This is a genomic window from Corynebacterium sp. NML180780 (genome assembly GCF_007786415.1).
Lineage (GTDB): Bacteria > Actinomycetota > Actinomycetes > Mycobacteriales > Mycobacteriaceae > Corynebacterium > Corynebacterium gottingense.
In genome coordinates, this window is sequence record NZ_VNKN01000006.1 from 1 (window position 1) to 176,003 (window position 176,003).

Below are 176,003 nucleotides of genomic sequence, written 5' to 3' on the forward strand. Positions count from 1 at the left end.
AAGAAACAGAGAGAACAGGTGGGAGTAGTGAGGAGGAGAGAACGAGTGAGAGGCGGAGCGGGGATCGGAGAGGTGCAGAAGGTGTGGGCGGCATAGGACACGAGGGGAAGGGAAACAAGAAGACAATGTTGGGACTATAGACGGATGATAACGTCATCTTTTTTGAGGTTTCCGGCAACGGCACAAATCTACACTTTCCTCTTCGTCGGCAGCGTCGGGTGGGTATGAGCGACAGGTCCTTGATGGAGGCGACGACGGGGACGGTGCGGCGCAGCGCCTGCACGCGGCCCTCGGCGGAGTCGAGCGAGTAGTCGGCGAGCAGGGATTCGATGACGAACTCGAACATGGGCACGCGCTTGGCCACCAGGTCGCGCAGCGCCACGTCGCCGCGGGCCAGGCGCAGGTCGCACGGGTCCATCCCGTCCGGCGCGACGGAGACAAAGGACTGCCCCGTGAACTGCTGGTTGCCCTCGAAGGCGCGCATGGCCGCCTTCTGGCCGGCCTCGTCGCCGTCGAAGGTGTAGATGAGCTCGCCGCGGAAGTAGCTGTCATCCAGCATGTGGCGGCGGATCGCGGAGAGGTGGTCCGCGCCGAACGCCGTGCCGCACGCCGCCACGGCGGTGGTCACGCCCGCCGCGTGCATGGCCATGACGTCCGTGTAGCCCTCCACGATCACGGTCTGGTGCCGCTCCGAGATGTCGCGCTTGGCCAGGTCCAGGCCGAACAGCACCTTCGACTTGTGGTACAGGAGCGTGTCCTGCGTGTTCATGTACTTGCCCATCGGGTCGTCGTCGAACAGTTTGCGGGCGCCGAAGCCGATGGTGTTGCCGGCGGCGTCCTTGATCGGCCAGATGAGGCGGCGACGGAACTTGTCGATGGGTCCGCGGCGGCCCATGGAGGAAATGCCGGCGTCGATAAGCTCTTGCACCTCGAAGCCGCGGCGGAGCAGGTGCTTGGTCAGGGTGTCCCAGCCGTCGGGCGCGTAGCCGCACTCGAAGCGGTAGATGAGCTCCTTGTCAAAGCCGCGCTCGAGCAGGAATTTGCGGCCCGGCTCGGCCTCCGGGGTCTCGAGCTGCTCGCGGTAGAACTCGTGCGCCGCCTTGTTCGCGGCCAGGAGGCGCTGGCGGGTGCCGGGCTTGACGTCGCGCGCGCCCGTGGATCCGCCCTGGTAGTTGATGTGGTAGCCGATCGTGTCCGCGACCGCCTCGACCGCCTCCGGGAAAGTCAGCTGCTCCAACTCCATGAGGAAGTTGAAGACGTCGCCGCCCTTGCCGGTGGAAAAGCAGTGGTAGTAGCCGCGCGCGGGGCGGACGTGAAAGCTCGGCGTCTTCTCGTCCTTGAACGGGCTGAGTCCCTTCAGCGAGTCGTGGCCCGCCGGTTTGAGCTGGACGTACTCGCCGACGATGTCCTCGATCGCCGCGCGCTCGCGGATCGCCTCAATGTCGCTTTCCGGAATCCTGCCCCTTGCCATGCGCCCATACTATCCCGCGTCTTGTACGGAAAGGACGTGTGTGTCGGTACCGGGCTCGACGTGGCAGGTTACGACTCTGCAGGGATTCTTGTGCTGACGTTGTTTCGCCACCACGGCGACCGCACCGATAGCGCTCACAGCTCAATCAGATACAACAAACGGGAGAATAGTCGTGGAGTTGACGCTATTGCCGGTATACGTCATTCCGGATTAAGCATAAGTTTCCTAGGGCCGAACCACCCGAAGATGGCCGTGCAAACCTCTGCGATAAGAATGCCGATACCGGTCCTTAATTCCACGCACTGGAAGCCATCGTTGACCCCATACACGACTTCTGAGTGAAGCCTCAGGCTCTTCCCCCAGTTTGCCAAGGGACTACTGGCTCGGTTTGCACGCTCCGCATCACCGCCGACCAAGCTCGCATAGTTTGTTCATGGCTACATCGGTGGCATCACTCCACTGTGAATTATCAGCGGCGGCCGCGACGTCATTCTCCAGAAGTCAGGCCCGCGCGATGCGTCCACTCGCATTTTTCCACCACTGTCACTCACTTCAGCATTCGCTTTCCGCGTTACGAGCGATTCCTCTAAGCACGTTCACGGGCCAAAATCGACCGCCTGCCCATCACCGCGGAAGGCGCCTTCGCCGCCCGGAACAAAAAGCCTGTGACGTCCGTGAAAGCGCTTTCAAAAGTTTTCGGAGCATTTATTCATCCGTAACCGAGAGTTCACCAGTATCCACGAGTATTGCTCCATGAAAGCGCGTTCACACACGTCAAAGCGGTTCCTAAACCCAGTGAACCACTTTCTTGGTCCATTGTCTGTTCGCCTACGAAAGGCAAAATAGTGAAATTCCCGTCGATCTTTAAACCTGTGGCTGCATTGCTTACCGTCGCCGCAGTTGCACTTCCCCTCGCTGCCTGCAGCTCGTCTGATGGCGAATCGGGGGATGATCCGATCGTTATCTACTCAAACTCCACCTCCGACGGCCGAGGTGAGTGGCTCACCGATCAAGCTTCTGAGGCCGGATTCAACATCGAATTCGTCGACCTCGGCGGTGGCGATGTCCAGGACCGTCTCGTCGCGGAGAAAGCCAATCCGATTGCTGATGTAGTCTTCGGACTGAACAACGTCTACTTCGAAAACATCAAGGCCGAAGACGTGCTCGAGTCCTACACCCCGTCTTGGTCTGACAAGGTGGAAGCTGGCTTGGGAGACGATGACACATACTGGCCGATCGTCCGTGAGCCAATCATGCTGGTGTACAACGATGCGGCCTTCACCGAGGCGGATGCTCCGAAGGATTGGTCTGACCTTTGGGAGCAGGACCGCTTCCACGACCGCTACGAGGTAGCATCCGGCCTGGGCGGCGCTACGACTCAGATGGTCATCGCCGGCATCCTCTCCCGTTACCTGGATGAGAACGGCGATCTGGGGGTCTCCGACGAGGGCTGGAAGGCTATCGAGGCCTACTACAAGAATGGCCAGAAGTCCGTCAAGGGCACAGATCTCTACGCCCGCATGCAGAGCGGTGAAATTGATGCCGGCCAGATGTGGCTCGCGGGTAAGGCATCCCGTGAAAAGGAATACGGCATTAAGACCTCCGCGGTTCACCCTTCTACCGGTGTACCGATGGCAACACAGCACGTTGCGAAGGTCGCGGGAAGCGACAACCCGAAGGTGGAAGAATTCATCGACTGGTTTGGTTCCGCTGACGTTCAGGCCTCTTGGTCTCGAGAGTTCTTCACTGCGCCCGTCAATGAGGATGCACTGGCTGACGCTGATCAGACCGCGGTGGAAGAAACTGACTCATTCACAGCACAGGACATCGATTGGCAGATCGTCGCCGAAAACTTGTCGGCGTGGGTTGAAAAGATCGAGCTGCAGTATCTCTAGACCTCCGTCTTCTCTGTCCAAAGCCCCGTTTCCTAGCAGACGGGGTTCTTCCTTTTACAATTACGGAGACCTCCATGATCACTTTCGACCACGTAAAGGTCATTTACGACGACTTCGTCGCAATTCCTGATTTTGAATTGGATATTCGCGAAGGCGAGTTTTTTTCGTTGCTTGGTCCGTCCGGCTGTGGAAAGTCAACGGCGTTGCGTACCCTCGCAGGATTCATCTCTCCAAGCGCCGGAAAAATTCTTATCGACGGAAAGGACGTAACGTACGCCCATGCCTCCAAGCGCGGAATCGGCATGGTCTTCCAAAACTACGCGCTTTTCCCCTCAATGAATGTCCGCGAAAACATCGAGTTCGGGCTTAAGACGGCAAAGGTGCCTAAGGCAGAAATCGCTCAACGTGCCTCCGACGCAGCGAATCAAGTTTCGCTCACAAAAGATCAGTTAGGCAAGCAGGTGTCTGAGCTCTCCGGCGGACAGCAGCAGCGCGTCGCAATTGCTCGAGCTCTGGTGATGAAACCACGCATTTTACTTCTCGACGAGCCACTGTCGAATCTCGACGCTCGTCTGCGCAAACAGCTCAGGGTCCAGCTCAAGCAGATTCAGTCTGAGGTTGGTATTACGACGGTTTATGTCACGCACGACCAGGAAGAAGCGCTTTCGATGTCTGATCGGATTGCCGTGCTGAACGAAGGCCGAATCGAGCAGGTAGGTACGCCACACGAACTATACGAGCAATCCGAAACCGAATTCGTGTGCACATTTCTTGGTGAAGTCAACCGTCTTAGCGAACAGCAGATACGGGACTTGAATGACCAGGGTGCTGGTCTGTCACCAAAGCTCTCTCACTACGTTCGCCCCGAAAGTCTGCGAGTAGAACCGGCGGGATCGACCATGAACGGGAACCGACTTCTAGTTCCAGCGGTAATCACCCAAAAGCAATACTTCGGTGATCACTCAGTGATTGAGATAGATGCATTTGGCGCACCGCTACGAACCAGCGTCCGGGATGCCACGGTTGCAGGTATCAATGGAGAAAATCTCAATGTTTCCCTCGATCCAGCGGACATTCGAAGCTTCGACGCTGATAAACGACGAGTTGTCTCATAGTAGGAGCACACAATGAGCAAGAATTCTCTATCGATCCGCTCGATGTTCAAGTCACCACTCAATGTGGTGGTTATGGTCCTGATGGCCTACTTCGTCATCTCGTTCCTCATATGGCCGAACCTGTCTCTCTTGCTTACCGTATTCCGCCCAAACGGTGAGTGGAGTCTCGACGTTTTCCCAAAGCTTTTCGCTTCTGATCGTGCGATGAGGTCGCTCCTTAATTCAATTATCCTTGCATTCGCGCTTTCCTTGACAGTCAATATCGTTGGCATTTTCATCGTCTTGGTCACTCGATACTTCGACATAAGAGGGTCAAGAATCCTCTTCGCCGGATTTGCGACGCCCCTACTGTACGGCGGCGTAGTTCTCGTAGCCGCATACAAAATGATCTACGGACCCAACGGATTCATTACCAGCGGCGTAATGCAATTTTTCCCTGGAATGGACAGTCATTGGTTCCAAGGAGCGCTCGCGGTAATCCTCGTGATGACGTTTTCCGGCACTGGCAGTCACTTACTCTTTCTGACCGATTCGATTTCTAAGATCGACTACCAAACCATCGAAGCAGCAAAACAAATGGGTGCCTCGACCTTTCAGGTGTTCAGAGCTGTCGTTTTACCGGTCCTCCGTCCGATGGTGTTCGCCATCACGATTCTTACTTTCCTCGGCGGTTTGGGAGCGCTGACGGCCCCGTTGATCTTGGGGGGCGAGAACTTCCAAACTATTTCACCGATGATTCTGACCTTCTCCAGGTCCGTCGGCTCAAGAGACCTTGCCGCGACTCTCGCAATGTTCCTTGGGCTGATGACAATTGTGATGCTGGCAATCTTAAACCGCGTCGAAAAAGGCGGCACATATTTCTCCGTCTCCAAAGTGCCGGTAGCGCTTCAGAAGCAGAAGATCGATAACCCTGTCGTAAACGTTGTTGTCCACGTTCTGGCCTGGCTACTGTGGCTTATCTACGTCACTCCGCCTGTGCTGATCCTAATCTTCTCGTTTACCAATGCTTCTGCGATCAGCAATGGCCGTCTAACTCTGCAAGACTTCACACTCGATAACTACGCACGTATCTTTACTGATCCAAATGCGATCAAACCGTTTGTGGTCTCCATCGCGTACTCCGCTGTAGCATCCGTCGTAGTCGTGTTTGCGATGCTGTTTGTCGCACGAATCGTGCAAAGACATCGCAATACTTTCACAATTTGGTTGGAGTACTTGCTACACATCCCATGGCTTCTGCCAGGCACAATGATCGCTCTCGGATTACTTCTTACTTTCAGCAAGCCGCAACCGCTAGTTTTCGGAGCTGTGCTCTCTGGTACGCTTTCAATCCTTGCGATTGGTTACGTGATCGAAAAGATACCGTTCACTCTCCGCATGTTGAAGGCCTCATATACCGGTGTCCCGGACAATTTGGAGGAAGCTGCATCACTTCTTGGGGCGAGCGACTTCACTATTTTCCGAAAAATCCTGCTACCAATTGTGCTGCCTGTGGCTACTGCAATCACCGCTCGAAACTTCAACGCGCTTCTGGATAACTACGACACATCCATTTTTCTGGCGCACCCGTTCTATCAACCGTTAGGCATCTTCATCTATAACGCTACGGAATCAGACACACTCAATGACACCACAGCGCTGACTTTTGTCTACACAGTGCTGCTGATGATCATTTCTAGCCTCGTCCTCTACTTCGTTTACGGACGAAGCGACAAGTCGGCGCGCAAGTTCAAAGACCGACTTCGACGAGGAAATCTCCGACGGACCGCAACGACCAACGAAGTAAAGGAGTCTGCGACAGCATGACTTTCAACGCACTCGGAAAAAGCGATTACGCACACATCAACCAGCGGCTCTTGACGTCAGCAAACTCACGTTCACCTCTGGTTGCAGTCCACCGCGGACAGAATGCTGGCAGCATTGTTGAAAACACCGCACGCGCTGTTCGCGCTGCGGTAGTTTCCGGCGCAGACATCGTTGAAATTGATGTCATTCGGTCAACAGATGGCGAATTTTTCGTGTTCCATAATGGCTTCGAGCGCACATACTTCGGGTTGGACCGAGACATTCTTACTTTGTCCGCAGCAGAAATCGAAGCCCTCCAGTATGAGCAGTACGTAGCGGGCCGAGCAGAAAAATATGGCCTCGAGCAGCTCCAGACGATCCTTCGCTCCTTTCCAGACACGATTCTCAACCTCGACCGGTCCTGGAACTATTGGACGGACCTGTTGCCGTACATGGACCAGTTCGACTGCGCTGATCGGGTCTTTTTCAAATCTCCCGTTTCTATTAAGCACCTCGACGTGCTCGCAGACCATACGGTGAAGTACCCCTACATGCCGATTGTGAAGACTATGGATGAGCTGAAGGAAGTCCTTCGACTTCGCAACATCAATACGGTCGCTGTTGAGCTGGTTGCCGAGAATATGGATTGTGATCTGGCTTCACCTGAAGTAGTGGAGTTACTGCACAGCCACAACTTGCTTGTCTATCTCAATGCTCTGAATCTCCCTAACAGGGTTCCGCTCTTTGTCGGCTGGGATGATGAAGTTTCAGTGTTGGACGATCCGGAAAAGGGCTGGGGCCGGCTAATTGATCACGGAGCGGACATCGTGCAAACCGACTGGCCGATGCTGCTGAACCGTTTCATGTCGAACCGAACTGGAAGCATGTAGGTTATGGAAACAGGTGTCGCTATAATTAGCACTGATCAGAACTCGCAATAGCTCCCACAACGCAGATGAACTCCCCTCGTTACCGTACTGTCCGTGTCACAATGGATGATGTAGCTCGCGCAGCGGGAGTTTCTCGTGCGACCGTTTCCCGGGTAATGAAGGGAAACTCCTCTGTCAGCGAGGACACAATTGCTCGTGTAAACGAAGCAATCTCAACCCTCGGCTACGTCCCCAATGCTGCAGCACAATCACTTGCGGGAAGAAGATCCGAAGTGCCAGTGGTTGGTCTCTTGTTGCGCAACCCCGCGAGCACATATTACGGCTACTTTTATTCGCAAATGCAAAAGCAGTCGGAAGAAAACGGATTCCAACTCATCGCGGCAGCACCCACCGTCCGTGGAAATTTCGCGGACGAAATGTCTGCGCTTGACCGTCTTGTTCGCCTAGGCGTAAATGGCATCTTTCTCGCTACAGGATCCATCCGCCCGTCAGACGTCGAGTCGCTCCTTGATACAGTCCCGATGATTTCTGTCGGACGGCCTGAGCTGCACGACGAAATTACTGCCATCTCTTACGACGAAGAAGCACATGGTCGGATTATGGCCGATCATGTGCTCAATTACGGGCATCAGTCTGTTTGCGTCGTAGACGTTTCCCCCACTATTTCTCCGTCTGAGGCACACCGATCGCAATCCATGATCCGCACTCTTAAACGATCTGGCGCCGACGTCACCGTTGTTGAAGCGAGCGAGGACACCACGCGCATGATTACTGTCCAGCGTGTATTGGAGCTAGTGCAATGCAAACGAGTGACTTGCGTTATGTTCCCTGTTGATTACCGGGCTCTCCAGTTCATTGATTACTGCAGCTTGGCCGGTCTGAAGATCCCGGAAGCAGTGAGTGTAACTGGAACAGATGGTGTTTTCACTCAATGGCAACATTTCGGGTTAGCAACTCTGCGGTTGCCTGTGGAAGGAGTTGCTGCACGTGCCGCCCATATAATGGGGTCGCGATTAGAAAACCCAAGGCAAGCAGTTATCCACGAAACGCTTTTAGGATCCTTTGTTCCAGGGCGGACGCTAGCTACAGCACACCAGTTCCCGGAACAATCCCTATAATTCCGGTTCAATGTCAACGGCTACGTTCAACGTCGGGCACAGGGTCCCAGGTTAACGAGCAGAATGCCTACCCCTCCTATGCTGGAAAGCAAAGTCCCAAACGTTGTGGTAGAACCGACCGGCTGCCACCTCAAGTGGTTCCCATGCGATTTTCCCCCTCAGCGACAACTTGTTGAATCGAGGCAATGCGCAGGCTCAATCTTTTAGATTTCGAGCAGTTCTCGGGCCTGGTCGACAATGTTATTCAAAATTGCAGAAACCCCACCGATAATCGCGAGGACAATTGCGATTGCTCCGAAGACAGCGCCTCCAGCGAAGATACCTACGTTTTTGCTAGTATCCGCCGATCCCTTAGATTCGTGGCTCGTATTTGAGGCCGGCGTAGCAGTCACCGTGGTAGTTTTTGGCTCATTATCTCCGGTAGTGGCCGGAATACTGGTTGTGGCCTGCACGGAGGTAACTGCAGTTTCTGCACTTGGGGCGGATGCAGTAGCGATCGTCGTCAAGGTCTCCTGTGCTTGCGAACCCGCGGGGACCGGATCTGCCTGCACCCAATCCACAGACATGTAATCAGGATGGCTGAAGCTAAACGTGATGCGATTTGTTCCGCGCTGCAGCTGAAATTGCCCAAGGTTAATCACGCTAAAGTTCCGGTTGTGAGTGGTGTTCGGGGCCGGAACAGCGCCCTTCTGACCGTCTTCGGTCTCTACTGTTACGACGCCCCCTGGCTCGGTATCTGAAGATTGACGCATGGACAACTCATACACCCCATCGGTCGGAACATCGAAGTCTAACGCCCAGAACTCACCATCCCTGATGTATTGAATAATCTTTGCTCCGTCAAGGTTGCAGGCATCAACCGGGCTTTCTGGGTGTATAACTGGTGCCGAGCACTCATTCTTCGAGTCAGCATCCGAATACAAAGCGGGGTCATTCACATAGTCTTCGGCCTGAACCCTAATTGAATCGGGGCGGAGTCCGCTCTTAGTTACGTCCGCTCCGTTACGCCAAGCCGAAATCGCTTTCACGTTGTCAGTCTGAATCACGTCCGCTCCCCGCGACAGGTGGTACCCCCAGCCTGTTGAGGGATCTAGCAGTGAGGCTTCATCGGTATGTCCACCAGAGATCGAGTTCCACATTGAATCCGCAAACACCGCAGTCTTTGCATCTACTTTCTCCCAAAACTCATCGGTTCCCTGAAAGTCTTCCGGCGAACTCCACGGGATCTCAATCATGTCGGGTGTGTACTCGCCGAACTGCTCGAACTGGTCTTCCATGTCATCGCCGATGATGTGCATATAGAAGGCTTCGGGATGCTTTTTCATGAAGGCAACGGCGTCGGGCACGTTGGGAGAGCCTTGAAACAGCCCGTAGTCGAGCATGTCTCGCGCAGATAGTTCTTCGTACATCTGCTCACGGTAGTCCCAACCCTTGTCTAGGTCGATGAGCACATTTTCACCTTTAACCGCGTCGAGTAATTCATCAAGGGTCGGAACCTCGTACGAGGTGATCGCCGAGGGTCCGTTGCCAAGAGACTGTCGTAATCGTAGCTGTTTGATCTGCTCAAGAGTTAAGTCTGCTACTTCCCCCGTTCCATTTGTCGTTCTATCGACCGTCGGATCATGCATCAAAACGAGATGCCCGTCGGCAGTCCTCCGAATGTCGGTTTCAAGAATGTTTGCTCCGTCTCGAATCGCTGCTAAAAATCCGGGGATCGAGTTTTCCGGAAAATCCCTCCACTGGCCCCGGTGGGCCGCAATCCAGGGGGTTGGCGCATCACCCAAGGGAAGGCGCAATTCGGAAACCGATTCGATTGAGTGAGTAGGTGACGTCTCCACCGCATCTGCTGAAACCGTCATGGAGGCGAGCTGGGCAATTGCCGTAAAAATTGCCACTTGACGTGCAAAAATGCTGACTTTCTTCACATTAGAATAAGACCACCGGTTAGGAGTTTTCGCAATGGTTTCAGGCAGCCATTGATAAGTGCATATACTGGCGTTTTAACCGTCAGACAAGGCGTCGGTCATGAAAGATTCCAAATAAATTTACTCCAAATTATTCTGGTGCTAGACGCCGTTGCCAAAGTCACGGGTATCTGCCTCTCAGATGTCGCTTTCCGGAATCCTGCCCCTTGCCATGCGCCCAATCGTAGTGTGCGACAATGCGTGGCGTGAAAAAGCTTGTCGTCGCACTCGCGGGCGTGCTCAGCGCATGCTCGCTTATCGACGCCCCCGCGTCCCCCACCATCCCAACCTGCGAAAACCTCCCGCAAGAGGCCCGCGAGACGATCTCGCTCGTGCAGCGTGGTGGGCCGTTCCCCTACCCCGACAACGACAACGCCCGCTTTGGCAACTACGAGGGCGTACTCCCCGACGAGGACTTGAACTTCTACCGCGAGTTCACCGTGGACACGCCGGGCGTGTCGCACCGCGGCGCGCGGCGCATCATCACCGGAAGCCGCGACAACGACGGCGGCGCCGGCGACGAGACCCCCGAGGTGTGGTACTACACCGCCGACCACTACGAGAGCTTCTGCCAGGTGGAGGAGGTTCAAGATGTATAGGACAGGACACGGACGGAACCGGAACCCGGTGCTGCTCACCGCGCCGGTGCACACGGTCGCGGACGTCGCCGGGGCGATCTCCGTCGCGGTGTTCGGGCCCGAGCGCCCGGCGCCGCGCAATCTCGACGGCCTCGCCGACCTGCTGCGCGAGGCCCGCCCGGCGCGCGTGGTCGCCTGCGACTGGCACCTGCCGGCGGATGAGACGCGCAAGGTCGCCGCCGTCTTCCGCGACAACCGCGTCGAGCTGGTGCGCTAACTAGACCTGGATATTCGCGAGGTCCGAAAGGTCCGGGAACTCCGGCAGCGCGAGCCCGAACTGCGGGCCGACCGTAGCGAGCACCGCGAGCGACACACCGAGCGCCGCGAGCAGGGAGAACACCACCACGCCTGCGGTCGCGCCTGCCGACGACGCCTCGCCCCGGTGCGGCTGCGAGCTGCCCGGCGCGGGCGCGCTCTGCACGGGATCCGCAGTGGGCAGGTCGACGTTAGCCAGCTTCGCGCTACCGGCACGCAGGTCGTGGCAGCGCAGCTCCGCCTGCTCGAGCGCTTGGTGGTAGGCCAGACGGTCGTTGAAGTACTTGCCGGTGGCGTCGTTTTGCAGCACGTACGCCAGCGAATCCGCCTTTTCCTTGGCCAGCCCGGGGAACGCGGCCTGCAGCTGCTGCGTCAGCGAGCGCCCGTTTTCGCGGTCCCCCGCAGTGGTGGTGGCCGTGTTATCGGCGGCGTTGACGGCGCCCAGGCCCGCGACCGCCTCGGCGGTCGGGCCGAACGGGACGTCGGCGGCGGACTCGGACCCGCGCACCTCCAGGTAGTGCTCCGCCAGGCTGCGGGGCATGACCTTCTGCAGGAGGTCGAGGTCGTTGTAGGCGCTAGCCTCGGGGTAGACGTCCTCGATGGCGCGGACCCACGTGCCGGCGATCCGCTTGCCGCCCAGGTCCTTTTCCTCGCTCTTGAAGGAGTCGGCGTAGGCGCGCTCGGCGGCGGTCATCGTGAGCGTGCAGGACGCCTCGCCCTTGGGCGCGAGCTCCGCGGCCGTGGCGTGCGGGGCGACAAGGGCTGCGGCGGCGAGGGCCGCGGCGGAGAAGGCGGGGAGGTATGAAGTGCGCATGGTGCGTGTCCTTTCTGTGAGCCGTCTACTTGTTGTATCGGGAGTTGCGGTAGGAGCGTAACGGTGGCTGTGGCCAAGTTGCATGTTCCAGGGACGGTTTTAAGATGTGAGATATTACATTTGTATCTCTCAAAGGAGTCACGCATGCGTAGTCGTACCGTCATCGCGTTAGGGGTCTCAGCTTCGATCGCGCTCTCGCCAGTCACAGCCACTGCAGACCCGAGTGCTGCGGTTCCGGTCACGGTCGGCCAGAACGGCACTTCGCTTCACGTAGGCGAAGTAACGGTGCCGGTTACGGCGGCTGTCGCCGCCGTTGCCGGTATCGGCGTGCTCATAGGCGGCGCGCTCACTGTAGCCATTCAGGTGCTTCTGGCCGCAGGGGCAGAGAAGAACGAAGAGGGAGTGTCATCCAGCGATCTCCCAAGTGCAGAGTACGTCAGTCGTTTTGACTTCAGTGCGACTGAGCATGACCCCGCGATCGGCGGGCTCAGCGGCATGGATCAGCTCGAGGATGGGCGATACATCGCAATTTCCGATGACAAGCATGAACACGGCCCTATCCGCGCATACATCTTCACTACTCAGGATCATCGCAGGTTCGCGCATGAAGGTGAGGTGCGCCTCACGCTTCCTGACGGCTCCGACTACACCGAATTCATCGACGCGGAAGAGATTCGCCAGCTGCCCAATGGCAACTTGTTGTGGACCACCGAGGGAGACGCGCGCGAGGGACAGGTCGCTCCACCGCAACTGATTGAGTCGACCGCTGCTGGTCGCGAAGTCCGCCGAATCAATCCACCCGCATACCACTTCCCCGATGGACACGACACGAAGGGCATCCACCACAACAACGGACCGGAAGCAATGACATTGGCGGATGGTGGTACAACCGCGCTGACAATCAATGAGAATGCGCTCGCGCAAGACGGGACCAGCAACGATCCGAAGCACAGCTCAGTCAATCGCATCACCGAATATAACCTGGCCAACGGAAACGCCACTCACGAGTACGCGGTACGCGCGAACCCCGGTCGCGGAATCACATCCGTGCTCGAGGCAGAAGACGGGTCGCTCTATGTCCTTGAGCGCGGGTTCTACCCTGAGCTGGGAAAAAGCGGCGAAGTCCGCGGAGAGATTTACCGACTCACACTCAGCGGCGCGGACGATGTTCTCGGCAAGGACACGCTCGACGGGACTGAGCAGCTCGCAACTAAAGAATTGGTGTACGACTTCGCCGACAACCCACCGCAGCCCGACAACGTCGAGGCACTTTCATGGGGGCCAATGCTGGATGACGGCCGCCGTACCCTCCACATTGCTGTCGACGACAATTTCAACGACACACAGTCAACACTATTTCACACAGTTCTTGTGCCGTAAGGGGGCGGGGGAGCGTCGATAAGCAACGCCCCCCACTTTGCACCACGCCGTGTGATGTGTGGCATACTTCTCACAGTTGTGACACGAACCACGGAAAGAAAGTTGGCGTATGAACTCGCTACTCCTCGTCATCATCGGACTCGCCATGATGGTGGCCGGCTACCTGCTGTACTCCAGGTTCCTCGGCCGCAGCGTGTTCAAGCTATCGGACACGTTCCGCACGCCGGCGCACACCATGGAGGACGGCGTGGACTACGTGCCCACCAACAAGTACGTCCTGTGGGGCCACCACTTCACCTCCGTGGCGGGCGCGGCGCCGATCATCGGACCGGCCGTCGCCGTGATCTGGGGGTGGCTACCGGCGTTTCTGTGGGTCACACTCGGCACCGTGTTCTTTGCGGGGATGCACGACTTGGGGGCGCTGTGGGCGTCGCAAAGGCACAAGGGCCAGTCGATTGGCACGCTGTCCGGGCGCTACATCGGTGCGCGCGGGCGCAACCTCTTCCTCGTGGTCATTTTCCTGCTGCTGCTCATGGTGAACACCGCGTTCGCCGTGGTGATTTCGAACCTGCTCATCGCCACGCCGTCGGCGGTCATCCCCACGTGGGGCGCGATTATCGTCGCCGTCCTGATCGGCCAGGCAATTTACCGCCTCAAGTGGAACCTGCCGCTGGTCTCGCTGGTCGGCGTGGCCGCGCTCTACGCGCTCATCGTGCTCGGCGACCGCTTCCCCGTCGCCCTGCCGGAAACGGTCATGGGCATCCCGGACCGAGGCGTGTGGATCATCCTGCTCTTCGTCTACGCCTTCATCGCCTCGCTGCTGCCGGTGTGGGTGCTGCTGCAGCCGCGCGACTACATCAACGGCCTGCAGCTGTTCGTCGGCCTCTTCATCCTGTACGGCTCGTTCTTCATCGTCCGTCCGGAGATCGTCGCGCCGACGCTCAATGACGCCGTCCCCGCCGGCACCCCGAACATCTTCCCGCTCCTGTTCGTCACCATCGCGTGCGGCGCCGTCTCCGGCTTCCACGGCATCGTCGCCTCGGGCACGTCGGCCAAGCAGCTGGACAAGGAGACGGACGCGCGCTTCGTCGGCTACTTCGGCGCCGTCGGCGAGGGCCTGCTCTCCCTGGGCACCATCGTCGCCACCACCGCCGGCTACAAGACGCTCGCCGACTGGGAAAGCGTGTACAACGAGTGGAACGCGGGCGGCGTCAACGCGTTCGTCGAGGGCGGCGGCGCGCTCATGAACGAGGGCCTCGGCATCCCGACCTCCCTGTCCGCCACCATCCTGGCCACCATGGCCGTCCTGTTCGCCGCCACCACCATGGACTCCGGCGTGCGACTGCAGCGCATGGTCGTCGGCGAGATCGCCGAGATCATGGGCGTGAAGCTCTCCGGCCTGGTCGCCACCATCATCGCCGTCGGCGCCGCACTGGGCCTGACGTTCTCCACCGGCATGGACGGCTCCGGCGGCATGATCATCTGGCCGCTGTTCGGCACCACCAACCAGCTCATGGCCGGCCTCACCCTGTCCGTCCTGGTGGTCATCCTGACCAAGCTGCGCCGCCCCACCCTGCCGCTGCTCATCCCGCTGGTGTTTGTCACCCTCATGTCGCTCTGGGCCGCCGTGCTGCAGCTGCGCACGCTCTTCGAGGCCGGCAACTGGCTGCTGCTGGGCATCGACGTCATCATCATTGTTGCGGCCGTGTGGGTGGTGGTTGAGGCGGTGGCGTCGATTAGCAAGGCGCGCCGCGAGCCCGCGATGACCTGGGACGACGAGTATGCAACTGCTTAAGCGCCTCGGGGCGGGCCTCAGCGAGTTCTACCAGGCGCCGTACCGCCGCGAGTTCGCCCGCGCAGCCCGCGAGGAGGACGACCTGTTCACGCTGCTCGTGGCGTCGGAAACGCTCGGCATCCCCAACCCGGCCAGCTACTACACGCTCGAGTTGCTGCCGCTGCTGTACGATGACTTCCACGCCTGGCACACCCGCATGGGCATGGAACGCTCACCACTCGACGGGATCTCATGCTGCTAGACGCACCAGTCATGTTCTTCGGCGGCAAAGGCGGCGTGGGCAAAACCACCATCTCCGCCGCCACCGCCGTCCGCCTCGCCGCGCGCGGTCGCCGCGTCTTGCTCGTCTCCACCGACCCCGCCCACAACCTCGGCCACATCTGGGGCGAGGCGCTTCACGACGCCCCCGTCACCCTCGAGCCACGCCTCGACGCCATCGAGCTCGACCCGGCCGCCATCACGCAGCAGCACCTGCGCGCCGTCGGCGGCTCCATGCGCGCGATGATGCCGGAGCGCCTCCACCGCGAAGTGGACCGGCACCTGGAAATGTCGCGCCACTCCCCCGGCATGCACGAGGCGGCGCTGCTCGAGCGCATCGCCGACCTGGTTGCTGGGTCCGAATACGACAACCTCATCTTCGACACCGCCCCCTCCGGCCACACCTCCCGGCTCGTGGCGCTGCCGGAGCTCTTGGCCGCCTACACCGACGGGCTGCTCGAGCGGCGCGACAAGTCGGACAAGTTCAGCGACCTCGTCCGCGGCATGGGCGGCTCGAGCATCGGCGGCTCGCCCGTCGACCGCCGCAACCAGCAGATCCGCGCCACGCTGCTCGCCCGTCGCCGCAAGTTCGAGCGCCTGCGCGCCGTGCTCACCGATCCCGCCGAGTGCGTCTTCCACATCGTGCTCACCGCCGAGCGCCTGCCCGTGATGGAGTCGATGGAGTTCTACGAGGAGCTCACCGCGAACGGGGTGCACGTGGGAAGCGCGATTGTGAACCGGCGCACGCAGGATGAGGCGGGGGCGTTTCTGGAGGGGCGACGGGACGTGGAACAACAGGCGCTCGCGCTCTTGGACCTACCGGTGCCGGTGGTGGAGCTGCCGTGGCTCCCGGGCGAAATCGGCACGCGCGAGGCGCTCGGGCAGATCGCGGAGCGGCTCTAGGCGGAGCTACAGGAACCCGTCAAAGGCGGCCGCCTTGTCCGCCACGCGCTCCAGGCGCGACTCCGTCATGGACGCGATCTGGTCCACGATCACCCGCTCGCGCTCCAGGTCCGTGTCCGCGGCCTCGAACCAGGCGCGGAACACGGTGTCCAGCGTGCCGGGCGCGCCGGCACGCAGGTACTCGTGGACGCGGAAGATACGCTCGCGCTGCCGGTCCTGGCGCGCGATGTGGGCGGGCAGGTCCATCACGTAGAGGACGGCGACCGTCTTGAGCAGGCGGACCTCGGCCTCCGCGTCGGGCGGGACGACGAGGTCGCCGTGCGCCCGGCCGAGCCCCGTGGTGAGCTCCTGGTTCGCTGCACTCGCAAGCGTGGCCTCCGTGACCGCGCCGACGTAGCGCCCCACCAGCTGCGAGGTCAGGGACTTCAGCCCCGTCCAAGACCGCAGCGTGAAGTCGAAGTCCGCGGCCGCGGCGATGGCGGGCAGGGAGCGGAGGCGATCGGCGGCGTCGATGAGCTGGTCTGCCGTGCCGCCGAAGGCGTCCGCGCCCTTCTGCGCCAGCGCAGCAAGCTCCACGAAGTCCCACAGGACCTGCAGCGAGACGCGGCCGGAGACGATGCCGTCCTCCACGTCGTGGACGGAGTAGGCGATGTCGTCGGAGAAGTCCATGACCTGGGCTTCCATGGGCGGCCGGTCGTCGGTGTGGCCGGCGCGCGCCCACGCGAGCACGTCCGCGTCCTCGTCGTAGGCCGAGTACTTGCGGTTCACGGTTCCGTCCGCGTTGGTGCGGGTGCGCGGGTACTTCACGGCGGCGTCGAGGGAGGCCCGGGTGAGGTTGAGTCCGTATGAGGTGGCGTCGATAAGCACTTTGGGCTCGAGGCGCGCGAGGATGCGCAGGGTCTGCGCGTTGCCCTCGAAGCCGCAGGGTGCGACGGCGTTGAGCGCGTTTTCCCCGTTGTGGCCGTAGGGCGGGTGGCCGATGTCGTGGGTTAGGCCGGCCATCTCGCACAGGTCGGGGTGCAGGCCGAGGCGGCTGCCAATCCCGCGCGCGATCTGCGCGACCTCCAGCGAGTGCGTCAGGCGCGTGCGCGGGGTGTCGCCGTCGCGGGGGCCCACCACCTGCGTCTTATCCGCAAGCCGGCGCAGCGCGGCGGAGTGCAGCACGCGGGCCCGGTCGCGCGCGAAGGCGTCGCGCGTGTCCTGCTCGGGCGCGATCTGCGCCTGCTTCGGGGCCTCCGGCGCGCGGCGGGCGAAATCCTCAGTTGTATAGGTGTACACGCCCCAAGCGTAAAGGCTGCAGCGCGCGTTCCCCGGTTGCGACTACCCTAGTTGGCATGAATTCGCGCTATCTACGCATCGTGGCAACCGCGCCGCTCATCGCCGGGGCATTGCTTATCGACGCCCCCATGACCGCCGCCCACGCCACCCCGCCAACCCCCGACGCACCGGCCGTCCTCGCGCAGGCCGTGGACACCGCGACGGCGCCGGGCAAGCTCGCGCAGCCCGTCACGGACGACGCGGGTGTGCTCTCCGATGCAGAGCTGGCCAGCGTCAAGGACGCCGTGTCGAAGGTGAGCCAGGAGAAGCACCTCTCGCTGCGCGTGGTGTACACGAGCTCGCTGGGCACCCTGACCGGCCCGCAGTGGGCGGAGCAGGCCGTCGCCGCGAACGGCGCGAACACCGCCGTGCTGGTCGTCGCACCCGACGAGCGCGCCTACGGCGTCTTCGGCGGCAACGACTGGACGCAGAAGGACATCGACGCGATGGACGCTGCTGCCTATGAGAAGCTGTCGGCCAAGGACTGGGCGGGCGTCGGCACCGCTGCGGCTGAGGCCGCAATCAGCGGCAAGGGCGGTTCCGGGAGCGGCGGTTCCGATGGCGGCTCGGGCGCCGGCTGGGCCGCGGGCGGCGTCGGCGTGCTCGCGCTCGCCGGCGGCGGCGCCTACGTAGCGTCGCGCCGCAACACCAAGAAGCAAAACGCGAAGCAACTCGAGTCCGCCAAGGCGCTCACGCCCGGCGACACCGATTCGCTCGGACGCCTGCCCACGCCGACGCTCGAGCAGGTGGCGCGCGACGCCCTCGTCGCCGCCGACGAGTCGATCACACAGGGCAAGGAGGAGCTGCAGGTGGCGTCCGCGGAGTTCGGCGCCGAGCGCGTGCGCCCGTTCACCTCGGCGATGAACCAGGCGACCTCCACGCTGCAGCGCGCGTTCCACACCCACCAGAAGCTCTACGACGCCATCCCGGAGACCGAGCCGGAAAAGCGCGCCATGCTCATTGACATCATCTCCAGCTGCGGCAAGGCCGAGGAGGCGCTCAAGGCGAAGACGGATGAGTTCAACGCCATGCGCGGCACGCTCATGCGCGCCGACGAAGAGGTGAACAAGCTCCGCGCCCGCACCATCGACATTCGCGCGCGCATCGAGCCGGCGAAGGCGACGCTGGAGGAGCTGCGCAGCCGCCACGACGAGGGGATGCTGCAGTCGATCAATGAAAACGTCGACGTCGCCGAATCCTCGCTCGCGGAAGCCGAGAAACAGCTGAGCGAGGCCAGCGCGCTCGCCGCGAAGCCCGCGGGCCAGCAGGGCGCGCTCATCGACGTCCTCGCCACCGCCACCCAGGCCGTCAAGGTCGCCGACACCAACCTCGCCGCCATCGAGCACGCCGAGGACAACCTGGCCAAGGCGCAGCACAACCTGCCCGCGCTGATCAAGGAGATCGAGGGCGAGCTGCGCGAAATCGACCAGGTTAAGGACTCCACGCAGCAGGGCGCGCGTATCGACGTCGCATCCCTGGACGCCATCGCCGCGCAGGCCCGCGAGGCCCTGTCACAGATGGGCGACCGCGCTGAGACCGACCCGCTCGCCCTCTACACCGAGCTGACGGACCTGGATGGGCGCATCGACGCCGAGCTGGACCGCGCCAAGGGTGTTGCCAACGACCAGTCCCGCGCCCTCCAGCTGTTTACCCAGCAGATGCAGGTGGCCACGACCCAGATCCAGTCGGCCGAAGACCTCATCCGCTCCCGCGGCCGCATCATCGGCTCGCACCCACGCTCCCTGCTCGCCGAGTCCCAGCGCCAGTACGCCGAGGCACACCAGCGGCGGACCAGCGACACCCGCGGCGCGATCGACTTCGCCCGCGCCGCCACGGACACCGCGCGGCGCGCCTACCAGGCGGCCAAAGACGACGTGGACCACTACCGCTCCCAGCAGAACCGCCAGACCGCCGGCGACATCGCGCGCGCAGCCATGTGGGGCGCGATTCTCAGCGGCGGCTTTGGCGGCGGTGGCGGTGGAGGAGGCTTCTCCGGCGGTGGCGGAGGCGGCAACATTAGCCGCGGCGGCACGTTCTAGCAGCACAGACAGGTGTCCCGTTGCTAGAACGGCCGGGGTTCCGTAGTGTCTGAATCACAGCTGCGATACATTAGATCCACATAAGCTTTGGTTGGCAAACATCAGCCAGCCACCACGAGCAGAAGCGGGAGGTTTTCACGATGAGGGCGCTTATCACCACGCAACTCACCCCCGAAGACCTCAACGAGCTCGACGCGCTCCGCCGCTGCTCCAGCTCGGCTGCGGCGCGCGAAACACTGGCGCAGCTCGTGTCGGCGTTACGCCAGGGCGAGAGCATCTACGTCGGCTCGCCGGACGACGCCGAGTAGGGGTGGATTAGTAGCGGGTGCGGCGCACGGGGGCGTCGATAAGCGTCAGGCACCACGTCATGAACACGATGTCCAAGGTGATCTCCCGCGGGACGGTGACCGCGAGATCGCCGTTCGCGCGCGCGGCGGTCAGCGCGACGATGTTCCCCTGGGCGTCAACGATCTCGCGACGCGGGCGCAGCCCAGTCCGGTTGAGCTCGTATGCGGCGCCGTTGCAGTCCGCGGCGTAGCGCGCGACGGTGAGCGACGTTTTGCGGAACGCGAACTGCTCGCCGTGCGCGCCCTCAGCGCGCAGGTCAGCCGGGTTTTCGCTGGTGAAGCGGAGGGCCGTGGCGCCGAAGCGCAGCGTGCCGTCCTCCACCGCAGCGAGGCGCGCGCCGCCCCCGGCGGGTGGCTCATCGTCCTCGCGGATCAGCAGGTTGTCGCGCCAAATCACAGCACGAACACTAGCACGGCAACAAGCGAGAAGAGCAGGAGCGTTGCGATCAGCACGTTGGAGGAGACGATCTTGCGCGCCTCCAAGATTTCGCGGGATACCCAGGCGAGCGCGGCGACGTCGAGAAGCGAAAGCTCGGTCTCGCCCTCGAACTCCAGGATGGCCTTGCGCACGCCGTTGTGATCGGAGGTGAACTGGGCGACCTTCGTGCCGGAGGCATCGTCGACGATCCAGTTCTTCGAGGTCTCCGCGACCATCTGGTAGGTGCGGCCCTCCACGTCGACGCGGATCTGCTTCGCGCGCTTCAGCGAATCGTGCGCGCGCACGAACTCGCTGCCGCCTCGCGACGCCACCGCACCCGACTCCGGCGACGCGAGCAGTTCCCACTGCTGCCCCGCCACGACGGCGCGGTCGTGCGTGAACTCGCCGAGCACTTCGGGGCCTGCCTCGGCGAGCAGCTTCAGGTTGTCCCGATCCGAGCGGTCCCAGCTGACGTAGTGCATCGCGCTTATGCCCCGATCAGGCGGGCGGCGAGGTAGGCCTCGAGCTCGTCGATCTTCACGCGCTCCTGCTCCATCGTGTCGCGCTCGCGGACAGTGACCGCGTTGTCCTCGAGAGTGTCGAAGTCGTAGGTGACGCAGAACGGCGTACCGATCTCGTCCTGGCGGCGGTAGCGGCGGCCGATCGCGCCGGAGGTATCAAAGTCGACATTCCAGTGCTTGCGCAGCGTGTTCGACAGCTCGCGGGCGGGGACGGACAGCTCCTCCTTCTTGGACAGCGGCAGCACTGCCACCTTCACCGGAGCCAGGCGGCGGTCCAGGCGCAGGACGACGCGCTTGTCGGTACCGCCCTTAGCGTTGGGCGCTTCTTCCTCGTCGTACGCGTCCACCAGGAAGGCCATCATGGAACGGCCCAGGCCGGCGGCCGGCTCGATGACGTAGGGGATCCAGCGTTCCTCGTTGGCCTGGTCGTAGTAGGACAGGTCCTCGCCGGAGCCCTTCGCGTGCACCGAGAGGTCGTAGTCCGTGCGGTTGGCCACGCCCTCCAGCTCACCCCACTTGGAGCCCTTGAAGCCGAAGGCGTACTCCACGTCCACGGTGCGCTTGGAGTAGTGCGACAGCTTCTCCTTCGGGTGCTCGTACAGGCGGAGGTTCTCCTCCTTGATGCCCAGGTCGACGTACCAGTTGTAGCGGTCATCAATCCAGTACTGGTGCCACTCTTCATCCTCGCCCGGCTTGACAAAGAACTCCATCTCCATCTGCTCGAACTCGCGGGTGCGGAAGATGAAATTGCCCGGGGTGATCTCGTTGCGGAAGGACTTGCCAATGTTGGCGATGCCGAACGGCGGCTTCATGCGCGACGAGGTCATCACGTTCTTGAAGTTGACGAAGATGCCCTGGGCGGTCTCGGGGCGCAGGTAGTGCAGGCCCTGCTCATCATCCACCGGGCCCAGGAAGGTTTTGAGCAGACCCGAGAACGCCTTCGGCTCGGTCCAGTCGCCGGGCTGGCCGGTCTCCGGGTCGTTGATGTCTGCCAGGCCGTTCTCCGGCTCGTGGCCGTGCTTCTCCTCGTACGCCTCGATGAGGTGATCGGCGCGATAGCGCTTGCCGGTATGGCGGGACTCCACCAGCGGGTCCGTGAAGACCTCGACGTGGCCGGAAGACACCCACACCTGGCGCGGCTGGATCACGGACGTGTCCACGCCCACGACGTCGTCGCGGGACTGCACCATGTGGCGCCACCACTGGCGCTTAATGTTTTCTTTCAGCTCTACGCCCAGCGGGCCGTAGTCCCATGCCGAGCGCGTACCGCCGTAAATCTCGCCCGCGGGGAACACGAGTCCACGGCGTTTGCAGAGGTTGACAACGGTATCGATCTTGCTGGCGGGCACGGATAGCCTCCTGTAATCCGGTTTCGGGTAACGGTGCCAGTGTAGCCCAGCGCACGCCCGGCGTATGCGCATGGGGCGCGCACCGCGCGATTGCCCCACGCCCGCTCAAGCCCTTGGGCAAGAAACTGGCAAAAGCCTCGTAAATTTCCTAAACTGAGAATTCTGAGAACGCCCACAGCAATTAGAAAGGGGCGGCGCCTTGGCACGACGTAAACGAAGCGCCCCAGCAAACCTCGACGCAACCGCGGAGCTCATCAGCGCGCTGAACTCCGAGCTGCGGCTGCAGATTTTGCTTATGCTGTACAACGGCGATCACGTGGTCCACGAGCTGGTGGCCAACCTGAAAAAGTCGCAGCCGCTAATTTCGCAGCACCTCCGCGTGCTCAAGTCCGCCGGGCTGGTCACCTCCTCGCGCTCCGGCCGAGAGGTGGTCTACAGCCTTGTGGTCCCGGAGGCCGGAGAGGTCATCTTCGCGCTCTCCCGGGCCGCCACTCGGGTGACCAAGGAGGCAGAGGAAGCGAACGCCGAGCGCGACGATCTGGCCGAGAAGCGCAGCGCGCGCGAACACGGCGATGCGCCGACCTCCCCCGGCGCGGGCGCCGGCATGGGCGCGGCGATCGTGGCCCCACCAACGATGTCCCCCACCGTGGCTCCCACCGCGGACCCCGGGATCGTTCCGCAGACCCCGCGGCAGCCGGTGGAGTAGCCGCGCTACCGTAGATAGGTATGGCACAGCAGCACCAGAGGACGCCGAAGGAGCCCATCCCCAAACTCGGAGCGCGCATGACGCGCCAGCGCACGGCGGTGGTGGAGACGCTGCGCGACGTCGATAAGTTCGCCACCGCCAAAGAAATCCACGCCGAGCTGGATGCGCGTGGAGAGAAGGTCGGCCTGACCACCGTGTATCGCACGCTGCAGTCGCTCGCGGAGATCGACGCCGTCGACGTGCTCCAGAACGCCGACGGCGAGACGCTCTTCCGCCACTGCATCACCGAGCACCACCACCATCACCTCGTGTGCACGAAGTGCGGCCGCAGCGAGGAGATCGACGGCGGGCCCATCGAGGCCTGGGCGCGCGAAACCGCGAACTCGTTTGGCTACCAGCTCGTCGCCCACGACGCCGAGATCTACGGCATCTGCGCCGAGTGCAGGAGGCTTCTCGACGCCAACGCGTAACCTTACTTCTCCGCGAACTTATCCACCGCGCCGCCGAAGCGCCGGTCGCGCTTGGCGTACTCGTAGACCGCCTCGAACAGGTCGTCCTTGGTAAAGTCCGGGAACAGCTTGTCCTGGTAGACCATCTCCGCGTAGGCCGACTGCCAGAGCAGGAAGTTCGAGGTGCGCTGCTCGCCGCTGGGGCGCAGGAACAAGTCCACGTCCGGCATGTCGGGACGGTAGAGGTACTTGGAAAACGTCTGCTCGTTGATGTCCTGTGGGCGGATCTTGCCGTCGCGGGCGTCGGTGGCGAGCTGGCGTGCGCCGTCGATAATCTCTGCCCTGCCGCCGTAATTGATGCACATCGCGAGCGTCAGTCCGGTGTTGTCCTGGGTGAGCTCCTCGGCCGCTTCCAGCTCGCGCAGCACCGAGCGCCACAGGCGCGGGCGCCGGCCGGCCCAGACGATGCGGACGTTCTTCTCGTTCAGCTCGTCGCGCTGGCGGTGCAGCACGTCGCGGGAAAAACCGAGGATGAAGCGGACCTCGGACGCCGCGCGGCGCCAGTTTTCCGTAGAAAACGCGTAGGCCGACAGCCACTCGATCGTGCCCATCTCGATGCAGGCATCGACACAGTCCATGAGCACTGCCTCGCCGCGCTTGTGCCCCTCAGTGCGCTTCATGCCGCGCTGCTGCGCCCAACGGCCGTTGCCGTCCATCACGAGTGCGATGTGGCGGGGGATGAATTCCGGATCGATCTGGCGCAAAGTCATGCCCTTATTATGCCTGTTCCATCATTCGCAAACTCTTCAGCCCGGACTCCAGGTGGTACTGCAGGTGCGCGGTCGCCGCGCGGTGCACCTGCGCCTCCACTGTCGACTCCCCTGTCGCCGAGTCTGGCGTGTACTCATAGCCTCGCGCGAGCAGCCACATCGCGTGCAGGGTTTCCTCCGCCACAGTCATTGACCCCGGCGGGCGGCAGTTCGTGCACACCGCCCCGCCCACGGCGGCGTTGAACGCCCGGTGCGGGCCAGGCTTCTCGCAGTTCGCGCAGTTGTACAGCGACAGCCCCCAGCCGGCGTGGTCGGTGGCGCGCAGGATGAACGCGTCGAGGACCTGCGTCGGCGCCTCCGTCATCTGTAGCTGGCGGATGCCGTCCTTGACCAGGTCGAACAGCTCGGGGTCCGCCTCCTCGTACGCGAGTTTGTCCGCCGCCTCCAGGATCGCGCACGCCGCGGCGTAGCGCTCGAAGTCCTCGATGATGCGCGCGCCGTGGTAGGCCACGGTGTCAGCGGCGGTGATCGTGGACAGGCTCTTACCCGGGTAGATCTGCACGTCCAAGTCGACGAAGGGCTGCAGGCGGGAGCCGAACCGGGAGCGTGCCTTGCGCACGCCCTTGGCCACGCCGCGGACCAGGCCGTGGGAGCGCGTGAGCAGGACGACGACGCGGTCGGCCTCGCCGAAGTCGTAAGTGCGGACGACGAACGCGCGGTCGCGCCAGGACGGGCGGCCCGGGCGCGAAGGCCTCGAAGACCGAGTAGTCCGAATCGCCTTAGAAGCCAAGGCGGCCCAGCGCCTTCGGGTCCTGCTGCCAGTTCTTCAGCACCTTCAGGCGCAGGTCAAGGTACACGTTGTGGCCTACCAGGTCCATGATCTGCTGGCGCGAGCGGTGGGTGATCCCGGACAGGCGGCGGCCGTTTGGCCCCTCCAGGATCCGGCGCTGCCCGGGGCGCTCGAGGTAGATCACGGCGTAGATCATGGTGCGGTTCGGGTTCTCCGGGTCCGGCACCATCTCATCGATCTGGACGGCCACGGAGTGCGGCAGTTCGTCGCGAAGCCCCTGCAGCGCCTCCTCGCGGATCAGCTCGGCGATGCGCGCCTCGAGGTCCTCGTCGGTGACGTCGCCGACCGGGTAGAAGCGCGGCCCCTCCGGCAGCTGGCCCACCAGGATGTCCATGAGCACGTCCGTCTGCACGCCGTCCGTGGCGGAGACCGGCACCACCTCGCAGTCGCCGCCGAGCAGCTCGTGCAGCGCGAGCAGGCGCTCGCCGACCATATCGCGCGAAGCCTTGTCCAGCTTGGTCACGATGCCAACGATCGGCGTGTTCGGTTTGATGCGGCGGATCTGGTCCAGAATGAAGCGGTCGCCGGGGCCGATCTTCTCGTCCGCGGGCACCGTGAACCCGATGACGTCGACGTCTGCGAAGGTGTCCTTGACCACGTCGTTGAGCCGCTCGCCGAGCAGCGTCCGCGGGCGGTGCATGCCGGGCGTGTCCACGATGATGACCTGCGCGTCCTCCCGGTTCACGATGCCGCGGATCGGCCGGCGCGTCGTCTCTGGCTGGTCCGCCATGATGGCCACCTTCTCGCCCACGAGCGCGTTGGTCAGCGTGGACTTGCCGGTGTTGGGCCGGCCCACAAAGCTGACGAACCCGGAGCGGAAGCCCTCCGGCGTGTCGGTGAAGCCGGGCACGGTCGGGCGGGGCGCCGCGTCCGTGCCGCCGGTGGCATCGGCGCGCGCGTCGTCTGGCAGGTCGGCCTCGTCGGGGAAGAAAGTGCTCATGGCGCGTAATCCTACCCGGTGCGAAGCCCCCGGTACCTGTTCACCGCGGCCAGGATCTCAAACCGGCGCGGCGCCGTGAGGTGCCCCGGGTGCGCGCGCCCCGGCACGAGTGCCGCGAGCCCGTCGGCCTCGAGCTCGCCGAGCAGCTTCTCGACGCCCACCGCCACCGGTGCCCCGCCGCGGCCGCACCACTCGTCCAGCCGCTCCAGCGCGGCGGCGATCGCCGCCGTCTGCGGCGCCCCGGCCAGTTGCGGCAAAAAGGACATGTCGATGTCGCTTTTTCCCACGCTGATGGTGTCCTGTCCCCGCGCCTTCGGCCCGCGGCGCCGCCCGCCGCCTGAGCCGCCGGAGACAAAGGTCGGGCCCGACAGCGTGCGGGCATCCGGCGCGAACATCTCCGGTGTGACCGGCAGCTGCGCTGGCTCGTGCCCGCGCCCGACCGCGTGGGCCCGTTCTGTCACGTCGCTCGGCACGTAGGCGTCCAGGGCGATCACGGTGTCCGCGAGCCCCAGGTACGCGCCGGAGCCGCCGGCGACCAGCACCGTCGACACGCCGAGCTCCTCGTAGAGCCCGCGGACGCGTGCGCTGAACGGCGTGATCGGTTCGCGGTCGGCGGCGATGAGCTCCGCCATCACGGTGTCTCTGATCATGAAGTTGGTGGCGGAGGTGTCTTCGTCGATAAGCAACGTGCTCGCACTCGCCTGGAGAGCCTCGATGACGTTTGCGGCCTGGGACGTGGAACCGGAGGCGTTGGCGGTGGAGAAGTGCGCGGTGTCGGCGCCGTTGGGCAGGTTGGCAATGAACGCGGAGATGTCCTGCGACGTCACCGGGCGGCCGTCCTCCGCACGCACCGTCACGGCGTCGGCGCGGGTGATGGCGAACTCGCGGCCGTCGCCGAGCGTGTGCGGGTACACGCCGCGCTCAAGTGCGCGCAGCAGCGTGGACTTGCCGTGGTAGCCGCCGCCGACGATGACGGTGAGCCCCTCCGGGACGCCCATCCCGGTGACGGTGCGGCCGCTGGGCAGGTCGAACGTGACACGCAGCGGCTCGGGGCTGCGGAACGGGACGCCGCCGCTGAGCGGCAGATCGCTCGCGCCCGATGCGCGCGGGAGGTTCGCGCCGTCGGCGACGAACGCGACGAGCCCGCGGCCCGGCAGCTCGGCGCGGAGCGCCTCCTGGTCCCGGAGCAGCCACACTGCGTCTTCCAGGGCTTGGCGCGACACCGCCGCAGCCCGCTGCGCGAGCCGGGGGACGTCCTGCGTGAGCAGCTGCGCCGCCTGTTTGCCCAGCACCCGCCGGCCGCGCGCGGGCAGCCCGACGAGCAGGCGGAATTCTACGTCGCGCTCCCCCACCAGCACGTTGGTGCGCTCGAGGACCTCCTGGCCGAGCGCCCCGATGCTGATGGTGTTGGATTTGCCGCTGCCCCCTCCGCGGCCGGGCGCGCCGCCGGAACGCAGGAGTGCCGCAGCCTCGCGCGCCAGCACGTCGGCGACGGCGATGCGGTCGCCGCGCGTCGCGGTGAACTCGCCACCCACATCGAGCGCATCGCGCGGCACGATGACGCGGATTTTCGACGGCGACGCGAACGGGTCCGACTGCACCTTGTCCACCACCAGGCGGAACTCGCCGGCCTCGTACTCGCCCGCGAGCTTCTTGTACGCGCCGTAGTCGGCGCCGTCGATGTCGCGGCACATCCGATCCAGCTGGTCGATGGTGCCGCGCCGCTGTGCGGGGCGCGAGCTCCGCGCGTCGGTTCGGTGGTTCCGGTGTCTGCGTTGCTGTGCCATGCCCGCCACCGTAGTCGGGGGCGCGCCACCCCCCGATCGGCGGCCGGCATCCGCGTACCCCTACTCGGTATGCGTTACACTGGCCGTGCTTTTGTGATTGCACCCACTGCTGAAAAAGAAAGTGAAGCAGATGCCTTTCTATGAATTTCGTTGCCCAACCGGCCACACCACCGAGCGGCTTCTTCCCATGTCCTCCGAGTCGCGCACGACGGACTGCAAGGACTGCGGCGAGGAGGCGACGAGGGTGATTAGTGCACCGGCTGTGGGAAGCGTCGATAAGCGAAAGGCCCAGCTGGTGGAGGCAACGCAGAAGAGCGCATACGAACCCGCGGTCGTGAACTCGGTCCCGCGTGCCGGAAACCGGCGCGCCACCCAGGTCTCGCACAACCCGCAACACGCCAAACTTCCGAAGCCTTAGGAGGCAGCATGCCGAAGAATCTTTTCCCACTCGATTCCGCCAAGCCGTTCCCGGATCAGGAGACCGTCGGCCACAACCGCTGGCACCCCGACATCCCGGCGATCCAGACGGTGCAGCCCGGTGACACCTTCCGCGTTGACTGCCGCGAGTGGTTCGACGGCGACATCCACAACGACGACAGCGCAGACGACATCCGCGACGCGCCGCTGAACAAGGTCCACGCGCTCTCCGGCCCGTTCCGCATCGAAGGCGCGAAGCCGGGCGACCTGCTGGTTGTGGACATCCTGGACGTGGGGCCGATCCCGCAGGAGGAGGGCCCGCTCGCCGGCCAGGGCTGGGGCTACACCGGCATTTTTGCCAAGAAGAACGGCGGCAGCTTCCTCACCGACCAGTTCCCCGACGCGTACAAGGCCGTGTGGGACTTCACCGGCCAGACCGCGACCTCGCGCCACATCCCGGGCGTGAGCTTCACCGGCATCATCCACCCGGGCCTCATGGGCACCGCCCCGTCCCACGAGCTGCTGGGTAAGTGGAACCAGCGCGAGGCGTCGCTCATTGCCACCGACCCGGAGCGCGTCCCGCCGCTCGCGCTGCCGCCGGAGCCCGACCACGCCATCCTCGGCTCGCTCACCGGCGCTGACTTCGACCGCGTCGCCGGCGAGGGCGCCCGCACCGCCCCGCCGCGCGAAAACGGCGGCAACCAGGACATCAAGAACCTGTCCAAGGGCACGCGCGTGTTCTACCCCGTGTATGTCGACGGCGCGAACTTCTCCGTCGGCGACCTGCACTTCTCCCAGGGCGACGGCGAGATCACGTTCTGCGGCGGCATCGAGATGGGCGGCTTCATCGACTTCCACGTCGACGTGATCAAGGACGGCATGGCCAAGTACGGCGTGACCGAAAACGCCATCTTCATGCCGGGCAACGTCGAGCCGCAGTACAGCCAGTGGCTCGCGTTCTCCGGCACCTCCGTCACGCTCGAGGGCGAGCAGCGCTACCTGGATTCCCAGTTGGCGTACCAGCGCGCGTGCCTCCACGCCATCGATTACCTCACCACGTTCGGCTGGTCTCCGGAGCAGGCCTACCTGCTGCTGGGCGCGGCGCCGATCGAGGGCCGCTTCTCCGGCGTGGTGGACATTCCGAACGCGTGCGCCACGGTGTACCTGCCGACGGAAATCTTTGACATTGACATCCGCCCCGGCGCCGGCGAGCCGCCGCGCATCGACCCGGGCATCGGCGCACCGCGCTCGTCCTTCGCCTAGGCGGTACGTGCGGGGTCGACGATGCACTCCTGCAGCTCAACGAGCGGCAGCTCGTCGAGCCCGCGCTCGCGCACCGCGCGCACCATCGCGCCCATCGTCCCGGCGAGGTGGTCGAGGCGCTGCTGCGGCGCGACGTCGATGAGCGCGGCGTACAGCGCCGTCGCCAGGTCACCCGCACCAACAATGTTGCCGCCGAGCCGCGGGGCGTCCGTGCGCAGGACGCTTGTCGACGCCACGTCGACCATCCCAATCGTCTCCGGGTTGCCCGTCTCCACCGAGGTGATGAGCGCGTTGCTGCACAGCGACCGCGCGGCGTCTGCGAGCGCCTCGGTGTACTCCGCGTACTCCGCGTCCGCGGCGTACGCAGCCTCGGAGGTGCTGCCCGCCTGGTCGAGGCGCCGGCCGGTCAGTAGCGAGAGTTCCCACTGGTTGGGCGTGATGGCGTCGGCAAGCGGGATGAGCGTCTCCGTGTACACGTCGGGGATGTCCTCGTTGACAAACGAGCCGACCTCCGAGTTACCAATCACCGGGTCGCACACGTAGCGCGCCTGCGGGTTGGCTTCCTTGATGGCCACGACGGCGTCGCGCACCACCTCCGCCATCTCGGCGGTGCCGAGGTACCCGCTGACAAACAGGTCTACCTGCGGGAACGCGAACTCCATGCCGCGCAGGATCTCGCGCACGTTGTCAGCGCCGAGCACGGGCCCGCGCCAGGTCGGGTACTCCGTGTGATTGGAAAAGTTGACGGTGTGCACTGGCCACACCTCGTGGCCGAGCCGCTGCATAGGAAACACGGCGGCCGAGTTGCCCACGTGCCCGTACGCCACCGCCGACTGCAGCGAAACGATGTTCACTACAGCGCTTCCACGTTGAACTGCAGCTGCGGGTTGGCGTAGTAGTCCTGCGCCTCCACAAGCTTGAGCTCCTGCGAGTCCGCCTCGTGGGTGAGGCGCAGCATGTCGTAGACGGAGCTTGCGGTGCGAGCCAGCGCGTCCGCCGCGTCGCCGCCGCGCAGGTAGTGGCCGGTGAACAGGGCGGCGGTCACGTCGCCGGAGCCGTTGCGCTTAAACGGCAGGCGCGGGGTGCGCACGATCCACTTGCCCTTGTCATCCACGGCGATCGTCTCCATGACGTCCTCCGGCGCGTCGGGGCGCTCGACGGAGGTGACCAGCACGGTCGACGGGCCCATCTCGCGGGCGGCGTCCACGGCTGCCAGCGTCGAATCCAGATCGTTGACGTCGCGCTCGGTGAGGTAGCCCAGCTCGAACTGGTTCGGGGTGATCAGGTCGGCGGCTGGCACGACCTTGTCGCGCAGCAGCGGCGGGATGTTGTCGGAGACGTGGCAGCCCGACTTCGCGTTGCCCATCACCGGGTCGCACGCGTAGATGGCGTTCGGGTTCTTGGCCTTGACCTGAGCGACTGCGTCGACGATCACGTCGGCGATGTCGTCGCCGCCCTGGTAGCCGGAAAGCACCGCGTCGACACGCTCGAGGGCGCCGCGCTCATCCATGCCCTTGATGATGTCCGTGACATCCGAGGCCGGGATCATCGGGCCGGTCCAGTGACCGTAGCCGGTGTGGTTGGAAAAGTTGACGGTGTACACCGGCCACACCTCGTGGCCGATGCGCTGCAGGGGAAAGACGGCGGCCGAGTTGCCCACGTGCCCGTACGCAACTGCCGATTGGATGGAGAGAATGTTACTCATACCACCTATTGTGCCCCCGCCGCTTTGCGACGGGGGCGTCAGGGGCCACAAACGCAGCCCCGAGAATTTCCTAATTTTCTCTACAGCTCTGGGGAGACGAGGATCTTCACCGCGGTCTCGTTGCGGTTGATCAGGGTGTCAAAGCCCTCGTCGACCACGCCGTCGAAACCGATCTTGCCGGTGATGAACGGCTTGAGGTCGATCTTGCCGGACTCGACGAGCTTGATGGTCTGCTCGTGGTCGTGTGCGTAGCCGATGATGCCGCGCAGCGTCAGCTCCTTCATGACGACGCTGTGGATGTCCAGCGATGCCTTCTTGGACCAGATGGACTCCACGACCAGGGTGCCCTTGAGCTTCAGGCAGTCCACCAGCTGGTCCAGCACAACGTTCACGGAGGTGGCCTCGAAAGCGATGTCCGCGCCCTTGCCGTCTGTGATCTTCATGATCTCTTCCTTGAGGTCCTGGCTGCTCGGGTCGATGGCGTAGTCGACCACGCCGGCGTCGAGCGCCTTCTGGCGACGCAGCTCGGAGAGCTCGGAGATGACCACGGTGCAGCCGTATGCCTTCGCCACCGCGGCAGTGAGCACGCCGATCGGTCCGGCGCCGCCGATCAGCGCCACGTCGCCTTCCTTCGCGTCCGCGGCGGAGAAGCCGTGGTGGGCAACGGAAAGGGGCTCGATCAGGGCGGCCTCATCCAGCGGGATGTCGTTGGAGATCGTGTGGACCCAGCGGCGCTGGACCGCAATCTTCTCGGAGAGGCCGCCGCCACCGCCAGCCAGGCCAATGAAGTTGACGTCCGGGTGCAGGTTGTACGGGCCCGGCTTCTTCGGGTCGACGTCATCCGGCAGGACGTACGGCTCGACGACGACGTGCTGGCCGACCTCCAGGTCGTCCACGCCCTCGCCCAGCGCGGAGATCACGCCGGAGAACTCGTGGCCCAGGGTGACCGGCGGCTCTTCGCCCGTGATCGGGTGAGGGTGGCCCGGCTTCGGGCAGAAGATCGGCCCCTCCAGATACTCGTGCAGGTCTGTGCCGCAGATGCCGCACCAGGCGATGTCGATGAGCACCTCGCCCTTGCCCGCCTCCGGCGCGTCAATCTCTTCGACGCGGATGTCTTTCTGACCGTAGTAGCGCACTGCACGCATTGGAAAACCCCTTTCAAGAGGAAAAACTGACAGGTACTATTTTAGCGCGTTTCGTCAGTCGGCAGCGGCTCTTCGGGGGGTTCGGGGACGTCGATAAGCACTGTCCTCGTCTTAATGCGGCCGCGGCGGTCGAAGCCGCCCTCGGCGGTGTAGCGCACGCCGTCGATCACCGTCGACGACCCCGGGAGCGGGACGCGGCCAAGCTGGTAGGACAGTAGGCCGGCGAGGGTGTCCACGGAGTCGGTGAGCTCGTCGTCGAACTCGACTTCGTAATCGAAGTGGTCCTCGAGGTAGTCCACCAAGTCATCGAGCGGCAGGCGGGACTGGGCGCGGAACTGGTGCTCGCCGATCTGCTCGACCGGAGCGTCCTCGTCCTCGTCGAACTCGTCGGTGATCTCGCCGACAATCTCCTCCAGCAGGTCCTCCATGGTGAGGAGGCCGGCCACGTTGCCGAACTCGTCAATGACAATCGCAATGTGCGTGTTTTGCTGCTGCATCTGCTTGAGCAGCTCATCCAGCGGCTTCGACTCCGGCACGAACAGCGGATCGCGCATCAGCCCGGTCAGCTGCGTCGACGCGTCGACCGGGGCACCGTTGTCGCCGAACATGTCCTTGAGGTACGCCACGCCGACGATCTCGTCGACGCTCTCGCCGATGAGCGGAACGCGCGAGTGACCCGAGCGAACCATCAGGCTCGTGGCCTGGCGCGCCGTCTTTTCGCTCTCGATCCAGATCATCTCCGGGCGCGGCACCATCACCTGGCGGGCGTGAGTGGACGCGAGGTCGAAGATGTTCTGGATCATGCGGCCCTCGGTGGTCTCCACCACGCCCTTCTCCTGCGCAATGTCAACAGCCTCGCGCAGCTCCACTTCGGTGGCGTACGGGCCGTCGCGGAAGTCCGCGCCCGGGTGGAACAGGTTGCCCAGCTTGATCAGGAAGCGGGACACCGGGCCCAGCACCGTGTGGAACACCACGAGCCACTGGGCCGCCTTCAGCGAGATGGTGTACGGGTTGCGCTTGCCGGCCGTGCGGGCGAAGACGCCGATGATGCTGAACTGCAACAGCGCCACCGCTACGATCGCCGCGGTGATCGCCCAGCCTTCCGCGTCAATGAGGTCCATGGCTGTGATCGCCGCGAACACCGCCGCCGTGATGTCCAGCGTGGTAGACAGCAGCACGAGCATGTTGACGTGGTTCGCGCGTGCGTTGACCACGCGCAGCAGCGCCGGCGCGCCGGCGACCTCGTCCTTCACCATGTTTTCCACACGCGCCCGGGAGACCGGGGTCAGGGCGGATTCGACGGAGCCAAGGAGGCCGGACAACAGCATCGCCGCGAGCGCGATGATGCCGTAAAGAATGGTGTTGTGCATTGAGGCGTTAGTTCTCGTTCTGGGTCGGTGCGTTGGGGCCGCTGGGGCCGTGGGTGCCGTGGGGGTCTGCGTGCTGCGCCTCGCGCTCACGCATCAGGCGGTCGAGCTCCTCGCGGTCAGCGGCGGAGGGGAACGCGTGCGCACCGGTCGGCTTCGGCTGGTACTCCACCCCGCGCGCGGTCATGGAGTCGTACCAGTCGGCGAGGATCTCGTTCTGCAGCGCGAACATCTCGCGCTCGTCGGCGGGCTGGATGTGGTCGTAGCCGAGCAGGTGCAGGACACCGTGGACAGTAAGCAGCGCGAGCTCGTGCGCCAAATCGTGGCCGGCCATCTCCGCCTGCCTGCGGTCAAACGCCGGGCACAGGATGATGTCGCCGAGCATCGCCGCGCCCATCGGGGTCGCGTCGGGGCGGCCGCCGCCCGGGGTCAGCTCGTCCATGGGGAAGCTCATCACGTCGGTCGGGCCCTCAAGGTCCATCCAGCGGACGTGGAGATCGGCCATCGTCGGCTCATCCACGAGCGTGATCGTGGCCTCGGTGTCCGGGTGGACGTCCATGGTTTGGAGGGCGAACGAGCAAACGTCGATAAGCATTTGCTCGTTTACGTCGGCCTCGCCGGACTCGTTGAGAACTTCAATGCTCACTGGCTGGCTTCCTCCTCGCGCTCGCGCTCAAGCTCCTGCTGGCGCTTCTCGTAGCGCATCGAATTCTGGGCATCGTGCCGGTCGTACGCGGCGACGATGCGGGAGATCAGGTGGTGGCGCACGACGTCCTCGCCGCGCATCTCCTGGAACGCGATGTCATCGATGTTGGACAGAATGCGCCGGGCAACGCGCAGGCCGGACACGGTGCCGCGCGGCAGGTCCACCTGCGAGATGTCGCCGGTGACCACCATCTTCGAGCGGAAGCCCAGGCGGGTGAGGAACATCTTCATCTGGGCACCGGTGGTGTTCTGCGCCTCGTCCAGGATCACGAACGCGTCCGACAGGGTGCGACCGCGCATGTAGGCAAGGGGGGCGACCTCGATGATGTTGGCGTCGACGAGCTTGGGGATCATCTCCGGGTCCAACATGTCCCGCAGCGCGTCGTAGAGCGGGCGCAGGTACGGGTCGATTTTGTCGTTCAGCGTGCCCGGGAGGAAGCCAAGCTTCTCGCCCGCTTCCACGGCGGGGCGGGTGAGGATAATGCGCTTGACCTCCTTGGCCTGCAACGCCTGCACCGCCTTCGCCACGGCCAGGTAGGTCTTGCCGGAGCCGGCGGGGCCAATTCCGAAGGTGATGGTGTGCTCATCAATCGCGTCGACGTACTGGCGCTGGCCCGCCGTCTTGGGGCGGATCACCTTGCCGCGGCGGGCGACGATCTCGGCGCCGAGGATCTCGGACGCGGATTCTGGCGTGTCCGTCTCCATAATGCGGGCGGCGTGGACGACGGAGTCCGGGTCAACGGGCACACCACGGCGCGCCATGGACTCAAGCTCATCGACGACGCGCGCCGCGTAGGCCACGTCCGCCTCGGCACCGCGCAGCGTCAGCGTCGTGCCTCGCGCGTGGATGTCAGCGGCGAGCTGCCGGTTGAGGACCCGCAGGTTGCCGTCGTTGACTCCGAGGACGGCCTGGGCGTAGGCGGAGTCCAATTCGAGTTTGCGGGTAACTGGATTTTGCATGCTGCTCCTCAACACTACCAGCGAGACGTCAACGCGCCGATGGCGCAAAGTGCCGCGAACCCGGCGCTCGCTGTGCGCAGGACTTGCGGCCCCATCCGCACGGGGTGGGCTCCGAGCAAATCTAACTCATCCTGGCCAATGCCGCCCTCCGGGCCGACGATGAGGAAGACCTCTTCGCCGAAATTAAGGTCCTTGATGGAGTCGGTCGCATCTTCGTGCAGCACGACCGCGGGCTTGCCGGCGATGAGGTCCTTGAGTTGGTTGGTCGTCACCGCGTCGTGGACCTTAGGCAGCCACGCCCGGCGCGACTGCTTCGCGGAGGCGGCTGCCTGGTTTTGCCACTTCTGCACCTGCTTCGCCTGCTTGTCGTTCCCCCACCGCGCGATGGTGCGGTGCGAGATCCAGGGAATGATGGCGTCCGCGCCGCCCTGCACGGCGAGGTCGACGGCCAGCTCGGCGCGCTCCGACTTCGGCACCGCTTGCACGAGCGTGACGCGCGGCGTGGGCGCGGCTTCGGTGTGTTCGGCCACCACGTCGCCGACGACACGGTCGCGCGAGCAGTCCCGGACGACGACTTCGGCGGCGTTGCCGTGGCCGTCGACAAGCATGATGTGCTCCCCCGGGCCGATGCGCTTGACGTGGGCGTGTTTCGCTTCGGCGCCGTCGAGCTCGCCGGAGCTTGGCTGCGCGGCGTAAAAGTACGGCAGGCTCATCAGCGGCGGAACTTACCACGCATGCGGGAGAAGAAGCTTTCCCCGCCGGACTCCTCGCTGGAGTGCACGCGCGCCTCGTCGTCGTGCGACTCGCGCAGCTGCTCCAGCGCGGCGCGCTCGTCCTTGTTCAGATCGGTCGGCACGACCACCTTCACGTGCGCAACCATGTCGCCCGCGCCCTCGGCGCGCAGGCGCGGCATGCCTTCGCCGTGCAGGACGATCTCCTCGTCCGGCTGCACGCCAGCCGGAACCTGGATGGTGGTCTGCTCGCCGGCCAAGTTCTCCACGGCCAGATCGGTGCCAAGCGCAGCGTCATACATTGGCACGCGCAGCTGCAGGTGCAGGTCGTTGCCCTCACGGGCGAAGACGGCGTGCGGGGCGGTGTGGACCTCCACGTAGAGGTCGCCCGCCGGGCCGCCGCCGTGGCCGACCTCGCCCTGGTTGGCCATGCGGATGCGCATGCCGGACGCGATGCCGGCCGGGACGTTTACGGTGAGGTCGCGGGTGGTGCGCACGCGGCCGTCGCCGGCGCACTGACGGCACGGGTCCTTAATAATCTCGCCGTAGCCGTGGCACTTCGGGCACTCGTGGGTGGTCATCACGTTGCCCAGGAAGGACTGCTGCATCTCCTGCACCGCGCCCTGACCCTGGCAGTAGTCGCAGGTTTCCGGCTTGGCGCCCGACTCTGAGCCGGAGCCCTGGCACTTGTTGCACAACACGGCGGTGTCCACGGTGACGTCCTTCTTCACGCCCGCAAACGCTTCTTCCAGCGTGATCTGGGTGCGCAGCAGGGCGTCGTTGCCCGGCTGCACGCGCGAACGCGGCTCGCGGCCCGCGCCGCCCCCGCCGAAGAACGCCTCGAAAATGTCGCCGACACCGCCGAATCCACCGAAGCCGCCGCCGGGCCCGGCCGCGCCGCCCTGCTCCATTGGGTCTCCGCCGCGGTCCACAATGCTGCGCTTCTTCGGGTCCAGCAGGACCTCCTGCGCCAGCGAGATGTCCGCGAACTTCTCCGCAGCCTCCTCGGACGGGTTCACGTCCGGGTGGTACTTGCGGGCGAGCTTGCGGTACGCCTTCTTAATCTCTTGCTCCGTGGCTTCCCGGTCGACGCCGAGAATGCCGTAGTAGTCTCGTGCCAAAGTATTTACCCTTTCAGATTTATAGAAGTGTGAGGAAGTGCTTCGCCCGCTGGTCGCGGCTGCTATTCGCCCCGCAGGATGCGGCTAATGTATTGGGCCACGGTGGCAACCTTTTGAATCGTACCGGGGTAGTCCATGTACGTCGGACCGACCACCCCGAGTCCGCCAAGCGCCTCGTCGCCCGCGCCATATGCAGTAGTAACAATCGCGGCCTGGGAAAATTCCTCGTTCTCGTTCTCCCGCCCGATCCGCACGGACACCCGCTCCAGATCCTGCGCGCTGGCCAGGAGCTTCAGCACGACGACCTGCTGCTCCAGGGCCTCGATCACGTTGTGCAGGTCCGCCAGCCGGTGCACGGTCAGGTTGCCCGCGCCGGCGATGAGCAGGCGGTCCGCGGTCGTGTCCACCAGCGTGTCCACGAGTACGGCAGCGCAGCGCCCGACGGCGTCGGCGAGTGCGCGCGGGGCGCGCGCGTGCAGGGTGGACAGCCCGGCGGCGGCCTCGCGCATCGTCCGGCCAACGAGGACGTCGTTGAGGAGGTCGCGGAGGACGGGCACGTGGGCGTCGACAAGCGGCCCCTTGAGCTCGACATTGCGCTGGTCGACGCGCCCGGTGTCGGTGATGACCACCAGCAGCAAGCGAGTCGGCGTGAGCGAGACGACCTCGCAGTGCTTCACGCGCGACAGGTCGAGGTTGGGCAGCTGCACCACCGCGGCCTGGTTGGTCAGCTGGGCGAGCAGCTGGACGCTGCGGCGCAGCACGTCCTCGAGGTCCACGCCGTGCTCGAGAAAGTCTAGGATGGCGTGGCGCTCGGCGACGGAGAGCGGCTTGACGTCATCGTGCAGCGCGTCCACGAACGCGCGGTACCCGGCCTGTGTGGGGATGCGGCCGGAGGAGGTGTGAGTTTGGCTGATGTAGCCCTGTTGTTCCAACACGCTCATATCGTTCCTGATGGTCGCCGAGCTCACGCCGAGCCCGTGGCGCTCCACCAGTGCCTTCGATCCGACTGGTTCTTGCTGCGCGATGTAGTCTGCAACGATTGCGCGCAGCACCGCCTTGCGGCGGTCATCAGCAGCACTCATTAGCACTCCCTCTCATCGACTGCCAGCTATCCTACTCGGCGGCCAGAATATCGGTCACGATGCCGTCTGCAAGCAATCGGCCCGCATCCGTCACCGCGATGCGCTCGCCCGCGGTGAGCAGGCCGCCGCGCACATGCTTGTCGACGACCTCGCGCGCCCCTGCCCCAACCGAGCCGGCAGGGACACCCTCCTTGAGCCGCAGGCCGAGCATCACCTGCTCGTCGTGGTGCTCCGCATCCGTCACCGTCTCCGTGAACCCGATCGGCAGCTCGCCGCCCCGCAGGATGTCGGCGTAGCGCTCTGGGCGCTTCACGTTTGCGAAGCGCTCGCGGCCGATATAAGAGTGCGCCCCCGGACCCGCGCCCCACCACTGGCCATCGCGCCAGTACAGCAGGTTGTGCCGGCACTCCCCGCCCGGCTTCGACCAGTTGGACACCTCGTACCAGCCGAACCCCGCGGCCTCGAGCGCCTCGGCGATCAACTCGTAGCGGCGCGCGTACACCTCCTCCTCGGGCGCCGGCAGCTCACCGCGGCGCACCTTGCGCGCCATCGCGGTGCCGTCCTCCACGATGAGCGAGTACGCGGACACGTGGTCCACTCCCGTGGAAAGGATCGCGTCGAGCGTGGCGCGCACGTCATCGTCCGTCTCCGTCGGGGTGCCGTAGATCATGTCCAGGTTGACGTGGTCAAACCCGGCGGCAAGCGCCTCGCGGGCAGCGGCGACAGCGCGCCCCGGCGTGTGCGCGCGGTCCAGCACCTTGAGTACGGGCGTGGAGGCGGACTGCATCCCGAGCGACACACGAGTAAAACCTGCCTCGCGCAGCCCCGCGAAGTAGCCGGGGCTGGTGGACTCCGGGTTCGACTCCGTGGTGACCTCGGCGTTCGGCGCGAGGCCGAAGGTGTTGCGGACGGCACCCAGCAGGCGCGACAGCCCGTCTGCGCCGAGCAGCGACGGGGTGCCCCCGCCCACGAACACAGTGTCCGCGCGCGGCGGGGTGCGCTCGCCCCGCGCGGCGGCGGTGCGCGCGGCGGCGAGTTCCAGCTCGCGCTCGATCGCGTCCAGGTACTCCGCGTGCGAGGACGCTACCTCGGTGGGCGTGTACGTATTGAAGTCGCAGTAGCCACAACGGGTCGCGCAGAACGGGACGTGAAGGTAGACGCCAAAAGAGTCGTGTTCAGCCATGCGGCCAGTTTAGGCACCGCGCCGGGAGCGCTTCGCCGCGACCTTCTCCACGATCCGGTTGATGCGGGCGCGCTCGTCCAAAAACTCCGGCGGGTTGGTCCCGCGCATGGTGCGCACGAACGCCGGGTGGTCGACGCACACGGTCTCCACCCACCCCTCGACGGCGGCCTCGACCAGCTCTGAGACGGTGGCGTAGAGGTGCGGCAGGCTCACCGCGCCGAGCTCGCGGGCGACCATGTCGGTCTGCTCGAGGGTGTAGGCGACAATCTCGGTAAGGTGCTGGACGGTGAGGTCGGTGCGGCCGGTGAGCGCGTCCTCCATCGTCTGCACGGAAAACGGCGCAGAAAGCGGGAAGAGCTCTTCCAGCCCGGTGGCGTCGAGAAGCTCCGGCTCGGGGACCTTCTCCTCGGGGCAGGCGGAGGCGGACAGGACGCCCGCGCGCATCCCCGAGGTCAGCGCCTGGCGCAAGCCGATGAGCTCGCCGACCACGCGGCGCGCGTCCACGCGGGCGTCGTCGGCGATCTCCACAAACTCAGCGAGGCAGTCGTCCGTGAGCTCGCCGTCGTAGTCCGCGACGGCCTCTGCAATGTGCTCGATGTACTCGGCGACCTCGTCGCCGATGTTGTAAATCTCCTGCGTGAGCTCGCGGTGCCGCAGCATTGCAGCCGTCTTGTGCACGGACAAGCCCCCTTTTGTATTGCTCAGGACGAGTTACGGATTTGCTGGGAGCAATGCTAAGGCACGGGCGCGCCCCGGCGCGGAAGGCGCGCCGAAGCTACGCCGCACCCACCCCACCCCCCGGCGGGTGCTAGCGCTCGTAGAGCTTGTCGATGTCCTCGCGGAAGCGCTGGAAGACCACGTTGCGCTTGACCTTCATCGTCGGCGTCATTTCGTCGTCGCGCTCGGAGAGGTCGCGGTCCAGGATGCGGAATTTCTTGATCGCCTCGGCATGCGAAACGGTCGCGTTGGCCATGTTGATCGCGTCCTGCACCTCCGCGCGCAGGCTGGCGTCCTGGGCGAGCTCCGAGAGCTTCTTCTGCTCCGGGATGTTGTGGGTGGCCTTCCAGCGGGCCAGCTCGTCCTCGTCCAGCGTGACCAGCACGCCGATAAATGGCTTGCCGTCGCCGACGATGAGCGCGTTGGAGATCAGCGGGTCCTGGCGGATGATCTCCTCCATCGGCCCGGGCGAAACGTTCTTGCCGCCCGCGGTGACAATGAGATCCTTCTTGCGGCCGGTGATGCGCACGAAGCCCTCGTCGTCCACCTCGCCCAGGTCGCCGGTGTTGAACCAGCCCTCGTCGAACGCCTCGGCCGTGGCGTCCGGGTTGTTCCAGTACTGCTTGAACACGCCGGGGCCGGAGAACTCGATCTCGCCGTCGTCGTTGATCCGCACCGAGTAGCCGTTGACCGGCGGGCCGACGGTACCGATCTTCTGCCCGACCTTGTTGTTCACACACGCCGCGGCGCAGGTCTCGGTCAGCCCGTAGCCCTCATAAATGGGCACGCCCATCCCGCGGAAGAAGTGCGACAGCTCGGCGCTCATCGCGGAACCGCCCGTGATTCCGTAGGTCACGGCGCCGCCCATGGCGTCCTTGAGCTTGGAGTAGACGAGCTTTTCAAACACCTTCCGCTTCGCCTTCTGCACGCGGTTCGGCCCCTCCGGCGTATCCAGCGCCTTGGAGTACTCGATGGCGGCGCGCTCGGCCTCGAGGAAGACGCGCTTGCCCACGGCGGAGCCGTCAGCGGCCTTGTTGTAGGCGGCGTTGCGCACCTTCTCAAACACGCGCGGCACGCCGAGCACCATGTTCGGCCGGGCACGCTGCAGCTCCACCGTGAGGGTGGAGGTGTCGGACCAGTGCGACTGGGTCGCGCCCGCCATCGCCAGCGCCAGCGACACCGCGCGCTGCAGCACGTGCGCGAGCGGCAGGAAGGTGACAACGCGCTTGCCGGGCACGGCGACCTCGCCGATCTCGTTCTTAATCAGCGCCCAGGTCTGGTAGGCCCAGTTGCCGTGCGTGAGCTCCACGCCCTTCGGCCGGCCGGTGGTGCCCGAGGTGTAGACGATCGAGCCGATGTCGTCGTGGGTGATGGCGGCCACGCGGGCGTCGATAAGCGACTGCTCCACCTCGCGCCCCTCAAACTTGAGCGTCTCCACGCCCGAGGCATTAAATTCATAGACCTTGCGCAGCTGGGACGTGGAGCCCGCCAGCCGCGGCGTGCCATCCTCCTGCAGCACGAACGAGCTGATCAGCTCCGTATGATCACGCGTCTCCGTCAGCGCCAGCTTCGCGCCGGAATCCTCCAGAATCCACTGGATCTGCGACATCGAGCTCGACGGGTAAATCGGCACCGACGCCGCCCCGGCTGCCCAGATGGCAAAGTCCATCAGCGACCACTCGTAGCGAGTCGCCGATAGGATAGCCACGCGATCGCCGGGCTCAATACCAGCCGCCACCAGGCCCTTCGCCGCCTCGTAGACTTCTTCGAGGAACTCGCCGGCAGTCACGTTCACCCAGTCGTAGTTACGCGGGCGGGAAAACAGCACCGTGTGCGGGTGCTCCGTGCACAGCGTGATCAGCTGGCTCAGGCAGTTTTCCGACGCGTCGAGCTCGAAACCGAGGTCCGTGGTGAAAGAATTCTGTGACATAAGCCCTCACCCTACCGCGTTAACAGCTGCTCGGCCCCGCTCCGGGCGAGCGCGCGGCGCGTTTGGCACAATATACCTTGTGTTCACTGTGATGAATGAAGAACTTTTGCTGTCACTCGCCCGGTCGTACGGCTTTGGCACGTCCTACCGATCCGACGTAGGGGAGCTGATCACGCCGCCGGCGCAGTCCTTCATGAAACTGCTGCGCGCAATCGGCGTGCCGCTGTCTGAATCCCCCTCAGACCAGGAGCTCCAAGAGCTTATCGACGCCCGCGCGACCGCCCTCGCGACCCGGCCGCTGCCCCTCACCGTGGTCGCCACCGCGGGCGAGGAACAGCACTTCAACGTCCACGTCAAGGACGGCCACTACGCGCACTGCTGGATCCGCCTGGAGGACGGGTCCTCGCGCGACGCCTACCAGGACGAGAACTGGGCGCCGCCGACCACCGCCGCAGACGGCACCGTCTGGGGCGAGGCGACCTTCCACGTCCCCGGCGACCTGCCCGAAGGTTGGCACGAGCTGCACCTGGAGTCCGACGACCTGGACGAGGTCTGCCCGCTCATTGTTGTGCCGGCCCGCCTGACCACCAACGAGGCGCTTGAGCGCCGGCCCGCGTACGGCGTGATGGCGCAGCTCTACTCCGTGCGCTCCACGCAGTCCTGGGGCATCGGCGACTTTGAAGACCTCGCGCGCATCGCCGAGGCTGTCGCCGCCGAGGGCGCGGACTACCTGTTGATCAACCCGGTGCACGCGGCGCAGCCCGTCCCGCCGGTGGAGGACTCCCCGTACCTCCCCGCCTCGCGCCGCTTTGTCAATCCCATCTACATTTCCGTCGAGGCAGTCCCCGAGTTCACCAAGCTCGGCGTGGAAACGCGCGCGGAGGTCAACCAGCTGGTCAGCCCGCTGAAAGCGATGAACCACACCGCCGACCCGCTGGACCGCAACGCCGTGTTTGAGGTGAAGCTCGCGGTCCTGCGCGAGCTGTTCTACCTGTCCCAGCAGGACCCGGGGCGCTCGCACGATTTCGAGCTGTACACCCTGGACGAGGGCGAGGGCCTGCGCGAGTTCGGCGAGTGGTGCGCCGTCCAGGCCGACGCGGCCGAGCACGGCCAGCACGCGGCGAAGGCCGCCGACGAGGAAACGATCCAGTTCTACATGTGGCTGCAGTTCATCGCGGACGAGCAGCGCCGCGTCGCCCAGGACCGCGCGCTGGCCGCCGGCATGCGCATCGGCATCATGACGGACCTCGCCGTGGGCATTCACCCGGACGGCGCGGACGCGCACACGCTGGCTGATGTGCTGGTCGCCGACGCCTCGGTTGGCGCGCCGCCGGACATGTACTCCCAGCAGGGGCAGGACTGGTCCCAGCCGCCGTGGAACCCGGAGGCACTCGCCCAGCAGGGATACGGCCCGTGGCGCGACTTGCTGCGCACGGTGCTGCGCCACTCCGGCGGCATCCGCGTCGACCACATCCTGGGCCTGTTCCGCCTGTTCTGGATGCCGCGCGAGGACAAGCCGGCTGACGGCCTGTACATGAACTACGACTACCGGGCGATGGTGGGCATCCTCCTGCTTGAGGCGCAGCGCGCAGGCGCCGTGGTGATCGGCGAGGACCTGGGCACCTTCGAGCCGTGGGTGCAGGACGTGCTGCGCGACACCGGTGTGTTCGGCACGACGGTCCTGTGGTTCGAGGCCACCGAGTCCGACGACCCACGCCCGGCCGACCAGTACCGGACGCTGGCGCTGTCCGCCGTTGGCACGCACGACCTGCCGCCGACCGCCGGATACATGGAGGGCGTGCACAACGAGCTGCGCTCCCGCCTGGGCCTGGTGGCGGAGTCGCTCGAAGAGCTCAACGCCGAGGACGGCGTGTGGATCGGCCGCGTGCTCAACCAGGTGCGCGCCGAGGGCGCGTTCGCGGGCACGCCGTTCGCGGACACCGACTTTACCCAGTACGACCTCGGCGAGTTCGACAGCGCGGGCTCGCTGGATGACCTGCTTGTCGGCCTCACCCGCTTCATCGCCTCGACCCCGTCCGCGATGACGTGCACGAACCTCGTGGACATGGTGGGCGACCGCCGCATCCAAAACCAGCCGGGCACCAACGCGCACCAGTACGCAAACTGGTGCATCCCCCTCACCGATGCCGCGGGGAAGCCGGTGCTTATCGACGCCCTGCCGTCCAACCCCCTCTTCCACCGGGTCGCAGAGGCGTCGCGGCGGCCGCAGCGCTAGCTTGGCCGCTGTGCGGCGCCGCCGGCGCAGGTCTCGCGCAGGAGCGGGCTCGACCGGCTCGGCCGGCTCGGCCTGCTACACCAGGCCGCCGACGATCGCCGCAATAACGACGAGCGCGAGCATCACGTACAGTGCCTGCGTCACCCGCGACTGCGGGTACTTGCGTTGCTGCCGTGGCAGGCGCTGATCCTGCTTGCGCAATTCTTCCGGGTTTGCCATGGCGCTAGTGTACTTCCCCGTCCGCCGCGGCCGAAACTTCGCCGTGTGCGCTTCCGGTCTGTTGGGCACTTTTGGTCCCGCGAGTTCTGTCGCGCAAGAACGCCAGCCAATCCGCCACGCGCAGCATCGCCCACGCGGCGAGCCCGGCCGCCGGCAGCGCGACGGCAAGCACGATCGGGAGCTGGAGCCAGGGGCTCAGTGCAAACATGAAGGTCCCTCCTCCGTGTACGCCTACGCGCGCCCAGTGTTGGACGCGATGTCGGTGCCCTCGAGCCCACGCCGCACCAGCAGCGGGCGCGTATCTTTCTCGCGGCCGCGGAACGCCGTGTACGCCTCGGTGTAGTCGCGCGCAGCGCCGCGCGACAGGATGGCGTCGCGGAACTTCGCGCCGGTCGCCCGGTTGATGCCTTCCTCCTGCACCAGGTCGTACCCGTCCGCGTCCAGCGCTTCGGCCCACAGATAGGAGTAGTACCCGGCGGAGTAGCCGCCGGCGAAGATGTGGTTGAACCACGTCGAGCGGTACCGGGGTGTCAGCCCGGGAACGTCCAGGTGGTAGCGCCGCAGGACGTCTTCTTCGAAGGCGTCGATGTCGGTCGGGGTGGCGTCGGTAAGCGAATGCCACTCGAGGTCGATGGCGCTGGCGGCGAGGTACTCGGCGGTGGCAAAGCCCTGGCCAAACTGGCGCGCGGCGCGGACGGACTCGAGCAACGCGGGCGGGATCGGCGCGCCGGTGTCCACGTGGCGGGCGTAGTTGCGCACGATTTCGGGCGCGAACGCGTAGTTCTCGTTGATCTGCGAGGGGAATTCCACCCAGTCCCGCGGGACGTTGGTGCCGGACAGCGACGGATAGCGCACGTTGGAGAGCAGACCGTGCAGCGCGTGGCCGAACTCGTGGAAGACGGTGGTGACCTCGTCGATGGTGAGCAGCTCGCTATTCACACTCATGACGTTGACCACCACCGGTGCCGTGCCGGCGAGCCGGGACTGGTCCATAAATGAGCTCATCCACGCCCCGCCGCGCTTCGTCTCGCGCGCCGAGTAGTCCGTGAGCAACAGGCCGAGACCGGTGCCATCTTCTTCCTTGACCTCCCACACCTGCACGTCGTCGCGGTAGCCGCGCAGATCCTCGCGACGCGTGACGGTGATGCCGTAGAGCAGGTTCGCCGCGTAAAACACGCCGTCCTCCAGCACCTGCCAGAGCGGGAAGTAGTTGCGCAGCTCGGCCTCGTCCAAGTTGAGTTCCTCGGCGCGGCGCTGCGCCGCCCAGTACGGCCAGTCCGCACCGTCAGGGCCATCGGGGCCCCCAAGCTCCGCGCCGCGCGACCGCGCGAGCTCGCCGGCCAGCTTGCGTTCCGCCTCCGCGTTCGCCGCGGCAGCGGGGGCCAGGTCCGCGATCAACGCGCGGGCCGCGTCGGCGGTGCCCGCGGTTTCCTCCGCAATCACGTAGTCCGCGTGCGTGTCGTACCCCAGGAGCTTGGCACGCTCCTGCCGCAGCGTGACCGTCTCCACCACAATGTCAACGTTTGACTGGGCACCGCGCTGCTGGGAGGCGTCGAAAAGCGCGCGCCGTGCCGCGGGGTTCTCCAGCTCGGCCTGCAGCGACTGGGTCGTGGGAAGTTCGAGGGGCACGATGTACTCGCCGCTCCCGTCGTCCGCCGCGAACGCGTCCAGCTGGTCCTCGCTCAGTCCCGCGAGCTCGTCGCGTGAGAACCGCACGGCGAGGCGCTTCGTGTCGGCGAGCAGGTTGCGGCCGAACTGCTCCGAGAGTTCGGACAGCCGCCCGTTGAGAGCGGCCAGGCGCGCCTTGCCGTCTGCGTCCAAATCCGCGCCGCGGCGCACGAAGCGGCGCACGAGCAGCTCGTGAAGGCGCCGCGATTCCTCGTCATCGGGCACCGCCACCGCGCGCAGCCGGGAATACAGCTCCGCGTTTTGGTAGATCGCGTCCGTGTGGGCGGACAGCTGCGGGACGATGCGGTCGGCTACGGCGTCAAACTCCGCGGTGGCGTCAGTCCCCTGCAGGTTGAAGAACCAGGCGAGCACGCGCGTGAGGTCCTGCCCCGCGAGCTCGAGCGCCTCGACGGTGTTTTCCCAGTTCGGCGACTCCTGCGCGCAGATTTCCGCGATCTCCGCGTCGTGGCGCGCGAGCGCTTCCTCAAACGCGGGCTCGACGTGCGCGAGCCTGATGTGGGCAAAGTCCGGCAGCTGGTACGGCAGCTCCGACGGGGCAAGCAGTGGGTTGGTCATGGCGGCCATCATAGGCGGTTACGATTGCGGCATGGCTACGCGCGAAACTCAGGTCACTTGCCCCGCCGGCGCAATCGTCGGCACCAGCGACGGAGCAGTCCGCGAGTTCCATTCGATCCCGTACGCGCGCTTCACCGCCGCGTTCGACCCGCCCGCCCCAGCGCCCACGGGCATGCTTATCGACGCCACTACTCCCCTCCCCCACGCCACCCGCCTGAGCATCACGGCCCCGGAGGGCGCTCGCAGAAACGACGACCTGCCGGTGCTGGTGTGGATCCACGGCGGCCGGTTCGAGGAGGGCACCCACGCCGATGACCGCGCCAACGGCCCCGCCTTCGCCCGCGACGGGATCATCCTGGTGCAGGTGGGGTACCGGCTGAAGTTTCCGGGGATGCTGCCGGTGGGCGGTGACGCCCCCGGCCAGTACCGGGCCGTGCAGGACTGCGCGGCGGCGCTGAGCTGGGTGCAGCGCAACATCGAGGCGTTCGGCGGGGACCCCACCAACGTCACCGTCGCGGGCCAAAGCGCCGGAGCGGACATCGCCGTCTGGCTGTGCCGGCGCGACCACTACAAGGGCGAGTTCCGTCGCGCGGTGGCGGCGTCGCCGGTGTTCCCGCGCCGCGGGATGGACTCGCGCCGGTGGGCGGCGCGCGGCGCGCTCGGGCGGGCGCTGCTGCGCGAGGAGCTCAACCCGCTCTACGACCGCTCGCCGCAGCGGCTCGACCGCGCCTACCGCCGCTTCCGCACGCAGTACTTCACCGACATCGCGCTCGGCCCGTTCCCACTGGAGCCCGCGAAGCTCGCTCGCGTCCCCCTGGTGGTCACCTCTACCCGCGACGAGTTCTTCCCCAACGGGGCGTTTGCGGACAGCACCGCCCTGGCCACCCCCGTGGCGCGGGCGTTGGGCCGGCACATGGGGTTGGCCAAGGGGCGCGTCGGCGAGTACCTCGGCGCGGCGTCGCGCATGGACCCGGACCACGTGGTGGGGCGCCTAATTTCCGACGCCATGTGCCGCCGCTGGGTCGACGACATTGCTGAGGGCGCGCCGGGAACGGTGTGGCAGGCGGAGCTCGTCGCCAGCGCCGACCTCCCGGCGCACCACGCCGCCGACCTCGCCCCCGCGTTCGGCGCCGATGGCGCCTACGGCACCGGGCTCAACCGGTGGCTCACCCAATTTGTGCGCGGCGGCGACGTCGGGTGGGAGCCCTACAGCGGCGGCACGCGCGCGGGGACGGGGCGGACCGCGCTGCGCGTGGCGCTGGACGGCTCGGGCGCGCAGGAGGTAACGGATCCGCTCGGCTACCTGCGGGGCGCGTTCAGCCCCGTGGCCCACGAGCTTTAGTTGGAGCCGGGCTCGGTGAGCGCGCGGCGCAGGCGCGGGTCCGCGAGCTCATCAACGAGCCACGGCGAGAACACGAACGGGGTGGCGTCGACGGCACGGATGAGCTCCTCCGGCGCGACCCAGTCCCAGGAGTCGACCTCGTCCGGGTTGGCGTTCAGCGCCGCGCCCGGCGCGAGACGGGCGACGTAGACCGGGCAGCACTCGTTTTCCACGATGCCGGAGGAATCAACGGCGCGGTAGCGGAAGTCCGGCAGGATCTCCGTCAGTCCGTTGATCGCAGCAATGCCCAGCTCCTCGGTGGCGCGGCGGCGCACCGCGTCGGCTACCGCTTCGCCCGGGCCCGGGTGGCCGCAAAAGGAGTTCGTCCATACCCCGGGCCACGCAATCTTGGAAAGCGCGCGGCGCGTGAGCAGCACCTCGCCGTCGGCGTTGCGCAGCCAGCAGGAGAACGCGAGGTGCAGCGGGGTGTCGGTGGTGTGCACGATGGCTTTGTCGGCGGTGCCGATTGGGGTCCGCGTGGCGTCGACAAGCACTACTTGCTCGCGCATTAGTTGTTCAGATTCCCCTTGAAGGTGACATTACCGATGGTGAACTCGGCGTCCCACAGATTGCCGGTGGACACGTTGAAGGCATACTTCGCGTTCGTGGTGGCGCCCGGGCCGAGCGGCAGGTCCACGCCGACGATCTCCACGCCGGCGTTCTCGCCGCTCATCGGGTCGGCGTTTTGCATGTTGTTGTTGCCGGAGTTGTAGCGCAGCTTCGGGGTGAGGGTGTCCGCGGGCATCGGGACCTCGCTCTCGTTGGTCACAGCCACGACGACCACGGTGCCGCCACCGGGCGCAGCGCTGGTGCCCTGCCACTTGTAGGAGAGGTCCATCGCCGGGTCCTCCACGCGCTCGCCCGTGATCTCGTCGCTGATTAGCGGGTCGGTCTCCTCGGCCTTGAACTCTGGCGCGGGGGCGCCAGTCGGCGTCGTGATCTCGATTTCAGATTCCTTCGCCTCCTCGCTCTCGTTGCCGCTCACGCACGCGGACAACGCAAAGACGGACGTGGCGGCAAGCAGCACGGCGGTGAGCTGCGAACGGTGTGACATAAACGCCTCTTTTACCTCGTTGTGGCACTGCACTGAAATGCGCCGATCAGGCGCCTTCCAATTCTTCCTCACTGTACAGCCCTAGTACCCTAACCAAATTATGCAGTCATTGTTGCGTGTCCTCCGCAGCGCCTCTGCGCTGTGGCCCTACTACCTCGCCGTCGTGATCATTTCCTCCGGTGTCGCAGCTCTGGGATTGGTCTCCCCCTTCATCATCCGGGAGGCCACCGACACCATCGTCGGATACGTCAGCGGTGGCAGCGAGGGGCCGTCGCCGGTGCGCGCTGTCGTGTGGCTGGCCATCGCGCTGTTTGCTGCCGAATCCGCTGCGGCGCTGCTGCGCAACGTCGCCGGCTACCTGGGCGACGTGATGGTGGCGCGCATCCGACAGATCATGTCCACGCGCTACTTTGCCAAGCTGCTCGCGCTGCCGCAGCGCTACTTTGACAACCAGGTCACGGGCACGATCATCGCCCGCCTGGACCGCTCGATTGCAAACGTCACCCAGTTCATCCAGTCCTTTGCCAACAGCTTCCTGCCGATGCTGTTGCAGGTCGTGGCGATCCTGGCGATCACGGCGTACTACTACTGGCCGCTCACCATCCTCCTGGCGCTGTTGTTCCCGCTCTACATGTGGCTCACGGCGCTCACGTCCACGCGGTGGCAGCGCTTCGAGCAGGAGAAAAACGCCAACATCGACGAGGGCAACGGCCGCTTCGCCGAGGTGGTCGGTCAGGTCAAGGTGACCAAGTCCTTCGTGGCGGAGGTTCGCGAGCTGGACAAGTTTGGCACCCACTACAACAACACCGTGGACATCACGCGCCCGCAGTCGCGCTGGTGGCACAGCATGGACACGGTGCGCGGCATCGCCATGACGGCGGTCTTTTTGGGCATCTACCTGATCCTGTTCGTGCGCACGCTCCACGGCGACTTCACCATCGGCGAGATGGTCATGCTCATCCAGATGGTCACCATGGCTCGCCAGCCTGCGCAGATGATGAGCTGGATCGTCGACGCCGCGCAGCGCGCCATCGCTGGTTCGCGCGATTACTTCAAGGTAATGGACGAGCCGAACGAGCCCACCGCCAACCGCGAGCTCGTCGCCGCGACCCAGTCCACCGGCGTGCCGGAGCTCACACAGGTCGCGCACGCACCGCTCGAGGTGCGCGAACCGGTCGTCGCCTTTGACGACGTCTCCTTCGCGTACAACCCGGGCGAGCCCGTCCTGGAGGGCCTGACCTTTTCCGCGCGCGAGGGCGAAAAGATCGCGCTGGTGGGCGAGTCTGGTGGCGGCAAGTCCACCATCGTCAACCTGTTGCTGGGGCTCTACCCGCTTCACGACGGCACGCTCACCATCTGCGGCCGCAACCTCGAGGACTTGAGCGTGGAGGAACTGCGCGCGTCTTCCGGCGTGGTCTTCCAGGAACCCGCGCTGTTTTCCGGCACCGTGGCGGAAAACACCGCCTACGGTAAGCCCGGCGCGACGCGCGAGGAGGTCATCGACGTGGCCAAGCGCGCGAACGCCCACGACTTCATCACCCGGTTCAAGGACGGCTACGACACCGTCATCGGCGAGCGCGGCCTGCGGCTGTCCGGCGGGCAGAAACAGCGCGTCGCCGTCGCGCGCGCCATGCTCAAGGACGCACCCATCCTGGTGCTCGACGAAGCCACCTCGGCTCTGGACACCAAGGCGGAGCGCGCCGTGCAGGCCGGCCTTGATGAGCTGATGAAGGACCGCACGACCATCATGATCGCGCACCGCCTCTCCACCATCGCCGACGTGGACACCATCATCACCCTGGACAACGGCCGGATTGATGAGATCGGCTCGCCGGGGGAGCTCGCCTCCTCCGGCGGTATTTATTCAGAGCTGCTCACGCTCACCGCGTCCTCGTCCGCCGCGGACCGGGCGCGCCTGAAGTCCTTCGGCTTCCAGCTAGACGGCGAATACGACGCCGAGGACGAGGACGCCGCGGACGTGGAGGGCGCCGCGCAGCCCCACAACGCCTGATCCCGCGGGGCGGCGTGGCGGAGGGGGCGGGTGGGCGTCGTTAAGCTTGGGCCATGGATTTCCCCGAGCTTGAGCAACTCCGCGCACGCGGAACCCGCAAATGGACCCAGTACGATGACGATGTACTGCCGCTGTTCATCGCCGAGAGCGACTTCACCACCGCCGAGCCCGTGCGCGCGGCGATCGCCGACGCCGTCGAGCGCGAGATGTTCGGCTACACCCCCGCTCCGAGCGCGCAGCAGCTGCCAGGGCTGGTGGCCGACTTCTACGACGCGCGCTACGGCTGGCGGCCGGACCCCGCGCGCATCTTCCCCATCCCCGACGTGGTGCGCGGCGTGTTGCTATCCATCCAGCACTTCACCGAGGGCCCGGTCATCGTGCCGGTGCCCGCCTACCACCCGTTCTTGGAGGTGGCGGGGACCGCCGGACGCGTGCGCATCAACGTGCGCGCCGTGCCAGGGTTGGACCTGGACGAACTGGACGCGGCGTTTGCCCGCGGCGCGGGCTCGCTCGTGCTCACCAACCCGTACAACCCCGGCGGGTGGACCTTTACGCCCGAGCGGCTCGATGAGATCTGTGCCCTTGCCCGCCGCCACGGCGCGCGTGTGATCGTCGATGAGATCCACGCGCCGCTGGTCTACGACGGCGTCCACACGTGCGCGGCCGCGAACAATGCGGACGTGTGCATCACTATTACGGCGGCGTCGAAGGCCTGGAACGTGGCGGGCCTGAAGTGCGCGCAGCTGATCTTCTCCAACGACGCCGATGTCAAGACCTGGCAGGGACTCAGCGGGGTGGCGAAAGACGGCACGGGCACCCTCGGCATCGTCGCCGCCGAGGCGTGCTACCGGGACGGGGGTGACTTCCTCGACGGTGAAATTGCGCAGCTGCGCGAGAACCGCGACTGGCTCGTGGAAACCCTTCCCCGCGAAATTCCCGGCATCGAGGTCGAGGTCCCGCAGGCCACCTACCTCATGCTCCTGGACTTCCGGAATACCAAGTTGACCACGGAAAAGCCGGCCACTTGGTTGCGCACGCACGCGAAGGTGGCCATGAACGAGGGCATGAGCTTCGGCCCCGGTGGCCGGCACAAGGCGCGCCTGAATTTTGCCACCAGCCCCGCGATCCTGCGGGAGGCAGTCGAGCGCATGGCGGGGGCAATTCGCCTACTGTAGATGGGCATGGAGCAGACCCCACAGGCCTCAGATTACCTACCCCCCGCACCCCCGGAGCAGCCCTGGGAGCGGCCCGACCCCGAATGGTATAAGGACGCCGTATTCTACGAAGTCCTCGTCCGCGCCTTCTACGACCCGGACGGCACGGGGTTGGGCACGCTCAAGGGGCTGGAGGAGAAGCTCGACTACCTGCAGTGGTTGGGGGTGGATTGCCTGTGGATCCCGCCGTTCTACGACTCCCCGCTGCGCGACGGCGGCTACGACATCCGCGACTTCCGCAAGGTGCTGCCCGAGTTCGGCACCGTCGAGGACTTCATTTCGCTTATCGACGCCGCGCATAAACGCGGCATCCGCATCATCACGGACTTTCCCATCAACCACACCTCCGACTCCCACGCCTGGTTCCAGGCGTCCCGGCAGGACCCGGATGGGCCGTACGGCGACTATTACGTGTGGACCGACGACAACACCCAGTACGACGGCACCCGCATCATCTTCATCGACACCGAGGAATCCAACTGGACCTGGGACCCGGTGCGCAAGCAGTACTTCTGGCACCGCTTCTTCTCCCACCAGCCGGACCTGAACTACGACAACCCGGCTGTGCAGGAGGAGATCCTGGGCATCATCCGATTCTGGCTCGACCTGGGCATGGACGGCATCCGCCTCGACGCCATCCCCTACCTCTTCGAGCGCGAGGGCACCTCGTCAGAAAACCTGCCGGAGACGCACGGCTTTATCAAGCGCGTGCGCGCACTCTTTGACGAGGAATACCCCGGCCGCTTCCTGCTCGCCGAGGCCAACCAGCTCCCCGACGAGGTGGTGGAGTACTTCGGCGACGGCGGCACCGACGAACACGGTAACCCCGACGGCTCCGGCGACGAGTGCCAGATGGCGTTCCACTTCCCCGTCATGCCGCGCATTTTCATGGGAATTCACCAGGAATCGGCGACGCCTATCATTGACATCTTGCGCGCAACCCCGGCGATCCCGGCGTCCGCCCAGTGGGGCATCTTCCTGCGCAACCACGACGAGCTCACCCTCGAGATGGTGTCGGAGGAAGAGCGCGACTACATGTACAAACACTACGCATCCGACCCGCGCATGCGTGCCAACGTGGGCATCCGCCGCCGCCTCGCCCCACTGCTCGGCGGGCACCGCGACCGCTTGGAGCTCGCGCACGCCCTGCTGCTCAGCCTGCCCGGCTCCCCGTTCCTGTACTACGGCGACGAGATCGGCATGGGCGACAACATTTGGCTGCCCGACCGCGACGGCGTGCGCACGCCCATGCAGTGGTCCAACGACCGCAACGGCGGGTTTTCCAAGGCCGAACCGGAGCGGCTCTACCTGCCCCCGGTGCGCAACGACCAGTACGGCTACCACATCGTGAACGTGGAATCCCAGATGGACCGCGAGAACTCGCTACTGCAGTGGGTGCGCACGCAGGTGCACATCCGCAAGCAGTACAAGGCGTTCGGGCGCGGCTCGTATATAGAGGTGGACCACGGCAACGAGCAGGTGCTGGCCTTCATCCGCGAGTACGACGCTTCCGCGGACGGGACCCCCGGCGGCGGGGTCGAGCGAATCCTGTGCGTACACAACATGAGCTCGCGCCCGCAGGCGGTGGAGATGCACCTTTCGCAGTACGCCGGCGTCGTTCCCCGCGAGCTGTCCGGCGGCCTGGAGTTCCCGGCGATCGGCGAGCTCCCCTGGCTGGTTACCCTCGCTCCGCACGGCTTCTTCTGGTTCGACATCTCCTAGGGAGGGCGGCATGTTCGATCTCGCCTCGCAACGATTCTACGGCGCAAAGTCAGACACCATCGACGCGATCACCGTCGCCACCGCGCGGCCGGTCGCCGTCCCTGGTTGCGGCACCACGGCGCAGTGGCAGCTTCTCGACGTCACACGCGGCGCCGACTCGGACACCTACCAGGTCCTCCTTGCGGAGTCGGCGAGCGGTGAGACGCAGGACATTCTGAGCACCGACTCCGGGGCCACGGCCTACGTGGCCGCGCTCCCCGAGCTCGGCGAGGTCCACGGCGACCTGATCACCGGCGCCGCTACCCCACTGGGCGCCGAGCAGTCCAACACCAACCTCGTCGTCGGCAACACGATTGTGAAGGTGTTCCGCCACCTCGAGGACGGCCTCAACCCGGACGTTGAACTGCTCACCCGCATCGGCGACTGCCCGCACGTCGCCGCCGTGAACGCCTACGTCACCCGCGGCGAGCAGACGCTAGCGATGCAGCAGGAATTCATCCGCGGCGGCATCGACGGGTTCGTGCTCACTACCGGGGGCTCCGGCGAGGGGACGCTGCCGGAGGCCGAGGTCGCCGCGCAGGCGGAGTCGCTCGGGCGCGCGATGCGGACCGTGCACGAGGCGCTTGCCCACGCATTCGGCGTCCAGGAACGGCCGACGCGCGCGATCGCCGACACGCTCACCGCAAACCTGGATGCATACGTGCGCCGCGCACCGTTGCTCGCCGATTTCGCCCCGCGGATCCGCGAGCTCTACGCGGAGCTCGGCCGCACTGAGTCAACCGTGCCGGTGCAGCGGATTCACGGCGACCTGCACCTGGGGCAGACGCTCAAGACCCCAAAGCGGTGGTACCTCATCGACTTCGAGGGCGAGCCGGCGCGGCCCCTCGCGCAGCGGCGCCGCCCGGACCATCGGCTGCGTGACGTGGCCGGGATGGTGCGCTCGTACGGGTACGCCCGCGCCGTCGGCGGGTTTGACGTGGAATGGGAGCGCGGCGGCGTCGAGAAGCTGCTCGCAGGGTACGGCGCCGAACGCGACGCGCTGCTCGCCGCCTACATCGTGGACAAGGCCGCCTACGAGGTGATTTACGAGGCGAACAACCGCCCGGACTGGGTGGACATCCCCCTCGACGCGATCCGCGACCTGGTGTAGGAGCGGATTAGGCCAGTAGGGCGCTGCCGAAGTAGTCGTCCTGGTCGGCGACGCCGGGCAGGGCGAAGAAGTAGCCGCCGCCGTAGGGGCGGATGTAGTCCGCGAGCGGCTCGCCCTCCAGGCGCTTCTGCACGGTGACGAACTGGCGCTCCAAGTCCTGCTGGAAGCAGACGAAGAGCAGGCCGACGTCGAGGGTGCCATTGTCGCGCACGCCGTTGTCGTAGTTGTAGGCGCGGCGCAGCATGAGCTGGTCCGCGGTCTCCGGGGTGCGCGGGTTGGCCAGGCGGATGTGTGCGTCGGTGGGGATCACGTCGCCGTTCGCGTCATCGAGGTAGTCCGGGGCGGCGTACTCGTCGCCGCCGGAGAGCGGCCCGCCGGTGGCGCGGTCGCGGCCGAAGATCTGCTCCTGCTCCGCGATGGAGATGCGGTCCCAAAACTCCGTATACATGGCGATCAGGCGCACGACCATGTAGCTGCCGCCCGCGGTCCAGTCGGGCTCGCCGTCGCCCACCCACACCAGGTCGTCGAACTGCTTCGGCGAGGGGTTGACGATGCCGTCTTTAAACCCGAGGTGGTTGCGCTGCGTGCCGGTCGGCCGGGGCTCGTTCATATAGCCGTTCTGGCGCCAGCGCACGGCAACGTCGCCGCGGGTGTGGCGCAAGATGTCGCGCAGCGCGTGGGTCACGGTGTCGTGCTGGTCGGCGCAGATCTGCAGCACCAGGTCGCCGTGGCAGAGATCGGGGTTGAGCGTGTCGTCCGCGAACGCCTCCATCGCGCGCAGGCGGGCGGGCTTGCGGTTTGCGAGCCCGAAGCGGGAGTCGAAGAGGGACTCGCCCACCGCGAGGGTGATGGACAGGTTGTCGGTGGGCAGGTCCGGGCCAAGCTCGCCCGAGTCGCTGGCGGGGAATGCGATGCCGTCGACGGCGGTCGCACCCCCGGCCGTGAGCGCGCGGGAGCGCTCGGTGATCGTGCGCAGGAGCTGCTCCAGGCGGGCGCGGTCCCCCTGCTGGATGTCCAGGGCGACGATTTCCGCGTACTTCTGCGGCTGGTTGATGATGCCCTGCTGGTGCTCGCCGTGGAATTCCAGGCGCGCCTCCGGGTTGTTCACGGTCGCGTTGTCGGAGCGCGGCGTGCCGTCGCCCCGGGGCGAGTCCGCCTGCTGCGCCTGCGTCGTCGCCTGGACCCCAAGCGCCGCCGTGGCCGTGGCGGCGCCGGCGAGGAACGTGCGTCGGTTGAAGTGGAACGGGCAAGTCACTAGTTCATCCTCCGGATCACAGTCATGGTGGCCACCGTGGCCAGCAGCTCATTCGCGCGGGCGACCTCGGCTTGTAGCCTCAGCCGGTCGTCTTGCTCCCAGTCGTCGTAGGCCGTCGGCGTGCCGCCGGCGCCGTACTTCGCGTCCATCTCGTTGGCGAGCTGCTCGAGCGCGTCCAGCTGGTCATAAATTGGGGTGGTGTCCAGGCCGCGCCCCTCCACGAGTTCGCGCACCGGGTCCATCGTCGCCCTGGTCGAGGTTACGTTTCCGCGCAGCGCCGTGGGCAGCGCGTGTGCGCCGAAGTCCCGCTCGCCGCGCATGTCAAAACGCTCGAACTCCTCCATCACCTCGTGCGTGCGCAGCCCATAATCGGGTGCCGGGATGGCAAAGTGCAAGGTCTGAAGCGCGTGCGCCGCCTTGTCGACGGCGTCGGCCAGCGCCTCCGCGGGCGCCACCGCGTCCTGCACCGGTGCCTCGGAGAAGAGCAGCTTTTCGACGTCCTCGTACCCGCCAAGTGCCGCGCCCGGCCACATCTCGGACGCGTCGTCGAAGGAGCGGTACGTCTCCAGGTATGCCAGGTAGGAGGCCTGCGCCTCGCTGCGGTTGCCGGAGCGGGTGGCGTCGACAAGCGCCTGCGCCTTGACCTGCAGCTCGGGGACGCGCTGTTTCTGCGCGGCGGCGTGGGCGGTGGAGACGGCGGCGACTTCTCGGTCTGTGATGGGCACCATCTTCGGGGCGTCCGTGATGGGGGATCCGGTGACCTGGAACGGTTCGGACTTCACCGCGGAATCACTGTGAAACACGCACGTCAGGTGGTACGTGCCGTTTTGAAGTTTGGGGGTCCAGGCGCGCTCGGCGGGGAAGCCGACGCGCTCGAGGACCTGGTAGGCGTAGCCGTCATCGTCCGATACGTAGACGGTGAGGGCCAGGCCAGAGGTGTTGTAGACATTCCAATTCGCCTGGTCCTGCACATCCCCGGGGGACGGGCAGTTGTACACGTCGCGCACGTGCAGCGTGAGCTGGTCGGGGTTGTCACTCGGTGCGGGCTGCGCGGAAGGCTGGCCCTGCGATTGCGACGAGGAGCCACTCGAGCCTTCCGTGCCACTCGAGCTTGAGATTCCTGGGATGTGCACGATGCCGACGATGACTGCGATGAGTGCAGCCAGCGCCGCCAGAGCGTATTGGATGTTTTCCTGCATTACTGAGCGCCTGCCTTAGAACGGGAGCTTGATGGAGTCCTTGATGTTCGCGGGCAGCCCCGGCATGCCGTTCATGACCCAAGCGCCGATGCCACCCAGGACAGCAAGGACGGCAACGACCGCGGCGATGATGCCGCCGGTGGAGGATCCGTCCTGCTCGCCGGCGGGATCATCCTTGCCCGGCTGCTGCGCACCCGGCTTCGCGTCGCGGTTGACCATCTTGGCCACCTCGGCGACACCGTTCTCGGTGACCAGCGGGTTGTTCATGCCTTCTGCGACCGGCTTGAGGTTAGAGATCTCGCGGGAGGTGTTGTCCACCTTCTCAATCGAGGCGTAATCCTTGGCCACGGTGCCGTCGGTCTCATTGAGGAACAGCTTCGGCGCCTTCTCACCGTCGAAGTCGAACATGTTGTTCAGCTCGCCGGCGCGCTCGTCGAAAGCGATGCCTCCCAGTCGGCCCAGCCCCCAGTTGTCCTGGATGAACTTAGTGATGGAGGTCTGCTCGGTGTAGGTGGAGTCGACAAAGTTGGTCTTTGCGTACGGGGAGACGATCAGCAGCGGCTGACGGGTACCCGGGCCGCACTGGCCGTGCTTGTCGCCCGCGACGCCGACCTTCTTGGCTGCAGCGGTGCAGATCTCCGCGTCCTGGTGCGGATCGTTGGAGCCGTTGAGGATCGTCGGTGCCTGGTGGTCGTACCAGCCGTCGGAGTCGTCGTAGGCGATGACGACCGCGGTGGAGTCCCACTCCGGCGAGTTCTGCAGCTCGTTGATGTAGTGGGTAATGAAGGCCTGCTCGTCGTACGGGTTGGAGTAACCGGCGTGGCCGTCCTGGTAGTTCGCGGCCTTGAGGAAGGAAACGGCCGGCAGGTTGCCCTGCTCGATGACCTTGTCAAAGTCGGTCAGGTCGTACTGATGGTTCGCGCGGTCGGTCTTACCAATCATCTCGTCGCTGGACGGCGCGAAGTGGTGCGGGTTCGCGGTGGATGCGTAGTACTGGAACGGCTGGTGGTGCGGGTTGTAGTCCGTCTTATCCTGGCCGGTCAGCGTCTTGTGCGCGGCGCCGCAGCGTGCACGGGAGGAATCGGTTGCCTCTTCGGTCGGGCGGAATCCGCCCTGGAACCAGCCCCAGGTGACGTCCTTCTCGTTGAGCTGGTCACCGATGTTCTTGGAGTGCATCGCGGTGACCTGGTTGGTACCCGCGGAGGAGGAGTTGGAGCAGTCGTCGAACAGCGGGTCCGGGTCGCCGACGACGGTCGCGGTCTTGCCGTCCTCGGAGACGCCGGCGAGGGCGTGGTTCTGGCCGTCGACGATCTTCTGCTGCTCGCCGGTCGCCGGGTCGTGCATGGTGGCGTCGGCCACGGTGCCGGAAATCAGGTTGAGCGCACCCGGGGTGGACGGGCCGAAGATGGTGGAGAACGAGTTGTCGTTCATGGCGAAGTTCTGCGCGTAGTTCCACAGGCCGGTGACGGTGTTGCCGTCGTAGTAGCCCATGGTCGTGCCGACAGTGGCGAAGGAGCCCTCGCCGTACTTGTCCACATCGGTGGACACGGTCTCTGCGAACTTGTCCATCTTGCCGCCGTTGTAGGCCTTCTGCTCGTCACCGTAGTGGTGGTTCTGGTCCGTAGTCACGGCCTGGCCCGGAGTGAGGCGGAACGGCTTCGTGGAGTTCGGGTTCTTCTCGCCGAGCAGGTCGTTGTTTTCCAGGTTGTTGACCTTCGGGGTGTCCTTCTTGGCGGTGAACTTCGGGGCGTCGTTGCCCGAGCCCTGCATTTTCTCGCCGTCGAGGTTTGCGGCGTTGGGGTAGGTGCCGAAGTAGTGATCGAAGGAGATGTTCTCCGAGTAAATGACCACGACGTGCTCGATCGGGGTCTTAGTGTCGGCCTGGGCCACACCCGGGACGATTGCAGTGGTCGCGGCGACTGCGGCGCACGCGGCGATAGCGCGGTGACGAAGCTTCATGGCGAAGTCCAATCTTGAAGTAAGCGGATACTGCGGTAACGACGAAAGCTGCGGCACCCCTGCGCGAGGACCGTATCCTTTCAGCGCCTATTTAAATTCCCGCCAGGTCACTTTGCAAAGCCTGTCAATCCATCCATTTCCCGCACGTTCAAGCCTGTGAGCTGGAACAACAGTGAAATTCTCGCCCGATCACACCTACTGTTGACGCAAAATTCACCAACAGTTTGCCTAACTTTCCACTTTCTCGCTCCGCTCGCACCGATCGCTTATCGACGCAAACCCGCTGGCAAATTAGTTACATTCCCCAAATTTTCCACTATTTGGGACAAAGTTTCCCAAAAATGGAATCTTCGATGTACGCTGAAAACCACCCAACACCTACAAGGAGGGTTTCAATGAGTTCCACAGCAACGTCCGCCGGCGCCTCGGGCAGCACCGGCGGCCAGACGAAAACGATCGTCATCACCGCGCTCGCACTGTTTTCCATGTTTTTCGGTGCTGGCAACCTAATTTTCCCGCCGATGCTGGCGGTCTCGGCCGGCGACAACTTCTGGCCCGCCATTCTCGGCTTCCTGGGCACCGGCGCACTCCTGCCAGTGCTGGCGGTGATCGCGATCGCCATGTCCGGCGCGAACGTCCGCGACCTTGCGCAGCGCGCCGGTTCCGTCTTCGGCGTCGTCTTTCCGGTGCTCGCTTACCTGTCTATCGGCGCCTTCTACGCGCTGCCCCGCACCGGCGCCGTGTCCATGGAAACGGCGATCACGCCACTGTTTGGGTGGGACGGTTTGTTCGCCTCCGCCGTCTTTAATGTGATCTTCTTCGGCGTCTCCCTGGCGCTGGCGTGGAACCCCACCCGCATTATGGAAACCCTGGGCAAATTCCTCGTGCCCGCCCTGGTGGTCCTGCTGATCATCATGATCTCCGTGTCCATTGTCAAGTGGGACGCGGAGCCTTCCGCCCCGAGTGAGACCTACGCAGACGGCCCGTTCACCTCCGGCCTGCTCGAGGGCTACCTCACCATGGACTCCATCGCCGCGTTGGCGTTCTCGATCGTGGTCATCTCCACGCTGCAGTTCAAAGGGTTCAAGGAGGGCAAGGAAATTGTTCGCGGCACGATCCTCGCCGGCGTTGGCGCGGGCATCATGCTGGGCGCCATCTACCTCGGCCTGGGCACCATCGGCCGCGTCATCCCCAACCCCACCCAGTACGACAACGGCGCGGGCCTGCTTGCAGACGCTTCCAACCTGACCATGGGCATGGCGGGCCAGATCATCTTCGCGCTGATCGTCCTGCTCGCATGCCTGACCACGTCGGTCGGTCTGATCACCGCGACCGCCGAGTACTTCTCCTCGCAGTTCCCGGGCTCCTACAAGATCTGGGCCGTCGTGTTCACCGTCACGTCGATGGTCATCGCAACGCAGGGCCTCGACTTCGTCATGACGATTGCGGCCCCGGTCATCGGCTTCCTGTACCCGCCCGCCATCTCCCTGATCTTGGTAACGCTGGTCGAGCCGGCGTTTGCCAAGCGCACCCGTTTTACCTGGGCGTTCTTCCTGCCCATCTGGGTCGCTGTGATCTACTCGGCGATCGAGACCTGCATTTCCCAGGGGTGGGGCGCGGACGCGCTCACGCCGCTGGTGTCCTGGCTGCCGCTGCACGCCGAGGGACTGGGGTGGATCGTCCCGGTTGTCATCGCCTTCCTCATCGGCCTGGCCATCGACTGGGCACACCCCAAGACACCGATGGCGGTGGGCACCAACGAGACCGTCGACGGTGACGTAGTCACCGCGTAGTGTGGGGGCATGAATACGCGTGCCCCACTGTCACTCATTGATTTTTGCACCCGCTACCCCGACGAATCCGTCGGCGAGGCCATGGAGCGCTCCGTAGCCTTCGCCCAGCACGCGGAGTCGTTGGGGTATTCGCGTATCTGGTACTCCGAGCACCACAACATGAGCTCGATTGTCTCCTCCACGCCCGCGGTGCTCATCGCCCACATCGGCGCCAAGACTGAGCGCATCCGCCTGGGCTCCGGCGGCGTGATGCTGCCCAACCACTCCCCCTACGTCATCGCCGAGCAGTTCGGCATGCTCGAGGAGCTCTACCCCGGCCGCATTGATCTGGGCTTGGGCCGCGCCCCCGGCACCGACCAGCAAACACTGGGCCGTGCGTTGCGACGCGACCCCCGCGCCGCCGAAAATTTCCCGCAGGATGTCCTCGAGCTCCAGGCATGGCTGTCCAACGAGTCGCCGCTCCCGGGCGTAACCGCCGTCCCCGGCTTCAACACCAACGTGCCGCTGATCATCCTCGGCTCGTCCATGTTCGGCGCGTCCCTGGCCGCCAAGCTGGGCCTGCCCTACGCGTTCGCGTCCCACTTCGCGCCGCAACACCTGGAGCAGGCCACCGCCTACTACCGCGAAAACTACGAACCCTCCGAGCGCTACCCCGAGCCGTACTGTGTGGCCGCTGTCAACGTCACCGCCGCGGAGACCGAGGAGGACGCGGAGCGGCAGACCGGGCTGGTACACCGCAACCGCGTGCGCGCGATGTTGGGCCGAAGGGGCCAGGTGCTTGACGACGCCCAACTGGACGCCGTCGTCGACTCCTACCAGGGCCGGCAGATCATTGACATGCTGCGGTACACCGCACAGGGCACCGGCGAGCAGGTCGTCGAGTACCTCGACTGGTTTGCACAGCACGCGGGCGCGGACGAGCTCATGATTTCGTTGCAGGCACCCAGCCACGAGGAAGTACTCGCCTCCATGGACATCCTCGCAAGCCACTGGAAACATTAATTCGCCGATGCGTGAACACTCAGGATCCTGGTATAGGGTCTAGCCGAGTTCATACTTTTAGGCGCGCTATAGCTGGGAGAGTGTCATGTCCGTTTCGCCGCTTCGGCCCCCGCAACAACACGAGGAAATCGCGGCGCACCTGCGCGATGAAATCTTCACGGGCCGGATCCCCGCGGGCGAACCACTCCCCTCTGAGGCGGACCTGTGCGAGCAGTTCAATTCGTCCCGCGGCCCCGTCCGCCAGGCGATGGCGACCCTGCGTGCCGAGGGACTCATCTCCTCTGGCCGCGGTCGGCGCTCGCTCGTGCTCTCCAACATTCGCACCGAGTCGTTCGAAGAGATCCTGTCCAACACGGCCTGGATTGTGAACCTGGGCAAGGCCCCCGGCCAGGTCCTGAAGCACTACGGCCTGGCCCCGCTGCCCCAGCACGCGGCGGACGTGCTGCGCGTCCCCGGCCGCGAGGAGGCGGTGACCGTGCAGCGCACCCGCACCGCCGACGGCGCCCCGCTGGTGATCGAGTCTCTCTACTTCCACCCCAGTGTGACCAACGCCCTTGACGGGGTTGATCCAGAGCACGATTCCATTCACCGCCGCCTCGTGAGTAGTGGGATCGACTTCAACAACCTGTCCCGCGCGCTGACGGTCCACGCCGCGACCGACAACGAGGCGGACGCGCTCGACATCGCCCCAGGTACACCGGTGATTCAGGTGGAGATGCGCGTCTTCGACCACTCGGGCAGGCCTGTCGAGCTCGCTGTGCAAACGTACCGCGCCGACATGATCACCATCGGGCTGAACAATGTGCGGGGGCACTCGTCCCCCCTGTGGTTTGAAATCGATTCGTAGTCGCCGCGTGGGCCCCGTTACACTCTGCCCATGGCTTCCACAGCTGGTTCCCACCCTCTCCGGCTCGCCGGGGTGCTTGCCGCGTCCTGCGCGCTGCTGACCACCGCTGCGTGCGGCAGCGGAGGAGACACGGACGCGGCCCCCGAGCATGCCCGCGAAGAAGTTGTCGTCGCCACGCAAGCGGCACCCGCCAGCCTGGATTTCACCACCACCGGCGGCGCGGCCGTCCCCCAGGCGATGATGGGCAACGTCTACGAAACCCTGGTCCGGATCGACGAATCGGGTAAACCGCAGCCGTTCCTCGCCACCAGCTGGGAGGAAAGCACCGACGGCACCGAATACACCTTCCACCTGCGCGACGACGTCGCATTTGCCGACGGCACCCCCTTCGACGCCGACACCGCCGCGTTTTCCATCAACTACGTCAAAGACCAGTGGACGAACGGCCTGAAGAGCCAGATGGCGCCGGTGCGGGAAGCGGTGAGCGTCGATAAGCACACGCTCCGCGTCACGCTCGACTCCCCGAGCCCGGACTGGTTATGGTCCATGGGCACGCTGACCGGCGCGATGATGGCGCCGGCGAGCGTGGACCGGCTCGCCACGGATCCGCTCGGGACCGGCCCATACGTAGTGGACAACTTCCGCGTCGGCGAAGCCATCGAATTCAGTGCGCGCGAGGACTACTGGGGCGAGCCCGCCGAGCACGACGCCAAAATCCGCTACTTCGACGATTCGATTGCCGCTGTCAACGCGCTGCGCACTGGCGACGCCGACGTGGTGTGGGCGATGCAGGCACCGCAGCTCATCGACGCGCTCCCCGACGACATCACGGTGGACATCGGCACCACCAACGGCGAGGTCCTATTTTCCATGAATAATAATCGCGCTCCGTTTGATGACCCCGACGTCCGCCGCGCTGCTGCCTTTGCCATCGACCGCGCGGCGGTGAATAGCGTCGTGTACAACGGACTCGCCACCGACACCGGCGGCGCACCCGTGCCGCCGACCGACCCCTGGTATACGGGCGAGAATTACTACCCCTACGATCCGGAACGCGCGCGAGAGCTTCTCGGCGGGCGCGCTCCGGAAATCACCATCACCGTGCCGAACCTGCCGTACGCGCAAACGGCCAGCGAACTTATCTACTCCCAGCTCACCGACGTCGGATTCCGCGTTCACCTTGAAACGGTCGAGTTCCCCGCGGTCTGGCTCGCAGACGTGCTCAAGGGGCACGACTACCAGGCGTCCTTGGTCGCGCACGTGGAACCGCGTGACCTGGGTGTGCTGTTTGGCGACCCCGACTATTACCTCGGCTACGACTCCGAAGCAGCACGCGCCGCGCTCGGCAGCGGCGACCGCGTGCACGCCGTGGACACGATCATGGCGGACGCCGGCGCGCTCACCCTGGTCAACGCCCCAAACGTCGTCCTCTACGCCCCGGGCGTGCACGGCCTGAACCCCAACGTCGTCACCGACTCGCTACCGTTAAAGGAGGTAGAACGGTGAGCAAGCTCCTTTCGCGCGAGCACCGTGCGGACAGCACCGTCAGAGCCAGGAGCGGCGCCTCCGCGCTCGCGGCGCGCCTCGGCCACGCGCTCCTGCGCTTTGTCCTATTACTCCTCGCCGCGAGCGTCATCATCTTCGTGCTGCTCCGCGCCGTCCCCGGCGACCCGGCGCGCGTCGCCCTCGGCGTGAGCGCAACCGACGAGGCGGTCGCGGAGCTCTCCCACCGGCTGGGCACCGACCGTCCGCTCGTGGACCAGTACCTGGACTGGGTAGGTGGAATGCTCACCGGAAACTTCGGCATCTCCATGGCCAGCGGCACTGAGCTCGCCCCCGTCGTGGCGGAGCGCGCAGGCGCGTCGCTCACGCTGACCGTCATCGCGATGGTGTGCTCGCTGGCCATCGCGGTGCCGGCGGGAACCTACCTGGCGCGCCGCCGCGGCCACGCCGACGCCGCGCTCATCAACGCGCTGACCCAGGTCGGCATCGTGGTCCCCTCATTCCTGGTGGGCATCCTCGCCGTCGCGTGCTTCTCCGTCCGACTGGGTTGGCTTCCCGCGAACGGGTGGGGCACGCCGTCGCACATCGTGCTGCCGGTGTTCGCGCTGACGTTGGTGCAGGCATCGATCCTCACCCGCTACGTGCGCGCCGCGATTTCGGAGGAGCTCACGAAAGACTATGTGCGCACGGCAAGGGCGAGCGGGGCGTCGGTAAGCACTGCCCTGGCTCGCCACGCGCTACGCAACGCCGCGCTGCCGGTACTGACGGTGACGGGCGTGCAACTGTCCACCCTCATCGTTGGCGCTGTGGTGATTGAGCGCGTGTTTGCGGTGCCTGGCCTCGGGAGCATGCTTATCGACGCCGTGTCGACCCGCGATCTCACCGCGGTCCAAACGGTGATGATGTGCATCGTCGCGTTTACGCTCGCGGTCAACCTCGCGGTGGACGTCAGCTACGCCGCGATCGATCCGCGAACGAGACAAGCTGGGCGGCCGGGGAGGTTCGCATAATGGTGACAACGCGTAAACGCTTCGGAGCGGGGCGCACCTTCGGGCTCGTGCTCGTCGCGGTGGCAGTGCTCGCCGCGCTGCTCTCCCTGGTATGGACTCCGTACGACCCGCTGCACGCCGACCCTGCCGCTCGCCTGGTCGGCTCCAGCTGGCAGCACTGGATGGGGACCGACGAGCTCGGCCGCGACATTCTGTCTCGCATCATGGACGGCGCACGCCTCACGCTTGCGGTCTCGCTTGCCGCCGTCGCCGGTTCCGCCCTGGTCGGTGTGCCACTGGGCGTCCTCGCCGGCATGCGGGGCGCGGCAGGTCGTGGCGGCGGCGTGGTCATGGCGGGCGCGGACCTGCTGCTGGCGTTCCCCGCGCTGCTGCTGGCCATCGTCTTTACCGCCGTGTTCGGTGCGTCGATGTGGGTGGTCATCCTCGCTGTCGGCATTGCCGGCGTGCCCGGATTCATCCGCGTCGCCAGGGTCGGCACTATGCAAGTCATGCACCAGGATTACGTGCTCGCCGCACGCATCTCTGGCGCCACTGGGTGGCGCATCGCGCTGCGGCACGTCCTCCCCAACATCGCACCCATTATTACGGTGCAGGTGTCAGTCGCGTTCGCGCTCGCAATCCTCGCGGAGGCAGGGCTTTCTTTCCTCGGCCTGGGTACCCCGGCGCCGTACGCGTCGTGGGGGCGCATGCTGCAGGCGTCGCAGCCGTTCTTGGCCACGTCCCCGCACCTAGCGCTGTGGCCCGGGTTGGCCATCGCGCTGACCGTGCTCGGGTTTAACCTGCTCGGCACCGGAACCGAACGGAGGGCACAGTGATTTTGGCGAATAGCACCGCAGACGGCTCGTCGGCACCGTTCATCACCGTCGACGGGCTGACCATCCCCGGCGTCCTCGACCACGTCAGCTTTACCCTCGAACGCGGCGAGCGGGTCGGCATCATTGGTGAATCCGGCTCGGGCAAGTCGCTCACCGCCTTGTCCATCATGGGACTCGCCGACCAGCCCGGGCTTCCGCCGGCCTCGGGCTCGGTCACCGTCGACGGCATCGAGATGGTGGGGACCCGCGACAGGACCCGCCGAAAGGTACGCGGGCAACGCGTCGCCATGGTGTTCCAAGAACCGATGACGGCGCTGGATCCCCTGACCAGGATTGGGCGGCTCGTCCCCCGCGACCTGTTGCGCCAGGTCGGCGTGGATCGTCCGGACGCGTACCCACACCAGTTGTCGGGCGGGCAGCGCCAGCGTGTCCTCATTGCGCTCGCCCTCTCGCAGGACCCCGACGTACTCATCTGCGACGAGCCGACCACCGCGCTCGATGCAACGACGCAAACGGAGGTCCTTGACCTCATCGACTCGCTCGTCACCGAGCGAGGCATGGGGCTGCTGTTCATCTCCCACGACCTCGCGGTCGTGCACCATATGACTGACCGCACCCTTGTCTTCCACCGCGGGCGCATCGAGGAATCCGACGGGGAGTACGCCCGGTCGCTCGCACGCGCCGCGCAGCCGGGCCCGCCCGCGGCAGATCCGCATACGCACGACCGTGAGCTGCGCCAACCCGTGGTCGAGCTTGCCGACGTCACACTGACCCGCGGGGCAACGCGGGCACTCGACCGTGTCAGCCTCACCGTGCGTGAGGGCGACCGCGTGGCCATCGTCGGCGGGTCCGGCTCCGGCAAGACCACGCTCCTGCACGTCATCGCGGGGCTTTTGGCCCCGGATTCCGGTGAGGTGAGTGTTTCCAAGCGATTGCACATGGTGTTCCAGGACCCGTACTCGTCGCTGGACCCCCGCATGCGCGTGCGCGATTCCATCCGCGAGGCCGGCGTCGACGCCGAGCGCGCCGACGCGATGCTTGAGGCCGTCGAGCTCGGTGGGACGGGATCGCGTCTGCCGAGCGAGTTTTCCGGCGGGCAGCGCCAGCGCATCTCGATCGCCCGCGCCGCAGCGCCGCGCCCCGGGCTCTTGCTTGCCGACGAGCCCGTCTCCGCCCTCGACGCATCCGTGCAGCACCAGGTGCTCGACCTGCTTCGCTCCACCGTCGGCGACGGCACGCTCATCTTTGTCACCCACGACTTACAGGTTGCCCGCGAGCTGTGCCCACGGCTGGCGGTCATGCACCGCGGGCGCATCGTCGAGCACGGAGCGACCGAAAAAATCTGGGCCGACCCGCAGCACGAGTACACCCACCAGCTCCTCGACGCAATCATCCCCTACGAGACCCCGACCGATCTTCCGTACGATGAGGACCTATGAGCCAACACAGCGCACCCCGTCCCGCCGCAACGAGCAACACAGCGAACACCACAGCCACAGCCGACATTGTTGTCGTCGGCTCCGTCAACGCTGACCTGACCGTGAACGTGCCGCGGCACCCCGAGCCCGGAGAGACGCTGCTGGGCAGTGGCGGTGGCATCACCGCCGGTGGCAAGGGCGCGAACCAGGCGTGCGCGGCAGCCAAGCTTGGCGGGCGCGTGGCGCTCGTCGGCGCCGTCGGACGCGACGCGAACGCCACGCCAGCGACCGCGCTCATGCGCGAAGCTGGAGTGAACCTCGACCACCTCGAGGACGTCGACGACGTCACCGGGCTCGCCGTGATTACCGTCGCCGCCGACGGCGAAAACACCGTCCTGGTCATCCCCGGCGCAAACGCTTTGGTCGACGCAACGTTCGTGCGCGCGCACCGTGCCCCCATCGAACAGGCGCCGCTGGTCTTGTTGCAGGGCGAAATTCCGGCGGACGGGTTCGCCGAGGCCGTCAAGCTGGCTCACGGGCAGGTGGTGATTAACCTTGCGCCCGTTGTCGACGTACCGCGCGACGCGCTGCTCACGGCCGATCCGCTGCTCGCCAACGAACATGAGGCCGGCCTGATCCTGGCGCAGCTTGGCCTCGACGGCTCGGGAACCCCGCCCGAACTGGCGCAGCGCTTGCTCGACGCGGGGGTTGCGTCGGTCGTCCTCACGCTTGGTGCGGCGGGCGCGCTCGTCGCCGATGCTGACGGCCTGCGCGACATCGCGAGCCCGCGCGTGACGGCGGTAGATACTGTCGGTGCCGGGGACTCGTTCGCTGGCGCCCTGTGCTTCCGGCTCGTCGCCGGCGACTCGCTGGATGACGCGGCCGCCTACGCGGCGCGCGTCGGCGCGTTTTCGGTCCAGCGCCCAGGCGCCCAGCCGTCGTACCCAAACTCCGGTGACGAGCTGCCGGGGGCTGCGCGCTAGTCGCGGATGCGGGGCACCAGAGACCAACTCAGCAGGTGCTCCTCAACTCGCTCAAACACGGCCGTGAGGTCCTCAAATTCGTGCGCCTCGGCGGGACTCAACTGCACTTGCTCGCGGGGAACCGGTCGTTGCATGCCCCGATCATAGCCCGCGCGCAACCGCGCGTGCACCCTACACGCACTACCGCTGCGCAGCCATCTCCAACAGCCGCCCAATGACCTCCGTCCCGTGTCGGCGAAGGCCGTCGTGCTGGTACGTTGCAGTCTCCCACACGCTCACTCCCAGCGCGTCCGCGGTGGCCAGCGACAGCTCGCGAGGTACGAAGATGTCGTCGGTGTAGACGGCTGCAACGCGTCTGCCGCCCGCAACCTCGTGCGCCGCCGCGCCGTCGATGACGCCCGCGTACTGGTTGCCCCAGTCGTCCTTGGCGGCGAGCGCGTTCGCCGCACCCTTGAACGGACGCAACGCGGGATCCTCGTCGAACTGGAAGGGGAAGATGTGTTCGCCGGTGAGGTAGAACTCGTCGTCGTCCGGCGAAGCGTCGGGACCGAACCCCGCGATGATGCGCGAGACCCGCTCGGCAGACCAGTTCGTCGTCCCCGGCACGGTGCCGCCGTAGATGGATTCGTGGATAGCGGCATAGAGCGGGTTGGCCGCGAAGCTGACTCGTTGGCCAACGTTGGCGAGGAAGTCGGTGCGCAGGCGTCCGTTGGGGTGGAAGGGTGATTCGAGGAGGCTCGCGAGCGTCGCAAAGCCGCCCTGGCGCCCAAGCTCAATGCCGACGGTGCGGAAGCGGCGCGGGGTGAGCCGCTCCCCTGTCGGCAGGCACTCCTCGGCAGCCTCAAGGTGGCGGCACACCTCGCGCATCGTGCGCTCCGCCTCCGGGTAGCTGCGGTTGAACGCGCGGTGGCGGGCGCGCAGCTTCGCAAACGTCGCCTCGTACACCGCGTCGGGGCCCTCGCTTATCGACGCCAACCCGCCCGTAAACATCGCCACCCCGATATGTTCCGGCGCGACCGACAGGTAGTGCAGCAAACAGAACCCGCCAAAGGACTGCCCCAGTACGTCCCAGCGCTCGATGCCGAGCTTTTCGCGGACCGCCTCCGCGTCCTTGATGATCTCCGGCGCGCGCAGCTCCGTAAGCGTATCGGCGTTGATGAGCTCGGGCGTGGCGGCGTCGACGCGCGTCGACCGGCCCGTGCCGCGTTGGTCCAGCAGCACGACTCGGTAACCGCGGCGCAGCGCCTCTTCAATCCACGCGAATCGCTCGCGCGGCGCGGGCGAGCCCGGCCCTCCCTGCAAAAACAGCAACGCGGGAGCGCCGGTGTCTCCCAACACGCGAGCGAAGACGGACCATTGGCCTCGGGTGACCTCTACAGTTGACTCCATGCCTGCGATCGTAGACACTCCCCGCATGATCCCCGCCTTCCACCGCCTAGCGCGCCGCGACCGCATCCGCCCGTACCGCTGGTGGCGCCCGCTTCTTGAGATCGCAGTCGCCGCTGCACTGTTCGTCGCACTCCAGGCAGTGTGGGTGGTCGCGTTCATTCTCATCAACGGCAAAGAGAGTATCGGTCGTATTGCGGACGGCACCCCCACATCGATGCTGGTTGGCTTCGGCGCACTCGCGATGACGGTCCCGGCCGCGTTCGTAGCGGCGTGGGCCTCCGGGCGCGACGTGCGCGCGCTGTGGTCGGTCGAGCGGCGGTTCCGGTGGCACTACTTCCTGCCCGGGCTCGCAGCGTTTGCCGCGCCCGGCCTGCTCACGCTCGCTGCAGACATCGTCATATACGGTGCGCCGCCCGCGCCGTTGGACGCGACATTTTTCTGGTGCGTGGGCATTGTGCTCGCCCTGGTCCCGCTGCAGTGTCTCGCTGAGGAGCTCCTTTTTCGTGGCGTGGTGGTGCAAAGCTTCGGTGCGTGGATGCGCTCGCCGTGGCTCACATACCTACTGGCCCTGCCAATCTTCGTCGTCGGGCACACCGCGGGCGGCGGCGGCATGGTCACCATCGCCGTGTTCGCCCTGGTTGCCTCGCTGCTGGTCCACCGCTCGGGCGGGATCGAGCTTTCGGTGGCGCTGCACATTGTCAATAACATCACTGTCTCGTACGCAAGGTTTTCCGGTCTTATTGATCTGGAATCGGTGCGCGTCCTGCTGCCCGTCGTCGGCCAACTTGGCGCTTTCGCCCTCGCACTGATCGCGCTGCCGATCATTGGCAGTAAGGTTGCCCCCATGCCAACCACCGATGCCCACCTGCGTACCCTCCCTCACCCCACCGGCGACCTCCTGTTCAACTCGTCCGCCGGGCCCGAGCACGGCGGCGTTCCCGTGGTTGCGCCGTGGTTCGCGCAAACGCTGGGCCCGCAGATGCACGGGTGGGCGCGCGCCCTGCCGTGGGTCATCACCGAGGAAACTGGCGAGGCCACCACTGCGGAACTCAGCAACGATCGCCTCCGCCTGATCTACACCGTTCGCCGCGGCCCCGAGCCCACGTTCACGCTGCGTGCGGTCAATGAGGACGAGGAGTCTCGCCGGATTCAGCTCGCGCTCCACCCTTACTGGGCCGTTGACACCGCGCGCGCACGCGTCACCGGTCTCGCCGACCAGCCCTACTTTGACAAGGTCGCGGGTGCAGAGCGCAGGATTGACGGCGATCTCGCGTTCGGCCGGGAGGTCGACAGCGTCGTTCGCACCACCAATGACTGTATGCTTATCGACGGCCACCGCGCCCTCGCCTTCCGCACCCAGGGCACCGACCACGTCGTGGTGTGGAACCCAGGCCCTGAGGAATGCGCCGCCGCCGACGGGCTGCGCGCGGACGACTGGACCCGCTTCGTCTGCGTCGAACCCGCGCTCCTGGGCGAAAACCGCGAAGGTGTTGAGCTCGCCCCGGGTGCGTCTGCAGAATTCTCGCTGACAGTCACTGCGACTGCTGGCGGGAGCGTGCGCGCATGACGGTACCGCTCCATCGCACCGCCGACGCGCGCCCCGGGCGCAGCACGTGGGTTCGCACAGCGGAGCTCGCGCTGCTCGCGGCGTTTGCCACCGCCTTCGGCGTCGTCGCCGCGCTCGCCATCCAGTTGTGCAGCTCGCGCGGGATCCTGCTCGACGACCCCGCGCAGCGAGCGCTCTTTGAGCCGCTGCTGGTTCTCGCAGCGACGCTGCCGGCGGCGCCCCTCGCCGCCGCGTGCACCGGACGCCACCCCGCGTCACTGGTGTCAACCACGCGGCGTATCAGGTGGCCCGTAGCGGGGCGCGCCCTCGCCCTCACGATTGGTTTCTACGCTGCCGCCACGGCAGGCGCCGCCTTATGGGCACGCGTTAGCGGTGAATCCGCCCCGCTGGACGAAACGCGCTCGGTTGCGTTGGTGTGTGCGCTGTGCGCCGTGATCACGCTGCAATCGGCAGCAGAAGAGCTCGTGTTCCGCGCCGCGCTCCCCCAGATCATTGGCTCGGGCGCGTTCGGGCGCTGGTGCACACACCCTGCTATCGCCTACGGCATGCCCGCGCTCGCGTTCGTTGCGCTGCACACGGGCGGGACCGGCACGATTGTCGACGTCGCCGTGTTTGCCGCCTGCGCGGCGTGGCTGACCTGGCGCACCGACGGAATCGAGGCCGCGTGGGCTTTGCACCTGGTAGGAAACGTGTGGGTGATGGGGGCGTCGATAAGCTCCGGTCCCCTGGGCACAGTCGCGACGGTGGTGTCCGCGGCGCTGATTGCCGCGTTTACCCCTCGTCGGTAGACAGGGCCGCGACGAACGCCTCCTGTGGCACCGTCACGGAACCGATCGCCTTCATGCGCTTCTTACCTGCCTTCTGCTTCTCCAGCAGCTTGCGCTTACGCGAGATGTCGCCGCCGTAGCACTTCGACAGGACGTCCTTGCGCATCGCGCGAATGTTTTCGCGGGCGATGATCTTCGAACCAATCGCCGCCTGCACCGGCACCTCAAACTGCTGGCGTGGGATGAGCTCCTTGAGCTTCTTCGTCATCTTGTTGCCATACCACTGCGCGGAATCGCGGTGCACGATCGCGGAAAACGCATCCACGGGATCGCCCTGTAGGAGGATGTCTACCTTCACCAGGTCCGACTCCTGCCAACCTGCCTCCTCGTAGTTGAGCGAGGCGTAGCCCTTCGTGCGTGACTTGAGCATGTCGAAGAAGTCAAAAATAATCTCGCCGAGCGGGATGATGTAGCGCAGCTCTACGCGGTCCTCGGACAGGTACTCCATGTTCTTCATCTGACCGCGTTTGGACTGGCACAGCTCCATCGTGGAGCCGACAAACTCCTGCGGCACGATGATCGTCATGTTGACAACCGGCTCGAAGACCTGCTGCAACTTGCCGCCCGGCCAATCCGACGGATTGTGCACGAGGTGCTCCGTGCCGTCCTCGGCGATCACGCGGTAGGTGACCGACGGAGCCGTGGAAATCAGGTCCAGGTCAAACTCGCGCTCGAGGCGGTCGCGGGTGATCTCCATGTGCAAGAGGCCGAGGAATCCGCAGCGGAAGCCGAAGCCCAGCGCCACCGACGTTTCGGGCTCCCAAGTCAAGGAGGCGTCGTTAAGCTGAAGCTTCTCCAGGCTCTCACGCAATGTCGGAAAATCCTCCTGGCTGACCGGGAACAGGCCCGAGTAGACCATCGGCTTGACGTCTTCGAAGCCTTCCAGCGCTTCGGTGGCGCCCTTCTGCGCCCAGGTCACCGTGTCACCCACGCGCGTCTCGCGCACGTCTTTCACACCGGTGATCAGGTAGCCGACCTCGCCCGGACCCAGCCCCTTCGTTTTCTTCATGGTTGGAGAGACAACGCCGATCTCGAGGATCTCCAGGGTGGTGCCGGTATTCATCATTTGCACCTTTTGGTTCGGCTCGAGCCTGCCGTCCATCATGCGCACGTACGTGACCACACCGCGGTAGGTGTCGTAGACCGAATCGAAAATTAAGGCGCGCGCAGGCGCATCCGGACCGTGTTCCGACGTCGGCGGCGGAACGAGCTCGACAACCTTGTCCAGCAGCTCCGCCACGCCCTCGCCGGTCTTCCCGGAGACGCGCAGCACGTCCTCCGGCTCGCAACCGATAATGTTGGCAATCTCCCCCGCGTACTTGTCCGGATCTGCGGCGGGCAGATCGATTTTATTCAGCACGGGGATGATTTCCAGGTCATTCTCCATGGCCATGTACAGATTGGCCAGGGTTTGGGCCTCGATCCCCTGCGCGGCGTCGACAAGCAAGATTGCTCCCTCGCACGCGTCGAGGGAACGCGAAACTTCATAGGAAAAGTCCACGTGGCCGGGGGTATCGATCATCTGCAGCACCGTGTCCTGGCCGGCGTACTCACCGGTCGTCGGCGTCCAGGGAAGACGCACATTCTGCGCCTTGATCGTGATGCCACGCTCGCGCTCAATATCCATGTTGTCTAGGTACTGATCGCGCATCTCGCGCGCAGCCACCACGTTTGACAACTGCAAAATCCGGTCAGCGAGCGTAGATTTGCCGTGGTCAATGTGGGCGATAATGCAGAAGTTTCGGATCCGCTCGGGCGAAGTAAACGTCTCTTCCGCAAAATTTTTCGTAGTGGCAGCCATAGTTTCACCATCCTACCGGGCACAACCCACGCGAAACCACTTGTCCCGCCCGCTGCGAACGCCTAGAGTGTCCAGCAACACGGACGGAAGGTTCAGCAGCGTGGAATCACACGGAGACCCCACCCCTCAGGGCGACAAGCCGCGCCTGGTCAAGAGGCCCAGAAGCTTTCAACCGCTGAACAAGATCAAGACGACAACGTCCAAGCTGATCAAGCGCAACCGCGGGAGCAACAACGAGCACCGCGTAGGTTCGCTGGACCAGGGGCTCGCGTTACTCAACGAGCGCCTGGGGACCCGCAACCCGGCGCACGAGCCCCGCACCGCCACCTACGTCACGGTGAGGCCGACGGCGCACCTGCCGCGCAACATTTACTACGCACCCGATATGGACGGCAACGCGGAACCCGGCGAGGTTGTCTGGGTCACCGTCCCCTCACACCCGCCACGGCAACGCTCGATGCTGGTCGTCGGCCGCGAACGCGGCGAAGTTCTCGGCTTGCTCATCTCCTCCGAAGCCGAGCACGCCAGCGACGAACGCTGGCTGGGCATCGGTGCCGGCGAATGGAACGCCTCTGGAAAGCCCTGTTGGGTGCGCCTGGACAAGACAATGATTGTGCCGGAAAGTGACCTGCACCGTTCCGGCACCATCATCCCGCAGCGCCGATTTGAGCGTGTGGCAAACCGCCTACGCGACAGGTTTGACTGGGAGTAGCGCACGTTTTGGGGTTTCTCCTGCTGAGCTGCTAGGTTTGAGTGGTTGTTTCAGCCCGGGGCATTTCGGGGCTTGCTTGACGACGCGGTCAGGACCTTGGGTCCGCGTAGACCAACGCACGGCGCACGCCGACGAGGGTCGCTACAGCCAGGCAGTTTCTTCCCCGCTTCCGGGAGATCGACACGAACCGATCCGTTTTGACGAAAGACCAAGAGGTACATCATGGCAAACATCAAGCAGCAGAAGAAGCGCGTTCTCACCAACGAGAAGCGTCGTCTGCGCAACAAGTCCATCCGTTCCGCCACTCGCACCGAGATCCGCAAGTTCCGCGAGGCTGTCGAGTCCGGCGACAAGGCTGCCGCCGAGGCTCAGCTCCGCGTGGCTTCCCGCAAGCTTGACAAGGCTGTGACCAAGGGCGTCTACCACCGCAACAGCGCGGCGAACAAGAAGTCCAACATGGCTACCGCCCTGAACAAGATGGCGTAACTGACGCTGAGCGTCGTCGCTCCCGCCCCGGCCGCGAGGTCGGCGTGGGAGCTTTTTCATATTCGCGCACGGGAGACGCAATACTTGCTCCCAGGTTGGATTACGATTGCCGGGTGATCATTTCCCAATCGTCCAATCCCCTCGCACCGCGCCTGCCACGATCGTGGCGACGAACAATGAGTGCGGCCGCACTGACCACTGCACTCGCCCTCAGCACCGCGGTTGCATTCAGCGAGGAGGACGGCTTCCCTGCCGTCGCCTCTGCGGATACCCCTGCGGAGAGCCGCCCGCAGGACGCCTCGGTCGGCGTCCTGCCTGCCACGAATGCGTCGCTCGCAGAAGAGCTTCTCAAGAGCCCGCCACGCGGCCTGAACGGAGCTTTCCCTCAGCTTCCCGGAGTAGATCCGGTGGTGGCGCAGCGCATTGGCGTCCTCATCGCACTCATCGCGGTACTGGGCGTTGCGATTCCGATTGTGGGCACCGAGGGGTCGTCGAAGAACACTGCTCCCGACGATGACTATGAAGGTGGAGGATCGCTCCAACGTCGCACCGTGCAGGCAGGCGGTAGAACCCGCGAGTTCAACGTCGTACTGCCCGCCCACTATCACCAAGGCGATGCCTACCCGGTCATCATCGCCTTTGGCGGTTGGCAGCATTCTGCTGAGCGCTCGCGTGAATACATGCGACTGGAATCGGTCGCTCGTGACGCAATCATTATCTATGCGCAAGGAATCAACAATGCTTGGGGCGGCGCACCATACGCTGACACGACTGTGGACAACGACATCGACTTCGTCCGTGCCGCGATCGACGATGTTGCGACCAACTTCGGTGGCGAGCGGGACCACGTTGCTGCGATCGGGCTATCCAACGGCGGTGGCATGGCTGCCGCGTTGGCGTGCCACGCACCAGAATTGGTCAAAGCAGTTGCTTCGGCTGCCGGTGCGTACTACGACCCGACCGTGAGCAACTGCACGTCCGGCGACGTGGCGACGCTCCTGCTGCACGGGACGAACGACGACGTCGTGGGGTATTTCGGCGGAACCCGACACGGCGCGCACTTTCAACCCGTCGACCGTGTGTTTGCTACGTTTGGCCGGAAGAACGGTTGCTCGACGCAGCTCATTGAAACCCCCGGAGCGTTTTCCACCAGTTTTGAGCCCACGAGTTGTCTCACGTCCACTCGACTTGAGCGCGTCGACGGTGGCGGCCACACGTGGTTTACCAGCCCTGACGCGACGACGGAGTCCGTAAATTTCGTCCTCAACGAGCTCTAACGCCGCGCCAAAGCGGTGCTGCGGGGACTATGCCGCAGCATTGCGCGTTACTGCCCCAATGCGAGTGCGCCGCGTAGAAAGAGCACAACACCGACGACGAAAAAGAAGCAGCCAGCGCCGATGTCAATGAAGGGGCCTGCCCCTAACATCCGGCGCCGGACGCGCTCTGTAGAAATGACCTGGGTATACGCCGCAAACAACGCGAAAGAGCTCAACCACAGCGCCAAAATAACGACAACCGCCGTCAGCGCCGAAGGGTGCGCCGGCAGTAGCGGGGCGATCATCGCTGAGAGGCCGAGAACAATTTTCGGGTTCGCCAGGTTCGTGGTCAGCCCTCGAATGTAGCTGGCCCGTGGCGTGCCGAGTCGGCGTGCAGCCTCAACCGTATTTGGTGGAGGCTTCCTCCTCTCAGCCCAACCGCTACGTACGTTGCCAATCCCCATCCATGCCAAGAAAGCGCCACCCAATACCTGCACGGCCTCGAGTGCCCACGGAAATGCATTGAGGAGCGCAGTCGCACCGATCACTGTCAACGTGCACCACAGCAGCACCCCAGTTTGCGTCCCCAGAGTCGTGGCCCACGCATGGGTGCGCGACCGAGTCCCTGTCCGCGTAATCAGAATGATGTCCGGCCCCGGTGATGCCGCACCCAGCAAGTTCAGGCCGACGATGACAGCCAGGTCCCCGAACCCGATCATGCGGTCGGTCCCAGCAGATCTTCGCGGCCAAACATACGCGCAGTTTCCCGCGCTGAAGGCTGCCCTGCCTCTGGGCTCGCGTCGGCGGCAAGCAGCACGCTCACCATGTCCTCGTCGCCTTTAAACACCGCACCGGCGAGAATGCTCTGGCCGCGGGAGTTGAGGAGTTCAACATCTGCTCCACGGCTGAGCAAACCACGGACCACATCCACATGCCCTGAATAGGCGGCGAGCATGAGCAAGCTATTGCCGTCCTGATTGGACAAATTCACATCCACTCCGGCGTCAACGTAGTCCAAGAGCGATACGTCGCCGGAACGTGCCAAGTTGAACATCTTGGTGGCAAATTCCCGCACTTCCTCGGGAATCTTCTCGTCTTGGTGGGCAGGATTGCTCGTGCGCTCAATGGTCATACCGAAAAACTATCACGCGAGCTGTGCGAGGCGGCGGACAGCGTTCTCCACCGCAAACTCGGGAATACCGCCATTGCCTTTCACCTCTGCGTCCAGGTCTGCCACGATGATCACGGCCTGCGACACTGCCTCAGAGGACCACCGTCGCGCGAGCTGCATGGTCTTCTTCACCCCATACGGTGGCATACCGACAACCCTGGCAAGCTGATTTGGGTCCCCACGCTCCCCTTGCAACTTTGCGAGGTCGCCGACCTTATACGCCAACGCCGCTGCAATAGCTACAGGATCCGTGCCCAGTTGCAACGCCCGGCGCGTTGACGCCAGTGCTTTGTCCGCACGGCCCTGCAGCGCGAGTTCCGCAATATCGAACCCGGCTACTTCTGCAACGCCCGTGTAATACTGACGGACTGCTTCGACCGTGACTTCGCCGTTTGTGTCCGCCACGAGCTGACTGACAGCGGACGCCAGCTCCCGCAAGTCAGATCCCACAGATTCAAGCAGCGCGGCGACGACGTCCTGATGCGGGCGAACGCCGTGACGACGAAACTCGGACGTAACCCATGCGGGTCGGTCCCGAGGGCCAACCGGATTTGCAGGATGTACTTCAGCGATTTTCTGAAATTTCTTCACCATCGCCTTTTGGCGCCCACCGCCGGTGTGCTCAATGATGAGCGTCATGCCCGGGGCAGGATCCATGCATGCGCTCAGGAGCACCTGGGTGGGCTCTTTTCCGGCTATTTCTGCCTTTTTCACCACCACGACACGTTCTTCGGCGAAGAGGGATGGGCTTGTTGCCATCGCGATTTCGCCTTCGGTGACGTCGCCTGCACGCAGCGTGGAGACCTCCGCAGCAGGGCCAATCTGGTCGATGATCTCGTTGGTGATGCGCTCCGCAAGAAACGCCTCTTCACCGAGTACGAGGTGCACGGGGTTGAGCATGTCCACCATCTTAGGGGCCGGAACCGCGAAGCTCCTGCGTGCCATCGGCGTAGAGTCGCACGGGACCATCGCGGTTGGGAAACAGCACCGGGATACCGGATGCCGTTTGCACGGGCCGCGAGTGTGGCCGCCCGGTTTCAAGCACCACTACAACCTGCGTTCCTGCTGGAATTGGTTCGACGTCTTCCTTGCTTTCTACGACGTGTGCAGTAAGCTGCCCCGGATCAAGCGTGCGACCATGCCCGGCAAAGGGGGCCTGCAACACGAGGATCAACGACACAATTGTGGCAAACGTCAGTCTCGGACGTCCCGCGACCAGGCCCGCGACGATCCATCCGTAGGCGACGAGTGCGGCCGCTGGCGTGGCGTCGATAAGCGCGAAAGGCATCTCCGATCCCCAAGTTGCGACCTTGTGGACCCACCACGCGAACGGTTCCATTGCGCGCAGGAGCACCACCTCGAGGCCTCCTGGCAGCAACGCGAGAACCACCGCGATCAAGCCGAGGACCGTGATGAGGGGAACCACTGGGGCGACGAGGACATTCGCAGCCACCGAGACAAGCGATACTTGCCCCGACATCAGCGCAATGATTGGTATCGTCGCAAGGTCAGCAGCAATTGCTACAGCCAGCGCTCGAACCACAATGTCCGGCCACCCGGTAACTGCAAGGGCGCGGTAAAGCAGTGGGTTGAGCGCGACAATCCCGGCAGTAGCCGCGACGGACAGCGCGAAACCGAAATGCACCGCCAGGTCTGGGTCGATAAAGATCAAGACGATCACGGACAAACACAACGCGTGAATGGGCTCGACTCTTGCCGACGCCACCACCGCCACGACACCGACCAGTCCGGTCACAGACGCACGCAGCACGCTCGGATCCGGACCAATCAGCGCGGCAAAGAGCGACAGTGCTATCGCCGCGGCAATGAGGCGCCCCCGCAATCCAAGGCCTACAAGCGATGCGACAACGATCGCAAACGTTGTCACAATCGCCACGTTCGCACCAGACACCGCGGACAGATGGCTCAGCCCCGTGTCAATGTATGCCTGTTGCTCCGCCTCGGTTTGATATTGCGTATCCCCAAGTACCATTCCCGGGATGAGGCCTCCCGCAGCATCCCCAACATTTGCCTGCACAGATTGTCCAAATGTCGCACGGACATGGTGCGCAAACGCGGCAAAACCGCGCGGCGCAGCAACAGTGTCCACTTCGCCGTTTACTGTCACCGTCCCGATCCCAGGGAACGTGGACTCCCGTACCTGGCCGGATACCACTACGCTTGCGCCTGCAACGACAGAGTCATCCAGCTCCGGTGCGAAGACTGGAATCTTCGCTGGGTAGCCATCAAGGCTCACGTTTGTCAGGAACCCGCCCGAGCTCAACGGCTTAGGCTGGCCAAGCACCGTCGCGGGGAATTCTGCACTGCGACCAACCTCGTGGCTCAGCGCAAAGGATGCTGCAGTACGGATACGCAGAGACGTACCAACAATGGATGCAGCGCCAAGTCCGGCGACCAGGATCGCCTGCCCCTTTTGCCGCGCACAGAAAAACACCAATGCTGTCGCCACTACAAAGAAGCCTGCGGGGAGCAGGCCGATGAGCAGGCAGCAGATGGTTGCTCCCCACACGACGAGGGCTGCCGGAGCGAGTCGGAGTTCCTGCATAGCTACAGCGTGATCTGGTCTTTGAGGGCGTCAAATTTGGCTGGGCCGATCCCCTTGACGTCCATGAGGTCCTCCAGCTTGGCAAACGGGCCGTTTGACTCCCGGTGGGCAACAATCGCCGCCGCTGTGGCGTCACCAACACCTGAAAGACTGGTCAGCTCTTCTGCTGTAGCGAAGTTGAGTGAAACGAGCCCACCTGCGCCACCCGCCGGAGGCGCACCGCCCGACTGGGCACCGCCAGCTCCGAGCTCGTGAGGAACCGGCGGCGCGCCTTTGCTTGGCACAAGGATCTGTTGGCCGTCGACGAGCAACTGCGCTTGGTTGAGCTGGTAGATGTCCGCGTCACCGGTTGGCCGTGCCACGTTAACGGCATCCGCGATTCGGGCTCCGTCTTGCAGCGTGACAAGCCCCTGGTTTTCCACTTGCCCAATCACGGAAACCACGATTTGGCCACTGGATTCTGCTTCAGTTGCAGTCGATTCCCACTGGGGAACAGACTCGCTGTGAGAGGGTGGGCGGGTGATGGCCCACCCACCGACCGCCAGAAATACGAGCACCACCGCGCTGATGGCATATTTTGGAGCCACCTGGATGCGGGGCGGCGGATATTTTACGTTGAGGAGATCCTCTTCCCCCGTCGGACGAGTGAGTTCTTTAATTCTTGCTAAAGATTCCATATCGCGATAATACGCAATATTCGAATCAATCGGAAGAGGAAACGCACTATTCGATCAACATCGCAAGTAAGTGAATCTGGCCCGTGGGGCACCGACGAAGATCACGCAGGCGAATTACGCCGCAGGCCGCCCCTGCGAAGAGAAGACGACCGAAAGTCCAATAGCCCCACTACCGGTGTGAACTGCGAGCACATCCACCAGAGGCGCGACAAGTACGCGTGACCCGTTTGGCAGCACCTCTCTGAGTGTTTCCGCCAACTGCTCAGCAGCGTCCTCGCATTCGGCGTGTTGGACCGCAGCAAACACAGGGAGGTCCTCAGCGCGCTCCATCACAAGTTCTGCCAGCTTGGCAAACGCCTTCGTCTGCGTCCTCGTCTTCCCCGCCAGCTCGAATTTTCCCTCGTGCAACCGAAGAATGGGCTTCGTTGCCAACAGTGCTGCAGACAGCACCGCCGTGCCAGTTGAAAGCCGCCCGCTCTTACGAAGGTCATCAAGCTGGCTCAAGTACAACCACGTTTCGGAGCGCTCGATCGTGGCCCGTGCCATCTCCTCGCATTCGTCCAAATCAGCTCCCTCACGTGCAATCGTTGCCGCCGCCATCGCTGCGGCTCCAACTGCCATACCGGCAGCGTTTGTGTCCACCACTCGCACGTTTCCAGGAAAGACTCCCGCCGCCTGGACAGCCGCGGACCACGTTGAAGAAAACGATTTCGACAGATGCAAGGCGACGACGCCGTCGTCGCCTCCACGCTCGAGTTGGCGGCCGTAGCACGCAGCAAGCTCGATAGCGGTGAGTCCGCTTGTCGACGCCCCCTCGTCCCCGTCCAGCACGTGGAGGTCAACCACGGCAATATCCAACTCTCGCAGGAGCTCCTCCGAGAGTCCCGCTGCAGAATCAACGACTACGCGCACCGTCATGGCACGACCAGCCCTTGGTTCCAGGCTTCGAGGTACCACTGCATTCCGGCATCGGGCTCACTGTAGGCAGGCATCGCGTACAGGCGCGCTGTATTTGTATTGCCTAGGCTCTTAAATAATGGGAATTGTGACACGTCAAGTCCCAGCAGGTTCGCTGTCAGCGCCGAGATCGTCCCTCCGTGCGCAACCAGGAGCACCGCGGAGTCATCCCACGCGTCGTATTCTGCAAGCAGCTCCTCAACAACCGGACGCGCGCGCTGCGCAACTTCGACGCGGCTTTCCCCTTCTGGTGGTGCCCACGCGGCATCGTTGCGCCAGCGAGCCCGCGCACCTGGGTGGGCCGCATCGACTTCTGCGTGCGACTTGCCCTGCCACTCGCCGAGGTGGGTCTCTCGGAGCCGAGCATCAGTCGACACGGGAAGCCCCAGCCGATCCGCGATGATCTGCGCAGTATTTGCCGCACGCTGGAGATCGGAAGCAACAATCTTTGACACTCCGAGCTTGGCCACCAATTCCGCAGCCGACCGCGCCTGCGCCAAACCGGTCTCCGAAAGCGGGGAGTCTAGGTGTCCCTGCATCCTGTTGGTCGCGTTATATGTAGTTTGCCCGTGCCGCAGCAGAATTAGCCGGCGCTGCATCGGCGCTCCTTTGCTCGTAATCAATGTGGCGCGTTGAAAAGGGGATCAACGACGTTGGTTGCTGACGGGGTGGGCGTCGTCAAGCGTTAGTCTTCGTCCTCCGCGACCTCACCGGCAAGCGGCAGGTCTTCCAAGGTTTCGACCTCGCGAACGTCTCCGAAGTCGCTCGGGCGCTCATACGGCGCGATGCCCTCAACCGAGATCGCCGGGCAATCGGCATACAACCGGTCCAAGCCGTAAAACTCGCGCTCCGCTTCGCGCTGCACGTGCACCACAAAGTTTCCGTAGTCAAGCAGCACCCACCTGAACTCACGGTTCCCTTCCCGACGCTTCGGCTCGAGTCCAGCCGCAGTGAGCTCAGACTCGACCTCATCGACAATGGAAGCGACCTGCCGCTCACTGCCTGCAGAGACGACTACAAAAATGTCCGTGATGCCCATGACCTGGGAGACATCAAGGACGGCAATGTTCGTGCCAAGCTTTTCGTCGGCCGCCTTTGCGGCAATCGTGGCTTGATCGATGGAGACCTGCGCTGCACTCAAGAAGCAATTCCTTTTCGCTGATAACAATAATGCGCCCCCATTCTCCCACGATGAGCGCGCAAAGTGCCACTTACTGGTAGAGCTGGTTCTTCCCGATGTATTGCACGACGCCGTCGGGAACCAGATACCAGACTGGCCTCCCCTGTCCTGACCGTTCCCGGCAGTCGGTCGATGAAATCGCCATTGCTGGAATCTCAATCAGATGCACGCGCCGCTGAATTTCCTCCGGAAACATGTCCTCGCTGAGCTCGTAACCGGGGCGCGTCACGCCGACAAATTCCGCGAGCTCAAACATGTGCTCCCAGTCGCGCCACGACATAATCGAGCTCAGCGCGTCCGCTCCCGTGATGAAGTACAGCTGCGCGTTGGGAAACTGCTCGCGGAGATCACGCAGCGTGTCCATCGTGTAGGTGGGCCCTCCCCGGTCAATGTCGACGCGAGAGACAGAGAACCGCGGATTTGACGCTGTGGCGATCACCGTCATCAAATACCTGTCTTCAGCGGCAGTAATTGTGCGTCCCGCCTTCTGCCACGGGTTACCTGTGGGCACAAACACCACCTCGTCGAGCTGGAAGCGGTCCGCGACCTCACTCGCGGCGACGAGGTGCCCATGGTGGATGGGGTCGAAGGTGCCGCCCATGATGCCAATGCGCGCGGCATCATCCAACGAGTCTGCAAAAGCGTCGTCCATGCTGCTTAGCGTACGCGGGACGTCGCTCGCATGATGCCACGACTCAGCTGTTCTGACCGGACCGTGGCAACCGGCCTAGTAGCGGACTTGGTCCACAAACCTGCCGAACGAGTCCGATACCTGGTTGTCCCACCGGGAGCCCCAGATGAAGTAGCGCCCGTGATTACCGCCGTTTCCCTGAGAAGCGCGCAGCGTCTGCACGGAAAGGTCGCAGACACCATCGAGGGGCAGGCAGTAGTTCACGCGGTTGCCAGTGCCAGCGGCCGTGCGGGAGTTAAACGGTAAGAATCCGAGAATGCCGCCCGCGCCGCCGCCCGGCACGCCAACGGTGGACGGGTCACCGGCAGCGGTATTCGGATTGCCAAAGTAGACCACACCGGCGAGCTGGCCGCGCCGCGCGAGCTCACGCTCGTGCTCGAGCATGATCATTGCGCCCTGGGAGTATCCCGACAGGATGTACTGCGGGTGGCAGCCCGTCGTAGCTTCGTACCCGTTGATCATGGCCATCACGCCAGTGCGACCAACTTGCACAGAGTCGAGGAACTCGTTCCCGGCGCGCATCGCCATGCGTAGCACGGGGACGGAGTATTGCATTGCGAGGCTAAACGCCTGCAGCGCTGTCGTCGGCGCAATGACGTTGGGGACCTCATACTCGGGGTACACAGCCGGGTAGAAACGAGGCTCAAGGCCGAGTACTTCGACGTCCTTCATCAGGGAATTGCCGCCGTGCGTGGCCGCGTAACGCCCTTCAGCGTGGCGGAGGAAGGCACGGATCGTCTGCCCTTCCCAGCCGTTCGACACCCACGGCGCCTGCGGGGAGTAGCTTGTGCGGAATATCTGGTCATTTTGTCCGGACCCGCGCGCGGCAACAAAGGCAACGGCTGGGCATCGGTGCTGCGCTTCGGCCTTTGGGGTCGGGCTCAGCGGACTCGCGACAACGGTAATTGCGGCAACCAGGGCGATGACGATCGCGCAGAGGCGAGCGCGGAGATTGGCATGGGAATTTAACACGCCAATGAGCATATAGCCAGTTGCCGTCAATGTCTCATTACGATCACGGGCGGGTCTGACCATCCCCCTCCAAGATCCACTTTGTGCTGGTCAGCTCGGGAAGCGCCATCGGTCCGCGCGCGTGCAACTTCTGGGTCGATATACCAATCTCTGCGCCCATTCCGTATTCAAAGCCATCAGTAAAGGCAGTCGAAGCGTTCAGCACGACTGCCGCAGCATCGACCGAATCGGCAAACTGCTGCAGCGTCGACGCGTTCAGCGACGCGATCGCCTCGGTGTGCCCGCTGCTGTACGCAGCGATGTGCTGAATCGCACCGTCGACGCTCTCAACCACGGCGCACGCAATGTCCATCGAAAGGTACTCCTCAGCCCAATCAGCCTCGGTAGCCTCAATAATTCCTTGCGCCTGAAACGCGCCAAGCTTTTCGACGTCGCCGTGCACCGTCACCCCCGCTTCCTGCAATGATTGGACGATTCGGAGTTTGTCTGCATCCGGGAGCGCGGCGTCGATAAGCACTGTCTCCGTCGCGTTACATACGGAGCACCGGCGGGTTTTGCCATTGAGGAGCATTGCGATGGCGTCGTCGAGTTGGGCGTCACGGTCAATGTAAATGTGACAATTGCCGGTACCGGTCTCAATAGTCGGAACAGTGGCGTTTTGAACGACTGCATCGATAAGCGCCGCGCTACCGCGCGGAATGACAACGTCCACCAGACCGCGCGCGGTGATGAGCTCCTGCACCGAATCGTGGCTTTCACACGGCAGGAGTTGCACCGTTTCGCGCGGAAGGTCGAACTGGTGGAGGGCGTCCTGGATAATGTTCACCAAGGCGGAGTTGGAATGAACCGCCGACTTCGAGCCCCGCAAAAGCGCAGCGTTGCCTGCCTTCAACGCCAACCCGAATGCGTCAACGGTGACGTTGGGCCGCGCTTCGTAAACCATGCCCATCACCCCGAGTGGAACGCGAACCTGTCGCATGCGGATGCCGTTAGGCATCGTATGCCCTCGGAGCACCTCGCCGATGGGATCGCTGAGGTTCGCCACCTGCTCTAGGCCGGCGGCCATCGCCTTGACACGCTGTTGGCCGAGTGCCAGGCGGTCCACCATCGCCTCTGACATACCGGTGGCGCGCGCCGCCTCGACGTCCTTCTCGTTGGCTGCCAGGATTTCGTCCGCTCGCTCCACTAGAGCACCCGCGGTAGCAATGAGAACGCGGTTCTTCACCGCGGTCGATATTTTCGCAAGCAGCGGCGCGACCCGCTTCGCTTCACGCGCAAGCTCCGCCACGGACACCGCTTCGTCACCGGATTGGGCAGTGCCATCCGCTGTTGTGTTTCCACTCATCCTAGTATCCCGCCTCGACGTCGACTTCGGTGCTCATCGATTCGCCCGCGGCAAATAACTCCCAGTTTCTGGCCGCAAGCGCGCCAACCCGGCGGGCCATAAAGCGCGGAATGTTCGCAGTGTGGGGCGTAATCACCACATTATCCATCTCCCAGAGCGGATGGTCTGCAGGCAGCGGTTCGGGGTCCGTTACATCCAATCCGGCACCCGCAATAGCGCCGTCTTGCAAGGCTGTTGTCAGCGCCTCCGTATCAATCAGCGCTCCCCTCCCTACGTTGACGATCACCGCGTTATTCCGCATCTTCGCCAGCACCGTGGCATCAACCAAGTGCCGAGTTTCCGGAGTCAGTGGCGCCAGGAGAACGACACAGTCGGATTCGGACCACACAACTTCCATCGCTTCGACATCCCCCATGGCAACGGTGCGATCAGCCCCACTGACGTCACGGCCTGACCGATTCACTGCGGTAATTTCGACGCCGAACGGCGCGGTAAATTCGATGAGCTTCTTCCCGATGCCGCCCGCGCCGATGATCGCGAGCTTCTTCGCGTCAAAAAGGTACTCAGTTTCGCCAAAGAGTTGCTCCTGGTTCCACTCGCGAGACACTGCCTTGTGGCGGTGGAGCACAGCGAGGAGCAGTGCCAGCGTCGCTTCTGCAACCGTGTCGTCGTAGATTCCAGCTGCGTTGGCGAAACGGACACCGCACCCAGCGTGGCGGGCAAGAATTCCAGCTTCAAGCAGCTGCTCAACACCCGCGTAACCAATCTGCACGACCTTGACGCTTTCCGGCAGTTCAGCGGGGAAATCCGACGCTCCGCCGCGGAAGATTAGCAAGTCAGGGTTCTCCGAAAGGTCGACCATTTCATGACCAGCTGCGCGCAGGTGGTCCGCGGACTCTTTCCACGGTGAGGGCAAAAATGCGTACTTCATGCCCCCACAGTAATCGCTACAGGCGGCTCGCGTACTGAGAAAGGTAGTCCGCATGCACTACCGGCCGACGCTTGGATTCTTCCAGCTCGGTAGTGTGCTTGCCCAACATCCCATGGAGCTCTTCGGCATCAAATGCAACTTCACCGCGCCCAACGACCTCGGAGTCAGGGCCGAGGATCTCTACAATGTCGCCTGCGTGAAAATCGCCCTCGACATCAGTAATACCCACCGCGAGCAAACTCGTCCCACCCCGAGTCACCGCGTCAACCGCGCCGGCGTCCAAGCGCAGCACGCCCTCTGCGTCTGCAGCATAGAGCGCCCAGAACTTCCACGCCCGTAACTGCGATTCCGGTCGTGTATGGAATACCGTCCCGCAATCGGCCGGACCGAGCGCCTGGTCAATATTGCTTGCCGACGTCAACAACACCGGTACTCCACCCCGCGCCGCGAGCCGTGCCGCCGACACTTTGGCCGCCATACCCCCGGTTCCGAACGCGCCTCCGTCGCCCGCAGCGACTCCCTCGAGGTCGCGGCCACTGCGAACCTCACTGATGAACGTTGCATTGGGGTCGGAGGGGTTTCGGTCATACAACCCGTCGACGTCGGACAAGAGCACGAGTGCGTCCGACGAAGTCAGCGTGGCTACGATGGCCGAGAGCCTGTCGTTATCACCAAATCGCATTTCTGTCGTGGCGACCGTATCGTTCTCGTTCACGATTGGCACGGTGCCAAGCTGCCGCAGCCGGTCAATGGTCCGCTGCGCGTTGCGCGCACGCTCGCGTGCCCCTGCGTCTGCTTGCGTCAGCAGCACCTGGCCGGTGGTTCGCCCGTAGCGTGCAAAGGACGACCCCCAAGCCTGGGCAAGATGGACTTGTCCCACTGCTGAGGCGGCCTGCTTGGTCGCTAGATCGCGCGGACGCTGGTGCAGTCCCAGCGGCTTGCACCCGGCCGCAACAGCACCAGACGAGACGACGATGATGTCAGTTCCCGTGCTCATACGTGCATGCAACGCATCCACGAGCGCGTCGATTTTCGCAGTGCTGACTGCCGAATCCTCATTGACTAAGGAACTCGAACCAATCTTCACCACGACCCGGCGCGCCGCAGCAATCTGTGCACGCAGCTCGGATTCAGAGGCCATGGGTTGCTAGCCCTCCCAGCGCTTCCGCTCGGCTTCTTCACCGTCGCCGTAATCAAACTCATCGATCAGGCCACGGCGAGCCTGCGAGGCACGCTTGCGTTCTGCCGCGGAGACGCGATTCGTGTCGTAGAGGCGAGCGTCGCCTCCGCGACCGGCAAGTGTCGGGTCGCCGCCACGCATTGGTTCCCAATCAAACGAGATTTCACCGATCGTGACCGTATCGCCCTCCTTGGCGCCGATCCGACGGAGCTCGTCCTCAACACCAGCCTTTTCCAGACGGTCGGAGAGATAGCCCACTGCCTCGTCGTTCTCAAAGTCGGTTTGCCGGATCCACCGCTCAGCTTTCTCGCCCGTAACAATCCAGCCCTCGGGGTAGAGCGGATCGCGCTCGACAGTGATGCCGGAACCGGACCGCCCATTTCTCCCCACTGCGCGTGGCCGGATGATCTGCGGCTCCGCGCCCAGTGCGTTGCCGCTCGCACCGGCGGCCTTTCGAGCTGCTTTACGCTGCCCGTCACGCGACTTCTTCACAACGTCCCACATCGCCCACTTCAGCTCTTCGAGCCCCGCGCGAGTCACTGTGGACACGAAGTACACCGGCCAATCAAACTTGTCCTTGATGTCACTGAGCAGGAACTCTGCAAGCTCCGCCGCGTCGGGAATATCCAACTTGTTCAGCACGATGACCCTTGGCCGTTGGCGAAGGTCCCCGAGCCCGGAATCATGGTCGAGCGCCTCGGCGTAGCTATCAAGCTCAGCCTCGAGTGCTTCAATATCCGAGATCGGATCGCGCCCAGGCTCAAGTGACGCAACATCGACCACGTGAACGAGCACGGCGGTTCGCTCGATGTGGCGAAGGAAATCAAGACCGAGCCCCTTCCCTTCGCTGGCACCCGGAATAAGTCCCGGCACGTCGGCGATGGTAAACGTGTCGTCGCCGACGTCGACCACGCCGAGATTGGGCGCAAGTGTGGTGAACGGGTAGTCCGCAATTTTCGGCTTCGCAGCGGACAGTACTGAAATGAGGGATGACTTACCGGCCGATGGGAAACCCACCAAGCCCGCATCTGCGACAGACTTCAGCTCAAGAATGAGATCATGCGCTTCACCAGGTTCCCCCTTCAGTGCGAACCCCGGGGCCTTCCTCTTCGCGGTGGCCAGTGCTGCATTACCCAGCCCGCCAAAACCGCCTTCTGCGGCAATAAACTTCGTCCCCGGGACGGTGAGGTCGGCGAGTATCTCGCCATCTTCACTGCGTACGACAGTGCCGACGGGCACGTGGAGGATAAGGTCTTCGCCCCGGGCGCCATTGCGGTGATCGCCCTCGCCGTTTGCACCACGTTCAGCCTTCACATGGGGCCGGTACTGAAAGTCGAGCAGCGTGTGCACCTGGGTCGACACCTCGAGGACAATGTCCCCACCGTGTCCACCGTTGCCGCCGTCCGGCCCACCGAGTGGCTTGAACTTTTCGCGGTGCACGGAGACACAACCGTGCCCACCGTCGCCCGCTTGCAGGTGCAGAACCGCACGATCAACAAACTGCGCCATGGTTACGCCCGCCTTTCCGTGATTTCGTGCTTCTCACTTGCAGGGTACCGGGTCGGGTATCGACTACTCGCCGATACCCGCCACCGCGCGAACGGTGTCGTCTGAAATTCGACGAAGCTCCTCACCGGACACATTGTTCTGACTGATCCACAGCTTGTGCTGGTGCTCCAGCTGGTCTGCAAAATTGCGGGCCCAGCGGCCGTTGCTTCGCTCCGCAGGCGGAAGTGCTTCGTAGGCTGCGACGACAGTATCGGTGAGCAAGTCAGCGTCGACAAGCCAGCCCCTGCCGGTGATGCTTGCTTCCACAATGCGCGCGACGTCGACGGGCGAGTAGTCGGGGAACTCAATGGAGTTCGGGATACGCGAACGCAAGCCTGGGTTTGCATTCATGAACTCGTCCATCTCCTTTGTATAACCGGCAAGAATGGCGATGAACTTACTCCGGTCATTCTCCAGGCGAGGAAGCAGTGTCTCCACTGCTTGCAGACCGAAATCGTTAGCGCCGCCTGCTGCGGTGAGCTGGTACGCCTCGTCGATGAACAGGACGCCGCCGAGCGCTTCATCCAGCGCACGGGTGGTCTGCTTTTCAGTCGCGCCAATCACCGATCCGACGAGGTCAGAGCGCGTGACTTCCTTGACAGTGGGGGATTCCAGAATGCCGAGTGCGTGGAAAATTTCCGCCACGATACGCGCAACGGTCGTCTTGCCAGTACCCGGGTTGCCAGAAAAGACCATGTGGTAGGTCGGCGACGACGTCTGCAGACCTTGCGCTTCGAGGCGCTGATTCGTTTCCGCAACGCGCACCAATTCGGCCGCCCACTGCTTGACCTCTTCGAGGCCAATCAGGCTCTCCAGCTGATCCAACAGCTCTTCGACACGCTGACCACTCGATTCTCCGCCCGAAACCGCGCGAATATCGGCGTCAGTCACGCTCGTAATTTCCTCATTCGTCACCTTCGACAGATCACCCGCGTATTCGCGTGCAAGTCGACTACTAATGGAGCTGATGAGCTTATCCTCGAAGTTTCTCGCCCAACGGCCATTCGAACCGTCGCCGGAACGTCGATACTGACGGCGGATCGCCGAATGCAACGCTTCCTCATCAAAGGTGTAGCCCTTCTTTGCCAAGCTCGCCGCACCGATCTGTGCAAGCTCGTCGGCGGAGTAGTCCTCAAAGTCAAACCGGTTCGGAATGCGGGACTTCAAACCGGGGTTCATTGAGAGGAAGTCCTGCATTTTGTCTGTGTAACCTGCAAAGATAATCACGATGTCTTCGCGGTTGTTCTCCATAAATGTCAGGATCGCATTCACGGCTTCCTTACCAAAGTCATTGCCTCCCTCAGAGTGAAGGTCGTAGGCCTCGTCCACAAAAAGGACGCCGCCGCGGGCTTCTTCAAGCACTTTGTTCGTCTTCTGGGCGGTGCCACCAATGTGCTCCGCAACGAGGTCCGCACGTCCAACCTCGACGAAAGTGTTCGTGCGCACCGCTCCTGCGCTGTACAGCGCCTGGCCAAGAAGGCGAGCGACGGTCGTTTTACCTGTACCCGGATTACCGAGGAACATGGAGTGCATAACCACAGGCTCGGACGCGAGGCCAAGCTCATTGCGGCGCTGATTGAATTTCACGCGGTCCATAAAGGAGGCGATCTGCCGCTTCACGCTCGCAAGGCCGATGAGCTCGTTGATCTGCGCCATCGGATCGCCAGGTGCCGAGGCGACAGCCCCAGCAGCGCCGCTTCCTTGGGAACTTCCGCTGACTTGACCGCTCTTCCCCGAGTTTGCTGACGTGGGCCCGTTAACCGGCGTGGGCGCTTGGACCTGCTTCCATTGTCCATCGACGCTTTCGAATACGGCAGCAACGTCGACGTCCACCTGGCTGCCATTTTGGGAGTAGATTGCAATCTGCGCGCCCTGCGTGAGCTTTGTATCTTCGACGCTGAGCACGGAGCCATTGACCAGAAACTCACCGTAGGAGGCAAAGAGAGTGAGCTCATCGAACTCGCCTCGACTGCCGTTTTGGAGGACGAGCTGGCGGAAGTTTGCCATCGACGGGTGGAGCACCAAGGAACCAGATAGCCGCGAGTTTTCAGCCATGATCGAGAACGCTCGCGTGTTTTCAAATACGGCCAGCACACCGTCGAGAATCTGCGACCACCCGAGAAATGACCGCTTGGCCACAAGTTCCCCTCCGCTCACCGAGAGCGTCGCATTTGTTACACCCGCGGGAGATTCAACAATCGCATCCTCAAGCAAGAGCCTTCTGCCCCTGGCAAAAATGGCGGGCATATTGCTCGACCGTTGCGCGGTGACGACACGCGTACGAACTAGCTCGCCAAACGACTGGTCAAACACGTTGAAGCAGTTTTGCCCATCTGCCTGCAGAATCGTTGCGTCCTCAATGCGCACGGTGCCGCCGTTTTTCGCACAAAGCGCGCCGGTGACCGCGATCGTGGTTTCGTCGCGACCAGCCCCTCGAATTGTGAAGTGCCGCATCTTTTCCGGCACCGACTGCATCCGGTACTCCCCGGCTTCAAGAATCACCGTCGCCTGTGGCGCAAGCCTTGGGGCTACAACGCGGTCAAAGTCCGCACCTTCGGAAGCACTCCACCGAACTTCTGTTTCGTCAGCACTCTCCCGCTCCACGACGCATGAGCTCTGATCAACATCAACCGTCGCGCCACCGGAAGCCTTGACGGTAATGCGCTCTCCAGTTTGGCTGCTCATCTGCGGAATCCGGACCGTAGCGTCCTTCACAAAGATCTCGGGGCGGCTCGTATCGACGTGCGCGCGCTGCCCCTCGAGCACACCTCCGCCAGCGACAGCTGCAATTCTCTTACCTGCCGGAGTCTTGATGGCTACGCCTTCGCCGAGGTGGGCACGTCCGCCCTTATTAATGATGAGGGTCCCCACTGTGGACGAAGCGATCGTTGCACTCACATTTGAAAGAATTTCGAGCGCGTCGGTCTGGGATCGTTCAACTGCGATTTGAGCATTTTGCGCGCCAAGGATCGCCTTCTTGGCGTCGCTGCCACGTACATCAGAATTCACCACGTTGAGCTGCGCATCTTTGACCCCGACAGCAGGGTACGTCGAAACTGCCGGGATTCGCACAGTGCAGTAGCTCAGGGTTGCTTGTCCACGGTTACAAATGACGGCGTTAGCCTCATTCGGCCCCATCACGCTCACACCAACTAATGCCGCACCATCGGCAAGTACGACGCGACCGTGGAAGATTACACCCCGACCACTCGCCTGCACGGTGCGCCCCACAACGCGAAGTGTTCCGACTGAGTACTCCCCAGGTGTTACCGTCAGCGTTCCACCCAAAGGAAGCTGCTCAAGTAGGGTTGCGAGATCATCGTGCGTGGTTACCTGCATCTACACTCCTTTTCGCGAATTCTGCTCCACTTTACGTCAGCCCCGCATGCTTGTGCGCCCACTATGCATTTTCGCAACCCCTTGACAACCCACACAACGTTTCGGTAGTTTCGCCATATGGACTACTCAAACGAAATTAGCAACTACTTTATGTTCCGTCGCAATGGCATCAAACTCGCCGAGTGGGTTGCCAGATCAAATAAAACACTCGGCGAGCTCGTTCAACTAGGGATGCCAGAGGACTACGCGATGGATGTGCTCGACCTCGCGGAGCTGCTCTTTCGCCCGGTAGTGCACACGAGATACCAGAAACGGTGCCGAAAGTACGCAGCGAACAACGAACATTGCGTCGAAACTCTAGCGCTCATTTTCCGTGCTTCTCGCAGTATTAAAGATCCGACACAGCGGTGGAAATTCCGCGAAGAACTCTGCAATACTGCAGGTGACACAGACGTTGTCCGTCGCACAGCGCGGAGAATCAAGAAGGCATATCAACCGACCCAGAGCCCCCAGGACGGGGTGCGAGTAAGGCGCTCCGGCGCGAAGACGACTGTGACGTTTACAGGCGATTCCAGCGCTCTAGAGGATGTCGTCAATACGCTCAGGAGCGGCACCAATAAAACCGGTGATCCACTTGATCCAATTCTTTGGCTGTGCGGAAAAAGGCAGGCTCACTCGACAGGAGGTTGCGCGCACGCGGTTATGCCGATGAGTGACTTGCAGGCCATTATGAAAGGAAGCGCCTGTTTCACCGGGGTGCGGCTCGCGGATGGATCAGTAGTTCACGGATCCGATTTCGCCGACCGCGAGTTGATCTCATTAGGCCGCATTACGCTTGTAGCCGAGGGATATGGCCCTCCAGGTCACACCACCGTTCCGGCAGATTCTCCAGGCATGCAAAAAGCCGCGTAGCCCCGACATCGGGGCCACGCGGCCTAGCGTGTTGCCAACTTTGGCTTACGCGGTGGCTTCGTCCTCAACGACGCCTGCAGCCTCTGCCTGCTCCAGGACCTCGGAGGCAACGCCCTCACCATCGGCCGGGATGATGTTCACGATGCGACGCTTACGCTTGATGCCGAACTGGACAGCGCCCGGCTTGAGTGCGAACAGGGTATCGTCCCCGCCACGGCCGACGTTGTCGCCCGGGTGGAACTTGGTACCGCGCTGACGGACGAGGATCTCGCCGGCCTTGACCTGCTGGCCACCAAAGCGCTTCACGCCGAGGCGCTTGGACTCAGAGTCACGACCGTTCGAGGAGCTGGATGCACCCTTCTTGTGTGCCATTTGTCTATCTCCTTAAAATTAAGTCTTACTTGATGCCAGTGATCTTGACCGTGGTCAGCTCCTGGCGGTGGCCCTGGCGGACCTTGTAACCGGTCTTGTTCTTGTACTTGAGGATGTCGATCTTCTTGCCCTTGCCGTGCTCGACGATCTCAGCCTCAACATTGACCTTGGACAGTGCATCTGCGCCGGAGGTGACGTCTGCGCCATCAACGAGAAGGATCGGGGTGAGTGCAACCTTGTCGCCTGCTTCACCCTCCAGCTTCTCGACCTTGACGAGGTCGCCTTCGGCAACCTTGTACTGCTTGCCGCCGGTCTTGACGATCGCGTACATAGAGGGTTACCCCTTATCTCTACTCGCGCATCCGCCGGCATGCTTCGGTGGACGCATGGAACTTCATTTCAGTGCTTCAGGACCTGATCGATCCGCCGTGCCCGCATGCTTGGGCAACGAGGCGGCACGCCCCAAAAACAACGACTGCCAAAGACTACACCGAACCGGGGCGTTTCTCCAAACCGCGACCTGGGGCGCTGTGCCTCAACGACCTCGGGCGCTAGGAGCGGCGCTTGCGTGCGGCCCGTCGGCGGCCGCGCCGGCTTCGCTGGCGTCCTGCCTCCTCACCATGCTGCTCCGAGTCCTTGTCCTTACCTTCGTGTCCACGGGTGCCGCGTTGGCGGCTGGTGTCCTCGTGGGCGCCGGCATTGCGAGGGTTACGCCCGCCATCTTGTCGGGGGTTGGGCGCGGAACCGTCCTCGGACGACTCACTCCGATTCGTCCGCCGTACCGCTCGACGGCGACGACGGCCTCCAGAGACATCACGGGAAGTTTCGGCGCTCCCACGCTTTCCCGTCGATTCACCGGCGTTCGCCCCTCGGTCTTGCGTACCAGATTGATCCGTCGTGCCTCGCCTTACAGGTTGCTGGGCTTCACTCGCCTGCGGATCGTCGTCCCACTCGTTGCGTTGTGGCCGTTGATCGGAGCGAGAGTTGCCCCGTGTCTTCCGTCGACGCCGCGGTGACTTCTCAAAGTCCGCCACTGCATCTTCAAAGCTCTGCCGTGAGTTGCCAGTGTTCTCGTTTTCTCCCTGCGCAGGAGCTTCAGTCTCGATCGAGGAACTGCGGGTTGCTGCTCTCCGAGCGCTTCGACGCTTCTTGGATCGCCCTGCTCGCGAGGTTCGCTGCGCCGGCGCGTCTTCATGATCGTTGTCGTCGTCGGCATCCCCGAAAGCTCCGCCCGACGCCTCAACTGGCTTCGAGTGCTCGGCCTTCGCGTTCTTTCGCTGCGCTTGACGTCGCCTGCGCCTGTTGCGTCCACTACGCTCATTGCCACCATCGGACTGCTGAGTTTCACTTCCGGCCTCATTGACGCCGTCGTTCTCTGCTGGCTCCGAGCTAAGAACAGTGTTTTCCTCACTGCCGCGCTGATCTCGGTGCTCCTCGGCGTCTGGTGCGTTCTGCTCAGGCGATTGCGAACGATTTCGTCCGCGACCTCGACCGGAGCCGCGCCGACCGCGTCGCCTCGACGAAGTCTTCGGCTCGTCCTCCTTTTCTTTTTCTTCCGCCACGACAGCATCCGCCAATTCGTCGATGGCCTCGTCATCCAGCGGCTTCTCTACGGGTTTCGGCGCCTCGGAGAGCGCAGAATGCATCGCTCTGGCCGCAGGGTGCTGCCCGGACGGGAGTCGCCTGGAATCGACGCGCCCGTATCGCGCTCGCTTCTCTTCAACAACTGGATCTTCGGTCAACAGAATGCCTCGACCGTCGCAGCAATGGCAGGGTACGGAGAACGTCTCAAGAAGACCGTTCCCAAGACGCTTTCTGGTGAGCTGTACCAGACCCAGAGAAGTTACCTCGGAGACATTGTGGCGGGTGCGGTCGCGCCCCAGTGATTCCTTGAGACGTCGAACAACCAATTCTTGGTTCTCCGGCAGGATCATGTCGATGAAGTCGATGATGATCATGCCGCCGATGTCGCGCAGGCGGATTTGGCGAACAATCTCCTCGGCTGCTTCGAGGTTGTTCTTTGTCACCGTCTCCTCGAGGTTTCCGCCGGATCCGGTGTACTTGCCGGTGTTGACGTCGATAACCGTCAGCGCCTCGGTGTGTTCGATGATCAAGGTGCCACCGGACGGTAGCCACACCTTCCGAGCCAAAGCCTTTTCGAGTTGCTCATCCACGCGGTACGTCTCAAAAGCATCGCGTCCATTGTGCTTCTTGCTGCGGTACTTCTTGACGCGTCCGAGCAAGTCAGGCGCGACGGATTCAACGTACGCGCGAATAGTTTTGTACGACTTCTTGCCGTCAACGATGAGTTTATTGAAGTCTTCGTTAAAAAGATCCCGCACGACCTTGATCAATAGTGCCGGCTCCTCATAAAGGGTCACCGGCTTCGCGCCATGAGACTTCTTCTCACGTTCGGCGAGTTCCTTGATCTCCTCCCACTGGCTGTGAAGGCGCTGCACGTCCGCCGCAATAGCTTCCTCAGTGATGTTTTCGGCAGCGGTGCGGATGATCGCCCCACCCTCCTCAGGTACAACCTTGTGGAGGATCTCCTTCAAGCGCTTACGCTCCGGGGCCGGAAGTTTGCGGGAGATCCCGGCTGTCCGTCCTCCCGGAACATAGACAAGGAACCGCCCCGCCAACGAAATTTGGGTCGTCAGACGGGCGCCCTTATGCCCAACCGGGTCTTTGGTGACCTGAACAACGACCTGGTCGCCGGACTTCAGCGCGTTTTCAATTCGTCGCGCGCGACCCCCGAGTCCAGCAGACTTCCAGTCGATTTCGCCCGCGTACAGCACACCGTTTCGGCCTTGTCCGTAGTCAATAAACGCGGCTTCCATGCTGGGCAGCACGTTTTGCACGCGCCCAAGGTAGATGTTCCCAACCATGGTGACCTGGTCTTCTGTGTCAACAAAGTGCTCAACGAGCAGGCCGTCCTCGAGCACCCCGACCTGTGTCACCATTCCCGTGCCATAGTGCCGCTCGCGGTCCCGCACCACCATGGTGCGCTGCACGGACTCGCGCCGCGCAAGAAACTCTGCCTGGCTGACGATACGCGAGCGCTTACGCTCCTCCGCACTCCGCTCACTGCGACGACGTCGCTTCGCTTCCAGACGAGCCGATCCCTTGATCGCCTTCGGTTCGTCTATCTGCTCAGCCTCTTGCGTATCGACGCCACGCTCTGCACCATCAGCGTTTTCCTGCCCACGTGAATCGCTGGCCTTGCTCGCCTTTGCGTTGCCGCGGTTCCGTTTCTGCCGCCCGCTACGCGCGGAGTCCGCAGAGCCTCCTTCCGCTGTGCGCAAGGTACCGTCCCCAGAATCAGAAGATGAGGCGTCCGAGTCATCCAGTCCGTCGGATCCTTCTGCCACCTCGCGGTCAGCGGCACGGGCAGCTTGCGCTGCACGACGAGCGCGTCGACGCTGCGAACGAGTCGGAGCCTTGAACAGCGGAGCGTACTCGGTGACCGACTCGTCCTCTGGCGCCGGCGTCACGTCAGGTTCCACGTCAGTAAGCGGCTCGTCGGAAGCATCGCCGCTCGGATCCGTGCCCGGTTCATCTGCGGTGGCCAACTCGGCATTGACCTTGTCCTCAATTTGGTGGATCTCGTTCTCTACGTCTTTGCGTACGCGGTGTCGGATCTTCTCGTCCGCGTCGGAAGACTCGTCCCCAGCGTCGCTTGATTGGGGTGCGTTGGTGTCGGGAGACAGTGCGTCGAGAAGCTGCTCGCTCTCCGCGCGAGTGAGCGAGGACTGCGCTACCTTGACTACTCCCATGTCCGACAGCGCAACGACCAGGTCTTTCGAAGGCACGTTGAGCTCTTTGGCCAACTGGAAGACGCGCATCTTGTCCTTGAGGCGAGAGCGGTCAAACGTCGCGTAGGGGTTGACCGTTGGCTCATTGGCTGGCTGTTCGCGCTTCGCAGGAGCCTTCTTTGTTGACTTCTTTGTCGATTTCTTGGCCGGCTTTGTCGACTTCTTCGCCGTCGCCTTCGTGCTGCGGCGCTTCTTTGGCGTGGATTCCTCGTTCTGTGCCACGAACCTATTCTCCTGTTATGCGTCTGCCCGCACAGCTTCTGCGCCGGGCACCGGGCGCTGGCATTTCCTGCCGCCGCCGCACAGTGCCGCGCGAATGCGCGGGACTTCAATGTCAAAGTTTGTCAGCACGCGCGGCGTCAACAACGTCAACAACGTGAATATCGTCAAGGACGTCAACGACGCGATGCTTGCCATCTATTGTGGCACAGGCCCCCGCCCCGCGCGTTTACCCCGCCCTGTCCACGGTCAGTCCTCTTGACCAACCGCTAGTGGTTCTCGCTCTGCGGCCCCTCCGCAAGCTCGAGGAAGCGCACAACTCCGCCAATAGTTGTTTCGACGACTGGTTTATCCCAACCCGCAACAACAAGGGATGACCCAACAATTGCTCCGAGAATTGCTTCGCCGTCCGCGTTGGTAACGCCCGCGTACTTGAGCAGTGCGTCGATGGCGTTGACTGCCTCGTAAAACTGCTCTTTGACCATCTCCTGCAACGCGGGTGCCTCGCGCTCGGCATCGACGGTTGCGGAAATAATCCCGCGCACCCAGTCTCGGTGCCCACAGGTCACAAGATCCAGCGTCGCTGCAGCGAGCTCACGCCGATCTTCTCGAATCTTGGGGTCCTTCAGCGCCTCCTCGAGGATCGCCGCCTGTACGGCGTGGAATCGCTCAAAGCACGTCTGGATGAGCTTCTCACGGCTCTCGTAGTAGTAACCAATCGAGCCAACCGGCACCCCAGCACGCGCGGCCACGTGCCGATGAGTGACTGAGGACATTCCCTCCTGCAGGAGAAGATCAATCGTGGCCTTTTCAATAGACGCGCGCTTCGCTTTTGCACGTTCTTGCTCTGGCTTGTCGTTGACCATCTCCGAGCCTTTCTCCGATAAAGCATACGATGGACTCATCGCAGCGTGACGCTTTCCTATGCATTGTGACATATGTATTGAGTCGCAATAAATCATCTGAATGATTTACGAATTTTGCCCAGGAAAGCATAGAAAACGCTACCCCAGGATGCGCTCTTCCGGGGGTAGCGTTGTCGAAAGTTTGGTGTGGTTGGTTACTTGTTGGGGAACCAGATGGCGATCTCACGCTCTGCAGATTCCGGGGAATCGGAACCGTGCACCACGTTCTCACCGACGGTCAGCGCGAAGTCGCCACGGATGGTACCCGGGGTCGCCTTCTCCACCGGGTGGGTGCCGCCTGCCAGCTGGCGCCAGGCAGCGATCGCAGACTCGCCCTCAACGATGCCAGCAACCAGCGGCGCAGAGGTGATGAAGTCTACGAGGTCACCGAAGAACGGCTTATCCTTGTGCTCTTCGTAGTGCTTCTCGGCGGTCTCGCGGTCCGCGGTACGCAGATCCATCTCCACCAACTTCAAGCCCTTGCGCTCGATGCGGGAAATGATTTCACCGACGTGCCCGTGGGCAACGCCGTCCGGCTTAATAAGAATCAAAGTACGTTCGGTCATGGACCAGACTCTACCGAAACCTCTCGCACGATGCGCGATGCATCTGCGGGCGTCGCGTCACGTTTCCACAACTGCACCTGCCGAACCGCACCATCTTCATTTCCCTCACGGATCATCCGCATAATTGTCGTACGCTGTTCCGGGTCAAGCGAAAGATCCGGGGCACCCATGTCCTGATACTTCATGTACAGCGCACATGCCAAAGCACCGCCCGCGATCACGATCGCAGCGGCGCCGACCCAACTCGGCCACGCAAACAACGACGCACCAACGGCGACAAGCGACATCACCGCAGCAAGCACCAGCAGGAAGAATCGCATGCCCTCCAAGCTACTAAGGTTTAGGGGGATGTACCAGCATGTTCCGCTCCATGAGCTCGCGCTTAGCCAAGGCCTTCCTGACGCACCCGCGTTGACAGACCTGTCCACGGGCACGACGGTGACCTACCGCGAGCTCCGCACACTCGCTAACAACGTCTCGCGCGTACTGGCCCACGCCACAACATCACCCTCCCCCGTCATCGCGGTCCAACTCCCAAACTCGGTGGAGTTTGCGGCCGTGATCCTCGGCATCGCCCAGGCGGGTGCAGCGTCCAGTCTGATCGGCCCGCTACTTCGCAACCATGAAGCGAGACATCTCGCCGAGCTCGCCGGCGCAGACCCACAACTCGGCCTCATCCGGATGGAGCAGGCGCAAGCGCTGATACGCGGCACGACTCCCGCCGGTTGGCCACGCCGCGACGCTGCTAACCACACGCCCGCAGTCAGTGCTGCGAATGCACAAGAGCTCGCCTTCGTTCCGTACTCGTCGGGCACCACGGGGATGCAGAAGGCGGTGGGGTTGACGGGGGCGTCGGTAAGCGCAAACATGACCCAGTTTGCTGCAGCGATTGCACGAAGTGGGGTGGGTACTCACACCCCGACGATGTCGCCGCTGCCCTTCTCACACATCTATGGCTTGACCGCGCTGCTGCTCACCCCGCTCATGCTGGGGCATCACGTGCTCACGATGCAGCGCTTTGATCCGGAGCGCTTTGTGAGCGCGCACCGCGATTTCGCCGTGCAGCTCACATTCATCGCCCCGCCGCTCGCGCGCGTCCTCGAGACCGCCCCGGCCGATGCCTTCAACGCACTCGAACTGATCATCAGCGGCGCGGATCGACTCGACCCCACGGTGGCACGAACGGTGGAGTCGCGACTGGGCGCGAGCGTGATCCAGGGGTACGGAATGACCGAGACGTCGCCGGTCACCTTTGTTGGCGTGCGCGGCGAAACGCCTCCGGACTCGGTGGGGTTCCCGCTCCCCGATACCCGCTTCCGCATCGGTCCCGACGGTGAATTATCCGTCGCCGGGCCACAGCTCATGCGCGGCTACCTCGGGCAAGAGCCGATCGGTGAATGGTTTCAAACCGGGGACCTCGCGCGCGTGGGGACGCACGGCGAGCTCTACATCATCGGACGCGCCAAAGACACGATCAAATACAAGGGCTACCAGATCGCTCCGGCCGAGCTGGAGGCCACGCTGCTCGAGCATGAAGCAATTGTCGACGCCGCCGTCACCCCCTTTGTGCTCAATGGCACCGAGGTCCCCCGCGCCTTCGTCGTGCCCGCACCCTCACCGGCAGCCACGTCTGCCCGCCTCACAGCCGACGGTGTCATGCGGTTCGTGGCTGACCGGGTCGCGCCGTACAAGAAGGTGCGCGTCGTAGATTTTGTCGAAGAGATCCCCCGTAGCGCAGCCGGGAAAATCCTCCGCACCCAGCTGCGCGACCTGCCGCACGCAGACTAGCGCGCCGGGTCTTCTGCAGTGCCCAGGTGCTGGGTAACTAGGTACCCGGCGCGCATACGCTGCAGCATCTCCGAGCGCAGCTTGATGATGAAGAACCACACCACGCCGAACGTGATGCCGACGGCAGTGACGGACCAGTGGATGAAAAACCCGAAGATGAGCGGAATCTGGAGCGCCAGGTCCACCCACAGCATGACCGGCTTCTTCTGGAAGAACGCAACGACCACGTGCGCGAGGCCGATGACGGTGACGTAGACCCAGTTAAACGTGGTCCAGAGCTCCCCGTTCTCAACCTTGAGAATCACGGTGAGGATGAGGAAGATCGTGATCGCTTCCATCACGAGCGTGCCGGAAAGTACGCCGGTCAGGCCTGTCATCGGGTCTTTGACCGGGGCCTTGCCCGGGCCGAGGGGGCTCATATCCGGCTCGCGACGCGCGCCGCGGCGCGAGCGCCGGGTGTTGTTCTGGTCAGCCATGCCCTCATCGTATCGCTGAGAACGGTTGGGCCATAACTGGTGCGCGGTGGCGTCGACAAGCGCTTCGATCAACGCGCCTGGACGCAGTACTCAATTACTCGAGCGGCGACGTCGATTCCCGTCACCTCCGTGAGGGAGGCAAATTGGGCGTTCGAGTTCACCTCGCCGACAAGCGGACTGGACGCATGGAGGAAATCGACCGAGCCAATATCCAGGCCGAGCGCGCCCATCGCTGTGCGTGCAGTGTCCACGAAGTCCGCGGGCGGATCCCACGGCACCGCGCGACCGCCACCGGTCACGTTGGCGCGGAAGTCACCTCCCTGGCCGAACCTTTGCATCGCAGCAACTGGGGTCTCACCAACCATGAAGATGCGGGCGTCGTGGCCGTGGGATTCAGCGATGTATTCCTCCACGATCACGGGCGCAGGATGAGCGGCGCGGAGGAACGCGACCAGCTCCGCGGGGGCGTGGATCAGCTCGACCCCCTGCCCCCACGAGCCGATTGCACGTTTCGCCACGACCGGGTAGCCCAACTGAAGGTCTACGGCAGCGAGAAATTCGCTCTCCTCCCATTCCGCGGCCGATAAGTTCCGGTACGCCAGCGGCGCAGTCAACGTACACGGGTGCGCAATGCCGGCGTGCGAAAGCACCGCGTGCGTGTACGCCTTGTTATCGCACGCAGCGATCGCGGTCGCGGTGTTGATGGTGCGCACCCCCAGCGCTTCGAGCTGTGCGACGACGGCAACGTCTTTGTCCTGGATAAGCGCGACGCGCGGCAGCGGACCGGTGCCCATCGCGGCGACAACCTCATCGCTACTCACTCGCCGCAAATCAAGCCCGACCGCGCCGGCCGCACGCGCAAGAGCGCCGAACTGCCACTCAAACTTGTCCCAGTGCAGCCAGCGGTTGGTCACCAGCCAGGCAGCGTCGCAGCCCACCGCACTACGCCTCGGGCTCCTGCGCGTCCAGCGCAGTGAGGTAGGTGCGGGCATCACCGGCGGTGGCGATGGACCCGGTGACCAACACGCCCATGCCGTCTTCGCCAGACTCTTCGGCGACCTCGCGCGCCAGTTCCACCGCCGCCGGCAGATGCGCCTCGATTCGAACGCGGTCATCACCGAACACGTCGTACGCCACCTCCGCCAGCTCGTCGACGTCCATCGCACGTGGGGATGAGTTCTGAGTAATCACTACCTCGCGCAGCTCGGGCTCCAGCGCTGTCAGCATCTGGCGTGCGTCTTTGTCCCCAAAAATCGACACCACGCCGATCAGACCCGTGTAGTTGAAGTCCCGCTCGAGTGCGGAGGCGAGGGTGCGGGCGCCGTGGGGATTATGGGCGGCGTCGATAAGCACGACCGGGTCCTTACCAAACCGCTCAATCCGCCCCGGGACCGTCACCTGGTCAAATCCCGCGCGAACGGCGTCGGCATCAAGCGGGTGCTCGCGGGTCACGCCGAAGAACGCCTCCACCGCGGCGAGCGCAAGCGACGCATTCGCCGCCTGGTGGGCGCCCGCGAGTGGGAGGAAGATGCCGTCGTACTCTCCACCGAGTCCGCGCAGCGTGAGCTGTTGGCCGCCGACGGCAACCGTGGACTTCCCTACCGAGAACTCGCTGCCGCTCCGAGCAACGATTGCCTCTGTGTCGACCGCACGCTCGAGAATCGCGTGCATTGCGTCCGGCTCCTGCTCGGCGACCACCGCAATGTTTTCCGCCGGGCTCAACGCGCTCAACGCGTCCGCCTCGCGGGGCTTAATAATCCCGGCCTTCTGTGCCGCGATCGCGGCAATGGTCTGGCCAAGGAACGCTTGGTGGTCAAGCCCGATCGGGGTAATCACGGCGACATCGGCGTCCACCACATTCGTCGCGTCCCAGGTCCCGCCCATGCCGACCTCCAGGACGGCGACGTCGACGGGCGCGTCCGCAAACGCCACGAACGCCATGGCTACGAGCACCTCAAAGCGGCTCAGCGGGGTGGCAAACTGCGCGTCGACCATTTCCACGAAGGGCTCGAGCTCGTCAAAGATTTCCGCGAAGCGTTCCGGCGCGATCTCGGCGCCGTCGATGAGCATCGTCTCGGTCACCCGCGTGAGCTCAGGGCTGGTGAACAGCCCCACGCGGTGTCCCAGTGCGCGCAGCAACGACTCGGTCATCCGCGCGGTCGACGTCTTCCCGTTCGTGCCCGCGACCTGGATCACCTTCAGCGTGTGCTCGGGCGAACCGAGTAAATCCATCAATGCGGCAACGCGGTCAAGGCTCGGGTTCGGGTCGGCAGCACCGGCGCGAGCATCAAGCTTCTCGCTGACCCGCGTGAGTGCAGCGCTATCCCCGGAGTACTCAGGAACCCGACTGATCGGCTCGCCGTCGTCGCTCGCCAGCTGCCCAACGCGCATCCCCACCAGCCCAGCGAGGCGCGCAAGCTCGTCGTTCTCCGAGCCTTCCGGAGACCCGTCGGGCTCGACGCTGTCGGCGGCCCGAGTATCACCCAGATCCCGAGTACCACCCAGATTCAGCGTCATGCCACTGTCCGTCATGGAGATACGGCCGAACTCCGTGTCGCGCTCACGCACCGGCGTGAGCTCGTCACGTTCCTGCTCGTCGCCGTGGGTGGTGTTGTCGCTGTGGTCGTACTGCTCGCTCATGCGAGCCAGTCTACTTCTCCGGCAGCGTTTCCAGTCGCGCGGTCACGCGCTCGAATTCCTCTTGCGCAACCTTCTGCCGCACCTTGATCTTTTCCACGACCTGCTCCGGCGCGTTGGTCAGGAACTGCTCGTTGGACAGCTTCGCACCGGTGGTGTCCAGCTCTTTCTGCGCGGCGGCGAGCTCCTTCTCCAGGCGCTTGCGCTCGGCAGCCACGTCGACCGTGCCGGAGGTATCCAGCGCCACGTCGAGGTTGACCTGGCTCAGGCGCATCTCGATGCTTGCCGACGCTGCAAAGTCCTCACCCGGCGCCTCTACTCGAGCGATCTGGCGCACCATGTCCTCCTGGCCAGCCAGATCCGCGGACGCGAAGTCCAAGCGCGCCGGCACCTTCTGTGACGGCTTCACGCCCTGGTCGGCGCGGAAACGGCGCAGCTCGGTGATGAGCTTGATGGAGTCCTCGACGCGACGGCGCGCGTCGAGGTCCGTCTCCACACCACCGTTGGTGTCGTCTGCGGTCGGCCACGCAGCCGTGGTTACGGTCTCCTCACCGGTCAGCGCAGTCCACAGGACCTCGGTAATAAACGGCATGGTCGGGTGCAGCACGCGCAGGACCACGTCGAGGACACGGCCCAGCACGATCTGGGTTGTGCGGCCCCGTTGCTGCTCTTCCGCTGACGCGTCAGCATCAGTACGCGGGATCTGGGTCTTGGCAATCTCGAGGTACCAGTCGCACAGCTCGTCCCAGGCGAAGTGGTAGAGCGCCTCGTTGGCCTTGGCAAACTGGTAGTCGTCCAGGTAGGCGTCGACGCGCTTGCGAAGTTCCTCGGCGCGGTCGAGGATCCAGCGGTCGGCGTCGGTAAGCGCTTGGCGCTGCGGCAGCTCGCCGACCCCGGCGCCGTTCATCAGCGCGAACTTCGTGGCGTTGTACAGCTTGGTAGCAAAATTGCGGGCGGCCACGGCGTGGTCGTCGCCGATGGGCAGGTCCACGCCCGGGTTCGCGCCGCGGGCCAGGGCAAAGCGCAGCGCATCCGCACCGAAGCGGCCGACCCAGTCCATCGGATCGATGCCGTTGCCCAGGGACTTCGACATCTTGCGGCCCTTTTCGTCGCGCACCAGGCCGTGCAGGTAGAGGTCCGTGAAGGGCACCTGCGGCCGGCCACCCTTGCCCTCGCCGAGGATTTCCGGGGTGAACTTACCGGCAAAGGTGCCAAACATCATCATGCGCGCCACCCAGAAGAACAGGATGTCGTACGCGGTGACGAGGACGGAGGTCGGGTAGAACTTGTCCAGCTCAGGCGTCTTCTCGGGCCAGCCCATCGTGGAGAACGGCCACAGCGCGGAGGAGAACCAGGTGTCCAACACGTCCGGGTCCTGCTCGTAGCCGGCGGGCGCTTCCTCGTCGGGGCCGACGCACACCACGTCGCGCTCGCCGTTTTCGTCTTCCGGCCCGTACCAGATCGGGATGCGGTGCCCCCACCACAGCTGGCGCGAGATGGTCCAGTCGTGCATGTTGTCTACCCAGTCGAAGTAGCGCTTCTCCATCGACTGCGGGTGGATCACCGTGTCGCCGTTGCGCACGGCGTCGCCGGACATCTTAGCCATCTCATCCACCTTGACAAACCACTGCAGCGACAGGCGTGGTTCGATCGGCTCGCCGGAGCGCTCCGAGTGGCCCACGGAGTGCACGTAGGGGCGAATCTCCTTGACAATGCGGCCCTGCTCCGCGAGCGCCTCGCGCACGGCGACGCGCGCTTCCTCGCGGCTCAAACCGTCGAAGCGGGTGCCAGTGTTGGCAATGCGGGCCTGCTCATCCATGATGATCGGCATGTCCAGGTTGTGGCGCAGGCCCATCTCGTAATCGTTCGGGTCGTGCGCCGGCGTGATCTTCACCGCACCCGTGCCCAGCTCCATATCCACGTAGTCGTCGGCGATGACCTTGACCGTGAGGTCGTCGCGCAGCGGGTGGTCGAACTCCTCGCCGATGAGGTGCGCGTACCGCTCGTCATCGGGGTGGACGGCGATCGCCACGTCACCCAGCATGGTTTCGACACGGGTGGTGGCCACGACGAGGTGCGGCGCATCGTCGTCAAGCGAGCCGTACCGGATAGAGACGAACTCGCCCTCGACGTCCTTGTATACGACCTCAATGTCCGACACCGCGGTCTCGAGCACCGGCGACCAGTTCACCAGGCGGTAGTCGCGGTACACCATGCCCTGGTCGTACAGCTGCTTGAAGATGGTCTGCACCGCCTTGGACAGCCCATCATCCAGCGTAAAGCGCTCCCGCGACCAGTCGACCGAATCGCCGATCGCACGCATCTGCGTGGTGATCGTGCCGCCGTACTGTTGCTTCCACTCCCAGACGCGATCGATGAACTCTTCGCGGCCGTAGTCGTAGCGGTCCTTCCCTTCCTCAGCCTTGAGCTTCGCCTCCACCTTGGTCTGCGTAGCAATGCCGGCGTGGTCCATGCCGGGCAGCCACAGCACCTCGTAGCCTTGCATTCGCTTGCGGCGCACGAGGGAATCCATCAGCGTGTGGTCGAGCGCATGGCCCATGTGCAGCTGGCCGGTCACGTTCGGCGGCGGCAGCATGATGGAGTAGGCGGGCTTGTCGGATGCGGGGTCCGCCGTGAAGTAGCCCTTGTCCACCCACTTCTCGTACAGCGTGGACTCGTGGTCCTGCGGCTCCCAGCTCTTGGGAAGGGCGTCCGCGCGGTTCTTGCCTACTAAATCATTCGTCGCTTCACTCACGGTTGCCCATCATAGCCCCCGCTCAGAACAGCGCGTCAGCCACTTCGGCTTCGTGCTTGAGCGCGTCCACGTTCGCCTGGATGCGCTCGCGCTGGAAGTCGCTCACCTCCAGCCCTGCGACGGGCTCCCACGTCCCGCCGGTCCCCACTGCCGGCACGCCGAAGACCAGGCCAGCGTCGACGCCGTATTCGCTTGTCGACGCCTGCGCCACCGTCACCCAACGCCCATCGGTCCCCTGCACCCAGTCCCGCATGTGGTCCACGGCGGCAGACGCCGCCGACGCCGCGGAGGACTTCCCGCGCACCTCGATGATCTCGCCGCCGCGCTTGGCCACGCGCGGGATGAACTCGTCGACGTACCAGTCCCGGTCCACCTTGTTGGCCAGCGGCTCGCCGTTCACGGTGGCGTAGGTGATGTCTGGGAACTGCGTGTCGGCGTGGTTACCCCACACCACCACCCGCTCGAGCGCGGTGGAGGGCACGTCGAGGTGCTGCGCCAGCATGGACAGCGCGCGGTTGTGGTCCAAGCGCATCATCGCGTTGAAGCGATCGCCCGGAATGTCCGGGGCCGACTTCGATGCGATGTAGGCGTTAGTGTTGGCGGGGTTGCCCACGACGAGGACGCGGACGTCCTGCGCTGCGGCGTCGTTCAGCGCCTTGCCCTGCTCGATGAAAATCTTGCCGTTGGCCGCGAGCATGTCGGCGCGAGACTCGCCCTTTCCGCGCGGCTTGGCGCCGACCAGGAACGCCGCGTTCGCTCCCTCGAACGCCTTGGCTGCGTTGTCCGCGACAGTGATGGTGTTGAGCAGCGGGAGTGCAGAATCGGCGAGTTCCATCGCGGTCCCCTCCGCGGCGCGCACGGCAGCCGGGATCTCCAGCAGCGTGAGGTTGACCGGCTGGTCCTTGCCAAAGACGTCGCCGGAGGCGACACGCCAGAGCAGCGAGTACGCAATATTGCCTGCGGCTCCAGTGACCACAACGTTGACGGGCTGTACCGGGGATTTCGTCATCATGACTCCTTGGCTCGGATGTGTGCTCGACTGCTTGCTCGCCGTCTGAAATGGCCCTGCGATGACCCTCATGATGCAGACGACGCGATCGCATACCCGACGAGTATAGAAACGCGACGCCGGTAGGTTCTCGCGCTGCTCCCCCCATTTGGGCACAACTTTGGCCAGCTTCTGTGGTTTTCGCTTCGAATGGGGACATCGGGGGCGCATGTGGTGCACGATGGAAACGTATGACCTTGGCGTTGACGCGCACCGACCCCTGCCCGCCCTGCATGACCCGAAGGAGACCCTGTGACGCAACAGCACAAGAGCAGTGACGCAGCTGACGCAGTTGACGCAATTGACGGGGCTGCCCAGACCTCAGATACGGGCGAAGCGCGGGCCGACTCCGGCGCCGCATCTTCCGACTCGCTGGACGCGGTCGTCGATACCGCGCTGCGAATGTTTGCCGCGGACGGGTTCCACGACACGAAGCTGGAAGCGATTGCCAAGGAATCCGGTATGTCCAAGCGCAAGATCCACTACAACTTCGGGGACAAAAAAGGACTGTATACGCGGGCGACGCTGCGCGCCCTCGAGCGCCTCACCCCACCCGAGCACGTGTTGAATCGCTCCTACGCCGTACCCGTCGAGGGGATGCGCAAGTTCATCGACGCGCTCTACACGGCCGTCAAGCATAACCCCGATTCCGCAGGCATCCTGCTGCGCGAGGAGTTGGACCCGGTGCTTGACGGCACCACGTCGGCACTCACCCAGCGCACCGACACCGTCGCGCTGCACCTGGAACGCCTCCTGCTCATCGGTCAGGACTCGGGCGCGTTCCGCCCCGGAATCTCGGCCGATGACGTACTGGTGTTGCTCGTCTCGCTCAGCTTCTTCCCCACCGCTTTGGGCGACGTCGCGGAGGGGCTGCGCAACATAAACTTTCGCTCCGAGCGCAACAACACTGGCCTGCGCAGGATGGTCATCGACGCGGTCATCGCGTTCCTGACCACCAACATTTCCCCGTCCGGGTACGACAGCTACTTGGAACCGACGCCTGCGGCGGACGCGACGGACTTACCCGAAGTCCACACCATCGCGGATGTGAGCGCCGACTATCTCGACGACCCGGAGACGCGCATTTACTAACGCGCGCCGCGACCCGCGCGCAGGGCGCGCTTAGGCCGAGCGCTGCTCTTCGTCCGTCAGGTACTGCGGCTCGGCCTCGCCCCGCACCACGTCCGCGGAGATGACCACGCGGTTCACGCCCTCACGGTCGGGGAGGTCGTACATGATGGGCACCAACAGCTCCTCCATGATCCCGCGCAGTCCGCGAGCGCCGGTCTTGCGTTCCGCCGCCTTGTCTGCAATGAGCCCGAGCGCCTCGCCATCCAGCTCAAGCTCGGCACCGTCCATAGCGAACAGGCGCTGATACTGCTTCACCAGGGAGTTCTTCGGCTCCGTGAGCACACGCACCATGGCGTCGCGGTCCAGGTCCTCCACGCTGGCCAGCACCGGCAGACGGCCGATGAACTCGGGGATCAGTCCGAACTTCACCAGGTCGGCCGGCTGCACCTGGGAAAGCAGGTTGGCCTCGTCGCGCTCCGCCTTCGAGTCGATCTCTGCGCCGAAACCGATCCCCTTCTTACCCACGCGCTCCGCGATGACCTTGTCCAGACCAGCGAAGGCGCCGGCCACGATGAACAGGATGTTCGTGGTATCAAGCTGGATGAATTCCTGATTCGGGTGCTTGCGCCCACCCTGCGGCGGGACCGACGCGACCGTGCCCTCCAGGATCTTCAGCAGCGCCTGCTGCACGCCCTCGCCGGAGACGTCACGCGTGATCGACGGGTTCTCCGACTTGCGCGAGATCTTGTCTACCTCGTCGACGTAGATGATCCCAGTCTGCGCGCGGTTGACGTCAAAGTCCGCCGCCTGCAGCAGCTTCAGCAGGATGTTCTCCACGTCCTCGCCCACGTACCCGGCTTCGGTCAGGCTTGTCGCGTCCGCGATTGCAAACGGGACGTTGAGCATTCGGGCCAGCGTTTGCGCAAGGTACGTCTTACCGGAGCCGGTCGGGCCGAGCAGAAGAATGTTGGATTTGGAGATCTCCACGTCCTCCTCGCGGCGGCGCCCCGTCGATGCAAGCGACTCTGCCTTGATGCGCTTGTAGTGGTTGTACACCGCGACGGCGAGCGTCCGCTTCGCCTGATCCTGCCCAATGACGTACTGGTCCAAAAACGCCGTGATTTCGGACGGCCGCGGGAGCCGCTCCGGGTCACCAGCCTGCCCCTGCTGCGAGCTCGCGAGCTCCTCTTCGATGATCTCGTTGCACAGCTCAATGCACTCATCGCAGATGTACACACCGCCGCCTGCGATGAGCTTGCGGACCTGCTTCTGGCTCTTTCCGCAAAACGAGCACTTAAGCAGATCCGATCCGTCGTGTGTTGCTGCCATGTGCGCTATTTACTCCCGTTCGTGCAATCGCCGTGCGGTCTTTCCGTGCAATATACGTGCCCCCGCCACGGACTGACCAAAAGGTTAGATTTCAAGTGTAGTTCCTACGTCAAACCAACGGGCGCACGCCCACGCTGGTTCCCGTTTTGCGCAACAATGGTTGCCGGACCTGCATTTCAGCGGAAAGGACGCAGACAATGACTCACCTTCACGTCACCGAACATGGGGATCCGACTCGCCCGACGGTGGTGCTGCTCAGCTCCATCGCCACAACACACGAGGCCTGGTCCAAACAGGTCCCCGTCTTGGAGGGCGCCTTCCGTGTCGTCACCGTTGATCACCGCGGTCACGGCAAGTCCGACAAGGCTCGGGTTGCGCCCGGGGCATCGCTTATCGACGACCTCGCGTCCGACATCCTCCACGCCCTCGACGAGGCGGGCGTGGACCGCTTCAGCATCGTCGGACTTTCGCTCGGCGGGGCGCTGGCGCAGTACATCGCCGCCACCAGCGGCCGCGTGGACAAGGCTGTGTTCGCCTGCACCGCCACCTACCTTGGCGGGCAGGACAAGTGGTCCGAGCGCACCGCCCTCACCCGCGAGCAGGGCACAGCGGCGCTGGCCGACGGGATGATGGGCAACTGGTTCACCGACGGGTTCCGGAAATCGCACCCGGACGAGGTGCAGCGTATCCATGACATGGTGTCCGGCATCGACGGTGAAGGCTACGCACAAAACGGCGACGCCCTGGCCAAGTGGGACTTTGCCGACCGCCTGGGCGAGATCACCTGCCCGGTGCTGACGATCGCCGGAGCACAGGACCCGTCAACGCCTCCCGCAGAGTTGGAGAAGATCGCGCGCGGCGTCGCGGGGCCGGTGAAGTCGGTGGTGATCGACCCTGGTTCGCACCAGGTTGGCATCGAGCGCCCCGAGGAATTCAACCGGGCCTTGACCGCGTTTCTCTAGGCCGCATCGGCTACGCTAGTAGCGTTCATCGTCGCCGGAAAGGATCTGCTCGTGAAACGCAACCGTACCCAGTCTGTTCTCGCAGCGCTCGTTGCTGCAACGGTATTGGCGGGTTGCTCGTCTTCCGAGGGCGACGAAGCTCGCCTGGCGGAGCCGGTGATCGACTTCCCCGCGACGAGCACGACGGCGTCGCCGACGACGTCGAAGTCCACGTCCACCTCTACATCGAAGAGCGCGGACGAGGACGACGAGGAGGAAACGACGAAGTCGTCGTCGACAAGCACGTCGAAGGCCTCTGAAAAGTCCAGCTCGGAAAAGAAGACCTCGACGAAGAAAACCTCCGAGAAGTCCACGAGCACGCGCAAGACCAGCACCCGCCGAGCCGCAAAGGACGAGGTGGAAGAGCAGGTGATTACGGAGACGGTGCCGGTGGATGACGGCTCGAATGGGTGCGCGTGGCCGGCGCAGGGCGAGGGCAGCGGCAACCAGGAGTACAGCACGTTCTGCGACGGCACCTGGGCGCGCACCATCACGCCTGAAAACGAGCAGGAGTACTTCTGGACTTCCGAAGGCGGAACCTGGACCAGCGTGGACCCGACTGGGTCGAATGAGAACGGCGTGTGCTGGGCCCGCGAGCCGTTTGCGCAAGCGCCTGAGGCCGTGAAGAACGCTGTGCCGTTCTGCGCGTAATACGGGATAGTCCGCGCGCAAACAACGCCACCCGGTTCACTGCCGGGTGGCGTTGTTGGGTGCAGCGCGGGAAGCACCCGCGCGAAGCGTTAGGCGTTGAGCTTGCGGTAGTCAAAGACCTGGTCGATGATCCCGTATTCCACCGATTCCTGGGCGGTAAGGATCTTGTCGCGGTCGGTGTCCTCGCGGACCTGCTCCGCGGTGCGGCCCGTGTGGCGGGCCAGCGTGTCCTCCATGAGGCGGCGCATGCGCTCGATCTCGTTGGCCTGGATCTCCAGGTCAGAGACCTGCCCCTGGGTGCCCTGGGTGGCCGGCTGGTGGATGAGCACGCGGGAGTTGGGTAGCGCAGCGCGCTTTCCCGGGGCGCCGGCGGCGAGGATCACGGCAGCTGCGGACGCGGCCTGCCCGAGGCAGACGGTCTGCACATCGGGGCGGACGTACTGCATCGTGTCGTAAATCGCCATCAGTGCGGTGAAGGAGCCGCCCGGCGAGTTGATGTACATGGTGATGTCGCGGTCCGGGTCCTGCGACTCGAGGACCAGCAGCTGCGCCATGATGTCATTGGCGGAGGTGTCATCCACCTGGGTGCCCAGGAAGACAATGCGCTCTTCAAAGAGCTTGCCGTACGGGTCGATCTGCTTGGTACCAAAGGAGGTTTCCTCCAGGAACTGCGGCAGGACGTAACGGGAGTTCGGCATCTGGAAAGTCATAAGTTCAGTCCTTTGCGTTGAGGGTGTTCCGGGTTAGTTACCAACTGGGCCGTCGGTCTGCGCAACGTTCTCAATGACGTGGTCGACGATGCCGTACTCCAACGCCTGCTGGGCGGTGAACCAGCGGTCACGGTCCGAGTCCTTGGTGATCTGCTCGAAGGTCTGGCCGGTGTGCTCGGCGATGAGCTCAGCCATCTCACGCTTGGTCTGCGCGAACTGCTCCGCCTGGATCGCAATGTCCGCCGCGGTGCCGCCGACGCCTGCGGACGGCTGGTGCATCATGATGCGCGCGTGCGGCAGCGCGTAGCGCTTGCCCTTCGTCCCGCCGGAGAGCAGGAACTGGCCCATCGACGCGGCGAGGCCCATGCCGTACGTAGCCACGTCGCACGGCGCGTACTTCATCGTGTCATAGATCGCCATGCCGGCCGTCACGGAGCCGCCGGGAGAGTTAATGTACAGCGAAATGTCGCGCGTGGGGTCCTCCGCGGACAGCAGCAGGATCTGCGCGCAAAGCTTGTTCGCAATCTCATCATCAACCTGCTGACCGAGGAAGATGATGCGTTCACGCAGCAGGCGCTCGTAGACGGAGTCTCCGAGGTTCATGCCGTTAGCTGGGGATGTCATATGACGCTCCTTTAATCCTTCGTTTCCGTTGAGTCAATGCCCCTACCCTACTCGGGGCCGCGCGCAATGTGGACCCTGTTCGCTACCGGCGTACGCGCCTCCGATTCGCGCCGCCCGCGCACGAAAAAAGCCACCGCCCGCACGTGGGGCAGTGGCTTCACTGGGCAGGGGCAGCGTATCGACGCCCCCGTGACCACTTACTTCTCTTCGGTCGCCTCAGCGGACTCGTTGGACTCTGCAGCCTCGTCCTCATCCTCGATCTCACCGAAGTACTCGTTCGGGTCGATGGTGTTGCCGTCCTCGTCGGTAACGGAGGTGCGGCAGATGGCTGCGGCGAGGGCCTTGCCGCGACGCACGTCTGCGAACAGGTTGCCAATTTGACCGGACTGCTGCAGCTGGGCCACGAACTGGTTCGGGTCCATGCCGTAGGACTGCGCGGTGAACAGGATGTGGTCGGTGAGCTCCTCCTGGGAGACCTCCGGCTTTTCCTCCTCAGCGACGGCGTCGAGGAACAGCTGGGTGCGCACAGACTCCTCTGCCTGCTCGCGGGTCTGCTTGTCAAACTCCTCGCGGGTGGTGCCCTGTGCCTCGAGCAGCTGAGCCAGCGCGTTCTCGTCGTGCGCCATCTGGCCGAGCAGCTGGTGCAGCTGGTTGTGCGCCTGCTCCTCAACAACGGAGTCCGGCAGCTCGAAGGTGGACTCGGAGAGCGCGGCCTTGAGGACCTCGTCGCGGATGTCCGCAGCCTGCTTCGTCTTGGTGTCCTCTTCCAGCTGGGACTTGGTAGCCTCGCGCAGCTCGTCGACGGTGTCGTATGCGGAAGCTTCCTGCACGAAATCGTCGTCAAGCTCGGGGAGCTTGCGCTCCTTGGACTGCTGGACGTGGACCTTGAAGGTGGCCTCCTCACCCTTGTGCTCGCCCTGCTCGATGGTGGCGGTGAACTCGGCGTCCTCGCCGGTCTTCATGCCGCGCAGCGCGGTGTCCAGGCCCTTGACCAGGTCGTCGCTGCCGATCTGGTAGGTCAGGCCCTCGGAGGAAGCGTCCTCGAGCTTCTCGCCGTTGACGGTTGCCTCGAGGTCGATGATGGCAAAGTCATCGGTCTTCATCTTGCGCTTGGTGTCCTTGAGCTCGCCGAAGCGGGAGCGCAGGTTGTCCAGCTCTGCCTCGACGGCCTCGTCGTCGACCTTGATGGCCGGGACGGTCACAGCGATCTTGGAGAAGTCCGGCACGGTGATCTCCGGGCGGACGTCAACCTCAGCGGTGAACTCGACAACGTCGTTGTCCTCGATCTTGGTGATCTCCAGCTCCGGCTGGGCCAGCGGGGTCAGCTCGTTCTCCGCGATGGCCTGCTCGTAGCGCTGCGGCACCATGTCGTTGACAACCTGCTCGAGGATGGGGCCGCGGCCAAAGCGCGCGTCGATAAGCTGGCGCGGAGCCTTGCCACGACGGAAGCCCGGGATGTTGACCTGCTGTGCAATGGACTTGTAAGCCTGGTCAATTTCCTTACCGAGCTCGTCGAAGGGGACGCTCACGTTCAGCTTGACGCGAGTCTCACTGAGCTTATCGACGGAAGTCTTCACGAAGTAACTCCTGTACTAGTTGATTGAAAAAGATTCGTATGTGCAGCAAGCCCGCTCACGAGGAGCGGGCTTGCTCTTGTCGGGGCGACAGGATTTGAACCTGCGACCCCCTGCTCCCAAAGCAGGTGCGCTACCAAGCTGCGCCACGCCCCGCAATTTTTACGGCATGAGCTGCGGTAAAGCAGGATGGTGGGGGACCCTACCAACTCACGCCAAGCAATTGTAGCGTGCAGCGTACGCGATATGGAATTAAGGCCCCGTTAAACCGGGTGCGGTGGCATCGACAAGCAATTACCATGGCAAAACAAAAAGGAGACAGCTATGAAACGCACTGTCGCGCTCTTTGCACTACTCCCCCTCGCTGCGTGCGCGCCCAGCCAGGGCCTGCGGGAGCACTTGCTTCACGACGCCCCATTCACCCTCGCAGACGTCGCCCGCGAGTCGACCGGCAAAACCGTCGATCGGGCGTACGCGTGGTGCCCCTACCACGACGCGTCGCAGGCCGCTGGGCTCGGCTTTGACGAGCAAGACTTCTTCAGCATCAACCGCAACCCGAGCGCATGGGAAACCCACACCGGCATCGGGCTCATCTTTACGGATGGAAGCTCCTCCGTCGAATGGTTCGAGCCGGAAGAGATCAACGCCTGCGGAAACGGAATTGAGTCTGGGACCGAGCTCGACCCGGGCGCGGAGCTTCGCACACACGTGGAAAAGGTGGAATACTCCGGGTCATCTTCCGGGATTGACCAACGCGAGGTGAGGGTGCTCGAGCGTTGATGGGCGGTTTCCCGCACAACCGGTTTCACCGGGAGAAAGTGGAGGGAATGACGGGAATCGAACCCGCGTCTTCAGCTTGGAAGGCTGAGGTATTAGCCACTATACGACATTCCCAAAACGCGAAATCAGCGCGAAATCGCTGTGGAAAGTGTAGCGCAGAGCCTGGGCGAAACCAAACCCGCGCCGCATACGCTGCTGCGCGATCATCCCGGCATGCATACTCTCGGTGGTGACAAACCTCGACCTCCCCAAGGATGTGACGTTCGTGTTGCGGCCGTTTGTTTTCTTGTTCGTCGGCATCGCACTGTGCGCCTTCATCGTGAACCGCAGTGGCAACGACCCGCGCGAGCGCGTGCTTTTCGACGCCGCCGTGTCCGATGCAAAACGCTGGACGGACCACCTGGGCACGCAATTGTCGGGGCTCACGGGCAAGGACGAGGCGTCCCGGCAGGCGCTGGCGGACGCGAACGAGCGGCACGACGCGGCGCAAAAAGCACTCGCGTACGCCCAAGCACCTGACGAGGTACGCGCCGCCCGCAACGCGGCGCTGGAGGGCATGCACTACCTCAACGCCGCACGCGAGATCATGGGCATGGCGACGGAGTCGCCCCTCCCGAAGCTCCGGGGCCAACTCGAGGCGGGAAGAGTGGGCGAAGAACGGATGATCCGGCAGGAGGACGGGCCGACGCTGCTGGCATCACCCACGCCGTCGGTAAGCACTCCGCACTTCTACCCCGGCGGCGCGGTCGCGGGTCGCCCGGTGCCGGCCGGCTGGTACTCCGATCCGTGGTGGAAGCAGGCGCTCGTCGCGGGCACGTGGGCCGCGGGTGCTGCGGCACTCTCCTCCTCCGTGTACGCGGAGGCCGAGGAGGATCCCCGCAAGAAGATGGAGTCCGCATCTGGCAGCGGAGGCAACGGAGATAGCAGTGGTGACTGGTCGAGCACCCCATCCTCCGGCGACGCCACCTTTGACAACGAAAGCAGGGGCGGCGGGTTCGACGTCGACGACAACCGGGGGCGCGGCGACGACGGAAGTGACGGTGACAGTGGCGGGGACGGCTGGTTTGGCGGCTTCTTCGGCGGGGACGGCGGTGACGGGGGCGGCGACGGTGGGGGCGGGGACTAACACGCAGATAGCCAAAGCCCTGCCCGACCAGTGAGCTGTGTGCGATAAACTGCTTGACGTTCAACCGCCCTATATATAAGGAGCCGCAGTGCGCATTGCAGTGTTGCTGAAAGAAGTCCCGGACACCTACAGCGACCGCGACATGAACCTGGAGACCGGTCTCACCGACCGCTCGGGGGACGTCGCCGCCGACGAGGTTGGCGAGCGCGCGGTGGAGGCCGCGCTGCGCATTGCGGAGAAGCTGGGGAAAGACGACGTTCAGGTCGAGGTCCTTTCGGTCGGTCCCGCACAGGCGGCGGAGTCCGTGCGCCGGGGGATCGCGATGGGCGCGCAGGAAGCGACGATGGTGACGGATGACCGCCTCGTCGGCGCAGACACGACGATGACGGCGACGGTGCTGGCAAAGCTGATCGAGCGCGGCGACTACGACCTCGTCGTTGCGGGCACGATGAGCTCGGACGGCGGCTCGGGCGTCATCGCCCCGATGCTGGGCGAGCTGCTGAACTGGCCCGCGCTGACCAATCTCACCTCGCTCGACGTGGACGGTGACACCGTCACCGCGACGCAGGCGGGCGATCACGCGACGGCGACGCTGCGCGCGCAGCTGCCCGCAGTCGTCGCGGTTTCCGACGAGTTCGCGGACGCGCGCTTCCCCAACTTCAAGGGCCTCATGGCGGCGAAGAAGAAGGAGCTCACCACGCTCACGCTCGATGACCTTGGAGTTGACGCCGAGGATTACACTCCGGCCCGCGCCATCATGGTGAGCATTGACCGCCGCCCGCCGCGCGAGCAGGGCGAGATCATCGACGCGTCGAGCTCGTCCGCCGCCAAGCTGGTCGATTTCCTCGAGTCTCAGAACCTTATCTAGTTAGGAGCCCACCATGACCACCACAGATCCGGTTCTCGTCGTCCTGCCCGACACGCTCGACGGCCAGCCCGACCCCGCAGCCGCAGAGCTCATCGGCGCTGCTAGCACGCTCGGCGCCCCGGTTGTCCTCGCCCGCAGCGCCGACCACGCCGACGCCCTCGGCGGTCTCGGGGCGACCAAGGTCGCGACCTCGGAGCTTTCGCTTATCGACGCCACCGTGGCCGCCATCGATACGTTCAACCCCCAGGCTATTCTCACCGCCCACGACGTGCGCGGCCGCGACCTGGCCGCCCGCGTGGCCATCCGCGCCGGACGCGCGCTGCTCACCGACGCTACGAACGTCCGGCGCGACGACCAGGGCATCGTCACCGACCACTCCAACTACGGCGGCGCGTTCACCGCCGTCGCTGCCGCCACCCACTCCGCGCCGGTGGTCACGCTGCGTCTGGGCAGCGTCGACACGCGCGCGGCAGCCACGAACGCGGAGGTCATCGAGGTCACCGGTGACGCACGCGAGCGCCGCGTCGCTGAGGTCGTCGAGTCGACCCCGGTGGAGCGCACCTCCTCCCGCCCGGAGCTGACCACGGCGGACAAGGTCGTCGCCGGCGGCGTCTCGCTCGGCGATGCCGACATGTTCGAGGAGCTCGTCGGCGGCCTCGCGGACGCCCTGGGCGCCGCCGTCGGCGCGACCCGCTCCGCGGTGGACGAGGACCAAGTCCCCTACGAGGCGCAGATCGGTCAGACCGGTGTGCTGGTGTCCCCGAAGCTGTACATCGGCGTGGGCATCTCCGGCGCCGTGCAGCACCTGGTGGGCATGCAGACCTCCGGCACCATCGTTGCCATCAACAATGACGAGGACGCCCCCATCTTTGAGATCGCCGACTTTGGCATCATCGGCGACCTCTTCGATGTGGTGCCCGAGATCATCTCCGAGATCGAGTCCAGGAAGTAGGCGCTTTATGCAGGTACCCGTACGTCAGGGCCTGCCCCGCGTTTCCGGCGGGGCACCGTGGCCGCCGGTAGAGGTTGCGGAGGTGCCGGAGCCTAAGGGCGGCGCTGCGGCACATTCCGCACAGGCGGAAGACCCGGCACCGAACAAAGCTCACTTTGCGGCCGCAGAGTACGTCACCGTAACCCTGCGCCGCGGCCTGCCCCGCACCCCGGGCGGCCAACCCTGGCCCGCAGCGGAAACCGCCCAGGTCCCAGCACCGAAAATTTCCGCACAGGCGGAAGACCCGGCACCGAACCCAGCTCACTCTGCGGCCGCAGAGTACGTCACCGTCCCGCTGCGACGCGGTCTGCCCCGCACCCCGGGCGGCCAACCCTGGCCCGCAGCGGAAACCGCCCAGGTCCCAGCACCGAAAATTTCCGCACAGGCGGAAGCACCGGCACCGGAGGCGGATCACTCTCCGGCCGCAGAGCCGGCAGCGCCGGCAGAGTCAGAAGAGCCGGCAGCGCACGTCACCCCGGCGGCACCCGCAACACCTGCCACACCCGCAACTCCTGCCGCTGCCGCCGGGTCGACGGCGAAGCGTGCGGGGGGTGGCACGGAGGCGTCGAAAAGCACTCCGCACAGCACTAAACCCTGGATTTGGGGCGGTATCCTCGTCGTGCTTGCGGCGATTGGTGTGCTGGCTGCGCGCTGGTTCGTCGGGACGGACACGGGCGCGGACTTCATTGCGCGCTACAGCGGCGCGCAGCCGCTGCCGGAAAGCGCGCCGGAGGGCTTCCCCGCGTGGCTGACGTGGTCGCACTTCTTCAACATGTTCCTCATGGCCATGATCATCAAGACTGGTCTGACGCAGCGTCGCGAGAAGAAGCCGGAGGCGTACTGGGCGCCGCGGAGCAGGCCGCGCGAGAAGATTTCGGTGAACCTGTGGCTGCACGTCGTACTGGACGTGGCGTGGGTCGTGCTTGGCGCGATCTTCTACGTCCTGCTTTTTGCCACCGGCCAGTGGATGCGGATCGTACCCACGAGCTGGGAGACCTTCCCCAACGCGGTGTCGGCGGGCATTCAATACCTGAGCCTGGATTGGCCGAACGAGAACCCGTGGGTGTTCTACAACTCCCTGCAGGAGCTGTCGTACTTCCTGGTGGTGTTCGTGGCGTCGCCGCTGGCGATCATCTCGGGTGCGCGCATGAGCCCGCTGTGGCCGAAGCAGTGGAACTTCATTTCCATGCGCGTGGCTCGCGCGCTCCACTTCCCCACCATGCTGTTCTTCGTCCTGTTCGTGATCATCCACGTCGCGCTCGTATTCACCACGGGCGTGCGCGGCAACCTCAACGCGATGTTCGCCGCCACCGACGACCCGACCGGGTGGACGGGCACGATCCTCTTCGTCATCGCCATCGCGGTCATCGCGGGCGGTTGGGCGCTCGCCCGGCCGATGTTCGTCGCGCCCATCGCGGCACGCACCGGCAACGTGACGCAGCGCTAGGGGCATTCGCTTATCGACGCCCCCGTCACCCCGCCCGACTACGATGTCGGCCATGACGGAAACGATTCCCGAGCTCAAGCTCAACGACGGCACCCTGATCCCCCAACTCGGCTACGGGCTGCACCGCGTCGACCCGGCCCTCGCTGAGGAACTCACCCTCGCCGCGCTTGAGGCCGGGTACAGGCACCTGGACACCGCCTTCATCTACCACAACGAGGAGGGCGTTGGCCGCGCTATTGCCGCCTCCGGCGTGCCCCGCGACGAGTTGTACGTGACCACGAAACTGTGGAACGGCCGGCACCGCGACGCCGACGCGGCGCTGTCCGAGTCCCTCGAGCGCCTGGGGTTGGACCACGTGGACCTGTACCTGATCCACTGGCCGGTCCCCTCGGAGGGCGCCTACGTGGACGCGTGGAGATCCATGGTCCAGCTGCGCGAGCAAGGGTTGACCACCTCAATCGGCGTCTCGAACTTCCTCCCCAGCCACATCCACGACCTCGAGATGGCCACCGACGTCACCCCGGCGGTCAACCAGGTCGAGCTGCACCCACTGTTCCAGCGGTGGAAGGAGCTCGACGCGATGCGGGTGCACGGGGTGGCCATCGAGGGGTGGGCGCCGCTGGGCGGCGGCAACCTGGACCTTTCCGACTACCCGGAGATCACCGACGCCGCCGAGGCGCACGGGAAGACGCCCGCCCAGGTGGTGCTGCGCTGGCACCTGCAGAACCGGGTAATCGTCTTCCCCAAAACCAACTCGCCGGAGCGCATGGCGGAGAACCTGGACATCTTCGACTTCGAGCTCAACCACGACGAGATGGCCGCCATGATTGCGCTTGACGAGGAGGAGTTCGGACGATTCGGGCCGCACCCCGCGCACTACTCGGACATGTAGCCTTCAATTCCCAGCGCCGCGAGCTCGGCGCACAGGGCATCGATCTGCGCTGACGTGTGCGTCGCCATGAGGGTGACGCGCAGGATCGCTTGCCCGCGGGCCACGGTGGGCCAGCGGATGGCGGGCACGATGAACCCGCGCTCGAGCAGCTGGGCGGACGCCCGCATCGCGGCGGCCTCGTCGTCCACGTGGACCGGGATGATGGGGCCGGCGCCCGCGGGATCGATCGCGCCTTCGCCGCGGTTGGCGTACCAGCGGGCGATGTTGGCGTGCAGGCGCTGCACCGGCTTGGGATCGGATTCGAGTACCTCGACCGCGGCGGTGATCGCCGCGCAGGTCGCCGGCGCCGGTGAGGTGGAAAAGACGAAGGAGCGCGCCTGCTGGCGCAGGAGTTGGGCAACCGGCGCGTTGGTCGCCACGGCGGCGCCCTCCGCTCCGAGCGCCTTGCTGGCGGTCATGAGCTGGATGTCGGGGCGCACACCGAAGTACTCGGGGAGGCCGCGGCCGGTGGCGCCGATGGTGCCGATGGCGTGGGCGTCGTCAAGCATGCTCCAGGCGCCGTGCTCCCGGCAGACCTCGAGCAGTGCGGGCAGCGGCGCGCAGACGCCGTCCATGGAGAACAGGCCGTCGGTGACCACGAGCGCGTGGGCGGTCGTGCGCTGGGACAGGCAACGGGCGACGGCGTCGACGTCGCGATGCGGGGTGACGCAGACCTCGGCGCCGCTGGCCTTCGCCAGGCGGCAGCCGTCGATGATGCTGGCGTGGTTGCGCGCATCCGAGACGATCGTGAGGCCGCCCGCGCTCGCGCATGCGGCGGCGAGGGCTTGGAGGGTGGACACGTTGGCCTGGTAGCCGGTGGCGAAAAGTACTGCATCGTCGTAGCCGGTCAGGCGCGCGCACGCGGCCTCGGCGGCCAGGTGGAGCTCGTTGGTGCCGGTGGTGAGGCGGGAGCCGCCCGAGCCCGCACCAAAGGTCCGGATCGCGGCGATGGCGGCGTCAGCCAGGCGCGGATCCTCCGCTAAACCCAGGTAGTTGGAAGAGCTGAACAGGACCGCGTCGGTGCGGTGTGCCCCGTCCCGGAGGCTCGCCTCGGCGCGCTGGGCGGTGGCGAAGACGGACGGGCTGCGCCACAGGCCGCGGGCGCGCCAGTCGTCGAGGCTGGCGGCGGCGACGTCGGCAAGCGTCTCGGCCTGCGGTGGCTGGCCGGGGGTCACTGCGCGTCCTCCTGCGACGGAACGCGCACCAACACCGGTTCTCGCTCCAGGTAGCGGATGAGCGCGGCGATGTCGGCACCCTCGCGGACGAGGAAGGCGCGCGCACCAGCGGGCGAACCTGCCGGCTTGATGTTGGGGATGCGCGTGTACGTGCCGGCGTGGGCGACGTAGCCGGTGGTGTAGTCGGGGTCGTCGGAGATGCACAGCTCCGCGAGTACGTCGGGGTGCGCGGCGACCTTGCTGCTGAGGACGAGCGCCTCGCGGGCGGCGTCCTTGCCGGGCGCGACTGTGGTGCAGGTGGCGTCCACGGCGTCCACGTGGCTCACGCGTACGCCGCGCTCGCGGTCGGGTTCCAGCCGCGCGCCGGTGCCCGCGCACACGAGCATGGCGCCGCGCATGTCCCGTGCGGCGAACGTGTCGCGGACCAGGGCGTCGGCGTGCGGGGTCAGCGGCGCGAGCAGCGCGCGGATCACCTGCTGCGCCTCACCTGGGTGGGCGCACTCCGCCACCTCCACGCCGAGCGCGGGGACGCGCCGGATCGCTTCGGGGTCGAGCGCCTCCACTGTGAGGTGCGTCTCGGCGGCCACGCCCTTGGGGTGGTCCAGCGCGCGCTGCGCAAGCTGCGCGCAGGTGGACGACACGCACTCTGCGGGCACGATGCGCTCCGCGCCAGAGATGTGTCGGCCGTTGGAGCTCGCGCGCATGCGCACCGAAAAGTAGGTCATGTGACCCAACCTACACGCCGCCTTGTACAGTGTTCAATATCGCCACCAGCTGCAGCAATGAAAGGCTCCCATGACGCCCGACGAGATCACCGCGATCGACACCGCGCACATCTGGCACCCCTACGCCGCGCCCGGCTCCGGCAACCTCCCCGTCGTCCGGACCCACGGCGTCTTCCTCGAGCTCGCCGACGGGCGCACGCTTATCGACGCCATGTCGTCCTGGTGGGCCGCAGCCCACGGCCACGGGCACCCCCGCCTGGTCCGCGCCGCCCACGAACAGATCGACCGCATGTCGCACGTGATGTTCGGCGGGCTCACCCACGAACCGGCAGCGCGCCTCACCCAAAACCTCCTCGAGCTGACCAGCGGCGAGGCGGGCCCGAACTACAGCCGCGTCTTCCTCGCAGACTCCGGCTCGGTGTCGGTGGAGGTGGCCATTAAGATGGCACTGCAGTACGCCCGCGGCACCGGACACCCGGAGCGCAATCGGCTGCTCACGTGGCGCTCCGGCTACCACGGCGACACCTTCGCCGCGATGAGCGTGTGCGACCCCGACGGTGGCATGCACTCCATGTGGAAGGGCGTGCTCGCCGAGCAGCGCTTCGCCCCCGCCCCGCCGGTACGCGGCGCGAGCGAGGACGCACGCGCCGCGTACCTCGCCGAGTTTGAGCAGCTCATCACCGACGACATTGCCGCAGTGGTGATCGAGCCCGTCGTCCAGGGCGCCGGCGGCATGCGCTTCCACGACGCTGAGCTGGTCCGTGGCGTGCGCGAGCTGTGCACGAAGCACGGTGTACTCCTGCTTGCAGACGAGATTGCCACCGGCTTCGGGCGCACCGGTCAGCTCTTCACCACCCTGGACAACGGCGTGGTCCCCGACATCCTGTGCGTGGGCAAGGCGATCACGGGCGGGTTCATGACGCTCGCCGCGGTGCTCACCACCGACAAGGTCGCAGCCGGCATGGAGCCGTCGGCGATCATGCACGGGCCAACGTTCATGGGCAACCCGCTCGCCTGCGCCGTGGCCGCCGAGGCGACCGACATCATCGCCGAGGGCGACTGGCGCGAGCAGACTCGCAACATCGAAACCTGGCTTACCCAGGCACTTGCGCCCGCGCGCAACATCGCCGGCGTCGCCGACGTGCGGGTTCTCGGCGCGATCGGCGTGGTGGAGATGGCGTTCGACGTGGACATGGCCGCCACCACGCAGGCCGCGGTGGACCAGGGCGTGTGGATCAGGCCGTTCGGGCGCAACATCTACACCATGCCGCCGTTTGTATGCACCGAGGACCAGGTCCGGCAGATCGGTCGGGCCGTGGTCGCTGCGGCTGAAGCGGCCGCAGCCGCACACAAAGATACACAGGAGCAGGACCAATGATTGTTGTCGTCACCGGTACAAACACTGACGTGGGCAAAACCATCGCCACCGCGGCGCTCGCATCGGCGTGGCAGGCGGACGGGACGGCCGTGCGCGTGGCCAAACCCTTGCAGACCGGAGAACCGGACGGCTCCGGCGACGCCAACACGGTCGACCGTCTCACCGGCGTGGCCACGCACGAGTACGTCCGCTTCCCCGAGCCGCTCGCCCCCAACTTGTCGGCCCGGCGCGCCGGCATGCAGGTCCCGCCGCTGGGCGAGGTCTGCGATTGGATCCGGGCGCTCGACGCCGAGGACGGCGGCCGCGGCGTCACTCTCGTGGAGGGCGCGGGCGGCCTGCTGGTGCGGCTTGCAGACGACTACACCATCGCCGACATCGCCGCCGAGCTGGACGCACCCATCGTTGTCGTGACCTCGCTGGGCTTGGGCAGCCTCAACGCCGCGGAACTGACGGTGCGCGAGGCGACGCGCCGCGGTGTGCGCGTCGCCGGGCTTATCGGCGGCATGCTGCCCGCGGAGCCGGATCTGGCGACGCGGCTCAACCTTGAGGAGCTGCCCGTGGTCACGGGCGTGGACCTGTGGGCGAGTATCCCCGCCGGCTCTGGCGCGTTGGAGCGCGATGCGTTTGCGCGGATGGCCCGGGCACTCGGCGTTCCTGCGCCGCCGCGGTAGCTCGGTCTAGAGCGGGCGGCCGACCTCGGATTGCGCGATCTCCTCCGCGTGGCGGATCACCTTGGCCAGCGCCGCCGCGACGTCGGCCGCCCGCTCACTGCTCAGGATGTCCTTGCGCACCTCGATCATCACGCCCAGCACCTTCATGTTCTGGGTGAACTCGACGGGGATGTACACGCCGGTGAACGGGGTATTGCGCTCCACGTTGAACCCGGCGGCGGTGAACTCGCGGTCGGTCACGTCCGCAAGCAGCGCCGGGGTATGGATCGAGTGGGTGCCGATGCAGATGTCCGGCAGCAGCGTGCCGGGGTGGATCTGGTACTCGTCGGGCTGGTTGGAGTAGGAGTGCACGTCCACGATCACCGCGCCGTCGAGGGCGTCCAGGCGACCGCGGGTGAGCTCGGTGACGGCCTCTGCGTAGGGCTCGTAGTACTTCGCGCGCAGTTCGGTGGTGTCAAAGCCCGCGGGGCGCAGCAGGTTGCCGTCGCCAAGCTTCATGTAGACGGCGCCGCGGCCTGAGGCGTCCATCGAGTCGCGCTCGTTGGAGAACCGCCCCGGGTCCGCCACCAGTCGCGACAGGTTGTTCACGATCATCCACGCGTCCACCCCGGACTGCTCGCGGGCGGCGGTGGCGAGCTCAAGCGTGCCGTCGTCCGTCACGCGGTCGAGCTCCTGCGCCAGCTGCGCGTCGGTGGCGACGAAGTCAGCGGCCACCTCCTCGGGGATCTCGCGCGAGGAGTGCGGGACGTGGATGATCACGGGGCATGCGGCCCCGCCCTGCGTAATGATGTAGTGCTCGGGCTGTGCGCTCATGCACAGAAGCGTAACCGGGATTTTAGGATTGCGCTGGGTTACCCGGCACCTCCGGAGCCACACCGGTCTCTTCGTACTTCGCCAGGATGTCAATGCGGCGCTGGTGGCGCTCCTCCTCGCTCCATGGCTGGGCGACGAAGGCGTCGACGATCTTCAGCGCCTCCTCCTCGGTGTGCATGCGCCCACCGATGCCGATGAGCTGGGCGTTGTTGTGCTCGCGCGCCAGCTTCGCCGTCTCCTCGGACCAGGCCAGGGCGCAGCGCGCGCCCTTCACCTTGTTCGCGGCGATCTGCTCGCCGTTGCCGGAGCCGCCCAGCACGATGCCGAGCGAGCCCGGGTTCGCCACCACTGCTTCAGCGGCGGCGATGCAAAACGCCGGGTAGTCATCGGCGGCGTCGTACTCGTGGGCGCCGCAATCGATGACCTCGTGGCCTGCGTGCTCCAGGTGGGCTTTGATCTGGTTCTTTCGCTCGAAACCGGCGTGGTCTGCTCCAAGGTAAATTCGCATGCGCACAAGCCTACCTGCCGCCCGGCCCGGTTAGGGCCCCTACGCCTGTTCGCGGACCTGCGGGTCCTCGGTGCGCGAGCGCTTCAGCTCGAAGAAGTAGGGGAAGGAGGCGAGGGACACGGAGGCGTCGAAAAGCTTGCCTGCCTCCTCGCCCTTGGGCACGCGGGTGATCACTGGGCCGAAGAAGGCGGTGTCGCCGAGCTTGACCACAGGCGTGCCGACCTCATCGCCGACGTTATCCATGGCCTGCTGGTGGTAGGCGCGCAGCTGGTCGTCGACAACCTCGGAGTTGGCCACATCCGCCAGCTGCGGCGGCAGACCGACCGCGTCGAGGGCCACGCCGATGGTCTCGTCGTAGCCGCCAAAGCCTTGCTTGCCGCCCTGGCCCTCGGTGTGCACGAGCGTGCCCATCATCGTGTACAGCTCGTCGATCTTGTCGGGGAATTCGTCCTTCACCTTGGTGAACACGCGGGCCGGGCCCCAGTTCGCCTCCATCATGCGGGCGTAGGTCTCCGAGAGGTCGCGGCCGTCATTGAGCACGCTCAGGGACATCGGCACCCACTCGACCTCAATGTCGCGCACCTGCTCGACCTCCTTGATCCAGCGGGAGGTCAGCCAGCAAAACGGACAAGAAACATCGAACCAAAAAGTGACTTGTTGGGTCATTACATTCTCCTTTGTGTGAGCAGTTGGCCCCCACAGTAGCCATTTCGCGTGTCCGAGTATGTTGGGGCCATGAAAACAAATCTGACTCGGGCCGACGCGCAGCACCGCGCCGCCCTCATTTCCAACGTCCACTACTCCATCGAGCTCGACGTTACTGGCGCGGAGCAGTTCCGCTCGCGCACCACGGTCACCTTCGATTCCCGTGCCGGCGAAACTTCCTTCGACCTGGTCGCGGACTCGTTCACGGCCACCCTGGACGGCTCGCCCGTCGAAGGCCGCGAGCTTTCGCTTACCGACGGCCAACACACCCTCAGCGTCGACGCCACCATCACCTACAACCGCACCGGCGAGGGCCTGCATAAATTCACCGACCCGGTGGACAACAAGGACTACCTCTACACCCAGTTCGAGCCCGCGATGACGATGAAGGTCTTCGCCTGCTTCGACCAGCCGGACATCAAGGCCACCTACGACATCGCGGTGACCGCACCGGAGTCCTACACCGTGGTCCTCAACGCGCCGACCACGCGCGAGGGCAACACCTGGTCCGCCACCGTGGACTACCCCCTGTCCACCTACCTCATCGCCGTGATCGCCGGCGAGTACGAGCACGTCACCGACACCTACTCCGACGAGCACGGGGAGATCCCCCTGGGCATCTACGCCCGCGCCTCACTCATGGAGCACCTGGACGCCGACCGCCTGTTCCGCCAGACCAAGGACGGCTTCGCCTACTACCACAAGAATTTCGGTGTGGCCTACCCCTTTGGCAAGTACGACCAGATCTTCTGCCCCGAGTACAACATGGGCGCGATGGAAAACGCCGGCGCGGTGACCTTCCGCGACGAGTACGTGTTTACCTCCGAGCCCACCCCGTACCGCCTGGAGCGCCGCAACGACACCATCCTGCACGAGATGGCGCACATGTGGTTCGGCGACCTGGTCACCATGCAGTGGTGGGACGACCTGTGGCTCAACGAGTCCTTCGCCACCTGGTCCGCCGCCATCGCGCAGACCGAGATCGGCGAGTACCCGGACGCCTGGACCACCTTCGCCGCCGTGGAGAAGGCGTGGGCCTACCAGCAGGATCAGCTGCCGACCACGCACCCGATCGCGGCGGACGCGCCCGACATCGAGACCGCGGAGCAGAACTTCGACGGCATCACCTACGCCAAGGGCGCCTCGGTGCTCAAGCAGCTGCAAGCCTACGTCGGCCGCGACGAGTTCTTCGCCGGTGTCCACGAGCACTTCACCAACCACGCCCACGCTAACGCCACCTTCGCTGACCTGCTCGCCGCGCTGGAGAAGTCCTCGGGCCGCGACCTGTCCAGCTGGTCCGAGCAGTGGCTGCGCACCACCGGTGTGTCCGCGCTGCGTCCGGAAATCACCGAGGACTCCTTCACCGTCGTGCAGGAATCCGACGTCATGCGCACCCACCGCGTCACCGTGGGGCTCTACTCCCTGACCGACGGCGCCGTCACCCGCACCCACCACGTCACCCTCGACGTCGACGGCGCGCGCACCGAGGTGCCAGAGCTCGCCGGCGTCGACCACGACCTGGCTCTGGTCAACGACGAGGACCTCACCTACTGCAAGATGGGCCTGACCCCCGCGCACCAGCGCTTCGCTCTGGACCACCTGGGCGAGATCACCGACCCGCTGGCGCGCACCCTGGTGTGGTCGTCGCTGTGGGAGTCCGTGCGTGACGGCCAGCTCCCGGCCCGCGAGTTCGTCCGCCTGGTGGCCAAGCACGGCGCCGCCGAGGACCAGCCGAGCGTGCAGGAGCGCCTGCTCGCCCAGGCCACCCTGGCGGTCAAGCAGTACGTCGACCCTGCCTGGCAGTCTGAGGGCTTCCGCCTGCTCAACGACGCCTTCCGCGGCGCCGAGCCGGCTGCAATCTTCGACCGCGCACTCGCCCGCCTCGCACCGACGCCGGAGACGGTCGACTACCTCAAGCAGCTGCTCGAGCGCTCGGACAACCAGGAGGTGCGCTGGCTGGCCCTGACCAGCCTCATCGCTGCCGGCGAGGCGCCGCTCGAGGACGCGGATAAGGAAGAGGACACCTCGTCCGAGGGTGTGATTTCGCGGCTGCGGTGCCGCGCGAGCGTCGAGAAGCGATGGGCGTGGGACACGCTGGTCAACGAGGACCTGACCAACCTGGAGGCGCGCTACCTCATGGACGGGCTCAAGTTCAACGGCGACGAACTCGACGCGTTCACCGACGAGTACTTCCGCGTGGCGCCGGCGCTGTGGGACCGCCTGACCAATGAGATGGCGCAGCGCAGCCTCGAGGGCATGTACCCGACCTGGGCGATCTCCGAGGAGGCCGTGCGCAAGGCGGACGCATTGCTTGACGACGCCTCCGTGCCCGCCGGCCTCAAGCGCATCCTCGCCGAGGGCCAGGACCGAGTTGCGCGCGCCGTGCGCAACCGCGCTGCAGACACTGAAGGTGCTGAAGGCGCTGGCGAGGTCAGCTAAGGCGCGGCGCTAGAAGCGCGTGACCGTGCGGAGCTGCGCCACGTCCGGCCGGACGACGATAGTGGCGTAGGCGACGACGAGGCTCCCCTCGTACAGCTTGCGGGTCACGCGCTGCAGTGGCGCATTCGCCGCCATTTGGAGTCGGCCGCGCTCCACATCTGTAGCCGCGCCGGGGGTGACCACGTCCTCGCGCAGCGTTGCCGCCTCCGGCCGCCTGTCCACCGTCAAAGTCAGGCTGCTCACGGCGTAGCCTTCCTCGTATCCTGGGCGCACGTAGAGCGTCTCCGAAAACGCCGGGGCCCCGTCGGCATAGTGCACACGCTCCTCCGCATACACCTTGTCGCTCGCCCCGTCGCCGAGCTCGGCGTCGGTTTCGGCGTCTCCAAAGGCCGCGGCAACAACCCGAGGAGGGGTGATGCGTCCGGAAAACAGCAGTTTGGAGACGATGTCCACCCCTTTCTCCTCCAGCTGCGCCGCCAACCCGGTCGACCCATTGAGGTCCACGACGGGCGGCAGCGCGCGCACAAACGTGCCCCCGGCTCGGCCGCGCTTGCGCTCAATGATGCCTTCCAGCTGCAACACATCAAGCGCGTGCCGCACTGTCATCCGGGCGACGTTGAACTGGTCGACCAGCTCGCGCTCGGGTGGGAGCTTGTCACCGGGCTTGAGTTCGTGAGACTCAATCCTGGTGCGCAGCGTCTCCGCGATACGGAGATACGCCGGTTTCGTCGCCATAGATACCTTCCCTCGCCCTCCCTCGCGCAAGGGAAAACTCCCAAGACGAGCAACTCGGCCGTTGATTTACGTGCATTTACACGCAGCCGTCAAAACTGTTGAAAACGGCTGAGTAAATTTCTCTTCGATCAACGTTAATCAACAAAGGATGCAGTTACCCTGCATCCTTTCGACGCACCCGACCGACAGTTGTTGTCAAATCAATGGTCTAAACTTGGACGAACGTCGCCCTTTCCGACCCCGGCAGCACACACCCAAACGGGTGCACACCTCCCCCCGATCACCCCCAAAAGGTACATTCCGACCGGACATGCATGCCATGCATGAAAAACCTCGAAATTACCCCCTATTAGGGGTCTAACTTCGATGCAATTTATGCATCCGCAGGTATAACGAGGTCACCAGGCGAACTCGCCGCGCCGAGCTTGCTAGCGTCCGGCTTACAACGCCGCCACGGCTTGCTCGAGGTCGGCGATGAGATCGTCCACGTCCTCGATGCCCACCGAGATGCGAACCAACTCCGGCGGGACCTCGAGCGCCGACCCGTTGACCGCCAGGTGCGTCATGGTCGCCGGGTGCTCGACCAGACTCTCTACTCCACCGAGCGATTCTGCGAGGCAGAACAGCTTCGTCGACAAGCAAAACGCCTTCGCCTGCTCCTCGGTCTGGAATTCGACGGACACCATGCCGCCGAAGCGCGTCATCTGGCGCTTCGCCACCTCGTGGTTGGGGTGCGAGGCAAGCCCCGGGTAGTGGACCTTGGCCACACAGTCCTGGCGCTGGAGGAAATCGGCGACCGCCTCGGCATTATCGCAGTGGCGGTCCATGCGCACCGCAAGCGTCTTCAGGCCGCGGGCGGTGAGGTAGGTATCAAACGGTGACGGGATCGCGCCGACCCAGCCAAAGAAGAAGCGCAGGTCCTCCTCCAGATTCGCATCCTTGCCACACACGATGCCGCCAACGACGTCAGAGTGGCCACCGATGTACTTGGTGGTGGAGTGCAGCACCACGTCCGCGCCCAGCTCGAATGGCTTTTGCAGGTAGGGAGAGGCGAACGTGTTGTCCACGACGAGGGTTGCTGCACCTTTGGCCCTACTGATTGCCGTGATGTCCGCGATGTTTAGCAGCGGGTTCGTCGGAGTCTCCACCCAAATCACCTTGGTGTTGGGCTGGATCGCCGCAGTGACCGCGTCGGTGTCCGTAATGTCCACCACCGAGTTCTCCACGCCCCACAGCGTGAAGACCTGTTGGATGAGGCGGTAGGTGCCGCCGTAGGCGTCGTTCCCGATGACGATGTGGTCCCCGGGCTTGAGCAGGATGCGCAGTAGGGAGTCAATCGCCGCCATTCCGGAGGCGAACGCCACGCCGTAGTCCGCCCCCTCCAGCGCGGCGACGGTCTTCTCCAGCGCGGTCACGGTCGGGTTACCCACGCGCGTGTACTCGTACCCGCCGCGGAGCTTGGCCAACCCGTCCTGCGCGAATGTGGTGGAGGCGTAGATCGGCGCATTGATCGGTCCGTACAGGCTGTCAGGCTCGTACCCAGCGTGAATTGAATCTGTGGAGAACCCAGAGGTCATCGCGGTACCTTTCTTGTCGTCGCGGCCCCTCCGTGCGACGCATCCGTGCGGCGAGGGGAAGTTTCCCCGAAGTGTAGACCAAGCGGTTCATTTTGGGTGCGGAATCGGCGAATTTTATGCACAGTACGTTCGTTCCGTCTGGTCAGCTCCGGCACATCCATCTGGTTAAGATTGCACCTGATGAGCTATACAACAACACTTCTCGCAGCAGCATCGAACGGCACCGAGGCGCGCGTTGACAGCGCCGTCTCCGGCCTCTCCACCTGGTGGAACGACCCCGACACGCAGCAAAACTTTGTCACCCGCCCCTTGTGGATCCTCCTGATCATCCTCGTGGCCTCCGTGCTGCAGTGGGTGCTCAACCGCCTGATCCGCCGCGGTGCCGAAAACGCAATCAAGAACCCGGGCAGCGGCGTGCCCTTCCGGCGCGGGGAGCGCGACGTTGATTCGCCACAGGCGCGCTCGCAGGAGCAGCGCCGGCAGGCACGCATCCGCACCCTGTCAAACGTGGGTCGCTCTGCGGTGGCCATTGTCATCTGGGTCTGGGCCATCATGGCCATCCTGGACCAGCTCGGCGTGAACGTCGCCCCGCTCGTGGCCTCCGCAGGCATCGTTGGTGTCGCCCTCGGCTTCGGCGCGCAGTCGCTGGTCAAGGACTTCCTGTCCGGCATGTTCATCCTCCTTGAGAACCAGTACGGTGTGGGCGACGTCATCGCCGTCAATGACGTCGAGGGCACCGTCGAGGACATGACCATGCGCATCACCACGCTGCGCGACATCGACGGCACGCTCTGGTACATCCGCAACGGCGACATCGAGCAGGTTGGCAACAACTCGGATCGCTTCTCGGTCGCCCGCATGGAGGTCCCCGTCTCCCTGTTCGCCGACCCATCGAAGGCCGCAGACGTGATCCTGGATGCCGCCCGCGCCGCTGCTCAGAGCGAGCGCATCCGCCGCGACATCATCGGCGAGCCCGAGCTCCTCGGCGTATCCAGCTTCACTACCGACCACCTCACCTATCGCGTTACCGTAAACACCATGCCCGGCGCGCAGTGGGGCGTGAGTCGTTTCATGTACGAGCAGATCCTCGAGGCGATGCAGGAAGCCGACGTCCGCCTGCCGGGCTCCGAACCCACCCTCGTGCGTAATGACCCGCGCGACAAGATCACCGAAAGAGGGCCCTCCAATGACCAATAACCCGCAGGAGCATTCGCTTTACGACGCCCTGGGCGCCGACTTTTTCCAACGCCTCGTCGAAGGCTTTTACAACCAGGTCAAAGAAGACGACCTCATCGGCCCGATGTACCCGGACCAGGACTGGGACGGCGCGCAGGACCGGCTCCGTTGGTTCCTCGTGCAGTACTGGGGCGGTCCCCGGACCTACCAGGAAAAGCGCGGCAACCCCATGCTGCGGCGCCGCCACTTCCCCTTCCCCATCGGCGAGCCAGAGGCGGATCGGTGGCTACACCTCATGGAAAATTCGCTGAACCAGTTTTCGGACGAGGAGCTCCCCGAGGCGTACCGCTTCGCCCTGTGGAACCACATGCAGCGCGTCGCCTACATGATGATCAACCAGGGTCCGCGCGCGTACTAAACGAGCGTGCTTAGACGAACAGCCCGAGTCCCGTTGAGTGGTAAACGGACCCAAACGGGGCGTCGAGACGCACCCAGCGCCCCGCGGTGGACACCCGCAGATGGCGCGGGATGTCAATGGGGGCAGCGAAGCCGGGGATGAACCCCAGCGACGTGCAGGTAAAAATCATTCGCATGGGGATCTCCACCGGGCTTGCAGACTCCGCGTCGGCGGTCAGCACCGTCGAGTCCAACAGCGACTTCGGCGGCCCCATCGGCCCGGAAAACTGGCGGGCGAGTTCTCGGCCCTTGTCGGCGAGCTGGCGCGCCACCGAAACTGGCACCTCGTCACGCACCGTGAAGCCCTCGCGCGGGGGCAGCGCGCCGGGCCAGTTGGGGTCCCGCGCCGCACCGACTTCGGCGCGGCCAGCCTGCAACGCAGCCAGCAGATCGCTCGCCGCCACCACTGCCCCATCGCGCGAGGCCTCGCCGCTCACCCGGCGCGACGCGATGCAGTCGAAGGGGGTGGTGACATAGACGTCGACCGCGGGGGCGCCTGCGTCGAGCGACTGGAACCGGGCCGACGCGGAGGCGTCGAGGCCGGTGGCCCGGCCGATCAGCGCTGTCAGCCCCGGAGCGCCGTCCGTAATGCGGAGGGACTCCATTTACTCCTCGCCAGCTTCGTCGATGCTCGAGGCAACGCGGGTGAGGATGCCGATTTCCTTCTGGGTGATCTGGCGCGGGGACGTCGTCGCGGTGTCCACGGTGACCTGCACGGTTTCCACCACGCAGCAGATGTGGCCTTGCGCGTCCTTAATCTCCTGGCGCGTGGTGAAGGAGGTGTTGCCCAGCCGCACAACCTCGGTGTCCACGGTGACCTCGGTCGTGTTGGGCAGCAGCGGGCGGATGTAGTCCGCGTCAACGCGGCGGACAAACACGACGAACTCGTGGCCCTGCGCCTCGAAGAACTGCTGCGCAAACGCCAGGCGCGCCTCCTGGGCGAGCTCGATGTAGGCGGAGTTGGTGACGTGGCCGTACCGGTCAAAGTCGCCCCAGCGCAGCGAAACCTTGTGAGTATGCGGGGCCCCGGCGCCGTTCGCGCCTGCGGTCTCGCCGTGTCCTGGTTGCTCAGCCATATTCTCCACTCCAAACTTCGCGGGTATGCGGTGCACGTACTGCCGACATGCTACCCCACAACCAACGCCCCGCCACGGAACCAGTGTGAGCTGGCTCTCGGGGCGGGGCGTGAAGCGGGAGGCCGGGTGGCGTCGAGAAGCGTGTGCCTAGCGCGTCAGCTTGCGGTGCGTGACGCGGGACGGCTTCGCGGCCTCTTCGCCCAGTCGCTCGACCTTGTTCTTCTCGTAATCGCCGAAGTTGCCTTCGAACCAGTACCACTGGCCTTCCTCAACGTTGCCTTCCCAGGCGAGGATGTGGGTGCAGGTGCGGTCCAGGAACCAGCGGTCGTGCGAGATGACCACGGCGCAACCCGGGAATGCCTGCAGCGCGTTTTCCAGCGAGCCCAGGGTTTCCACGTCGAGGTCGTTGGTGGGCTCATCGAGCAGGATCAGGTTGCCGCCCTGCTTCAGCGTGAGCGCCAGGTTGAGGCGGTTGCGCTCACCACCGGAGAGGACCTTGGACGGCTTCTGCTGGTCAGCACCCTTGAAGCCGAAGGCGGACAGGTACGCGCGCGAGGGCATCTCGTTCTGGCCAACGTGGATGTAGTCCAGGCCGTCCGAGACGACCTCCCACACCGTCTTCTCCGGGTCGATGTTGGCGCGGTTCTGGTCCACGTAGGACAGCTCGACGGTCGAGCCCACCTCAACGTCGCCGGAATCCGGGTCCTCGAGGCCCACGATGGTCTTGAACAGGGTGGTCTTACCCACGCCGTTCGGGCCGATCACGCCAACGATGCCGTTGCGCGGCAGGGTGAACGAGAGGTCCTTGATCAGCGTGCGTCCGTCGAAGCCCTTGTTCAGGTTTTCCACCTCGACAACCTTATTGCCCAGGCGCTGCGGGGTCGGGATCTGGATCTCCTCAAAGTCCAGCTTCTTGTACTTCTCCGCCTCTGCCGCCATCTCTTCGTAACGCTCCAGGCGGGCCTTGTTCTTTGCCTGGCGAGCCTTCGGCGAGGAGCGAACCCAGTCCAGCTCCTTCTTCAGGCGCTTCTGCAGCTTCTGGTCCTTCTTACCCGCGACCTGGAGGCGCTCCTGCTTCTTCTCCAGGTAGGTGGAGTAGTTGCCCTCATACGGGTAGAGCTGGCCACGGTCAACCTCGCAGATCCACTCCGCGACGTTGTCCAGGAAGTAGCGGTCGTGCGTCACGGCGAGGACGGCGCCCGGGTAGTCCTGCAGGTGGCGCTCCAGCCACAGCACGCTCTCCGCGTCGAGGTGGTTGGTCGGCTCGTCCAGCAGGAGCAAGTCGGGCTCGGACAGCAGCAGCTTCGCCAGCGCCACTCGACGACGCTCACCACCCGACAGGTTGGTCACCGGGGAATCCGACGGCGGGCAGCGCAGCGCTTCCATCGCCTGCTCGATCTTGGAGTCGACCTCCCACGCGTCGGCCGCGTCGAGTTCCTCCTGGAGCTTGCCCATTTCCTCCATGAGCTCGTCGGAGTAGTTGGTCGCCATCTCTTCGGCGATCTGCTCGAAGCGGGCCTTCTTCTCAAAGATGTCGCCAAGGCCCTCCTCGACGTTCTCGCGGACCGTCTTCTCCTCGTTCAGCGGCGGCTCCTGCAGCAGGATGCCCACCGACGCGCCGGGCTGAAGGAATGCCTCGCCGTTGTTCGGCTGGTCAATTCCCGCCATGATCTTGAGCAACGACGACTTACCAGCGCCGTTGGGGCCCACGACACCGATCTTGGCGCCGGGGTAGAAAGCCATGGTGACGTTGTCCAGAATGACCTTGTCACCGATGGCCCTGCGAACGTTTTTCATCGTGTAGATGAATTCAGCCACGTGAAGTCCCCTCTTGTGAATTCGACTGCGAAATTGGCGTAAATGCTTTCCACAGACTACATCATTTCGGGGCCTCCACATGGCCTGACTGCCTGCACCAGACCAGGCATCGCGCGCGGGGAAGCAGCGACAGATCAGCGTTGGGTGAAGTAACGGCTTAGAACGGCACCCCCTCGACGTCCGCGGAATCCGCAGAGTCTGCGGAATCTGCTGCGTTTGCGCCACCCGCGCCGCCACCGCCTGCGGCCGCGCCGACCAATACGGGCTCGCGCTCTTTGGCGCGCTTCGCGTGCCCGATGGCGTCTTCCTCGCTCATCAGCCGGTCAGTAACGCCCCCGCGACTGTCTCGCGTCAGTTCCTCCGTTGTCTTCGCCCGAAGCGGTTCCTGCCCGGCCAGCGTGTTACCAACGGGCTCACTACGCACCGAACTGACCTGGTGGCGAGCCAGGTCGAACGCAACTTGGGTCGCCTTCAGCACGATCTTTGAGCGCTTGAGTTTCTCCTGCTCGGCCCCCTCCGGCGCGTCAACCAGCCACGTTTCCGTCACCAACTTGCCACAGACGGAAACCGGCAGTCCCCGCTTCAGCGACGCCGCCACGTTGGTGGCGAGCTGCCCCCAGCATTCGACATCGATATACAGCTGATCCACGTCCTCCCACAGCACCTTCCCGGAGGAATCCTTTTCCTCCGTCGGGCGACGGCGCGAGGTGGCGAGGCGAAATTTACACAGCACCGAATCGGTGTCCTTAAACACGCGGAGGTCTGGGTTATCAATCAGGTTGCCGTGGATGTGAGTGTGCAAGTGGCTCATGGAAGAGCCACCCCCTTTCCTAAACTTTGACGTTTGTTTCGTGCAACGGGGCGTCGACAAGCGCTTGCTCCGTTATGAGCATTTTTACACGAAACGTACGAAATGGAAAGGGGTGGCGGGAAATCTCCGAACAATGGCAGTTAGCGGCGGTTGTATTGCGCGAGCATCTCGTTGTATCGACGCCATTCCGCGTCGTCTGTTTCTTCTGCCATGCGGTCGGATTCGATCGCCTCCCGGTTGTCCTCCGCGAACCACGCGCGGAACAGCTGCGCAAACACGATGACCAGCGGGAACGAACCGGCCGCCCAGCCGATTCCGCCACCCACCTTTTGATCATCAAGCAGGTCCGGATCCCACGGGAGCTGCAGCGACTGGTAGAAATCCTCGCCAAGCACGAAGTTGAGCTGCATCAGGTACACGCCCATAAAGAGGTGGAACGGCATGGCGATCCACAGCCACGCCAGGCGAACTTTCGCCGAGTGACGCGCGGGCAGCTCGTCCGGCCCAATAAGTTCCCAGAAGTAGAAATAGCCGGAAACAAGGAACACGGCGTTCATGATCACGTGGCCCGCGTGCTCCGAGATCATCAGCTCATACAGCGAGGGGAAGACGTACATGACGTAGAAGAGCACGAGGAACTGCACCGCGGACACCGGCGGGTAGGTGATCACGCGGACGAGGCGCGAGTGCTGGAAGCTCTCCGCCCACAGGCGCGGGTTGAACTCGCCGGCCGGGTAGGCCTCGCGGACCAGCGTGAGCGGCGCGCCGAGCACGAAGAAGACGGGAGCGCCCATCGAGAGGATCATGTGCACTGTCATGTGCGTGGAGTACGCGGCCGCCATGTGCATTCCCAGCCCGGAGCTCAGCGTGACCACCACCGTGGCGCAGCCGAGCAGCCACCACGCCGTGCGAGACGCGCGCCACCCGGGCACGCGGCGCACCAGGTGGAGGTAGTACACGGCAAGCAGCAGCGCGATAACGCTGTACAGCAGCTCCGGGCGCCACTGCGTCAGCCAGTTGCCCCACGTGAGCGGCTCGGCAAGGTTGTAGCCCAGCGCCACCTGCATCGCGGTCAGGTCCGGGTCCAGCGGCGGCGGGGGCGGGGTGCGCCCGAGTGTGACCGACAGGCCCGCAATTGCCGCCATGACCACGACCTCCACGAGGGCGAAGCGGGTAAACGCGCCGGGGCGCGACCCCAGCTGCGGCAGCGTGAGCTGGCGGTGCGCGAACCCCATCAGGCCGAGCACGAGGATGCCCGCAAACTTGATCACCAGCACCCAGCCGTAGGCGTAGTCGAGCAAGTCGGACAGCCGCACCCGGATGAGCGCGTTGGTCAGCCCAGATACCAGCATGACCAGCAGCGCGAACAGGGCAACCGCGGAATACCGCCGCGCCGCCCCCTCCAGGTTGGGGCCCAGCCTGCGGCCATGCGCCACCAGCGCCATGAGCCCGCCGACCCAGATGAGCATGAACACCAGGTGCCAGATCAGCGAGTTCGTGCCAAAGTCGTGGCTCCCGCCCGACGCCGAGTGACCCGTCAGCGCCAGTGGCATTATCGACGCCAACGCGCCCCCACACAGCGCCACCTGGGAAAACCAGCTGCGCGCCAGGAGTCCGCACACGCCAACGACCGCGGCGATGATGGCGGTGACCAGCCACACCTTCGCGTCGGCAACCTGCTCCAGCGCGACGGACCAGGCACTGAGCTGGAAGAAGACCTCCCCGAGCGGCTCGCCGGAGACGTCGGAAAGCACGAGCGGAATCATCGTCAACCCGATGAGGGCGATGCCAAGCTGCGCCCATCCGCCGGTCCGCGATGCGATGATCCCGTCGACGGTGAGCTGCGCGCCGTTCAGATCCGCGCCCTCGCCGCGCCGCGTCGGCGGGATCAGCCACGCGGTGAGGAAAAACGACCCTACCGACAGCGCAAACAGCAGCCAGGCGACGCCGCGCAACGCGGGCAGGCCGGCAGTGGTCAACGCACCGGGATCAGGGATGCCGAGGGCGCTTAACGACGCCCCCGCGAACGATTGCGCCACCGCACCCGCCACCACCGCGGCGATCACGCAGGCTGCAACGTACACCGGCCAGGCGGGCCGCACTGCCCGCTTGCGAACTCCCACTTCAGACATGCCCCCTACCCTACTTTTGATTGATTGGGCTGCCTAACTGGCCTTGCGCTACAATAGGCGGGCTACACGGAGCGCCCGGGCGTACGGGCACCCTCGTGAGCGCTGCCCCCATAGCTCAGTGGATTAGAGCATCCGGTTTCTACCCGGCTGGTCGCGGGTTCGAGTCCTGCTGGGGGCGCTTTTTGTTGGGGTGAAAACTGCTGCTAGGAGGAGTTGCGGCGCTTCCGTCGCAGCATGTCCACCGCCACCGCGGTGCCGAGGATTGCCGCGTGCTGACGCTGGTCCAGGCCCGGCTGGAAACTGATCCGGTACGAGGTCTTACCCATAAACGCGCGCCCCATGCCCGTGTACTCTGCATTGATGCTCGCGATCGGCTGTCCGTTGCCGGTCAGGTCAAAGTTGAGGGCGAGCAGCTTGCCATCAATCTGCACGCTGGGAAAGCCGGCGATCTCAAGGTCGAGCTTGGTGCGCAGTAGGGAAAACTTGCTGCGCAGGGTAGCGAGCACCATGTCGGGCTCCGCCAGGCGCACCTCGTAGGAGTCCCGGAGGAAATTCGCCGGGTCGGTTACGCCAAGCACGAGGGTGCCTTGGGCGTCGCGCACCTCCACCCCGCGCGAGCCACGGAACATATCGGCGAGCTGCAGCGTTTGCCGCGCCGTGCCGACGAGCTGGCCCTGCCCGTCGGTGATTTCAAATTCGTCGGTACCAAGTGCCTTGGTCTGGCTGAAAATCAGTTCATCGCGATCAAGCATGACGCCAGGCTACCGCCACGGCAGCCACCACGCTTTCCGATGCGGCGGCACGTGCCGCACTTCCGGCTTCACCTCAGGCTTCTCGACGACTACGTCTTCCCGGTCTTCCCTTAGCTCGTGGGCCCCGTGGTACTCCTCCGCTTCCGGCACATCCGGTGCGTCAGGTGCTTCTACCAGCTCGGCGTCAGTGCCGTCGGTGGCGTCGGCGGCGTCAGCGCCGTCAGTGACGTCACGCCGCACTTGCGTTCATGCCAGGCCGAACTTCTTCACGTTCGCGTTCACGGCCGTACGCAGGAGCGCCAGGTTGGTCCGGGAGGAGTCGACTGCCACGTAGATGAACAAGTCATTTTCCAGAATCTTGATCAAGTGGAACTGGTCGGTCAGGGTAAGCAGCATGTCCTGCAGGCCACCCTGGATGCCCAGCGCCTCCATGGTCTTGAACTTGGCCTTCACCATCTCAGAGTTGTACGCAGCCGCGATGTCCAGGTCGAAGTCCGGGTAACGGGAGGTGGACACCAGGGACATACCGGTGTTGATGTCGACGACAGATGCGCCAATGAAGCCGCTGAGGTCCTCAGAGACGGCGTTGAGGAAGTTGTTGAGATTCTCCTGCTGGGACATTCGATTCCTTTTCGTATTCTCTAGTAATTGCTGGTCACGGCGCACAGTTACGCGCCCGTTTGGGACGGTGGAAGTGCACGCTGGCCCGGATTGCCACCACAGAATACCGCAATATTAGACAAATGGAAAGAAAAGTCTGATAATTTGGGTGTCACTCCCCAAACTGAACCTGAGGAAATGATATGACTCAAACGCCCGCCACTGGGCGGCGCCACGGAAAGGCCGAGGACATCACCGCCGATGACCTGGACCCACACCTGACAATGCCCTCGGACGCCATCATTGGCGCGTACTCAGATTCCGAGGTCGTCTTTGTCGGCCCGGTTGGGGTTGGTAAGACGACGGGAGTCGCGACCATCTCGACGGTGACACCCATCAATACTGAGGCGCACGCCAACGCTTCCGACGACTTCCTCGCGCAGACCAAGACAACGACCACCGTGGGGATCGACTTCGGCGTCTGGGACCGCGCCGACACCACGCGCGTGGCCGTCTTCGGCACCGCGGGCCAAGACCAGTTTGATGATGCGCGCACCCCCGCCCGCAATCCGGCCGCAGCGCTCGTGGTCTGGCTCTTCGGGCTCCCGCAGCTCCTGGAACAGCAGGTCGTGCACTGGCTGGAGACCATCGGGAGCTTGGACGCCTATCACCGCACCACCTTCGCGGTGAACTTCATCGACCCGGATGGGCCCGACCCGCTCCCGATCCTGCGCGATTTCCTTTCCACGGCCGGCCACTCCGACATTCCCGTGGTGGCGGCCGACCCGCGCGTGCACGACGACGTGGCGCGCGTTATTGACCTCGCCCTGACCAGACTGGAGGATTACCTGTGACCGCGACGCTTGAAAACACGACGACCACGTTGGCCACAGACGGCCTGGAGGGCGGATTGTCGGAAGCCATGAAAGATGACGTCAAAGCTCAGATTGGGCGCCACCGCCGGGTGCGCGGCACCGATTTCGCTACGAACGACCTGGCCGCCGCAGCCCTGCCCTACATGTCGCGCATGCGCCACCAGGTACCGGGAATCTACGCAGTCGTCCTCGGCACCGGCGACGGCACCCACGTCTGCTCGATCGGCCTCGGCGACGCGCTCGACGCCGCCCGGATCAGCGCCCTAAACTCATCGATGTTTGGCACCGCCGGGGCGCAGGCCGCGATTGTGGACCCCTCCCGCGACCCCAATGAGGCGAAAGGCGAAGGACGCGACGCAATCGTTAGCGTATCGCTGCCAAACGACGAGGTCATCGCACTGGCAAAAGTGGCGCACCCGCCCGTCGGCCACCTGGTCCTGGCCGTTTTTGCCCGCGACGTACAGCTGGGCATGGTGGTCCACCACGCGCGTACCTCCGCGCAGGCGCTCTCGGAGTGGCTGGACGAGGAGTAATCCCACTTGACGTTACCCCGCGTTCCGGTACACTTTCCACTATGGAAAACATGGAGACGCAGGGTCGGCAAAGCACGACCAATCAGCACGCCAGAGTCAAACACAAGGACACAGCCGCCTCCGCTCGCGAGACACTCGAGGCAATTCGCGACACCGAAGCGCGCGCCAAGGCATCCCAACCCGTGCCGTGGCTGAGCATCGTGGCGACCAGCCTCTGTTTCGGCGCCGGCATGTACTTCACCCTCGTTGGGCACGCCTGGGGTTTGCTCATCCTCCTCGCTGGTGTGGTGGGCATCATCTGGATCGAGCTTTCCGCCAAACGCGGGGTGCGCACCGCGATGAAGCAAGAGGTCCGCGAGGATCCGAAGCTCAATTGGAAAGCTGTCGTCATTCCTCTGCTCGCATACCCCCTCATGACGCTCGCTGAAGGAATCGGCACAGTGGCCTGTGCCATCGTCGCGGCAGCCACAACAATTGGCATGATCGCCGCCTACGGCCTGACCTGGAACAAGTACCATGACTAACCCCGTCATCCACCCCATCAACCGTTTGAAGATTTGCGCGGCGCTCAACGCCGGCGGCGCCATCGAGGGCGAGACGCGCTACGAAATGCGCTTCAGCACGCTTCGCGACGCCACCCAGCTTTCCGACGCCACGCTGTCCAAACAGCTCAACGCCCTGGAGGAAGCCGGTTTTGTGACCCGGTTCCGCGAGTACGGCTCGACTCGGGCGAAGGACACGGTGTGGGTCACGCTCACTAGGGAGGGGCGCGAAGCCTTCCAGGCGCACATGGAGGCGTTGGAGGCGCTGGCGAGGGGTGAGGTGGGCGTCGAGAAGCACTAGCCCAGGTACCCTGTAGACCATGACTTTTCCAGCCCCCGAAATTGACTCTTATGCCCTGGTGACCGGCGCGTCACAGGGCATTGGCGAGGCGGTGGCGCGCGACCTCGCCGCCGCCGGCTACAACCTGATCATCGTCGCCCGTCGCGAAAACGTGCTCATGGAGCTCGCCCACGAACTGAGCGACGCGCACGGCGTCAACGTCGAGGTCGTGGCCACCGACTTGACCAAGGAGCGCGACGTGGACGCGCTGCTCGCGCACATTGCGACGCGCAAGGTGACGCTATGCGTGAACTCGGCGGGCATCGCCAGCTTCGGCCCATTCATGCGCCAGGACTGGGGCTACGAGACGAACCAGTACAACCTGAACTCCACCGCCGTGTTCCGCATCACCAAGGCCGTGCTGGACCAGATGGTGCCGCGGGGCGAGGGGGCGCTGTGCAACGTCGGCTCGGCAGCAGGCAACATCCCCATTCCCAACAACGCCACCTACGTGTTCACCAAGGCTGGCGTGAACGCGTTTACCGAGGCCCTGCACTTCGAGCTCAAAGATTCGGGCGTGCACTGCACCCTGCTTGCACCGGGCCCCGTGCGCGACGCGTACATTCCGGAAGAGGAGCAGTCCATCGTGGACAAGGTCGTACCGGATTTCCTGTGGACCACCTACGACTCGTGCGCCCGCGACACGCTGCGGGCCATGCGCGCAAACAAGCGCCGCGTGGTCCCCGGCCCGCTGTCCAAGGCGATGGACGTGGTTTCCACCTACGGGCCGCGCGGCGTGATCGCCCCGCTCGTAGGCAGCTTTTACGCAAAGATGGGAGAAGAGTAACCGTGGACATCCACGCAAAAGACAACCGGATCGTTTGGGTCGACTTGGAGATGACCGGGCTGGATACGCACCGCCACGTGATCGTCGAGGTGGCGGCACTGGTGACCGATGCCGAGCTCAACATTTTGGACGAAGGCCTGGACATCGTCATCGGAGCGACCGATGCCGAGCTCGCCGAGATGGATGACTTTGTCACCAAAATGCACACGGACAATGGGCTGCTTGACGAGATCAAGGCGTCGACCGTCACCATGAAGGAGGCCGAGGACGCCGTCCTGGCACTGCTGGACAAGCACTGCGATAAGGCGCACCCCGCTCCCCTGGCGGGCAACTCAATTGCCACCGACCGCGCCTTTATCCGCGAGCAGATGCCACGCCTCGACTCGGCCCTGCACTACCGCATGATCGACGTCTCCACCGTCAAGGAGCTCACCCGCCGCTGGTTCCCGCGTGCGTACTTCAACCAGCCCGAGAAAGGCATGGCGCACCGCGCGCTCGCGGACATCGTGGAATCCATTCGCGAACTGGACTACTACCGCCGCTCCGTGTTCGTGGAATCTCCCGGCCCGGAGACCCCGGAAGCTGAGCACGCAAGGGACGCTGCCAATAGCGCCTACCAGCCGTTTTTGTGATTTAGAGACCGCGTACTAAGGTAGTTCCCGCTGCTGAAAACGCAGCGATGGTGGCTGTAGTTCAGCTGGTAGAGCACCAGGTTGTGATCCTGGGTGTCGCGGGTTCGAGTCCCGTCAGCCACCCCAAAGTTACCCCGTGACCTATACAAACAGGTCACGGGGTGTATTGCTTTCTCGGTCGGCCGCGCCCTACGGCGCCTGTTCGCCGCGCTCGCCGGTACGCACGCGGATCACGTCGTCGACCGGAGAGATCCAAATCTTGCCGTCACCAATCGTCCCCGTGGATGCCGCCCGAAGGATGGCGTCCACCGCCCGGTCGGCCAGCCCCTCCCCCGTGACAATCTCGAGCTTCAGTTTCGGCACGAAGTCCGCTGCAACCTCTGCGCCGCGGTAGACCTCGCCGCGCCCGCCACGAAGTTGCCCGCGGAATCAGCGATCTGGCCCCCTGACCCCAAATGCCTGCAGCGGGGTGGCCACGATCCCGGCGATGTCGTCTCCAGCGTACGACGCCGACCATCCCCAGAACACGTAGACGACGGGGACGACCGCCATCGCGGCGAAGGACGTCACCATCATGATCAGCACGTTCTGCCGACCCGCCATCCCTCCGTAGAACAGCGCGAGTCCGGGCGTCATGAGCAACACCAGGGAGGCGCTCATGAGCATCCACGCGGAGTTCCCTGACGCCGCCAACAAGCGAGAAGGCAAATAAAAACGCTCCAAGCACAATCAGTGCCTGGAGCAGATCGCTTGTCGACGCCTACGCGCCACCAACCTTACGCATTGGGATCCTCGGTTCCGCCCGAGCGCATCTCCCAGTCCATGTTCCAGTAGCCGAGCCCGTCGTACGGCGTGAGCGTGCCACCGTATGTGTTCTGTACAGTCACCACATCACCGCGCTTCACGTTCTCCTGGAACCACTGCGCGTCCGCCATCGACGCGTTAATGCAACCGTGCGATTGGTTCGTGTTGCCGAGCGCCCACATCGCCCACGGCGCGGCATGGAGGTAGATGCCGGAGTAGGACAGCTGGGTCGCGTACGACACCGGGGTGACGTAGCCACCCTGCTCGAGGCCGAGACCATAGGTGCGCGAATCCATCACCAACGAATTGTGCATGTCGCCCACAATGAAGGTGCCGTTCGGCGTATCACGCGAGTTATCGCTACCCATTGATACCGGGAAGGACTTCACCAGTTCGTCATTTCGGTAGAACTTCAGCATCTTATCCGCGTTGTCTACCACAGCCTCGACCTTGTCACCAATGGTAAAGCTGTGCTCGACGTCTTCGACGCCGTAGACCCCGCCGCCCATATCCTTGCCGTAGACGTTGGCAGCGACAGTGACCTCGGTGCCAGGCTCCCACAGATCCTTCGGACGCCAGCGCAGCTCGTAGGGATCGAGCCAGAAAAATCCACCCTCGGTGTCGTTGGAGGTCTCCACGTCGATGAGCTCCTCAACGGCCTTCGTGTCCTGAATCGGCACGTCGAAGCGGAACGTGATTGCTTGCCCCACACCGACGTTGTCACCGTCAAGGGGACCCAGGTACACGTTGGTCTCAGCCGCCGGAACCACCGTGGTAAAATTCTGCTTCACCTTCTGGCCCGCAGCATCTTCAGCCTTGACGGTGTACGTGCGCCCGTAACCGAGCGGCTCCACCGTTTCCCACTCAGTCTTCTCATCGTTCATCTTCGCCTTGATAACCTTGCCGTCCTCGTTGGTCATCACCACAGACGACAACCCCTCATCCGACGTCACGGTGACGGACTCACCAGGCTCAGCATCTTCAGCACCGTCATCGAAAGAGAATTCCGGCGGATCCGGCTTCGGCTCCTCTGCCGCTTCCTGCTCCTCGGTCTTGGCAACGTGCTGTGTTTCAACCTCATTCGTCTCACCGATCGTGCACGACACCAGCGTGGTGGCCATCGCGGCCGCCGCAACGACGCCAGCTGCCCGGCGCACCACTTTCCCTACACACATGAACGCTTTCCTACCTCCAATATCGCGTTGTGCATTGCAACTACCCTATCTGCCAAAAGCACCCAAACGCTACTTCAATTCACTTGGAAAAGATTACAATTTGAACACTACGAAAAAGGCTCGTGACCTGGCGATTTCACCCCCTGCAAGGAAAGGTGTTATTGTTTTCAACGTCGCCGAGAGCGACAGAGAGAAAAACAGAATACGCGCCATTAGCTCAATTGGTAGAGCAACTGACTCTTAATCAGTGGGTTCGGGGTTCGATTCCCTGATGGCGCACACTTCACCCCCTCGCAGAGATACCGAATAGTACTCCGCGAGGGGGTTTTCCTTTCGGTACGCTGGCCCCTAGAACGTATCATCCACGACAATCCCGCACATCCCTTCCCAGACCCACAAACCTGAGAGACTTTCTTAATGCGGGAATAGGTCACCCCTCTTTGTATCCTGCAGATTTGGTGCGTCTCCGCGCTTTCCTGAAGCAAAATGCGCATACATTTGCCGGCCGCCTGAGAATCAATTAAGGTTGCTACTATGAATACGGCACTCCTGCTTGTAGACGTCCAAAATGACTTCTGCCCCGGCGGACCGCTTGCAACGGCTCGCGGGGATGAGGTGGCGTCGAAAATTGCCCAGTTCCTCAGCACCGAGGACAACCGGACGCGCGAGTACGCGCACATCATCGCCACCCAGGATTGGCACATCGACCCGGGCGAGCACTTCTCTGAGAACCCCGACTTCCAGGACTCGTGGCCGCCGCACTGCGTCGCGGACACCTACGGCGCGAAGATCCGCGGGCCGATCGACACCTCGCTGATCGGCCACTTCTTCCGCAAGGGCGAGCACTCGGCCGCGTACTCCGGCTTCGAGGGCCACGACGACAACGGCATGCTGCTGGGCGATTGGCTGCGCGAGCACGACATCAACGAGCTCGATGTCTGCGGCATCGCCACGGACCACTGCGTTCGCGCCACGGTGCTCGACGCACTGAAGCAGGGGTTCAAGGTCCGGGTGCTGCGCGGCATGGTTGCCCCCGTCGATGACGCGGCGGGCGCCCGGGCCCTCCAGGAGATGATGGACGCCGGGGCGGAGATCGCCTAACGCCGAGGCGTTTGTCGGCGCTACAGCGCAGCAAAAAACCGTCCACCCACCAATCGGTGGTGTGGACGGTTTTTCGTTGTTCCGAAGCGGTCTGACGCTAGTTGCGCGACAGCAGCTTCTGCAGCTCGCTGAGCTCCTTCTTGCGCTTGCGGCCGTTGAGCACCTTAATGCCGACGAGCGCGGCGATACCGACGCCGATGCCGGCGAGGACCTTCTGCACCGTCTCGTCCTTCAGCCACTCCAGAGCGCCGTCCTTCGCGCCCCCCGCGAGGGTGGACGGGTTCGCGCGATCCGCGAGCTCGTCCAGGGTGCTGGCGAGCTGGCTGCGGGTGCGGGAGATGTCGCGCTCAATGTCGTGAATGTCTCGTGCCACGTTCAATTCTCCTACGTTGTACTCGTTTGTCAGTTCTTGTGACCACAGTAGTGTAAAACGTGTAAAACGGTGAAGTATGAATGATCAGATCAGACTGGAAAAGGGCGACACCGCCCCAGCCTTCACCCTGACCAACGACAAGGGCGAGCAGGTCTCCCTGTCCGATTTCGCCGGAAAGCGCGTCATCGTGTACTTCTACCCACGGGCGAACACCCCGGGCTGCACGACCGAGGCGTGCGACTTCACGGAAAAGCTCGAGGATTTCAACAACGCCTCCGTGACCGTGCTGGGCATCAGCCCGGACCCCACCGACAAGCTCGCGGACTTCCGCGCGAAGCACGACCTGGGCATCGAGTTGCTTGGTGATGAATCGAAGGACACCCTCATCGCGTACGGTGCGTTTGGGGAGAAGAAGATGTACGGCAAGGTGACGGAGGGCGTCATCCGCTCCACCTTCCTGGTGAACGTGGCCGAGGACGGCACCGGCACCATCGAGGAGGCCAAGTACAACGTCCGCGCCTCGGGGCATGTCGATCGGATCCTGCGCGACTGGGATATTTAGCAGCGTTGAAGGCCCGGGCAAATAGCACCACCCAGGTGTGATCTTCGCCGTGTTTCGCGGGAACTTTTTGCTTATACACGCCACGCACAGGCATAATGGTCATATCAGTGAAATTTTGTCCCCCACCGATTTGATGCGGCGTTGACCTGCCGCGACGAAGTGAGGCCTCATGTCTAGTCCAATCAATCCCAGCGATTCCCGCGCCGACGACACCGCCGGTGCCGCGCGCCCGTCCAGCCCGTACCCGCTGCAGAGCACGCACGACGACGAAGCGGACGCACGTCCCCGCTCCACCACCGCCCAGTGGGCGACCGTAGTCGTCCTCGCCCTCATCGGCTTCGGGCTCCTCGGCTGGTTGCTGCTCAGCGACAACGATGACGAGACCGCCCCGGCGACGGACACCCCCGTGAGCGCCAACGCTGCGGCCGGTGCCAACGCCACCGGCGCGCAGGCAGAGGCACTCAAGGCGGCGGAGGTGCACCTGAACGGTCAGGCAATGTCTGAGGAAAACCTGTACACCCTGCTGCGCGACACCGATGGTTTCGACCGTGAAACCGCGAGCTACGCCGTCGACCACCTCGACGCGGACTTCAACCAGCTCGCCCTCCAGGTAGCGCAGCAGATGGAAGAAGACGGCACGAGCCGCAGCGAGCTCACCAAGGCCCTGACTGAAGGGCCCGAGCACTTCACCCGCGAGCAGGCTGAGTTCGCCGTCGAGCACCTCTAACGCAGCCGGAACTCGCGCGAGCACAAAGCACCTGGGGCCTTGATGCCCCAGGTGCTTTCTCGTGTGCGCCCGGAGAGACTTGAACTCTCACGTCCGTAGACACTGGAACCTAAATCCAGCGCGTCTGCCAATTCCGCCACGGGCGCGGTGCCCATCATGCTACACGGCGCGACGCGCCCGCCCGAAACCGGTAAGCCCCCACTCACCCCATCAAACTTTAGTTTGGTTGCAGGTGTGGAGTTGGTAAACTGTCCGCTTGTGAGTGAGTTCGGCGAAACAGAGGCCCCTGCACCGGAGAAGCGCTCCCGCGTAAAGGTGCGCGCGTGGCATATCCTGCTGCTTATCGCCGCCGTCATCACCTGCTGCCTGCTGGCGTGGTGGCAGTGGACCCGCTTCCAGTCCGGCACGGGCACGTTCCAAAACCTTGGGTACGCCCTCCAGTGGCCGTTCTTCGGGGCGTTTTTTGTTTACGCCTACCGGGCGGGCATCCGCATGGAAAACGAGAAGATCGACGCGATCAACGCCGGCGAGCAAATGGACAGCCTGTACGAGGCGGACCTGGCCAAGTACGGTGCGGACCCATCGCAACCGAAAACTATCAGCGAAGACTTCCTCCCATCGCGGCCGCAGATGGACGTCCAGGAATACAACGACATGCTCACGCCGCGTAGGCAAACCCCACACCAGCACAAATCCGAGGAGAAGGACGCATGACCGAGCAAACCCCCGCTGCCACCCCGAAGATCCACCCGGAGCGTCAGCGCCGCGTGCGCACCGCGCTGCACCTCTTCTCCATCACGGCGTGGATCACAGGCGTACTTTTCCTCTTGCTCATCACCCGCATGGTGATGCAGTACGGCCTGGGCATGGACGTGTCCCTCCTCTCGTGGGTGGCTCGCGTCCACGGCTTCGCGTTTATGTTCTTCCTCGTCGCCTCGCTGAACCTGGGGCTTAAGGCCCGCTGGTCATCGGTGACGTGGGTGCTCACCGCGGTTTCCGGCATCGTGCCGTTCATGTCCTTCATCGTCGAAGCGAAGCGACGCAAGGAAGTCACCGAGACTTTCCAGCTCGGGTAACCAAGGCGGTCGGGCGCCGGTTACGCGCCCCGAACCAACTACTTTCCTTCCCCAGCCCGGGTCAGGACCATCACGCCGATGTCCTCGGCGCGGTCATTGTCCGGGCTCAACGTCAGCGTGTCGCCGTTGATCTTGCCCTTGTACTCCAGGTCGCGCCCGGAAAGCGGATCGGCGAGCTTAAATTCCTCGTCGTCCTGCTCGCACCGGGCGTCGTTGGTTTGGCCGTCCGGCTCGGTGAGCTCCCAGTGGCAGTCACCGCCGTCGATGGTGAGGGTCGCGGCGCCGCCGGGCTGGCTGGCGTCCGTGGAGGTGACATCGCCGGACCAGGAGCCGTCCCAATCGGAGGACGAGCCGCAGCCGACGAGCGCGGTTCCGGCGATCATGACAGTGGCTGAGAGTGCAAGCGTTTTCTTCATGCCACTACCCTAGCCAAACTGGCCTATCCCAGCAGGCGCGCGATGTCCGGGGCGAGCGCGCGCAGCGCCTGCCCACGGTGCGACCGGGCGTTCTTCTCCTCTGGCGTCAACTCCGCCGAGGAGACCGGACGCGTCGCGTCGGCTGGCTGCGCGTCGTCCGGGGCGAACAGCGGGTCGTAGCCGAACCCGCCCTCGCCCTGCGGCTCGCGGAGCAGCTGGCCCGGCCAGCGGCCCGTCGCCGTGAACTCGTCGCCGGCGGGGGTGACGAGGGCGCAGCAGGAGATAAACGCGGCGTCGCGAAGCTCGATGTCCTGCATCTGCGCGAGCAACAACCGGTTGTTCGCGGAGTCGGCGTCGTCTGCGCCGTGGTCGCCGGACCAACGCGCGGAGAGCACGCCAGGCATCCCATTGAGCGCAGTGACGGCAAGGCCCGAGTCGTCGGCGACGCAGGGCAGCCCGGTGCGCGCGGCGCCTGCGCGGGCCTTGATCAACGCGTTGTCCTCGAAGGTCAGCCCGTCCTCTTTCGGCTCCGGGTAGGGTTCGACGTCGCGCAGCGACACCAGCTCAACACCGGCGATGTCCAGCTCGCGCAGCACCTCTTCGAGCTCGCGGAGCTTCCCGGGGTTGTTCGAAGCAACGAGGACTTTTACCATCCCAGGGCCGCCTTCTGGGCGCCGATGAGCTCGTTGAGCCCGACCTCGGCAACATCGAGCATCTCGTTGAGCTCGCTGCGGCCGAAGAGGCCGTGCTCACCGGTGCCCTGGATCTCCACGAAGTTGCCGCCCTCTTGCATCACCACGTTGAGGTCAACCTCCGCGCGGGAATCTTCCTCGTACGGCAGGTCGAGGCTCACGCGGCCGTCGATAATGCCAACGGACACCGCCGCAACCGGCTTGAGCAGCGGCTCGCCCGGTACCACGCCGCGCTCCTTGAGCACCTCGATCGCGTCCGCCAGCGCTACGTACGCACCCGTGATGGACGCGGTGCGCGTCCCGCCATCGGCCTGCAGCACATCGCAATCGAGCTGGATGGTGTTTTCGCCCAGCTCGGACAGGTCCACCGCAGCGCGCAGAGAGCGACCCACCAGGCGGGAAATCTCGTGGGTGCGGCCCTTGACCTTGCCCTTCATGGATTCGCGCGGCATGCGGTCGTGGGTGGCCGACGGGAGCATCGCGTACTCCGCGGTGAGCCAGCCTTCGCCGGAATCCCGCTTAAAGCGCGGCACGCCCTCCTCCACGGAGGCGGTGCACATCACGCGGGTGTTGCCAAACTCGACAAGCACGCTGCCAGCTGGGTTGGAAGTAAATCCGCGGGTGATGCGCACCGGGCGCATCTCGTTGAGTCCGCGGCCGTCTGCGCGTTTGAAATCAGTCATGCGCCCCAGCCTAACGCACGCCGCGCGCCCTACAGCTCGAAGACGTCCCCCGCGGAACCAACCACGATCTCGCCATCAAACTCGGCTCGCGCAGCCTCGAGCGTGGCCTGCGTGCTGGTCCACGGCTGGATGTGCACGAGCACCAGCGTCTTCACCCCAGCCTCGCGGGCGATGCGACCGGCCTCTGCGCCGGAAAGGTGCATCCCCGGCGCCATCCCCTCCGAGGTCGGGCCCCAGGCGGCTTCGCAGAGGAAGAGGTCGGCGTTGCGGGCGGCGTCGATAAGCGCGGGCGTCCACGCGCTATCCCCGGAATAGGCGATTGCGTGCGAGCCATCCTCGATGCGCAGCGCGTGCGACTCCGCAGCCGGGTGCACGACCTCGAACGGTGTCACGGTCACCCCGCCAAGGGTTTCGGCCTGCCCGGCGCGCCACGCTGCGAAATCGAAGGTGTCTGCGATGTCGTCGATCTGGTCCGGGCCGTCTGCGCTCATCCGGCCGACATGCTCCGGCGTGTAACTCGGGCCGAACATGCGGTGGCGCGACTCCGCCGGCTTTTCCGGGTGGTAGCGGCGCCACACCAGCAGCGAGGCGATGTCGGAGCAGTGGTCCGCGTGCAGGTGGCTGAAGCACACGTGCGCGTCCGCCGGGTCGAAGTGTTCCTGCATGGCAGCGAGGGCACCGGGGCCGAAATCCAACAGAATGTCGCTGTGCCCGGGCGCGCTCACTACGTAGGAGGAGCCGGGGTTGCCTGGCGCGGCCAGGCTCCCGGAGCAGCCGAGGATGGTCAACTTCATGCGCTTACTGTGCCACGAATCTGCGGGGAATTCTAAACTTCGGGGCATTTTTGCTTATCGACGCCGCACAGCCCCCAAGTTTTGCTCCCCCACTGCCCGCACCTGCGGCCCCAGGAAGCGCGCGGCCAGCCGGTCGAACACCGCCGGGTCGCCCGTCGACGCAAACACCCGCTCCGGCGCGCGGCCGCTCTCGGCCTGCGGCGGGGCGAGCATGTCGCGCTCCGTGAGCACGCGCAGCACGTCCTTCGACGTCTCCTCCGCCGAAGAGACAAGCGTGACCTGCTCGCCGATGGCCAGCTGAATCACGCCCGAGAGCAGCGGGTAGTGCGTGCAGCCCAGCACCAGCGTGTCCACGCCTGCGGCCTGCAGCGGTTCGAGGTACCCCTGCGCCACGCCGAGGATCTGGCGGCCGGAGGTAATACCGCGCTCCACAAACTCCACAAAGGCCGGGCACGCCGCCGCGGTGACCTGCAGGTCGGACTTGAGCGAAAAGAGGTCCTGGTACGCCCCCGACTTGATGGTGCCCGCGGTGCCGATGACGCCTACCTTGTTGTTCCGGGTCGTCGCGATCGCGCGGCGCACGGCGGGCTGGATGACCTCGATGACGGGGATGTCGTACCGCTCGCGCGCATCGTGCAGGAATGCGGCGGTGGCGGTGTTGCAGGCAATGACGAGCATCTTGCAGCCCTGGTCTACGAGCTGGTCGCCGATGCGCTGCGCGTGCGCGCGCACGTCTGCGATCGACTGCGGACCGTACGGACTGTGGCCCGTATCGCCGATGTAGATGATTGCTTCATCGGGCAGCTGATCCATCACGGCGCGCGCGACGGTCAGCCCTCCCACGCCTGAGTCGAAGATGCCGATCGGGGCGGTATTTCCCCCGCTGGTTCCGTTGCTACTCCCACTGTGCTGTTCCATGGGTGCCATTGTGCCACCCGTGTCGCCGCGCTAGTAGCCCGCCTGTTTCCGAGCCTTCTTCGCCTCGCGCTTGGCCACCAGCTCCGGCGGGTCGTCCGAGGTGATGATCATGCCGGCGAAAAATCCGCCGATGGCGCCGAAGAGGTGTGCCTGCCAGCTCACGCCGGGCGTGCCCGGCAGCACGCCCAGGATCAGCCCGGAGTAGAAGAACGCGAGCACGAGGCCCAGCGCGATCTGCGTCCCGGATCGGTTGAAGATGCCGCGCACCAGCAGGTAGATCAGCCAGCCGTAAATGACGCCCGAGGCGCCGAGGTGGTTGGTACCAATCCCGCCGAACAGCCAGGTGCCCAGCCCGCTGAATACCGTGGCAAACGTCGTGACCTCCCAGAAGACGCGCTTGCCCGAGTAGCCGATGAGAAACGCGAAAATCGCTCCGGTGACCGAGTTACCCACGATGTGCTCGAGGTTGGCGTGCAGCAGCGGGGCGGTGAAAATGTGCCAGATGCTCACCAGGTCGAGCGGGTGGATGCCCCAGTACTGCAGGAGCCCTCCGAACAGCCCCTCGTTGAGCAGAAACACCGCCCAGATCACCACCAGGTAGCCGATGGCGAATGTGAACCCCGTGCGCCGCTGCTTCTTACGCTTGGTCCGTTTATCTTCCGGCTGCACGCCGTCCGGGAATGCGGGCAGCTGCGTCTCAGGGTGCGAAAACGGCCGCTGGAACGGCTTGCCGTAGCCGGGCTGGTGGGTCTGGCCGTAACCCCAGCCCGCGCCCTGGTAGGGGTTACTGGGTGGGGTCGGGCCGCTGGTTCCGTAAGGATTGTGTGTCATCGCTAATAAGTGTAGCCGGGGCGCTCGCCGACGCGCTGAGCAAGCTTATCGACGCCCACCAGCAACCACGTCCGACCACGCCGTCACCCCGAAACCGCCCGTGGCACTGCACACCGCGTCCACGATCGCTGCCTCCACCGCGTCCGCCGCGGCACCGCCAAGGTGCGCGAGCGCTTCCGGTGCCAGCGGCTGACCGGCGTCGCGCTGCCCACCCGCGTCTTGACCATCATCTTTCGGGACGGAGACGGCGAAGAGGGTGTCGCCGTCCAGCGGCGAGTGGGCGGGGCGGATCGCGCGGGCGATCCCGTCGTGCCCCGTCATGGCCAGGCGCTGCAGCTGCGGCACCGGGAGGTCCACGTCGGTGGCCACCATGCCGATGGTGGTGTTCAGCCGCGGGTCCGGCGCGCCGCTGCCAGGGGCGGGCCGCTGCAGGGTGCGGTACCGCTCGAGGTCCACGGCGGGTTTCGAAGCATCGCCAAACAGTAGCCCCGTCGCGGGGTCAACCACCGACCCCACCGGGTTTGCCACCACCGCGGCGGTCACCGTCGCGCTCCTGCGCGCCCCGGGAAGTTCCACCGCGCGGGACGCGATGCCGAAACCGCCGCGCAGGACGCCGGCGGTCGCGCCGCAGCCGGCACCGACACTGCCCGACGCCAACGGCTCGCCCGCGGTGTCCTCCAGCGCTGCCGCCACGGCCGCGGCCCCGTCACTCGCAGTTGGGCGGTGCGACGGATCACCGACGGCAAGGTCGAAAATGACGGCTGCGGGGACGATGGGCACGCGCGGGCCCGGCACGCCCTCGCCGAAGACTGGGAACCCCCGCCCGCGCGACTCCAGCTCGCGCATCGCTCCGTCGGCGGCGGCCAGGCCGAACGCGGAACCGCCGCACAGCAGGATGGCGTGGACTCGCTCGACCGTGTTGTGCGGGGCGAGCAGGTCGGTCTCGCGAGTGCCCGGCCCGCCGCCGCGCACGTCGACAGCGGCGCGCATCCCGCGCGGGTCGGCGGCGACGAACGCGGTCACACCGGTGTCGCCCAGGGAGAGATGGGCCGCGGGAAGGATTGGGGCCACGGTGGCGTCGACAAGCATCTGTTTACTCGCAGAGCACGTCGACGAGGGAGTCCTGGCAGAACGCGAGCCACTCCATGAGGCGCTCGCGATCCTGGGCCTGGCCCTCGCCGCCGCGATCATCCGCGGACACGTAGAGGCGCATGTCATTGAGCGCGGCGACGAACTGGTGGGCCTCTTGCTCGTCGATGCTCACCTCCACGCCGCCGTTGGGGCCCAGCATGTCATTGATCACCTGCATGTTCATCAGCTTCGCACGGATGATGTCGTTCTCGTGCAGGCTGCGGAGCAGGCCGTTGTCGCCGTCGAACTCCTCGTCGCCCTCGCGCTCGAAATCGGGCAGCAGGCGGGCCAGCTTCGGGTCCTCCGGTGCCTCGGTGTGGCCCGTGGACATGCCGACCATCTCTGCAAACTCGTCCTTCGGCGCGGACTGCGCGCGCGAGATGAGCGCCTCCGACACGGTCGCGGTGAGGTCGCCGATCACCTCGCGTTCCAACGGATCGAACTCGGTAGTGAACTTCACGCCTGAACGCATCAGGCCTTTCTTCTTACGCCACGGTTGCATAGCTCTACCCCGCCTGCTGCATCGTCGCCCACAGGCCGGCGGTGTGCAGCTTCTTCACGTCGCCCTCGACCTTGTCCTTCTCACCCGAGGAGACCACGGCCTTACCCTCGGTGTGTACCTGCATCATCAGCTCATTCGCGCGCTTGCGGTCGTAGCCCAGCACCGTCTGGAACACGTAGGTGACGTAGCTCATCAGGTTGACCGGGTCGTCCCACACAATGCACATCCATGGCAGGTTCTCTCCGGCCGCGACCTCAACCTTCAGGTCCTCCTCAAGGTCCGGGGTAGCCATCGGCGAGCTCATCTGCGGCACTCGGCTCGCGGCTGAACTCGCTTCCGGGCTCATGTCCGGGCTCATGTCCTGGCCCATGTCCTCGCGCGTGAATTCGCAATTCATGCGGACCAGCCTACCGGTTGTTTCCCGCACGTGTGCCCCGGGAGGTTGCTAGGATCAGGGCCCATGCGGAACATCCCCAGCCTCCAGGAGCTGCCTGTCTCCACCGAGCAGTTGCTGCGTGCCGTGCTTGCCGTCCTCGGCATCGTCAGCGCAGTCGCCCTCACCGTGGTCAGCGCGCAGCACTCCGACGGCTCCTCGCACGCGGACGGGCGCGGCGACAGCTACGTCGATCCCGACTTTGACACCGGGCAGCAGCTCGAGGAGATCCGCACCGACTTCTTCACCGCCATCGCCCAGTTGCGTATCGACGACACACTGCCCCCAGTCAGCCTCGACCCCGAATTGCAGCGCACCGCCCAAGCCCAAGCAGAGGGCAACGCGGTCACCGGTGAGCAGCCACCGCTGGATGCCGGCGAGAAGACCGCGCAGGTCTCCGCCCACCTCCCGGTAGAGCAGGCCTCCGGCTACGAGTTCTTCGAGCTGTTCACCCACTCGCCCGAGCACATGGAGGTGCTGCTGGATGATCGCCACCGCGACGTGGGCATCGGCGTGGCCTACGGGCGCGGCGATGTGTGGGTCGTCGTGGCGTTTGCGGGATAGCCCCGAAGAGCCCCTTCCGCGCAAATAAACGCGACGCGCGCGACCAGGGCGTAGTCTGTAAGACCATGACGAACTCCACGCCGGACTCTACAGCGTTTCTGACCGACATGTACGAGCTCACCATGCTCGACGCCGCACTGAAGGACGGCACCGCACACCGCCAATGCGCGTTCGAGGTATTTACCCGGCGCCTGCCCGGCGAGCGCCGCTACGGTGTGGTCGCCGGCACCTCGCGCGTGATCGACGCGGTAGAAAAGTTCCGCTTCACGCAAGACCAGATCGACGCGGCCGACTTCCTGTCCGACGAGGCCAAGGACTACCTGGCCAACTACCGGTTCTCGGGCGACATCGACGGCTACCGCGAAGGCGACATCTACTTCCCCTACTCCCCCATCATGACGCTGCGCGGCACCTTCGCCGAGTGCGTCATCCTGGAAACAGTCATCCTCTCCATCCTGAACTCGGACTCCGCTGTCGCCTCCGCCGCCTCCCGCATGGTCTCGGCGGCAGACGGCCGCCCGATCATTGAGATGGGCTCGCGCCGCACCCACGAGCAGTCCGCCGTGACCGCCGCCCGCGCCGCCTACATCGCCGGGTTCGAGGCCACCTCCAATATGGAGGCGTCGCTGCGCTACGGCATCCCGCCGTCAGGCACCGCCGCGCACTCCTGGACGCTGCTGCACGTGGACGAGGACGGCACGCCGGACGAGAAGGCGGCGTTCAAGGCGCAGATTGACCAGCTGGGCGTAGATACCACGCTGTTGGTGGACACCTTCGACATCACCAAGGGCGTGGCCAACGCCATCGAGGTCGCGGGCACGGAGCTCGGCGCGGTGCGCATCGACTCGGGCGATCTGGGCATCGTGTCGCGCCGCGTGCGCCAACAGCTGGACAAGGCCGGCGCGTTTAACACCCGCATCATCGTCTCCTCCGACCTCGACGAGTTCGCCATCGCCGGGCTGCGCGGCGACCCGGTCGACGGGTTCGGCGTGGGCACCTCCGTGGTCACCGGCTCCGGCGCCCCCACCGCCGGGCTCGTGTACAAGCTCGTCGAGGTGGAGGGCCACCCGGTGGCGAAGCGCTCGTCGGGCAAGCAGACCTACGGCGGCGCGAAGACGGCGCTGCGCGGCTACCGCGCGTCAGGCGTCGCTGTCGCCGAGATCGTCTACCCGCTCGACGCGGAGATCACCCGCAAGCCCAACCTGGATTACCACGAGATCGTGGTGCCAATGGTGCGCGGCGGCAAGCGCCTCCCCGAGTACGACGAGCAGCACGGCAGCCTAGAGCAGGCCCGCACCCTGCACGACGCGGCGCGCGGCACCCTGCCGTGGGAGGGCCTCGCGCTCTCGCGCGGCGACGCCGCCATCCCGACGCGATTCGTCGGCTTCCCCGACCCGCTGGACTAACACCGACCCCGCTACACTTTCACGGTGTGAGCACGCGCGAGGAAGAAGAAGGCACCACCACCGGCGACGTTCCCCTGAGCGGGGAGACGCTGGAATTGTTGGGCGCTGTCGTCGATAAGCTTGGGGGTGCAACGCGCGAGGGGCAGCAACGCATGGCTGAGGCCGTGGCGCGCGCACTGGACACGGAGCGCCACCTCGCGGTGCAGGCCGGCACAGGTACCGGCAAGTCCTTCGCCTACCTCGTGCCCGCGGTGCGCTACGCGCAGGCCAACGACACCACGGTGGTCGTCTCCACCGCCACGCTCGCGCTGCAGCGCCAGCTGGTGCAGCGCGACCTGCCGCGCCTTGCGGACGCGCTCGAGCCGCACTTGCCGCACCGCCCCACCTTTGCAATTCAAAAAGGCCGCAATAACTACGTCTGCCTGAACAAGCTCGCGCAGGACGAGCCAGAGGGATCGCTTATCGACGAATCCGAGCTCTCCTGGACCGGCCGCCACGTCAAGCGCGTGGCCGAGTGGGCGCAGGAGACCGAGACCGGCGACCGCGACGACCTCTCCCCCGGCGTGCCGGACCTGGCATGGCGGCAGGTCTCCGTGACCTCCAACGAGTGCCTCGGTGCGGCCCGCTGCCCGCACGGCGAGGAGTGCTTCGCGGAGCTCGCGCGAGAGAAGACGCGCGACGTGGACGTCGTGGTGACCAACCACGCGCTCCTGGCCATCGACGCGCTCGCGGATTCCAACATCCTGCCCGAGCACGAGGCCGTGCTCATCGACGAGGCCCACGAGCTGGACGCGCGCATCACCTCGGTGGCCACGAACGAGATCTCCGCCCGAGCGCTCACGCTCGCGGCGCGGCGCGCGGACAAGATCGGCGGCGACGGTGACAAGCTCGAGGAGGTCAAGGACGACTTCACCGCGGTGCTCGACCTGGAGCAGCCCGGCCGCTGGGAGCGCATCTCCGACCCGGCCCGCGGCGCGTTCGCCGCGCTTCGCGACGCGCTCTGGGCCACCCGCACCAGCATCGCGGACAGCCCCGAGGGCGAATCGGAGAACAACCCGGAGAAGTTTGCCGAGCGCACGAACCTGAAGAACCACCTCGGCGACCTGCACGACGCGGTCGTACGCATCCTGGGCGTGTTTGACGAGGACGACCCCGCCAAGCACACGGACGTGGTGTGGCTGACCCGCAACGACCGCTTCGGGGACTCCGTCGCCGTCGCTCCCCTGTCCGTGGCGGCCCTGCTTCGCGAGAACCTGTTCGGCGAGCAAACCGTCGTGCTCACCTCCGCTACGCTCACGGTCGGCGGCAACTTCGACGCGATGGCCGCTGCCTGGGGCCTGCCGTCCGGGTCCTGGGACAGTCTGGACGCGGGCACCCCATTCGACCCGGCGAAAGCCGGCATCCTCTACACCGCCCGCCACCTCCCAGCCCCCGGCCGGGACGGGCTGAGCCGCGAGACTCTGGACGAGATCGCCACCCTCATCACTGCCGCGGGCGGGCGCACCCTCGGGCTGTTCTCCTCGCGCCGCGCCGCCGAACAGGCCGCGGAGGCGATGCGCGCGCGACTCCCCTTTGACATTTTCCTACAGGGCGAGGACTCCACCGGCGCGCTCGTGACCGCCTTTGCCAACGCGGAAAACTCGTGTCTGTTTGGCACCCTGTCGCTCTGGCAGGGCGTGGACGTGCCCGGCAGTTCCCTCTCGCTCGTGCTCATTGACCGCATCCCCTTCCCCCGCCCCGACGACCCGCTCCTCCAGGCGCGCGCCAACGCCGCCGACGCCGCCGGCCGCTCCGGGTTCATGGAGGTCTCCGCAACCCACGCGGCACTCCTCATGGCGCAGGGTGCCGGCCGCCTGCTGCGCTCGGTGGACGACCGCGGCGTCGTCGCCGTGCTGGACAACCGCTTAGTCACCAAGCGCTACGGCGCATTCCTCCTGCGCTCGCTGCCGCCCTTCTGGCAAACCGACCGGCTCGACGTAGTCACCGGAGCGCTCAAGCGCCTGGTCGCCCGCTAGCCGGGTCGAACGCGCCCGGCGGCAGCGTGAGCACCGTCATCGAGCCGGGCGTGACCTCGGTAAAGCCCGCATCACGCACCGGCACCGCGCCCGGGTGCGCCGCGCAAGCGGCGAACACGTCCGCAGGCACCTCGCGCACGTTCAGCGGGCACCCGGCGGCAGCCCACTTACGCACCTCGCCGTCCGGGCGCGCTGCCGCGTACAGCATCGACGCGTGCCCCACCTGCGCCGCCGCCTTCCCGGCCGTCATCTCGAGGGACGCGTCCACCGCGATCGTCGGCGCGGTCGGGTCGAACGGGAGCGGGCCCTCGTCGGCCGGCAGGTCCGTGCCGCGGACCTGCAGCTTCGCCAGCTCGTGCGGCACCTCGGACACCGCGGAGGGCACGAACGCGCGCACGCTGCCGACGGTCACGCCGGGCAGCGCCTGGACATCGTCCCACGCCTTGTTGCGGGCGCGCCGCGCCACCTTCCGGATCCTGCGGGAGTACCACGCCTCGAGCCGTTCGCGCCAAAACCCGTCGCGCTCGGCCCGCTCGTCGAGGCAGACGAGGAGGGCGGCACGTGCGGCGTCGATAAGCATGGCGTTGCGGGCGGGCGGGTCCTGCTTCGGCAGATTGATGGCCATTTGCATCGCCTGCACCGCCGCGGGGTCGTCGGGGTCGCCGGAGCCTGCGCCTATCGACGCCGCGAGCAACCCGTGCGCCGACGCCGTCACAGAGGGCGCCTGGTGTCGATGCCCGCGGCCGCGTCGGAGGAGTCGATCTCCTCGCGGGGAATGCCCAGGATGTAGAGGACCTCGTCCAAGAACGGGAAGTTCACCGACGCGTCCGCGACCTCCTTGAGGGCGGGCTTGGCGTTGAACGCAATGCCGAGGCCGGCGCGGGAGATCATGTCGATGTCGTTGGCGCCGTCGCCCACCGCGACCGTCTGCGAAAGCGCCAGCCCGGAGTCCGCGGCGAACTCGGCGAGGAAGTCCGCCTTGGCCTTGCGGTCCACCACCTTGCCGATGACCCGGCCGGTGAGCTTGCCGTCCTCAATCTCCAGCGTGTTGGCGCGCACGTAGTCCAGCTCGAGGTCCGCGGCGAGGTCCTCGAGCACCTGGATGAATCCGCCGGAGACGACCGCCGTGCGGTAGCCCAACGAGTTGAGCGTGCGGATGGTGGTGCGGGCGCCCGGGGTGAGCTCGATGTCGGCGGCAACACGGTCGATGACAGAGGCGTCGAGCCCAGCCAGTGCCTTCACGCGCTCGCGCAGCGACTCCTCGAAGTCCAGCTCGCCGCGCATCGCGCGCGCCGTTACCTCGGCCACCTCCGCTTCGCGGCCGGCGTGGGCGGCGAGCATCTCGATCACCTCGCCGGTGATCAGCGTTGAGTCGCAGTCGAAGCAGACGAGGCGCTTCGCGCGCCGGTGCAGGCCTGCGTGCTCCATCGCCACGTCCACGCCGAGTTCGCCGGAGAGCTCGGCCAAACGCTTGCGCAGCTCCTGGGCATCGCCAGGTGTGTAGTCCGGCATGGTGATGCGGAATTCCAGCCCGGTTACCGGGTACTGGGCAACGCCGCGGATGGCGTCGATGTTCGCGCCCACGGCGGCGAGCTCCGCGCCGAGGCGGGAGATGGCCTCCGCGCTGACCGGGTTGCCCAGGGCCACGAGCACGTGCGTCGAGCGGGGGCGCGACACCGCGCGGGCTTCCGCGTGTGTCTCGATGTTCACGCGCTGGCCGTACTCCCATAGCCCATCGCGAAGCTCTCGCTCAACCTGCGTGAGCGAGTGAGGGTCCATGCCTACCAGGGCCGCGAGCATCATGCGTCCGCGGAAGTCTGTCTGGGAGACGTCGAGCAGCTGCACCCCGTGCCGTGCAAGGACGGTAAAAAACTCGGCGGAGACGCCGGGGCGGTCCGGGCCCGAGGTGGAAATCACCGCGGGCTTAAGACCCGGTTGCAGTTCGACTTGGAAGGCTGGCTGGTTGGTCACAAACCAGGACGATAGCACAGCAAAACCCCTCACCGAGGCGGTGAGGGGTAATTACTGTCAGGGGGTTCGCGCCAAGCGAATTACTTGGTCACAGCGGTAGAACCGGTGGTTGCGGACTCGCCCTTCCAGGTTGCCGGGCCGTCTGCGTGGTGGCCGGCGTGCGCCTCGCGGCGCAGGGTCTCCACCATGTGCGGGTAGTGCAGCTCGAACGCGGGGCGCTCGGAGCGGATGCGCGGCAGCGCGGTGAAGTTGTGGCGCGGCGGCGGGCAAGAGGTTGCCCACTCGAGGGAGTTGCCGTAGCCCCACGGGTCGTCCACGGTGACGACCTCGCCGTAGCGCCAGGACTTGAACACGTTCCAGATGAACGGCAGCATACCGATGCCCAGGATCAGGGCGCCGACGGTGGAGACCTGGTTCAGGAAGGTGAAGCCGTCGGTGTCCAGGTAGTCGGCGTAGCGGCGCGGCATGCCCATGTTGCCCAGCCAGTGCTGGACCAGGAAGGTCATGTTGAAGCCGATGAAGACCAGCCAGAAGGACAGCTTTGCCAGGCGCTCGTCCAGCATGCGACCCGTCATCTTCGGGAACCAGAAGTGGACGCCGGCGATTGCGGAGAACACCACGGTACCGAACAGGGTGTAGTGGAAGTGCGCGACCACGAAGTAGGAGTCGTGCAGGTGGAAGTCCAGCGGCGGGGACGCCAGCATGATGCCGGTCAGGCCACCGAAGAGGAAGGTGAACAGGAAGCCCATCGCCCACATCATCGGGGACTCGAAGGTGATGTGGCCGTTCCACATGGTGCCGACCCAGTTGAAGAACTTCACGCCGGTCGGCACGGCGATGAGGAAGGTCATGAAGGAGAAGAACGGCAGCAGGATCGCGCCGGTGGCGAACATGTGGTGCGCCCACACGGCCATGGACAGGCCCGCGATGGCCAGCGTTGCGAAGACGAGACCGATGTAACCGAAGATCGGCTTACGGGAGAAGACCGGGACGATCTCGGAGATGATGCCGAAGAACGGCAGCGCCAGGACGTACACCTCCGGGTGGCCGAAGAACCAGAACAGGTGCTGCCACAGGACGGAGCCGCCGTTAGCGGTGTCGTAGATGTGGCCGCCGAGCAGGCGGTCGTACAGCACGCCCAGTGCCGCGGCGAGCAGCAGCGGGAAGATCATCAGCACGATGATGGAGGTGACGAACACGGTCCAGGTGAAGACCGGCAGGCGGAACATGGTCATGCCCGGTGCGCGCATGGTCAGCACGGTGGTGAGCATGTTGATCGCGGAGGCGACGGTACCAACACCGGTTGCGCCCACGCCGACGATCCAGAGGTTGGCGGAGACGGACGGGGTGTGGACAGCGTCAGCCAGCGGCATGTACATGGTCCAGCCGAAGTCGGCCGCACCACCCGGCGTGATGAAGCCGGAGAGCATGGCGACAACGCCGACGGTGGTGATCCAGAAACCGAAGGCGTTCAGGCGCGGGAAGGCCACGTCCGGTGCGCCGATCTGCAGCGGCAGGATGTAGTTAGCAAAGCCCCAGACGATTGGGGTACCAAAGGCCAGCAACATCACCGTGCCGTGCATGGTGAACAGCTGGTTGAACTGCTCGTTGGACAGGAACTGCATGCCCGGGTGGAACAGCTCAGCACGGATAAGCAGCGCCATGAAACCGCCGAGGAAGAACCAGACGAAGGACATGATGATGTACATGATGCCCAGTTCTTTGTGGTCGGTCGTGGTCAGCTGCTTGTAGATTTTGGAGCCACGGCGAGCGTGTCCCGTCGGCTCCGGACGTGTCGGCGGGACATGATTGTCCAGCCTTGGCGCCACAGCGGTCATTCGATCCTCCTGACTTCGGCTCGCCACCGCAATGGCGGCGAGGCCTTGTTAGATACCGAATCATCATATGTGATCGGCTCATGGAATTGCCAGCCCTCCCAGGCCAGCTACAGGTTAAACAATAGGCCCTTGCGTCACATCGTGCGCGCCGGTCCGCGGGAGCCACGCGCGATTGGCAGGGATTGCCCCGCGTGCGCGCCCACTCCCCCGCCGAGGTGGGCGCGACACGCCCAAACACCTCGACAGATTGCCGGTTGACCCCATGCGTGGTCAACCGCGTGTCACGGTCCCCCGTTGTATATCAAACGAAAGGTTGAGGCTTATCGACGCTCACGTGGTCGTCGATAAGCGTGCCCCTAAAAGTCCCAATCCTCATCGGCGGTGTCCTCCGCCTTGCCGATGACGTAGGACGAGCCGGAGCCGGAGAAGAAGTCGTGGTTCTCATCCGCGTTCGGCGACAGCGACGCGAGGATCGCCGGCGACACCTTGGTCTCATCCGCCGGGAAGAGCCCCTCGTAGCCGAGGTTGTTCAGCGCCTTGTTGGCGTTGTAGCGCAGGAAGCGCTTGACGTCCTCGGTCCAGCCGAGCGGGTCGTAGATGTCCTCGGTGTACTGCTGCTCGTTCTCGTAGAGGTCGTAGAGCAGATCGAAGGTGTACTCCTTCAGCTCCTCCTGGCGCTCCGGGGACTCCTCGCGCAGCGCGACCTGGTACTTGTAGCCGATGTAGTAGCCGTGCACGGCCTCATCACGGATAATGAGGCGGATGATGTCGGCGGTGTTGGTCAGCTTGGAGTGCACCGACCAGTTCAGCGGCAGGTAGAACCCGGAGTAGAAGAGGAAGGACTCCAGCATCACGGAGGCGATCTTCTTCTTCAGCGGGTCGTCGCCGCGGTAGTAGGACTTGACGATCTTCGCCTTGCGCTGCACCTGGGCGTTTTCCTCGGTCCAACGGAATGCGTCGTTAATCTGCGGCGTGGACGCCAGCGTCATATAGATATTGCTGTACGACTTCGCGTGCACGGACTCCATGAAGGCGATGTTGGTATACACGGCCTCCTCGTGCAGCGTGCGCGAATCCGGGATCAGCGACACCGCGCCGACCGTGCCCTGGATGGTGTCCAGCAGGGTCAGGTTCGCAAACACGCGCATGGTGGCGAGTTGTTCCGCGTCATTGAGCGTGTTCCAGCTCGGGATGTCGTTGGACACCGGAATCTTTTCCGGCAGCCAGAAGTTGCCGGTGAGGCGATCCCACACCTCCTGGTCCTTTTCATCCGGAATCTCATTCCAGTTGATCGCCTTAATCGGGTTCGGGTGGCTATCCAGGTATGCCTGATATTCCTCACTCATGGCTCACATCCTAACCAATTGTCTTCTTCCCCACCGCACCGCGCGTCACGCGATTTTGTTTACCCCCGTTGAGGACTAGGATAATGGTAGTTCTATTTCTCGTTTTCCCACCATATGAGGTTGAATTCCATGGCCGCACCCCAGGAACCTTCGGCGGAGCCCCTGCTTACGTCGATCCTTGACACCCTCGGCGAGCAAATCATTTCCGGCGCCCTCGAACCCGGATACACCTTTACATTGCAGGACTTATCCTCCAGGTTCGGCATCTCTCGCACCGTTGCCCGCGAGGTCATGCGCGCGCTCGAACAGATGGGGCTCGTCTCCTCATCACGCCGCGTAGGCATTAAGGTACTGCCGCCCGAGCACTGGGCGGTGTTCGATCAGTCCGTGATCAAGTGGCGCCTCTCGTGCGCCGAGCAGCGCCCCGCGCAGATTACGTCGCTCAACGAGCTGCGCACCGCCGTCGAGCCGGTCGCCGCGCTGCTGGCCGCCAGCCACGCAACGCCTGCGCAATCGGCCCGCCTGCTCGAGCTCGCGGAGCTGCTGGTCAACCTTTCCGAGGCGGGCGCCGGCAACACGCAGGAATTCCTCGACGCGGACAAGGAGTTCCACACGCTGATCCTGCACGCATCTGGCAACGAGATGTTTTCCACCTTGGCGGAACCGATCATGCACGTGCTCGAAGGTCGCACGCGCTACGGCATCATGCCGGACGATCCCTCAGTGCCCGCGATGCGCATCCATGTCGACCTGGCAAAGGCAATTAGCGACGGCGACGCCTCCGCCTCCGAAGCTGCCTCCCGCGACCTGCTCACCGGGATCAAAACCTTCCTGGCGATCTAATAGAGAGGTACAAAAAGGGGCCTGCCCGCCGAAGTCGGCGCGCAGGCCCTCTTTACGTGTCGGGGCCCGGTCGTGTGCCAGCGGCAGCTCTGCCGGCTACAGCATGCAGGACACGCAGCCCTCGACCTCGGTGCCTTCCAGCGCCATTTGGCGCAGGCGGATGTAGTACAGGGACTTGATGCCCTTGGTCCATGCGTAGATCTGCGCGCGGTTCAGGTCGCGGGTGGTGACCGTGTCCTTGAAGAACATGGTCAGCGACAGGCCCTGGTCCACGTAGCGGGTCGCCACTGAGTAGGTGTCCACGATGGCCTTGTAGCCAATCTCGTACGCGTCCTCGAAGTACTCCAGGTTGTCGTTGTCCATGTGCGGCGCCGGGTAGTAGACGCGGCCGATCTTGCCTTCCTTGCGGATCTCAATCTTGGAGGCGATCGGGTGGATCGACGAGGTGGAGTTGTTGATGTAGGAGATGGAGCCGGTCGGCGGCACCGCCTGCAGGTAGCGGTTGTAGATGCCGTCGCGCGCCACGTCCTGCTTCAGCTGCTGCCACTCCTCCGCGGTTGGTGCGGCGATGTTGGAAGCGTCGAAAAGCGCCTTGACCTTGTCGGTCTTGGGCTGGAAGTCGGCCGTGTCGTAGCGGTCGAAGAATTCGCCGGTGGCGTACTCGGACTTGTCAAAGTCGGCGAACGCCTGGCCCTTTTCCACCGCGATCTTGTGGGACGCACGGATTGCCTGGAACATCACGGCGGCGAAGTAGGCGTTGGTGAAGTCGAGTGCCTCCTCGGAGCCGTAGTGGATGTGCTCGCGGCCGAGGTAGCCGTGCAGGTTCATCTGGCCAAGGCCGATGGCGTGCGAGGCGTCGTTGCCCTCGCGCACGGACGGCACGGAGTTAATGGCCGTCTTGTCCGCCACGGCGGTCAGCCCGCGGATGGCGGTCTCGATGGTGCGGGCAAAGTTGTCCGAATCCATCGTCATCGCGATGTTCAGCGAGCCCAGGTTGCAGGAAATGTCGTGGCCGACCTCCTGGTAGGTCAGGTCCTCATTGAGCTCGGAGGCGGAGTTGACCTGGAGGATCTCGGAGCACAGGTTGGACATGTTGATGCGGCCGGTCTTCACCGGGTTCGCGCGGTTCGCGGTGTCCTCGAACATGATGTACGGGTAGCCGGACTCGAACTGGATCTCCGCCAGCGTCTGGAAGAACTGGCGGGCGTTGATCTTGGACTTGCGGATGCGCGGGTCCTCCACCATCTCCTCGTACTTTTCGGTCACGGAGATGTCGGCGAAGGGCTTGCCGTAGACCCGCTCGACGTCGTACGGGCTGAACAGGTACATGTCGTCGTTGCGCTTGGCCAGCTCGAAGGTGATGTCCGGGATGACCACGCCGAGCGAGAGGGTCTTGATGCGGATCTTCTCGTCCGCGTTCTCGCGCTTGGTGTCCAGGAACTTCATGATGTCCGGGTGGTGCGCATTCAGGTACACCGCGCCCGCGCCCTGGCGCGCACCGAGCTGGTTGGCGTAGGAGAAGGAGTCCTCCAGCAGCTTCATCACGGGGATGACCCCGGAAGACTGGTTCTCAATGTGCTTGATCGGCGCGCCGGACTCGCGGATGTTGCTCAGCAGCAGGGCGACGCCGCCGCCGCGCTTGGACAGCTGCAGCGAGGAGTTGATGGCGCGACCGATGGACTCCATGTTGTCCTCGATGCGCAGGAGGAAGCAGGAGACGAGCTCGCCGCGCTGCGCCTTGCCGGCGTTGAGGAAGGTCGGGGTGGCGGGCTGGAAGCGGCCGGTCATGATCTCGTCCACGAGCGCGGACGCGAGCTCCTCATCGCCGTCGGCGAGGAAGAGCGCCGTCATCGCCACGCGATCCTCAAAGCGCTCGAGGTAGCGGCGGCCGTCAAACGTCTTCAGGGTGTAGGAGGTGTAGTACTTGTACGCGCCGAGGAAGGACTTAAAGCGGAACTTGAAACCGTAGGCGCGCTTGAACGTCTCCTTCACAAATTCCCAGTCGTAGGCGTCCACGACGTGCGGCTCGTAGTACTTGTTGTCCACCAGGTACTTCATCTTCTCTTCCAGGTCGTGGAAGTACACGGTGTTCTGGTTCACGTGCTGGAGGAAGAACTGATTGGCCGCTTCCCGGTCCTTATCAAACTGGATGTGGCCGTCCTCGTCGTAGAGGTTCAGCAGCGCGTTGAGCGCGTGATAATCCAACTGGTCGGTGGTATTCACCGGTTCCGGGACGACTTTCCCGTGCTTATCCGAAGCAGAAGCGTAGGTGGACACAGCAGAGCCTTTCATTCACGTTTGTCGGATCTCTAGGTTACAAGTTTGAGGTTTCTTGCGCTCGGGCGCAGGGCGCGCGCACTAGGCGCTGCGCGGATCGCGCCGGTATTTCGCCTGGTACTTGGCGCGCAGCGCGTCGAGCCGGTCCCCATTATCCGCGGGAAGCGGCTCCATCGCCGCCTGTTGCCTTTCGCTCAACGGCGTGAGCCCGAGTGCCCCCGCGTTGTGGATCAGCGAGCCGCGCACGTGTGCCACGTCGTCCCACGTCCCCATCAGCTCGAAGCGGTAGAGGTAGGGGACGTTGCACTTGCGCGCGATAATGTCGCCAGCCACGCAGTAGTCTGGGCCGAAGTTCGAATTGCCACCCGCGATCACACCGCGCAGCTGCGACCGGTTGCGCGGGTTGTTGAGGAAGCGGATGACTTGCTTGGGCACGGGCCGTGATTGAGCATTGCTTATCGACGCCCCTCCCCCGTACGTCGGACACACCAGCACAAAGGGCTCGTCCACCTCGAGCGGTGCCTCCGCCCTGCGCAGCGGGATCCGCGCGCTGGGCAACCCGACCTTTTCCACGAAACGTTTCGTATTCTCCGTCGTCGAGGAAAAATACACGACAAGCATGCTCGCTCCAGGTGTTGAATTGTGCAGGTGGTGGGATGCGCGCCCCGCCCAGGGCGCGCCGTGTGGCTCGCGCGGAGCCGCTTAGGCGGCGGGCTTCAGGCCGCGGATGCGATCCGGGCGGAAGCCGGACCAGTGCTCACCGTCCACCTCGACGATGGGTGCCTGCAGGTAGCCGAGCGCCATGACGTAATCACGAGCCTCCTCGTCCACCGAGATGTCGACGAGGGAGTATTCCAGACCAGCCTTGTCGAGGGCCTTGGTGGTTGCCTTGCACTGCATGCAAGCGGGCTTCGTGTACACGGTGATGGACATAACCTGTAGCTCTTTTCTGTCGCGTTTACGGGAAGATGACGGGGTTTCCTCGGCGCTGATTCCTACCTCAGCGCAACACCAAGAAACACTATACCTTGGGGCAATTTCTGGCAAGTGATACTACATGTAGTAGTTACAGGGCTGGTATTCCCAGGATAGGCCCCAGGAATTACCCACATGTAGTCCGCTATAACCACTCCCGCACCAGCAAACGGGTTACATCCGTGCAATTTAATTTCACAAAAGCCAACACCCCGCCACCGGCCGGACGGAAATCCGGTTGGTGGCGGGGTGTTTGGGCGGGCGGTGAACTAGCCCTGGCGAGCCTTGAAGCGCGGCTCCTTCTTGTTGATCACGTAGACCTTGCCGCGGCGGCGTACAACCTGGGCGCCCGGCTTGTTCTTCAGCGACCGAAGCGACTTGCGGACCTTCATCGGGCGCTCCTTTCTTCTCGAGGTTTCATTGACCTGCGACCTCATGCCCAGCCGCAGCACGCTACCAGCATGCTGCGCGGTGCCGGGTCGCGACACGTCGATTAAGGTTACACGTTCTTCTGCCCAGCACCAAAACGCTGGCGCATCTCCGCGGCGACGTCGTCAAGACTGCGCCCCATCGTCTCCGGGACCCGGCGCGCCACGAAGACGGAGGCGACCACGCCGAAGACCGCGAAGAGGCAGAAGGTGAAGGTGGCAGAGGTGGCGTCGACAAGCGGGAGGAAGAACTGGGCGACCACCCAGTTCATCACCCACAACGCGAGCCCGGCCAGGCCCATCCCCACGCCGCGGACCTGTGGGGGCACGAGCTCGGAGATGAGCAGCCATGTCGTCGGCGAGACCGCGGCCTGCTGCGAGGCGATGAACCCCGCCATGCAGGCGAGCGCCACCCACGCCAGGGCCGCATTCCCCTCCGCGGCACGGAACATCACGGCGAGCGCGACGAGGAAGACCACGTTGCCCGCCAGACCGATGAGCAGCAGGCGCGTGCGGCCGATCCGGTCCACCACCTGCAAGCCAACCCAGCACGCGACCACGGACACCAAGCCAATGACGATGGAGGTGTAGACGGCGTTTTCGGTGGAGAGCCCGACGGTCTCCATCATGGTGGGTGCGAAGTAGACGATCGCGTTGACGCCGGTGACCTGCTGCGTCACGCCGAGCAGCGCGGCGACGAGGACTGTGGAGCGCAGCCAGGGGGTTCGGCGCAGGGTGCGCCATTCCCCGGCACTGGCGGCCTGGCGCGTCTGGGCGTCGTCAAGCAAGAGCTCCTCGAGCTCATCCGAGCCCATGCCGACGCGCGCCGCAGTCACCTCCGCCTGCCGACGTGCCCCGCGACGCGCCTGCCACAGCGGGGTTTCCGGCAACAGGAGCATGCCGACCGCCAGCGCGGCGCCCGGGACGGCGGCGAGGCCGAGCATCCACTGCCAGCTGCCCGTGTGCGCGAGCACCGAGTTGACCAGGTACGCGAGGAGCTGGCCGACCACGATCATGAGCGTGTTCAGCGAGACGAGCTTGCCGCGGACCTTCGCCGGCGACATCTCCGCGATGTACATGGGCGTGACGATTGAGACACCGCCGACCGCGACCCCGAGAAAGGTGCGCGCCGCCGCGAGGGCCCCGACGCCGCCGGCCAGTGCGCACCAGACGGAGCCGAGGACGAAGAGGGCGCCGCCGACGATGAGTGTGCGGCGGCGGCCGAGCGCGTCTGCAACCGCGCCGCCGCCGAGGGCGCCAATGGCGGCGCCGACGAGCAGCATGGACGTCACCAGCCCCTCCTGCCCCGGAGACATGCCAAACTCAGTGGTGATAAAGAGCAGCGCGCCGCTCATCACGCCGGTGTCGTAGCCGAACAGGAGGCCGCCGAGCGCGGCCGTGGCGGCGACGGTGCGCACGTAACGTGGTGCGCGAGTGTTGTGAACCATGTCCCCCAATATGGCTGACGGCTACGATGGATGTCATGTCTGAACACGACGAAAACCTGCAGCAGGACATCATAAACGCCCTGGGTGTGCGCCCCTTGATCGATTCAGAGGAGGAGGTGTCGCGCCGCGTTGACTTCCTGGTTGACTACCTCGCAGCCACGGGCGCGAACGGCTTCGTACTGGGCATCTCCGGCGGGCAGGACTCCACCCTTGCGGGCAGGCTCGCCCAGCTCGCGGTGGAGCGGCGTCGCGCCGAGGGCGCCGAGGCCACGTTCGTCGCGGTCCGCCTCCCGCACGGCGTGCAGGCCGACGAGGACGACGCGCAGCTCGCGCTCCAGTTCATCCGCCCCGACGAGACCGTCACCGTGGACATCAAGCCCGCCACCGACGCGCTCAACGCGCAGGTTGCCTCCGCCATTGGGGTGGACGGCCTCGGCGACTTCAACAAGGGCAACGTAAAGGCCCGGCTGCGCATGGTGGCGCAGTACGCCATCGCTGGCGAGCGCGGCTTCCTGGTCATTGGCACCGACCACGCGGCGGAGAACATCACCGGCTTCTTCACCAAGTTCGGCGACGGCGCGGCCGACCTCCTCCCGCTCGCCGGCCTGAACAAGCGCCAGGGCGCCGCGCTGCTCCAGCACCTCGGCGCCGCCCCGCGCCTGTGGGAGAAGGTGCCCACCGCGGACCTGGAGGAGGATCGCCCGGCGCTGCCCGATGAGGAGGCGCTCGGCGTGAGCTATTCGCTTATCGACGATTACCTGGAAGGCAAGCAGGTGCCCGCCGACACCGCGGCGCGCCTGGAACACCTCTGGCGCGTCGGCCAACACAAGCGCCACCTGCCGCCGGGGCCGACCGAGAACTGGTGGCGCTAGCTGCTCTTTCCGGCCCCTGTGCCGAGGGCGTCGAGGGTGTCGAGGGCGGCGCGGACCAGCGCCGAGCCGTAGCTCGGGCCGTGGGTGGTGGCGTGGACCGCGAGCGGGTGCAGCTGGTGAACCGGGATGCGGGCGCGCCAGCCTGGCCCAAGCGTGCCGCCCGCGCCGAGGTACCCGTCCACGATCGCGTCGAAGTACGGAGCACCGAAGAGCTCCAGCATGGCGATGTCCGTCAGCGGGTGCCCGCCGTGGGCGGCCGGGTCGATGAACCTCGGCCCCTCCGGGCTAAACAGGAGGTTGCCCGCCCACAGGTCGCCGTGGATGCGCGCGAGCGGGGCGTCCTCGTCCTCGGCCAGGAGCGCGTCGCAGGCACGCTCAACCTCGCTGAGCCCGTGCGCGTCCAGGTTGCCTACGGCGTGCGCCGAGCGCGCGAACGGTAGCACGCGTTGGTTGACGTAGAACTCGGCCCAGTGGTGCGTCGGCACGCAGTCCTGCTCAAGGCGCCCGATGAAGTTCGGCCCCTCCCACCCGGTCGGCGGGGCGCCGAACGCCGGGGCACCCGCGGCGTGGATCGCAGCCAACTCGCGGCCGGCGCGTAGCGCAGCGTCTCGAGTTGGGCGTGCGGGCTCGACGGATTCGATGGTGAGGGTGTTCGTGGCGTCGTGAAGCGAAAGGACCTCGACCACGGCCTTCGATCCCTCTCGCAGCCAGCGAAGCCCCGCCGCCTCGGAGGCGGCGGACCCCGGGGCGCTGCCGTGCTTGGTAAAGCCCTTAGACATCAATGCCCTCCTTGTCCAGCAGGTAACGTTTCGCGTCGGTGCCGCCACGGTAGCCGCCGAGACCGCCGTCTGCGCGCAGCACCCGGTGACAGGGCACGACGATGGGCAGCGGGTTGTGCGCGCAGGCACCGCCGACCGCGCGCACGGCGTTGGGGTTTCCCACCTGCTCGGCGAGCTGCTTGTAGGTGGTGGTGGCGCCGAAGGGGACGCGGGCGAGCTCCCGGAGGACCTCGGTGCGAAACCCCGACGCAAAGCGAAAGTCCAGCGGGAGCGTGAAGCTCGTGCGGTGGCCCGCGAAGTACTCCGTGAGCTGTTGGGCGGCCAGCGGTACTTCGGCGGGGCGGTCGGCGCGGTCGCGCTCGGCGTCGATGTCGTCGCACTCGAAGAGGACCTTGGCCAACCCCTTCGGTGTCACGACGAGGCCCAGGCGGCCAATTGGGGAATCGATCTGGTGGAACTGCAGCGTGTCCATGGGCCCCACCGTAGCCTGCAAACGGCCTGCTCGCCGGGGGCGCATTCGATAAACTCCAAGTTATGCACAAGAAACTTGCAAGCATTACTCTTCTCCTCGTTGCATCAGCCGCGACGCTCGTGGGGTGCAGCGATTCCTCTTCCGAGACGATCGCGGGGACAAACCCGCCTATCGACGCCACCGTGTGCGACGGCGACGCCGGCTGCGAATCCGACATGCGCGACTTGAGCCACAAGCTGGTGGATGCTGATGACGCGAACGGCGACGGCGTTATTGACCAGGAAGAGCTCGACGCGGCACGCGACCGAATGGATAAGGAGCAGGCCGACAAGGAAGCCGCAGAGCAAGCGGCATCCGAATCGAGCGCGGCAGCGGCAGCTTCCGAGTCTGCAGCCGCAGAGGCGTCCCGCTCCGCGCAGGCGCGCGAGGAGGCGGAGCAGTCAGCGGCGGCAGCGTCCGAGGCAGCCGCAGCGGAAGCGCGCAACCAGCAGCAGGCGCCCGAACCGGAGCCGGCACCCGCGCCGGTACAAGAAGCTCCGCAGCAGGAGGCGCCAGCGGAGCAGGCTCCTGCCCAGCAGGCTCCTGCCCAGCAGGCTCCTGCCCAGCCCGCGCCGCAGCAGGGCGGGCCGAGCATGGAGTGGGCCACCATGGGCCCCTACGCCTCCGAGTGGACGTGCGAGCAGGCGCGCAGCCTCTGGCCGGTGGACTCGAGCGCTTGCTACACCGGGGCCGACGGCAGCGCCTACTTCGAGGGCATGCGCCAGGCTGCGCAGTAGGCAGCCCGGCAGTGGGGATTACGTCGGCTGCGCCCATACAATCGGCACCTCAAGGTTGACGAGAACAGCTTGACGAGGGTGCGACAAACGGGACCGCGGACAAATAGTTGGAGTGCCTCAGGGGCGGAGAGGTTTCTTCGATGTCTGCTCGGTTTCCCCGTGAGATCCGGGAGCAAGCAGTTGATAAGTTTCTTGAAGGCATGCCGTACAAGCGCA

At 64.7% G+C, this 176,003-nt stretch carries 171 protein-coding genes, 6 tRNA genes and 1 pseudogene; 72 read left to right on the top strand and 106 right to left on the bottom strand.

Translation table 11 applies throughout. The annotated features are described in order from the left end of the window. Window positions 1-1,471 (bottom strand): DNA primase (dnaG, locus tag FPP74_RS04940; RefSeq protein ID WP_144717297.1); only part of this gene is annotated, 1,471 nt, incomplete at its 3' end. An 845-nt stretch (window positions 1,472-2,316) separates the two neighbouring features. On the opposite strand from dnaG, the gene FPP74_RS04945 reads away from it, so the two are divergent. The 5 genes from FPP74_RS04945 (at window position 2,317) to FPP74_RS04965 (ending at window position 8,274) form a co-directional block, all read left to right on the top strand. Continuing rightward, window positions 2,317-3,366 (top strand): extracellular solute-binding protein, encoded by a 1,050-nt coding sequence (locus FPP74_RS04945; protein WP_205691103.1) that lies wholly within the window; start codon window positions 2,317-2,319, stop codon window positions 3,364-3,366. A gap of 74 nt (window positions 3,367-3,440) precedes the next feature. Further along, complete coding sequence (locus FPP74_RS04950) at window positions 3,441-4,481, top strand: ABC transporter ATP-binding protein (RefSeq protein WP_144717298.1); 1,041 nt, start codon at window positions 3,441-3,443, stop codon at window positions 4,479-4,481. A gap of 12 nt (window positions 4,482-4,493) precedes the next feature. Beyond that, window positions 4,494-6,287, top strand: a complete 1,794-nt coding sequence (locus FPP74_RS04955; protein WP_095535460.1) for an iron ABC transporter permease — start codon at window positions 4,494-4,496, stop codon at window positions 6,285-6,287. Next, entirely contained in the window at window positions 6,284-7,156 is an 873-nt protein-coding gene (locus FPP74_RS04960; RefSeq protein ID WP_095535459.1) for a glycerophosphodiester phosphodiesterase family protein, read from the top strand. Before FPP74_RS04955 ends, FPP74_RS04960 begins: the two co-directional genes overlap by 4 nt. 101 nt (window positions 7,157-7,257) lie before the next feature. Beyond that, the gene (locus FPP74_RS04965) at window positions 7,258-8,274 is read left to right on the top strand and encodes a LacI family DNA-binding transcriptional regulator (RefSeq protein WP_165765482.1); all 1,017 of its coding nucleotides are present in this window, start codon (window positions 7,258-7,260) and stop codon (window positions 8,272-8,274) included. Window positions 8,275-8,477: 203 nt separating this feature from the next. On the opposite strand, the gene FPP74_RS04970 is transcribed toward FPP74_RS04965, so the two are convergent. Continuing rightward, entirely contained in the window at window positions 8,478-10,199 is a 1,722-nt protein-coding gene (locus FPP74_RS04970; protein WP_133064725.1) for a glycerophosphodiester phosphodiesterase family protein, read from the bottom strand. 236 nt (window positions 10,200-10,435) lie between these two features. Between FPP74_RS04970 and FPP74_RS04975 the strand changes: the two genes are divergently transcribed. Together FPP74_RS04975 and FPP74_RS04980 are read left to right on the top strand one after the other, a co-directional pair. Beyond that, the gene (locus FPP74_RS04975) at window positions 10,436-10,837 is read left to right on the top strand and encodes a ribonuclease domain-containing protein (protein ID WP_144717299.1); all 402 of its coding nucleotides are present in this window, start codon (window positions 10,436-10,438) and stop codon (window positions 10,835-10,837) included. After that, window positions 10,830-11,093 carry a hypothetical protein gene (locus tag FPP74_RS04980; RefSeq protein ID WP_095535455.1) on the top strand — a complete coding sequence of 88 codons (264 nt, stop codon included), beginning with the start codon at window positions 10,830-10,832 and terminating at the stop codon, window positions 11,091-11,093. The genes FPP74_RS04975 and FPP74_RS04980 overlap by 8 nt, the downstream gene beginning before the upstream one ends. On the opposite strand, the gene FPP74_RS04985 is transcribed toward FPP74_RS04980, so the two are convergent. Then, a complete protein-coding gene (locus tag FPP74_RS04985; protein ID WP_144717300.1) occupies window positions 11,094-11,945 on the bottom strand; it encodes a hypothetical protein in 852 nt (283 codons plus the stop codon). It abuts the gene before it with no gap. A 144-nt stretch (window positions 11,946-12,089) separates the two neighbouring features. On the opposite strand from FPP74_RS04985, the gene FPP74_RS04990 reads away from it, so the two are divergent. The 4 genes from FPP74_RS04990 to FPP74_RS05005 all read left to right on the top strand — a co-directional run bounded on the left by FPP74_RS04990 (window position 12,090) and on the right by FPP74_RS05005 (window position 16,281). Then, window positions 12,090-13,325 carry an esterase-like activity of phytase family protein gene (locus FPP74_RS04990; RefSeq protein WP_095537295.1) on the top strand — a complete coding sequence of 412 codons (1,236 nt, stop codon included), beginning with the start codon at window positions 12,090-12,092 and terminating at the stop codon, window positions 13,323-13,325. Window positions 13,326-13,434: 109 nt separating this feature from the next. Beyond that, on the top strand, window positions 13,435-15,120 hold the full coding sequence (locus FPP74_RS04995; protein WP_095546544.1) for a carbon starvation protein A: 1,686 nt from the start codon (window positions 13,435-13,437) through the stop codon (window positions 15,118-15,120). After that, window positions 15,107-15,361, top strand: a complete 255-nt coding sequence (locus FPP74_RS05000) for a cory-CC-star protein (RefSeq protein WP_095275508.1) — start codon at window positions 15,107-15,109, stop codon at window positions 15,359-15,361. The genes FPP74_RS04995 and FPP74_RS05000 overlap by 14 nt, the downstream gene beginning before the upstream one ends. Then, window positions 15,352-16,281, top strand: coding sequence for an ArsA family ATPase (locus FPP74_RS05005; RefSeq protein WP_186439390.1), 930 nt, complete (start codon window positions 15,352-15,354; stop codon window positions 16,279-16,281). The genes FPP74_RS05000 and FPP74_RS05005 overlap by 10 nt, the downstream gene beginning before the upstream one ends. A gap of 6 nt (window positions 16,282-16,287) precedes the next feature. On the opposite strand, the gene FPP74_RS05010 is transcribed toward FPP74_RS05005, so the two are convergent. Beyond that, window positions 16,288-17,559 (bottom strand): deoxyguanosinetriphosphate triphosphohydrolase, encoded by a 1,272-nt coding sequence (locus FPP74_RS05010; protein WP_144717301.1) that lies wholly within the window; start codon window positions 17,557-17,559, stop codon window positions 16,288-16,290. Window positions 17,560-17,615: 56 nt separating this feature from the next. On the opposite strand from FPP74_RS05010, the gene FPP74_RS05015 reads away from it, so the two are divergent. Continuing rightward, a complete protein-coding gene (locus tag FPP74_RS05015; protein ID WP_144717302.1) occupies window positions 17,616-19,637 on the top strand; it encodes a TPM domain-containing protein in 2,022 nt (673 codons plus the stop codon). Window positions 19,638-19,777: 140 nt separating this feature from the next. Beyond that, window positions 19,778-19,945, top strand: a complete 168-nt coding sequence (locus FPP74_RS12195) for a hypothetical protein (RefSeq protein WP_165765391.1) — start codon at window positions 19,778-19,780, stop codon at window positions 19,943-19,945. Between the two features lie 7 nt (window positions 19,946-19,952). Here the strand turns inward: FPP74_RS12195 and FPP74_RS05020 are convergent, their stop codons facing one another. Genes FPP74_RS05020 through FPP74_RS05030 form a run of 3 tightly spaced genes read right to left on the bottom strand, consistent with a single transcriptional unit; the run spans window position 19,953 to window position 22,272 of the window. Then, window positions 19,953-20,381, bottom strand: coding sequence for a hypothetical protein (locus tag FPP74_RS05020; RefSeq protein WP_144717303.1), 429 nt, complete (start codon window positions 20,379-20,381; stop codon window positions 19,953-19,955). Continuing rightward, complete coding sequence (locus tag FPP74_RS05025) at window positions 20,378-20,884, bottom strand: hypothetical protein (RefSeq protein ID WP_095275504.1); 507 nt, start codon at window positions 20,882-20,884, stop codon at window positions 20,378-20,380. Before FPP74_RS05025 ends, FPP74_RS05020 begins: the two co-directional genes overlap by 4 nt. A gap of 5 nt (window positions 20,885-20,889) precedes the next feature. After that, entirely contained in the window at window positions 20,890-22,272 is a 1,383-nt protein-coding gene (locus tag FPP74_RS05030) for a glycine--tRNA ligase (protein WP_095535447.1), read from the bottom strand. Between the two features lie 199 nt (window positions 22,273-22,471). On the opposite strand from FPP74_RS05030, the gene FPP74_RS05035 reads away from it, so the two are divergent. Then, complete coding sequence (locus tag FPP74_RS05035) at window positions 22,472-22,978, top strand: helix-turn-helix transcriptional regulator (protein WP_233126950.1); 507 nt, start codon at window positions 22,472-22,474, stop codon at window positions 22,976-22,978. A 20-nt stretch (window positions 22,979-22,998) separates the two neighbouring features. Continuing rightward, a complete protein-coding gene (locus tag FPP74_RS05040) occupies window positions 22,999-23,448 on the top strand; it encodes a Fur family transcriptional regulator (protein ID WP_144717304.1) in 450 nt (149 codons plus the stop codon). A 2-nt stretch (window positions 23,449-23,450) separates the two neighbouring features. On the opposite strand, the gene FPP74_RS05045 is transcribed toward FPP74_RS05040, so the two are convergent. The 4 genes from FPP74_RS05045 to FPP74_RS05060 are packed head-to-tail and all read right to left on the bottom strand — an operon-like array spanning window position 23,451 to window position 27,774. Further along, window positions 23,451-24,197, bottom strand: a complete 747-nt coding sequence (locus FPP74_RS05045) for an isoprenyl transferase (RefSeq protein ID WP_095275501.1) — start codon at window positions 24,195-24,197, stop codon at window positions 23,451-23,453. A gap of 7 nt (window positions 24,198-24,204) precedes the next feature. Then, entirely contained in the window at window positions 24,205-24,987 is a 783-nt protein-coding gene (gene recO / locus FPP74_RS05050) for a DNA repair protein RecO (protein WP_255456075.1), read from the bottom strand. After that, window positions 24,977-25,987, bottom strand: coding sequence for a GTPase Era (gene era / locus FPP74_RS05055; RefSeq protein ID WP_095537301.1), 1,011 nt, complete (start codon window positions 25,985-25,987; stop codon window positions 24,977-24,979). Before era ends, recO begins: the two co-directional genes overlap by 11 nt. Window positions 25,988-25,998: 11 nt before the next feature. Beyond that, window positions 25,999-27,774 (bottom strand): ABC-ATPase domain-containing protein, encoded by a 1,776-nt coding sequence (locus FPP74_RS05060; RefSeq protein ID WP_255456076.1) that lies wholly within the window; start codon window positions 27,772-27,774, stop codon window positions 25,999-26,001. Between the two features lie 130 nt (window positions 27,775-27,904). Between FPP74_RS05060 and FPP74_RS05065 the strand changes: the two genes are divergently transcribed. Both FPP74_RS05065 and fmdA read left to right on the top strand, forming a co-directional pair. After that, the gene (locus tag FPP74_RS05065; RefSeq protein ID WP_144717305.1) at window positions 27,905-28,192 is read left to right on the top strand and encodes an FmdB family zinc ribbon protein; all 288 of its coding nucleotides are present in this window, start codon (window positions 27,905-27,907) and stop codon (window positions 28,190-28,192) included. A gap of 8 nt (window positions 28,193-28,200) precedes the next feature. Next, entirely contained in the window at window positions 28,201-29,454 is a 1,254-nt protein-coding gene (gene fmdA, locus FPP74_RS05070) for a formamidase (protein WP_144717306.1), read from the top strand. On the opposite strand, the gene pdxY (FPP74_RS05075) is transcribed toward fmdA, so the two are convergent. The 12 genes from pdxY (FPP74_RS05075) to FPP74_RS05130 all read right to left on the bottom strand — a co-directional run bounded on the left by pdxY (FPP74_RS05075) (window position 29,451) and on the right by FPP74_RS05130 (window position 42,100). Further along, window positions 29,451-30,308, bottom strand: a complete 858-nt coding sequence (gene pdxY / locus FPP74_RS05075; protein WP_144717307.1) for a pyridoxal kinase — start codon at window positions 30,306-30,308, stop codon at window positions 29,451-29,453. The genes fmdA and pdxY (FPP74_RS05075) overlap by 4 nt on opposite strands. Beyond that, entirely contained in the window at window positions 30,308-31,159 is an 852-nt protein-coding gene (pdxY, locus tag FPP74_RS05080; protein WP_144717308.1) for a pyridoxal kinase PdxY, read from the bottom strand. The genes pdxY (FPP74_RS05075) and pdxY (FPP74_RS05080) overlap by 1 nt, the downstream gene beginning before the upstream one ends. 80 nt (window positions 31,160-31,239) lie before the next feature. Beyond that, complete coding sequence (locus FPP74_RS05085) at window positions 31,240-32,304, bottom strand: 2,3-butanediol dehydrogenase (RefSeq protein ID WP_095537306.1); 1,065 nt, start codon at window positions 32,302-32,304, stop codon at window positions 31,240-31,242. 41 nt (window positions 32,305-32,345) lie between these two features. Next, the gene (locus FPP74_RS05090; RefSeq protein WP_144717309.1) at window positions 32,346-33,674 is read right to left on the bottom strand and encodes a hemolysin family protein; all 1,329 of its coding nucleotides are present in this window, start codon (window positions 33,672-33,674) and stop codon (window positions 32,346-32,348) included. 7 nt (window positions 33,675-33,681) lie between these two features. Beyond that, on the bottom strand, window positions 33,682-34,317 hold the full coding sequence (ybeY, locus tag FPP74_RS05095) for an rRNA maturation RNase YbeY (protein ID WP_144717310.1): 636 nt from the start codon (window positions 34,315-34,317) through the stop codon (window positions 33,682-33,684). Next, window positions 34,314-35,336, bottom strand: a complete 1,023-nt coding sequence (locus FPP74_RS05100) for a PhoH family protein (protein WP_095537309.1) — start codon at window positions 35,334-35,336, stop codon at window positions 34,314-34,316. Before FPP74_RS05100 ends, ybeY begins: the two co-directional genes overlap by 4 nt. 14 nt (window positions 35,337-35,350) lie before the next feature. After that, the gene (locus FPP74_RS05105; protein WP_095553576.1) at window positions 35,351-36,049 is read right to left on the bottom strand and encodes a 16S rRNA (uracil(1498)-N(3))-methyltransferase; all 699 of its coding nucleotides are present in this window, start codon (window positions 36,047-36,049) and stop codon (window positions 35,351-35,353) included. Next, the gene (gene dnaJ, locus FPP74_RS05110; RefSeq protein ID WP_095546530.1) at window positions 36,049-37,188 is read right to left on the bottom strand and encodes a molecular chaperone DnaJ; all 1,140 of its coding nucleotides are present in this window, start codon (window positions 37,186-37,188) and stop codon (window positions 36,049-36,051) included. The genes FPP74_RS05105 and dnaJ overlap by 1 nt, the downstream gene beginning before the upstream one ends. 62 nt (window positions 37,189-37,250) lie before the next feature. After that, a complete protein-coding gene (gene hrcA, locus FPP74_RS05115) occupies window positions 37,251-38,270 on the bottom strand; it encodes a heat-inducible transcriptional repressor HrcA (protein ID WP_144717311.1) in 1,020 nt (339 codons plus the stop codon). Window positions 38,271-38,301: 31 nt separating this feature from the next. After that, the gene (hemW, locus tag FPP74_RS05120; RefSeq protein WP_095537313.1) at window positions 38,302-39,453 is read right to left on the bottom strand and encodes a radical SAM family heme chaperone HemW; all 1,152 of its coding nucleotides are present in this window, start codon (window positions 39,451-39,453) and stop codon (window positions 38,302-38,304) included. A 9-nt stretch (window positions 39,454-39,462) separates the two neighbouring features. Continuing rightward, window positions 39,463-40,131: a hypothetical protein gene (locus tag FPP74_RS05125; RefSeq protein ID WP_095275579.1), complete on the bottom strand. Its 669-nt coding sequence runs from the start codon at window positions 40,129-40,131 to the stop codon at window positions 39,463-39,465. A 130-nt stretch (window positions 40,132-40,261) separates the two neighbouring features. Continuing rightward, entirely contained in the window at window positions 40,262-42,100 is a 1,839-nt protein-coding gene (locus tag FPP74_RS05130) for a long-chain fatty acid--CoA ligase (RefSeq protein WP_144717312.1), read from the bottom strand. A gap of 91 nt (window positions 42,101-42,191) precedes the next feature. Here FPP74_RS05130 and malQ point away from each other — a divergent pair, with 91 nt between their 5' ends. Further along, window positions 42,192-44,336 (top strand): 4-alpha-glucanotransferase, encoded by a 2,145-nt coding sequence (gene malQ, locus FPP74_RS05135; RefSeq protein WP_255456077.1) that lies wholly within the window; start codon window positions 42,192-42,194, stop codon window positions 44,334-44,336. A 75-nt stretch (window positions 44,337-44,411) separates the two neighbouring features. Here malQ and FPP74_RS12200 read toward each other — a convergent pair whose 3' ends face one another. From FPP74_RS12200 to FPP74_RS05145, 3 genes are read right to left on the bottom strand one after another with little or no spacing between them, the layout of a single operon-like run. Then, window positions 44,412-44,555, bottom strand: a complete 144-nt coding sequence (locus FPP74_RS12200) for a hypothetical protein (RefSeq protein ID WP_095553580.1) — start codon at window positions 44,553-44,555, stop codon at window positions 44,412-44,414. Window positions 44,556-44,559: 4 nt separating this feature from the next. Beyond that, window positions 44,560-44,763: a hypothetical protein gene (locus tag FPP74_RS05140; protein ID WP_095553581.1), complete on the bottom strand. Its 204-nt coding sequence runs from the start codon at window positions 44,761-44,763 to the stop codon at window positions 44,560-44,562. A 23-nt stretch (window positions 44,764-44,786) separates the two neighbouring features. Continuing rightward, window positions 44,787-46,799 carry a M3 family metallopeptidase gene (locus FPP74_RS05145; protein ID WP_144717313.1) on the bottom strand — a complete coding sequence of 671 codons (2,013 nt, stop codon included), beginning with the start codon at window positions 46,797-46,799 and terminating at the stop codon, window positions 44,787-44,789. A 31-nt stretch (window positions 46,800-46,830) separates the two neighbouring features. Here FPP74_RS05145 and FPP74_RS05150 point away from each other — a divergent pair, with 31 nt between their 5' ends. Then, a complete protein-coding gene (locus FPP74_RS05150) occupies window positions 46,831-48,141 on the top strand; it encodes a carboxylesterase family protein (protein WP_144717314.1) in 1,311 nt (436 codons plus the stop codon). Here the strand turns inward: FPP74_RS05150 and idi are convergent. Then, window positions 48,138-48,689 carry an isopentenyl-diphosphate Delta-isomerase gene (gene idi / locus FPP74_RS05155; protein ID WP_144717315.1) on the bottom strand — a complete coding sequence of 184 codons (552 nt, stop codon included), beginning with the start codon at window positions 48,687-48,689 and terminating at the stop codon, window positions 48,138-48,140. The genes FPP74_RS05150 and idi overlap by 4 nt on opposite strands. Then, entirely contained in the window at window positions 48,689-49,234 is a 546-nt protein-coding gene (locus tag FPP74_RS05160) for a hypothetical protein (protein WP_095535429.1), read from the bottom strand. The genes idi and FPP74_RS05160 overlap by 1 nt, the downstream gene beginning before the upstream one ends. 100 nt (window positions 49,235-49,334) lie before the next feature. Here FPP74_RS05160 and FPP74_RS05165 point away from each other — a divergent pair, with 100 nt between their 5' ends. The 4 genes from FPP74_RS05165 to FPP74_RS05180 are packed head-to-tail and all read left to right on the top strand — an operon-like array spanning window position 49,335 to window position 55,331. Continuing rightward, on the top strand, window positions 49,335-51,245 hold the full coding sequence (locus FPP74_RS05165) for an ABC transporter ATP-binding protein (RefSeq protein ID WP_144717316.1): 1,911 nt from the start codon (window positions 49,335-49,337) through the stop codon (window positions 51,243-51,245). A gap of 53 nt (window positions 51,246-51,298) precedes the next feature. Then, complete coding sequence (locus FPP74_RS05170; RefSeq protein WP_095535509.1) at window positions 51,299-52,420, top strand: MalY/PatB family protein; 1,122 nt, start codon at window positions 51,299-51,301, stop codon at window positions 52,418-52,420. A gap of 6 nt (window positions 52,421-52,426) precedes the next feature. Beyond that, window positions 52,427-54,181, top strand: a complete 1,755-nt coding sequence (gene treS, locus FPP74_RS05175; protein ID WP_144717317.1) for a maltose alpha-D-glucosyltransferase — start codon at window positions 52,427-52,429, stop codon at window positions 54,179-54,181. Window positions 54,182-54,191: 10 nt separating this feature from the next. Next, entirely contained in the window at window positions 54,192-55,331 is a 1,140-nt protein-coding gene (locus FPP74_RS05180) for a phosphotransferase (protein ID WP_144717318.1), read from the top strand. Between the two features lie 7 nt (window positions 55,332-55,338). Here FPP74_RS05180 and efeB read toward each other — a convergent pair whose 3' ends face one another. From efeB to FPP74_RS05195, 3 genes are read right to left on the bottom strand one after another with little or no spacing between them, the layout of a single operon-like run. Further along, a complete protein-coding gene (efeB, locus tag FPP74_RS05185) occupies window positions 55,339-56,586 on the bottom strand; it encodes an iron uptake transporter deferrochelatase/peroxidase subunit (RefSeq protein WP_095275478.1) in 1,248 nt (415 codons plus the stop codon). After that, a complete protein-coding gene (locus FPP74_RS05190) occupies window positions 56,586-57,785 on the bottom strand; it encodes an EfeM/EfeO family lipoprotein (protein WP_233126951.1) in 1,200 nt (399 codons plus the stop codon). Before FPP74_RS05190 ends, efeB begins: the two co-directional genes overlap by 1 nt. A 15-nt stretch (window positions 57,786-57,800) precedes the next feature. Beyond that, entirely contained in the window at window positions 57,801-59,744 is a 1,944-nt protein-coding gene (locus FPP74_RS05195; RefSeq protein ID WP_144717319.1) for a phospholipase C, read from the bottom strand. 395 nt (window positions 59,745-60,139) lie between these two features. On the opposite strand from FPP74_RS05195, the gene brnQ reads away from it, so the two are divergent. The 8 genes from brnQ to FPP74_RS05235 all read left to right on the top strand — a co-directional run bounded on the left by brnQ (window position 60,140) and on the right by FPP74_RS05235 (window position 69,115). Further along, on the top strand, window positions 60,140-61,537 hold the full coding sequence (gene brnQ / locus FPP74_RS05200; RefSeq protein ID WP_095535425.1) for a branched-chain amino acid transport system II carrier protein: 1,398 nt from the start codon (window positions 60,140-60,142) through the stop codon (window positions 61,535-61,537). A gap of 9 nt (window positions 61,538-61,546) precedes the next feature. Further along, complete coding sequence (locus FPP74_RS05205) at window positions 61,547-62,539, top strand: LLM class flavin-dependent oxidoreductase (RefSeq protein ID WP_095535424.1); 993 nt, start codon at window positions 61,547-61,549, stop codon at window positions 62,537-62,539. Window positions 62,540-62,624: 85 nt separating this feature from the next. Then, window positions 62,625-63,386, top strand: coding sequence for a GntR family transcriptional regulator (locus FPP74_RS05210; protein WP_095275474.1), 762 nt, complete (start codon window positions 62,625-62,627; stop codon window positions 63,384-63,386). A 30-nt stretch (window positions 63,387-63,416) separates the two neighbouring features. Continuing rightward, the gene (locus FPP74_RS05215; protein ID WP_144717320.1) at window positions 63,417-64,892 is read left to right on the top strand and encodes an ABC transporter substrate-binding protein; all 1,476 of its coding nucleotides are present in this window, start codon (window positions 63,417-63,419) and stop codon (window positions 64,890-64,892) included. Between the two features lie 92 nt (window positions 64,893-64,984). Continuing rightward, on the top strand, window positions 64,985-65,899 hold the full coding sequence (locus tag FPP74_RS05220) for an ABC transporter permease (protein WP_186439394.1): 915 nt from the start codon (window positions 64,985-64,987) through the stop codon (window positions 65,897-65,899). Continuing rightward, the gene (locus FPP74_RS05225; RefSeq protein WP_144717321.1) at window positions 65,899-66,714 is read left to right on the top strand and encodes an ABC transporter permease; all 816 of its coding nucleotides are present in this window, start codon (window positions 65,899-65,901) and stop codon (window positions 66,712-66,714) included. The genes FPP74_RS05220 and FPP74_RS05225 overlap by 1 nt, the downstream gene beginning before the upstream one ends. Beyond that, window positions 66,711-68,153, top strand: coding sequence for an ABC transporter ATP-binding protein (locus FPP74_RS05230; RefSeq protein ID WP_240510483.1), 1,443 nt, complete (start codon window positions 66,711-66,713; stop codon window positions 68,151-68,153). The genes FPP74_RS05225 and FPP74_RS05230 overlap by 4 nt, the downstream gene beginning before the upstream one ends. Continuing rightward, on the top strand, window positions 68,150-69,115 hold the full coding sequence (locus FPP74_RS05235) for a ribokinase (protein ID WP_144717322.1): 966 nt from the start codon (window positions 68,150-68,152) through the stop codon (window positions 69,113-69,115). The genes FPP74_RS05230 and FPP74_RS05235 overlap by 4 nt, the downstream gene beginning before the upstream one ends. Here FPP74_RS05235 and FPP74_RS12205 read toward each other — a convergent pair. After that, window positions 69,112-69,249 (bottom strand): hypothetical protein, encoded by a 138-nt coding sequence (locus FPP74_RS12205; RefSeq protein ID WP_165765481.1) that lies wholly within the window; start codon window positions 69,247-69,249, stop codon window positions 69,112-69,114. The two genes, FPP74_RS05235 and FPP74_RS12205, sit on opposite strands and share 4 nt — an antisense overlap. Window positions 69,250-69,295: 46 nt before the next feature. Next, window positions 69,296-70,504, bottom strand: coding sequence for an alpha/beta fold hydrolase (locus tag FPP74_RS05240; protein ID WP_255456078.1), 1,209 nt, complete (start codon window positions 70,502-70,504; stop codon window positions 69,296-69,298). Between FPP74_RS05240 and FPP74_RS05245 the strand changes: the two genes are divergently transcribed. Together FPP74_RS05245 and FPP74_RS05250 are read left to right on the top strand one after the other, a co-directional pair. Next, complete coding sequence (locus tag FPP74_RS05245) at window positions 70,503-72,071, top strand: type II CAAX prenyl endopeptidase Rce1 family protein (protein WP_144717324.1); 1,569 nt, start codon at window positions 70,503-70,505, stop codon at window positions 72,069-72,071. The genes FPP74_RS05240 and FPP74_RS05245 overlap by 2 nt on opposite strands. Continuing rightward, window positions 72,068-72,859 (top strand): CPBP family intramembrane glutamic endopeptidase, encoded by a 792-nt coding sequence (locus FPP74_RS05250; protein ID WP_144717325.1) that lies wholly within the window; start codon window positions 72,068-72,070, stop codon window positions 72,857-72,859. The genes FPP74_RS05245 and FPP74_RS05250 overlap by 4 nt, the downstream gene beginning before the upstream one ends. Here FPP74_RS05250 and lepA read toward each other — a convergent pair. Continuing rightward, complete coding sequence (lepA, locus tag FPP74_RS05255) at window positions 72,843-74,699, bottom strand: translation elongation factor 4 (RefSeq protein WP_095546509.1); 1,857 nt, start codon at window positions 74,697-74,699, stop codon at window positions 72,843-72,845. The two genes, FPP74_RS05250 and lepA, sit on opposite strands and share 17 nt — an antisense overlap. Window positions 74,700-74,799: 100 nt before the next feature. Between lepA and FPP74_RS05260 the strand changes: the two genes are divergently transcribed. From FPP74_RS05260 to FPP74_RS05270, 3 genes are all read left to right on the top strand, one after another. After that, window positions 74,800-75,411, top strand: a complete 612-nt coding sequence (locus tag FPP74_RS05260) for a type II toxin-antitoxin system PemK/MazF family toxin (protein WP_255456079.1) — start codon at window positions 74,800-74,802, stop codon at window positions 75,409-75,411. 222 nt (window positions 75,412-75,633) lie between these two features. Then, a complete protein-coding gene (rpsT, locus tag FPP74_RS05265) occupies window positions 75,634-75,897 on the top strand; it encodes a 30S ribosomal protein S20 (protein WP_095275464.1) in 264 nt (87 codons plus the stop codon). Window positions 75,898-76,073: 176 nt separating this feature from the next. Beyond that, complete coding sequence (locus FPP74_RS05270; RefSeq protein WP_144717327.1) at window positions 76,074-77,174, top strand: PHB depolymerase family esterase; 1,101 nt, start codon at window positions 76,074-76,076, stop codon at window positions 77,172-77,174. A 47-nt stretch (window positions 77,175-77,221) separates the two neighbouring features. Here FPP74_RS05270 and FPP74_RS05275 read toward each other — a convergent pair whose 3' ends face one another. From FPP74_RS05275 to FPP74_RS05345, 15 genes are all read right to left on the bottom strand, one after another. Continuing rightward, window positions 77,222-77,872 (bottom strand): LysE family translocator, encoded by a 651-nt coding sequence (locus FPP74_RS05275; protein ID WP_144717329.1) that lies wholly within the window; start codon window positions 77,870-77,872, stop codon window positions 77,222-77,224. Further along, window positions 77,869-78,285, bottom strand: coding sequence for an ankyrin repeat domain-containing protein (locus FPP74_RS05280; RefSeq protein ID WP_144717331.1), 417 nt, complete (start codon window positions 78,283-78,285; stop codon window positions 77,869-77,871). The genes FPP74_RS05275 and FPP74_RS05280 overlap by 4 nt, the downstream gene beginning before the upstream one ends. Window positions 78,286-78,297: 12 nt before the next feature. After that, a complete protein-coding gene (holA, locus tag FPP74_RS05285; protein WP_144717418.1) occupies window positions 78,298-79,233 on the bottom strand; it encodes a DNA polymerase III subunit delta in 936 nt (311 codons plus the stop codon). Between the two features lies 1 nt (window position 79,234). Further along, entirely contained in the window at window positions 79,235-80,890 is a 1,656-nt protein-coding gene (locus FPP74_RS05290; RefSeq protein WP_144717333.1) for a ComEC/Rec2 family competence protein, read from the bottom strand. Between the two features lie 2 nt (window positions 80,891-80,892). Continuing rightward, the gene (locus tag FPP74_RS05295) at window positions 80,893-81,567 is read right to left on the bottom strand and encodes a helix-hairpin-helix domain-containing protein (protein ID WP_095537337.1); all 675 of its coding nucleotides are present in this window, start codon (window positions 81,565-81,567) and stop codon (window positions 80,893-80,895) included. Window positions 81,568-81,681: 114 nt separating this feature from the next. Continuing rightward, window positions 81,682-82,485: a DegV family protein gene (locus FPP74_RS05300; RefSeq protein ID WP_095275457.1), complete on the bottom strand. Its 804-nt coding sequence runs from the start codon at window positions 82,483-82,485 to the stop codon at window positions 81,682-81,684. After that, window positions 82,482-83,123 (bottom strand): histidine phosphatase family protein, encoded by a 642-nt coding sequence (locus FPP74_RS05305; protein WP_095537339.1) that lies wholly within the window; start codon window positions 83,121-83,123, stop codon window positions 82,482-82,484. Before FPP74_RS05305 ends, FPP74_RS05300 begins: the two co-directional genes overlap by 4 nt. 86 nt (window positions 83,124-83,209) lie before the next feature. After that, a complete protein-coding gene (rsfS, locus tag FPP74_RS05310) occupies window positions 83,210-83,665 on the bottom strand; it encodes a ribosome silencing factor (protein WP_144717335.1) in 456 nt (151 codons plus the stop codon). A gap of 70 nt (window positions 83,666-83,735) precedes the next feature. Then, window positions 83,736-84,356 carry a nicotinate-nucleotide adenylyltransferase gene (nadD, locus tag FPP74_RS05315; protein WP_095275454.1) on the bottom strand — a complete coding sequence of 207 codons (621 nt, stop codon included), beginning with the start codon at window positions 84,354-84,356 and terminating at the stop codon, window positions 83,736-83,738. A 75-nt stretch (window positions 84,357-84,431) separates the two neighbouring features. After that, entirely contained in the window at window positions 84,432-85,157 is a 726-nt protein-coding gene (locus FPP74_RS05320) for a cutinase family protein (protein ID WP_233125583.1), read from the bottom strand. A gap of 253 nt (window positions 85,158-85,410) precedes the next feature. Then, window positions 85,411-86,712 carry a glutamate-5-semialdehyde dehydrogenase gene (locus FPP74_RS05325; protein ID WP_144717337.1) on the bottom strand — a complete coding sequence of 434 codons (1,302 nt, stop codon included), beginning with the start codon at window positions 86,710-86,712 and terminating at the stop codon, window positions 85,411-85,413. Window position 86,713: 1 nt separating this feature from the next. Next, complete coding sequence (locus tag FPP74_RS05330) at window positions 86,714-87,643, bottom strand: D-isomer specific 2-hydroxyacid dehydrogenase family protein (protein WP_095535406.1); 930 nt, start codon at window positions 87,641-87,643, stop codon at window positions 86,714-86,716. Window positions 87,644-87,659: 16 nt separating this feature from the next. After that, window positions 87,660-88,784, bottom strand: coding sequence for a glutamate 5-kinase (gene proB / locus FPP74_RS05335; protein WP_144717340.1), 1,125 nt, complete (start codon window positions 88,782-88,784; stop codon window positions 87,660-87,662). 6 nt (window positions 88,785-88,790) lie between these two features. Further along, complete coding sequence (obgE, locus tag FPP74_RS05340) at window positions 88,791-90,332, bottom strand: GTPase ObgE (protein ID WP_144717342.1); 1,542 nt, start codon at window positions 90,330-90,332, stop codon at window positions 88,791-88,793. Window positions 90,333-90,395: 63 nt separating this feature from the next. After that, complete coding sequence (locus FPP74_RS05345; protein WP_144717344.1) at window positions 90,396-93,710, bottom strand: AAA family ATPase; 3,315 nt, start codon at window positions 93,708-93,710, stop codon at window positions 90,396-90,398. 117 nt (window positions 93,711-93,827) lie between these two features. Here FPP74_RS05345 and FPP74_RS05350 point away from each other — a divergent pair, with 117 nt between their 5' ends. Continuing rightward, window positions 93,828-94,622 (top strand): hypothetical protein, encoded by a 795-nt coding sequence (locus tag FPP74_RS05350; protein WP_144717346.1) that lies wholly within the window; start codon window positions 93,828-93,830, stop codon window positions 94,620-94,622. Between the two features lie 45 nt (window positions 94,623-94,667). On the opposite strand, the gene rpmA is transcribed toward FPP74_RS05350, so the two are convergent. The 6 genes from rpmA to FPP74_RS12210 form a co-directional block, all read right to left on the bottom strand. Beyond that, a complete protein-coding gene (gene rpmA / locus FPP74_RS05355; protein ID WP_095275447.1) occupies window positions 94,668-94,994 on the bottom strand; it encodes a 50S ribosomal protein L27 in 327 nt (108 codons plus the stop codon). Between the two features lie 25 nt (window positions 94,995-95,019). Then, window positions 95,020-95,325, bottom strand: a complete 306-nt coding sequence (gene rplU / locus FPP74_RS05360; RefSeq protein WP_144717348.1) for a 50S ribosomal protein L21 — start codon at window positions 95,323-95,325, stop codon at window positions 95,020-95,022. Between the two features lie 220 nt (window positions 95,326-95,545). Further along, window positions 95,546-99,028, bottom strand: a complete 3,483-nt coding sequence (locus tag FPP74_RS05365; protein WP_144717350.1) for a translation initiation factor IF-2 N-terminal domain-containing protein — start codon at window positions 99,026-99,028, stop codon at window positions 95,546-95,548. Between the two features lie 266 nt (window positions 99,029-99,294). Continuing rightward, window positions 99,295-99,891: a TetR/AcrR family transcriptional regulator gene (locus FPP74_RS05370; RefSeq protein WP_158221619.1), complete on the bottom strand. Its 597-nt coding sequence runs from the start codon at window positions 99,889-99,891 to the stop codon at window positions 99,295-99,297. A 194-nt stretch (window positions 99,892-100,085) separates the two neighbouring features. Continuing rightward, entirely contained in the window at window positions 100,086-100,496 is a 411-nt protein-coding gene (gene ndk / locus FPP74_RS05375; RefSeq protein ID WP_095535401.1) for a nucleoside-diphosphate kinase, read from the bottom strand. Beyond that, complete coding sequence (locus FPP74_RS12210; protein ID WP_158221620.1) at window positions 100,493-100,816, bottom strand: hypothetical protein; 324 nt, start codon at window positions 100,814-100,816, stop codon at window positions 100,493-100,495. Before FPP74_RS12210 ends, ndk begins: the two co-directional genes overlap by 4 nt. A 28-nt stretch (window positions 100,817-100,844) precedes the next feature. Here FPP74_RS12210 and FPP74_RS05380 point away from each other — a divergent pair, with 28 nt between their 5' ends. After that, a complete protein-coding gene (locus FPP74_RS05380) occupies window positions 100,845-102,284 on the top strand; it encodes a class I adenylate-forming enzyme family protein (protein ID WP_186439391.1) in 1,440 nt (479 codons plus the stop codon). Here FPP74_RS05380 and FPP74_RS05385 read toward each other — a convergent pair. The 5 genes from FPP74_RS05385 to FPP74_RS05405 form a co-directional block, all read right to left on the bottom strand. Continuing rightward, a complete protein-coding gene (locus FPP74_RS05385; RefSeq protein ID WP_144717354.1) occupies window positions 102,281-102,760 on the bottom strand; it encodes a DUF4233 domain-containing protein in 480 nt (159 codons plus the stop codon). The genes FPP74_RS05380 and FPP74_RS05385 overlap by 4 nt on opposite strands. A 68-nt stretch (window positions 102,761-102,828) precedes the next feature. After that, complete coding sequence (locus FPP74_RS05390; RefSeq protein WP_186439392.1) at window positions 102,829-103,698, bottom strand: RimK family alpha-L-glutamate ligase; 870 nt, start codon at window positions 103,696-103,698, stop codon at window positions 102,829-102,831. A 4-nt stretch (window positions 103,699-103,702) separates the two neighbouring features. Further along, window positions 103,703-105,400, bottom strand: a complete 1,698-nt coding sequence (locus FPP74_RS05395) for a folylpolyglutamate synthase/dihydrofolate synthase family protein (protein ID WP_240510487.1) — start codon at window positions 105,398-105,400, stop codon at window positions 103,703-103,705. A 10-nt stretch (window positions 105,401-105,410) separates the two neighbouring features. Beyond that, window positions 105,411-108,152, bottom strand: coding sequence for a valine--tRNA ligase (locus FPP74_RS05400; RefSeq protein ID WP_095275439.1), 2,742 nt, complete (start codon window positions 108,150-108,152; stop codon window positions 105,411-105,413). A gap of 22 nt (window positions 108,153-108,174) precedes the next feature. Then, the gene (locus tag FPP74_RS05405) at window positions 108,175-109,164 is read right to left on the bottom strand and encodes a malate dehydrogenase (RefSeq protein WP_370511793.1); all 990 of its coding nucleotides are present in this window, start codon (window positions 109,162-109,164) and stop codon (window positions 108,175-108,177) included. Window positions 109,165-109,452: 288 nt separating this feature from the next. On the opposite strand from FPP74_RS05405, the gene FPP74_RS05410 reads away from it, so the two are divergent. Then, on the top strand, window positions 109,453-110,292 hold the full coding sequence (locus FPP74_RS05410) for a TetR/AcrR family transcriptional regulator (RefSeq protein WP_095275438.1): 840 nt from the start codon (window positions 109,453-109,455) through the stop codon (window positions 110,290-110,292). A gap of 30 nt (window positions 110,293-110,322) precedes the next feature. On the opposite strand, the gene clpX is transcribed toward FPP74_RS05410, so the two are convergent. Then, complete coding sequence (gene clpX / locus FPP74_RS05415; RefSeq protein WP_095275437.1) at window positions 110,323-111,600, bottom strand: ATP-dependent Clp protease ATP-binding subunit ClpX; 1,278 nt, start codon at window positions 111,598-111,600, stop codon at window positions 110,323-110,325. Window positions 111,601-111,797: 197 nt separating this feature from the next. On the opposite strand from clpX, the gene FPP74_RS05420 reads away from it, so the two are divergent. Then, window positions 111,798-112,562, top strand: a complete 765-nt coding sequence (locus FPP74_RS05420) for an alpha/beta fold hydrolase (RefSeq protein WP_095275436.1) — start codon at window positions 111,798-111,800, stop codon at window positions 112,560-112,562. A 51-nt stretch (window positions 112,563-112,613) separates the two neighbouring features. Further along, window positions 112,614-113,252 carry a hypothetical protein gene (locus FPP74_RS05425; RefSeq protein WP_133064723.1) on the top strand — a complete coding sequence of 213 codons (639 nt, stop codon included), beginning with the start codon at window positions 112,614-112,616 and terminating at the stop codon, window positions 113,250-113,252. Window positions 113,253-113,341: 89 nt separating this feature from the next. Here FPP74_RS05425 and FPP74_RS05430 read toward each other — a convergent pair whose 3' ends face one another. From FPP74_RS05430 to FPP74_RS05445, 4 genes are all read right to left on the bottom strand, one after another. Beyond that, a complete protein-coding gene (locus tag FPP74_RS05430) occupies window positions 113,342-113,962 on the bottom strand; it encodes an ATP-dependent Clp protease proteolytic subunit (RefSeq protein WP_095275433.1) in 621 nt (206 codons plus the stop codon). Window positions 113,963-113,995: 33 nt separating this feature from the next. Beyond that, on the bottom strand, window positions 113,996-114,586 hold the full coding sequence (locus FPP74_RS05435; protein WP_095275432.1) for an ATP-dependent Clp protease proteolytic subunit: 591 nt from the start codon (window positions 114,584-114,586) through the stop codon (window positions 113,996-113,998). A gap of 197 nt (window positions 114,587-114,783) precedes the next feature. Next, entirely contained in the window at window positions 114,784-116,163 is a 1,380-nt protein-coding gene (tig, locus tag FPP74_RS05440) for a trigger factor (RefSeq protein WP_144717358.1), read from the bottom strand. A gap of 79 nt (window positions 116,164-116,242) precedes the next feature. Beyond that, window positions 116,243-116,316 (bottom strand) — tRNA-Pro (locus FPP74_RS05445). Between the two features lie 168 nt (window positions 116,317-116,484). On the opposite strand from FPP74_RS05445, the gene FPP74_RS05450 reads away from it, so the two are divergent. Next, window positions 116,485-116,940, top strand: coding sequence for a hypothetical protein (locus FPP74_RS05450; protein ID WP_144717360.1), 456 nt, complete (start codon window positions 116,485-116,487; stop codon window positions 116,938-116,940). 39 nt (window positions 116,941-116,979) lie between these two features. On the opposite strand, the gene FPP74_RS05455 is transcribed toward FPP74_RS05450, so the two are convergent. Continuing rightward, window positions 116,980-117,054 (bottom strand) — tRNA-Gly (locus tag FPP74_RS05455). Window positions 117,055-117,169: 115 nt separating this feature from the next. Here FPP74_RS05455 and FPP74_RS12215 point away from each other — a divergent pair. The 5 genes from FPP74_RS12215 to FPP74_RS05480 all read left to right on the top strand — a co-directional run bounded on the left by FPP74_RS12215 (window position 117,170) and on the right by FPP74_RS05480 (window position 122,264). Then, window positions 117,170-118,066, top strand: coding sequence for a DUF1542 domain-containing protein (locus tag FPP74_RS12215; RefSeq protein WP_255456080.1), 897 nt, complete (start codon window positions 117,170-117,172; stop codon window positions 118,064-118,066). Window positions 118,067-118,154: 88 nt separating this feature from the next. Continuing rightward, complete coding sequence (locus FPP74_RS05465; RefSeq protein WP_095553618.1) at window positions 118,155-118,934, top strand: electron transfer flavoprotein subunit beta/FixA family protein; 780 nt, start codon at window positions 118,155-118,157, stop codon at window positions 118,932-118,934. 13 nt (window positions 118,935-118,947) lie between these two features. Next, window positions 118,948-119,886 (top strand): electron transfer flavoprotein subunit alpha/FixB family protein, encoded by a 939-nt coding sequence (locus FPP74_RS05470; RefSeq protein WP_095553619.1) that lies wholly within the window; start codon window positions 118,948-118,950, stop codon window positions 119,884-119,886. Between the two features lie 7 nt (window positions 119,887-119,893). Then, window positions 119,894-121,372, top strand: a complete 1,479-nt coding sequence (locus FPP74_RS05475) for a cytochrome b/b6 domain-containing protein (protein WP_144717362.1) — start codon at window positions 119,894-119,896, stop codon at window positions 121,370-121,372. Between the two features lie 52 nt (window positions 121,373-121,424). Then, window positions 121,425-122,264 (top strand): aldo/keto reductase, encoded by an 840-nt coding sequence (locus FPP74_RS05480; RefSeq protein WP_144717364.1) that lies wholly within the window; start codon window positions 121,425-121,427, stop codon window positions 122,262-122,264. On the opposite strand, the gene FPP74_RS05485 is transcribed toward FPP74_RS05480, so the two are convergent. Together FPP74_RS05485 and FPP74_RS05490 are read right to left on the bottom strand one after the other, a co-directional pair. Continuing rightward, complete coding sequence (locus FPP74_RS05485; RefSeq protein ID WP_144717366.1) at window positions 122,249-123,478, bottom strand: 8-amino-7-oxononanoate synthase; 1,230 nt, start codon at window positions 123,476-123,478, stop codon at window positions 122,249-122,251. The genes FPP74_RS05480 and FPP74_RS05485 overlap by 16 nt on opposite strands. Then, the gene (locus tag FPP74_RS05490; protein WP_144717368.1) at window positions 123,475-124,203 is read right to left on the bottom strand and encodes a 6-carboxyhexanoate--CoA ligase; all 729 of its coding nucleotides are present in this window, start codon (window positions 124,201-124,203) and stop codon (window positions 123,475-123,477) included. Before FPP74_RS05490 ends, FPP74_RS05485 begins: the two co-directional genes overlap by 4 nt. Window positions 124,204-124,273: 70 nt before the next feature. Between FPP74_RS05490 and FPP74_RS05495 the strand changes: the two genes are divergently transcribed. Both FPP74_RS05495 and bioD read left to right on the top strand, forming a co-directional pair. Further along, window positions 124,274-125,581, top strand: coding sequence for an adenosylmethionine--8-amino-7-oxononanoate transaminase (locus tag FPP74_RS05495; protein WP_144717370.1), 1,308 nt, complete (start codon window positions 124,274-124,276; stop codon window positions 125,579-125,581). Beyond that, complete coding sequence (gene bioD / locus FPP74_RS05500; protein WP_144717372.1) at window positions 125,578-126,252, top strand: dethiobiotin synthase; 675 nt, start codon at window positions 125,578-125,580, stop codon at window positions 126,250-126,252. The genes FPP74_RS05495 and bioD overlap by 4 nt, the downstream gene beginning before the upstream one ends. 6 nt (window positions 126,253-126,258) lie before the next feature. On the opposite strand, the gene FPP74_RS05505 is transcribed toward bioD, so the two are convergent. Genes FPP74_RS05505 through FPP74_RS05515 form a run of 3 tightly spaced genes read right to left on the bottom strand, consistent with a single transcriptional unit; the run spans window position 126,259 to window position 128,239 of the window. Beyond that, the gene (locus FPP74_RS05505; RefSeq protein WP_144717374.1) at window positions 126,259-127,065 is read right to left on the bottom strand and encodes an N-formylglutamate amidohydrolase; all 807 of its coding nucleotides are present in this window, start codon (window positions 127,063-127,065) and stop codon (window positions 126,259-126,261) included. Window positions 127,066-127,087: 22 nt separating this feature from the next. Further along, entirely contained in the window at window positions 127,088-127,573 is a 486-nt protein-coding gene (locus FPP74_RS05510; RefSeq protein ID WP_095275570.1) for a ribose-5-phosphate isomerase, read from the bottom strand. A 39-nt stretch (window positions 127,574-127,612) separates the two neighbouring features. Continuing rightward, a complete protein-coding gene (locus FPP74_RS05515; RefSeq protein ID WP_144717376.1) occupies window positions 127,613-128,239 on the bottom strand; it encodes a DsbA family protein in 627 nt (208 codons plus the stop codon). A gap of 69 nt (window positions 128,240-128,308) precedes the next feature. Between FPP74_RS05515 and pepN the strand changes: the two genes are divergently transcribed. Next, window positions 128,309-130,717, top strand: a complete 2,409-nt coding sequence (gene pepN / locus FPP74_RS05520) for an aminopeptidase N (RefSeq protein WP_144717378.1) — start codon at window positions 128,309-128,311, stop codon at window positions 130,715-130,717. 9 nt (window positions 130,718-130,726) lie between these two features. On the opposite strand, the gene FPP74_RS05525 is transcribed toward pepN, so the two are convergent. Together FPP74_RS05525 and FPP74_RS05530 are read right to left on the bottom strand one after the other, a co-directional pair. After that, window positions 130,727-131,452 (bottom strand): GntR family transcriptional regulator, encoded by a 726-nt coding sequence (locus FPP74_RS05525; protein WP_095555045.1) that lies wholly within the window; start codon window positions 131,450-131,452, stop codon window positions 130,727-130,729. A gap of 440 nt (window positions 131,453-131,892) precedes the next feature. Further along, the gene (locus FPP74_RS05530) at window positions 131,893-133,029 is read right to left on the bottom strand and encodes a cystathionine gamma-synthase (protein WP_095546476.1); all 1,137 of its coding nucleotides are present in this window, start codon (window positions 133,027-133,029) and stop codon (window positions 131,893-131,895) included. Window positions 133,030-133,209: 180 nt separating this feature from the next. Here FPP74_RS05530 and FPP74_RS05535 point away from each other — a divergent pair, with 180 nt between their 5' ends. Further along, the gene (locus FPP74_RS05535) at window positions 133,210-134,226 is read left to right on the top strand and encodes a mechanosensitive ion channel family protein (protein ID WP_122085258.1); all 1,017 of its coding nucleotides are present in this window, start codon (window positions 133,210-133,212) and stop codon (window positions 134,224-134,226) included. Continuing rightward, complete coding sequence (locus tag FPP74_RS05540; protein WP_144717380.1) at window positions 134,216-134,623, top strand: globin; 408 nt, start codon at window positions 134,216-134,218, stop codon at window positions 134,621-134,623. The genes FPP74_RS05535 and FPP74_RS05540 overlap by 11 nt, the downstream gene beginning before the upstream one ends. A 10-nt stretch (window positions 134,624-134,633) precedes the next feature. On the opposite strand, the gene FPP74_RS05545 is transcribed toward FPP74_RS05540, so the two are convergent. From FPP74_RS05545 to FPP74_RS05565, 5 genes are all read right to left on the bottom strand, one after another. Beyond that, a complete protein-coding gene (locus FPP74_RS05545; RefSeq protein ID WP_095553630.1) occupies window positions 134,634-135,266 on the bottom strand; it encodes a hypothetical protein in 633 nt (210 codons plus the stop codon). Continuing rightward, a complete protein-coding gene (locus FPP74_RS05550) occupies window positions 135,267-135,737 on the bottom strand; it encodes a thioesterase family protein (RefSeq protein WP_095275412.1) in 471 nt (156 codons plus the stop codon). A gap of 147 nt (window positions 135,738-135,884) precedes the next feature. After that, window positions 135,885-137,555 (bottom strand): energy-dependent translational throttle protein EttA, encoded by a 1,671-nt coding sequence (gene ettA, locus FPP74_RS05555; RefSeq protein ID WP_095275411.1) that lies wholly within the window; start codon window positions 137,553-137,555, stop codon window positions 135,885-135,887. Between the two features lie 157 nt (window positions 137,556-137,712). Further along, window positions 137,713-138,366, bottom strand: a complete 654-nt coding sequence (locus tag FPP74_RS05560; RefSeq protein ID WP_144717382.1) for a single-stranded DNA-binding protein — start codon at window positions 138,364-138,366, stop codon at window positions 137,713-137,715. A gap of 140 nt (window positions 138,367-138,506) precedes the next feature. Continuing rightward, window positions 138,507-140,498 carry a cytochrome c oxidase assembly protein gene (locus FPP74_RS05565; RefSeq protein ID WP_144717384.1) on the bottom strand — a complete coding sequence of 664 codons (1,992 nt, stop codon included), beginning with the start codon at window positions 140,496-140,498 and terminating at the stop codon, window positions 138,507-138,509. Window positions 140,499-140,602: 104 nt separating this feature from the next. Between FPP74_RS05565 and FPP74_RS05570 the strand changes: the two genes are divergently transcribed. Then, window positions 140,603-140,676 (top strand) — tRNA-Arg (locus FPP74_RS05570). A 25-nt stretch (window positions 140,677-140,701) separates the two neighbouring features. Here the strand turns inward: FPP74_RS05570 and FPP74_RS05575 are convergent. Genes FPP74_RS05575 through FPP74_RS05585 form a run of 3 tightly spaced genes read right to left on the bottom strand, consistent with a single transcriptional unit; the run spans window position 140,702 to window position 141,871 of the window. Next, window positions 140,702-141,250: an LURP-one-related/scramblase family protein gene (locus tag FPP74_RS05575; RefSeq protein ID WP_144717386.1), complete on the bottom strand. Its 549-nt coding sequence runs from the start codon at window positions 141,248-141,250 to the stop codon at window positions 140,702-140,704. 9 nt (window positions 141,251-141,259) lie between these two features. After that, complete coding sequence (locus tag FPP74_RS05580; RefSeq protein ID WP_144717388.1) at window positions 141,260-141,490, bottom strand: hypothetical protein; 231 nt, start codon at window positions 141,488-141,490, stop codon at window positions 141,260-141,262. Window positions 141,491-141,496: 6 nt separating this feature from the next. Then, window positions 141,497-141,871, bottom strand: coding sequence for a hypothetical protein (locus tag FPP74_RS05585; RefSeq protein ID WP_095275406.1), 375 nt, complete (start codon window positions 141,869-141,871; stop codon window positions 141,497-141,499). A 182-nt stretch (window positions 141,872-142,053) separates the two neighbouring features. Here FPP74_RS05585 and FPP74_RS05590 point away from each other — a divergent pair, with 182 nt between their 5' ends. The 7 genes from FPP74_RS05590 (at window position 142,054) to FPP74_RS05620 (ending at window position 145,685) form a co-directional block, all read left to right on the top strand. Beyond that, window positions 142,054-142,704, top strand: a complete 651-nt coding sequence (locus FPP74_RS05590) for a hypothetical protein (protein ID WP_095275405.1) — start codon at window positions 142,054-142,056, stop codon at window positions 142,702-142,704. Further along, entirely contained in the window at window positions 142,701-143,258 is a 558-nt protein-coding gene (locus tag FPP74_RS05595; protein WP_233125578.1) for a hypothetical protein, read from the top strand. The genes FPP74_RS05590 and FPP74_RS05595 overlap by 4 nt, the downstream gene beginning before the upstream one ends. Before the next feature lie 41 nt (window positions 143,259-143,299). After that, on the top strand, window positions 143,300-143,782 hold the full coding sequence (locus FPP74_RS05600; RefSeq protein ID WP_144717390.1) for a hypothetical protein: 483 nt from the start codon (window positions 143,300-143,302) through the stop codon (window positions 143,780-143,782). After that, the gene (locus tag FPP74_RS05605) at window positions 143,775-144,101 is read left to right on the top strand and encodes a transcriptional regulator (RefSeq protein WP_095275403.1); all 327 of its coding nucleotides are present in this window, start codon (window positions 143,775-143,777) and stop codon (window positions 144,099-144,101) included. The genes FPP74_RS05600 and FPP74_RS05605 overlap by 8 nt, the downstream gene beginning before the upstream one ends. A gap of 19 nt (window positions 144,102-144,120) precedes the next feature. After that, a complete protein-coding gene (gene cmrA, locus FPP74_RS05610; RefSeq protein WP_144717392.1) occupies window positions 144,121-144,927 on the top strand; it encodes a mycolate reductase in 807 nt (268 codons plus the stop codon). Between the two features lie 2 nt (window positions 144,928-144,929). Beyond that, window positions 144,930-145,559 carry an oligoribonuclease gene (gene orn, locus FPP74_RS05615; RefSeq protein ID WP_255456081.1) on the top strand — a complete coding sequence of 210 codons (630 nt, stop codon included), beginning with the start codon at window positions 144,930-144,932 and terminating at the stop codon, window positions 145,557-145,559. A gap of 50 nt (window positions 145,560-145,609) precedes the next feature. Continuing rightward, window positions 145,610-145,685: transfer RNA gene (locus FPP74_RS05620), tRNA-His, on the top strand. A 63-nt stretch (window positions 145,686-145,748) separates the two neighbouring features. Here the strand turns inward: FPP74_RS05620 and FPP74_RS05625 are convergent. The 3 genes and pseudogenes from FPP74_RS05625 to FPP74_RS05635 form a co-directional block, all read right to left on the bottom strand. Next, window positions 145,749-145,967 (bottom strand): annotated as a pseudogene (locus FPP74_RS05625) (P-II family nitrogen regulator); the annotation flags it as partial. A 21-nt stretch (window positions 145,968-145,988) separates the two neighbouring features. Continuing rightward, window positions 145,989-146,219 (bottom strand): hypothetical protein, encoded by a 231-nt coding sequence (locus FPP74_RS05630; RefSeq protein ID WP_370511794.1) that lies wholly within the window; start codon window positions 146,217-146,219, stop codon window positions 145,989-145,991. A gap of 116 nt (window positions 146,220-146,335) precedes the next feature. Further along, complete coding sequence (locus tag FPP74_RS05635; RefSeq protein ID WP_144717396.1) at window positions 146,336-147,538, bottom strand: Ig-like domain-containing protein; 1,203 nt, start codon at window positions 147,536-147,538, stop codon at window positions 146,336-146,338. A gap of 206 nt (window positions 147,539-147,744) precedes the next feature. Between FPP74_RS05635 and FPP74_RS05640 the strand changes: the two genes are divergently transcribed. Both FPP74_RS05640 and FPP74_RS05645 read left to right on the top strand, forming a co-directional pair. After that, window positions 147,745-147,817: transfer RNA gene (locus FPP74_RS05640), tRNA-Lys, on the top strand. Between the two features lie 255 nt (window positions 147,818-148,072). Further along, complete coding sequence (locus FPP74_RS05645) at window positions 148,073-148,639, top strand: isochorismatase family protein (protein WP_144717398.1); 567 nt, start codon at window positions 148,073-148,075, stop codon at window positions 148,637-148,639. A 97-nt stretch (window positions 148,640-148,736) separates the two neighbouring features. Here the strand turns inward: FPP74_RS05645 and FPP74_RS05650 are convergent, their stop codons facing one another. After that, window positions 148,737-149,012, bottom strand: a complete 276-nt coding sequence (locus FPP74_RS05650; RefSeq protein WP_144717401.1) for a DUF3618 domain-containing protein — start codon at window positions 149,010-149,012, stop codon at window positions 148,737-148,739. Window positions 149,013-149,088: 76 nt separating this feature from the next. Here FPP74_RS05650 and bcp point away from each other — a divergent pair, with 76 nt between their 5' ends. Both bcp and FPP74_RS05660 read left to right on the top strand, forming a co-directional pair. Beyond that, window positions 149,089-149,574 (top strand): thioredoxin-dependent thiol peroxidase, encoded by a 486-nt coding sequence (gene bcp, locus FPP74_RS05655; RefSeq protein ID WP_095275379.1) that lies wholly within the window; start codon window positions 149,089-149,091, stop codon window positions 149,572-149,574. Window positions 149,575-149,743: 169 nt separating this feature from the next. Then, window positions 149,744-150,301, top strand: a complete 558-nt coding sequence (locus FPP74_RS05660) for an Ltp family lipoprotein (protein ID WP_144717402.1) — start codon at window positions 149,744-149,746, stop codon at window positions 150,299-150,301. Between the two features lie 64 nt (window positions 150,302-150,365). On the opposite strand, the gene FPP74_RS05665 is transcribed toward FPP74_RS05660, so the two are convergent. Then, window positions 150,366-150,447 (bottom strand) — tRNA-Leu (locus tag FPP74_RS05665). Window positions 150,448-150,559: 112 nt separating this feature from the next. On the opposite strand from FPP74_RS05665, the gene FPP74_RS05670 reads away from it, so the two are divergent. Both FPP74_RS05670 and FPP74_RS05675 read left to right on the top strand, forming a co-directional pair. Then, window positions 150,560-151,015, top strand: coding sequence for a hypothetical protein (locus FPP74_RS05670; protein ID WP_095553639.1), 456 nt, complete (start codon window positions 150,560-150,562; stop codon window positions 151,013-151,015). Beyond that, the gene (locus FPP74_RS05675; protein ID WP_095553640.1) at window positions 151,012-151,377 is read left to right on the top strand and encodes a DUF3817 domain-containing protein; all 366 of its coding nucleotides are present in this window, start codon (window positions 151,012-151,014) and stop codon (window positions 151,375-151,377) included. The genes FPP74_RS05670 and FPP74_RS05675 overlap by 4 nt, the downstream gene beginning before the upstream one ends. Window positions 151,378-151,415: 38 nt before the next feature. Here the strand turns inward: FPP74_RS05675 and FPP74_RS05680 are convergent, their stop codons facing one another. From FPP74_RS05680 to clpS, 9 genes are read right to left on the bottom strand one after another with little or no spacing between them, the layout of a single operon-like run. After that, entirely contained in the window at window positions 151,416-151,793 is a 378-nt protein-coding gene (locus FPP74_RS05680) for a hypothetical protein (RefSeq protein ID WP_095553641.1), read from the bottom strand. A gap of 23 nt (window positions 151,794-151,816) precedes the next feature. Next, window positions 151,817-152,446 (bottom strand): RdgB/HAM1 family non-canonical purine NTP pyrophosphatase, encoded by a 630-nt coding sequence (gene rdgB / locus FPP74_RS05685; protein ID WP_122086299.1) that lies wholly within the window; start codon window positions 152,444-152,446, stop codon window positions 151,817-151,819. After that, complete coding sequence (gene rph / locus FPP74_RS05690; RefSeq protein WP_095275373.1) at window positions 152,440-153,168, bottom strand: ribonuclease PH; 729 nt, start codon at window positions 153,166-153,168, stop codon at window positions 152,440-152,442. Before rph ends, rdgB begins: the two co-directional genes overlap by 7 nt. 29 nt (window positions 153,169-153,197) lie before the next feature. After that, window positions 153,198-153,962 carry an MBL fold metallo-hydrolase gene (locus FPP74_RS05695; protein WP_095546462.1) on the bottom strand — a complete coding sequence of 255 codons (765 nt, stop codon included), beginning with the start codon at window positions 153,960-153,962 and terminating at the stop codon, window positions 153,198-153,200. Window positions 153,963-154,016: 54 nt separating this feature from the next. Further along, the gene (gene murI, locus FPP74_RS05700; RefSeq protein ID WP_122086300.1) at window positions 154,017-154,880 is read right to left on the bottom strand and encodes a glutamate racemase; all 864 of its coding nucleotides are present in this window, start codon (window positions 154,878-154,880) and stop codon (window positions 154,017-154,019) included. A gap of 30 nt (window positions 154,881-154,910) precedes the next feature. Further along, window positions 154,911-155,711, bottom strand: coding sequence for a rhomboid family intramembrane serine protease (locus tag FPP74_RS05705; protein ID WP_095547453.1), 801 nt, complete (start codon window positions 155,709-155,711; stop codon window positions 154,911-154,913). Window positions 155,712-155,756: 45 nt separating this feature from the next. Beyond that, window positions 155,757-156,800, bottom strand: a complete 1,044-nt coding sequence (locus tag FPP74_RS05710; protein ID WP_095553644.1) for a P1 family peptidase — start codon at window positions 156,798-156,800, stop codon at window positions 155,757-155,759. A 4-nt stretch (window positions 156,801-156,804) separates the two neighbouring features. Next, window positions 156,805-157,344: a DUF2017 domain-containing protein gene (locus FPP74_RS05715; RefSeq protein ID WP_095553645.1), complete on the bottom strand. Its 540-nt coding sequence runs from the start codon at window positions 157,342-157,344 to the stop codon at window positions 156,805-156,807. Between the two features lie 4 nt (window positions 157,345-157,348). Further along, window positions 157,349-157,648, bottom strand: coding sequence for an ATP-dependent Clp protease adapter ClpS (gene clpS, locus FPP74_RS05720; protein WP_173783196.1), 300 nt, complete (start codon window positions 157,646-157,648; stop codon window positions 157,349-157,351). Window positions 157,649-157,804: 156 nt separating this feature from the next. Between clpS and FPP74_RS05725 the strand changes: the two genes are divergently transcribed. The 3 genes from FPP74_RS05725 (at window position 157,805) to FPP74_RS05735 (ending at window position 161,762) form a co-directional block, all read left to right on the top strand. After that, window positions 157,805-158,341 carry a CAP domain-containing protein gene (locus FPP74_RS05725; RefSeq protein WP_095537386.1) on the top strand — a complete coding sequence of 179 codons (537 nt, stop codon included), beginning with the start codon at window positions 157,805-157,807 and terminating at the stop codon, window positions 158,339-158,341. A gap of 65 nt (window positions 158,342-158,406) precedes the next feature. Continuing rightward, on the top strand, window positions 158,407-159,747 hold the full coding sequence (locus FPP74_RS05730; RefSeq protein WP_095537387.1) for a nicotinate phosphoribosyltransferase: 1,341 nt from the start codon (window positions 158,407-158,409) through the stop codon (window positions 159,745-159,747). A 26-nt stretch (window positions 159,748-159,773) separates the two neighbouring features. Further along, entirely contained in the window at window positions 159,774-161,762 is a 1,989-nt protein-coding gene (locus FPP74_RS05735; protein WP_279629696.1) for an ATP-dependent DNA helicase, read from the top strand. On the opposite strand, the gene FPP74_RS05740 is transcribed toward FPP74_RS05735, so the two are convergent. The 4 genes from FPP74_RS05740 to nrdF all read right to left on the bottom strand — a co-directional run bounded on the left by FPP74_RS05740 (window position 161,740) and on the right by nrdF (window position 166,917). Next, a complete protein-coding gene (locus FPP74_RS05740; protein ID WP_239215404.1) occupies window positions 161,740-162,477 on the bottom strand; it encodes an aminoacyl-tRNA hydrolase in 738 nt (245 codons plus the stop codon). The two genes, FPP74_RS05735 and FPP74_RS05740, sit on opposite strands and share 23 nt — an antisense overlap. Continuing rightward, a complete protein-coding gene (gene serB / locus FPP74_RS05745; RefSeq protein ID WP_095537388.1) occupies window positions 162,474-163,733 on the bottom strand; it encodes a phosphoserine phosphatase SerB in 1,260 nt (419 codons plus the stop codon). Before serB ends, FPP74_RS05740 begins: the two co-directional genes overlap by 4 nt. 80 nt (window positions 163,734-163,813) lie before the next feature. Continuing rightward, on the bottom strand, window positions 163,814-165,571 hold the full coding sequence (gene ctaD / locus FPP74_RS05750) for a cytochrome c oxidase subunit I (protein ID WP_095547456.1): 1,758 nt from the start codon (window positions 165,569-165,571) through the stop codon (window positions 163,814-163,816). Between the two features lie 356 nt (window positions 165,572-165,927). Beyond that, a complete protein-coding gene (gene nrdF / locus FPP74_RS05755) occupies window positions 165,928-166,917 on the bottom strand; it encodes a class 1b ribonucleoside-diphosphate reductase subunit beta (RefSeq protein WP_095547457.1) in 990 nt (329 codons plus the stop codon). 129 nt (window positions 166,918-167,046) lie between these two features. Here nrdF and FPP74_RS05760 point away from each other — a divergent pair, with 129 nt between their 5' ends. Further along, the gene (locus FPP74_RS05760; RefSeq protein WP_095547458.1) at window positions 167,047-167,760 is read left to right on the top strand and encodes a FadR/GntR family transcriptional regulator; all 714 of its coding nucleotides are present in this window, start codon (window positions 167,047-167,049) and stop codon (window positions 167,758-167,760) included. Window positions 167,761-167,856: 96 nt separating this feature from the next. On the opposite strand, the gene nrdE is transcribed toward FPP74_RS05760, so the two are convergent. The 5 genes from nrdE to FPP74_RS05785 form a co-directional block, all read right to left on the bottom strand. Then, window positions 167,857-170,037, bottom strand: coding sequence for a class 1b ribonucleoside-diphosphate reductase subunit alpha (nrdE, locus tag FPP74_RS05765; RefSeq protein ID WP_369825023.1), 2,181 nt, complete (start codon window positions 170,035-170,037; stop codon window positions 167,857-167,859). A gap of 81 nt (window positions 170,038-170,118) precedes the next feature. Then, window positions 170,119-170,658, bottom strand: coding sequence for a class Ib ribonucleoside-diphosphate reductase assembly flavoprotein NrdI (nrdI, locus tag FPP74_RS05770; RefSeq protein WP_144717404.1), 540 nt, complete (start codon window positions 170,656-170,658; stop codon window positions 170,119-170,121). Between the two features lie 81 nt (window positions 170,659-170,739). Next, the gene (gene nrdH, locus FPP74_RS05775) at window positions 170,740-170,970 is read right to left on the bottom strand and encodes a glutaredoxin-like protein NrdH (protein WP_095275361.1); all 231 of its coding nucleotides are present in this window, start codon (window positions 170,968-170,970) and stop codon (window positions 170,740-170,742) included. A 311-nt stretch (window positions 170,971-171,281) separates the two neighbouring features. Beyond that, complete coding sequence (gene ykgO, locus FPP74_RS05780; protein ID WP_005511141.1) at window positions 171,282-171,404, bottom strand: type B 50S ribosomal protein L36; 123 nt, start codon at window positions 171,402-171,404, stop codon at window positions 171,282-171,284. A 107-nt stretch (window positions 171,405-171,511) separates the two neighbouring features. After that, entirely contained in the window at window positions 171,512-172,888 is a 1,377-nt protein-coding gene (locus FPP74_RS05785; protein WP_144717406.1) for a sugar porter family MFS transporter, read from the bottom strand. Between the two features lie 26 nt (window positions 172,889-172,914). Between FPP74_RS05785 and nadE the strand changes: the two genes are divergently transcribed. Beyond that, on the top strand, window positions 172,915-173,760 hold the full coding sequence (gene nadE / locus FPP74_RS05790) for an ammonia-dependent NAD(+) synthetase (protein WP_095535347.1): 846 nt from the start codon (window positions 172,915-172,917) through the stop codon (window positions 173,758-173,760). Here nadE and FPP74_RS05795 read toward each other — a convergent pair. Both FPP74_RS05795 and FPP74_RS05800 read right to left on the bottom strand, forming a co-directional pair. Continuing rightward, the gene (locus FPP74_RS05795; protein ID WP_095555725.1) at window positions 173,757-174,539 is read right to left on the bottom strand and encodes a fructosamine kinase family protein; all 783 of its coding nucleotides are present in this window, start codon (window positions 174,537-174,539) and stop codon (window positions 173,757-173,759) included. The two genes, nadE and FPP74_RS05795, sit on opposite strands and share 4 nt — an antisense overlap. Then, window positions 174,532-175,011, bottom strand: coding sequence for a methylated-DNA--[protein]-cysteine S-methyltransferase (locus FPP74_RS05800; RefSeq protein WP_095535345.1), 480 nt, complete (start codon window positions 175,009-175,011; stop codon window positions 174,532-174,534). Before FPP74_RS05800 ends, FPP74_RS05795 begins: the two co-directional genes overlap by 8 nt. Window positions 175,012-175,073: 62 nt before the next feature. On the opposite strand from FPP74_RS05800, the gene FPP74_RS05805 reads away from it, so the two are divergent. Next, window positions 175,074-175,787, top strand: a complete 714-nt coding sequence (locus tag FPP74_RS05805; protein ID WP_144717408.1) for a hypothetical protein — start codon at window positions 175,074-175,076, stop codon at window positions 175,785-175,787. Window positions 175,788-176,003 lie beyond the last annotated feature (216 nt).

What these genes read in the sequence shown, in the direction of transcription:
- FPP74_RS04950 (WP_144717298.1), top strand. Translation starts at nt 3,441, where the DNA reads ATGATCACTTTCGACCACGTAAAGGTCATTTACGACGACTTCGTCGCA.
- FPP74_RS04955 (WP_095535460.1), top strand. Translation starts at nt 4,494, where the DNA reads ATGAGCAAGAATTCTCTATCGATCCGCTCGATGTTCAAGTCACCACTC.
- FPP74_RS04960 (WP_095535459.1), top strand. Translation starts at nt 6,284, where the DNA reads ATGACTTTCAACGCACTCGGAAAAAGCGATTACGCACACATCAACCAG.
- FPP74_RS04965 (WP_165765482.1), top strand. Translation starts at nt 7,258, where the DNA reads ATGGATGATGTAGCTCGCGCAGCGGGAGTTTCTCGTGCGACCGTTTCC.
- FPP74_RS04975 (WP_144717299.1), top strand. Translation starts at nt 10,436, where the DNA reads ATGCGTGGCGTGAAAAAGCTTGTCGTCGCACTCGCGGGCGTGCTCAGC.
- FPP74_RS04980 (WP_095535455.1), top strand. Translation starts at nt 10,830, where the DNA reads ATGTATAGGACAGGACACGGACGGAACCGGAACCCGGTGCTGCTCACC.
- FPP74_RS04985 (WP_144717300.1), bottom strand. Translation starts at nt 11,945, where the DNA reads ATGCGCACTTCATACCTCCCCGCCTTCTCCGCCGCGGCCCTCGCCGCC.
- FPP74_RS04990 (WP_095537295.1), top strand. Translation starts at nt 12,090, where the DNA reads ATGCGTAGTCGTACCGTCATCGCGTTAGGGGTCTCAGCTTCGATCGCG.
- FPP74_RS04995 (WP_095546544.1), top strand. Translation starts at nt 13,435, where the DNA reads ATGAACTCGCTACTCCTCGTCATCATCGGACTCGCCATGATGGTGGCC.
- FPP74_RS05000 (WP_095275508.1), top strand. Translation starts at nt 15,107, where the DNA reads ATGCAACTGCTTAAGCGCCTCGGGGCGGGCCTCAGCGAGTTCTACCAG.
- FPP74_RS05005 (WP_186439390.1), top strand. Translation starts at nt 15,352, where the DNA reads ATGCTGCTAGACGCACCAGTCATGTTCTTCGGCGGCAAAGGCGGCGTG.
- FPP74_RS05015 (WP_144717302.1), top strand. Translation starts at nt 17,616, where the DNA reads ATGAATTCGCGCTATCTACGCATCGTGGCAACCGCGCCGCTCATCGCC.
- FPP74_RS12195 (WP_165765391.1), top strand. Translation starts at nt 19,778, where the DNA reads ATGAGGGCGCTTATCACCACGCAACTCACCCCCGAAGACCTCAACGAG.
- FPP74_RS05025 (WP_095275504.1), bottom strand. Translation starts at nt 20,884, where the DNA reads ATGCACTACGTCAGCTGGGACCGCTCGGATCGGGACAACCTGAAGCTG.
- FPP74_RS05040 (WP_144717304.1), top strand. Translation starts at nt 22,999, where the DNA reads ATGGCACAGCAGCACCAGAGGACGCCGAAGGAGCCCATCCCCAAACTC.
- FPP74_RS05045 (WP_095275501.1), bottom strand. Translation starts at nt 24,197, where the DNA reads ATGACTTTGCGCCAGATCGATCCGGAATTCATCCCCCGCCACATCGCA.
- era (WP_095537301.1), bottom strand. Translation starts at nt 25,987, where the DNA reads ATGAGCACTTTCTTCCCCGACGAGGCCGACCTGCCAGACGACGCGCGC.
- FPP74_RS05060 (WP_255456076.1), bottom strand. Translation starts at nt 27,774, where the DNA reads ATGGCACAGCAACGCAGACACCGGAACCACCGAACCGACGCGCGGAGC.
- FPP74_RS05065 (WP_144717305.1), top strand. Translation starts at nt 27,905, where the DNA reads ATGCCTTTCTATGAATTTCGTTGCCCAACCGGCCACACCACCGAGCGG.
- fmdA (WP_144717306.1), top strand. Translation starts at nt 28,201, where the DNA reads ATGCCGAAGAATCTTTTCCCACTCGATTCCGCCAAGCCGTTCCCGGAT.
- pdxY (WP_144717308.1), bottom strand. Translation starts at nt 31,159, where the DNA reads ATGAGTAACATTCTCTCCATCCAATCGGCAGTTGCGTACGGGCACGTG.
- FPP74_RS05085 (WP_095537306.1), bottom strand. Translation starts at nt 32,304, where the DNA reads ATGCGTGCAGTGCGCTACTACGGTCAGAAAGACATCCGCGTCGAAGAG.
- FPP74_RS05090 (WP_144717309.1), bottom strand. Translation starts at nt 33,674, where the DNA reads ATGCACAACACCATTCTTTACGGCATCATCGCGCTCGCGGCGATGCTG.
- FPP74_RS05100 (WP_095537309.1), bottom strand. Translation starts at nt 35,336, where the DNA reads ATGCAAAATCCAGTTACCCGCAAACTCGAATTGGACTCCGCCTACGCC.
- FPP74_RS05105 (WP_095553576.1), bottom strand. Translation starts at nt 36,049, where the DNA reads ATGAGCCTGCCGTACTTTTACGCCGCGCAGCCAAGCTCCGGCGAGCTC.
- hrcA (WP_144717311.1), bottom strand. Translation starts at nt 38,270, where the DNA reads ATGAGTGCTGCTGATGACCGCCGCAAGGCGGTGCTGCGCGCAATCGTT.
- hemW (WP_095537313.1), bottom strand. Translation starts at nt 39,453, where the DNA reads ATGGCTGAACACGACTCTTTTGGCGTCTACCTTCACGTCCCGTTCTGC.
- FPP74_RS05130 (WP_144717312.1), bottom strand. Translation starts at nt 42,100, where the DNA reads ATGTCACAGAATTCTTTCACCACGGACCTCGGTTTCGAGCTCGACGCG.
- malQ (WP_255456077.1), top strand. Translation starts at nt 42,192, where the DNA reads ATGAATGAAGAACTTTTGCTGTCACTCGCCCGGTCGTACGGCTTTGGC.
- FPP74_RS12200 (WP_095553580.1), bottom strand. Translation starts at nt 44,555, where the DNA reads ATGGCAAACCCGGAAGAATTGCGCAAGCAGGATCAGCGCCTGCCACGG.
- FPP74_RS05140 (WP_095553581.1), bottom strand. Translation starts at nt 44,763, where the DNA reads ATGTTTGCACTGAGCCCCTGGCTCCAGCTCCCGATCGTGCTTGCCGTC.
- FPP74_RS05145 (WP_144717313.1), bottom strand. Translation starts at nt 46,799, where the DNA reads ATGACCAACCCACTGCTTGCCCCGTCGGAGCTGCCGTACCAGCTGCCG.
- FPP74_RS05150 (WP_144717314.1), top strand. Translation starts at nt 46,831, where the DNA reads ATGGCTACGCGCGAAACTCAGGTCACTTGCCCCGCCGGCGCAATCGTC.
- idi (WP_144717315.1), bottom strand. Translation starts at nt 48,689, where the DNA reads ATGCGCGAGCAAGTAGTGCTTGTCGACGCCACGCGGACCCCAATCGGC.
- FPP74_RS05160 (WP_095535429.1), bottom strand. Translation starts at nt 49,234, where the DNA reads ATGTCACACCGTTCGCAGCTCACCGCCGTGCTGCTTGCCGCCACGTCC.
- FPP74_RS05165 (WP_144717316.1), top strand. Translation starts at nt 49,335, where the DNA reads ATGCAGTCATTGTTGCGTGTCCTCCGCAGCGCCTCTGCGCTGTGGCCC.
- FPP74_RS05170 (WP_095535509.1), top strand. Translation starts at nt 51,299, where the DNA reads ATGGATTTCCCCGAGCTTGAGCAACTCCGCGCACGCGGAACCCGCAAA.
- treS (WP_144717317.1), top strand. Translation starts at nt 52,427, where the DNA reads ATGGAGCAGACCCCACAGGCCTCAGATTACCTACCCCCCGCACCCCCG.
- FPP74_RS05180 (WP_144717318.1), top strand. Translation starts at nt 54,192, where the DNA reads ATGTTCGATCTCGCCTCGCAACGATTCTACGGCGCAAAGTCAGACACC.
- FPP74_RS05190 (WP_233126951.1), bottom strand. Translation starts at nt 57,785, where the DNA reads ATGCAGGAAAACATCCAATACGCTCTGGCGGCGCTGGCTGCACTCATC.
- FPP74_RS05195 (WP_144717319.1), bottom strand. Translation starts at nt 59,744, where the DNA reads ATGAAGCTTCGTCACCGCGCTATCGCCGCGTGCGCCGCAGTCGCCGCG.
- brnQ (WP_095535425.1), top strand. Translation starts at nt 60,140, where the DNA reads ATGAGTTCCACAGCAACGTCCGCCGGCGCCTCGGGCAGCACCGGCGGC.
- FPP74_RS05205 (WP_095535424.1), top strand. Translation starts at nt 61,547, where the DNA reads ATGAATACGCGTGCCCCACTGTCACTCATTGATTTTTGCACCCGCTAC.
- FPP74_RS05210 (WP_095275474.1), top strand. Translation starts at nt 62,625, where the DNA reads ATGTCCGTTTCGCCGCTTCGGCCCCCGCAACAACACGAGGAAATCGCG.
- FPP74_RS05215 (WP_144717320.1), top strand. Translation starts at nt 63,417, where the DNA reads ATGGCTTCCACAGCTGGTTCCCACCCTCTCCGGCTCGCCGGGGTGCTT.
- FPP74_RS05225 (WP_144717321.1), top strand. Translation starts at nt 65,899, where the DNA reads ATGGTGACAACGCGTAAACGCTTCGGAGCGGGGCGCACCTTCGGGCTC.
- FPP74_RS05235 (WP_144717322.1), top strand. Translation starts at nt 68,150, where the DNA reads ATGAGCCAACACAGCGCACCCCGTCCCGCCGCAACGAGCAACACAGCG.
- FPP74_RS12205 (WP_165765481.1), bottom strand. Translation starts at nt 69,249, where the DNA reads ATGCAACGACCGGTTCCCCGCGAGCAAGTGCAGTTGAGTCCCGCCGAG.
- FPP74_RS05245 (WP_144717324.1), top strand. Translation starts at nt 70,503, where the DNA reads ATGCCTGCGATCGTAGACACTCCCCGCATGATCCCCGCCTTCCACCGC.
- FPP74_RS05240 (WP_255456078.1), bottom strand. Translation starts at nt 70,504, where the DNA reads ATGGAGTCAACTGTAGAGGTCACCCGAGGCCAATGGTCCGTCTTCGCT.
- FPP74_RS05250 (WP_144717325.1), top strand. Translation starts at nt 72,068, where the DNA reads ATGACGGTACCGCTCCATCGCACCGCCGACGCGCGCCCCGGGCGCAGC.
- lepA (WP_095546509.1), bottom strand. Translation starts at nt 74,699, where the DNA reads ATGGCTGCCACTACGAAAAATTTTGCGGAAGAGACGTTTACTTCGCCC.
- rpsT (WP_095275464.1), top strand. Translation starts at nt 75,634, where the DNA reads ATGGCAAACATCAAGCAGCAGAAGAAGCGCGTTCTCACCAACGAGAAG.
- FPP74_RS05270 (WP_144717327.1), top strand. Translation starts at nt 76,074, where the DNA reads ATGAGTGCGGCCGCACTGACCACTGCACTCGCCCTCAGCACCGCGGTT.
- FPP74_RS05275 (WP_144717329.1), bottom strand. Translation starts at nt 77,872, where the DNA reads ATGATCGGGTTCGGGGACCTGGCTGTCATCGTCGGCCTGAACTTGCTG.
- FPP74_RS05280 (WP_144717331.1), bottom strand. Translation starts at nt 78,285, where the DNA reads ATGACCATTGAGCGCACGAGCAATCCTGCCCACCAAGACGAGAAGATT.
- holA (WP_144717418.1), bottom strand. Translation starts at nt 79,233, where the DNA reads ATGGTGGACATGCTCAACCCCGTGCACCTCGTACTCGGTGAAGAGGCG.
- FPP74_RS05290 (WP_144717333.1), bottom strand. Translation starts at nt 80,890, where the DNA reads ATGCAGGAACTCCGACTCGCTCCGGCAGCCCTCGTCGTGTGGGGAGCA.
- FPP74_RS05295 (WP_095537337.1), bottom strand. Translation starts at nt 81,567, where the DNA reads ATGGAATCTTTAGCAAGAATTAAAGAACTCACTCGTCCGACGGGGGAA.
- FPP74_RS05300 (WP_095275457.1), bottom strand. Translation starts at nt 82,485, where the DNA reads ATGACGGTGCGCGTAGTCGTTGATTCTGCAGCGGGACTCTCGGAGGAG.
- FPP74_RS05305 (WP_095537339.1), bottom strand. Translation starts at nt 83,123, where the DNA reads ATGCAGCGCCGGCTAATTCTGCTGCGGCACGGGCAAACTACATATAAC.
- nadD (WP_095275454.1), bottom strand. Translation starts at nt 84,356, where the DNA reads ATGGACGACGCTTTTGCAGACTCGTTGGATGATGCCGCGCGCATTGGC.
- FPP74_RS05325 (WP_144717337.1), bottom strand. Translation starts at nt 86,712, where the DNA reads ATGAGTGGAAACACAACAGCGGATGGCACTGCCCAATCCGGTGACGAA.
- FPP74_RS05330 (WP_095535406.1), bottom strand. Translation starts at nt 87,643, where the DNA reads ATGAAGTACGCATTTTTGCCCTCACCGTGGAAAGAGTCCGCGGACCAC.
- proB (WP_144717340.1), bottom strand. Translation starts at nt 88,784, where the DNA reads ATGGCCTCTGAATCCGAGCTGCGTGCACAGATTGCTGCGGCGCGCCGG.
- obgE (WP_144717342.1), bottom strand. Translation starts at nt 90,332, where the DNA reads ATGGCGCAGTTTGTTGATCGTGCGGTTCTGCACCTGCAAGCGGGCGAC.
- FPP74_RS05345 (WP_144717344.1), bottom strand. Translation starts at nt 93,710, where the DNA reads ATGCAGGTAACCACGCACGATGATCTCGCAACCCTACTTGAGCAGCTT.
- FPP74_RS05350 (WP_144717346.1), top strand. Translation starts at nt 93,828, where the DNA reads ATGGACTACTCAAACGAAATTAGCAACTACTTTATGTTCCGTCGCAAT.
- rpmA (WP_095275447.1), bottom strand. Translation starts at nt 94,994, where the DNA reads ATGGCACACAAGAAGGGTGCATCCAGCTCCTCGAACGGTCGTGACTCT.
- rplU (WP_144717348.1), bottom strand. Translation starts at nt 95,325, where the DNA reads ATGTACGCGATCGTCAAGACCGGCGGCAAGCAGTACAAGGTTGCCGAA.
- FPP74_RS05370 (WP_158221619.1), bottom strand. Translation starts at nt 99,891, where the DNA reads ATGGTCAACGACAAGCCAGAGCAAGAACGTGCAAAAGCGAAGCGCGCG.
- ndk (WP_095535401.1), bottom strand. Translation starts at nt 100,496, where the DNA reads ATGACCGAACGTACTTTGATTCTTATTAAGCCGGACGGCGTTGCCCAC.
- FPP74_RS12210 (WP_158221620.1), bottom strand. Translation starts at nt 100,816, where the DNA reads ATGCGATTCTTCCTGCTGGTGCTTGCTGCGGTGATGTCGCTTGTCGCC.
- FPP74_RS05380 (WP_186439391.1), top strand. Translation starts at nt 100,845, where the DNA reads ATGTACCAGCATGTTCCGCTCCATGAGCTCGCGCTTAGCCAAGGCCTT.
- FPP74_RS05385 (WP_144717354.1), bottom strand. Translation starts at nt 102,760, where the DNA reads ATGGCTGACCAGAACAACACCCGGCGCTCGCGCCGCGGCGCGCGTCGC.
- FPP74_RS05395 (WP_240510487.1), bottom strand. Translation starts at nt 105,400, where the DNA reads ATGAGCGAGCAGTACGACCACAGCGACAACACCACCCACGGCGACGAG.
- FPP74_RS05405 (WP_370511793.1), bottom strand. Translation starts at nt 109,164, where the DNA reads ATGATGACGAAATCCCCGGTACAGCCCGTCAACGTTGTGGTCACTGGA.
- clpX (WP_095275437.1), bottom strand. Translation starts at nt 111,600, where the DNA reads ATGGCAGCAACACACGACGGATCGGATCTGCTTAAGTGCTCGTTTTGC.
- FPP74_RS05420 (WP_095275436.1), top strand. Translation starts at nt 111,798, where the DNA reads ATGACTCACCTTCACGTCACCGAACATGGGGATCCGACTCGCCCGACG.
- FPP74_RS05430 (WP_095275433.1), bottom strand. Translation starts at nt 113,962, where the DNA reads ATGACTTTCCAGATGCCGAACTCCCGTTACGTCCTGCCGCAGTTCCTG.
- FPP74_RS05435 (WP_095275432.1), bottom strand. Translation starts at nt 114,586, where the DNA reads ATGACATCCCCAGCTAACGGCATGAACCTCGGAGACTCCGTCTACGAG.
- FPP74_RS05450 (WP_144717360.1), top strand. Translation starts at nt 116,485, where the DNA reads ATGAAACGCACTGTCGCGCTCTTTGCACTACTCCCCCTCGCTGCGTGC.
- FPP74_RS05470 (WP_095553619.1), top strand. Translation starts at nt 118,948, where the DNA reads ATGACCACCACAGATCCGGTTCTCGTCGTCCTGCCCGACACGCTCGAC.
- FPP74_RS05475 (WP_144717362.1), top strand. Translation starts at nt 119,894, where the DNA reads ATGCAGGTACCCGTACGTCAGGGCCTGCCCCGCGTTTCCGGCGGGGCA.
- FPP74_RS05480 (WP_144717364.1), top strand. Translation starts at nt 121,425, where the DNA reads ATGACGGAAACGATTCCCGAGCTCAAGCTCAACGACGGCACCCTGATC.
- FPP74_RS05490 (WP_144717368.1), bottom strand. Translation starts at nt 124,203, where the DNA reads ATGACCTACTTTTCGGTGCGCATGCGCGCGAGCTCCAACGGCCGACAC.
- FPP74_RS05495 (WP_144717370.1), top strand. Translation starts at nt 124,274, where the DNA reads ATGACGCCCGACGAGATCACCGCGATCGACACCGCGCACATCTGGCAC.
- bioD (WP_144717372.1), top strand. Translation starts at nt 125,578, where the DNA reads ATGATTGTTGTCGTCACCGGTACAAACACTGACGTGGGCAAAACCATC.
- FPP74_RS05505 (WP_144717374.1), bottom strand. Translation starts at nt 127,065, where the DNA reads ATGAGCGCACAGCCCGAGCACTACATCATTACGCAGGGCGGGGCCGCA.
- FPP74_RS05510 (WP_095275570.1), bottom strand. Translation starts at nt 127,573, where the DNA reads ATGCGAATTTACCTTGGAGCAGACCACGCCGGTTTCGAGCGAAAGAAC.
- FPP74_RS05515 (WP_144717376.1), bottom strand. Translation starts at nt 128,239, where the DNA reads ATGACCCAACAAGTCACTTTTTGGTTCGATGTTTCTTGTCCGTTTTGC.
- pepN (WP_144717378.1), top strand. Translation starts at nt 128,309, where the DNA reads ATGAAAACAAATCTGACTCGGGCCGACGCGCAGCACCGCGCCGCCCTC.
- FPP74_RS05525 (WP_095555045.1), bottom strand. Translation starts at nt 131,452, where the DNA reads ATGGCGACGAAACCGGCGTATCTCCGTATCGCGGAGACGCTGCGCACC.
- FPP74_RS05530 (WP_095546476.1), bottom strand. Translation starts at nt 133,029, where the DNA reads ATGACCTCTGGGTTCTCCACAGATTCAATTCACGCTGGGTACGAGCCT.
- FPP74_RS05535 (WP_122085258.1), top strand. Translation starts at nt 133,210, where the DNA reads ATGAGCTATACAACAACACTTCTCGCAGCAGCATCGAACGGCACCGAG.
- FPP74_RS05540 (WP_144717380.1), top strand. Translation starts at nt 134,216, where the DNA reads ATGACCAATAACCCGCAGGAGCATTCGCTTTACGACGCCCTGGGCGCC.
- FPP74_RS05545 (WP_095553630.1), bottom strand. Translation starts at nt 135,266, where the DNA reads ATGGAGTCCCTCCGCATTACGGACGGCGCTCCGGGGCTGACAGCGCTG.
- FPP74_RS05550 (WP_095275412.1), bottom strand. Translation starts at nt 135,737, where the DNA reads ATGGCTGAGCAACCAGGACACGGCGAGACCGCAGGCGCGAACGGCGCC.
- FPP74_RS05560 (WP_144717382.1), bottom strand. Translation starts at nt 138,366, where the DNA reads ATGAGCCACTTGCACACTCACATCCACGGCAACCTGATTGATAACCCA.
- FPP74_RS05565 (WP_144717384.1), bottom strand. Translation starts at nt 140,498, where the DNA reads ATGTCTGAAGTGGGAGTTCGCAAGCGGGCAGTGCGGCCCGCCTGGCCG.
- FPP74_RS05575 (WP_144717386.1), bottom strand. Translation starts at nt 141,250, where the DNA reads ATGCTTGATCGCGATGAACTGATTTTCAGCCAGACCAAGGCACTTGGT.
- FPP74_RS05585 (WP_095275406.1), bottom strand. Translation starts at nt 141,871, where the DNA reads ATGTCCCAGCAGGAGAATCTCAACAACTTCCTCAACGCCGTCTCTGAG.
- FPP74_RS05590 (WP_095275405.1), top strand. Translation starts at nt 142,054, where the DNA reads ATGACTCAAACGCCCGCCACTGGGCGGCGCCACGGAAAGGCCGAGGAC.
- FPP74_RS05600 (WP_144717390.1), top strand. Translation starts at nt 143,300, where the DNA reads ATGGAAAACATGGAGACGCAGGGTCGGCAAAGCACGACCAATCAGCAC.
- FPP74_RS05605 (WP_095275403.1), top strand. Translation starts at nt 143,775, where the DNA reads ATGACTAACCCCGTCATCCACCCCATCAACCGTTTGAAGATTTGCGCG.
- cmrA (WP_144717392.1), top strand. Translation starts at nt 144,121, where the DNA reads ATGACTTTTCCAGCCCCCGAAATTGACTCTTATGCCCTGGTGACCGGC.
- FPP74_RS05630 (WP_370511794.1), bottom strand. Translation starts at nt 146,219, where the DNA reads ATGAGCGCCTCCCTGGTGTTGCTCATGACGCCCGGACTCGCGCTGTTC.
- FPP74_RS05635 (WP_144717396.1), bottom strand. Translation starts at nt 147,538, where the DNA reads ATGTGTGTAGGGAAAGTGGTGCGCCGGGCAGCTGGCGTCGTTGCGGCG.
- FPP74_RS05645 (WP_144717398.1), top strand. Translation starts at nt 148,073, where the DNA reads ATGAATACGGCACTCCTGCTTGTAGACGTCCAAAATGACTTCTGCCCC.
- bcp (WP_095275379.1), top strand. Translation starts at nt 149,089, where the DNA reads ATGAATGATCAGATCAGACTGGAAAAGGGCGACACCGCCCCAGCCTTC.
- FPP74_RS05660 (WP_144717402.1), top strand. Translation starts at nt 149,744, where the DNA reads ATGTCTAGTCCAATCAATCCCAGCGATTCCCGCGCCGACGACACCGCC.
- FPP74_RS05675 (WP_095553640.1), top strand. Translation starts at nt 151,012, where the DNA reads ATGACCGAGCAAACCCCCGCTGCCACCCCGAAGATCCACCCGGAGCGT.
- FPP74_RS05680 (WP_095553641.1), bottom strand. Translation starts at nt 151,793, where the DNA reads ATGAAGAAAACGCTTGCACTCTCAGCCACTGTCATGATCGCCGGAACC.
- rdgB (WP_122086299.1), bottom strand. Translation starts at nt 152,446, where the DNA reads ATGGTAAAAGTCCTCGTTGCTTCGAACAACCCCGGGAAGCTCCGCGAG.
- rph (WP_095275373.1), bottom strand. Translation starts at nt 153,168, where the DNA reads ATGACTGATTTCAAACGCGCAGACGGCCGCGGACTCAACGAGATGCGC.
- FPP74_RS05695 (WP_095546462.1), bottom strand. Translation starts at nt 153,962, where the DNA reads ATGAAGTTGACCATCCTCGGCTGCTCCGGGAGCCTGGCCGCGCCAGGC.
- murI (WP_122086300.1), bottom strand. Translation starts at nt 154,880, where the DNA reads ATGGAACAGCACAGTGGGAGTAGCAACGGAACCAGCGGGGGAAATACC.
- FPP74_RS05705 (WP_095547453.1), bottom strand. Translation starts at nt 155,711, where the DNA reads ATGACACACAATCCTTACGGAACCAGCGGCCCGACCCCACCCAGTAAC.
- FPP74_RS05710 (WP_095553644.1), bottom strand. Translation starts at nt 156,800, where the DNA reads ATGCTTGTCGACGCCACCGTGGCCCCAATCCTTCCCGCGGCCCATCTC.
- FPP74_RS05715 (WP_095553645.1), bottom strand. Translation starts at nt 157,344, where the DNA reads ATGCAACCGTGGCGTAAGAAGAAAGGCCTGATGCGTTCAGGCGTGAAG.
- clpS (WP_173783196.1), bottom strand. Translation starts at nt 157,648, where the DNA reads ATGAGCTCGCCGATGGCTACCCCGGACCTTGAGGAGGACCTGAAGGTT.
- FPP74_RS05725 (WP_095537386.1), top strand. Translation starts at nt 157,805, where the DNA reads ATGCGGAACATCCCCAGCCTCCAGGAGCTGCCTGTCTCCACCGAGCAG.
- FPP74_RS05730 (WP_095537387.1), top strand. Translation starts at nt 158,407, where the DNA reads ATGACGAACTCCACGCCGGACTCTACAGCGTTTCTGACCGACATGTAC.
- ctaD (WP_095547456.1), bottom strand. Translation starts at nt 165,571, where the DNA reads ATGACCGCTGTGGCGCCAAGGCTGGACAATCATGTCCCGCCGACACGT.
- nrdF (WP_095547457.1), bottom strand. Translation starts at nt 166,917, where the DNA reads ATGAGTGAGGAATATCAGGCATACCTGGATAGCCACCCGAACCCGATT.
- FPP74_RS05760 (WP_095547458.1), top strand. Translation starts at nt 167,047, where the DNA reads ATGGCCGCACCCCAGGAACCTTCGGCGGAGCCCCTGCTTACGTCGATC.
- nrdI (WP_144717404.1), bottom strand. Translation starts at nt 170,658, where the DNA reads ATGCTTGTCGTGTATTTTTCCTCGACGACGGAGAATACGAAACGTTTC.
- nrdH (WP_095275361.1), bottom strand. Translation starts at nt 170,970, where the DNA reads ATGTCCATCACCGTGTACACGAAGCCCGCTTGCATGCAGTGCAAGGCA.
- ykgO (WP_005511141.1), bottom strand. Translation starts at nt 171,404, where the DNA reads ATGAAGGTCCGCAAGTCGCTTCGGTCGCTGAAGAACAAGCCGGGCGCC.
- FPP74_RS05785 (WP_144717406.1), bottom strand. Translation starts at nt 172,888, where the DNA reads ATGGTTCACAACACTCGCGCACCACGTTACGTGCGCACCGTCGCCGCC.
- nadE (WP_095535347.1), top strand. Translation starts at nt 172,915, where the DNA reads ATGGATGTCATGTCTGAACACGACGAAAACCTGCAGCAGGACATCATA.
- FPP74_RS05795 (WP_095555725.1), bottom strand. Translation starts at nt 174,539, where the DNA reads ATGTCTAAGGGCTTTACCAAGCACGGCAGCGCCCCGGGGTCCGCCGCC.
- FPP74_RS05800 (WP_095535345.1), bottom strand. Translation starts at nt 175,011, where the DNA reads ATGGACACGCTGCAGTTCCACCAGATCGATTCCCCAATTGGCCGCCTG.
- FPP74_RS05805 (WP_144717408.1), top strand. Translation starts at nt 175,074, where the DNA reads ATGCACAAGAAACTTGCAAGCATTACTCTTCTCCTCGTTGCATCAGCC.